This is a genomic window from Nonomuraea sp. NPDC003709 (assembly GCF_040610775.1).
GTDB lineage: Bacteria > Actinomycetota > Actinomycetes > Streptosporangiales > Streptosporangiaceae > Nonomuraea > Nonomuraea angiospora_A.
This window is the reverse complement of the sequence record NZ_JBEXMW010000004.1, coordinates 347,164-574,818: the sequence shown is the minus strand read 5'-3', so window position 1 is coordinate 574,818 and position 227,655 is coordinate 347,164. Positions and strand designations below refer to the sequence as shown.

Genomic DNA, 227,655 nt, shown 5'->3' with positions numbered 1-227,655 from the left:
AGGGCGCCGCTGAACGTGAGCCGGTCACCCTTGTCCACGGGCTCCGGGCGGGCATCGAAGCCGGCGATCCTGCTGCTCAGGACGCCACGCCTGACGTCGACCCGGTCGGTGTCGCTGACCGAGCCCTTGGCCGCGGAGGTGGCCGCGAACTCGGCCCGCCACCAGCCCGTCTCGTCGGCCCGCACGGTGGCGCTGAACCAGCCGTTGCCACCGGTCGTCACCTTGGTGATCTGGCGGTAGGCGTCGGTGCCGCGCTCGCGGAAGGTGATGGCGACGCTCTGGTCGCCGTACCCCTTGCCGTCGGCGACGAGCTGGCCGGAGACCTTGATCAGGTCACCCTTGTCCACGGAGTCGGGGCTGGCGTCGAAGTCGACGATCTTGGTGTCGAGGACCTTCTTGACCGAGACCTCGAACGTGCCGCCGCGGGAGGCGCCGCCGGCGATGGCGAGCCAGCTCCACGTGCCGACGTTCGTGGAGTCGAAGGACCTGGTGCCGGACCACTTCGTCCAGTCGCCGTCCTTGGTGGACGTCAGGTCGACGGGCTTGCCGACGCTGATGTCGCCCGGGGGCTTGAGCTGGAGCTCGGCCTTGTCGGCCCCCTTGGTGGCGAAGCTGAACGTGGCCGTGACCGCGCCATTGGTGACGTCGATCGGAGAATTGGGACTGATCCCGACTCGGGTGATGACGGGATCCGCGGCCGCCGTCGCAGCGGAGGGAGCCATGACCAGGGCTCCGGCTCCGAGCGCTATGGCAAGGGCGGCCACACGAATGCGTTGTAACATGCGGGTTCCTTCCAGAGACCCAACGGTTCAACGCGGCATTGAGGGTGCCACGTGTGTCAATTAAGTAGACGTACGCGCCGACCGGAAGGTTTAGGAATCTGACAAACCGTTATATGCCGGTGTCAAACGGACCGGTACACAACATGTCAGCCACGTCCGGCAGACGTCGGCGCCGATGAAAGACATAATCGAGGTGTGGCGCGCGACACAGTTGAGACTCATTTCACCCAGGCGGTTGCGACGCTGAAGGCGGGCCCCGCGCGAGATCCGGGGCTGCCGGTCCGCGAGGGCAGCTCGCTGACCGGCGAGCAGTGCATGACGCTGTTCCAGCGTCAGCTCGACAGCCGCCTGCTGGACATCGCGGCCCGCTGGCTGCGCGAGCGTGACGAGGGCTACTACACGATCGGCTCCGCCGGCCACGAGGGCAACGCGGCCGTCGCCGCCGCCCTGCGGCCCACCGACCCCGCCCTGCTCCACTACCGCTCCGGCGCGTTCTACCTGACCAGGTCCGAGCAGGCGGGCAGGCTGCCCGAGCAGGGCATCCGCGACGTGCTGATGGGGCTGGCCGCGGCGGCCGACGAGCCGATCGCGGGCGGCCGGCACAAGGTGTTCGGCCATCCCGAGCTGGCCGTCATCCCCCAGACCTCCACGATCGCCAGCCACCTGCCCAGGTCCGTCGGCGTGGCGTTCGCCATCGAGCGGGCCGCGGCGGCGATCGGCGATCAGGCCCGCTGGCCCGCCGACGCGGTCGCGGTGTGCAGCTTCGGCGACGCCTCGATCAACCATGCGAGCGCCCTGAGCGGCTTCAACACCGCCTCCTACGCCACCTACCAGGGCCAGGCGATGCCGCTGCTGCTCGTGTGCGAGGACAACGGCATCGGCATCAGCGTCCGCACGCCCAAGGGCTGGGTGGAGTCGGCCCTGCGCCGGCCCGGGATCGAATACTTCGCCGCCGACGGCTGCGACCTCGCCGCGGCCTACGACGCCGCCGTCCGCGCGGCCCGGCACGTCCGCGAGCGCCGCTCCCCCGCCTTCCTCCACCTGACCACCGTGCGGCTCATGGGGCACGCCGGCTCCGACGTCGAGCAGGCTTACCGCACGCAGCGCGAGATCAGGGCCGACCTGGAGCGCGACCCGCTGGTGCGCACGGCCCAGCTGCTCGTGGAGGCCGGGCAGAGCACGCCGGAAGAGCTGCTCAGGGCGTACGAGTCCCAGCGCGAGCACGTGCTGCGGATCGCGCTGGAGACGACGCGCAGCCCGCGGCTCGGCTCCGCCAAGGAGGTCATGGAGCCGATCGCGCCGCGCAAGCCGGAGCTGATCGCCAAGATCAGCCCGATGGCGGCCCCGGCCCCGGACCGGGAGAAGGCGTTCGCCGGGGCGCTGCCCGAGCACGACAAGCCGATGACGCTCTCGCAGGCCATCAACCGCACGCTCGCCGACACGCTGGCCGTCTACCCCGAGATGACCGTGTTCGGCGAGGACGTCGCCAAGAAGGGCGGCGTCTACGGCGTGACCAGGGGGCTGCAGAAGCGGTTCGGCGCCGCCCGGGTGTTCGACACGTTGCTGGACGAGCAGGCCATCCTGGGGCTGGCGCTCGGCGCCGGCGTGTCGGGGCTGCTGCCTGTGCCGGAGATCCAGTACCTCGCCTACCTGCACAACGCGCTCGACCAGATCCGGGGAGAGGCGGCCACGCTGTCGTTCTTCTCGCGCGGCTCCTACACCAACCCGATGGTGGTCCGGGTGGCCGGGTACGCCTACCAGAAGGGGTTCGGCGGCCACTTCCACAACGACAATGCGGTGGGCGCGCTGCGCGACATCCCCGGCCTGGTCATCGCCTCGCCCGCGCGCCCCGACGACGCGGCCGCCATGCTGCGCACGTGCCTGGCGGCGGCCCGCACGTCCGGGTCGGTGTGCGTGTTCCTGGAGCCGATCGCGCTGTACCACACGCGCGACCTGTTCGAGGAGGGCGACGGGGGCTGGCTGGCGCCGTACGCGGCGCCCGGGCGCTGGCCGGAGACGCACGTGCCGATCGGGCAGGCGCGCTCCTACGGCGACGGGCGCGACCTGACGATCGTGACGTTCGGCAACGGCGTGCGGATGAGCCTGCGGGCCGCGGTGCGGCTGACCCAGGAGGGGTACGGCTGCCGTGTGCTCGACCTGCGCTGGCTGGCGCCGCTCCCGATGGACGACCTGCTGCGGGCGGCCGAGCTGACCGGCAACGTGCTGATCGCCGACGAGACCCGGCACACCGGCGGCGTGTCGGAGGGGATCATTGCGGAGCTGGCCGACGCCGGGTTCACCGGGAAGCTCGCGCGGGTGACCTCGTCCGACAGCTTCATCCCCCTGGGCGGGGCGGCCGAGCACGTGCTGCTGTCGGAGGCGGAGATCGAGCAGGCGGCGCGCAAGCTCCTGGGGTGACCGCCGCGGGCTACGGGTTCGAGCGGGCGACGGCGCCCCTGATGCACGTGGGCTTCGACCAGGCGACCGTCGAGCTCTCCGAGACGCGCAGCAGGACGCCCACCAGGAAGCAGTAGCCGGTGCCCGGGTCCAGTCCCGCGACGCGGGTCGTGGTGGCGCCCTGGCCCAGGGCGGTGACGGCCTGCTCGCCCTTCTTGAGCGGGGAGCGCTGGAGGACCACCGGGTAGCGGCGGGCGGCCGCGGGGAGCGTCCACTTCAGCTCGACGAGGGCGCCCTGGTCGGCGGTCACCTTCAGGCCGCGCGGGGTCAGCGCGGCGACGGACTGCTTGTCGATGGCCTCGGTGTCCCGGGTGCCCGGCTCGGACGCCGAGGGCTGGGTGCTCTGTGATGGCTCGTTCTGCTGGAGCGACAGGTAGACGGCCGCGCTCGTGCCGCCCACGACGACGGCCGCAACGACGGCGCCGATCACGAGGCCCCGTGGCAGGCGCCCTCCTCCGCCCGGCGCGGTCGTCCCGCCCCGCCCCGGCGGAGTGGTGGCCGAGGCGATCGCGGGTGGTGTGGGCGCGCCCGGATGCCCGCCCCCAGGGATGCCGGCGATTCCCGGCCCGTGCCGGCCGGTGGCGTGCATGCCGCCGGTGCCCGCCGCCCGCGCCTCCGGCGCGAACGGTGACGGCTGCGCCTCCGGCGCGAAGGACGACGGCCGCGCCTCGGGGGCGAACGGCGACGGCCGGCCGGGGCCGCCGGGCAGGTGGTTGCCGGTGGTCGGGAGATGGTTGCCCGTGGATGGCAGGTGATTGCCCGTGGTCGGGAGCTGAAGGCTGTGCTGAGGGCTCCCCGTGTGCTGAGGGCTCCCCGGGGGCTGGGGTTCGCCGGTGGGCGGGTCGTCGAGGCGGGGGCGGGGCACCGTGGACATCGCCGGTCCCGGGCCGGGGTCCTGGCCCACCAGGTCGGTCACCGGCAGGCCCAGCTCGGCCTGCACCTCCTGCAGCCGCCGGGCGAGCTCCCGCGCCGATCCGTACCGTACCTCGGGCTGCTTGGACATCGCCCGCATGACCGTCTCGAGGACCGGCGGCGGCACGTCGGAGCGGTTGATCGGGGGCGGCTCGACACTGAGCACCCGGTACATCAGGGGCGCGATCGACGGGTCCGTCGGGTTGTGGAAGGCGGGCTGGCCGGCCAGCAGGTGGTAGAGGGTCGAGCCGAGCGAGTAGATGTCGGTCGAGGCCGAGTGCGGCTGCCCGGTGAGCACCTCGGGGGCGGCGTGCAGCGGGGTGAACGCCTGCGACGTGGCCGAGATCTCCGAGGAGTCCACGACCCGGGCCACGCCGAAGTCGGCGATGGCGGGCTCGCCGTACCGGGAGATGAGGATGTTCTGCGGCTTGATGTCGCCGTGCAGGACCCCGGCCTCGTGTACGGCGGCCAGCGCCCCGGCCAGCTTCACCCCGGCCCGCAGCACGTCGGGCACCGGCAGCGGCCCCTCCTTGCGGACCCTGTCGCGCAGCGAGCCGTTCTCGAAGTAGTCCATCGCGATGTACGGCTTGCCGGAGCGGGTGACGCCGGTGTCGAAGACGGTGACGACGTTGGGGTGGCCGGTCAGGCGGCCGGTGAGCTGCAGCTCGCGCTGGAACCTGCGCATCGTGCGCTGGTCGACCCGGTCGACGGACAGCACCTTGAGCGCCACGACCCGGTCGAGGCGCTCCTGGTAGGCGCGGTACACGACGGCGAAGCCGCCCTGGCCCGCCTGATCGAGTACCCGGTAGCCGGGCGCGTCCTCGACTGGCAGCACGGCACTCCCCCCTGTTGCAGGCGAGTTTAGTGCGAATTTTGGGGGTTAGAGCGGATTCATGAGGTACGCGCCGAAGGCCGCGGACGCGACCGACACCAGCAGGAAGAGGAACACGTAGAACCCGCCGGGCAGGAACGTCAGCCTGGCCAGCTGGTCCGCGTCGGAGTCTCGCGCCTGCCGCCTGCTCCGCTTGCGCTGCAGCTCGATGATCGGCCTGATCCCGCCGAACAGCAGGAACCAGACCGCGACCAGGGCGACGACCTGCTGGACCTCGGCGGGCGCGTACATGATCAGGGCGAACACCGCGCCGCCGGTGGCGAGCAGGATCAGCGCGCCGTACAGGTTGCGGATCAGCAGCAGCATGCAGACCAGGAACAGCAGCACGCTCCAGATCAGCAGCGTGATGTGCCCCATCTCGGTCAGCCAGGCGGCGCCCAGCCCCAGCAGCGGAGGCGCCACATAGCCGGCGAGCGCGGTCAGCACCATGCCGGGCCCGGTGGGCCTGCCCCTGGTCAGCGTCACGCCGGAGGTGTCGGAGTGGAGGCGGATGCCTTCGAGTTTGCGCCGGCTGACCAGCGCCATCAGCGCGTGGCCGCCCTCGTGGGCGATCGTGATCAGGCCTCTGGTCACCTGCCAGGGCATGCGGAAGCCGACGAGCACGAACGCGGCGAGAGCCGAGACCCCCACGACCCAGGGGTCGGGGTCAGGCTGAACCTTGATCAGGTGGGCCCAGAGCTGTTCCATCGAGGAGAAACCCTATCCAGGTAGAGTCTCCTGCGTGGCCACAGAACAAGATTCTGACGCCCGGATTCCGGACTGGTGGCGCGGGCTCGGGCTGCCCGGCCTGATCGACCTGCACGTCCACTTCCTGCCGGAGCGGATGGAACGGCGGGTGTGGCACCACTTCAGGCACGGCGGCCCGCTGATGGGAAACGGCTGGAAGATCGAGTACGAGTGGCCGGCGGAGGAGCGGGTCGCGCTGCTGCGGGCCATGGGCGTGCGCACGTTCCCCGCTCTCGCCTATGCGCACAAGCCGGACATGGCGTGCGATCTCAACGCCTGGACGCTGGATTTCGCCCGCCGTACACCTGGATGCCTCCCTTCGGCGACCTTCTACCCCGAGCCTGGCGTCGTGGAGTACGTGCGCCGCGCTCTGGAGGACGGGGCCAGGATCTTCAAGGTGCACCTGCAGGTCGGCGGGTTCGACCCGCGGGCCGCCGAGCTGGACGAGGTCTGGGGCCTGCTGGCGGAGGCCGGGGTGCCGGTGGTGACGCACGCCAGTTCGGTGCCCGTGCCGGGCGGGCACATCGGCCCCGGGCCGATCGGCGAGGTGCTGCGCAGGCATCCGCGGCTGCGGGTGGTGATCGCGCATCTGGGGATGCCGGAGTACGACCCGTTCTTCGAGCTGGCCGCCCGCTACGAGCGGGTCGCGCTGGACACCACGATGGCGTTCACCGACTTCGCCGAGCTGGGCATGCCGTTCCCCGCGCGGCTGCGGCCGGCATTGCTTGATCTGGGCATTTCAGGCAAGGTGGTGCTCGGTAGTGACTTCCCGACGATTCCATATCCTTACGCCCATCAGCTCGACGCGCTCGCCCGGCTCGACCTGGGCGATGCCTGGTTGCGGGCGGTGTGCTGGGGCAACGCAGCGGCCATGATCTGATAGAGGAGTGAACGATCGGCACGTCGCGCTCATCGGCGCTTTCTACGACGCTCTGGGCCGCGCGGACTTCGCGGCCATGGAGCGCTGCTACCACCCCGAGGTCAGCTTCGGAGATCCGATCTTCCAGGAGGTCGAGGGGCGTGACCGCGTGATGACGATGTGGCGGCTGCAGCTAGGCGTGCGCGACGGCCTCAGATCCACCTACGGCGACGTGACGGCCGACGACTTCACCGGCACCGCGCACTGGACGTCCCGCTACACCTTCTCCAGGACCGGGCGCCAGGTCGTCAACGAGATCGACGCGCTGTTCAGGTTCGAGGGCGACCTGATCGTCCGCCACCACGACGAATTCGACTTCAGGCGCTGGTCGAAGATGGCGCTGGGCAGGCCGCACGGGCTGCTGTTCGGCTGGACGCCGATGTGGCGCAAGACCATCAGAGACCGCGCCACGCAACGGCTCGACGAGCTCTCTTAGGTCCAGGGAGGGCCATGGCCAGGGTGAAGGGGTTCAGGCGCAGCGGCGACGTCCACGAGGAAGCGCCCGAGCACTCGATGGACCCGCGTGCCACGGAGGAGCGGCCCTACCGGCCGACCGTCATCGACAACGCCATCTACCGCGACGGCAGGCGCGTCGACACGCCTGGCTCCCTGGGCGCCGCCTTCGAGTGCCTCAAGGAGATCCCGGGCAGCATGGCCTGGATCGGCCTCTACCGGCCGAAGGAGTGGGAGCTGGTCAAGCTCGGCGAGGAGTTCGAGCTGCACGAGCTGGCGCTGGAGGACGCGATCGTCGGCTCCCAGCGGCCCAAGGCCGACCGCTACGGCGACACGCTGTTCGTGGTGCTGCGGGCCGCGCGCTACCTGGACGACGTGGAGGAGGTCGCGTTCGGGGAGGTGCACGTCTTCATCGGCCCCAACTTCGTGATCACCGTACGCCATGCCGAGGCCCCCGACCTCCAAGCCGTCCGCAAGCGCATGGAGTCCGAGCCCGAGCTGCTGCGCCAGGGCCCGCAGGCCGTCCTGTACGCCATCCTCGACGCCGTGGTCGACGGCTATGCCCCGGTGGTGGCCGGGCTGCAGAAGGACATCGAGGAGATCGAGGTCCAGGTCTTCGGCGGCGACCCGTCGGTGTCGCGGCGGGTCTACGAGCTGTCCGGCGAGGTGATCGAGTTCCAGCGGGCGACGGCGCCGCTGGTGGGCATGCTCCACGCGTTCATCGCTGGGGCCTCCAAGCACGGGATGAACGACGAGCTGCAGAGCTACCTGCGTGACGTGGCCGACCACGCGATCACGGTGTCGGAGCGGATCTCCGCGTTCCGGCAGATGCTGCAGGACATCCTGGTCGTCAACTCGACGCTGGTGACGCAGGCGCAGAACGCGGAGATGGCCCGGATGACGGAGGCGAGCATCCAGCAGGGCGAGGAGGTCAAGAAGATCTCCGCCTGGGCCGCCATCCTGTTCGCTCCGACATTGGTCGGAACCATTTACGGGATGAATTTCGATTTCATGCCGGAAACGCACTGGGCATTCGGGTACCCATTCGCGATCGTGCTGATGGCGGCCGTCTGTCTGACCCTTTATCTCGTCTTCAAACGCCGCGACTGGCTCTGAGCGTCACCACGTGGCCCCGATCACGATCCCGACCACGATCAGGGCCACCAGGGTGACGCGGATGGCGGCGGACACCTCGCGATCCTCAGCCGTCCAGTCCCACATGCGCTTCCAGCCGCTCGAGCCGCTGGACGAGGGGCTGGAGCTCCTGGCGGACGGCGGCGGACAGCATCGCCTGGACGGCGGCGGGCCGGCCCTGCTCTCCCTGGGCCTCGGCGTCCTGCTGCGTCTGCGCCCGCAGGTGGACGTACCCGGCCAGGGCCGCCACCACGGCGCGCCTGGTGAGCCTGGGCTCGGCGCCCAGCCCGCGCAGGACCTGGCCGGCGGTCCCGTCGGGCTCGGCGACGAGGCCGAGCAGGAGGTGCTCGCAGCCCACGTAGTTGTGGCCGAGTGAGGTCGCCTCCGTGACGGCGAACTCCAGCGCGTTGGCCGCCGCCCCGCTGAAGTTGCGCGGCTCCGAACCGCCGGCCGCGCCGGGGGCGGGCTGGTGGCGGGCTAGGTCGCGTCCGACCTGCTCGGGGTCGATCTCCACGGCCCGCAGGACGTGCAGGGCCAGGTTGGTCCCCTCGCTCAGCATGGCGCCCAGCAGGTGCTCGGTGCCGACGGCCGCGGCTCCTTCCGCCCTGGCCTGGTCGGCGGCCAGTTTGAGGACGGTGCGCGTCCTGGGCGTCAGGTGCCTCAGCGCCCCGGTCGGCTCTTCGAGGTCGAGGTCGCTCAGGACGGTCTCCCTGATGGCGGTCACCCGGCGGACCGCCTGCTCCAGCGCGCGCTGGCACACCGCCGACACGGGCACCCCGGCCTGCTTGACCGCTTCCGCGAGTTCGTCCGGCAGGTAGACGTTAATCTTTGGCATACCCCTACGATAACCCCCATGGGGTTACACACGTCAAGCGTCGGGGAAATCGGTCAGCGCCTGTTCGGCTTCCCGCACCGCGGCCTTCAGCTGAGCCGCGAAGAACCCCACCCGGTCCGGGCCGAAGCGGGCCGAGGGGGCCGAGATCGACAGGGCGGCCAGGGCGACGCCGTTCCCGTTGCGGAGGGTCGCGCCGATGGCGGAGACGCCGCGTTCCGTGCCGTCGATGTTGAGCGCGTAGCCGCGGGCCCCGACGTCGTCGAGCTCGCGGGTCAGGGTCGCGCGCTCGTGGTCGGAAAGGTCGGGATAGAGGTCGCGGAGCTGGTCGGGGGGCAGGGTGGCGAGCAGGACCTTGCCGCCGGAGGCCCGGCGGGCGGGCAGGATCGTGCCGCGGCGGTCGCCGACGTGCAGGATCTGCGACGACTCCACGCTGTCCAGGAAGCGCACCTCCGTACCGACCCGGAGCATGAGGTTCACGGTCTCCGCGACCCGCGCGCACAGCGCCTCCATCGCCGGCCTGACCCGGGCGCGCAGCTCGCGCAGGACCGCCCCGCCCGCGCCGGCCTGCGTCGAGGTGAGGAACGGCCCCGGCAGGTACGTGTGCTGCTCGTCCTGCACGGCGAAGTCGCGGTAGACGAGCATGGCCAGCAGGCGGTGGGCGGTCGAGCGGGCGATGCCCAGCTCCCTGGCGACGTCGGCGACCTTGAGGTGGCCCTGGTCGCGCAGCATGTGCAGGAGCAGCAGCACGTTGTCGACGGAGCCCAGAGCGTAGGCGGGCCTGTTCTTCATAGCAGAATGCTAGTGCCGTATGCAGAATCACCTCCTAGCGTGGGCTCCATGAACCCAGAGGAGAGGCTCTACGCCGACTTCGCGGCGGAAGACCTGATCCCGTTGTGGACGCAGGTCGGCGACCTGATGCCGGAGCACCCGAAGCCGAAGGCGCGCCCGCACGTGTGGGAGTGGAAGACGCTCTACCCGCTGGCCGAGCGGGCCGGCGAGCTGGTGCCCGTCGGGCGCGGCGGGGAGCGGCGGGCCATCGCGCTGGCCAACCCCGGCCTGGGCGGGATGCCGTACGCGACGCCGACCCTCTGGGCGGCCATCCAGTACCTCGGGCCGCGCGAAGTCGCCCCCGAGCACCGCCACACCCAGAACGCCTTCCGCTTCGTCGTCGAGGGCGAGGGTGTCTGGACCGTCGTGAACGGCGACCCGGTCGCCATGCGGCGCGGCGACTTCCTGCTGACTCCCGGCTGGCACTTCCACGGGCACCACAACACCACCGACGCGCCCATGGCCTGGATCGACGGGCTGGACATCCCGCTTGTGCACTACACCGACACCTCGTTCTTCGAGTTCGGCCCCGACCAGGTCACCGACGTGACGACGCCGAGCGTGTCGCGTTCGGAACGGCTGTGGGCGCACCCGGGGCTGCGTCCCGTCTCGGCGCTGCAAGCCACGCCCAGCTCGCCGATCGCCGCGTACCGCTGGGAGCACACCGACCGGGCGCTGGACGAGCAGCTGGCGCTGGAGGACGAGGGCCACCCCGGGACCGTCGAGCCCGGCCACGCCGCCGTCCGCTACACCAACCCCACCACCGGCGGCGACGTCATGCCGACGATCAGGGCCGAGTTCCACCGGCTGCGGGCGGGGACCGCGACGGCCGCGCGGAGAGAGGTGGGGTCGTCGGTGTACCAGGTGTTCGACGGCGAGGGGTTCGTGACCCTCGACGGCGCGGAGCGGCGGCTGTCGCGCGGCGACCTCGTCGTGGTGCCGTCGTGGTGCGCGTGGTCGTTCCGCGCCGAGACCCGTTTCGACCTGTTCCGTTTCGCTGACACGCCCGTTTTCGAGGGCCTGCGTCAATATCGAGAGGAGTTCGTGTGAGGCTCGCGACGCTGCGGCTGCCGCACCGTACGACCGCCGCCAGAATCGACGGCGACCTTGCCGTGGAGGTCGGCGCGCCCGATGTCGGGGCGCTGCTGGCCGATCCGCGCTGGCGGGAGGTGGCGGCCGCCGCCGACGGGCCCCGGCATCCCCTGTCCACGGCCGACCTCGCCCCCGTCGTGCCGAGGCCGGGGAAGATCGTCTGCGTGGGGCTCAACTACCGCAACCACATCCTGGAGATGGGGCGGGAGCTGCCGGAGCATCCGACGTTGTTCGCCAAGTTCGCCGAGGCGCTGGTCGGGCCGTACGACGACATCGCGCTGCCCGCCGTCTCCGACGCCGTCGACTGGGAGGCCGAGCTGGCGGTGATCATCGGCACGGCGGCCAGGAACGTGTCGCCCGAGCAGGCGGCGGCCTCCATCGCCGGCTACTCCGTGATCAACGATGTGACCGCCCGCGACTACCAGTACCGCACGCTGCAGTGGCTCCAGGGCAAGACCTTCGAGTCGAGCACGCCGTTCGGCCCGTACCTCGTCACCCCGGACGAGCTGGAGGGCGTGACGATGACCATGCAGTGCGAGGTGGACGGCGAGGTGGTGCAGGAGACGGACACGTCCGACCTGGTGTTCGGCCCGGCCGAGCTGATCTCGTACGTGTCGCGGATCATCACGCTCCAGCCCGGGGACGTCATCGCCACCGGCACGCCCGGAGGCGTCGGCCACGCCCGCAAGCCTCCTCGCTACCTCGCCGACGGGAACAAGGTCGTGACCCGGATCGCGGGCCTCGGCGAGCTGGTCAACGTGGCCCGCCGTGCTGCCTGACCTGGGCTGGATGGACGCCGGCACCGCTTACTTCGAGGCACAGGTACGCGGTGCCGACCTCGGACGGCCGAGCCGGCTGCCCGGATGGTCGGGACGGCACGTGGTGGCGCACGTCGCCGCGAACGCCCGCGCTCTCGGCAGACTGGTGCACTGGGCGCGTACGGGTGAGGAACGCCCGATGTACGCCTCGGCCGAGGCCCGTGACGCCGAGATCGAGGACCTGGCCGCCCGGCTGGACGCCGCCGCGCTGGAGAGCCTGGCCAGGGAGACGTCCGAGGAGCTGCGCGACGCCCTGGGCGAGTTGTCCGGGGACCAGTGGGAGGCCCGGGTGCGGACCGCTCAGGGGCGGCTCGTGCCCGCGTCCGAGGTGGTGTGGCTGCGGACCCGCGAGGTGTGGGTGCACGGCGTGGACCTGGGCGGGCGGTTCGAGGATCTGCCGGGCGAGCTGGTGGACGCGCTGGTCACGGATGTGACGGCGCTGTGGGCACGGCGCGGCGAGGAGCCCGCGATGGTCCTGCGTCCCACCGACCGCCTCACCACCTGGCCATCCGATGGGGACGGCCTGCCGGAGGTGCGGGGGACGGCCGCCGAGCTGGCCGCCTGGGTCACCGGGCGCGGCCCCGCCCCCGACCCCGCCGCCCCCGCCATCGGCCGCTGGCTCTGAAGGCTAGGGCTCTGAAGGCTAGGGCCGGGCGCGGGCGTCGTCGGTGGAGAGGAGTGCTCGTGGTCGAGGTGGTCGTCGTCGGAGGCGGCATCGGCGGGCTGGCGGCCGCCTTCGCGCAGGCGAGAGCCGGGCGGACGGTCCGGGTGCTGGAGCGGTCGGCCGAGTTCGGCGAGGTGGGCGCCGGGTTGCAGCTCGGCCCCAACGCCACCCGCGTGCTCCACCGCTGGGGCCTGCTGGACCAGGTGATCGAGAGGGGCGTGCTCCCCCGGCGGCTGGTCTTCAGGGACGCCCTGACCGGCGAGGAGCTCACCCACCTCGACCTGGGCGAGGGGTTCCGGCACCGCTACGGCGGCCCCTACGTGGTGGCGCACCGCGGCGACCTGCACGCCGTCCTCCTGCGGGCCTGCGCGGCCGCGGGCGTGGAGCTGCTGAACGGCCGGCACGTTGAGCGGGTGGACGCCGGACGCGCCAGGGCCCGCTGCGCGGACGGCGAGGTGCACGAGGGTGACGTGGTGGTCGCGGCGGACGGCCTGCAGTCGGTCCTGCGGGCGCAGCTCGTCGCCGACCAACCCCACGATTCCGGATTTGTCGCTTATAGGGGCACCAGTCCGCTTCCGGAGGACTTCGACGTCTCCGACGTGGTCGCGTACCTGGGCCCCGGCTGCCACTTCGTCCAGTACGCCCTGCGCGGCGGCGAACTGCTCAACCAGGTGGCCGTCTTCCGCGGCCCCGGCGACCTGGAGGCGGCCTTCGACGGCTGCTGCGACGCGATCGGCAAGGGCCTGCCGTACCTGTGGCGAGAGCGCCACTGGCCCATGCTCGACCGCCCGCCCATCGGCACCTGGGTGCGGGGCAGGCTCGCCCTCCTGGGGGACGCCGCCCACCCCATGCTCCAGTACCTGGCCCAGGGCGCCTGCCAGGCCATCGAGGACGCCCACGAGCTGGCCGAGCAGTCGGCCGCCGGCGACTGGGACCGGGCACTGGCCGCGTACCAGGAGATCCGCGTGCCGAGGACGGCGCGCGTGCAGACGACGGCGCGGCTGTGGGGCGACATCTGGCACGTGGACGGCGTGGCCCGGGTGCTGCGCAACGAGCTGTTCCGGACCAGGGACCCGGCCGGCCACGACTACGTCGACTGGCTGTACGGTGGGCCGCGTCCAGCGGTCCGCCACAGATAGCGGGGTCTGCGTCTACGGCAGGTGAAGCGTGACGGGGCCGTCCGGGGTGTGGACGGTCAGCGCGTCGCCGGAGACCGACACGCGCGGATCGGCCGCGCCCGGCACGATCACGGTCAGCACACTCGGGGCGGCGGGGGACACCACGGTCGCCACCTCGGCGGTCCGCAGGTAACCGGTCGAGACCAGCCCGGGCCGCACCCCCTGCTCCTCCCCCGGGAGCTGCAGCAGTGTCACCCGCCAGTCCCCGTCCCCGAGCACCACCCGGCCGTCGCCCCGGGAGACCACCTGCAGCGACGGGTCGAAGTGCCACAGGCTGCGCAGGGTCCCGCCCTCGACGGAGTCGTGCACGGCCATCAGGTCGGGCCCGTGGTTGACGAGGACGCGCCGGGTCCTGGTCACCCCGTAGGCGTCGTCGGCCAGCTCGAAGGACTGGCGCGACGGCTCGACGGACGATCCGACGAGCCGCGTGGCCGTCCCCGGACGGAAGGTCCCGGCCACGACGGGCACGTTGTGCGCCTCCGGCGAGCGCGTCCACTCCACGTACCCGGTGCGCTCGTAGGAGTGGAACCCGGCCTCGACGAGGATCCGGCGGCCCTGGGCGCTGTAGGTGACGCCGAGGTGGTCCTCGTGCCCGTGCAGCCGCCGCCCGGGCCCGAACCTGATCGAGTAGAAGGCGGACCGCGGGTCGTCCCAGGCGGTCCTGCCGAAGACGTACCCGCCGTCGAACACCCGCACCACCGGCCCCTCGTGCGGGAAGCCGTCGGCGCGGGTGTCGGCCGGGCTGTCGCCGATCGGGGCGAGGCGGCCGTCGGGCTGGGTGGCGTGCGCGACGTACGCCTCCAGCGCGGCCCGCCGGGCGATGAGCCGCTGGGGCGGTGCGGCGCCGCTCTCGCCGATCGCCCGCAGCGCCGTGCCGAGCCGCCGGTGCACGTACAGGCCGTAGCGGGGGGCCTGCTCCTGCAGCACCCCCTGAGCGTCGATGGCCAGCTCGGCGGAGGCGGTCATCCTGCGGATGGCCAGATCGCGCCAGCGTGCCCGGCCGAGCCGGCAGCCGACGACGAGCAGCCCGATGTCCTGATCCAGGCCGTGGTTGTGGCCCGCGCGGTAGAGCGACGAGTCGGCCAGGATCTCCCCGTGCTCGGCGAGGCTGTTCCACAGTGCCCGGCTCCGCACGTGCTCGCTGAGACACACGAGCGCGGGGGCGCGTAACGCGACCGCGTGCTCGGCCCACGCCCACGGGCTGACCCCGCGGCCGCCGTGCGGGTTCTCGCGGATCCAGTGCTCGGCCAGGCTGCTCGCGCGGTCGAGGTACGCGGGCTCGCCCGAGCGCTCGTACTCGGCGACCAGCCGGCCCATCCAGCGCAGCGTGTGCAGGTTCAGCGCCCAGGAGCGGTTGCCGTGCGGGTTCGCGGTCCAGTCGACCTCCGTGCCCAGCTCGACCGGCGGCAGGCCGACGAACGTGACCTGCCCGCGCATCACCTCCTCCACCTTGATCAAGGGAAACTGGTCGCTCAGGCAGATGGCTTTGCCCGAGATCGCACGCCAGAACACGTCGGGACTCCTGTTTCAGGGCGCGCGAAACCCACGCGCCGGCGTCGGAATGCTCTAGCGGGGACCCCGGTCGGTCCAGCCCGCCTCGATCACGCGTTCCGTGCCCGGGGACGGCCCGTTGTCGGTGCGGGAGAGCACCTGCGAGGTCGCCGGGTCGATGACGAGCGTCCGCTGGGTGCCGTCGGGCAGCGTGTACGAGAACGCCTCACCGCGGTCGCGTTCGCCCAGGTAACGGACCTCGGGCAGGTCGGCGAGCGCGCGGTAGGCGGCGGCGCGCACGGCGGGCGGGGACGGCTTGGTCCACAGCAGGCCGCTGAGCGCGTCGGCGAGCAGGCCCTTGGACGGCAGCATGCCCGCCACCCGCTCCCTGAGCGCGTCCGGGTCCGTGGGAAGGTTCTCGATCTGCTGGAACGTCAGGTCACGCCCCGCCATGCTGAACGCCGACCGTCCCTTGACCTGCGTGATCCGGCCGTGTTCCAGGGTCCACGCCCGGCCGTCCCTGGCCGCCCAGAGCCCGACCACCTGGGACCCGTCCCGGACCTTCTTGATGTGCCAGTACGTCCCGTCCGGAACGTGACCCGAGGCGGCGGTGCCGGCCGCCGCCAGCAGCACGGATCGTCCGGAGGGTGCCGGTTGAAAGATCACGAACGCCGCCGCCAGGGCCATCGCCACGGCGGGGAGCACCAGCCACGACAGCCGCCTGCGCCTGCGTGCCGCCGTCACCCGCCGCCACACCCTGGCCTGGGCGTCCGGATCGGACTGCGGCCGGCCGTACAGGTCCTTGATGTGCTCCATCTCATCCACGGACGAACACCTCGATCTCGCCGAGCAGGGCGCGCAGCTTCTTCCTGGCCCGGTTCAGGCGGGACCCGACGGTGCCGTACGGGATGCCGAGCGCGGTGGCGATCTCGTCGTGGCTCAGCCCGGCGAGCGCGACGAGCAGCAGGACGTCGCGGTCGCGGCGGTCGAGCTCGGCCAGGGCGGCGGCCAGCTCGGGCCGCAGGCTCTGGGCGCTGACGCGGCGGGCGACCGAGTCCTCGTGCCCGGGGGACTCGGGGTCGGGGGCGCAGCGGCCGAGCGCGCGCAGGGTGCGGGCCTCCAGGCGGCGGTGCTTGCCGATGAGGTTCGTGGCGATGCCGTACAGCCAGGCGCGCACGTTCGCGCGGGCCGGCTCGTACTGCGCCCGCTTGCGGAACGCGGTGAGGAACGTCTCGGCCACGACGTCCTCGGCGTGGTCGGGGCCGAGCCGCTGGGCGACGTAGGTGTGGATCTCGCCGAAGTGGGCGCCGAACACCGCGGCGAAACCGTCGGCGTCGTCGAGAACGTTCGGCGGCGAGCTGCGCGTCCCCCCGTGGACGTGCGCGCGAGCCGTCCATGCCGCCGGCGTCGCGATGGTCTCCCCCGTCATGCGCTGCCTTCCGGTGAATCAGTGGTCATCTCTTATCACCCGATGCACCGGTTTGCTTTCACGCTCTCATTCCAGAAAACGGCGGACGTCCGCGATCTCGGCGTCGAGCAGGCCGTCCGGCAGCTCGTCGAACGGCTCGACGCTCGCCCGCGCGCCCTTGCGCCCCCACACGCCCCTGATCACCCCGCCCACCAGCACGACCGGCCGCAGGATGCCTCCCCCCGGGAACACCTTCCTGGCGTGCTCGGCGGCCAGGATCGGGTCGCGGCTGCGCCAGCCCATCAGGTACTCGTCGAAGGCGGGCGCGAGGCGGGCCACCGGCTCCTCCTCTGTGCCGGCGGGCGGCGGAGGGGCGGCGCTCAGGCGCCAGGCCGTGCGGGCCTCGCCGAGCGGCAGGCCCGACCAGGCGGCCAGGTCCTCGGGCTCGGCGGGCCGGTGGGATCGGCGGTAGCGGGTGCCCAGCTCCTTGAGCGCGCGGTCCCGGTCGGGTTCGGGGGTGATGGGGGCGCCCAGCCAGTCGGCTGCGTGCACGTACGTGGGCTTGCCCGCGCGGAGCGGGCCCAGCACGGCCAGGCCGTGGTGCGCGGCCAGCCCCACCAGGTGCACGACCCCCTGGCCGGTGGCCCGGCCCGCCAGGCGCTCCTCCAGGTCGGCCTTGGTGAGCGGGCCCTGGCCTTCGAGGGCGCCGGCGATGAGCCCGAGCAGGTCGTCGCCGGTGACGCCTTCCTCGTGGAGGCGGCGCAGGGTGTTCGTGGCGCGGGCGGTGAGGGCGTGCAGCCAGGGCAGGTCGTCGGCGTGGGCGAAGTGGAGGGTGCCGCGCGGGCCCCAGGTTCTGACGATCTCGCGGGAGGTCACCGCGGCCTCGACGTCCTGCCTGGTGAGGGTGGCGGAGCGGGCGCGGAAGGCGAGCAGGGCGGAGGGGACGTCCTGGGCCTGCATCGCCGCCAGATGTCTGACGATCTCGCCGGCCGCCAGGCCCGGGGGGCGGTGCAGGAGCTGGGACTCCACGCTTCTCATGTTCACCGTCATCTCAGCAGGAGGCGATTGCGCAGGCGGGTGGTCAGGGGGGTTCTGGCGCGTACGGCTCTGCGGATGGCGTCGCTGCGCTGCCAGGCCGCGGTGGCGGCGTCCTCGGTGACGGCGTCGGGGGCGTACCGGACGAAGTTCGAAATTTCAGCCAACGGCTGGATGTGCGCGGATATATCCCCCGAGCCTGCCTGCCCGGCGACGACGTCCGCCGCCGTCAGAGCGTACCGGCCCCTCAGCCCCAGGTCGTCGCAGGTCTGCCGCCACGCGCCGAGCACCCGCTGCTCGGGCCCCTCGGCCCGGCGGCGCTTGCGCCTGCGCCACCACGGCAGGGCCACCACCATCCCGGCGTACGCCACCAGCAGCGCCCCGCCCGCCACCGACGCGATCAGCCAGACCGCCGGGCCGTTCGACGGCTCCTGGCCGTTCCCCGTGGCCTGCGGCTGGGAGGTCTTCGGCCGGTCGCTCCCGCCCTGGGTGAACTCGCCCTCCAGCTCCTCGCTCTCCTCGATGGCCGAGGACACGACGTCATGGTCGTCCTTGGCGCCGCTGCGGCCCGGCGTGGGGTAGAACGGCCGCCAGCCCAGCCGGTCGAACTTGATCTCCGCCCACACCATCACATGGCCAGATTTAACGTGATAAATCCCGCCGGACGTCTGGCCCGGCCTGAACCCCACCACCACCCGCGACGGCAGCCCGAGCGTCCTGGCCATGAGCGCGAACGTGGTCGCGAACTGCTCCGACGTCCCCCGGTGCGTGGTCTGCAGGAAGAACTCCAGCCCCTTGAGCGAGTGCCCCGGCGGCGCGGTGACGTCGTAACTGGCGTTGGTGCGCAGGTACTTCTGCAGCCGGTACGCCCGCGTGATCGGCGTGGTCGCGCCCTTGGTGGCCTCCTGGGCGAGCTTGCGGAACAGCCGCTGCTGCGGCCCGGCCGGGAACGCGGTCAGCCCCGGGTCGTCGGCGGGCGTGGCGTCGAGCAGCTCCTGTTTGGACGGCCGGGGCACCTTCGAGGTCACCTCGTAGCTGAATCCCTTGGCGGGCTTGGCACCGGCCAGCAGCGCGCCGCTCTCGGGGTCCACCACCAGCCCCCGCACGCCCTCGACCCGCTCCGGCCGTTCGGCCGCGGGCAGCCAGGTGCCCGGGAGCCCGTCGAACGTCACCTTCTGATGGACGACGTCCGCCTTGCCCGTCCAGTCCGCTTCGGGTACCCGGCCGCCGGTGGGCTGGAACCGGGCTCCGGACGTCCATCGGACGCCGTCGTACCGGTCGAGCACGGCCAGCCGCCAGTTGAGCGGTTTGTCGGCCTTGACGGTGAACAGCTCCCTGTCGGGGATCTGCAGCCACGCCGAGACCCGGTCAAGCGGGCTGACGCTGTCGACGCGCCGCGGCGGGGGGAGGTCGGCGTCCTGCCGGGGGTTGTACGGCTGCGCGGCGATGGGCAGCAGCGGGCCCACGACCAGCGCCAGCGCGGCCAGCGCGGCGGCGGCCGGCAACCCGGCCAGGAGCCAGAGCGGGGAACGGTCGTCGCGCAGCAGGGCCAGCGCGGCGATCAGCACGAACAGCGCGCCCGCCACGGGGACGTTCGAGCCCTCGCCGTCCACGCCCAGCACGAGCGCCGTGCCGTAGACGACCAGCGCCGGGACGGCGGCGGCGATCCTGGTGCGGGTGCGGGCCAGCGTCTCGGCGCCGATGACGGCGGCCGCCCAGACGAGGGTGTGGACGAGGACGAGGAGGTGCGGCTCGGGCTGGGCGGGGAGGAGGGTGGTGAGCAGGGCGTGCCAGGAGTTCGCCACGTCGGCGAACACACCTGGGTTGGCGGCCTGGTAGAGGAGGACGGTGCCGGCGAACCAGAGGACGACGTCCAGGAGCAGGGCCAGCCAGAGGGGACGCCGGCCGAGGGTGGCGGAGACGACGGCGGGGGCGATGGCCGCGGGGATCACGGCGGTCAGCAGCTCGGTGCCGGGGAACACCCGATGGAACCCCCACCCGGCCACCCCGGCGACGGCCGCGACCAGCGCCGCCCCCGCCATCCGCCGCCACAACGCCCCACCCGCCACGCCCCCGGACGGCAGGCTGCCCGTCCGACCTCCGGCCGCCTCGCCAGGCGTCGCCGCGTCCGGCGCGCGCCCGTGCCGGCGGCCGCGCCTGGGGGCCTGGGTGGTCATCGGGACCCCCACGCGAGCGGGAGCGCGTCCAGGGAGCCGATCGGCAGGACCGCCACCCCGGGTACCGCGACCGCCCCGGGGCCGACGTAGACGCAGATGACGCGGTCGAAGCGGCGGCGCACTCCCGCGACGCGCCCCGCCTCCGCCGGGTCCGAGGTGACCAGGACCAGGGAGCCGCCGCCCCGGGCCAGGCGCGTCGGCTCCGTGACGCCGCCCGTGCCCGTCGACACCAGGGCCAGGCGGTCCAGCACCGTCTCGGGGTCCTTGGCGTCCGGTACGGGCCCGTCGCCGGTGACGAGGCGTACCGGGAAGCCCGCCGTGGCGGCGGCGAGCGCGACCGAGGCGGCGGCGTCCACGGCCAGCTCCGTGAGGTCGCGGGTGTCCAGGACGACGGTGGTGGTGGGGAGGCTGGCGTCGATGAGCTGGCGGACCATGAGCGTCCCGGTGCGGGCGCTCGACCGCCAGTGGACGTGGCGCAGGTCGTCGCCGACGACGTACTCGCGCAGGGTGTGGAAGGTGACCGTGCCGCTGGGGGCGTTGTCGCTGGTGGGGCCCTCCAGGTGGTGGGCCCGGCCGGACGGGGGGACGGGCAGGGCGACCGTGCGGGGCCGTACCAGGAGGGTGACGGGCGAGCCGTACGCTCTGACGCGGCGCGTGAGCCCGAACGGGTCGGCCCGGACGAGCAGCAGCGGCCCCACCGGGATCTCGCCGCGGGCGTCCGTCGGCAGCGGGTACGACACCGTGCGTACCGCCCCCTTTGGCAGCCTGGGCAGGTCGACGGTGTGCTCCGCCGCGCCGATCCGGTCCTGGGCGCGCAGGCCGGACAGGCCCCGGCGGCCGAGGTTGGTCACGTTCAGGACGGCGACGGCGGCGTCCCCGCGCGGCACCTTCAGGGGCGTGACCTCGCGCCGTACCTCCAGCCTGGGCCTGGGGGCGGTCCACGCGAGCGCGGCGGCCAGCGCGAGCAGGCCGCCGGTGGCGAGCACGACGGGCTCGGGATAACCGAGCGCGAACCCCGCCGCGTACAGCGCGAGGGACCCGGCGAGGGTCCCCCAGCCCAGCGGGGTCAGCACCGCGGTGAGCCGCTGCCAGGGAGCCGGTGGCGGGGTGGGCACCTACGCCGCCTGCGGCACCGGCATCCCGGCGAGGATCTCGCCGAGCGCGGCCGCGGCGGTGACCTCGCGCAGCTCGGCCTCGGGCGTGAGGATCAGCCGGTGCGCCAGCACGGGCGCGGCCAGCGCCTTCACGTCCTCCGGCACGACGTAGTGCCGGCCGGCCGCGGCGGCCTTGACCCGGGACGCGCGCAGCAACGCCAGGCTGCCCCGGGGGCTGGCCCCGAGCCGCAGGTGAGGGCTGGTACGGGTGGCCGAGCACAGCGCGACGATGTAGTCGTACACGGCATCGGCCACGTGGATCCGGGAGGCGAAGTCGATCATCCCGGCCACGTCCGACGACCGCGCCACCACCGGCAGCCGCTCGACCTGCGGCCCCGTCGGCATGCCCTTGAGCACCTCCACCTCGGAGACGTGGTCGGGGTAGCCGACGGAGATCTTCATCAGGAAGCGGTCGAGCTGGGCCTCGGGCAGCGGGTACGTGCCGTCCATGTCGACCGGGTTCTGCGTGGCCACCACCATGAACGGCCTGGGCACCGGATGCGGCTCGGCGTCCACCGTGACCCGGCGCTCCTCCATGACCTCCAGCAGCGCGGCCTGGGTCTTCGGCGAGGCGCGGTTGATCTCGTCGGCGAGCACGATGTTCGCGAAGACGGGCCCGTGGTGGAACTCGAACTTCTGGTGCGCCTGGTTGAAGATCGACACGCCGGTGATGTCGCTGGGCAGCAGGTCAGGCGTGAACTGGATGCGCCGCCACTCGGCGTCCACGCTGGCCGCGAGCGACCTGGCCAGCGTGGTCTTGCCGGTGCCGGGCACGTCCTCGACGAGCAGGTGCCCCTCCGAGAACAGGCTGATCAGCGCCAGCTCGATCGCCTCGTGCTTGCCCCGGATGATGCGCTCGATGTTGCCGGCGAGCAGCTGGAAGCGCTGCGCGAACTGCCCGGCCAGCTGCGCGCTCTGCTGCGGCTGCTGCTGGTAGGACTGCTCCAGCCCCTGCTGCTGGTACGGCTGCACGGTCTGCTCGAACTGGTCCTGATAGTTGTACTGGGTCAACTGAGCCCCCCTCCTCAGTCGGTGCACTCGAAGAGCGGCCCCTCGGGGAAGCCGCCGTCCGGAGTCGCCACCAGAGTGTCGCTGAGCCACCCGTTCCCGTACTGCGTTTCAACTTTGTTCCAAATGTCACTGGTGCTGCCGTCTTGCGACTCGGTGACAGACTGGCCCTTGACCTGGCAGATCACGGTCACCGTGATGTACTGGTCCTTCGGGATCTTTCCGACGTTGTCGTCGCCGTTCTTGGCGGGGGTCGGCCGGATCAGGGTGTTGGTCTGGGCGTTGTTCTTGTTCTTGTACTGCTGCCTCGGGTAGGCCAGGTCCACCTCGGTCGTGGCCACGTCCGGGCTCTCCCCCGCCGCGTTCCTGGCCTTGAGCTTGAACGCGTGCTTCTGGTTGTTCTTCAGCCCGTCCACCGTGAACGACGTGCCCTTGATGCCGTTGTTGGTCGCCGCGCCGGTCAGCTCGTACGTGACGCCGTCGTCGGCGTTCTCGGGGGCGCTCCAGCTCAGCTCGGCGCCCCGGTTCTTGGCCTTGGCGGCGAAGCCGGTCGGCGAGCCGGGCGCCACGCAGGGCTTGGCCCCGGCGCTGGGCTGGGACTCGACCTCGCCGCCCGCCCAGTGCGCGACCACCACGAACGTGTACTCGTTCGCGCAGTCCCCGCCCGTGAACTCGAACTGGAACGGCCCGTTCGCGTCCACCGACTGCGGCACGGACCGGCCGGCGCCGGACGAGGTCTTCAGGGTGTACCGCTCGACCTTGCCGCCGGTGGCCGGGCTGAAGGTCACCGTCACCTTGCCGGGCCCGGACCTGGCGCTGACCGCACCGGGCGCGGACGGCGCGCTGGGCGACGGGGTCGGCGTGGGCGACCTGGTGGGCTCGCGGCTCGGGGTCGGCGTGGGCTCGGCCTCGCGGGTCGGCTCGGCCTCACGGGTCTCCGTGGGGCGCGGCTCCGTCCTCGTGGGTACGGGGTCGGGCCGGGCGTCCGTCTTGGACGGGTCCGGGCGCGGCGTCTGCTTGGGCTTGGGCGTGCTGGTCGGTCCCGGTACGTCGGAGTCGTCCTTGTCGACGTCGTGCTTGCGGCCCTCGGGGTCGATGACGACCGCCTTGTCGCCGTTCTCGTCGTTGGCCCAGAGCAGGCCGTCCTTGACGAACACGTCCACCGGGCCCGGCGCCTGGGTCACCTGGAGCGTGGTGGGCCGGCCGCCGGCCGCGCTGTCCCAGACGATGAGGGAGCCCTTGCCCTGGTCGGGCACGTACACCTTGCTGCCGAGCACCTGCGGCACCCCGAGCTTGGCGGGGTCCTGCGACTCGAACTTGGTGCTCAGCACCGAGTTGGACGAGGTGTCGATCACGACGAGCAGCCCCGAGCCGCCGGGTGTGAGGATCGGGACCAGCGGGCCTTCGGTCGTGGCCGGGGTGAGCGCGCCGCCCTTGGCGGCCTGGGCCACGCCCTTGGGCAGGGTGATCTCGCCGACCCCGCCGTCCGCGCCGATGACCGTGGCGGTGGCGGCCCGGCTGTTGACCACGACGGGCAGGCCGCCGGCGATCGTGATCGCCAGCTCCTCGCCCGGCTCGCCGACCTTGAGCGGGCTCGCCGCGGCGCCGTTCGACACCGGTACGACCTGGCCCTTCGCGGTCACGGGGACCCACAGGCGGCCGCCGCCGTCGATGCGGGCCGCGCCGAGCGGTCCGGGGAGGGTGATCGGGGCGCCGACGGAGTTGAGCGTGGCCGGGTCGATCCGCTGGACCTTGCCGGAGGCCGGATCCACCGCGTACGCGGTGTCGCCGGACACCGCGATCTGCAGGCCGGCCGCGCCGAGGTCGCGGGTCTGGGAGACCGTGAGCTGGCTGGGCTCGACGCGGCTGACGTAGCCGGTGGCGTCGTCGACCAGCAGCACGTTGCCGCCGTCCTGCACGACGCGCAGCTGTCGGCCGGCCTTGTCGCCGAGATAGCCGTCGACCTCGCCGGACAGGCCGTTGACGTGCACGATCTTGCCCTTGGCCCGGGTCCAGAGCCAGGCGCCGACATCGGCCAGCTTCGGGTTGGCGCTGGACACGCCCACGCCGAACCACGCCGCCGCGGCCACCAGGACCACGGCCGCCACCCCGGCGATCACGGCCGTGCTTCGGTCACCTTGGAGCATGCGCAACTGCACGCGTAACTCACCCCGTATGTACGATTACAGAGCGTTTGCCCCCGTATTATCGGGCATCACACTAGCGCTCACCGGTTGCTTGTGCGTATGTACCGGCTGGTAAGGCTCGTGAGGTGGTTGTGGTGTGCCGAGACTGTCGGCGCGAAGCCGTACCTTAGTGCCCGTGTCCGAACAGCCCCTGACCCTCGACGCCGTCCTCACCGACGAGGCGGTTCTGTCGACCTACCGCCGGATGTTCGCCGCGCTGGCCCGCGACAGCGGCGCGGTCGTCGACGACCCTGCCCTGGTCGACATCGCCGAGACGCTGTTCTCGGCGTTCGCGGAGGCGGGCGAGGAGTGGATGACGCACGAGCAGATGCGCTTCGTCTGCCGGGCCTATCCGGGCGACCAGTTCGACAACCGGCTGCGGGTGCTCAAGGGGCTCGGGGCCATCCGCGAGGTGTTCCCCAAGCCCAACCAGCTGCGTTACCGGGCCTCGTTCACGAGCGTGGTCGGGCTGATGTTCATCCGGCGGATGATGTCCGACGGCGGGCAGTCGGAGATGCACCGGCTGCTGGCGCTCGAAGACCTCAATGTCGCCGACCCCCGGACGACGATGGAGGAGGCCAGGCAGAGCGCGGTCAACCTGGCGCGGGCGTTCCGGCTGTGGGCGCTGGAGCTGATCACGCTCACCACGGGCACCATCGAGGAGTTGCGCGAGCAGGCGCCCAAGCTGTGGGGCACCGAGGAGATCGCCCGGCGCGCGCAGGGGCTGCACGGCACCATCCTGACCCGATGGCCGGAGCTCGACCGGGTCTGCACCGACCTGCGGGCGGCCATCTACGCCTACAGCGACGCCTCCCGCCGCGCCGCCGGACGCCTGGCCGACTCGGCGGGCACCACCCGCAACCTGACGTTGCTGCCCACCGAGACGTGGCGCACGTTCTCGCAGACCGCGTCGCGGGAGCAGCTGGCGGCGGTGCTCGACGGGTTCGTGTTCGACGTGCCCGCGCCGTGGCACGATCCGGCCGCCATCGCCCGCGCCGTGGACGAGGCCCCGCGCCCCGCTCCCGCCCAGCCCACTCCCCCGCGCTCCAACCTCCCCGACCCCGGTCCCGGCGACTCGCTCGACACCTCGCTCAGCGCGGCCATGGAGCGGCTGCGGGAGGTGGCGGAGTCGCTGCTGGGCGACGCCCCGCGGGTGGCGCTGGCCGACGTGCTGGGCTCCGACTGGCCCTCGGCGCGACGCGTGCTGGCCGACCTGACGACCGTGGACCTGCGGCCTGAGCTGCCTTACCGGCTGAGGTGGTCCGACGGGATCTCGATCGACCCGGACCGCGAGCCGGCCTGGCTCTCCCAGGGCTACTTGGAGCGCACCTGATGCCCACCCCGAACCACCCTGAAGTCGACCGTCCGGATGCGGCCGCGCCGGACGCTCCTGCGCTCTCAGCGGGCGACGCCCCGGCCGTACGGGACGAGCCCCGGCCCGCCGACCAACCGGCCCCGCATGCTCCGGAGACGCCGCACCCCTCGGAGGCGCCACCCACCACGAAGGCGGGCAGGTCGGCGCGCGGGCGTTCGATGGGCGCTGAGGACGACGGCGCCCGTGCGGGAGCTCGTCCGAAGGGCGTCGCGAGGACGCGGGCTCGGGCGGGTGCCCTTGACGGGCCCACCGCGCATGTGCGGGTGCGCTCGGGTGGGCCGCTGTGGCTGGCGGCCGGGGAGCCCGCGCCGACGGGCATGGCGCGGCTGACGCGGCCCGACTCCACCGGGCAGGCTCTGCCGGTGTGGCCCGACGGGGTGACGCCGTCGCTGCTGGAGGAGTACCAGGTGTCGCCCGTTCCGGTGGAGCGGTCCGGCGAGACCAGGCGGGTGCTGGCGGCGGTGCTCAAGTGCTGCTGGACCGACCTGTCCGTGGACCCGTGGCCGGGCGAGCCCGCGCCCGTGGAGCTGGTGCTCGACACGTACCGGGCGCTGATCGGCCGCACCGACGACCTGATGCGCAACTGGGCGATCGGCGCGATGCGGCGCCTGCACGACTCGGCGTGGGTCGTCGTGGACGACGGCGTGGTCACCCTCGGCCCGCGCTGTGCGCTGTGGCCGGTCGAGTCGCACGCGCAGTTGCAGGAGCTGGTCCGCCGCCTGCCCGAGCCCGAACGCCCCGAGCTCACCGTGGTCGGCGACGCCGACATCGTGGCCGCCGCCCACCCGGCCGAACCCGTCCCCGACCCGGAGGCGGGGCTCGGGGGGCGGGTCGAGGGCGGGTCCGCGGAGTTCGACGACCTGCTGGGGGCTTATGACGAGCGGCGGCGGGCGGAGCTGGTGGCGGCGTTCATGGTGGTGGAGCACGCCGCCGAGCCGGTGCAGGAGGTCCGCTTCGCCGCCCTGCGCGACCCTGCGCTGCGCCATACGGTGAGCGAGATGCTGGCCAGGCGCGGCCGTACGCTGATCCAGCACCGCGACCGCTGGACCTCCGGCTACGACGACACCCGAGCCGCCATCCTCACGACATCCGCAACCGAGGCCCCGCACAAGGACACGCACGAGTCGTCACGCACGACCACGGCCGACGGCGGGCGCGAAGCCACGCAGGAGGTCCCGCCCGAGGCGACGCACGCGACCCCACGCGGGGCCCGGCGCGAGGTCGCGCACGAGGTCCCGGGCGGAGCCGCGCACGGTGCTTCTGCCGGTGTCGGCTCGGCTCCGGTGGAGAGTCCCGCAGGCACGGCCATCCCCGGAGAAGCGGGCGCGGCTGCCGTCGGGGAGGCGGGCGCGGCCATCTCCAGAGAGGCGGGCGTGGCCGTGGCCGGGGAGGCGGGCGCGGGTGGCGTTCGGGCGGGCGGTGGCGATCCGGGGGCCGTGCGGGCGGTGGCTCCCGGCGTTCGATCCGCTGTCCCGGCGGGTCCGCGGCTGGGGGTGAGCGAGCGGGCCGTGCTGACGCTCATCCTGGTGCACTCCGTCGCCATCCCGAGGGCCGAGGGGCTGTTGCCCGAGGACTCGTGGTTGTCGCCGCACCCCACGCCGGTGGACGAGCTGCGCCGCCACACCCAGCTGCCGATCGGCGAGCTGGAGGCGGCGCTGCGGGCGTTGCGGCACGCGGGGCTGATAGGGCAGGTCAAGGCCGGTGAGGAGGTGGGCGGTTACGTGCCGGGGCCGCAGTTCCACCGGCTCACTCCGGCGGCCCGGCGGCGGTTGCAGGAGGAGCTGATCCTGGCGGCCGGGCCCAACACGCCGCTGGCGGCCGCCGTACGAGCCCGAAGATCGGCGAAGTGACCGCGACGGCACACAGATTCAGCGTCATGACTGATGGAAGGACTACGGGGGTAACAGGTGTCGCAGGTGGAGAACGTCGTCGGAGACCGGGTGCTGATCGCTGTGCAGGCGGTCAACATTTCGCGGCTCTCGACCCATCCGGTGCCCACCGTCCCCGGCACGCTCATCGTCGTGGCGGGCGCCGGACCCAAGGACTCCAACGGCGCGGGCAAGTCATCGTTCATCGCCTCGATCACGGCGTTGCTCGGGGACGAGCAGTGGCGCTTCGCCTCGGGCGCCAAGGCGGTGTCGGAGCTGCTCTTCAACGCCGAGCTGGCCAGCGGCGCCGGATCCCGCCAGTGGGCGAGCGCCGACCACGGCTACATCGTGGGCGTCTTCGGCCCGCCCGGCATGGACGGCTTCGCCCCGTACGACGCGGCGGAGGCGGCGGGCGCCGTTCCGGCTGGTGCGGAGGACGGTGACTCGTCGGACCGCGCCCGAGCCGGCACCACGCTTCAGGGTGGCGCGACGCCGGCCGGTGCGGCAGGCGACGGAGCGGCCACGGGTGGCGCAGCCGATTCAGGGGGTGGCGAGTTCGCGCTCGAGAGTCAGGTGGCCGGGGATGAGCTGAGCGGTGAGCTGTTCGAGGTGCCCGACACCTCGGGCGGGGCTCTCACCGTGTGGCTCAAGGTCAACCAGGAGGCGCCGCACCTGGAGATCCGGTGGCGGGAAGGGGTGCACCTGGCGGCTTCCCCGTCCGAGGCCGAGCGGGTGGCACGCGCCGACGAGATCTGGGCGACGCTGCCGAAGTCGGCCGGGCGGCGCGACGTGGTGGCGCGCGACCTCACCAAGGTGCTCTACGGCGACCGGGTCAGGTGTGTGTCGTTCCTGTCCACCTCCGTACGCAGCAAAGTGGCCACGAACCTGCTCTCCCAGCCGCTCAACGAGATCTCGCCCGAACGCGTCTTCGAGGCCATCGCGGCCCTCACCGGCCTCGACGCCGAGTTGGAGCAGGAGCGGGAGGCCCGCCGCGACGAGCACGCCAAGCGGGTGCGCGCCGCGCAGGCGGCCGAACGGCTGGCGGAGTTCGAGACGGAGTCGAAGGCGCTGGTGACCACGTTCGACCGGCGTGATCAGGCGAGGATCCGGCTGGCGGACGCGCTGCGGTGCTGGCGCGGCAGGCAGGCGCGCAAGCTGGCCGATGCGGCGGGCAAGGACGAGGCGCTGGCCGCCGACCTGGAACGGCACCACGCGGCCGGTGAGGCGGCGGCCGAGGCGATCGCCATGGTCAAGGCGGAGATCGGCACGCTACGGGAGGACACCCTCGACAGGCAGGTCTCGCAGGCCCGTAAGGAGCTGGCGGCGCAGCAGGCGCGGGCGGCCAAGCTGGACGCCGACCGCGCGGTGGCCGAGAACTCCGCCGACGAGCTGCGCGGTCTGATCCCGGCGTTGGAGGAGACGCGCAGGTTCGCGGACGGGCGTGACGTGCCCACGGCCGAGCGGGAGCTGCGGGAGGTCCGGCTGCGGCTGAACGAGGCGCTCAAGGCGCTCGGGGTGGCCGACCAGGAGGTGTCCTCGGCGCAGGCGGCGCTGGACGACGCCGAGGGCGGTCCGGCGGCGGCCCAGCTCAACACGCTGGCGGCGGCGGGCATCGGCGCGACCGGCCTGCTGGACGCGCTCGACGTGGCCGAGCAGGCCCGCGACGCCGCCCACACACCCCCGGCACAGTCCGCCGGCGGAGGCCGGGCACTACGCGGGACGACCGGAGCGACCTCGGCCACCCCCGGAACGCCCTCGGCCGCCGCTGGGGCGACCGGGGCTGCTGCTGGGGCCACCGGGGCTGCTGCTGGGTCGGGCGATGCCGACGCGCTCGGCACCGCCCTCAAAGCACGCTACGGGAAGGCGCCCGGCAGCGACGCGGTGAGTGGTACCGGTGGACGGTTGGCCGGGGTCGCGTTGGGGGATTTGCGGGGGTGGCCGAACGAGCATGCGGTGATCGTGGATGCCGCGCAGCTCGACGCCGCCGCTGCCGCCCTGGCCGAGTTGCCCGGTTCTGTGCTGGTCAGCTCGGCCGGGGTGAGCGTCGTGGGGGCGTTCGACGGGGTGGCGACCGGGCGTGAGGCTCGGATCAAAGCCGCCGAGCTGCGGCTCAACCGGGCCAAGGACGTCCAGGAGACGGCGGCGCAGGCCGTACGTGACGGAGAAGAGGACGTCGCGGAGGCGCAGCGTCGGCTGGAAGGGGCCAGGGCCGGGGTTCGCCTGGCCGAGCTGGAGGCGAAGCTGGGCGAGCGGCGGGCCAGGCTGACCGAGCTGAACGCGGCGATCGAGGAGCTGGCGCCGAAGGTGGCCGAGGCCGAGCGGCACGCCGGTGCGCTGGACTTCCGGGCCAGGACCAGGGACATGGAGATCGAACGCCTGGAGGGGCGGCGGCACCGGCACGAGGCCGAGCGAACGCAGGCACGCGACCAGGAGACCAAGGTCGGCGCCGAACGTGAGGCGCTCAAGCTCGACGCGCTGGCCGCCGACTGGGGCGGCACGGTCGAGACGGCCCGCGAATGGCTGAACGCGCTGCCCGAGGAGGAGCGGCCACGTGCGGCCGAGGAGTGGTGGCGGGTCGCCGAACGCCACTTCGACCAGGCATTGCGCGACACGTTCCCGGAGGAGGACGCCGAGATTCCCGAGGAGCTGCGGTTCCTGCTGAGCGAGCGGGGCGGGAGCACGGCGCGGGAGCAGGCGACGTTCGCGGCGGTGTGCGGGGCGCTGGCCTCCTACCTGCGGGGCCAGGAGGAGTACGAACGGCACCAGCGCCGCCAGATCGAGGCGCAGGTCGTCACCCGGCAGCGCGACCTGGCGGCGGCGGCCAGGGGAGCCGAGGAGGCGGCGCAGTCGACGGCCGTGCACCGGGCAGCGCTGACGGCGGCGATCAAGGCGCGGCTCACGCGGGTGGCCGAGGAGTTCGAGAAGCTCGACACGTCGTACGGGGGTTACGGGGCGACGCTGGAGTTCCCGGTGCCGCCCGCGCCGGCCGATCCCGAGCAGCGCTGGCAGTGGCGGGTGACGCCGAAGTGGCGGCGCGGCGAGGGACAGGGGTTCGTGCCGTACAACCGGCGGGCCAACACCGCGCTCATGGACGAGAAGGCCGTCAAGCTGGTGTGCGCGGCGGCCATCGCCTCGTCCGGGGGCGGTCACCTGTGCCTGGTGCTCGACGAACTGGGCCGCAACCTGGGCAAGGAGCACCGCAGGGAGGCGGTCGCGCTCTTCAGGCGGATCGGGGAGACGTACGGGATCACGGTGATCGGGGCGCTGCAGGACGACATGGAGCCGTACGCGATCGACGCCTGCGGACAGTACATCAAGCTGCGGCGGTCGTCGGACGCGATGCCGTACAACGAGCCGCCGGTGATCGTCGGGCACGACCAGCACGCCGACCGGGTGCGCGCCCTGGCCGCCTACGTCGACCGGACGACGGCGGCGCTCACTTGACGGGCCGCCCTGAGGGTGCCCACCTGACGGGCCGCCCTGAGGGTGCCCACCTGACGGGGCGCCCTGTGGGCATTCACCTGACGAGAGGCGTGAGGGCGCCCACCTGACGGGCGGCCCTGTGAGTGCCCACCTGACGGGCGGGCCCGAGGCGGTCATTTGACGGGTGGGCCCGTGTAGGAGGCGCGTAGGCGGAGGAGGGCGCCTCGGTCGTACTCCTCCATCGCGTGCGCCAGCCACCCCGCCGCCCTGGCCACCGCGAAGATGGCCTCGCCCGCGCCGCTCACCATGCCGCTGACGGCGGTGAGGATGGCGAGGGCGAAGTCGACGTTGCGCTCCGGGAGGCGGCGCCTGCGCATCTCCTCCAGGACGGCCGTCCCGGCGGCGATCCGGTCGTGCCCCGGCGCCGCCTCCTTGACCAGGTCGAGCAGGAGGGCGCCGCGCGCGTCGCCGTTCTTGTAGACGCTGTGGCCGAAGCCGGGGATGCGCTCGCCTCGGCGTACCCGCTCGGCGATCGCCCGGGCGGCCTGGTGCGGCTCAGCGACCTCGGCGAGCAGGCGTTCGGCGCCGTACGACGCGCCGCCGTGCAGCGGGCCGCCCAGCACGCCGAGCCCGGTCAGCACGACGGCGTACGGGTCGGCCTTGGCGGAGGCGGCGACCCTGGCGGCCAGGGTGGAGGCGGCGAGCTCGTGGTCGGCGAGCAGGACCAGGGCGGCCTGGACGGCGTTCAGGAGACCGGGGGTGGCGGGGTGGGGGCACAGGCGGGACCAGAGCCGCTCGGCGATCGAGTCGCCTTGGGGCTCGCTGAGCTGCGGGAGCGCGTCGACCAGGCCCGCGATCATGCGGCGGCCGGTCGCGGCTACGGAGGCGGGGTCGAGCTGGTAGCGCAAGGAGTCGGAGGCGCCCAGGACCGTGGTGATCACCTGCAGCCGGTCGAGGGGCAGGAGGTCGTCGGGGAGTCCGCGCTGGGCGGTCACGGCCGCCCGCAGCGCATCGTCCTCGCACCGCCACGGCTCCGGCCATCGGATCCGCACCCCTTGGGCGCTCGGCCCTGTGGTGAGGTGAGGGGCTGCATGCGGGCCGGAGGCGGCAGGTCCCGCCATGCGACGCGGGTCCCCTTGGTGATCGGACGGACGCGGGTCCCCTTGGGCGGCGGAGGGGCGCGGGTGCCCTTGGCGGGCGGGGAGAGCGGGCGGAGGTGCGTCCGCCGACGTGGCGGACGGGTGCGGGTCCCTTTGGTGGGCGGGGGCTGCGGGCGAGCGCGGGTTCCTTTGGCGGGCGGGGGTGGCAGACGGGCGTGGGTCCGCCGGTGTGGTGGGCGTGGTGGGCGAATGTGGGTGCGCTGGTGTGGTGGGCGGGTGCAGGTGTGGCGGGGTGGTGGGCGGGTGTGGGGGTGCTGGGGTGGTGGGGGTGGGAGGGGGTGGGGGAAGCCAGAGGGAGGGGTCGGCGGTCCAGAGCCAGGCGGCGACCGTTTCGAAGTCGCTGGTGAGCGCAAGCCCCAGCGCGTCGAGGCCCCGGTAGTGGGGCCGGTCCACGCCCAGGGCCGTGATGGCCGACTCGATGACGAGCTCCGGCGGCTGGCTCCGGGGACGGCCGCGGCGGGCGAGGCGCTCGATCTCCTCCGCCGAGAAGAGGCTGCGCCGCCCGTCCTCGCTGTGCCGCCGCTGCAGCACCCCCCGGCTCACGTACGCGTACAAAGTGGCCGGTTTGACGCCGAGACGCTCGGACGCCGTGGCCGCGTCGATCCACTCCACGCCGGCGAATCCCTCCGAACCCCAAACAGGATGGTTGATGAAAATCAATATTGATACACGTTGAAAGAGCATGTCAACGTGAAGGCATGCCAAAAGTTCACTTCCTCGATGTGACCAACCGGGACGGCGTGCAGACCGCGCGCACCGGCCTGTCGAAGTTCGGCAAGACCATGGTCAACTTCTATCTGGCCAAGCTCGGCGTTGCGCAGTCCGAGATCGGGTTCCCCTTCCTGTTCCACGAGGTCCCGTACGTCAAGGCGCAGGTGGCGCTGGCCGAGGCGGGGGCGTTCGGCGGGTTGCGGCTGTCGGGCTGGTGCCGGGGTGTGCCGCAGGACGTCGAGAAGGCGGCCCCGCTCGGACTCAGGCACTACAACCTGTCCATCTCGACGTCCGACTACATGATCCAGAACAAGTTCCGGGGACGGCTGGACAGGGGCGCGATCGTCAGGGAGATGACGGCCGCGGTGCGCACGGCCAAGGCCGCGGGCGCCGAGAGCGTGGGGGTCAACGCCGAGGACGGTTCGAGGACGGACGACGGGTTCCTGCTGGAGTTCGCGCTGGCGGCCAAGGAGGCGGGCGCCGACCGGGTGCGTTACTGCGACACGATCGGCGGCGACACGCCCGACAGGATCCGCGAGCGCCTCGCCAAGCTGGCCGCCGCCACCGCGATGCCGGTCGAGACCCACTGCCACAACGACCTGGGCATGGCCGTGGCCAACTCCGTCTCGGGCGCCCTCGGCGACCTCGACGCCGGGCAGGACGCGTGGATCAACACGTGCGTGAACGGCATCGGCGAGCGCTCCGGCAACGCCGACCTGCTCTCGACCGTCCTGGCCTTCCGGCACGGCTTCGGGCTCGACGCGGAGATCGGCGACGCCCTCGACCTGTCATGGGCGCGCAGGTTCGGTCTGTGGGCCGGTTACGCGTTCGGGCAGCCGCTGCCGTACAACCAGGTCGGGGTGGGACGCAACGCGTTCGCGCACGAGAGCGGCATCCACGCCGACGGCGCGCTCAAGGACCACGGCAACTACGAGCTGTACGACGAGGCCACGCTGGGCCCGTTCCCGCAGGACTGGCACGCGCGGGACGGCCGGGTGGTGCTGACCGGCGAGTACGGCGGCAAGGCCGGCTTCCGGCACGTCATGGACGGGCTGGGCGTGGAGGTCCGCGAGGAGGACCTGGCGTTCCGGCTGGTGCAGCTCTGCAACGCCATGACCGGCCGCCCGCTCACGGACGACGAGCTGCGCCTGATCGCCGCGTACCCGCGGGAGCTGTCCCTGCTGTTCCCCGGCTACGACAACCCCTAGCCGGGCGCACGCGCAGGAAGGCGAACGGCGAGCTCCCACCCCGACCCGGCAGTTCGCCGTCTTCCGAGCGTGCGGGAGCACTGCCGCGCCGCACACCTGGTTGCTGGCCTCTTCTGTCCCGGATTTCCCACGGTCAACAGATAGTTGTAATTTTCGCACGGTGAGACCTTTATGTGTCCGATCACTCGCGGCCATCGCGCTGGTCACCGCGAGCCTCCTCGTAGCGACTCCGGCCGATGCGGCGTCCACGCCCTCCGCGGAAGTGCTCTTCGACGGAGGCAACGAGGCCTACGTCAACGGCGCCTACCGGGTCGACTACCACTCCTTCCGCGCGCCGGCCGTGATCCGTACCAAGGGGAACACGGTCATCGCCTTCGCCGAAGGCCGGGTCGGCGACAACGACGACTACGGCAACATCGACCTCATCTACAAGACCTCCAGGGACTCCGGCAAACCCGGCACCTGGTCCGGGATCAAGGCGGTGGCCACCGGGTGGCCGGACGCCGTCGGCAACCCCACCGCGGTCTTCGACGGGCAGACCGTCTACCTGTTCTTCAACCGGATGGCGGCCAGTTGGACGAGCGTCGGCGACTTCGACAGCTGGGACGACCGCGCGGTGTGGGTGGCCTCGTCAGCCACCGACGCCAACGGCCTGCCCACCGGCGGCTGGACCCTCACCGACAAGACCGACACGCTCAAACCGCACAAGGACCCGAGCGATCCGTTGAACAGGAGATGGTTCAACGACTCGATCGGCCCCGGCGCCGGCATCAGGATGACCGACGGAACGCTGGTCATCCCGGCCAAGTGGCGCAACATCTACAAGCGGCCAGGGGACACTGACTGGCACTACCAGGAGTTGACGAACACCGACGTCACCAAGACCGACGAGGCCACGATCCTGCAGCGGTTCAGCGGCGACCTGTATCGCAACGATCGTGCCCGGTTCGCCAACGCCGGCGATCCGCCGCTGCTCAAGCGGTTGGTCGCCACCGGCACCCTCGACGGCGGCTTCTCCGGCTACGCCGATCACCTCGAGCCGGACGGCCGTGTCCTGCCCGATCCCGACTGCCAGGCCTCGACGCTGCGCTTCGCCGGGTCGCCGAACCGGATCCTGTTCCTCGGCCCCCACCCGGGCAGCGGCTCCCGAAGCCGGACCCCCATGCGCGTCTGGATGAGCTACGACGACGGCGTCGGCTGGCCGTACACCCGCCTGCTCGGCGACTTTCCCGCGCCCCAGCCGAAGGGACGGGACGGCAGGCCGAACGTGAACGGGGTCGAAGGGGGTTACTCCAGCATGCTGCAGACCGCCGACAATCAGGTCGGCGCGGCCATCGAGTGGGGCGAGCAGAACAGTTCGGGCAGCGACAAGAACATGAGCATCATCTTCCGCCGCTTCCACCCCACCTGGGTCGCCAACGGCCGCCCGGAACCGCCGCCGGATTAGCCGTCGCCCTGGCTGCCGCAGCGCTCACTGCCCACGACGCGCCGACCTGACAAAGCACTATTGGAGGCTGTCCTCGCCCGTCTCGGGGAGGGCGAGCAGGCAGAGCAGGCTCAGCAGGGCCATCGCCGAGACGTACGCGCCGACGCCCATCACGCCCACCCCGCCGGCCTGCAGGCTCGTGGCGACCAGCGGGGGCACCGCGCCGCCGAGCACGCCGCCCAGGCTGTAGGCGACCGAGGCGCCGCTGTAGCGGTACTGGGTCTTGAAGAGCTCCGGCAGGTACGCGCCCATCGGCCCGAAGACCAGCCCCATCAGGCCGAGCGCCCCCGCCAGCGCCACGCCCACCAGGAACACGGACCTGGTCTCCATCAGCGGGAACATCACCAGCCCCCACACGACGGCCACGCCCGTCCCGGCGAGCAGGGTGCGGCGGCGGCCCAGGCGGTCGGAGACCATCGCGGAGACCACCGTGCCCGCGGCCATGAACACGACCCCGACCATGGTCAGGCCGAGCATGGTGGTCTTCGGGATCTTGAGCGCGGTGGTGCCGTACGCCAGGCAGTAGGTGGTGGCGGTGTAGAAGAGCGTGTAGGCGACGGTCATGGCGCCCGCGCCGAGGAGCACGCGCCGCCACTGCTGCCGCAGGAGGGCCACGATCGGCACCTTGGCGATCCGGCGCTGGTCCATGGCCGCCTGGAAGACCGGCGTCTCGGAGATCTTGAGCCGTACGTACAGGCCGACGATCACCAGCAGCAGGCTCGCCACGAACGGCAGCCGCCACCCCCACGCCCCGAACTGCTCATCGCTGAGCGTCTCCCCCAGCACGAGGAACAGCCCGTTCGCGACGATGAACCCGGCCGACGGGCCGAGCTGCGGGAACATCGCGTACAGCCCGCGCCTGCCGGGCGGCGCGTGCTCGGTGGCCAGCAGCGCCGCGCCGCCCCATTCGCCCCCGAGCCCGATGCCCTGCGTGAACCTCAGCAGCACCAGCAGCACGGGCGCGATCACGCCGATGGCCGCGTAGCCGGGCAGCAGCCCGATGGCGACCGTGGAGAGCCCCATCACGAGCAGCGACACCACGAGCATGGACTTGCGGCCGACGCGGTCGCCCCAGTGCCCGAACAGGGCCGAGCCGAGCGGGCGCGACAGGAACGCCACCGCGAACGTCGAGAACGCCGCCAGGTTGCCCGCCACCGGGTCCATGCCGGGGAAGAACGCGGTGTTGAGCACCAGGGCCGCCGCGGTGCCATAAATGTAGAAATCATAGAATTCGATCGCCGTGCCGATGAGGCTGGCGGCCGCGATCCTTGACCGGCTGGGTGCGGCGACTTGGGGGGACGTTGTCACATTTGTCTCACTATGCGGAATAGCGTCTTGTGAAGCGATACGAAGAAGCTATCACCAGCGGAAAGACACCTCTGAAGGGAACGGGTTTTGGCTGTCGATCTTGTCATCTTCGACTGCGACGGAACGCTCGTGGACAGCGAGCCGATCTCCGTACGCGTGGGCACGGCGGCGCTGCGCCGCCTGGGCTGGTCGATTGACGAGACGGAGTACATCGAGCGGTTCGTGGGCTGCACGAACGACTACTGGGAAGAGCAGGTGGGCGAGACGCCGCCGGGCTGGCGCGATCAGCTCAGAGCCGAGTACACGGCGGCGGTCAAGGCCGAGCTGCGCACGGTCCGAGGCATCGAGGAGGCGCTCGACCGGCTCACCGTGCCGAGCTGCGTGGCCTCGAACGGCCGGCACAGCGTGATCCGCAACAGCCTCGAGCTCGTGGGGCTGGCCGGGCGGTTCGACGGGCGGGTGTTCAGCGCAGAGGACGTCGCCAGGGGCAAGCCGGAGCCGGACCTGTTCCTGCACGCGGCGGCCACGCTGGGGGCCGAGCCGGAGCGGTGCGTGGTGGTGGAGGACAGCCCGTTCGGGGTGACCGCGGCGATGCGCGCGGGCATGCGCTGCCTGGCCTTCGCCGGCGGCCTCATCCCCGGCGACCGCCTCGCCGGTCTGGGCGCCACCCTGTTCCACGACCCGGCCACGCTGCCGGAGCTGATCATCTCCCTCGAACGCTGAGTCGTCACCCCTGGCGGGTACGGCCGTTCTCGTCCAGGTAGTCGCGCCACGACCGCTTCGGGGTCCAGCCCAGCAGACGGTGGGCCTTGTCGCACGAGATGCCCGAGGAGTCCGGGCGGGAGATCGGCCGCAGCTCGATCCGGTCGCCGTAGTGCTCCCGCAGCTTGACGGCGAAGTCGTGCCCGCCCGCGTTGTCGGGTGCGGCGATGTAGAACACCTCGTGCCCGGGCAGGTCGGACTCGGCGGCCAGGACGATCGCGTCCGCGAGGTCGTACACGTCGGTGTAGCTCCACAGCCCCGCGCCGATCAAGGAGGCGTCGCGGACCTGCGGGCCGATGTTGCGCTCGTAGTTGCCCTCGTGCTGCACCCAGCTCGGCCGCAGCGAGATGCACCTGATGTCGGAGCGGCGCACCGCGGCGTCCATGAGCTGCTCGCCGAAGTGCTTGGACAGCGCGTACGGGTCCTGCGGCCGGGCCGGGTGCTCCTCGTCCACCGGCGCGTAGTCGGGCAGGAAGGGCCGGTCGGCGAAGAAGTAGCCGGGGACGGTCTCGCTGGAGATGTTCACGAAGCGGGGGACGCCCAGGCGGATCGCCGCCTCGATCATGTTGAACGTGGCCATCAGGTTGTTCTGGAAGACCACGTGCGGCGCGTTGGCGGTGGGGTCGGGGATGGCGGCGGCGTGCACGACCGCGTCGGCCCCGTGGACCACGGCGTACGCCTGCCCGGCGTCGGTCAGCTCGGCCTGCTTGTAGGCGGGTTCGCCGGGCTCGTGCCGCTCCCAGATCGGGCGCGTGAGATCCACGCCGGTCACCTCGTGACCGGCCTCGGCCAGCGCCTTGACGGCCGCCCGGCCGACCTTGCCATGGGCTCCGGTGACGACGACGCGCATGGGTTCCACTCCTTCACGGGGTTCGTGCGAGCAATCTACGCGAGATCGCTCCGCCGTCGCCGCTCAGCCCACCCCTGTCAGCGACAGGGTGGATCCGGCGCGCGTCTTGGTGACCTTGAGCTGCGCCGTGATCCTCGACCGCAGCTCGGCGACGTGGCTGACGATGCCCACGGCCCGCCCGCCGTCGCGCAGCCCGTCGAGGATGTCCAGCACGCCGTCGAGGGTGTCCTCGTCGAGGGTGCCGAAGCCCTCGTCCACGAAGAGCGTGCCCAGCTCGGTGCCCCCGGCCTCGGCCGTGACGACGTCCGCCAGCCCCAGCGCCAGCGCCAGTGACGTGATGAAGCTTTCACCGCCGGACAGCGTGGCCGGGTCTCGGTCGACGCCGGTCCACCCGTCGGCCACCCGCAGCCCCAGCCCGCCCCCGGAGCGCCCCCGGGACCCGGCCGTCTTGCGCAGGTCGTGGCGCAGCAGGTAGCGGCCTGCCGACATGTGGTCGAGCCGTTCGTTCGCGGCGTCCACCACCTGCCGCAGCCGCTCCCCCAGCACGTACGACGACAGGCTCATGCTCCACTGGTTGTCGCCGGACGTGCCGCTGGCCAGCGCCGCCATGCGCTCGGCCAGCCGGTGCCGCTCGGCCGCCGGGCGCCAGCGCTCGATGCGATCGGACAGCTCGCCGTGCAGCTGGGCCAGCCGCTCCGCCCTGGCCACGGCCCGGTCGCGCGCGCTCGACAGCCTCGTGTGCGCCTCCTCCAGCCGGTCGCGCTCGCTCCCGATCGAGGCCAGGTCGGGCGCGGGCGCGGCGGCTGCCGCGACCAGCTCGGGGTCGGCCAGGACGCTCGTGACGGCGGCGTGCTCGTCGTCCAGCCGCCGCAGCGCCTCCGCCCGCCGCTCCCGCTCCACGGGACTCCGGAACGCCGCCTCCGCCTCCGGCACATCCGCGAACCCGGCCTCGGCCGCCGCCTCCTCCGCGGCCCGCCGGGCCCTGCCCAGCTCGTCGATGGACGCCATCGCCGCCTGCGTGGCCTCCAGGGCCTCCCGCAGCAGCCCGGCCTCGTCGTGCAGCCTCGACAGGCGCGCGGTCAGGGTGGGATCGTCGCCCCGCGCCGCGTCCAGCCGGGCGCCGAGCCGTCCGGCATCGCCGCTCAGCTCCTCATGGCGGGTGCGGTACGAGGCCAGCCGCGCCTCGACCCGGCGCCTCTCCTCCTCCAGCTCCAGGCGCTCCCGGCCGAGCGCCGCCGCCTCTCGCGCCAGCACCGGCTCCCCGTCCGCCGACGCCCGCAGCCTGCGCAACTCCCGCTCGGCCCGCGCCAGCACACCCCGCCCGTCCACCGGGACTGACTCCGGGTCCGGGTCTCCGGTGGGCAGGGTCGTCTGGAGGAGGCGGGTGCGTTCGGACTCCAGGTGGGTGTGGTGGGCGCGGTGGCCGGCGAGGGTCTCGGCGATCTCCCTGGCCTGGTCCCTGACCCGTTCGCGCTCGATCTCGACGCGTTCGAGCGCCGCGGCCAGGGCGGGCTCGCGGTCGGCCACCGCCTCGAGGCGGGCCAGCTCCTGCTCCGCCCCCAGCACCTGCGCCTCGGCCGTATCGACGTCCAGACCCCCGGTGGCCTCGACCGCGTCGGCGTGCCGGGACTCCAGGGAGGCCAGGGCGCGTTCGGCGGCCTCGCGCTGGGCCAGGGCGGCTTCGTGGGCGCTCTCGGCCTCGTGCTCGTCGTCGGCCGACGGCGCGCTGGGGACCGGGGAGGCGGGATCGGGGTGGTGGTCGGAGCCGCAGACCGCGCAGGGCCGGCCGTCGGACAGGTCACGGGCCAGCTCCGCCGCCATGCCGTCGATGCGCGCCTGGCGCAGGTCGAGCCAGCGTTCGCGGAGCGCCTGGGCGTGGTCCACGAGCGCCTGGTGAGCGGCGGCGGCCGCCTCCAGCTCCGCGGCGAGGGCTTCGCGGCGGTGGGTGGCCTCCAGCGCGGCCCTGGCGGCGTCGAGGCCCGCAGCCGCCGCGGGGATGGCCGCCGCCTGCGTCTGCACGTCGGCCAGGGCCGCGGCGGCGTCGGCGATCCGCTCGGGCAGCTCGGCCTCGGCGGCGGACACCTCGGCCTCGCGCTGGGCCAGCGCGTCGAGCTCGGCCGCCAGCCTGGCCAGCTCGTCGTCGATCTCGATCAGGTGGGCGGCGGCGTCGCGTACGGCCTGCGCGGCCGGGATCCTGGCGGCGTCCATGCGCGCCTCGGCCAGCCTGCCCTCGGCCCGCTCGATGAGGGCGGGCAGGGCGGCCAGCCGCGCGCTGACGGCCTCGTCGGCGCCGACCAGCTCGGCCAGCTCCTCCTCCACGCGCAGCAGGTCACGCCGGACCACCGACAGCCGGGCCTCCTCGGTGAGCAGCTCCGACAGCCGCGCGATCTCGGCCTGCCGCTCCCGCTCCAGCGCGGCCAGCTCGGCCGCCGACGGCTCACCCGTCGGCCACCCGCCCGGCACGGGCCCGACGACAGCTGAGCCCTCCGAAGCCGAGCCGCCCGGTGAGTGGCCGGTGGCGTCGGCCGCCTGCCGGGCGAGGAGGGGGCGGGCCCGGGCGAGGGCGTCGGCGGCGAGGGCGCGTGCCTTGGCGGCGGCCTCCGAACGCTGCCTGACCGCCGTGATCAGAGGCAGCACCCGGTCGGCCCTGGCCGCGTCGTCGAGGATGGCCTGCAGGTCGGCCCGTTCGTCCGCCCGCTCGTCAAGGGTGCGGCGCATGGTGAGCGCCTCGGCGTGCCGGCGCTGCCGGTCGGCCAGCGCGGCGGCCTGCTCGAACCGCAGCCGCACCGAACGCGCTGCCTGCCCGGCCGTCTCGTGCTCCTCGCCCGCCCGGCCCACGACGGCCCGCGCGGCGTCGAGCAGCGCCCCCGCCCACCGCAGGGGATCGTCCTCGGGCTCGGAGGCCTCGTCCAGGTCGTCGCCCGCCGCCTCCTCGACCCGCTGGACGGCGAAGTCGACCTCCTGCCGGAGCTCCTGCGCCTCCCGGAAGGCCAGCTTGCGGTGCTCGGCCAGCCACGACTCCGCCTGGGTGAAGACCTTGACCGAGAACAGCCGCTCCAGCAGCCTGCGGCGCTCCTCCCCCTCGGCCCGCAGGAACTTGGCGAAATTGCCCTGAGGCAACATCGCCACCTGGCAGAACTGGGCGGCGTTCATGCCCAGCAGCCCGCCGATCAGGTCGCCCGCCTCGTCCAGCCGGGTGGTCAGGCCCTGCCACTCCGACCCGCGCCGCTCCGAGACGACGACCTTGGGCTTCTCCTCGGTGAACCCCGTCCCGCGCAGCTTGGGCCGCTGCCAGGACGGCGAGCGCTGGATGCGGAGTAACCGCCCGCGGATGGTGACCTCCAGCGTGACCGAGGGCCCGGCCGACGGCGGGGCGTGGTCGCAGCGGAGGCTGCGGGCGTCGTTGCGCTGCGGGTCGGGCACCTGACCGTAGAGGCCGAAGCAGAGCGCGTCGAGGATGGTGGTCTTGCCCGCCCCCGTGGGCCCCTGGATCAGGAACAGGCCAGCCTCGGCCAGCGCGTCGAAGTCGACCGTCTCGGTGCCCGGGAACGACCCGAACGCCGTCAGCGAGAGCCGGTGCGGCCGCATCTACGCCATCGTCTCCTTCACCCTCGACGCCTCGATGGCCTGTCTTAGCAGGTCTTCCTCGTCACGTGCGGCAGGCTCGCCGCGTACTTCCCTGACGAAATCGAGGGCCACCTCCGCCTCCGGCCGCCCGCTCAACCGTACGGGCTGGGCGGCGGGCGCGGCGCCGACCGGGTCGAAGGAGAGGGCGAGGGTGTGGGGGAAGCGGGCGCGGAGCCGGTCCATGGCCGATTTGGGGCGGACGGCGTCGGTGAGGGTGACGTGCAGCCAGTGGTCCTCGTACGGGGTGTGCCGGGCAGAGGTCAGCAGCTCCTCCAGGTCCCCCCGCAGCCGCCCCACGGGCCGCGGCACCGGCGCCGGCACGAAGTCGGCCCCCGAGCCGAGCGTGACCAGCCACGAGCCCTTGACGTGGCCGACCTCCGAGAACGAGTACGCCAGCGGCGACCCCGAGTAACGCACCGTCTCCGACATGCGCTGCCGCCCGTGGAGGTGGCCCAGCGCGACATAGGACACCCCGTCGAAGGCCGACAGCGGGACGTGGGCCACCCCGCCCACGCTGATGTCGCGCTCGCTGTCGCTGGCCTGGCCCCCGACGACGAAGCAGTGCGACAGCACCACCGAGGCGCGATGGCGGGCGGCGTCGGCCCTGACGCGGTCCATCGCGTACGTGAGGGCGGCCGTGTGGCTCCGGTCGGGCAGCTCCCAGGCGTGGCGGACCAGCTCGGGCTCCAGGTAGGGGATGCCGTAGAAGGCCACGTCGTCGATCAGCACCGGCTCCCAGGAAAGGTCGGGCGAGGTGCGTACGTGCACCCCGGCGGCCTCGAAGAGGCCCGAGCCGAAGCGCAGCCGCAGCGCCGAGTCGTGGTTGCCGCTGATCAGCACCACCCGCGCCCCCGCCGCGCGCAGCCGCCCGAGCGCCGAGTCCAGGAGCGCGACCGCGTCGACCGGCGGCAGCGCGCGGTCGTAGACGTCGCCCGCGACCGCCACCACGTCGACCCGCTCCGCCCGGACCGTCTCCACCAGGTGGTCGACGAACGCCTCCTGCGCCGAGAGCAGGCTCTCGCGATGGAACGAGCGCCCCAGATGCCAGTCTGAGGTGTGCAGGATCCGCATGTCGCAGGAAGCTAACAGCTCTCACCGACAAATGCGGCCTCATCTGTCCCGCAGGCCGGGAGTAGGCTAGAAGATCGGCGGGCAAACCAACGCACATGGGGAGGCCGATGCGCACTGGCCGTGGCACCTTGAGCGTCGCCGCCGGTCTGGTGCTGGTGGCTCTCGCGACGGTCGGATACGTGCTGCCGCCCGCGTTCGATCCGCCGCCGCTCAAGGTGGATCCAGCCTTCCAGACGATCCCGGCGCAGCCCACGAGCGAGCTGCGGCCGGTGGTGGCGGTCGATCCCGTCCGCAGGGAGGAGATCTCCGTCTCGGCGGAGGGTCAACGCCTGGACGGAACGCTCCGGTTGCCGGTGACGCCCGGGCGGCATCCGGCGATGGTGTTCGTGTCGGGGTCGGGCAACGGGTCGCGGACGGAGTTCACGCCGCAGGCGGAGTTCCTGGCCAAGGCGGGCGTGGTGACGATCGCGTTCGACAAGCGCACGGTCGGCTACAACTTCCGCCAGCGGGACTTCTCGCTGCTCGCCGACGACGCCCTGCGCATGGTGGAGCTCCTGCGCACGCGTCCCGAGGTCGACCCGGCCCGCATCGGCCTGTGGGGGGTCAGCGAGGGCGGCTGGGTGGTGCCGATCGCCGCGGCGAAGAGCACGGCGGTGGGGTTCGTGATCCTGGTGTCGTCCCCGAACGTCTCCCCGCTGCGCCAGGTCGCCTGGGCGCTGAACGAGCAGCTGCTCCGGCTGCGGGCCCCGATCGGCGCTCGCGACCTGCTGACCAGGGCCATGGGCGGGGTCGGCTTCAACTTCCTCAGATATGACGCGCTGCCGGCATTAAGCGGGATCAAACAGCCGGTCCTGGCCTTCTACGGCACCACCGACCCCTCGATCCCGTTCGTCGAGTCCACCCAGGCGCTCGTCAAGGGCATGAACAGAGCGGGCAACGACGACTACACGATCCGCTTCATGGCCAAGGGCGACCACGCCATGCGAGTGAACGGCGGCCCCTTCACCAAGGGCTACCTGGAAACGTTGGCCAACTGGATCACCGGCCTGCCCGGCACCGCGCGGCCCGCCCTGCACATGGCGGGCGCCACGCCGGTGCAGCGGTTCGAGGCCAGCGACGTGCCGGCCGCCCCCTGGTACGCGGGCGGCACGATGCTCGGGCTGACGATCTGCCTGGCCGCCGTCGGCTACGTGGCGGGCCCCGTCGCGGCCATGGTCGTACGCCTGCGCGGCCGTCCCCAGGTCCCCGCCGAGACGAACGCCAGGCTGTGGCCCCCGATCAGACGCCGGCTCAGCCGGATGGTCTGGACGGGCCTGGGCCTGCTGGCCTCGGTGATCGCGTTCATCACCTTGCTGGTGCTGTTCTCGGTCAACCAGGCGGGCGCCTGGCCGGCCGTGCTGGCCGGCTGGCTCATCGTGCGGCTGCTCGCGGCGCTCATGCTGATCCAGGAGGTGACGGCGGTGGCGGCGTTCGTGTCGGCGCTGCGAGAGGGCATGCGGCCCGGCCGCTGGCAGCACGTGGCGGTCGCCGGCGTGCTGGGCGGCACGGGGCTGCTGCTGGTGGCGGCGGCCTACTACGGGCTGTTCTCCTTCCCCTGGTAGACATAGGCGTCCATCCAGCGGTCCAGCTCGGCGAAGACCTGCTTGCGCGCCGGCTCCGCCGACAGCACCAGGTCGTGCAGGCCGTCCGGGATGCGCACGCACGTGACGTGCGGGCCGAGCGAGGTGGCCCAGCGGGCGATGTGCTGGGGATCGAGCACGATGTCCGCCGAGCGGGCCTCCGGGACGAGGTCGCGTACCCGCAGCCCGTTGGTGGAGGCCAGCACGAGGACCGGCACGTCCACCGCGAGCCCCGCCTGCAGCCGCCGCTGCGCCCGGCGGATGGCGGCCAGCCACATGGCGTGCACGGAGAAGCCACCCAGCGGCTTGAGCTCCAGGTCGTAGTCCCACTCGCCGCCCTCGCTGCGGTGCAGCGTCTGCCCGTAGACGGTGCTGATCCCCAGCGGGAGCGCCCACCGCGTGTACGAGAGGGGCGTCTTGAACAGGTCGGCTGCCAGGCGCAGCGGGGCGGGCACGTTCAGGTCGAAGAACGGGCTGTTGAGCGCCATCCCCTGCACCAGCCCCCGCCCGCGGACCCGGTCGGCCCATAGGGAGGCGACCAGGCCGCCGGTCGAGTGGGCGTTGATCGTCAGCTCGTCGTGGTCCTGCCTGACGATGCGGACGGCCTCGTCGATCTCGGGGAAGTAGTCGGTGACGCTCCTGATCAGGCCCCTGGTCTGGTGCGGCAGCAGCGAACGCCCGTATTTGCGCAGGTCGAGAGCGTAGAAGTCGATGCCGCGCTGGATGTAGTGGTCGGCGAGGTGGTCCTGGAAGAAGTAGTCGGTGAACCCGTGCAGGTAGAGCACCGCCCTGCGGGATCCCGCCTTCCTGGAGACCAGCGTCGCGACGACCTCGCCCTCGAAGTCGTCCGGCAGCTGCAGCACGTTGATCTCGTACATGCTAGACACCATAAGGATTGTCCGGCCATGACGGGACACCGGGCGGCAGATCCTCGCTCACCCGCATCGGGAAGTCCGCCGGGCGCTTCTCCAGGAACGCCGTCACCCCCTCGACCGTGTCGGGCGCGCCGCCCAGCTCGGCCATGACGCGCGAGTCGGCCGCGTGTGCCTCCCACGGCGAGGACGCCGACAGGCCCGACCACATCAGCCTGCGGATGGCGGCCACGGAGACGGCCGAGGTGTTGTCGGCGATCTCGCGGGCCAGCGCGTACGCCGCCGGCAGCAGCTCCTCGGGCGGATACACCCGCGAGACCAGCCGCCCTTCGAGCGCCTCAGAGGCGGGGAAGATCCGGCCGGTCGCGGCCCATTCCATGGCCTGCGCGATGCCGGCGATCCTGGGCAGGAACCAGCTCGACGCGGCCTCGGTGACGATGCCGCGCCGCGCGAACACGAACCCGAACCGGGCCTGCGCCGAGGCCAGCCGGACGTCCATGGGCAGCGTCATCGTCAGCCCGACGCCCACGGCGGGGCCGTTGATCGCGGCGATGACCGGCTTGAGCGAGCGGGCGATCCTGAGCGCGACCGTGCCACCGCCGTCGCGCGGCACCCCGTCCACCAGCTCGCCACGTGCGCCGTCCGCGCCGTGCGCGAAGGTGTCCCCGCCGCCGCTCAGGTCCGCCCCGGCGCAGAAAGCGCGGCCCGCCCCGGTGACCACCACCGCGCGCACCCCGTCGTCGGCGTCCGCGCGGTCGAACGCCTCGATCAACTCTCCGCGCATCGCAAAGGTGAAGGCGTTCAGCCGCTCCGGGCGGTTCAATGTGACGGTGGCGATCTGGTCGGCGACTTCGTACGCGATTTCGGTGAAGTCTGTTCGGCTACTGATGTTCATCCTCCGATAAAGACATATTTCGTATTAGGTGCGTAGGCTGCCGCCTCTGTAAGAGGCCTAGGGTTGTAAATTCGGGGAAACGGGGAAGGCGTGCGGCAGGCAAAGGAACCCTCGAGCGCCGGAGCGGTTCTCGGATGGCTGGCGCTGGCGGCGCTGGCGCCCGGGGCGGCCCATCTGCGCACCGGTTGGCGCAAAACCGGCCTCGCCCTGATCTCCTGCTACGTCATCGGCCTCCTGGCGCTGGTCGCGTTCGCGCTGACGACCGACAACCTGGTGGGCACGCTCATCGAGCGGATGACGACGATCATCGTGAGCGCCGCCGTGCTGGGCGTGACCTGGTTCGCCGTGATCGTGCACTCGTTCATCGTGCTGCGGCCGGGGCGGCTGCCACAAGGCGGGCAGATCGTCACCGGGACGCTGGCGGGGCTCCTCGCCGTCGCCGTGGTGCTCCCGTTCGGCGTGGTCACGCAGTACGTGTGGACCTTGCAGAGCACGGTCAACGACATCTTCCAGGAGACGCCGTCCGACGCCCCGCCGTCCGACGCCGCCGCCGCGGAGCGGCCGGAGGACCCGTGGGCGGGGCGGCAGCGGGTCAACATCCTGCTCCTGGGCGGCGACGCCGACGACAACCGGATCGGCGTCCGCACCGACAGCATGAACCTGGCCAGCGTCGACGTGAAGACCGGCAACACCGTGCTGTTCAGCCTGCCGCGCAACCTGGAGAACGTGCGCTTCCGCCCCGGCACGCCGATGGCCCAGCACTTCCCCAATGGCTTCCGCCTCCCGCCCGACCCCGGCGGCGGGCGCAGCGACCTGCTCAACAGCGTCTGGGAGTACGCCGACGCGCACCCGGAGATCTTCGGCGGCAAGCAGCACCAGGGCCCCAGGGTGCTGATGGACACGATCGGCTACACCCTCGGGGTCAAGGTCGACTGGTACGCCCTGGTCAACATGTGGGGCTTCGCCCGCCTCATCGACGCCATCGGCGGCATCACGATCACCGTCGAGCAGGACGTGGTGTTCGGCAAGTACAACGAGGGCCTGGTCAAGGCCGGCACGCGCAAGCTCAAGGGCGCCGACGCCATGTGGTACGCCCGCTCGCGCACGTTCAGCGACGACTACACCCGCATGCGCCGCCAGCGCTGCGTGCTCGGCGCGCTGCTCACCCAGGCGGACCCGGCGACCGTGCTGGCCCGCTTCAACCGGATCGCGCTGGCCACCAAGGAGCTGATCAGGACCGACATCCCGCGGGGGATGCTCAAGAACCTGGTGCCGCTGGCGCTGAAGGTCAAGAACGCCAAGGTGACGAGCGTGCAGTTCGTGCCGCCGCTGATCAACACCGGCTATCCCGACTGGGAGAGGATCCGCACCATCGCGGCGAAGGCGATGCGGGACTCGGGCGAGACCAAGCCGCCCGTCGCCGCCACCGCCTCCGCCGGCCCTTCTCCCAAGAAGACGGCGGCCGCCAAGAAGGCCGGCCAGAGCCCGGCGAAGGGCATCACGGACGGCTGCGACGGCTCGCTCTGACCTCCCGTGACGCTCCGGCCTCCCGCGGCCTACCCGCGGGCGACGATCCGGCCCACGGGGGCCCCGCCGCCCAGCACGTCCACCTGCTCGAACGCCGCCGCCGTCGAGACGTCGCAGCCCATGCGCCGCAGGACCGCCAGGGCGACGGCCGTGGTGGCGCGCGGGCTGCCGTCGATGACCTTGACCGCCACCGAGTGACCCGACTCCAGGGCCACCACCAGCACGCCCTCCGCGCCGCCCTTGGCCACGGCGCCGGGCAGCGCCCGCATCAGCTCGGTGTTCTGGTGCCCGGTCCCGCCCACGTACTCGGGGTGCGCGCGCATGGCGTCGGCGACCTGGTGGGGCGCGCTGCCCGGCGCGGCCAGCACCAGGCCCTGCACGGCCCGCGCCAGCCCGGTCAGCGACAGGCCGAACAGCGGCGCGCCGCAGCCGTCCACCGCCACGTGCGCGGTCTTCTCCCCCGCCAGCTCCTCGGTGACCGAACGGACCTGGAGCTGCAGGGGATGGCCGGCCGACAGGTAGCCGGGCACGTCCCAGTCGTTGGCCACGGCGGCGGCGAGCATGGCGGCGTGCTTGCCGGAGCAGTTCATGCGCTCGCGGGACTGGTCGGCGCCCTGCCTGATGAGCCCGTACATGGTGGGGGCGTCCTCCGGCCACGACGGCGGGCACGCCAGCGCGCCGAAGTCCAGGCCGTAGTCGTCGAGGATCTCGCGGACCAGCTCCACGTGGAAGTCCTCGCCCGTGTGGCTGCCCGCCGCGATGGCCAACCGCGGCCCCGCCAGCGCCGCGCCGGCGGTGAGGCAGGCCAGCGCCTGGAACGGCTTGGCGGACGAGCGCGGCAGCACCGGCGCGTCCACCTTCCCGAGGACCACCTCGGCACGCCCGGACGGATCCAGGCCGACGGCGCTGCCGTAATGGACGCTCTCCACGAATCCGGAACGGATCACCTCGGCGAGCACGGCGTAGTCAGGCACGAGCGGCTCTCCTCCTGAAAGTGACGGGCTGGCGCGCTTCCAGCGTGCGGGCCAGCTTGGACAGGGACACGTTGACCGCAAGATAGACCAATGCGACGACCAGATACGTCTGGATGAGCAGGCCGTTATAGGCCGCCAGCACCTTGCCGCTGTAGAGCAGCTCGCCGTAGCTGACGACGAAGCCCAGCGAGGTGTCCTTGAGCAGGCCGACGGACTGGCTGACGATCGACGGCAGCACGCGGCGGGCCGCCTGGGGCAGCACGACGAGGCGCATGGTCTGGAGCGGCGTGAGGCCGACGGCCAGGCCCGCCTCGGTCTGGCCGCGTTCGACGGAGTTGATGCCGGCGCGGAAGATCTCGGCGAAGGCGGCCGCGTTCGAGGCCGTCAGGGGCACGACCAGCTTCCAGAACAGCGGCAGGTCCAGGCCGTAGCGTGGCAGCGCGAACAGCACCACGTACACCAGCAGCAGCGCCGGCACGACCCTGACGACCTCGACGTAGGCGGCGGCCGGGACTCGGATCCACCGGCGGTGGGAGAGCCGCCCGAGGGCCAGGACCAGGCCGAACGCCATGGACAGCGCCGCCGACACGATCGCCGCCAGGAACGTGGACCACAGTCCCGTCAGGAGGTAGCGCCACATCGGCCAGGTCGCGTACGGCTGCCAGCGGGCGGCGTCGAGCTGCCCGTTCGCCGCGAACTGCCGCACGGCCAGGACGGCGAGCGCGACGGCGGCCAGGACGCCGAGCACGGTCGCGACGCGGATGCGCCCGCGCGCCTTGGGTCCGGGCTCGTCGAAGAGGACGCTCACCGCAGGATCACCAGCTTGCGTTCGAGCCGGCCGGTGGCGAATCCCACCGCCGCGGCGATCAGCGCGTACGCCAGGCCCGCGCCGACGAAGATCGGGATGGGCTGCGCCTCGACGAGGTTCACCCGGTTGGCGGCGGCCGTCAGGTCCACGACGCCGACGGCTGCGGCCAGGGCGGTGTTCATCGTGGTGGCGATGAAGATGTTGCCGAGCGGCTGGACGACCGTGCGCAGCGCCTGCGGCAGGACCACGTGCCTGAGCGACTGGCCGAACGTCAGTCCGATCGCCCGCGCCGCCTCGCCCTGCCCCCTGCCCACCGAGTTCACGCCGGAGCGCAGGGCCTCGCCGACGTACGCGGCCTCGTACACGGCGATGACCACGATGGCGGTGACCAGCGGCTCGGCCTTGACGCCGATCTCCGGCAGGCCGAAGAAGGCCAGGACGAGCAGGACGAGGAGCGGCAGGTTCTGGAAGGACTCCACGTACGCGGTGCCGATGGCGCGCAGCACCCGCACCGGGCTGACGCGCAGCGCGCACACCAGTGCCCCCAGCACCGCCGCGCCCGCGAAGGACGCGGCGGTGAGCTGGAACGTCACGATCAGCCCCTGCCACAGCTCGGGCAGGTGATCGAGGAGAACGGACATCAGGACCCCGGCACGGAGCCGATCTGCGGCGGCTGGGGAGCGTCGCCGGTCACCACAGTGCCGATGGACTTCTTCCAGATGTCCTGCCAGACCCCGGTGTCCTGGGTCTTCTTCAACCAGTCGTTGACGAACTTCTTGAACTGGTCGTCACCGTGCTTGAGCCCGATCCCGTACGGGTCCACGGTGAACGGCTTCGTCACGATCTCGATCGACGGGTCCTTCTTGGCGTCCGCGATGAGGATCGTCTCATCCTGCACGTAGGCCACGCCCCGGTCCTGCTTGAGCGCCTGGACGCACTCCGGGTCGCTGCCGAAGGTGATGATCTCCGCCTGCGGCGCCAGCTTCTTGATCGCGGGGATGGCCGGGGTGTTCGCGCCCGCCAGGACCTTCTTGCCGTTCAGGTCCTCCGGCTTGGCGATGCCCGTCGCGCCCTTCTTCACCGCGATCGTCAGCCCCGAGGTGTAGTACGGGCCCGCGAACGCCACCTGCTTCGCCCGCTCCTCGGTGATCGTGTACGTCTGGAAGACGACGTCCACGGTCCCGTTGGCCAGCAGCGCCTCCCGGGTCTCCGACGCCGAGTTGACGATCTTCACCTTGGGCTCGCCCAGGATGTACTTGGCCAGCGCCTTGCCCATGTCCGCGTCGAACCCCTCGACCTCGCCGGTGGCGGGGTTCTGCTGGGAGAGCAGGGGCGCGTCCAGCGAGCCGCCCACGAGGAGCTCGCCGCGCTGTTTGATCTTCTCCATGGTGGAGCCGGGCAGGATGTCGGCCGCCGCCGCGACGGGCGCCTTGGCCAGGACGTCGCTGCCCTTCTCGGACGGCGCTCCGGGCACGGCGGGACTACTCGACTCACCACAGGCCGCCAGCCCTAACAGCGAGACGGCGACGAGGGCGACAAACCTCTTCATGAACGGTCACTTCCTTCGATTTCGAAGATAGGCCGGACCGTAGTGGGAGATTTCGTAGCAAGTCAATACGTTGTCGGCCTAAGTCTGAACATGGTAGGTATCTCACATGAAGCAGCGGCTGCCCGTGCAGGGGGCACAGGGCGACCTGCTGAGACTCGTCGCCACCGGCAAGGCCGAGTCACGCGCCGACCTCGCGCGCTTATCGGGCCTGGCGGCGTCCAGCGTGTCGCTGCGCGTGGAGGAGCTCATCGACGCGGGCCTGCTGGCCGAGGAGGGCTCGGGCACCTCGCGCGGCGGCCGCCGTCCGCGCCGGCTGCGGCTCTCCCCCGGCGCCGGCGTGCTGGCCGTCGCCGACCTGGGCGCCCACCACGTACGCCTCGGCCTGCTGGACCTCAGCGGCACGCCGCTCGTGATCGAGGAACGCGGCTGCGAGATCGCCGACGGCCCGCAGGTCACCCTGGACCACATCGCGGACGCGTTCGACGAGTTGCTGGCCGCCCACGTGCCCCCGTCGGTCCCCCTGCGGGGGGTGGGCACCGGCATCCCGGGCCCGGTGGACCCGTCGAGCCTGCGCGTGGTGACGCCCTCGCGCATGCCCGGCTGGAACGAGTTCCCGGTGGCCGACCACCTGGCCGCCCGCTACGACCTGCCGATCCTCGTCGAGAACGACGCCAACCTGATGGCCGCGGGCGAGGCGCGCTGGTGGCCCGGCAGCCAGAACCTCATGATCGTCAAGGCCGGCACCGGCATCGGCTGCGGCGTCATCGTCAACGGCCACCTGCACCGGGGCAGGGGCGCGGCCGGCGACATCAGCCACGTGCGGGTGCGCTCGGACTCCTCCGTCGTGTGCGCCTGCGGGCATCCGGACTGCCTGGAGGCGTACGCGAGCGGCGCCGCCCTCATGGCGGCCCTGCGCGAGTCCGGCATCGAGGTGACCCGCACGGCGGACATCGTCACCCTGGTCAACGACGCCATCCCGGAGGCCACGAGCCTGGCCCGAACCGCGGGCCGCCGCATCGGCGAGGTCCTGACGGTGCTGGTGAACTTCTTCAACCCGGACGTGGTGGCGGTGGGCGGCAGCCTGTCGGCGGCGGAGCCGCTGATCACCTCGATCAGGGCGGCGGTGTGGGAACGCTGCCTGCCGCTGGCGACGCGCGACCTGGAGATAGCCCCGGCCCGGGGCGGCCGGGACGCGGCCCTGCTGGGCGCCGGCACCCTCCTGCTGGAGGCCGCCCTGGCCTGAAGGAGAACCCTCCCCCGTCCGCGGTGGCCAACCTCCGAACGTGCGGATCGATCAGCCCGGCAGCTTGTACGGCTCACTGCAGAAGTAGCGGTTGAGCGCGTCCACGGCGGCCAGCAGCATCCGCGCGACCGCCCGGTCGTTGCGCCGGACAACACCGGCCCGAACTTCCCTGCCGAGGCCCCCACCTTCACCGCGGTGGACGCGGCCCCTCTTCACGTGCCCGGCCTGGTCGTCTCCAGTGACGACGACCCCTACTGCTCCCCAGAGGTCGCCTCGCGGCTGGCCGCCGGCTGGCGGCTCCACCATGTCAGCGTCGGCTCGGCGGGCCACATCAACTCCGCGAGCGGGCTGGGCCGATGGGATTCCGGGCGCGAGCTGCTCGCTCGCCTTCCCTGACCTTCGACGGTGCAGGGCCAGGCGCTCGTCAGGCCGGTATCCGGAGGTCGGGGAAGGCCTGTCCGGCTGACAGCCGTTCGACGAGAGTTCGTACGGCCTCCTTCCCGCCGTTCGTTCCCGCCCAGCGACTCACCTGGCAGGCGGCCTTGGCGTACATCTGGGGATCCGCCGATGCCGCCCGCAGCCACTCGTCCAGCGTGACCGGGAGGGGCTGACGGGAGTCGGCCAGGCACCGGTCGCCGGTCGGCGCGAGGTAGCGGGGGTCGTCGCTGACCAGGACGGCGAGCCCCTCGTCGAACCACTGAGGGACGTCGGCGCCGTTGAGACGGGCGTGCAGCTCCACGTGGGTCATCTCGTGCGAGGCGATCACGGGATCGACGCCGCGCGGGGACAGCATCACCGACCGGTTGAGCACGGCGATGCCGCGTTCGCGGCCGCCGCCGATCCTGCGGTAGCAGTCGTCGGACAGGCACACGAGGAGGTCCGGAGCGCTCTTCCGTCCGCCGAAGTAGTCACGCACCCGCTGGTTCGCCTGCTCGACGACCTCGCTCACGTGCCGGCGCCGGTCCGGCGGCAGGCCGGGTTCGGCGTACACGCCGGGCTGGAGCCGTTCCAGGCCGTAACAGCCGGGGCAGGTGGTGGCCGCGACGGACGGGAAGGCGATCGCCGTCACCACCACGGCGGCGGTGAGGAGGACCGCGACGGCGGCGCCCGCGATCCACCAGCGTCTCCCTTTGCGTCGCTTCACGGGCACGTGGTCCCCCGGGACGGCAGCCGGCGTTCGGTGACGTACTTGCTGACGAGGTCGATGACGCAGGGGTTGGCCATCGCGCCGAAGAGGTTGTGGCCGGGGCCGTCGTGTTCGATGGTGCGGCTGCCGGGGACCTGCTCGACCACTCGGCGGGTGGACCCGTAGTCCTGCCAGGTGCCCGCGCCCAGGAGCGGCGGCAGCGTACGGGGCATCGGCGTGGGCGGGTTGGTCACCCGGGTCGGCCAGCCGGCGCAGGTGAGCGGCAGGTGCCAGGCCAAGGGGAAAGCGGCGCCGGTATGGGGCGCGATGGCGCGCAGCCGCTTGACCGTGCGCGCGACGTCCCGCTGGCCGGCCGGGCGCGGGAAGTCCAGGCACTCCTTGACCCCGCCGCCGGGCAGGCCCGGATACGGCTGGCGGCTCGACAGCGCGAAGCCTGACGCGTCGCCGGCTTCGGCCGCCGTGATGGCCGCCACGACGTCACCCCATCGCGTGGGGCCGGGCCGCAGCTTGAGGAACGCGAGCGAGCGCAACTGCGTGCCGTCGTAGCGGGCGTCGGCTTTCGGGGCGGGGATCGGCTCGCGGTCCGCCTTGGCGATCAGCGCCCGCCAGCGCTTCTCCGTCCCGGCGGGCGCCCAGGCGAAGAACCGGTCCATGAAGCGCTCGTTGTCGCGGGCGATGGAGTCGAGTTCGCGGTCCCAGTCGCGCGGGCTGTGGTTGCCGGCGCCGTCGAGGTACATCGTGCGTACGCGCTGCGGGAACAGCCGGGCGTAGGACTGCGCGATCGTGCTGCCGTACGACAGCCCGAGGAAGTTCATCTTGTCCTCGCCGAGCGCCTTACGGATGGCGTCGGCGTCGCGGGCGTCGGAGGCCGCGTCCATGTGGTCGAAGAGCTCGGGGTCGGTGGTACGGCACTTGTCGCCCCTGGCCTTGTTCGCCGCGACGAGCTGGTCGAACCCGGCCTGGTCGGCGGGGAACGCCGGGGTGCGCACGAAGCCCCAGTCGCACTGGAGCACCGCGCCGCTGAGCCCGGGATAGCCGCGCGGGTCCCAGGTCACGACGTCCATCGACGTACGGATCTTGTCGAAGATCTGCGTACGCGAGCCCAGCGAGGCGATCTGGTACCCCTGGGGGCCGCCGAAGTTGACCAGCACGGACCCCTTCTTCGCGCCGGTGGCGGGCAGGCGGGCCACCTTCAGGGTGATCGTGCGGTCGCTCTTGGGCGACAGGGCGACGGACAGGTCCGCGCACTGGAGCTCGGGCGCGTTCGCGACCGGGCAGGAGCTCCACGGCAGGGACGGCTGCGGCGTCGCGACGCTGACCGGCGTCGTGAGGACGGCAAGCGCCATGAGTGTGTTGAGCATGGGCAGAACGTTAGGAGTCGCCGGTGGCCGGGGTCTGCCCGCGAAAGTCATCGATGGCTGTTCACCAAAGTTGACTATGAGCGCTGCGGCTCAACGGAGGTCGGCGTGGCGCATCCCGAAAATCGACGTGCATCGGTAGAAGTTCGGATGCGATCCTCCGAACATGGATGAGCCCGCGGCATTCCAGATATCTCGCATCACCGGCTCCGCCGAGCTGGGGGAGGTCACCGCAAGGCTCCTTGACCGGTTGCCGACGTGGTTCGGGATCCCGGAAGCCAACGCGGAATACGTGGAGTCGGCGACCTGCCTTCCCGGCCTCCTGGCTCACGCCGGCGCAGAGGCCATCGGCGTCCTGCTGTACCGGCGGCATTTCGCGGAGGCGGCCGAAATCCACTTGATGGCGGTCTCCCCGGGCTGGCATCGGCGAGGTGTGGCCGGGCAACCCTTGCCTCATCATGGTGAAGTGGTGTCGCTGACTGTCGACATGGGCTCGATCACTGTGATCGGCAGCGCGATCACGGTCTGGGTGAACCGGCGTCCAGGCCACTTGCCCGTCAGCGCCACAAGCAGCGCGGGAAATGCGAATACCATCAGCGTGGACTCGATAACCGTCAGCCAGACCAGCGCATTCCCACTGAACGCCACCGAGGCGAGAGTGGCGAACCCTAAACCGGAGCGGGCGAGGACATCCGAATATGCTGCATTGATATGGCAACCGTTGTTCTGTTCCATCACATTTTGGGGCTCACTCCGGGCACCACCGCGTTCGCCGATGAACTCCGCCAGGCCGGGCACATCGTCCACACGCCCGACCTCTTCGAGGGCCACACGTTCGGCAGCATCGAGGAGGGGATGGGTTACGTCCAGCAGTTCGGCTTCGGTGCGGTGATCGAGCGTGGTACCCAAGCGGTCGAGAACCTGCCCTCCGACCTGGTCTATGCCGGCTTCTCGGTCGGTGTGCTCTGTGCGCAGAAGCTGGCGCAGACACGATCGGGCGCGCGGGGCGCGCTGCTGTACTACGCCTGTGCACCGCTCTCGGAGTTCGGCGACGCCTGGCCGGACGGCGTGCCGGTCCAGGTGCATGGCATGGATGCCGATCCCGTCTTCGTCGGCGAGGGCGACATCGGTTTCGCTCGGGAGGTGGTCGAGTCGGCCGGGCAGGGTCGGCTGTTCCTCTATCCCGGCGACCAGCACTACTTCGCCGACCGCACGCTGACCTCCTACGACCCGGACGCCGCCGCGCTGCTGCTTTCCCGCACGCTGGCCTTCTTGCGGTCCGTCGCGTGACGAGCCTGCGATGAGAGGAGGCCGGCAGCGGTGAGCGATGCCGGGCGCATCGACGCAGAGGTGATCGAGTGCCTGCTGTCCCAACACGTGACGGGGTATGAGCCGCTGTCCGGGTTCGCGGCCAACACGGTCGCCGCGGTGACGCTGGGGTCCGGTGCACGCGCCGTCTTCAAGGCCGCCGCCGCGCGCGAGGTCGAAGTGGAGCTATGGGCTCTGCGGTCCATGTCGGAGAGGGGCGTTCCGGTCCCCGAGGTCATCGCCGGGGCGCCGGACGCGGAGATCCCGTACCTGGTGACGCGGCTCGTCTCCGGTGAGCCGGGGGTCGCGACGCGCGAGGCGGCGTCCGAGGTGGGACGGCTGCTGCGGGCCGTGCACTCACTTCCTGTGCAGGGTGCGGGCTTTTTCAAGGAGGCGTCCGGCTCGCCACCATGCGCCGGTGCGGCACCATGGGCTGATCAGGTCGCGGGGCTGGCGGATCGGCTCGGCCCTGTCGCCGATGCCGGAATCCTGACCCCGACGCTCCATGCTCGATGCCGGGATCTCCTCCTGGACGAACGTCGGTGGGATCAGCCCTGCGTGTACGTGCACGGTGATTTCCACCCGCGGCATGTCCTGTCGGCCGGGTCCCGGGTCGAGGGGATCATCGACTGGGCGGACTGCGGTGCGGCCGGCCCATGGCTGGACCTGGCCAGGATGGACTTCCGCGAGCCCGGCTTGCAGCGCGCGATGCTCGACGCGTACTTCCCGGCGGGCATTCCGGACGACGCGCCGTCGCACCTGGCGAACCACCGGCTGCTCTACATGCTGCTGGCTCTCATGTGGGAGTACGAGTGCGGCGGGGACTGGCTGCACGAGCGCGTCCCCGGTATCGAAGCGGCACTCGCCACGACCTAGACGCGTCGGCGAACCACGCGGGTGGTTCCGGCTCGCCTACCGGGTTTCGGTGGTGACCGCCCATACCGCGGCGGGGGTCAGGGGCATGTCGACGTGGTCGATGTCGAGGGCGTCGCAGACGGCGTTGACGATGGCCGGGGGGATGCCGATGCAGCCGGCCTCCCCCGCGCCCTTGGCGCCCAAGGGGGTGTTGGGGTTGGGGGTGACGGTCTCCAGGAGGGTGACCGGGGGCATGTCGGCAGCGGTGGGCAGGAGGTAGTCCAGGAGGGTCGAGGCGTAGGGCAGGCCGTCCTCACCGATGACCGCCTGCTCGTAGAGAGCCTGGCCGAGGCCCTGGGCGATGGAGCCGTGGCCCTGGCCGGTGACGATCATGGGGTTGACGACCACCCCGTAGTCGTCCACGGCCACCAACTGGCGTACGTGGACGGTGCCCAGGTCAGGGTCCACCTCGACCACGGCGACGTGGGCGCCGTACGGGAAGGCCTGGGGTGGGGCGACGATCTCGTCGGCGCGCAGGGGGCCGGTGCGGGCGACCAGTTCGCCGATGGGCAGCCCGGGGAGGGGGCCGACCTCGACGTTGGGCGGCCCCGCCGTCTCGCCGGTGGGTAGGCGCGGGAGAGGGCCGGTCTCGGCGAAGGGCCGCCCCGGGAGAGGCCTGGGCTCGGCGACGGGCGGGCCCGGGAGGGGGCCGGTCTCGGCGAGGGGCGCTGGGCCCTCCTCGGTGTCGCTCTGGAGGCCGGTGTGGGGGTCGCCGCCCACCATCAGGCGGCCCGCGTTGTACGAGACGTCCTCCTCCCCCACCCCCAGGAGTTCCGCGCAGCGGCGGCGGGCGGCGGCCACGAGGGCTTCGGCGGCGCGCCACAGGGCCGCGCCGCCCACCTGCATGGACCGGCTGCCGAAGGTGGCGAAGCCGTAGGGGACCTCGCCGGTGTCGCCCTCGACGACGCGGACCCGGCCCACCTCCACGTCCAGGACCGAGGCCACCACCTGCGCGAACGCGGTGAAATGGCCCTGACCGGTGGACGTCGATCCGACGCGGGCGATGAACGTCCCGTCCGGGCACGCCTCCACGCTCCCGAACTCGTCGCTGTCCGGCGGTCCTCCCGAGCGTTCGACGTACGTGGCGATCCCCACCCCGAGCGGCCGTCCGCCGTCCTCGCGGCGGCGGGCCTGCTCGGCGCGGACCTCGTCGTAGCCGACGGCGGCCAGGGCCCGGTCGAGAGCGGCGGTGTAGTCGCCCGAGTCGTAGGTGCGGCCGGTCGGCGTCAGGTAGGGGAACTGGTCGGGGCGGATGAAGTTGCGGCGGCGCAGCTCGGCAGGGTCCAGGCCGAGCCGGCGGGCGAGCCGGTCCACGGTGCGTTCGAGGGCGTAGGCGGCCTCGGGGCGGCCGGCGCCGCGGTAGGAGGTCGTCGGGGCGGTGTTGGTGAGCACGCACCTGACGCGCGTGTGCACCCGGGGTGTGCGATAGGCGCCGGTGCTCATCGCTCCGGTCATCATGGGGACGAAGGCGCCGATGTGCGGGTACGCGCCGATGTCGGCGTCGACGAGCAGTTCGTACGCGAGGAAGGTGCCGTCCTCGTCGGCCGCCAGCCGTACCCGCTGATGCTGGCCACGGCCGCGCGGGCCCGCCAGCATGGCCTCGGCGCGGTCCTCGCACCAGCGGACCGGGCGGCCGAGGTGGACGGCGAGCAGGGCGGCGACCAGATACTCCGGGTAAGTCTGGCTCTTGGCGCCGAACGCCCCGCCGGTGGCCGGGACGATCACCCGGATCCGCTCCCGGTCGTACCCGAGCGCCGCGGCGAGCGCGTCGCGCAGCCGGTGCTGGGCCTGGTGGGAGACCCACACGGTGAGGCGGTGCGCGTGTCCCGGGTCCACCAGGATCGCCCGTGGCTCCAGGGACGTGGGGAGGATGAGCTGCTCGCGGTAGGCGGCCTCGACGACGACCGGGGCGGTGGCGAACACGTCGTCGGCCGGGCGGCCGAAGGTGCGTTCGGCGGCCAGGTTGTCGCGGTCGTCGAACAGCCGGGGCGCCTCCGCCGCCAAAGGATCGCCGAACAGCCGGGGCGTCCCCGCCGCCAAGGAGCCGCCGGACGTGCCAGGGGCGCCGGACGCGCGAGGGGTGTCGGTGCGGGTGAAGGGCAGCAGCTCGAGGTTCAGCCGGACGGCTTCGGCACCGTCCTCAGCCTGGGCGCGCGTACCGGCCGCGACCACCGCGAGCGCCTCCCCCGGATAGCGGACGCGACCCGTGGCGAGCAGCGGCCACGGCGGCATGCCCTCCTCGCCGGGCACCGACCGGGCGGCGAGGTACGGCAGGTCGGCGGCCGACCACGCGCCCGCCACCCCCTCCTCCTTGAGCGCGGCGGCGACGTCGATCCCGCGGATCACCGCGTGCGGCACCGGGCTGCGGGCGAACGCGAGCTCCAGCGTGCCCGGGATCTCCAGATCGGCGACCCGGCGCGCCCGTCCGGTGACCAGGTCGCGATCCTCCCGCCGCGCGAGCGGCATCCCGATGTACCGCAATGTTTGGACACCCCCGCTTTCGGTACCAACGTCGATATCGGATGCCCGGGATGGGGGACATGAAACCGGCACAATTCGACTACGTCGCGCCTGCCTCCGTACCGGAGGCGGTGGCCGTGCTGGCCGAGCACGGGCCGGAGAGCCGAGTGCTGGCCGGCGGCCAGAGCCTGCTCATCGAGCTGCGCTACCGGACCACGCGCCCGGCCCTGGTGGTGGACGTCAACCGCATCCCCGGGCTCTCGCAGGTCACGGTCGAGAACGGCTCCGTGCACGTCGGCGCGCTGGTCCGGCACGCCCAGCTGGAGCGCGCCCGGTTCGACGACCCGCTGGCCGAGCTGTTCCGCCAGGTGGCGCCGTACGTCGGCCACCCGCCCATCCGCGCCCGCGGCACCTTCGCGGGCAGCCTGGCCTGGGCGCATCCGGCGTCGGAGTGGTGCGCGCTGGCCATGGCCCTGGACGCCGGGATCGAGGTGAACGGCCCCGCGGGACCGCGTACGGTGCCCGCCGGCTCATGGTTCCGCGGCGCGTTCGTGACCGCCTGCCTGCCGGAGGAGCTGGTCACCGGCGTCCTGCTGCCGCGCCCGCCGGCCGGGGCCGTCGCGGCCTTCGCCGAGCACCGCCGCACCCACAGCGGCTTCGCGCTGGCCGCCGCCCTGGTGATGCTGCGGCTGGCCGAGGGCCGCGTCGCGTGGGTCCGCATCGGGCTCGCGAACGCGGCGGACGTCCCCCTCCGCGCCGTCGGGGCCGAGCGGCTGATGACGGGCGAGCGGCCGGAGCAGGCGCTGTTCGCGGAGGCCGGAGCGCTGGCCGCCGCCGAGGCGGACCCGCCCGGAGCGCCGCACGCGCCGGCCGCCTACCTCAGGCACGCGCTGTCCACGCTCGTACGGCGCTGCCTCGCCCGAGCCGTCCACCACGCGGGGACCCCATGAACGTCCGCCTCACGGTCAACGGCCGGGCCCACCAGATCGACGTGGAGCCGCGGACCAGCCTGGCCGACGCGCTGCGCGACCGGCTGGGCCTCACCGGGACCACGCTGGGGTGCGAGCACGGGGTGTGCGGCTCGTGCACCGTGCTGGTGGATGGCACGGCCATCCGCTCCTGCCTGGCCCTGGCCGTACAGGTGGAGGGCGCCGACATCCGCACCGTCGAGGGGCTGGCCGACGGCGACGAGCTGCACCCGCTGCAGGAGGCGTTCGCGGCCGAGCACGCGCTGCAGTGCGGCTTCTGCACCCCCGGCTTCCTCATGCTGCTCGCGGGCGCACTGGCCGAGGAGCCGGAGCTGGACCGGGACGAGCGGCGGCTCGACGCGGTGCTGGCCTCCAACCTGTGCCGCTGCACGGGGTACGCGGGCATCCGCCGCGCCGCCGCCCGCGCGGCGAAGAGCATGCGCGCGAACGGCGGCTGAAGGCACCACGGAGGCCGCCACGCGCACCAGGTCAGGTCAGGGTCCCAGCTGGAGGAAACGGTCGCGGGCGGCGGCGAGGTGGGCCCGCATGGCCTCGGAGGCGGCCTCCGCCCTGCCCGCCACGACGGCCTCGGCGATGCGGGCGTGCTCGGCCAGCGTGGGGTCGCCGTCGCGCCGGCCCGCGTACTCGATGCGGAACAGGTGCAGGTGGCCGTGGGTACGCCGGAGGGACTCCCGCAACGCGCCGCTGCCCGAGAGCTCGGCGATCAGGTCGTGGAAGCGGGCGTCGTGGTCGGCCAGGCCGTGGTAGTCCTCGTACCTGGTGCCCTGGGGCGCCTTCGGGACGCTGGCCAGCTCGGCCCGCACGCGCTCCCCCGCCTCGGCCGTCACCAGCTCGGCCGCGCGCCCGGCCGCCCACGGCTCCAGGAGCAGCCTGAGCTGGTAGAGGTCGGCGATCTGGCCGGGCGTGAGCAGAGGCGCTACGGAGTAGCCGCGCAGCGCCTCCTTGGTCAGCAGGCCCTCGGACTCCAGCGCGGACAGCACCTCGCGCACCGGCGTCTGGGAGACCTCGAGCAGCCTGGCGAGAGCGTAGATGTTGACGCGGACGCCGGGCTCCAGGTCGCCGTTCATGATCAGGCCCTTGACGCGCTCGTGGACGTCCTCGGTGAGAACGCTCCGCCGGGCCGCCGGCACGCGGCCCATCAGGCGCTTCTCGAGTTCACTGGCCAACCTTCACGCTCCGGTCCGAGTTCTTGACGGGACTTGACGGGCATCGTGCGATGTATGCAACATAGCGGAAATATCCAATAGGAAATATTACTGAGGATCGCGATGGCCACAACCCTCCGAACCACTGTCCACGGCCGGTTGCGCTGGTACATGATCAGCTACGTCTTCGCCGGGCTCGTCATCAACTACCTGGACCGCGCGAGCCTGGGTGTTGCCCTGCCGTTCATGGGCGAGACGTTCAAGCTCTCCAAGACCGAGGAGGGCATGATCCTGGCGGCCTTCTTCTGGTCGTACGACTTCTTCCAGCTCGCCGCCGGCTGGTTCGTGGACCGGTACGGGCCGCGCAGGACGTTCACGTTCGCCTCCGTGTGGTGGTCGCTGTTCACCTCGCTGACCGCGCTGGCCAGTAGCTTCGCGGCGCTGTTCGGCGTACGGCTGCTGCTCGGCATCGGCGAGAGCCCGGCCGCCACGACCAGCGCCAAGGTCGTGGCCCGGTGGTTCCCCCGGCACGAGCGGGCGCTGGCCACGGGGATCTGGGACTCCGGCTCGCGCGTCGGAGGCGTCATCGCGCTGCCGGTGGTCACGGGGCTGATCGCGTGGCTGGGGTGGCGGTGGACGTTCGCGATCATCGGGGTGATCGGGCTGGCGTGGGCCGTCGGATGGTGGCGGACGTACCGGGATCCGCAGGACCACCCGAAGATCACGGAGGAGGAGCTGGCGTACCTGCGCGAGGGCGGGGCCCGCTTCGAGGGCGACGACGACGGGGACGCGGCCAGGATGCGCTGGCGCGACCTGTTCCGCTACCGCACGATCTGGGCGATGATGCTGGGCTTCTTCTGCCTCAACATGGTCGTCTACTTCTTCCTCACGTTCTTCCCGACCTATCTGGTGGAGGAGCGCGACTTCAGCCTGCTGAAGCTCGGCCTGTTCGGCGCGCTGCCCGGCCTGGTGGCGATCGGCGCCGAGTGGCTGGGCGGCTGGCTGTCCGACCGCCGCATCGCCAGGGGCGACTCGGTCACGCGGGTCAGGAAGACGTTCATCGCGGGCGGGTTCCTGGTCTCGACGGTGATCGGCGTCGCGGTCTGGGTGCCGGAGGCGTGGATGGCGCTGGCCCTGCTCTCGGTCGCCTACGCCGGCTCGACGTTCGCCGCCTCCAACATCTGGGCGCTGCCCGCCGACGTCGCCCCGGCCGACCGGTACGTGGCCTCGATCGGCGGCATCCAGAACTTCGCCTCGAACTTCGCCGGCATCATCAGCCCCATCATGATCGGCTTCCTGGCGGACAGGACGTCGTCCTTCGCCGTCCCCCTGACGGTGATCTCGTGCGTGGCCCTGCTGGGCGCCTTCACGTACGCGGTGATCCTGAAGCGGGTCGAGCCCATCGGTCTTCCGCCGCGGCCCGAACCGTAAAGATCCGCTCTTGCCCCTGTGGCGGCGCGGCCCTCCCCTGACCTGCCGTGATCTCCTGAGCGGTGTTCGAACCATCACTCAGGAGGTCCGCATGCGCCGACGCGCTCACCTGCTCGCCACCGCCGCCCTATTCACCGCTCTCGGCTCGGCCGTCACCCTAGGCTCGGCCAGCCTCATCCCGAGCGGCGGGTACCCCACCGTCAGCCAGCGCATCGTCAACTCCCTCGCCCTGGCGAACGGCTACGTCTCGACGCTGAACGCCATCCTGAGCGACCCCCTGGGCAACCTCGTCTGATCACGCGGGCCGGTGGAAGGCCGCCCGCCGGCGGTGACGCTCGCCGTCACGCAGGTCCTCGACCTTCCCGCTCTCCAGCCCGCCGGTCGCGAAGGCCCCGATCTCGGACGGGGTCAGCGGCCACGGCGGCGCGAACACCGGCCCGCCCTCCTCCCGGCCCGACGCGATCACCAGCAGCGTGCCGCCGGGCCGGACGAACTCCGCGATCGCGGCGATGGCCCTGCCGTGCAGAGGCTCCGGCAGGGCCTGCACGGTCATGATCTCGACCACGAGGTCGAACGCGTGCCGCCACTCCGGGGGCGGCGCCAGCAGGTCGGCGACCTGGTAACGCACCTCGCTCCCGGGGAAGCGCTCCTGGGCGAGCCGGACGGCCGACTCGCTCACGTCGAACGCCACCGTCTCGTAGCCGAGGCCCGCCAGATGCTCGGCGTCGTCACCCAGCCCCGCGCCCACGACCAGCGCCCGCCCGTGGCCGGGCTGGGCCCACTCCGTCAGCAGGAAGTGCGGGGACCGCGAGTCCCACGGCACGATCGCGTCGCCACTGGCCGACTCGGCGTAGAGCCGCTCGAACCAGCCGGTCGGGTCGCCGTGCGCGAGCGACTCGGCGGCCAGCCTGCTGGCGTCGGCGTCCGCGTCCCGTCCCGTCATCAGTCCTCCCAGCAAGATCCCGTACGGCTCGCCACGCTCCGCCTTGGCGGCCAGCTCCACCAGGCCGACCCGGTCCCCGAGGGGGCCGACCAGCTCGCGCTGGGCGAAGGTGTGCTCGTGCACATATCCCTTGCGCCGCAGCGCCACGTCGAACAGCGGGAGCAGCACGCAGACGCCCGGTGTGGGATGCGGGCAGGGCTGCTCCTTATGCCACCATTCAAGCTCATTTGCGCGCCCGGCGACCACGAGCTCGACGACGTCCAGGTTGGTGGCCTGACGGCCGAGCAGCTCGGCCGCCGCCTCCAGCACGACCTCACGCTGGTACTCGCCGACCCGCGCCCAGGCCTCCACGGGGAGGTCCGCCATGCGGAACGGCCTCATGCCCAGCCCGAACCCGCCCCGGCCGATCAGCTTGTGCGAGACGACCTTCCCGAGCCTGGTGGCCAGCTTGGGGGGCACCGTCGACATCACGCCTGAAGGCACCGGCATGAGCGCCACCCCGTCGCCGATCGGCTGAGCGGTGTCCCAGTCGGTCACCTCGGCCATGCCGGGAAGAGCGGGCGCGGGCCGGACGCGGGTCAGCAGCCCGTCCCTCTGGATCTTCCACAGGAAGCTCTCGTAGACGTCCGCGGCGCCGCCGCGGCCCGAGAACGGCGCGACGTAACGGGTCGTGTGCCAGCCGAAGGCGCCTGACAGCAGCCGCTCGGCCCGCATACCGGCGGCGAAGCGCTCGCTCCCGACGATGGAGCGCGTCTCGGCCCAGTGCGTCTCTCGCAGCGACGCGGTCTCCTCACCCAGCCAGGACCAGTCCGGTTGGTGTGCCACGAACAGGTGGACGGCCCAGCGCTCGTGCCAGCTCCACCGCCTGGCGGCGAGCAGCTCCCCGACCATGAGCGTGTGCAGCTCCGCCTCATCCGCCGCCAGCAGCAACGGCAGCCCCACCAGCAGGATCGGCTTGCCCCGCCTGGTCCGACTCGCCCGTACCTCGGCCCAGGCGGACACGTGCACCTCGGGCACGGCGTCGAAGCCCGCGAGCCGCGCCGCGTCCGCGACCAGCTCGCGCAGCCGCGGCTGGTCGTCCAGCGGCAGCGCGGGACAGCGCCACCGGAACCGGCGCCGCCATCGGTCCGTGGCGAAGGCGACCGCGCAGGCCCCGAGACCGAGGCTCACGAGGAGCACTCCCACGATGCTTCCGTCCTCCAGGCTGAGGAGCGTGCCCGCGACGCCGGCGCCGAGGATCGCCGCCAGGCCGATGAGGAGCTTCGCCCCTTCAGGAAGGAAGCACGACAGGAAATTCTTTGTCAGCAGGATCCATAACATCCGCCACCGCGTCAGTCGCACGGCCTAATGATCGGGTAGGACCCTTACGCGTGGAAAGTGTCCTTCGCCAGCCTTCGCACCCGCGCCTCGTCGATGTCATGCCCCAGCCCCGACTGGGTGAGCGGGACCGCGATGACGCCGGCGTTGGCGCCCACGATCGGCGTGACGATCTGGTTCTGGCGCGGCGGCTGCGTCACGTCGCACGGCAGCGTGCAGCCCGGCAGGCTCGCGACCGCCACCGTCGCCGCCCTGGCCAGCCCCGCGCCCTGGCCGCCCGCGCACTGGATGTCCAGGCCCGCCGCCGCGGCCCGGTCGTGCGCCCGGCGCGCCTCCGTCAGCGAGGGGAACGCGTTCGGCCGCAGCAGCAGCACCCTGGCGGCCCGCACGGTCAGGTAGTCGTCCAGCTGGGCGGTGGAGGCGACCTCGACCGCGACCGAGGCGGAGATCTGGTCCTGGAGCGAGGCGTGCGCGTAGACGTCGCCGACGGCGAAGGGCCGCTCGATGACCTCCAGCCCGTAGGAGTCGAGGGCGACGAGCTGGCCGAGGTCGGTGTAGGCGTTGCCGCAGTCGACGGCCAGGGTCAGCGCGGGGTACGTCTGGCGCACCGCCCGTACGGGCTCGACGTCCCAGCCGGGCCTGATGTCCAGCGTGACGTGGCCGTACCCGGCGCAGATCTGCTGGTTGACCCGGGCCACGAGGCTCTCCACGGACGGGTCGGGGGCCAGCCGGACGGTGGCCATGAGCGAGGTGCGGGTGCCGCCGATCGCCTCGGCGAGCGGCACCCCGCGCATCCTGGTCCACAGGTCCCAGCAGGCCATGTCGACCGCCGGGTCGCCGCTCGGCACCGTGTCGGGGTGCTCCCAGTCGACGCCGATCAGCAGGGCGGCCAGCGTCTCCTCCAGCCTGGACCACGTCTTCGGCTGGGGGCCGATCGACTCGCCCCAGCCGGTCATGCCGCCGTGGTCGGTGAGTTTCACGAGCAGAGTCTCCGACTTCCTGCCGAACGGCAGGACAAGCCGGAAGACCTCAAGCTCCCGCACTCGCGGCATGTATCCCCCTTTTATGACGCGGCTCCCTCCATAGTGCCTGCTGTACGGGACTGGGCAAAACGGGGAGCCACCAGAAAGGCCACGGCCGCGAGCACCGCGGTGAAGGACAGGCCGATCGCGTAGTTCTCGGCGGTGGCGGTGAACAGGGCGCCGCTGATCGCGACGGCCACCACGGTGAAGACCGACTCGCCCACGCCGACGGCCGCGGTGTTCTGGCCCTCCTCGCCCTCCTTGGACATCTCCAGCACCAGTACGGACACCGTCGGGTGCAGCGCGCCGATGCCGAGCCCGGCGATCGCCATGGCCACGAACGCGAGCGCGAGCGGCAGGGAGTCGATGAGCACGAGCGTCACCAGCGCGATGCCGACGGTGATCATGGCGGCGCCGCCGCGGATGGCGGTCAGGTGGCTGATCGTGCCGCGGCCCTTGATCCAGGAGCCGGTGGACCAGCCCAGGGCTCCGACGGTGAGCACGAGGCCCGCGCCGGTGGCGGTCAGGCCGCGCTCGTTGATCAGCATGAGCGGGATCAGCACCTGGGCGGCCGTCAGCGAGCCGAAGGCCAGGCCACGCAGCACGGGCGCGGTCGGCAGGCCGGGGGCGGCCCTGAGCGAGCCGGGCAGCAGCAGCCTGGGCAGGGCCACGGCCAGCAGGACGATCCCGGCGAGGAGCAGGGGCAGGCCGGCGAGCCCGAGCGCGCTGCCGTACTGGATCAGGGCGGCGGCCACGGCGGTCAGCGTGGCCCAGACGAGCTTGCGGCCGAGGCCGGGGGCGGGCGCGGCGATGCCGTCGCTCACCTCACGCCCCGCGGTGCCGCGCCAGAGCAGCAGCGCCGACGGGATGACGATCAAGGAGACGCCGATGAAGATCCACCGCCAGTCGATGTTCTGGGCCACGAACCCGGCGATGGCCGGGCCGACCATGGACGGCACCACCCAGGCCGCCGAGAACAGGGCGAACACCTTGGGATGCATGCTTCCCGGATAGACCCGGGCGACCAGCACGTACAGCGATACCTGGATCAATCCCGCCCCGAGGCCCTGCACGAACCGGCCCGCGACGAACACCTCCATGTTCGGCGCGAACCCGGCCAGCAGCAGCCCGGCCACGAAGCCCGCCACGCCGGCCGCGATCGGCTGCAGCGGCCCGCGCACGTCGCTCCACCGCCCGCCCAGGACCGTCGCGATCACGCTGGCCGCCAGGGTGGCGCTGAAGGCCAGGTTGTACAGGTGCATCCCGCCCAGCTCGCGGGCCACCACGGGCATCGCCGTGGCCACCGCCATCGCCTCGAAGGCCACCAGCATGACCAGCGCGACCAGCCCGATGCTGATCGCCCGGTACTGCGGCGACACCACGCCCGCCGCGGATCTCTCAACCGTCATCGTCATACCGGGCAAGGTAGGGCTAACCCCCACGTCAGCACCTCCGGCGGGGGTCCTAGGCCGCCCTCGGCAATTGGGCCTAGGGCGTGCGGGGCATGCGGGCCTCGATGCCGTCGAGGAGCAGCTCGAGACCGTACCGGAAGCGCTGCTCGCCGTCGTCGGCGACCAGGTCGTCCACGAACTTGGTCATGTGCGGGAACCGCGCCGCCGGCAGCGCCCGGTAGTAGCCGGCGATCTGCCCGATGAAGGACTCGAAGTACTCCTGCGGGTCGGTCATACCGGCCGCGCGCATCCTGGCGAAGTGGACGGAGCCCTCGTACGCGTCGCCGACGATGTACAGGGAGATACGGTCCATCGACAGGGACGCCTCCCTCGGCGACATGCCGGCCTCGATCAGCAGCCCGAAGACGAACTCGCCCATGCGGATCGAGTTCTCCCCCGTGGGGATGTTGGCCAGCGCCACCCGGGCCAGGTCGCTGTGCTTCGACAGCACCCGGTGCACCTCCAGCATGTACTCCCGCAGCTGCTCCTTCCAGCGGCCCGGATCGCGCTCGGGCAGCCGGATCTCGCCGAGCACCCGGTTGTAGATCAGCTCCAGCAGCTCGTCCTTGTTCGCCACGTGCGCGTAGAGGGAGGCGGGGCCCGTGTCGAACTCCTGGGCCACACGTCTCATGCTCAGCGCGTCGAACCCTTCGGCGTCGACGATCCGCAGCCCGGCCTCGACGATCAGGTCCTGGCTGAGCTGCCGCCTCAGCTGGGCAGGCTTGCGCGACTTACGCCACGGGGGGAGCGGGACGTCCTCGGTTGCCATACGAACACTGTACTTGACACGAACGCTGTTCGCTACTAAAACGGTGTTCGAAGCGAACAGCGTTCGTTAATAGAACACCGTTTTTAAGGAGCCCCCCATGACAGTCACCGCCTCAGCGGCGACGACCGAGACCCAGCCCTACCGCTGGCGCTGGGTCGCACTGTTCGTGATCCTGGCCGCCGAGGTCATGGATCTGCTCGACGCGCTCGTCACCACGATCGCCGCCCCCACGATCCAGAAGGAGCTGGGCGGCAGCGACAGCATCGTGCAGTGGCTCGGCGCCGGATACACCCTGGCCATGGCCGTCGGCCTGATCACCGGCGGGCGCCTCGGCGACCTGTTCGGCAGGAAGCGCATGTTCGTGATCGGCGCGCTGGGCTTCACCGCCGCCTCGCTGCTGTGCGGGGTCGCGATGAGCCCGGAGATGCTGATCGGGAGCCGGGTGCTGCAGGGCCTGTTCGGGGCCGTCATGCTCCCGCAGGGCCTGGGGCTGATCAAGGAGATGTTCCCGCCGCAGGACCTGGGCAAGGCTTTCGGCATGTTCGGCCCGGTCATGACGATCTCGTCCGTGGGCGGTCCCGTGCTGGCCGGCTGGCTGGTCGACGCCGACTTCTTCGGCACGGGCTGGCGCATGATCTTCCTGATCAACCTGCCGCTCGGCCTGGCCGCCGCGCTGGCCGGCATGCGTTTCCTGCCCGAGTACCGTCTCTCGAACGCCACCAGGCTCGACCTCGTCGGCGTCTTCCTCGTCTCCCTGGCCTCGTTCCTGCTGATCTACCCGCTCATCCAGGGCCGCGAGCTGGGCTGGCCCGTGTGGACGTTCGTGTCCATGGCGGCCTCGATCGTGATGTTCGCGATCTTCGCCCGGTACGAGTCCCGCCGCGCCAGGTCCGGCAAGGACCCGCTGGTCACGCCCGGGCTCTTCCGCAAGCGCGCCTTCACCGGCGGTCTGGTCGCCGGCCTGGCCTTCTTCTCCGGCATGATGGGCCTCGGCCTCGTCTTCAACCTCTACACCCAGCTCGGCCTCGGCTTCACGCCGCTCGAGGCCGGTCTCACCGGGTTGCCGCAGGCGCTCGGCGGTGTCGTCGGCTTCGGGCTGGCGATGTCCGGCCTGCAGGAGAAGCTGGGCCGCGGCCTGCTGCAGATCGGCACCGTCGTCATGGCCGCGGGCGCGGCCGCGCTCGCTCTGACCATCCATCTGGCCGGGGTCGACGTCAGCGGCTGGCAGCTCGCTCCCAGCCTCGCCTTCGTCGGCATCGGGATGGGCCTGACCATGGCGCCGTTCTTCGACATCGTGCTGGCCGGCGTCGAGCCGCACGAGTCGGGGTCGGCCTCCGGCACCCTGACCGCGATCCAGCAGCTCGGCGGCGCGCTCGGCACCGCCGTGCTGGGGACGCTCTTCTTCAACCTGCTGGCGCGCCAGTGGAGCTTCGGCTCGTCGATGCAGGTCACCGTGTGGGTCGAGGTCGGGCTGCTGGTCCTGACGTTCGCCCTGGCCTACCTACTGCCGCGCAAGGCCAGGCCGGGCGAGTCCGGCCACTGACGCCCCGTGGCGGGGCGCACGGTGAACCGGCCGCCTGACGGCTCACACCGCGAGGTGACGCTCGGCCCACTGCGCGATGTCGCGCCGCTCGATCGCGGCGGCCATCAGGTCGGGGAAGGCGTCGGGCGTGCACGCGAAGGCGGGCACGCCCATCGCGGCCAGCGCGGCGGCGTTCTCGTGGTCGTAGAACGGCGCGCCCTCGTCGGAGAGCGCCAGCAGCACGATCACCTGGACGCCGGCCTGCGTCATCGCGGCCACCCGGCGCAGCATCTCCTCCCTGACGCCGCCCTCGTAGAGATCGCTGATCAGGATGAAGATCGAATCGGTGGGGCGCGTGATGAGGCCCTGGCAGTAGGCGATGGCCCGGTTGATGTCGGTGCCGCCCCCGAGCTGGGTGCCGAACAGCAGCTCCACCGGGTCGTGCAGCTGGTCGGTGAGGTCCACCACCGCCGTGTCGAACACCACCAGGGACGTCTTGAGCGACCGCGTCGAGGCCAGCACCGCCCCGAACACGCTCGAATAGACCACCGAGGCCGCCATCGACCCGCTCTGGTCGATGCAGAGCACCACCTCGCGCTGCACCGACCGCTGCCTGCGGGCGTAGCCGACGAGCCGCGAGGGGACGACGGTGTTCTTCTCCGGCAGGTAGTTCTTGAGATTGGCCCTGATCGTCCGGTCCCAGTCGATGTCGGCCACCCGCTTGGGGCGATGCGTCCTGGCCGAACGGTCGAGCGCGCCGGTCACGGCGGCCCTGGTCTTCTGGGCCAGCCTGCGTTCGAGCTCGTCCACCACCTTGCGCACCACGGCCCTGGCCGACTCGCGGGCCTGGTCGGGCATGACGCGGTTGAGCGCGAGCAGCGTGCCGACGAGGTGCACGTCCGGCTCGACCGCCTCCAGCATCTCGGGCTCCAGGAGGAGCCTGGTGAGGTTGAGCTTCTCGATGGCGTCCTTCTGCATGACCTGGACGACCGTGGAGGGGAAGTACGAGCGGATGTCGCCGAGCCAGCGGGCCACCCGGGGCGCGGACGCGCCGAGCCCGCCTTCCCTGCCGCCCTGGTCGTAGACGGCCGACAGCGCGGCGTCCATCCGCGCGTCCAGGCCCTCCAGCCCGAGCCCGGTGCCGTCGGCGTCGCCGCCGCCCAGCACCAGCCGCCACCTGCGCAGGCGCTCGTCGTCGGTCATCCGTCGTCCTTTCCGAGGATCGCGAGCACGGTCGCCACGGCCGCCGCCGCGCGCCGCTCGTCCACGTCCTGCCGCTGCCCTTCCCGCGCGCCGCTCCCGGCCGAGCGGACGCGCTCCCCGATCGCCCTGCGCTCGGGGACGGCGAACCCGCCGAACGTACGGCGCAGCAGCGGCAGCACGTCGGTGAACTGATCGCCGGACAGCCCCGTGAGCCACCCGTCCACCAGGCTCAGCAGCCGCGGATCGTGCACCAGCAGCAGCCCGCCGCCCGCCAGGAACCCCTCGACCCACGCCGCCGCCCTGACCGGGACCTGCCCCCTGGACATCGCCCTGGCCATGCGGTCGCCCGCGTCGTCGAGCTCCCCCGCGTCCAGCAGGATCCTGGTGAGCCGCCCCTCGATGAGCCCGTGCAGGTCCTGCCGGTCGCTGACGCCCCGCAGGGTGACCAGCCACCGGCTCCGCGGCGACACCTCATCCCCGGTGCCCTCCGTCTCGAGGAGCGCGACGGCCGCGTGTACGGCGTCCACGTGTTTGAGCAGGCCGGCCGCCGCGTCCTCGTCCAGCCCCGTCACCGCGACCGGCAGCCCGACGCAGATCCGCTCCAGCATCGAACGGACGATCACCGCCAGCCCCTCGGCCGAGGTGCCGCGCACGTCGCCGTAGCGGCGGGCGCGCACCATCGCGGGCAGCGCCGCCATCAGGTGCGTCACGTCGGTGTCCAGCGCCGCCCTGGCCGACAGCGCCGCCAGCACCTCGGGCAGCGCCTGCGGCAGGTCGGCCAGCAGGCACTGCTCGACCAGCGAGGTCAGGTCCGCCAGGGCCGTCCGGTCCGTCGCGGCCAGGTCTCTGGCCCGCTGCGCCGCCGCCCCGGCCACGGTGGTGCCCAGCGCGGCCTGCTCGATGAGCGCCAGGTCGTGCTCGGGCCGCCACCGCAGCGTCCACGTCTCCCTGAACGTGCCCTTCCCGCGCGACTCGCCCAGCACGCCCCAGCCGACGCCGAGCAGCCCGAGCCGGTGGAGCAGGTGGCTGCGGTCGAGGTCGAGCGGCTTGCGCAGGTCGAGGTCGATCTCTCGGTCGAGCGCCTCCGGCCTGAGCCGCAGCCGCCGCTGCTGATCGCGCAGGTCCCGCTGGAGCGGCACCATCGGGGTGCCGTCGGTGACCTGGCCGAGCCGGTCGCCGACGACCATGCGCCGCTGGATCAGCTCGACGGCCAGGTCGTCGCCCTCGCACAGCACGGCCCTGGCCGCCTCGGTGACCTCGCCGAGCCCGGCCAGGGGCCTGCCGCGCAGCGTGGCCAGGGTGTGCGCGAGGCGTACGGACTCGATGACGTGCGCGGACGACACGGCCAGCCCCTCGTCGCGCAGCACCGCGGCGGCCTCGGCCAGCCACCGCTCCACGGGCCGGTCGGGCGCGCCGAACAGGTGGTGGTACCAGCCGGGCGAGGTGATCCCCGCGCCGTAGCCGCTCCACGAGGCCAGCCGCCCGTACGTCCACGGCACCCACGTCAGCTCGGCCTTCACCTTGGGCAGCCCGCGCAGGACGGCGTTGTCCCTGGCGGCGGGCGGGAGCGGGCCGGTCAGCGCCGGGACGTGCCAGGCCCCGCAGATCACCGCGATCCGCCCGTAGCCCTCCTTGAGGGCCGCGCGGAGGGTCTTGCGCATGTACGCCTCGCGCCTGGCCTCCCGCTCGTCCGGCTCGTAGCCCTCGCGTACGGCGGCCATGGCCTCGGCGATCACCTCGAAGGGCGTGTCGCCGCGGTGCTCGACGACGTCCTCCCACCAGCGTTCGGGGTCGTCGTATCCGGCGGCCGCGGCGAGCGAGCCGATGGGATCGGCCCGCAGACCGGACGTTTCGCCCCGGTCTTCGTCCCCGGTCTCGCCCCGGTCCTCATCCTCGGCCAGCGAATGGGCCGCCGGGAGGTCGCAGAAGCGCACCGGGACGCCGGCCGCGGCGCCGTACAGGATGGCCTGCCATTCGGGCGAGAACGCGGCGAACGGCCAGAACGCGGCCCGCGCCGGCGCCCCCGGCACGTGGGCCAGCAGCGCGACGGGCGGCTCCAGCTCGGGCGCGAGCGTGACGAGCGGGTCGGCCTCGGGCGGGCCCTCGATGAGGATGGTGTCGGGGCGCAGGCGTTCGAGCTCCTGCCGCACGGCCCGCGCGGAGCCCGGCCCGTGGTGCCGCACGCCGAGCACCGAGACGATCGGCCCGCCCGCGCCGCCGGGAACCGGGAGGGCGCTCATGCGTCCTCCTTCGTCGGCCGCATGCGCACTTCGCGACTGTGTCCAATGGGTCGCTCGCTGCGCTCGCTCATGACACCTCGCGGCAGGCGCGGTAGAAGTCGCGCCAGTCGGAACGCTCGCGCACCACCGTCTCGAGGTATTCGCGCCACACCACCCGGTCGGAGACCGGCTCCTGGACCACGGCTCCCACGATCCCGGCCGCCACGTCGGAGGGCCGCAGCACGCCGTCGCCGAAGTGGGCCGCCAGGGCGATGCCGCTGGTGAGCACCGAGATGGCCTCGGCCGTGGACAGGGTGCCGCTGGGCGACTTGACCTTGGTGCGCCCGTCCTCGGTGACGCCCGTGCGCAGCTCGCGGAACACCGTCACCACCCGCCGGATCTCGGCCAGCCCGGTCGTCGTCTCCGGCAGCTCCAGGGCGCGGCCGAGCTGGGTGACGCGGCGCGCGACGATGTCGACCTCCTCCTCGGCGGTGGCCGGGACCGGCAGCACGACCGTGTTGAACCGGCGGCGCAGGGCGCTGGACAGCTCGTTGACGCCCCGGTCGCGGTCGTTGGCCGTGGCGATCACGTTGAAGCCGCGCTCGGCCTGGACCTCGCGGTTGAGCTCGGGGATCGGCAGCGTCTTCTCCGACAGCACGGTGATCAGGGCGTCCTGCACGTCGGACGGCATGCGGGTGAGCTCCTCGACGCGGGCGACCCGGCCCTCGGCCATCGCGCGCATCACGGGCGACGGGGTCAGCGCCTCGATCGAGGGGCCCTCGGCCAGCAGCCTGGCGTAGTTCCAGCCGTAGCGGATGGCCTCCTCGGCGGTGCCCGCGGTGCCCTGCACGAGCAGCGTGGAGTCGCCGCTGACGGCGGCGGCCAGGTGTTCGGACAGCCAGGTCTTCGCGGTGCCGGGCACGCCGAGCAGCAGCAGCGCGCGGTCGGTGGCCAGCGTGGCGACGGCCACCTCGACGATGCGGCGCGCGCCCACGTATTTGGGGGTGATGCGGTCTCCGTCGCCCAGGATGTACGTGGTCACGGCCCACGGGGAGAGCTTCCAGCCCGGCGGCCTGGGCCGGTCGTCGTCCTTGGCCAGGAAGGCCAGCTCCTCGGCGTACTGGTCTTCCGCGTGCGGACGCAGAACAGTCATGGGTGAAGCTCCTTGTACATGTCGGCACGGAAACGCAGCAGGGCGGCCACCTGCTGGACGGACTCCACGGGCGAGTAGCTCAGCGCCAGCGGGAACAGGGCCGGGTCGATGCGCTCGCCGGCCAGCTTGACCAGCTCGCCGAGGTTCCACGGCTGGGTGGTGGCCACCTTCACGATCTTGCGGAGGACGGCCGTGGCCAGGCCCTCGCGCCAGTGGGACGACACTCCGCCCAACACCATGATCAACTGACTGTCCAGATCATGCTTTTTCACGAAATCGGCGGCAAGTTCCTGCTGCTCGTCGGGCGGCAGGGACTCCAGGAGGTCGGCGATCGGGTCCCAGCCGAACATCGCCCGCGCCCACTCCGGGTCCTTCTGCAGCACGGCGGCGCGCACCCAGGCGGCCTTCACCTCGGCGTCCCAGTCGGGGATCTTCATCGTGAGCAGCGCCGCGGGCGGGTGACCCCAGATCGACAGCGGGGCTCGGGCGAGGATCTGCTGCAGCCACCAGGCCCGCTCGCCGATGCCCCTGGGCGGTTTGGGACGGATGCCGTCGCGTTCCATGGCCTTGTCGCAGTCGTGGGGGGCGTCGACGGCGATGACCTTCCGGGAGATGGTCACGCAGGCCCGCGCCCTTCCGGCCATGCGCTGGGACATGCGCGAGCCGGGCAGGCGGGTGAGGAGGTTGGCGGCGGCCTGACGCACCTCCCGGCGGCGGTCGTCGAGCGCGCTCTCCAGGAACGGCTCGTCCTCCATGCTGAGCCCGTCGGCCAGCACCTCCACGAACTCGGCCCGGTCGTCGGGCGTCTCGCGCTCCCACGTGCTCTCCAGCAGCCGCCTGGCCTGCTCGGGATCGGCCGTCCTGAGCGTACGCAGGTGCGCCCGCCGGTCCGCGGCGCCGCCCAGCTCCCACGTCTCCCCGGTCGGCTCCTCGAGGAGGTAGTCCCAGGCGGGATTGAGCCCGGCCAGCCACCGGCCCCGCTGCCCGGCCAGGACCCCCAGATGCACCCGGATCGAGCGATCCCGCCGTCCTTTCTCCAGGAGCTCGGGCAGCACGTACGGCGGCACCCTCCGGCCGGTGGCGGCGGCCGCGGCCAGCCATTCGGGCAGCAGCCGCTCGTGCTCGCCGCCCATGATCCGCACCAGCCGCTCCGCCGCCCGCCTCCCCACAGCCACCCGCTCCTCGGCAGGGGCGGCCTGGGCTTCGAGGGACGCTGCGGAAGACCCGTCCTGCGGCCCGGCCACACCGGGCGCCTGCTGCCGCTGCTCGGCCGCACCAGGCGCCTGCTGCCGCTGCTCGGCCGCGCCGGGCGCCTGCTCCTGCGACCCGGCCGCGCCGGTCTTGCGTCCGGCCCTTCGCCGCGCCACTTCCACTGCGGCGGCATCGAGCAGATCACCCTGGTACGGCCTGCGATCGGTCCCCACGAGCGCCGTCGAGGCCAGCTCCTCCCAGCTGGTCAAAGGATCACCGCCGTTCCTTCGTCGTCCCAGGTGGTCAGGGGCCGCAGCCCGCGCGGCGTCCATTCGACGGCCACGGTGACCGGACGCCCTCCGGAGACGGCGATCAGCCGCCACGGGTCGCGGGCCGCGCGATGCAGCGGCAGGCCGCCGATCGAGTCGCGCCCCGGGACCACCCCGGCCAGCACGAGCGGCCACGACTCGGTCCAGGGATCCTCGCCCAGCGCCCCGGCCACCTCGTCGAGCGCCTGCTCCGGCGACACCCCAGGCGGCGTCCCCGCGACCGCGCCCCCCGCACCGGAGCCGTATCGGGCGCCATCGTCCGCGTGAGAGCCGTACCGTGCCGCGTCGTCCACGCCGGAGCCGCACCGCGCGGTGTCGTCCGCGCCGGAGCCGTATCGGGCTTCGTCGCCCGCACCGGGGCCGTACCGCATGGCGTCGTTCGCGCCGGGATCGTGCCGGGTGGCGACCAGCGCGCGCAAGGGGGCGGCGCCCGGGTAGTACGTGAGATCGGCCTCGATCGTCGTACCCGTGACCAGGGAGGCGTCCAGCGGCTGCCCCTGCGGCGCGAACGAGAGCACCAGAGCCGCCCGCCCGCTGCGCCGCCCCCGCAGCCAGACGCGCCGGGCGGTCAGCCGGTCCTGCTCCTCGTCCCGCCGGCCCAGCACGTCCCACTGGTCGCGCACCGCGGCCCCGGCCAGCACCTCCTCCTTGGGGACCGGAAAACCGACCCGGCTCAGCACGGTCTCGGCCAGCGCCCCGGGCAGCTCCGCCCGCCGGCGATAGGCGACGGCGAGCAGGTGGATCAGCGCGTATTCCTCCAGCAGCCGCCCCGGCCAGTCGTCGTCGGCCCGGACCCGGACCAGCCTGGAGACGACCCCGGCCACGCCGGGCGCCTGGGCGTCGATGAGCCGCTTGGCCAGCCCCTCCCATTCGTGCTCGGCGGCCCCCGCCAGCCCCTGCCGCACCTGGTCGTCGAGCCACCGCTCCAGCTCGCTCAGCCCGGCGGCGACGCGCCCGTGGCGGACGGACTCCGCGCCCGACCGCGACGATCCACCGGACCGCCCGGCGCCGTGCGCCCCACCGCCGTGCGCCCCACCGTCGGGAGCCCCACCGTCGGCCTCCCCCGAGGACACCTCGGCGGCCTTCTTCGCCCGCGCCTCTTCGATCTTGGCCGCTTCCTTGGCGGCGCGCTCGGCCCGCGCCTCCACCCACTCGGTCACCCACTGCGGCGCGCCCTGCTCGACGGGCACCCCGTCGGCCGCCCACATGAGCAGCAGCCCGAGCGCGTGCTTGCACGGGAACTTCCGGCTCGGGCAACTGCACCGGTAGGCGGGCTCGGTCAGATCGACGCAGGCGAGGTAGGGCCTGGCGCCGCTGCCCTCGCACTCGCCGTACACGACCATGCCCGTCGTGCCGCACGCCGACCATTTCCCGGGCGCCGCCACCTTCTGCGCGGCCGACCGCGACGCCGCGTCCGGGGCCAGGGCGAGCACCTGATCACGGCTCCACCGTTCGATCACCTGCCGCAGACTAGCCACCTCCACCGACATTTCGCGCCCCGTCCGCCAGATGCCCATCGACCGGAAACGAACCACCCATCTTGTCCCGATTTATCGGCATAAACTCTCCTAGGTGGAGCTGCGAACCTACCCTGACGGCCCGTCCATCCAGGTGCCCGACGAGGCGGCGGCCCTGGCCAGCCCGCTCGACGGGCAGCTCGTCCTTGACGGGAACCTCTTCCTGCGCAGGGACGTGACGGGCGCCCCCGTGGCGTTCGTCGAGCGCCCGCCTGTCGCCGCGGCCCTCGACCTGCTCCCCCACCCCGAAGGCGGCTGGTTCAGGGAGACGTGGAGATCGTCCGTGACCTTCCACCCGGACGGCTACCCCGGGCCACGGGCCAGCGCCACGGGCATCTACTTCCTGCTGCAGCCGGGCGAGGAGTCGGTGCCGCACGTGGTCAGGTCGGACGAGGTCTGGCTGTGGCACCGCGGCGGCCCGCTGAGCCTGACGATCGGCGACTCCGTGGTCACGCTGGGGGCCGACGTGGAGAAGGGTCAGGTGCCCCAGGCGATCGTGCCCGGCGGCGTGTGGCAGTCGGCCCGCCCGGCCTCCGACGAGGCGGTACTGGTGAGCTGCGTCGTGTCCCCAGGCTTCGATTTCGCCGACTTCACCGCTTAGCAAAGCCGGTATATAGGAGGCATGCCAGGCATTGAGGCGGCGCTGACGGCCGCGGGCAAGTCGATCGCCGAACGTGCCATGCGGGAGTGGCTCGCCACCCGGGCCGCGCGCAAGGAGCAGGGGTCGGAGCTGAAGGACCTCATCCAGGGCGGCTTCCGCGACCGGCTGGCGCCCAGGAAGTTCGACAACCAGCTCCAGGGCATCGCGCTGGCCGTGGAGGGGCGGCTGTCCCGGCTGCTGGAACAGGAGTTCCGCGGGCTGGACGAGCAGGCGCGGGCCGCCGTGCTGCTGGAGGTGGTCCACGCCCTGCGGCAGGCGGACCTGTCCGACGCCGCCCTCTTCGAGGCCGACGCCGACGCGGCCAAGCTCGCCGGGCGCGTCATCTCGCGGCTGCCGGAGCCTCGGCTCGGGGAGGCGGAGGACCAGCTGTACGGGGTGCTGCTCGCCGAGTGCGTCGAGTGCCTGACGGGCATGATGCGCCAGCTCCCCCAGTACGTGCCGCGGGCGGCCACGGAGAGCCTGGCCCGGCTGAGCGGCCTGGCCGAGGGCATGGAACGCCTGCTCGCCCGCATGCCCCTGCGAACGCTGGAGGCGCCCGAGGGCCGCCAGGACGACGACGCGTTCCAGCGCCACTACCTCGGCTTCGTCAGCCGGACCCTGGACGAGGTGGAGCTGTTCGGGGTGCGGGTGGAGAACTACCGGCCCCGTACGTCGCTGAGCGTCGCCTACATCAGCCTCAACGTCGCGGCGGGCGAGCGCGGGCGCCGCGCCCCCGAACGCCTCTCGGTCGCCTCGCTCACCGGCCGCCCCGCAGGGGAGCTCGGCACCGAGCGCATCGAGTCGGCGCTGGGTCGCGAACGCCTCATGCTGCTGCGCGGCGACGCGGGCTCGGGGAAGAGCACGCTGCTGCGCTGGCTGGCCGTCACCGCGGCCCGCGGCGACTTCTCCGGCGCCCTGTCCGGCTGGAACGGCTGCGTCCCCCTGATGATCAAGCTCCGCAGCCACGCCGGAGGCAGGTTCCCCGCGCCGTCCGCGTTCCTGGACGACGTCGCCCAGGAGGTCTCCGGGCGCATGCCGCGCGGGTGGGTGGAGCGGGTGCTGGAGTCCGGCCGCGGGCTGCTGCTGGTGGACGGCGTGGACGAGCTGCTGGTACGGCACCGCCCGGCCGTCCGGGAGTGGCTGTCGCGGCTGCTGGCCGCGTACCCGGGGATGCGCGTGGTGGTGACCTCGCGGCCGACCGCGGCGGACGCGCGGTGGCTGGCTGACGAGGGGTTCGCGGCGGCAACGCTGGAGCCGATGACGCCCGGCGACCTGCGGGAGCTCATCCGGCAGTGGCACGTGGCGATGCGCGACTGCCCCAGCCTGCCGTGCGCGCCCGAGGAGCTGGAGGGCTACGAGGTCGCGCTGCTGGCCCGCATGGAGTCCAACCCGCACCTGGGGGTCGTGGCGTCGACGCCGCTGCTGGCCGCGATGTTGTGCGCGCTCAACCTCGACCGCCGCACCCAGCTGCCGCGCAACCGGATGGGCTTCTACGACGCGGTGCTCAGCCTGCTGCTGGAACGGCGGGACGCCGAACGCCGGATCACCGACGAGGTCTCCCTGGACCCCGACCAGAAGGTCTGGATCCTGCGTGACCTCGCCTGGCGGCTGGTGTCCATGGGCCGGTCGGAGCTGTCGAAGGCCACGGCGCTGAAGAGCGTCGAACGCAAGCTGGCCCTGATGACCCGCATGCCGTATCCGGCCGCCGACGTGCTCGAACACCTGCTCCGCCGGTCCGGCGTGCTGCGCGAACCGGTGCCGGGCCGCATCGACTTCGCGCACCGTACGGTGCAGGAGTACCTCGCGGCGGGCCAGCTCGTGGAGGACGAGGACGTGGAGGCGGCGGTCGAACGCGCGCATCTGGACCAGTGGCGCGAGGTCGTGGTGATGGCCGCCGGGCACGCGACCGGCCGCGTGCGCAGGGAACTGCTGGCGGGCCTGCTGGACCGCGCCGACCAGGGCGGGCCGCACGCGCGGCGGCTGCGGCTGCTGGTGGCGGGGTGCCTGGAGACGATCCAGGAGCTCCCGGTGGAGCTGCGCGACCGCATCGAGGCGTGCCTGGCCGAGGTGATCCCGCCGCGCTCGGAGGTGGAGGCGGGCGTGCTGGCGGCGGTGGGCGAGGAGATCCTGCGGCGCCTGCCCGGCGATCTGTCCGGCCTGACCGACCGGCGAGCGGCCATGACGGTACGGACCGCCTGGTTGATCAACGGCCCGGAGGCGCTGGACAAGCTGGCGGGGTACGCGGCCGATCCACGCTGGGAAGTCCGCAGGCAGCTCAACGAGGGCTGGAATTACTACGACGCCGAGGTCTACGCACGACGTGTGCTCGCTGAATCGGACCGCGTCACGGTCACGTGCAGCCGTCTTCTTCGCGGTGTGGCGCACCTGCGGACGGCCGAGACCTTGATCGTCGACCTGGACGAACGGCTCACCGATCTCGGCTTCTTGCGAGAGGTGCCGCAGTTGAAGGCTCTGGAACTGAGCGACGTCGCCATGGACTCCCTGAAGGACGTGGAGGCGTTGCCTGCGCTGAAACGCCTCTTTATCTCACTTGACACGTCACGCCCCATGGGCTTGGAGGCTCTCGGCGAACTTCCGCAACTGAGCGATCTCACGCTCTGGAACGTCGAGTTCGACGATCCGACCTTCCTCGACCGGATCCCGCGCCTGAAGTCGCTCGGACTGGAACTTCCGGCGCACGACCAATCCGACTGGGCGGGCCCGCTGTCCCGGCAAACCGAGCTGCGTGAGCTGGTTCTCCATCGCGAACGCCTGCCCATCCCGCCGGCGGCGTTCGCCGAAATGCGGGACCTGGATTGGGTGTCGTTGGCCTCCGTCACAGGGGTCAGCGATTGCCTGGACGCTCTGGCGCAGTCCTCCCCTGCTCTGACGAGGCTCCAGCTCACCGGCCCCACCCGCTTGGACCTGGCGGAGCTCGACCGCTTCCGCCTGCACAGCCTCTGGCTGAGGAACATCGACATCGGGGATCTCACTCCGCTCCGCGGCCATGAGCACCTTGTCACGTTGGGCGTGGATCATTGCGACCGGCTGCCCGACCTCGCACCGCTCGCGAGCCTTCCCCGGCTCCGGACGTTGCGTCTCCTGGACGCGGCAGAGGAGATCGACCTCAGCCCTCTTGCCGGTAACCCCGATCTCAACGTGATCCTCAGGACGGGTCAGCGGGTCGCGAACGAGCAGCTGCTGCCCGGCACGATCAAGATCCGGCGCCTTTGACGGGCCCCTCGCCGCCCACTAAAACGGCTGAGGTAACGTCGGCTCTCTCCCCGCACGATCAAGCCGCTCGATCAAGGAGAGACGCATGGTCCACAAAGCCGTCATCCCCGTGGCCGGCCTCGGCTCGCGGCTGCTGCCGCTGACCAGGGCGCTGCCCAAGGAGATGCTGCCGATCGGCGACAAGCCCGTCATCGAGCACACCATCCGGGAGCTCGTGGACTCCGGCATCGACGAGATCACCATCGTCACCTCGTCCCGCAAGGACCTCATCCAGCGGCACTTCGCCCCCGACGCCGACCTCGAGCTCCAGCTCCGCGCCGCGGGCAAGGACGACCTGGCCGACGCGGTGGCGGAGCTGTCGTCGCTGGCCCACATCACGTACCTGTACCAGAACGGCCCCTACGGCAACGGCACGCCCGTGCTCAACGCCGCCCGCGTCATCGGCGACGAGCCGTTCATGGTGCTGTGGGCCGACGACGTGTTCGTGGCCGAGGTGCCCAGGGCCAAGCAGCTCAAGGCCGCGTACGACGCCACCCACGCCCCCGTGCTGGCCCTGATGCCGATGGCCGTCGAGGACGCCTCGCGGTACGGCGTGCCGATCGTCAAGGAGGACCTCGGCGGCGGCCGCCTGCTGATCTCCGGGCTGGTGGAGAAGCCGTCCCCCGAGCAGGCCCCCTCCCGGTACGCCGCCATCGGCGGATATGTCGTCACCCCGGGCGTCATCGAGGAGCTCCACGAGCAGACGCGCAGGTGGCAGGAGAACCCGCAGGGCGAGATCTACCTCACCGACGCCCTGCACCGGCACGCCGCGGACCACCCGGTGTACGGGCAGGTGATCGACGGCACCTGGTGGGACACGGGCTCGCCGCTCAACTACCTCAAGGCCCAGTTCGCCGCCGCGCTCGCGCACCCGAGGTTCGGGCCGGAGCTGCGCAAGCTCGCCCAGGAGAGCGGCTGACATCCGGTTGGGTTTTTTCCGGCGAGATGATTGTCTGACCGAAGGAACTACGAGGAGGACACCGGTGAGCCGTCAGATCGTTTCCATCGTGGGTGGCAAGGAGACGGGAAGCGCCACCACGTACCCGTCGACCAACCCGGCGCGCCCCGGCGAGGTCGTGGCCCATGTCGGGCTGGCCGACGCCGGCACGTTCGCGGCCGCCTGCCGCACCGCCAAGGAGGCCCAGCGCGAGTGGGCCAAGGTGCCGGCGCCGGTGCGCGGCCGGGTGATCGCCTCCATCGGCCGGCTGGTCGAGGCCAACGCCGAGCGGCTGGCCCATCTGGTGACGGAGGAGATCGGCAAGCCGTACGCCGAGGCCCTCGGCGAGGTGCGGGAGATCGTCGACACGTGCGACTTCTTCCTGGGCGAGGGCCGCAGGCTGTACGGGCAGACGGTCCCGTCGGAGATGCCGGCCAAGAACCTGTTCACGTTCCGCAACCCGATCGGCGTGGCGGCGGTCGTCACCGCGGGCAACTTCCCGGTCGCCGTCCCCTCGTGGTACCTGGTCCCGGCGCTGCTCTGCGGCAACGCCGTCGTCTGGAAGCCCGCCGAGTACGCCGCCGCCTCCGCGCACGCCATGTACCAGCTCTTCGTGGCCGCCGGGCTGCCCGACGGCGTGCTGAACATCGTGTTCGCCGACGGCGCCGCGACGTACGAGGGCCTGGAGCAGGCGCTCGGCGAAGGGAGCGTGCAGAAGGTCGGGTTCACCGGCTCCAGCGAGGTGGGCCGGAAGATCGGCGAGCTGACCGGGCGGCACCTGCAGTCGGCCTGCCTGGAGCTGGGCGGCAAGAACCCGATGGTGATCATGCCGGACGCCGACCTCGACCTGGCCGTGGAGGGCGCGCTGTTCTCCGGTTTCGGTACGGCCGGTCAGCGCTGCACCAGCCTGGGCACGGTGATCGTGCACGAGAGCGTGCACGACGAGTTCGTGGAGCGGTTCGCGCGGGCCGTGGGCGAGGCCAGGATCGGCGACCCCGAGGAGGACGTGCTGGCGGGCCCGCTGCTCGACCAGAAGTTCGCAGATCGGTACGAGGAGTACCTGACCTGGATCCAGCCCCACCACCAGGTCGTGTCCGGAAATATCGGGAAAATTACGGGGGACAACCCGCGCCGCGACTTCGACGGCGGTGGGGGCCTCTACTATCACCCGGTGGTCGTCGACGGCGTCCGGCCCACCGACCACCTGTTCCTGGAGGAGACGTTCGGCCCGATCGTCGGCGTCACCACCTTCAGCACCCTCGACGAGGCCATCGAGCTGGCCAACCTGCCCGGCTACGGCCTGTCGAGCTCCATCTACACCACCGACCCGCAGCACGCCTTCCGCTTCCGCGAGGGCATCTCGGCCGGCATGGTCAGCGTCAACAACTCGACCTCGGGCGCCGAGGCCCACCTCCCGTTCGGCGGCAACGGCAAGTCCGGCAACGGCAGCCGCCAGTCCGGCATGTGGGTGCTCGACCAGTTCACCCGCTGGCAGGCAATGAACTGGGACCATTCGGGCCGCCTGCAGAAGGCCCAGATGGACGTCGCCGAGATCGAGCCCGACCTGGCCTTCCGCCTGCCCTGATCAAACGCGAGAACGGGCCCCTCGGAGGCGAGGGGCCCGTTCTTCGTCGCTTGCGGGCGGGTCAGACCTGGCCGGCCTTCGCCAGGGCCGAGCAGCAGGTGTTCACCAGCAGGCGGGTGACCACGTACGGGTCGACGTTGGCGTTCGGGCGACGGTCCTCGATGTAGCCCTTCTTCTCCACCTCGACCTGCCACGGGATGCGCACGGACGCGCCGCGGTTGGACACGCCGTAGCTGTACTTGTTCCACGGGGCGGTCTCGTGGGCGCCGGTCAGGCGGCTCTCGACGCCCGCGCCGTACTGCGTGATGTGCTCCATCGGCTTGTCGCCCTCACCGAGCGCCTCGCAGGCGGTGATGATGGCGTCGTAGCCCTCGCGCATGGCCTTGGTCGAGAAGTTGGTGTGCGCGCCGGCGCCGTTCCAGTCGCCGCGGGCGGGCTTGGCGTCGAGGGTGGCCTCGACGCCGAACTCCTCGGCGGTCCGGTAGAGCAGCCAGCGGGCCACCCACAGGTGGTCGGCGACCTCGAGCGGGCCCGCCGGGCCCACCTGGAACTCCCACTGGCCGGGCATGACCTCGGCGTTGATGCCGGAGATCGCCAGACCGGCGGCGAGGCAGCGGTCGAGGTGGAGCTCGACGATCTCGCGGCCGAAGATGGCGTCGGCGCCGACACCGCAGTAGTACGGGCCCTGCGGGGCGGGGAAGCCGCCCTCGGGGAAGCCGAGCGGGCGGCTGCCCTTGAAGAAGGTGTACTCCTGCTCGATGCCGAACCAGGACTCCTGAGCGGCGTACTTCTCGGCGATCGGGCGGAGCAGAGCGCGGCTGTTGCTGACGTGCGCGTCGCCGTTGATCTCCTCGACCTCGGAGAGGACCAGGACGTTGTCACCGCCGCGAATCGGGTCGGGGCAGACGAACACCGGGCGGAGCACGCGGTCCGACGAGTGGCCCTCGGCCTGGTTGGTGCTGGAGCCGTCGAAGCCCCAGACCGGCGGCTCGGCCCCGTCGGCGAGGATCCTCGTCTTCGAGCGCAGCAGAGCCGTGGGCTCGGTGCCGTCGATCCAGATGTACTCAGCCTTGTAGCTCACGGCGGTCCTTTTCTTCACGGTGTTCACAGCCACGCCGAGTCTTACGGACGGCCGTTTCCCGGTTTTTGCCCGAATGTGAACGCCGTGTTAATCAGGCACTCCAAAGGTAAAAAGATGGCGTGGCGCCGGGGGCGCCACGCCATGCGATCAGAGCCGTCGTGTCAGGTGCGGCCCTCCGTCCCGTTCCCGTCGTAGCCGAGCAGCCGCATCGCCGTGTCGGGATCCATCGCCGCCGCCAGGAGCTGGGCGCGGGCGTGGGCCTGGTCGCGTTCGCGTTCGGCCTTGGCCTGCGCGGCGCGTACCCCCTTGATCGCGACGAGCGCGAGCCCGGCGCCCACGATCACCGCGACCACCACGACGAACAGCAGGAGCAGCAACCCCGGCGAGGCCACGGTCGAGGTGGCCGCGTTCGTGCCGACGCCCGCCACCGTGCCCGTCACCGCGAGCGCCGCGATGATGGACAGCGCCACGAGCCCGAGCAGGCTGGCGACGACCAGCCAGACCCGGCCCGCGCGCCGCGGCGCCGGAGGCGGGACCGCGGCGGCGGTCGGTGTCCCCACCACGACGGGCACCGGCGTGGGAGACGGCGAGGCCGCCGCCCACGGCACGAACTCGGGGCGCTCGGCCACCTCTCCGTTCACCTCGTGCGTGATGAGGGGCGGAGCCTGGATCACCGAGGGCTGCGCTGCCGGGGACGCCGGCTGGACGGCCGACACGCCGGGACCGCCGTAGGCGATCGGCTGCAGCTCGACCGGCTCCTCCACGGGCCCGGGAAGGTCCCGCTCGATGTGGCTGTGCTCCTTGTGGGCCCTGGCCGCGTCGCGGTGGTAGTCCTCCAGCTCCTGGCAGAGCTCGTCGGAGGCGTAGATCGTGCCGTCGATGAGCGGCCCGGGCTCCCGGCGGATGATGGCCACCACGTCGTCGCCGTTGAGCGTCTTGTGCGTCTCCAGCGCGTGCGCCACGCAGAGGACCTCCCTGCGGTGCTCCTGCAGCAGCTCCTCGGTCTTCTCCAGCATCCGCACCAGGTTGAACTCGATCCGCTCCCCCAGCACGTCGGGAGTCAGGTCGGGCTGGTTCCTGGCGGGCTCCCGCTCGGTGATGCCGATCGCGCCGCCGGCGCCGGGGCGGGCCTTGCGCATGGCCTTGCCGCCCATGATCTCCAGCTCCTGGAGGGCCGGCAGCGAGGTGACGCCGGAGCCCATCCCCCAGTACGACTCCATCATGGCGGTCAGGTACGTGGCCGAGTACAAGTCGCCGGAGACGCCGGAGGAGTTGTCCTCGCCGAAGAACATCCGCTCGCCGGCCAGCGAGGCCAGGGAGACCATGATGTCGGCCTCGTGCTCGGACTTCCACCGGGTGAACTGGTCCTCGGGCTTGATCGAGGCGACCATGCCCAGGTAGTCGGCGCCCTTCTCGATGGTGGCGATGTCGATCTCGAGGTGGAAGCGGGTCACGTACGCCACGACGGCGTGGCAGGCCTCGTGCACGGCCACGGCGTGCCGCTCGCGCTCGATGTACTCGACGTCCTCGGGCGGGCCGAGCTGCTTGAGCCGCTTGGCCCGCAGCACGTCCGACCAGGTGATGACCTCGCGGCTGTCCCTGATGGCGGTGATCAGCGACTCGTTGACCAGGTCCTTGATCGTGGCGCCGGTGGCGTACGGGGTGATCGTGGCCAGCTTGTCGATCTGCTCCGGGGTGAGCTCGTGCCACACCTTGTCGAAATAGCCCTGGTACGTGCGGACCCGCCCGGCCTTGGACGGGTAGCCGACCTTGTAGATGCGGTCGATGCGGCCCGGCCGCAGCAGCGCCTCGTCGAGCGCGTCGGGCCGGTTCGTGGCCATCATGACGAGGATGCGGTACTTGGGCGGCGGCTTGGGCCGCATGCCGAGCAGCCGGCGGACGAGCCGGTTGAAGAACCCGCGCGGCTTCTTGAGCCCGGACAGCTCGGTGAGCAGCGCCTGCAGCGTGCCCGGGTCGCCCGAGCCGTTCATGCCGCCGCCCATGAAGAAGCGGTTGCGCCGCCCCGGCTCGTCGGGCGACTCGCGCCCGGCCCGGAAGGCCAGCACCTGGCGGGTCTCCTCGGACAGGTAGTTGAGCCCGTGGCAGCCGTTGACGCCGGACAGGCCGGAGAAGCCGCCCTGCCCGGGCGGGCCCTGCTGGGCGAGGCGGCCGCGCTTGCCGAGCGAGTCGGCCTCGTCGAAGAAGACGATCACGCCGCCGTACCGGAGCGCCAGCTTGCGCAGCTTCCTGAACAGCCCCTTGACCTTGAGGATGCCGACACCCATGAACATGTTCGTGAACGCGCCCGGATCCACGAACACGTACGGCTTGCCGGTCTCACCCGCGACGGCCTCGGCCATGAGGGTCTTGCCGGTGCCCGGCGGCCCCCACAGCAGCAGGCCGCTGGGGACGTACCCGCCGCGCCGCTCGATCTCGTCGGGGCGCTCGAGGAAGACGATGTTCTCCCGGACGCGCTCGACCACGTGGTCCTGCCCCCACACGTCGTGGAAGCGGGTCTTGATGTCGTCGGGGAAGTACGTCTCCACGCCGCCCCTGGACAGGAACCAGAACAGGCCCACGAACTGGATGATGACCACGAAGAACAGGAAGACGATCTGGATCAGGAACGGCATCGCGTTCCAGAGCAGCGCCGGCGCCTGCATCACCGCCACGAACGGGCTGACGTCCAGCACCGCCCCCAGCACCAGGGCCGTCAGCACCACGAAGAAGGTGACCTTGAGCGCCCGGGAGAGCCGGTACCTCGTCCAGTCGTCGAACCGCCGGTGCGTCCAGCGCTCGAAGCCGCCGAACACCCGGTGGCTCCAGAAGCGGTGGTAGGCCGACCAGTGCTCGCTGACCAGGAAGTGGAGTTGCCGCACGACCTCCACGCCGAGCAGCCAGAAGATCCATGGGTATTCGTACGCGATCTTCTGGGCCGCCTCGGGGAACGCGACGACGCCCTGCCAGTCGGCCATCACCTTCCACGTGAGGATGAGGAAGGCCACCACCAGGGCGATGAGGAATTTGCTCCGGTCCCAGAACTGCATCTTCTTTCTGGTCACGGATTCGGGGTCGGAGGGCCCGCTGCCGGGGGCACGCAGCCCTTCATGGTGATTGGTCGTGGTCAATGGTGCTCCCTCATCCAGGCAGCCGGAGCAGCTTGAACGTACTCTCGATCTTGTCGAACTCGGCGGCGCGCTTCCGGAAACAGACGGATTGGCAGCCGATGAGCATGACGGAGACCGTGGCGCCCTTCTCGTCGAGGATGGCGGTCTGGTCGAACGTCTGGACGTCCTCGCCGATCTGGTATTCGAAGCGGACCCGGACTCCCCTCGCGCCGTTGTCCATCGTCATGACCTCGTCGTTGAGGAGCGCGAAGTTCTTGAACATCGACGGCTGGCCTGTCGCCATGGCCTGCTGCGCGTAGAGCTCGCGCATCTGCGAGGTCACCGGCAGCACGAAGTCGCGCAGCCGGTTCAGTGAGATGGCGTCCCGCTGCTCCTCCGTGAGCTGGTGCACGGTGGCGTAGACGAACGGCTCCGTCGAGCCCAGCAGGTGGTTGACGGACGGCTCCGCGGACTGGTCGAAGGCGGTGGACCACACCCGCTGGGCCCGGAGGAGGGCCGCCACCGAGTTCGGCTGGTCTCCGGACAGGTACAGCTCAATGGGGTCGGCGTTGAGCTGCGTGAACGAGGACGGCACCTTGAAGTAGGTCGTGCCCGCCGAGTCGCGTACGTAATGGAATTCGGGCTGTCCGGCGCACGCGGACAGCATCAGGATCGCGACCGTGACCGCGATCAAACCCCGTGCCTTTTTCACCAGGGCTTACCTCCGCTTTACGGACCAACGGAGTTGTTGTGCCCGCTTTCCGACACAATGAGCGCGAAGCGGAGGGAAAAATCTTGACCAAATCTTGGCCGTGCCTTGGCTTTACTTGTTACAGATCAATTAAGGCTTTGTGCACGGTCCGTAGCGCTCCGTGGCGGGTCACCCTGGGGGCGGTTCAGGTGGCTACAACGTTCATGCAACCCCCATTGGTTCATCTGGGGAAGTAGCGAAAGATATGAGGATCCCTTCCGACCGGCCCGGGAGCGCACAATGTCAGAACCCGCAATGGAGACCGTCGACTCCTTCGGCATGACGGCGGAACGACAGTTCGCCGAGGTCTGGTCGAGGACGGTCCTGTCGGTGCGGGAGCGCCGCCTGCTCCTTCTCGGGCTGCTCGTCGGCCAGGGGCTCCACGAGCAGACGGACATCCATCTCGACACCGCGCTGCGCTCGTGCGAGCTCACCGAGACCGAGTTGCGCGAGGTGGTCGTCTTCCTCACCCTCTACGCGGGCTGGGCCCGGGGCAGCAAGCTGAACGACCAGGTCGAGGGGCTGATCGAGCGGGTCAGGCAGGCTCGATCCGGTAGATCGGACCACGCAGGCTGAGCGCGTACAGCTCGCCGTCATGCCCCTCGCCGAACGACGAGAGCTGCTCGACCTTCCCGACCTCGGCCCCATCGGTCGGCCCATCGGCCGGTGCGGCCTTGATCCAGCCGGCGCAGAAGTCGCCGTACAGGAACCGGCCCCGCAGCCAGGGGATCTTCTCGCCGCGGTAGACGTATCCGGCGATGACGGAGCAGTTTCCGCCCTCCTCCAGGGGATACGTGATCACCGGGTCGACCATGTCGCGGCCCTTCGCGCCCCGGAAGCGGCTCTTGCCCTCGCGGGCGTTCCAACCGTAGTTCTCGCCGCCCCGTGACCCGGCCGGCTGGTGGTCGACCTCCTCCCAGGCGTTCTGCCCGACGTCGCCGATCCACAGGTCTCCCGTGCCGCGGTCGAAGCCGAACCGCCAGGGGTTACGAAGCCCGTAAGCCCATATTTCGGGCTTTGCGCCTTTCTTGTCGGCGAACGGGTTGTCCGCCGGGATCTTGTACGGCCGGCCGCCGCGCGGGTCGATGCGCAGGATCTTGCCGAGCAGGGTCGTCAGGTCCTGGCCGTTGCCCTGGGGGTCGCCGGCGCTGCCACCGTCGCCGAGCGCGATGTAAAGGTGGCCGTCGGGGCCGAAGGCGAGCTGGCCGCCGTTGTGGTTGGGGTAGGGCTGATCCTGGGTGAGCACGTCGCGCCTGGCCGTGGCCCTGGAGCCGTCGAAGGCCCATTCGGTGACGTGGGTGTCGCCCCGCGCGTCGGTCCAGTCGAGGTAGACCCAGCGGCCGGAGGGATGGAACGCGACGCCGAGCAGGCCCTGCTCGTTGCCGCCGCTCACCTCGCGGGACAGGTCGATCACGACGTCCCCGTCGGAGGTGCGCAGCCTGCCGGTCTGCTCGGCGACGTAGAGGCGGTCGTCGCCCTTGCGCACGGCGAACGCCACCGGCTGCTCCAGCTTGGCGATCTGCTTGAAGCGTAACTCTCCGTGCTCCAGGGGCTCCGTAACGGTGGGCTCCGGCGTCGGGGCGGCGCTCTCCACGGGGTCGAGCGGGGCCGGCGCGGGCTCCTGCGCGCACGCGGTGAGGGTCACGAGGACGAGGGCCGTCGAGGCCGCCACGAGTCGCACGAGGCCCATCCTCGCACGGCATTAGGGTTCAGGTATGCCTACCGCATTGATCACCGGCGCGACCTCCGGCCTCGGCGCCGCCTTCGCCCGGCGCCTGGCCGCCGACGGCTTCTCGCTCGTCCTGGTGTCCCGCGACGAGCGACGGCTCTCCGAGAGCGCCGACCAGCTCAAGCTCAGGTACGGCGTCGGCGTCGAGGTGCTGTCCGCCGACCTCGCCACCGAGGAAGGGCTGGCCAGGGTGGAGTCCAGGGTCGCCGGCGGCGTCGACCTGCTGGTCAACAACGCCGGGTTCGGCCACCCGGGCCGGTTCCTGGAGGTGCCGGTCGAGGACGAGGTGCGCATGCTCAAGGTGCACTGCGAGGCCGTGCTGAGGCTGACGCTGGCCGCGCTGCCCGGCATGCGGGAGCGCGACCGGGGCGCGATCGTCAACGTGGCCTCGGTGGCGGCGTTCTTCCCGCGGGGCACGTACAGCGCGTCCAAGGCGTGGGTGGTGAACTTCAGCGAGTCGGCCGCGAGCGACGTGGGCAACCCGCGCATCAAGATCATGGCGCTCTGCCCCGGTTTCGTGCGGACCGAGTTCCACCAGCGGGCCTCGATGGACACCTCGGGGATCCCCGGGTTCCTGTGGCTGAAGGCCGACGACGTGGTGCGGGAGACCATGCGCGACCTGGCGCTGGGCAAGCGGGTGAGCGTGCCGGACCTGCGTTACAAGGCCATCGTCGCGATCGGCAGACTCGTGCCGCGCGGCCTGCAGGCCCGCGTCTCGTCGAGCATCGGCCGCTGACCCCGTACCGGTGCCCGGGGCCGATACCGGATCCAATGGAACGGGCCCCCGCCGCGGGAGGGGGTCGCGGTGGGGGCCCGAGCGGTCGTGAGCGAGGCTCACGGCCGGGAATGCAGGAGTCGGCTAGCGGTTGGCCTCGTGGCCGATCGACAGGCCGCTCTCGGGGTCGAAGAAGTGCAGGTTGTGCGTGTCGAGGACCAGGTCGATGTTCTGGCCGGGACGGGCGTGGCTGCGGGCGTTGACGCGGGCGGTCCACAGGGACTTGTCGCCCGACAGCGGCAGCGCGGCCTCTTCGTCGTCACCCGCGTCGGCGGCGGCGACGGTGTCCTTGTGCTCGACCGGCGGGGCGTCGATCAGGAACAGCACGTTGATCTCGGAGCCCAGCTCCTCGGTGACCTCCGCCTTGACCGGCAGGGTGGCCCAGCCGTTGGCGTGGTTGCCGGCCGAGGCCGCGTCCTCGAAGTCGGAGGGGCGGATGCCGAGGATGATCTTCTTGCCGATGTACTGGTCGAGGCCCGGCTTGTCGGTGAAGGTCGAGTCGGGGATCGACAGCTTGATGTCGGCGAAGGTGACGGCCGCGTCGCCGCCGTCGCGGACGAGCTCGGCGGTGGCGAAGTTCATCGAGGGCGAGCCCATGAAGCCGGCGACGAACAGGTTGACCGGCTTGTCGAACAGGTTCTGCGGGGTGTCGACCTGCTGGAGCAGGCCGTCGCGCAGGACGCAGACGCGGTCGCCGAGGGTCATGGCCTCGACCTGGTCGTGGGTGACGTACACGGTGGTGACGCCGAGGCGCTCGTGCATCTGGTTGAGCGAGGCGCGCATGGAGACGCGGAGCTTGGCGTCCAGGTTGGACAGCGGCTCGTCCATGAGGAAGGCCTGCGGCTCACGCACGATGGCGCGGCCCATGGCGACACGCTGGCGCTGACCACCGGAGAGGGCGGCCGGCTTGCGCTTGAGGTACGTCTCGAGGCCGAGCATCTTGGCGGCCTCGTTGACCCGCTTCTGGATCTCCGCCTTGGGCATCTTGCGGAGCTTGAGGCCGAAGGCGAGGTTCTCCTCGACCGTCATGTGGGGGTAGAGCGCGTAGTTCTGGAAGACCATCGCGATGTCGCGGTCCTTGGGCGGGAGGTGGTTGACCACCTTCTCGCCGATGGCGATCTCGCCGCCGCTGATGTCCTCGAGGCCCGCGATCATCCGGAGCGCGGTCGACTTACCGCAACCGGATGGGCCCACGAGCACCATGAACTCGCCGTCCTTGATCTCAAGGTTGAGCCCGTTCACGGCCTTCACGCCACCGGCGTAGACCTTGTCGACGTTCGTCAGAACGATGGATGCCATGACATTCCTTCGCGCTCCAGGGCGGTGGCCCGGACGTTGTTACCGTGACCCACTCACGTGGATACGTTTTCAAGCATCTCACCCGAAACGGACATCGGTGTCAAGGGTTACCGCGTGACCAGCCCTTGTGGGAACGCATGTCTTCCCGTTTTCCGGAAACCATGATGGAATCGTTTCCATGGAGAGGCGGGCGACGATCAAGGATGTGGCCGAGGCGGCCGGTGTGGGCGTCGCCACCGTGTCCAGAGTACTGTCGGGCGGCTCGGCCAGTGCGGCGACCAGGGAGCGCGTCCTGGCCGTCGCCGCCCAGCTCGACTACCGCCCGAGCGCCCTGGGCCGCAACCTACGCCAACGCCGCACGGGCGGGATCGGCCTGCTCGTCCCCGACCTGACCGACACCTTCTACGGCCAGCTTTCCGAGGGTGTGCTCGCCTGCGCCCGCTCGGCCGGCGAGCCCGTCGTGATCGGCTCCACGGGCGGCGACCCCGAGCAGGAGGCCGACCTGGTCGGCATGCTCCTGGAGCAGAGCGTGGACCGCCTGATCGCCGTTCCGTCGGGCGACGCGGACACCTGGTCCCCGGCGCTCCGCGCGGGCATGACGGTGGTCTTCGCCGACCGCCTCCCGCTCCAGTCGTCCCCGGAGGACGTGCGGGCGGCGGCCGTGGCCGACCTCATGGCCCTGGACGGCCTCTCCGCCGCCGCCCCGGCCCGCCCGCTGGACATCCCCGCCGTGGTGGCCGACGACCGGGCCGGCATCCGCACGGCCGTGCGCTACCTGCGCGGCCTGGGCCACAAGCGCATCGCCTTCCTCGGCGGCCCCGGCCAGGAGAGCCGGGTGAACGCCTTCAGGGAGGCCGTGGGGGCGCCGGTGGACGAGGAGCTCGTCGTGTTCGGCACCGGCAGCCGCGACTCCGCCTACGCCGCCGCCTCTGGCCTCTTCCAGAGCCGCCCCGACCTGTCGGCCGTGGTCGCCGGGGGCAACGTGCTGGGTGAGGCGGCGGTGCTCGCGGCCAGGGAGCTGGACCTGCGGGTGCCCAGGGACGTGTCGCTGGTGATGTACGACGACGTGCCCTGGGCCGAGCTGTGCTCCCCGCCCCTGACGGTGATCGCCCAGCCGGGCCGCGACATGGGCTACCGGGCGGCGGAGCTGGTGCTCCGGGCCGGCACCAGGAAGCCGCGCAGCGTGGTCCTGCCGACGGAGCTCATCATCCGGGGCAGCTGCGGCCCCCACCGCTAGCGGGCTCCACCACCCGTGTAGCGGCGGGGCAGGATCATGATCGGGTTGTCGTCGAGGATCACGTCCGGCGGGCCGAACCGCGCCGCGACCTCCCTGATCTCCGGCTCGTCCAGCATCAGCAGGCGCCCGTTCTCGATGAAGAGCTCCCCGTCCACCAGCACGGTGGGCCGGTCGACCTGGCAGTCGCAGTGCGCGAAACCCGGGCCCGTCGTGACCGGCTCCCCGTCGGTCAGTCCGTCGATGCCGCAGTAGAAGGCCCCGGCGTGCTTCTCCCGCTCGAACTGGTTCCCCCCGGCGACCCGCACCTTCGGGTTGAGCCCGATCAGGCCGTGGCGCATGTAGAAGCCGCCGGGCGCGTAACGCCGCAGCTGCTCGGCCGCGACCCCGCCCTCGATCTTGCGTACGAGGTTGCCTTCCAGGGTGATGCGCAGGGGCTCCTCCGGCACGCCGGTGACCGTGCTGTCCTCGATCATGAGGACGCCCTCGGTGTCCGTCGGCCAGAAGTTGGCGCCCCCGTACGGGAAGGGCCGCCAGTCCCCGGGCCGCATCGCGCCGGGGTCCGGGTCGAACGCCGGCCCCGAGAACGTCACGTCCGTCCCCCGCGCGGACGTCACCCGGATCGAGCGGGCGCCCGACATCTGCCCCAGCGTCCGGCGCAGGAGCGCGTAGAAGACCTCGGCGGGCAGCCGCCCTCCGGTGAGCAACGCCCCCGCGGTGGCCGTCATGTGCAGGGACAGGAAGCGGGAGGAGCGTGACTTGATCTGGTCGAAGAAGAGCGGCGCCGTGTGCACCTCGCCCCACCAGGTGCCGCTGATCACCAGGTCGGCCTCGCGGAAGGCGGCCGTCTCGATGTGCAGCGACGCCTCTCTGTCCCACCCGCCGGGGCTGAACGGCGGCACGGACAGGATGCGCACGTCGGCGTCCCGGTAGGCCGCGGCCGCCGCAATGGCCTGGACGACGACGGGGTCGACGGTGTGCTCCATGAGCAGCAGCACGCGCTCGCCCGGCTGGAGCCCGGTGTAGTCCAGCAGGTTCCGGACGCCGGGCATCAGCTCCACGATCGAGTACGGCCCCACGGCCGGCTCGGTGGCATAGCTGAAGGGCGAGCCGGCGTACGGATTGATCGTCATCGCGTGCTCCCTGCGGGACGTCAGGCCAATGCCTGGACCCCTACCCGTCACGGAGTGAAATCACACGATTACGGAACCCAGCGGCGGAATCCTCCCTCGGAGTTGATCACCTGCCCGGTGATCCAGGCGGCCTCGTCCGAGGCGAGCCAGCGCACCACCCGGGCCACCTCCTCCGGCCGCCCCCAGCGCCCGGCCGGAAGCGAGCGGCCGACGTGCCGGGCGAGCTCGGGGTCGGCCCACCCCGTGTCGACCGGCCCCGGATTTACGGTGTTGACGGTGATGCCCCGGTCCGCGAGCGCGTCGGCCAGGCTGGCCGTCATCTGGTGGATCGCGCCCTTGCTGATCGCGTACGGCAGCTCGTCCGGCATCGGCGCCAGATGCTGGCCCGAGGTGAACAGGATCACCCTGCCGCCGGACCGCCGGTCGTCGTGCTGGGCCGCGAACGCCTGCGTCAGCAGCGCGCTGGCCCGGGCGTTCACCGCCCACGACAGGTCCAGCTCGGCGGCCGTCAGCTCCGCCAGCGACTGCCGGTTGCTGCGGGCGTGGTTGGCCACGAGCACGTCCACGTGCCCGAACCTGCCGACCGCCTGCTCCATCACCCACGCCGGCGCCGCCGGGTCCGCGAAATCGGCCTCCACGTGGTGCAGCCGGTCGCCGACGCCGCCCAGCGACTCCAGCACGCCGTCCATGCCCGCGGGATCGCTGCCCCACGGCTGCTCGGCGTCGTGCGGGGTCCACGACTGCACCAGCACCTTCGCGCCCGTCGCCAGCAGCTCGCGCGCGATGGCGTAGCCGATCCCGATCCGCCTGCTCACGCCGGTCACCACGGCGACCCTCGTCTCGGACATCATCCGATCATCCTCGCCGACCACTCGCGAGGCGTCGAAGGATTTTCCGCTCAGAGGAGCTTCTCGATGGCGGACGTGACCGCGGGGTCGTCCGGGGTGGTGCGGGGGCGGAAGCGGGCCACGACGGCGCCCTCCCGGTCCACCAGGAACTTCTCGAAGTTCCACTGCACGTCGCCCGCCTCGCCCTGCTCGTCGGCGGTCCGCGTCAGCTCCTCGTAGAGCGGGTGGCGGTCGGGGCCGTTGACGTCGGCCTTCTCCAGGAGCGGGAAGTCCACGCCGTACGTCGTCGAGCAGAACGCCTGGATCTCCTCGGCCGAGCCCGGCTCCTGACCGGCGAACTGGTTGCAGGGCATGCCGACCACCGTGAAGCCGCGCGGGCCGTACTGCTCCTGAAGCTTGACCAGGGCGCCGTACTGCGGGGTGAGGCCGCATCGCGAGGCCACGTTGACGACGAGGACGGCCTTGCCGGCCGCCAGCTCTCCGAAGGTGGTGGGGGCGTCGTCGAGGGTGTGGAGCTGGATGTCAGTGAGGCTCATGAACCGCACCCTACGCCTCCGGAACGTGATTCGGTCTCGCGCCCTGCCCCATCGCGGGGCTGCTAAGCTCGCGGCGGCGCGAGAGGCGCCTGATCGCTCCGGAGCGAAGGAGGTTGATGAATATGGCTGCCGGCAGTCGTCATCAGCGTGCCCTTCTCCGGCCCGCGCGAGCCTAGAGCGCGGTCCGGTCGTATCAACGACCTGGAGTCACAAGTGTCTTCTTTCTTCTCGGTGGCCGGCACCGACCTGACCACCGACCGCCTCGTGCTGCGTTCCTGGACCTCCGGCGAAGCCGACGCCGTCCTGCACGGCACCCGGTCCGCGCACTGGGCCGACGACTTCCCCGCCGAGGGTGACCACGTCATCGCCGGCCTGTTCGCCGAGCACCCCGCGTGGCTGGACGAGTACGGCCACCGCCAGATCATCGAGCGCGACGGCGGTCTCGTGGTCGGCTCCATCGGCCTGTTCTGGCCGCCCGCCGACGGCACCCTGGAGATCGGGTACGGCATCGTGGCCTCCCGCCGGGGCCGCGGCTACGCTCCCGAGGCGGCGCGCGCGCTGACGGAGTTCGCCCTCACGGCGCCGGGCGTGCACACGGTGTGCGCCGGCGTCGAACTGTCGAACCCGGCCTCGATCAGGGTCCTGGAGAAGGCGGGCTTCCAGCGGTCACACACGGACGCCGAGGCGAACACGGCCCGGTACGTGACCACGTCACCGGCCCAGCGGTAACGGCCCGACGGGGGATCGGCGGCACCCCACCGCCGATCCCCCGTCGTGGGAGGCCGTGCTTACCCGCGGCTCCCGCCCGGTCAAACCCCATAGTTGGTCGCGGTTTGCGGCAAGGCCGGTTCAGCCGGACGGCGGGGCGGGCAAGGCCGGGCCTGCGAGAGGGACTTTTATCCGCCACGCTCGCGCAAACACCTCTCCACCGCGTGTCGAGATGGACGACCCGCGGTGACCGAACGTAATAGGAATCGTGCTAGAGGACACGTCGCGGCGCCTTTCGGGCCACCCAGCGGGATCGGGCGGTGCCAGATTCCCGGAGGGCCGCGCGGACCCTCCGCGTCCGAGCCACGGACGCGGATCGGCAGGGGCGCCCGATGCAAGTGCGCCTGTCCGCACGCGACCCGACAGCAAGGATCGATTTGGACAGCAAACGCGCGCTCGTCAGTGTCACCGCGCTCACCGCGTTCACCGCGATCGGGGCACCCGCGGCCTGGGCCGACCGCCCGCCCGTGGTGCGGATCGGGACCTGGACGACGAAGGCGCAGCCCAAGGTGGCGGTGGCGACGCCCAACAAGAACAAGAGGATCGCACTGGGCCAGGTGGTCCAGCGGTCGTGGAACCTGCAGGAGTTCCGCTGCCTGGACAGTCTCTGGACCAGGGAGAGCAACTGGAACCATCACGCACTCAACCGCTCGTCCGGCGCGTACGGCATCCCGCAGGCACTGCCCGCGGGCAAGATGCGCGGCGCCGGCCGCGACTGGAAGTCCAACCCGGAGACGCAGATCCGGTGGGGGCTGTCCTACATCAAGGGGAGGTACGGCAGGCCGTGCGGCGCCTGGGGACATTGGAGATCGCACAACTGGTACTAGCCGAAGGCGGGAGAGGGCACCCGGGGCTCACCGGGTGCCCTCCCTGCGCGCCACGTGCACCTCGATCGCCTGGATGAGCAGCTCCAGCCCGAACTCGAACTCCGCCTCGTGATCGCACTGATCCAGCAGCGGCGCCAGTGAGTGGACCTCGGGGAACAGCGCGGGATCGACTCCCTCGGCCTTGACGAGCCGGTTGTGGACGGGCGCGAACGTGGGCGTCACCCCCACCTCCCGCAGCAGCGAGCCCACGATGTACGCGATGAACATCCGCAGCATCCTGACCGCGTCCGCCCCGTCGAACCCGGCGCCACGCAGCGTGGCCAGCGCCCGCTCGACCGGAAGCAGCCCGGCCGTGGAGTGGAGCTGGCGGCTGACGACCACCATGGTCGAGCGCGGATGGTCATGGGCGATCTGGCGGAACGCCCGAGCCTGCATGCGCACCCGCTCGGTCCAGTGCGCGCCGGGGTCGTCGGTGAACTCGATCTCGCTCAGCACCGCCTCGGCCACCCCGTTGAGCAGGGCGTCCTTGTTGGGCACGTGGTTGTAGAGGGACATCACACCGACGCCGAGCTCGGCCGCGATGCGCCGCATGGAGACCGCGTCGGCGCCCTCGCGCTCGATGAGGTCGATGGCCGTGGCGACGATGCGGCCTCGCGAGAGGGGCTCCGTAGGCATACCTCATTCTATTGACGTACGTACGGTGTACGTGGAACTCTCGGAAGGCGGACATACGTACGGTGTACGTAACCCCCTTGGGAGGTTCCATGTCGACCCACGACCTCTACACCATCCCCGCCGAGCTCTCCACGTGGAACGTCGAGATGGCCGGGGCGAGCCGATTCACCTGGGAGTACGACGACGGCCGGGACCGCATGCTGGCCCTGTACCAGAAGGGCAAGGACAAGCAGTGGGACTCGACCAAGCGCATCGACTGGGACCTCGAGGTCGATCCGTACGACGTCCTGGGCGTCCCCGACCAGACCATCGCGATCCACGGCACCCCGCTCTGGGAGCGGATGAGCGAGCAGACCCGTAACGAGGTGCGGCGGCACGGCGCGGCGTGGCAGTTCTCCCAGTTCCTGCACGGCGAGCAGGGCGCGATGATCTGCTCGGCCAAGATCGTGGAGTCGGTCCCCGACCTCGACTCGAAGTTCTACGCCGCCACCCAGACGATGGACGAGGCGCGCCACGCCGAGACGTACGCGCGCTTCCTCCAGGAGAAGGTGGGCCTGGCGTACCCGATCAACGAGCACCTCAAGGCCCTGCTCGACAGCACGCTGAGCGACTCCCGCTGGGACATGCCCTACCTCGGCATGCAGGTGCTCATCGAGGGATTGGCGCTGGCGGCGTTCGGGGTGATGCGCGACATCACGACCAAGCCGCTGCCCAAGCAGATCCTCGCGTACGTGATGCAGGACGAGGCCAGGCACGTGGCCTTCGGCCGGATGGCGCTGCGCGACCACTACCGGAACCTGTCGGAGACCGAGCTGCGCGAGCGCGAGGACTTCGTCATCGAGGGCTGCTACCTCATGCGCGACCGGCTGCGCGGCCGGGAGACCTGGGAGAACCTGGGCCTGTCGAAAGCCGAGGTCGACGAGGCCATGGAGGCCACCGACCACTCCGAATACCTGCGGCTGTTCAGGTCGCTGCTGTTCAGCCGGATCGTGCCGTGCGTCAAGGACATCGGGCTGTGGAGCCCGCGGCTGCGGCAGGCGTACGCGGAGATGGGCGTGCTGGAGATGGCGGGCCAGTCCCTGGACTCCCTGATGCGCCAGGACGAGGACATCGCCGACAGGCTCGACGCGGAGCGGTTCACCCAGGAGGAGGCCGAGCGGCACGCCGAGGTGGCCGAGACCGTCGAGCTCGGCAGGTCCTAGAGTCGCGTCGCGTCGGGGGCGGGCAGGCTCTGCGGCAGGCGCAGGATCATCCGGGCCCCGGGGCCGTCCCCGATCTCCAGCGTCCCGCCGTGGGCCCTGGCGATGTCGCGGGCGATCGGCAGCCCCAGCCCGGTGCCCCCGGTGTCCCGCGACCGGGTGTGATCGAGGCGGGTGAACCGCTCGAACACCTGGTCGCGCAGCTCCGCCGGGATCCCCGGCCCGTCGTCCAGCACCTCCACCACGGCCTGGTCCGCCCACCCCCGCACGGAGATCCACACCCGGGATTCCCCGTAGCGGTCGGCGTTGGACAGCAGGTTCGTCAGCAGCCGGGCGAGCCGGAGCCGGTTGCCGCGGACGAAGAGCCCGGGCTCCACGTCCATGGTCAGCGGCAGCCGGCAGGGGTGTCGCGTGACCTCCTCCTCGACCAGCTTCCCCAGCTCGATCCGCTCCTGCTCGGGCTGCACCCCCGCGTCCAGCCGGGCCATCAGGAGCAGGTCGTGGACGATGTCCGACAGCCGCTCGGCGTCCTTGATCGCCGCCCGCCAATCGCCTTCGTGCGGGTCCGCGAGCCCCGCCTCCAGGCGCACCAGGAGCCCGGTGATCGGCGTCCGCAGCTCGTGGGAGGCATCGGAGACGAAGCGCCGGTGCCGCGCCACGGCGTCCTCCAGCCGCTCCAGGGTCTCGTTGACCGTGGCGGCCAGTTCGGCGACCTCGTCCTGCGTGTCGGGAACGTCGATGCGCCGACTCAGGTCCTGGGCGCTGATGCGTTCCAGCCCCGCCCTGATCCGCTCCACGGGGGCCAGCACCCGGCCGACCCCGTACCAGGCGCCCCATCCCGTCAGCGCCACCAGCGCCGCACCGAAGGCGGCCAGCACCAGGGGCAGGAACGGCGAGCTCAGCAGGAACGGCTCCCGCAGGGCCGCGTAGGCGATGACGGACCCGTACGCGCTGGCGGAGTTGCTCGTCCCCACGACGACCATGCACCTGCCGGAACACACCCGGGTCTGAACCCGCAGGTCGCCCGGCTCGGGCCAGGCCCGGGTGATCGCCGGCCGGCCGGCGAGCCCGGTGCTGGCGGCCAGCACGTGGCCGTCGGAGTTCACGACCTGGAGGAGGTAGACGCCCTTCAGCGGCGGGATGGGGCCGCTGAACCGGTGCTCGGTGATGCTCGTGGACAGGTGCCGGCTGGCGTCGTCAGCCTGCTGGACGAGGTCCGACCGCGCCCGCACGGGGTAGGTCAGCAAAATCGCCAGGACTCCCAGAAGAACGACGGCCCCGAAGACCACCACCGTCGCGATGGTCATCCGGGCCCTGATCGAGCGGCCGAACACCATGGTCGTACTCTGTCACGGAGAGTACAAATCCCAGGTAAAACGGCATATTTGCTCAGCCGTGGAAACGGCGATGCAGCTCGTGGACCTCCTCGGCCAGCTCCGGCACCGGACCCTCGACCACCACCCCGGGCGCGACCTCGTTGACCGGGAGCGTGCGTACGGGCGGCTGCGGGACGCCGAGCTCCGACAGCCACGCGGCGAGCTGCTCCGACGAGGCCACGTACACGATGCGGCCCAGCCCGACCCACGCGTGGGCGGCGGCGCACATCGGGCAGTGCTCGCCGGAGGTGTAGACGGTGGCGGCCGCCCGCTCCTCTGGTGTCAGGTGCGCCGCCGACCAGCGGGCCAGCGCGAACTCCGGATGCTGCGTGTTGTCGCCGGCGGCCACCCGGTTGTGGTCCTCGGCCAGCACGGCCCCGTCGCCGGAGACCAGCACCGACCCGAACGGCTCGTCGCCCACCTCCAGCGCCCGCGCGGCCAGCTCGACACAGCGGCGCAGGTGCGGCATCTCCGATTCAGCGATCATGAGTCCCCCATCCTAGACGGCCGCCGAGCAGGGCCAAGAACATACCCCAACAGATCACAACAAAAGTAACGGTCAGCCGAATGTGCAAGATCTTTCACTGTTTCCGCACGTCACGTACAAGAACCGCACTCTTCGGGCTACTGAAAATCGGTTGAACCCTCGTATTAGCCTAGAAAGGATGCCTCCCGATACGCACATACCTCAACGTCCCCTGCTCTCCTCCAACTCCCTGTGGCGGATGAAGTCCTACCTCCGCCCCTACGTCGTCAGATTGGTGTTCATCTGGCTGGCGGCGATCGTCGGCATCGCGGCCGGCATCGCGCTCCCGCTCATCAGCGAGAAGGTCATCGACGGTCCCGTGGCCCACGGGGACTCCGGCGCGCTGCTCCCCCTCGGGCTGCTCGCGATCGGCGTCGGCGTCGTCGAGGCCCTGCTGATCCTGCTGCGGCGGTGGGCCCAGGTGAAGCCGGTGCTCGGCCTGGAGACCGCGATCCGCGACGACCTCTACGAGCACCTGCAGCGGCTGCCCATGGGCTTCCACGGCGACTGGCAGTCCGGCCAGCTGTTATCCCGGGCCACGACCGACCTGTCGACCATCCGGCGCTTCCTCGGCTTCGGCATGCTCTTCCTGGTCATGAACATCCTGCAGCTGATCACGGTGACCGTGCTGCTGCTGAACAAGTACTGGCCGCTCGGGCTGCTGGTGCTGGCCTCGGCCGTGCCGATCGTGTGGCTGTCGCTGCGGTTCGAGAAGCGCTACATCAAGACCTCCCGCCAGGTGCAGGACGAGCAGGGCGACCTCGCCACGCTCGTCGAGGAGTCCGCCCTCGGCATCCGCACGATCAAGGCCTTCGGCCGCCGCCACTACGTCTTCGACCGCTACGACGAGGGCGCGCTCAAGGTCTACGGCACCTCCATGGACAAGGCCCGGCTGCTGGCCAAGTTCTTCGCCTTCCTCGAGATCATCCCCAACATCACGCTGGCCCTGGTGCTGCTGCTGGGCGCGCTGGCCGTCGGCACGGGCTCGCTGACGCTGGGCGCGCTGGTCGCGTTCACCACGCTGATGCTCCAGCTCGTCTGGCCGATCGCGAGCCTGGGCTACATCCTCGCCATGGCCCAGGAGGCCATGACCTCCGCCGACCGCCTCATGGAGGTCATGGACACGGTGCCCGCCATCGAGGGCGGCACGCGGACCATCGACGGGCCCCGCGGCCACCTGCGCTTCGAGGGCGTCGGGTTCCGCTTCCACGACTCCGAGGAGCCGGTGCTGCGCGACGTCTGGCTGGACGTGCGCCCCGGTGAGACGGTGGCCGTCGTGGGCGCGACCGGCTCCGGCAAGACCACGCTGACCGCCCTGGTGCCGCGGCTGATCGACCCCACCGAGGGCCGCGTCACGATCGACGGGTACGACGTGCGCGACCTGGAGCTGACCAGCCTCCGCTCGGTGGTGGCCACGGCGTTCGAGGAGCCGACACTGTTCTCGATGAGCGTGCGGGAGAACCTCACGCTCGGCCGGCTCGACGCCACCGACGAGGAGCTGGCCGAGGCCATCCAGACCGCGCAGGCCATGTTCGTGTACGACCTGCCGTGGGGCCTCGACACCCGCATCGGCGAGCAGGGCCTGTCCCTGTCCGGCGGCCAGCGGCAGCGCCTGGCCCTGGCGCGGGCCGTGCTGAGCCATCCGCGGATCCTCGTGCTCGACGACACCCTCTCCGCGCTCGACGTGGAGACCGAGGCGCTCGTGGAGGAGGCGCTGCGGCACGTGCTGCGTGACGCGACCGGCATCGTGGTCGCCCACCGCGCCTCGACCGTGCTGCTGGCCGACAAGGTGGCGCTGCTGCGGGGCGGCACGATCACGCACGTCGGGCTGCACCACGAGCTGCTGGCCCAGGTGCCCGAATACCGCGAGCTGCTGGCCCAGGACGCCGACTTCGACGACGCCGCGGAAGGAGCGCTGCGATGACCACGACCACCACGGCGTCCTGGCGGGGCGTGTCCTCCGAGGACCAGGACGAGCTGCCGGAGAAGGTGTCCGTCCTGCTCCGGGAGCGCTCCCGGCGGCTGCTCGGCGCGCTGCTCAGGCCGTACCGGAAGAAGATCGGGCTGCTCGTCGCGATCGTCGTCGTCTCCAACGCGGCCGGGCTCTCGATCCCCTTCCTGGTCTCCATCGGGATCGACGAGGGCATCCCGCCGATCACGAGCGGGGCCGGCCCCGCGGTCCTGCTGACCGTGGTCGGGGTGATCCTGGCCGCGGCGATCACGCAGGCGCTCACGCGCCGGGCGTTCCTGACGCTGTCCGGCCAGATCGGCCAGGGCACCCTGCTCGAACTGCGCAGAAGGGTGTTCGACCACTTCCAGCGCCTGTCGCTGAGCTTCCACGAGCAGTACACCTCCGGGCGGGTCATCTCGCGGCTGACCTCGGACGTCGAGGCCATCGCGGAGCTGCTCCAGTCGGGGTTCGACGCGCTGGTCAAGGCCGTGCTGACCATGGCGGGCACGGCCGTGCTGCTGCTGGTGCTGGATTTGCACCTGGGCCTGCTGGCGCTCGTCCCGCTGCCGTTCCTGCTGCTGTTCACCCGGTGGTTCCGGCGGCAGTCGGCGATCGTCTACCGCCGTACGCGGGAGACGGTGGCGCTGGTGATCGTGCACTTCGTGGAGTCGATGACCGGCATCCGCGCGGTGCAGGCCTTCCGCAGGGAGCCGCGCAACCAGGAGATCTTCGAGCAGCTCAACGACGACTACCGGGGCGCGAACGCGCGCAGCATGCAGCTCGGCGCGACGTTCATGACCGGGATCAAGCTGATCGGCAACCTGACGATCGGCGGGGTGCTGCTGTACGGCGGCTGGCTGGCGGTGCAGGGCGAGGTCAAGGTCGGCGTGCTGGCCGCCTTCCTGCTCTACCTGCGCCAGTTCTACGAGCCGATGCAGGAGGTCAGCCAGTTCTACAACACCCTGCAGTCGGCCGGGGCGGCGCTGGAGAAGCTGTCGGGCGTGCTGGAGGAGGAGCCCTCCGTGCCCGAGCCGCGCGAGCCGGCCAGGCTGCCGGACGGCAGGGCGCGCGGCAAGGTGCGCTTCGAGGGCGTCAGGTTCGCCTACGTCGAGGAGATGCCGATCCTGCCCCGGCTCGACCTGACGGTCCCGGCCGGGCAGACGGTGGCGCTGGTCGGGGCGACGGGCGCGGGGAAGACGACGCTGGCCAAGCTGATCTCCCGCTTCTACGACCCCACCGACGGCCGCGTGCTGCTCGACGGCGTCGATCTGCGCACACTGGACGAGCCGGCGCTGCGCGCGGCCGTGGTCATGGTGACGCAGGAGAACTTCCTGTTCAGCGGTACGGTCGCCGACAACATCAGGTTCGGCCGGCCCGACGCCACCGACCGGGAGGTGCGCGAGGCGGCCAAGGCCATCGGGGCGCACGAGTTCGTCTCGAGCCTGCCCGACGGCTACGACACCGAGGTGGGCAAGCGCGGCGGCCGGATGTCCGCCGGGCAGCGCCAGCTCGTCGCGTTCGCCAGGGCGTTCCTCGCCGATCCCGCCGTGCTGATCCTCGACGAGGCCACCTCCAGCCTCGACGTGCCGAGCGAGCGGCTGGTGCAGCGCGCGCTGCGCACGATCCTGGCCGACCGGACGGCACTGATCATCGCGCACCGGCTCTCGACGGTGGAGATCGCCGATCGGGTGCTGGTGATGGACCGGGGCGAGATCGTCGAGGACGGTCCGCCGGACCGGCTCATCGCGGCCTCGGGCCGGTATGCCGGGCTGCACCAGGCGTGGCTGGAGAGCCTCAGCTAGCTCCCTAGTGGTGCGCCATGGCCACGGCGTTCGCGTACAGCTCGTACCCGACGAACAGCGCCAGGGGCACCCCGAGAGCGATCAGCAGCCTGCCGGGCAGGTGGGTCCGCGGCGCGGACACCCTGCCCGGCTCCGGCGTCGCCGCGGCGAACACCGGCTCGGGCTCCGGATCGGGGGCGGGCACGAGTTCGGGATGCCGCGCCAGATACCCCCTGGGGAACGAGGTCACGTGGTACGCGCCGCAGAGCGGGCAGCAGGTGCCCGACCAGGGCGGCGGCACGGTCACTCCCGCGCTGAGCCAGAGGTCCACCTCGTTGCCGTGCACGTCTGTGAGATGTCTGACGACGAAGTTCTCTTCCCAGACATGTAAGCAACGAAGGCATTCGAAAGGCCACGTCTCGCGGGTGTCGAATCCTTCGGTCACTGGGACCACCCCCCGGCTTCTGATCGCCGTCGATCCCGAGTGTCCGCTTGACTTCGCGCGCCCGCAAGACGGGCTTTATGACACTTTCCGCTATGGAATGCTCACCAAGTGTCAGGTTAGTCGTTCGTAGATGGACTTCCGAACCGGGCTGAGCAGCGGAGTCGCGTCCGGCGCGGGGGGTTCCGCGGGCGGGATCAGCTCCGGATGTCGGGACAGGTAACCGTCCGGGAAGGTCGTGGCCTGCTGACAGCCGCACCTCGGGCACATGACGCCCCCCGGTGACGGCGGCAGCACGGGGAGCCCGCCGTGCAACCAGATCTCCCGCTCGTTTCCGTGACGGTCGTCGATGTGCCTGACGAGGTACTCCTCTTCCCATACGTGCCAGCAACCGCGGCACTCGAAAGGCACGATCCTGTGTTCTTCTTCCAACGAGGTCACCCCCTCACCTCCGAGTGTGTGCCTCCTTCTCCGGATCTGGCAACCGCGCTTACCGAATCGCCAGAACGAAGACGATGGCGCCGGCCACCACGCACATGGTGCCGAGCCAGGCGAACAGCACGTCGAGCCCCGGGTTCAGCGGCTTGCCGCCGTGCAGCGCCTCCTGCACGCGGCGGAACCGCGCCCCGGTCCTGATCAGCAGCACGGCGCCGCAGAGCGCGGCCAGCGCGAACACCACCATGGAGGCCACGGGCAGGCCGTGCCTGAGGGACAGCCCGGCCGCGCCGAGCCCGCCGGTGGCCAGCGCCACGGCCGTGCGCACCCAGGCCAGCCGGGTGCGCTCGCTCTGCAGCCCCTCGTCCCAGATCTCCTTCTCCGGGGTCATTTGATCCGGCCTCGGACTCAGGCGGCCAGGATGATCAGCACGAGGGCGATCACGGCCACGGCCGCCACGCCGTACCCGAAGACCGCCGCGAGCGCGGGGGGCGGCAGCGGTGCCTGCTGCCGCAGGGCGCGCTGGATGTTGCGCCAGCGCGGATACGCCATGCCCGCCGCGAGCGCGGAGAGCGTCACCAGCACCACGGCCAGCGCGGTACGGATCCACGGCACGAACACGTGCTCGGGCACCGCCGCCATCGCCACCCCACCCGCACTGAGCGCCAGCGCCGTGCTCAGCCAGGTGAGGAAGGTTCGTTCATTGGCCAAGGTGAAACGCGGGTCGGGTTCCATGGGAAAAACGGTAATTCGTCCCCATTTCCCCTAGAGAAGTTGGGATTCAGCCAGTACAGGCCTTGGCCACCTTCTCGGCATAGGCCGCGCTCTCGGTGAGGACCTTCTGGGTGGCGTCCACGGCGTCGTTGACGTTGGTGACGTTGATGCCGCTCAGCGTCTTGGCCAGGTCGTCGGAGGCTTCCTTGATCGTGGTGTTGGCGGCCTTGTCGGCCACGTCGTTGAGCTTGGTGGCGGCGTCGTCGAGGGCCTTGTCCATGGCCTTGGGATCGTCGGCGAGCGTCTTGAGCTGGGCACCCAGGTCGGCGACGATCTTCGGGGCTTCGAGGCACGCTTGGGCCTTGTCGATGGTGCTGTTGACCTCACCGCATCCGGCGGCGAAGACACAGACGGCGAAGGCGGCCAGGGGCACGAATCGGCTCTTGAGGAGTCGCATACCTCGACCCTACCCAACGCATTCCAAAGGTTCCCTTGACATCTCGGCGCTGGGCGGCATGGGGCTGGCGGGGGTGCTCGGTGGGGTGGCCGGGGTCGTGCCCGCGTTGTGCGTGCACGCGGCCGGGCTGATCGTCGCCGGAATCATGGTTCTGACCAGTGCTCATGCGTGAACCGATATCGACTTCTTCGCGATATCGCTATTAGACACGTGGTGATCGCATCTGCTTTGCTCCTTGCCCATTGACGGACGACCGTAAGGATCAAGCATGCGAAACCGCCGCTTCACGGCAGCAGCCACGTTGACCATTTCCTTCCTGACGGGCGGGGCCCTCCCGGCGGGCGCGGCCTCGGCCACGAGCTCCGTGCAGTCGCTCTCGGGCGAGGCCCAGGCCCGCAAGGAGCTGCGCGCGCTGGAGGCGTCGTTCAAGGGGCGCATCGGCGCGTACGCCATCGACACCGCCACCGGCAGGACGATCGGCTACCGGTCGAACGAGCGGTTCCCGCTGCTGTCCACGTTCAAGGCGATGGCCTGCGCGGCCGTGCTGCACAAGGCGCGCACCTCCGACCCCGGGCTGATGGAGAAGGTCGTGCGCTGGACGGCCGACGACCTCAAGCCGAACTCCCCCACCACCGAGAAGCACGTGGAGGACGGCCTGACCGTCAACCAGCTGTGCGAGGCGACCATCACCCTGAGCGACAACACCGCGGGCAACATGGTGCTCAAGCAGATCGGCGGGCCGGCCGGCCTGACGCAGTACTTCCGCACGCTGAAGGACCCGATCTCCCGCCTGGACCGCTGGGAGACCGAGCTGAACGACTGGATGCCCAAGGAGAAGCGCGACACCACGACCCCCGCGTCCATCGCCCGCGACCTGCGCGCGGTCACGGCCGGGAACGCGCTCACCGCCAAGGACCGGGAGCAGCTCAACGCCTGGATGATCGCGACTAAGACCGGTGACGCCCGCATCCGCGCCGGCCTGCCGAAGACCTGGACGATCGGCGACAAGACCGGCACCAACTCGGCTTTCGGCGGAGGGAACGACATCGCGGTCATCTGGCCCAAGAAGGGCGCGTCTCCCATCATCATGGCCATTTACACGAACCGCGCGGCGGGCGAGACCGGCGATGACACGGCGATCGCCCGCACGGCCACCATCCTGGCCCGCGCTCTCGGCAAGCTCTGATGCCCGGGGGGGCGGCGATTTCGATACCCCATTCGCACCCGCGCTTAACCTGAAAATAATTCTTTCCAATTCGGGGGGATAATTCCGGACTTAAGGTGCCAGTTGCCCTCTGACCAGGGGAATCTTCATTCGATTCCGCTTGTGATCGCCAATTGAGGGGGTATCCTCTTGGCAAAGAAAGCGGGACCGGAGATCCCTACAATCCCCGGTCCCTTACCTCCAAGGTAAGGGAGATCAACATGAGCTTCAAGGAACTCTGCTGCAACCTCGGCACCGAGTTGGACAACGAGTTCATCCGGCTCCGGGCGGACCAGGCGGAGCTCGGGCAGCAGCTCACCGAGCGGATCAACGGCGTGGCCAACCACGTCAAGATCCTCGACGCGAAGGTGACCGGGCTGGACGCCAAGGTCACCGTCCTCGACGAGCGGGTCACCGCACTCGACACCAAGGTCACCGTCCTCGACGAGCGGGTCACCGCACTCGACGCCAAGATGGACACGAAGTTCGAGGAGATCGACGCCAGGTTCGACTCCGTGGACGGCAAGATCAACAATCTGCAGGGCAACCAGAACGAGATGATGAACATCCTCATCGACATCCAGCGAAAAGTCAGCGCCAACTAGCGCCTGCCCCGCCGTGAAAGGGCGGACTCGTGAAACACACGAGTCCGCCCTTCGCGTTCGCTAGAGCTTGCTGTAGCAAGGACCGTCGAAGGTGTACCCCTGCGCCGTCGGCCCCGTGAAGAAGTCCTTGACGATCGTCACGCCCGTCGGCGCCTGCTCGTCGACCTTGTTGATCAGCGTCTGCCTGAACACCGCGGCGCTCGACGCGTCCGCGTAGTTGCCCGCCTCTGGCGGGAGCATGCCCTCGTAGTCCACCGTCCTCAGCGTCTTGACGGCCGCCAGCAGCCCCTTGCGGCTCACGTCCCCGCCGGCCACCATCGCGTCCAGGGCCGCCTTCATCGGGTACGCCCAGGCCCATCCCGAGGTGTATCCGTCGTTGGGCGTCACGCCGGGCAGGGCGTCGCGCATCGCCTTGTGCCCCGGGGTGTCGGCGCCCCATGGCTTGCCCGGGGCCGACTGCTCGTACAGGGCCTTGAGGGCGGGGGCGGCGGGGGACTTCAGCAGGGCCGGGTTCCAGGTGGGGCCGGTGCCGATGAAGCGGCCCTTGTAGCCGGCCGCGGCCGCCTGGCCGATGATCGTGGCAGCGTCGGCCGGGCCGGTGGTGAGGATGACCAGGTCGGGCTTGTTCTTGGTGATCTCGGTGATGGCCCGGCCCTGCTCGGTGGCGCCCGAGGGGGTCTCGACGTTGGTGAACTTCAGGCCGTTGCGCTCGGCGGCGATCTTGGCGCCGGCGGCGGCGTCCGCGCCGTAGTCGCCGGCCAGGTGGACGGCCATGACCGACTTCGGCTTGTACGTGTCCATCGCGTAGTCCACGGAGTTCATGGCCTCGACGCAGTAGTTGGAGCCGCTCTCGATCATGACGTCCTCGAACTCCCAGGCCGAGGTCCATGAGGCGGGGGCGGCGACGACGCTGTTGGCCTTGAGGTCGCCGAGGATGGCCGCGGTCGTGGGCGAGCCGAGCGTCTGGGCCAGCGCGAGCACGTGGTCCTTGATCTCGTTGTAGACCTGGCGGTGCACCTCCGGGTTGTACTTGTTGTCCCGTACGTACTTGGTGACGTCGACCTCGTACTTGCCGCCGATGCCGCCGGCCTTGTTGACGCGGGCCCAGAACGCCTTCTGGGCGTCGGTGATCGGCACGGCCAGCGCGGCGAAGGGGCCGGAGGTCAGGTCGGAGATCGTACCGAGGTAGATGCAGCCCTTCTTGGCGTCCACCGCGGTGGGACAGGGTGCGGTGGTGACACCTGGAGCCTGGGCGCCGCCCTTGCTGCCCTCGTCGTCCCCCCGGAAGACGCCGCACGCGGACAGAAGGGCCACTATCGCGATAAATCCCGCTGCATAGCGACTCTTCATGAAAAATCACCTTCTAGTAGGAGAAAGGCCATGACTTCCAGTAGTTGCGGACCCGGATCCACAGGCCGAACAGGCCCCGTGGCTCGAAGATCAGGAACACCACGATGAGCAGCCCGTACAGCACGGTCTCGACCTGGAACACGTTCGGCGTCAGCGTGGTGTCCGCGCTCACGAACGGCACCAGCGCCGGCAGCGCCCTGGTCAGCGGCTGCAGCAGCGAGATGAACAGCGCCCCCGCGATCGACCCCGACACGGTGGCCACGCCGCCGATCAGCACCATCGCGATGAACTGCACCGACAGCAGCAGGCTGAACGACCCGGGCTCGACGTAGCCGGAGATCGTGTAGAGCAGGCCCCCGGCGCAGCCCGCGTAGAACGACGAGATGCCGAAGGCCAGGACCTTGTAGCGGGTGAGCGGCACCCCGATGACCTCGGCCGCGATGTCCCGGTCGCGGATGGCGGCGAAGGCGCGGCCGACGCGCGAGCGGGCCAGGTTTCGGGCCGCCAGGGCGAAGACGACGAGCAGCGCCAGCATGAGCACGTACAGCGACTGCTCCCTGGTGCCGAGCGGCCCGTCCTGGTCGAGGCGCACGCCGAAGAGCTGCGGGACCGCCGCCTCGCGCCCGACCCCCGGCCCGCCGGTGAGGTCCTGCCACTCCTTGAAGACGTGCTCGCCGAGGAACACCAGCCCGAGCGTGACGACGGCCAGGTAGAGGCCGCGCAGGCGGGTGGCCAGGGGCGCGACCAGCACCCCGGCCACGGCGGCGACGAGTCCGGCCGCGGGCAGCCAGATCCAGATCTCCGCGAGGCCGAAGCCGATGCGCTCGCCGTCCACGGGGCCGGACACGGCGGCGGCGGTGTAGGCGCCGATGGCGACGAAGAACGCGTGGCCGAGCGAGACCTGCCCCGCGTAGCCGGTGACGATGTTGAGACCGATGGCGCCGATGGCCAGCGCGTACGCGCCCGCCAGCACCTCCAGCGACCGGTCCTGCAGCAGCACCGCCAGCCCGAACGCCAGCAGCACCAGCAGCCCCGTCCACACCCGCTTCGCCGGGGTGTCGAGCAGCGCCATGTCCTGGGCGTAGGAGGTGTAGAGCAGCGGCCGCCCGCGCACCCGGCGAGACCGTCCGGTCGGTATGTCAGGAACGGCGGAGCGCGCCGCGGATCGCGTGCCGGTCATACCCGCTCGACCTCCCGGGTCCCGAACAGGCCATAGGGCCTGACCAGCAGGACGATCAACATCACCACGTACGGCGACACGACCGCGAAGTTCTGCCCCAGCCAGGGCGCGAACTCCCCCTGGTACGACTGGAACAGCGACTCCACGACCCCGACCACCAGCCCGCCCACGACCGCGCCGCCGAGCGAGTCGAGCCCGCCCACGATGATCGCCGGCAGCGCCTTCAACGCGACCACCCAGGTGAGCTGCTCGATCCCCTGCCCGGTCCCGACGAACATGCCGGCCACGGCCGCCAGGAACCCGGCCAGCGCCCACGACAGCGCGAACACGGCCCCCACCGAGACCCCCTGCGCCAGGGCGGTCTCCTGGTCGAACGCCGCCGCCCGCATCGCCAGCCCGTACCTCGTGTAACGGAAGAACGCGAACAGCAGCGCCACCAGCACCGCCGTGACCAGCAGCATGGCCAGCCAGCGCCGCTGCACGACCAGCGACCCGAGCGACACCTGCGTGAACCCCCACGGGTCCCCGACCTGCCGCACGTCCCGGCCGATGAAGCCGTTCACCACCACCCGCACCACCACGTCGATGCCCAGCGTGATGATCGCCACGACGAACACCGGCCGCCCCACCATGGGCCTGATCGCGACCCGCTCGATCCCGAGCGCCACCAGGGCGATGAGCAGCGCCGACAGCAGGACGGCGGCGTAGAAGCCGGTCACCTCGGCCAGGTAGCTCACCGCGACGGCCCCGGCCAGCATCAGCGCGGGCTGCGCGAAGCTGATCACCCGCGTGGCCTTGTAGATGATCACGAACCCGAGCGCGAGCAGCGCGTACACCGAGCCGTTCCCCAGGCCCCTGATCACGGTCTCGAGCAGCCCCTTCACCGGGCGTACATCCCTTCCACCAGGTCCTCGAAGAGCTTGGCGACGGCGGCGCGCTTGACCTTCTGGGTGGCGGTCAGCTCCCCGTCCTCGTGGTCGAGCTCCTTGGGCAGGAACATGAACCGCCGCACCTGCTCGACCCGGGCGAAGCGGGTGTTCACCTCGTCCACGATCCCCCGGACCAGCTCCCGCGTCTCCGGCTTCTCCGACAGATCCCGATAGGTCGTGTACGGCAGCCCGCGCCGCCGCGCCCACTCCCCCACCGTGTCCGGCTCGATCCCGATGAGCGCCACCAGGTACGGCCGCCGGTCCCCGATCACGATGGCTTCCTTCAGGTACGGCGACGCCTTCAGCGCGTTCTCGATCTCGCTGGGCGCGACGTTCTTGCCGCCGGCCGTGATGATGATGTCCTTCATCCTGTCGGTGATCCGCACGTGCGTGCCCTCGACGAACTCGCCCACGTCCCCGGTGTGCAGCCACCCGTCCTCGTCCAGCACGTCGGCCGTGGCCCGCGGGTTGCGCCAGTAGCCGGCGAAGTTCCCCGGATGCCGGGTCATGATCTCGCCGGTGGCCTCGTCGATCCTCAGCTCGACGCCGGGGTGCGGCTCGCCGACCGTGCCCAGGCGCACCCTGCCGGGCCGGTTGGCGGTGGCGATGGCGGTGTTCTCGCTCATCCCGTACACCTCGTGCATCGGGATGCCGATCCCCATGTAGAACTTGAGCACGCCGGGCGCGATCGGCGCGGCCCCCGAAGCCGCGTACCTGACCCGCCGCATCCCGAGCCGCTCGCGCAGCGAGCGGTAGCAGAACACCCAGCCCACCCCGTACGCCAGCCGCGTCCCGAACGTGTGCCGGCCGCCCGTGCGCACCAGCGCGTCGCCGATCCGGTCGGCCACCCGCAGCCAGAACCGGGTCACCGCCCGCTTGACCGGCGAGGCCGACTCCAGCCGGATGTCGACCTGGGCCAGGACCTTCTCCCAGATCCGCGGCACCCCGAACAGGATCGTCGGCTGCACCTCCCGCAGGTTGGCCTGCACGGTGTCGATGGACTCGGCGAAGTTCACCTGCACGCCGGCGGCCGAGTTGAACCACACGGTGAACGTCCGCTCGGCCACGTGGCACAGCGGCAGGTGGGACAGCGCCAGGTCGCGCTCGGAGGGCGGCGGGGAGGTGAAGCCGCCGCCCAGGACGAGCGTGCTGACGGCGAACTCCACGTTCCCGATCGTGAGCATGACGCCCTTGGGCGGGCCCGTGGTGCCCGAGGTGTAGATGAGCGTCATCACGTCGCCGGGCTCGGCCTCGGCCATGCGGCGCTCCACGGCCTCAGGGTGCCCGGCGCGGTGCTCGGCCCCGAGGGCGAGCAGTTCGGGCCAGGACATCAGGACGTCGTCGTCGTAGCGGCCGCGGATGCCGCGCGGCTCCAGGTAGACGATGCGCCGCAGCTCGGGGCACTCGCCGAGGACCTTGAGCGCCTTGTCCACCTGCTCCTGGTCCTCGGCGATGAGGATCTTCGCGCCGGAGTCCGCGAGGAGGTAGGCGACCTCGGCGGGCGGGTTCGTGGGGTAGAGACCGACGGTGACGCCCCGGACGGCGACCGTGCCGAGATCGCCGTAGAGCCATTCGGGGCGGTTCTCGGAGTGGACGGCGACGCGGTCCCCGGGCTCGACGCCGAGGGCGAGCAGGGCGTGGGCGACGAGCTCCACCTGGGTCCAGTACGCGGCCCAGGTGACCTCCCGCCAGATGCCCAGGTCCTTGTGCCGCATGGCGACCGCGCCGGGGGTGCTGCGGGCACGGTCCCGCACCCTGGTGACGATGCTCATGCGGCTCCTCCCAGGTACGCCTCGATGACCTTGGGGTCCTGCTGGACCTCGGCCGGGGTGCCGAGCGCGACCGGGCGGCCGAAGTCGAGCACGAGCACCCGGTCGGCCAGGTCCATCACCAGCGCCATGTCGTGGTCCACGAGGACGACCGGGATTCCCAGCTCGTCCCGGATGTCCAGCACGAACCTGGCCATGTCCTCGGTCTCCTCCAGGTTCATGCCGGCCACCGGCTCGTCCAGCAGGAGCAGCCGGGGCTCCATGGCCAGCGCTCGGCCCAGCTCGACCCGCTTCTGGATCCCGTACGGCAGCAGCCGCACGGGGTGGCGCCGCCAGGCCTCGAGTTCGAGGAAGTCGATGATGTCCTCGACCTGGGCGCGGGCGGCCAGCTCCGCGCGCCTGGCCCGCCCGTACCAGAACAGCGCGGCCAGGGCGCCATAGCGGAAGTGGTGGTGGCGGCCGAGCATGAGGTTGTCCAGGACGGTCAGGTTGTGGAACAGCTCGACGTTCTGGAACGTCCTGGCCAGGCCCATGGCGGCGATCTCGTGCGGCCGTTTCGGCAGCAGGTCCTCGCCCAGGAACGTGACCCGGCCGCGCTGGGGCCGGTAGACCCCCGAGAGCACGTTGAAGATCGAGGTCTTGCCCGCGCCGTTCGGCCCGATGATCGCCAGCAGCTCGGCCTGCCGGACCTCGAACGAGACGCCGTCGACGGCCTTGACGCCGGCGAAGCTCAGGTGCACGTCCTCGAACGTCAGGAGAGCCATCGTTTCCTCCGCTTGTAGTGCTTGACCTCGCGGAAGGACCTGACGGCCCCCAGGTAGAACTCCTTGATGTCCTCGTCGGCGAGCAGTTCGCCGGACGGCTTGTCCATCACGACCTTGCCGGTCTCCATGACGTAGCCGTGGGAGGCGATGGACAGGGCCATCGTGGCGTTCTGCTCGACCAGCAGGACCGTGGTGCCCTGGCGGTTGATCTCGACGATGAGGTCGCGCACCTGGGCGACCAGCGACGGCGCCAGGCCCAGGCTGGGCTCGTCCAGCAGCAGGTACTTCGGCCCGGCCATGAGGGCGCGGCCGACGGCCAGCATCTGCTGCTCGCCGCCCGACAGGTAGCCGGACACGCTCCTGCGCCGCTCCCGCAGCAGCGGGAACAGGCCGTAGACGCGGTCCAGGTGGGACTCGGCCGCCGTGTGGCCGCCGACCTTGAGGTTCTCCTCGACGGTCAGCTCGGCGAGGATGCGGCGGCCCTCCATCACCTGGCTCACCCCGCGCCGCACGATCTGGGCGGGTCTGAGGTGGTGGATGGGCTCGCCCTCCAGCGTCACGCTGCCCTTGGTGATCTCGCCGTCGTGCACGTCGAGCAGCCCGGACACGGCACGGAGCAAGGTCGTCTTGCCCGCGCCGTTCGCGCCGAGCAGCGCCACGATCGCCCCAGGCGGCACGCTGAGGCTCACGCCGCGCAGCACGAGCATCACGTCGTCGTAGACGACTTCGAGGTTGCGGACCTCCAGCACACCCGACTCCTCGGGATGGTGTGGCGTATGTCACTCCCTGATGAGCACAATGTCCACGCTTGCCCGGCGGCCGACAAGAGGGGTGGGCGAAATTTGATCGTGCTGCTGGTCCTAGGATTTCTCCTATGGCAATTTGCGAGCATCTTTCCCAGGCGGACGATCCGGCGGCGAAGACGCCGGAGGGCTGCGAGGAGTGCCTCGCCGTCGGGGGCCGCTGGGTGCACCTGCGGCGCTGTCTGGAGTGCGGTCACATCGGGTGCTGCGACTCCTCGCCGGCCAAGCACGCCACCCAGCACTACCACGAGACGGCCCACCCGGTGATCCAGTCCTACGAACGCGGCGAGGACTGGCGCTGGTGCTTCGTCGACAGCGCGATGGGCTGAGCGGCGCGGCTCTTCCCGGCTAGCGCTCCAGGATCGCCTCCTCGAAGTCGAGCTGCGCCATCACGTCGCGCATCACCTCGTCGTCGAGGCGGCGTTCGTCGCGCAGCCGGACGAAGACCTGCCGCTCTGCCTGGAGCATGTCACGGCGCAGGCGGCGGTAGAGGGCGCTGGGGGTCTCAGCGCCACCCTGCCCCGTGCCGCCGCCCAGTCGCTCCCAGGCGCTCAGCGAGCGGCGCCAGGACTTCTCCCTGAGCTGGTCGATGACCTGCTTCTGGATCTCGTCGGGCTCGCCCTGCTCGGCGATGAGCCGCGTGAGCTCCTCCAGGCCGGCCTCCAGCGCGGCCTGCTGGGCCGCCGCCTCGGCCAGGCGGTCTTCGTACTGCTCCTGCTCGCTCGACACGCGCAGCCGCCTGATCAGCGCGGGGAACGTGGTGCCCTGGATGAGCAGCGTGCCGATCACGGTCGTGAACGTCAGGAACAGCAGCATCGCGCGGTCCCGCGCGGGGATGTCCGGCGGGAGGGCGAAGGCCGCCGCCAGCGACACCACGCCGCGCATGCCGGCCCAGCCGAGGATCACCGTCTGCGGGCCGGTCGGCACGTTGCTCCTGCGCAGGAGCTTCATCAGGCGCGTCACCACGAACAGCCACACGAACCTGCTGACGATCGTCACCGCCAGCACGGCGGCGGCGTAGCCCGCGACCGCCCACGGGTCGTAGCCGGAGATGCCCTGGATGACGGTCGTGAGCTGGAGCCCGATCAGGGCGAACACGACCGCTTCCAGGAAGAAGTCGGTGACCTTCCACACGGCGTCGGACACCAGCCGGGTGCCGAACCCCTGCAGGTGCATGCGGTTGCCCAGATAGAGGCCGACGATCACGACCGCGATCACGCCCGAGGCATGCACGCTCTCCGCCGCGAGGTAGGTGGCGAACGGGATCAGCAGCATCAGCGTGTTCTCGACCAGGGAGTCGCGCGTGTGCCTGAACAACCAGGCCATCGCGAACGCCACCACCAGCCCGATCGCCACGCCGCCCGCCGCGGCGAGCGCGAAGTCGCCGAGGCCGTGCCACATGTCGAAGGTGCCGCCCAGCGCGGCCCCGACGGCGACCCGGTAGAGCGTGAGCGCCGTGGCGTCGTTGAACAGGCTCTCGCCGACCAGGATCGTCAGCGCCCTGCGCGGCAGACCCAGCCGGCGGCCGACCGCGACGGCGGCCACGGCGTCGGGCGGCGCGATGATCGCGCCCAGCGCGAACGCCAGCGCGAGCGGGAGCTGCGGCAGCAGCAGGTGGACGACCAGCCCGACGGCGGCGGTGGTGAACAGCACGAGCCCGATCGACAGCAGGGCCACGGCCCGCTTGACGTCACGCAGGCGCAGGTAGGAGCTGTCGAACGCGGCGGAGTAGAGGAGCGGCGGCAGGAACACGTACAGCACGAGCTCGGGCTGCAGCGGCACCGCCGGCACCAGCGGCGACACCAGCAGGCCGGCGGCCACCAGCAGGAGGGGGGCGGGCCAGCCCCTGCGCCGGGCGACGGCCGCGACGCCGATGGCGCCGCCCGCCACCAGCAGCAGTTGCAGGCCCATGGTCGGGTTCACGGGAGGAGCGTACCTGGCCCCCGGACCCGGCGTGTCACCACTCCCGGCGGTCGCTCCGCTCGTGGTAGTCCGGCTGCTCGCCGGGCCGCAGGCGTTCGCCGGTGGAGAACATGGGGTCCACGACGTACGGGCGGGACAGCGCGTCGGGCTGCTGGTGCTCCTGGCGGCCCATGGACATCAGCGGGTCCACCGGGTTCGGCGCGGGACTCTGCTGGTAGGCGGCGTAGTCGTCGCGGACGGGCTGCGGGGCGGGACGGCGCCGGCCCGCGCCCGGGATGCCGTGCATGGGGGTCCCCAGGCCCGCGGCGGCCGGGGCCTGCGGCGGTGGCGGCGGTTGCTGCTGCTGGTAGGCGTAGGGATCGGCCGGGTAGGGGTCGTTCTGGTACGGGTCGTTCTGATAAAGGTCGGGCCGGTGCTGGGGCTGCTGAGGAGGGGCCGGCTGGTGCTGGGGCGGCTGGTGGGGCGCGGCCGCCTGGGAGGGGAAGCCGAGCGGGTCGGTGCTCAGCGGCGCCGGGCGGCGCTGGTCGCCGGGCATCTGGTAGACGGGCTCGTTGTCGATGTACTGGGGACCCATGAAGGGGTCGGCCTGGGCGGCGGGGCCGCCGTACGGCTGCGGCTCGGCGGCGTACTGCGGGCCGCTGTAGGCGTCACCGGCGTACTGCGGACCGCTGAGCGGGTCGCCGCCGTACTGCGGGCCGCTGAGGGGATCGCCGGTGTACTGGGGCCCGCTGAAGGGGTCGCCGGTGTACTGCGGGCCGCTGAGCGGGTCGCCGGTGTAGCGCTGCTGCGGGGCCGTCGTCTCCACGTACTGGGGGCCGGTGAAGGGGGCCCGCTCGCCGTAGGCGTCCCTCGGAGCCTCGCCGTAGGCGTCCCTGGGCGCCTCCCCGTACGCGGGGGGCATGGTGTCCCTGGGGGCCGTGGTCTCGCCGTAGGAGGCGACCAGCTTGTCCTGGCGGGCCGGAGGGGCGCCCCTGGCCACGAGGACGTCGTTGGGCGACAGGGCGGCCGTGGGCCGTTCCTCGGGCTGGTGCTGCGCCTGCGGTGGCTGCTGGACGGGTGGGGTCGGCCGCTGGTACTGCCCGGTGCCGGGCATGACCTCCGTGCCCGGGTCGTGCGCGGGCACGGCGGGCTGCTCGCCCGTGGCCTCGGCGAAACCCTCGTCGAGAGTGTCGAGCAGGCGCCCGACGTCCTCCATCGGCATGCGGAAGCTCGCGGTGCACATCTCGCCGCGCCAGAGGCTCAGGACCAGCGTGCCCTCATGCCACGTGACGCGAAGACACCGCTCCTGACCTCGCGCATCGAAGAACACTTCGCCGAACGACGGCAACGGGACAACTTCCGACATGGCAGACATACTGCTTTAACCAGCCTTTTCCCGTCCACTCAACCCCGGAAAACCCTCTTGAACCGGCCTTCCCATCTACACCGGGAACCCCTTTGATCACTCTGTGTGAAGGCCTTCTCTGACCCGTCGGAGTCCCGACCGCCCAGTGTGCCACGGGTGCCGACGCGAGGGTCCGGGAACGCCGGGATGCATCTGGCCGATCACACCGCGTTCGGCACGGCGACCCCGGAATGCGGGTAGCGTTTACTGCCGTGCCGGACTCCCATCTCCCGTCTGCGGACGAACTACTCATGGTTGCGGTAAACGCTCTCGGAGGGAGCGAACGGCAGGGCCAGTTGACCATGGTCCAGGCCGTGCAACAGGCCATCGACGGTGAGGAACACCTGGCGGTCCAGGCCGGCACGGGCACCGGGAAGTCGCTGGCGTACCTGGTGCCGTCGATCCGCCACGCGATGGACAGCGACTCGCCCGTCGTGGTCTCCACGGCCACGATCGCGCTGCAGCGCCAGCTCGTCGACCGCGACCTGCCCCGGCTGGCCGAGACGCTGGGCAAGGAGCTGCCGCACGAGCCGACGTTCGCGATCCTGAAGGGCCGCCGCAACTACCTGTGCCGCTACAAGGCGACGGCGGGCTGGCCCGAGGAGGACGAGCAGGACCAGCTCTTCGACCCCCGCGAGGTGAGCGCGACCGGCCGCATGGTGCAGCGCATCCAGGAGTGGGCCGACGAGACCGAGACCGGCGACCGCGACGAGCTCGTGCCCGGGGTGAGCGAGCAGGCGTGGCGGCAGTTCTCCGTGAGCGCGCAGGAGTGCCTCGGGGCCAGCCGTTGCCCGAGCGGGGCCGAGTGCTTCGCCGAGATGGCCAGGGCGCGGGCGGGCGAGGTGGACGTCGTGGTGACCAACCACGCGCTGCTGGCCATCGACGCCATGGGCGACCTGCCGCTGCTGCCCGAGCACGAGGTCGTGGTCGTGGACGAGGCCCACGAGCTGGTCGACCGGGTGACCTCGGTGGTGACCGGCGAGCTGTCGGAGCTGACCGTGGCGCTGGCGGTGCGCCGGGTGGGCAGGCTGATCGAGCAGGCGATCGCCGACCAGCTCATGGAGGCGGGCGAGGACCTCAAGGCGCTGCTGGCCGCCGCGCCGCCCGGGCGCATCGACGAGCTGCCGCAGGTACTCGGCCTGACGCTGGCGCTGGTGCGCGACTCGGCCGCGCGATGCGTCACGGCCCTGGGGCCGCGCGGCGCCGACAAGGACGACCCCGACAAGGCGGGGCAGCGCAAGGCCGCGTTCTCGGTGCTGGACGAGGTGCACGACACGGCGGTGCGCATGCTGGAGGCGTACGGTCACGCCTCGGAGTCCGACCGCGCCGAGGTGGTCTGGCTCGACGGAAGCACCGACCGGCGCCCGCCCACGCTGCGGGTCGCGCCACTGACGGTGAGCGGCATGCTGCGCGACAAGCTGTTCGGCGAGCGCACGGTGATCCTCACCTCCGCCACCCTGGCCCTGGGCGGCACCTTCGACGCGCTGGCCGCGCAGTGGGGGCTCGGCGACAGCAAGGGCTGGCAGGGCATCGACGTCGGCTCGCCGTTCGACCACCCCCGCGCGGGCATCCTGTACGTCGCCAAGCACCTCCCCCAGCCCGGCCGCGACGGGCTGCCGCAGCAGTACCTGGACGAGATCGTCGAGCTGATCGAGGCGGCCGGGGGGCGCACGCTGGGCCTGTTCTCCTCGATGCGCGCCGCCAAGGCCGCCACGGAGGCGCTGCGCGAGCGGCTGGACGTACCGCTGCTGTGCCAGGGGGACGACTCGACGATGCTGCTGGTCAAGCAGTTCGCCGAGGACGAGCCCACCTGCCTGTTCGGCACGCTGTCGCTGTGGCAGGGCGTGGACGTGCCGGGGCCCTCGCTGCGGCTGGTCATCATCGACCGGGTGCCGTTCCCGCGCCCGGACGACCCGCTGACGTCGGCCCGGCAGCGCCACGTGGCGGCCAGGGGCGGCAACGGCTTCATGGCGGTCGCGGCCAACCACGCCGCCCTCCTCCTCGCCCAGGGCGCCGGCCGTCTCCTGCGCGCCCAGGACGACAAGGGCGTCATCGCCGTCCTGGACCCCCGGCTCGCCACGGCCCGCTACAGCGGCTTCCTCCTGGGCTCCCTCCCCCCGTTCTGGCGCACCACCGACCCGGCCATCCCCCGCGCGGCCCTGAAGCGCCTGGCCACCGAATCCCCCACCTGACCCACCCGGCGCTCCTGAACGGGGGCGCCGGCGGCAAGCGGGACGTGCGCCCGCCATCCCGCCGAACGCGAGCCCGATCCACCCGGCGCCGGTGCGGCGAGCAGCCGTGCGGTGGGAATCGGCGCAACGCGGGCGGCGGGAAGGGGGGAAGCACGGAGCCGGTCCGGCTTTTCACCACCCAGCCGGTCAAGCGTGCGCACCGTAACGGCGCTCAGCCGGTGAAGGGTCAGCGGCCGTTTCCTGGAGGGCCCTGCTCATGGTCGCGCTCGCACGGGGCTCCGCTGGTCACGCAAGCTGCCGCTCTCCGCCCCAGGCTCGCCGCTCCGTCAGCCGAAGTGCGGCGGGTGGCCTGCCCGTGCGCAGCCGTAAAAGAACTAAAAAGCAGTAAGGTCAGGACGCTTGGGAGAAACCCCGTCGCCGGAGGAGACGCCGCGCAGGCGGCGGGACATCCAGGGGACGAGGTGCTCGCGGATCCATTGGGCGTCCTCGCGCCGCCGCGCCCGGGGGTCGACCGTGCGGGACGGCCAGTCCTTGCGCCAGTCCTCGAACGGCACCCCCAGCACGTCCAGCACCCGCGCCGCCACCAGCCGGTGACCGTCCTCGTTCATGTGCAGCCGGTCCGCGCTCCACGCCCGCCAGTCGCGCAGCCCCTGCATCGACCACTGATCCACCAGCCGGCACCCGTAGAGGTCGGCGATGGAGCGCACGTGCAGGTAGAAGACCGCGAAGCGACCGCGCAGCCGCCGCATCAGCGGCGTGTCGCGCGGGTCCACCCCCGTGAACAGCAGCACGTCCGAGCCTCCGGCCCGCAGGTCGCGCACGGCGCGGGCGAGCTTCTTGGCCATCACGTCGGGGTCGGTGCCCGGTCTGAGCAGGTCGTTGCCCCCGGCGCAGAGGCTGACCAGGTCGGGGGCCATCTCGACGGCCACCGGCACCTGCTCGGCGACGATCTGGTCGAGCAGCTTCCCGCGCACGGCCAGGTTGGCGTAGCGGAAGCCGGGTTCGTCGGCGGCGAGCCGTTCGGCCACCCGGTCGGCCCAGCCACGGTAGTGACCGTTATGACCGGGGTCGTTCAGTCCTTCTGTGAAGCTGTCGCCGAGGGCGACGAAGGACTTGTAGTGCCTCATGAGGTGGTGTTCATCTCCGCGATAGCGTGCAGCGCAAGGACGTATGACTGTAGTCCGAAGCCCGCGATGGTGCCCGTCGCCACCCCGGCCACGACGGAGTTGTGGCGAAACTCTTCCCTGGCGGCCGGGTTGGAGATGTGAACCTCGACAAGCGGTGCCGTGCGCATGGCGATCGCATCGCGCAGGGCGTAGGAGTAGTGGGTGAAGGCGGCCGGGTTGAGCACGACCGGGATGCGGCCGTCGGCGGCCTCGTGGATCCAGCCGATCAGCTCGGCCTCGTCGTTGGTCTGGCGCACCTCGACGTGCTCGCCGAGCTTCCTGCCGGTGTCGCGGCAGAGCGTGGCGAGGTCCTCGAACGTCTCGGCCCCGTAGATGTCGGGCTCGCGGGTGCCGAGCCTGCCCAGGTTGGGCCCGTTGAGCACGAGGATCATGCGGAGATCTCCTTGTAGGCGGCTTCGAGCAGCTCTTCCGAGGGGCCTTCGAGCCGGCCCGGCTCGGCCAGGCCGTCGAGCACGACGAACCGCTGCTTGGCGCCGCGGTTCTTCTTGTCCAGCCGCATGTGGTCGCGCAGGGATTTCCAGGCGTCGGCGCGGTAGGCGGTGGGCAGGCCGACGCTCGTGAGGATGGATCTGGTGCGTTCGACCAGGTCGGCGCGGCCGGCGAGCTTCGACAGCTCGGCGGCGTAGACCATGCCGATGGCGACGGCCTCGCCGTGGCGGATGGCGTAGTGCTCCTCGCGTTCGATGGCGTGGGCGAGGGTGTGGCCGTAGTTGAGGATCTCGCGCAGGCCCGCCTCGCGCAGATCGGCGCCCACGACGTCGGCCTTGACCTGGATCTTGCGCTCGATCAGCTCGCGGGTGTGGGGGCCGTCGGGCCGCGTGGCGGCCTCCGGGTCGGCCTCGACCAGCCTGAGGATCTCCGGGTCGGCGATGAACCCGCCCTTGATGATCTCGGCCAGGCCGGCCACGTAGTCGCGCCTCGGCATGCTCGCCAGCGTGGACAGCTCGCACAGCACCCCGGCGGGCGGCAGGAACGTGCCCACGAGGTTCTTGCCCTCGGGCGTGTCGATGCCGTTCTTGCCGCCGACGGCCGCGTCGACCATGGCGAGCAGCGTCGTGGGCACGAGCACGACCTGTACGCCGCGCAGCCACGTGCCCGCCACGAACCCCGCCAGGTCGGTCGTCGCACCCCCGCCCACGCCCACCACGGCGTCGGAGCGGGTCACGCCGCTGCGGCCGAGCGCCGACCAGAGCCCGGCGGCCACCTCGACGGTCTTGGCCGCCTCGCCGTCGGGCACGGGCAGCTCGACGACCTCGTAGCCGGCCTCGCGCAGCACCTCGCCGACCGGGCCGGAGATCTCCGGCAGGGTCTCCGGGTGGATGACGGCGACCGTGCGCACGCCGGGCTTGAGCAGCGTGGTCACCTCGGCCAGCACCCCGGTGCCGACCACCACGTCGTACGGGCTGTCACCGCGTACGTGGATCCTCGTGGCACTCATGCGGGCAGCCCCTTGATGATCTCGTCGGCGAGCTCCTCCGGCTCCCGCTTGTCCGTGACCACGGTCGCCACCGCCAGCCGCTCGTAGACCGGCCGCCGCTCCTCCATCAGCTTCTTCAGCTGGCTGCGCGGGTTGAGCACGAGCAACGGCCGGGCGGAAGCGAGCCCCACCCGCTGGACCGCGTCCGCCAGCCCCACCTGCAGGTAGACGACGTGGTGGCTCGCCAGCAGCGCCTGCGTCTCCTCGTTGAGCACGGCGCCGCCGCCGAGCGACAGGATCCCGTCGTGCTCGGTCAGGGCGCGGCGCACGGCCTCGTGCTCCAGCTCGCGGAAGCGGGCCTCGCCGTCCTCGACGAAGATGTCGGAGACGGGCTTGCCGGCGACGGCCTCCACGTCGGCGTCGGTGTCGCGGAACCCGACGCCGAGCCGCTCGGCGAGCAACTGCCCGAGCGTCGTCTTACCGGACCCGGGGGGACCGATCAATACAACCCTGCTCATTTGATCACCATTGACGACAGGTAGCCGGACAGGTTGCGGGCGACCTCCTCGACGGAGTCGCCACCGAACTTCTCGAGGGCCGCGTCGGCCAGCACCAGCGCGACCATGGCCTCGGCCACGATGCCGGCGGCCGGCACGGCGCACACGTCGGAGCGCTCGTGGTGGGCCTTGGCCGCCTCGCCGGTCTTGACGTCGATCGTGGCCAGCGCCCTGGGGACGGTGGAGATCGGCTTCATGGCGGCGCTGACGCGCAGGATCTCGCCGTTCGTCATGCCGCCCTCGACGCCGCCCGCGCGGTTGGTGATGCGGCGCACGCCGTCTTCGGCGGTGTATTCGATCTCGTCGTGGGCCTGGGAGCCGGGCCTGCGCGCGGTCTCGAAGCCGTCGCCGACCGCCACGCCCTTGATCGCCTGGATGCCCATGAGCGCGCCGGCGAGCCTGGAGTCGAGCCTGCGGTCCCAGTGGGTGTAGCTGCCCAGGCCGGGCGGCAGGCCGTACGCGAGGACCTCGACGACGCCGCCGAGCGTGTCGCCGTCCTTGTGGGCCTTGTCGATCACGGCGATCATGGCCGCGCTGCCCTCGGCGTCGGAGCAGCGCACCGGGTCCTCGTCGATCCTGGCCAGCTCGCCGGGGCCGGGCAGGGTTTCCGCCGGGCTCTTCGCGCCGCCGATCTCGGTGACGTGGCTGACGATGTCGACGCCCAGCGCCTGCTTGAGGAAGCGCCTGGCGACCTCGCCGAGCGCGACGCGGGCGGCCGTCTCGCGGGCGCTGGCCCGGTCGAGCACCTGCCTGGCGTCGTCGAACCCGTACTTCTGCATGCCCGCCAGGTCGGCGTGGCCGGGACGCGGCCGGGACCGGGGCGCGTTGCGCGCGAGGCCCTCCAGCTCGGCCGGGTCGACCGGGTCGGCCGCCATGACCTTCTCCCACTTGGGCCACTCGGTGTTTCCGATCCGGATCGCGACCGGGCTGCCCATCGTGCGGCCGTGGCGGACGCCGCCCACGATCGTCACCTGGTCCTGCTCGAACTTCATCCGGGCACCCCGGCCATAACCGAGCCTGCGGCGGCGCAGGGCCTCGTCGATGGCGGCCGTGGTCACCTCCACCCCGGCCGGCAGGCCTTCGAGGATGGCGACGAGTTCGGGGCCGTGGGACTCTCCGGCGGTCAACCAGCGCAACATGCGTACAAGTCTTCCATGTGCTGCCTAGTGAGATGTCCCGCGTTCACCAGCCGAGACAGAGTGTCGTGAACGCGCCCAGCAGCATGAACGGCCCGAACGGGAACTGGGTGTGCCGCGTCCCGCGCCTGGACAGCAGGAGCGCCAGGCCGTAGAGGGCGCCGAGCAGCTGGCCGCCGAAGGCCGCGACGATCCACGCCTGCCAGCTCAGCGCGGCGGCGGCCATCCCGATGAGCCCGGCCAGCTTGACGTCCCCAAGCCCCATCGCCTCCGGCCTGATGAACCAGAGCAGCCCGTACACGGCCGTCAGCGCCACCCCGCCGGCCAGCGCCCTGGGCAGCTCTCCCGTCGGCGCCAGGGCCAGGGCCATGATCGGGTACGCCGGGAGCGTGATCGCGTCGGGCAGCAGGCTGGTACGCCAGTCGACGACCGCCAGCGCGGTGCCGATGAGGGCGAAAGGTACGTACGGCAGCCCGAACCGCCAGGCGACCAGCGCGGCCACGGCGGCGGTCACCAGCTCGACGCCCGGGCCGGGTCGCTGGATCACCGCGCCCAGGTCGTAGTGGACCGGGCCCTCGTCGTAGGAGTCGGCCAGCCCGCGGATGTGGCGTCCGCAGATCAGCCCGGCGAGCGCCATGAGTGCGACCACGAGCCGACCTTAATGCGCCACCCCGTCCACGCGGGGCCCTATCAATCCACCTGCTACGGCTTTGCCGCGCGCCCATCAACCCTCCGCAGGCGGCATGCGCCCGGCCATCGGCCCCCCTAAGGCGGACGACACGCGCCCGCCTCGGCCGGACCGACCCACGCCCGGCACAGCTCCGCCGATCGGCACCCGGCCCCGCGGGGCGTACGTCATCAGCCCTTTCTGGAGAACCACCGCCGGCGCCGGACGGGCTCCACCTTGGCGACGGTCACACCGTCGAGCCGATCGACGGTCCCCGACTCGACGGCCGCCAGCGCCTCCAGCACCGCTCCCTCGATCACGAACTGCACCGGCCCCGCCACGTCCACCACGACCGCCGCCGCCTTCTCCTGCACCGCCGCCCGGCACACCTGCAACGCCGTGGCCTGGATGGGCCGGGCGTCGGGCCGCCATCGGGCCAGCGCCTGGCTGCCGGTGAACGCGAGCACCGCCTCCCTGCCGTCCGCCCCGACGAGCTTGGGCAGCGCCATCTCGCTCTCCTTCTCCTGCCGCAGCCCGTGCGCGCCGACCTCGCTCTCGGTCAGCAACGCCACGACGGGCACCAGCAGCCTGGCCCCGCTGAGGGCGTTCAGCACGTCGGCGGCGTCGGCGGTGCCGGCCTGATAGGAGGCCAGGGCGGCGGCCACGGCGGGCGCGGCGCCACCGTCGTCGTCGGGATCGAGAGGTCGCGGGATGCTCGGCACAACCCCCGAGATTACCCGCGCCCGCCCCTGCCCCCGAGCCTGGCCCACAGCGCCCGTACGCCGGTTCCCCGCACGGCGCCCACTCCCGGCCGGTGGCGGCCGCCCCGGCTGTCCCACCGCCGCAGGGTCATCGCCAGCCACGGCATCTCGCTGAGCAGCTGTACGGCGAACCGTATCCTCGGCCACCTGCCCGGGAGTGCCTGCAGTTCACCCAGCCACTCCTCCAACCAGCGGGCCCGCCATTCGCGTGGAAGCAGGATCGCGCCCGCGGCGATGACGCCGAAGGATGCCCGAATGCCTTCCCGGCCGGGGAGGTTGGCGATGGCGAGCCGTTCGAGCCGGCGCCTCGCCTCGGGCAGCCAGCGCAGCGTCCGCAGGTTGTGCAGCCGATCTGCCAGCTTGAGCATCAGCACGCGCTCGCCCGTCTCACTCGCCCAGATCACGGGCACTTGCCGGGGATCCCGCAACGCGGCCATGTCGCGTACCAAGCGCACGATCGGCCCGCCGAATTCGCGCACCAGTTCCCGCTCCGGGCAGTCGGTGTCCTCCGGCACGTCGTGCAGGAGGGCCGCGCACAGCACCTCGTGGTCCATGCCCAGCTCGGCCAGTATCGTGGCGACGGCGACCGGATGGCTGATGTAGGGCTCGCCACTGCGCCGGCGCTGACCGCGATGCCAGTGGGCGGCCGTCAGGTGGGCCTGTTCGACCATCCGCAGCCGCTCGCCGTTCAGCGTGTCACCGACGGCCTCCAGCAGTGGCCGAAGCGAGCCGTTCATCACCCGCCCCCGGCCGGGCCCGGGCGGTTCAGCCAGCCGGGCACCTGCTGCCTGCGCGACCGGTACGCCCGCGCGACGGCGTCACGCGCCTGTTCCGCGCCGTCCGCGGTGATCCGGTAGTAGCGGCGGCGCGGACGTCCCTCCGCGACGTGCGTCTCCGGGTCCTCCCACCGGCTCTCCACCCAGCCGATCTGCTCCAGTCTGGCCAGGATCGGGTAGACCGTGCCGCTCGGCAGCTCCGCCAGCTCGCACACCTCGAGCCCGTAGCGATCGTGCCCGGGATCACGGAGCAGGGCTCGGAGGACAGCCTGGGTCGGCATGGTCATCCGCAGGCTTCTCTTCATATCTCGTACTCTACATAGCTAGAAGAAGGCCCACCCTGACCACCGTGCTCGACCTGCCCGGGTGGTGGGTGGCGGCGGGCGCGGTCGTCCAGACGATCTGGAACCACGTCACCGGCCGTGACCCCGAGCACGTGGCCGACGCGTTCGGCCTGGTGCTGCGGCCCAATCCCAGGCAAGCGCCCAGGCACGTGTACGAGGCCAAGGTGGCCCGGTGGACCGAGGAATGGCCCGGGCTCACCGCCCTCCCCTGGCCCTGAGCCCGGGTTCCCCGGCCCTGCCCCGATCCCCAGGGCCTCGATCCCCAGGGCCCTATGGCCGTCTATCCCAGGTCGGAGATGGCCGCGACCGGGCCGCCGCCCGAGGGACCCTGGTGGACGGCCGCCACCGAGACGAACACCGCCGGGTCGCCCGTGACCGAGGCCGCCACCCCGCCCACCGTCGCCTTGATCTGCCGGTGCCAGTGCACGTCCGAGTCGTCCAGCATGATGTTGCGCCGTCCGCGAACCCGTCCCGACGGGTCGGCCTCGCACTTCATGAACACGTTCACCAGCCGCCCCCCGAGGTCCGACGGGTGCGGGCGCTCCGGCAGCGGCAGCCCCGAGTCCCTGATGGCCTCCCAGATGCCGTCGGCGTCCAGGGCGTCCTTCATGACGCTGTGGCCGACGCGGTAGCGGCCGCCGATCCCGCGTACGTTCCCCACCAGCACGATCTGCGCCCGGTCCAGCTCCACCCCGGATGAGCACGAGGCCACGGACGAGTACAGCGACAGGTCCTTGTGGATCTGGTCGGCGCTCGGCATGTCGATCTCGCCGAGGGCGACGGCGATGCCGAGGGCGGTGGTCGAGTTGGACAGGTCCATGGAGGGGCCGGTCTCCTCGATGGCGGTGTCCTGGCCGCGGCTCTTGGCCTCGGTGATGGTGGCCAGGGTGAGCAGTGGCGTCTTGGTCTGTACGTAGTGGACGTCGCGCGGGTCGTCGATCCCGGCGATCTTCATGGCCTCGCGTACGCCCGCCGCGACCTTCTCCACCATGGCGGGCCTGCCGATGTCCTCGGGCAGGATCACCTCGCTCATCGCCACGCCCACCGACAGCCGCGGCTCGTCGGACGGGAGCGCGTCGGCCGTGGTGGCGAAGATGGTGGCGTGCGGGCTGAGCACGCCGTCCGTGCCGCCCGACCACACCAGCGGCACGCTCTCCGGCGCCGGATGCCCGTGCTCCGCCAGCACCTCGCGGAAGGCCCGGTCGGCGAGGATGCGCGTGTAGTCGTTCACGCCGCCGTTGCCCTCGGTCTTGCCGACGACGGCGAGCACCCGGCGCGCCTCGATCACCCCGTCGGCGATGAGCCGGGCGAGACCGGAGGCGTCGGTGACGCTCTCGATCGGCACCTTGCGTACTTCAATCGGGTCCGGCATATGACGCCCCTTCTCCGTTACCGGTCCTCCCCGCCCTCGCGACGCTATCCGAGCCGGTCAGCGGGGTTCATGGTCAATGTCTGCCCATGAAGCCCGCCGACGATGTCAAGGTGCGCTCAGCGCCACGGGCCGGGGAGCACGCCGGACGCCGGGCGATATGGTCGCCGGTGTGATTCGCGAAGCACACGTCAACGGGATCAAGCTCGTGTACCGGGAGGAAGGCGACCCCACCGCTCCCCCGCTCCTGCTCATCCACGGCCGGACCGCCAACCACAACGACTGGAACGGCATCACCCAGCACTTCGCGGCGCGCTACCACGTCATCGCCCCCGACCTGCGCGGGCACGGGGTCAGCGACTACCAGGGCCCGTACGAGGTGCCGGAGATGGCCGAGGACGTCGTCGCGCTGCTCGACCACCTGGGCATCGGGCGCGCCACGCTGGTCGGGCACTCGCTCGGAGGCGTGGTGGCCTACCACGCGGCCATGAACCACCCGGACCGGGTCGAGCGGCTCGTGCTCGAGGACGCGCCGCCGCCGCTCCCCTTCAAGAACCGCCCGCCGGTCGTCGAGGACGATTCGACCGGATTCGACTGGCGCATGATGCACGACACGGAACGGCAGCTGGCCGGCCCCGATCCCGCCTGGCTGGACGGGCTCGGCAAGATCACGGCGCCGACGCTGGTGTTGAGCGGCGGGGACCAGAGCCCCGCCAACACCGGGGAGGTGGCGGCGCGGATCCCGGGGGCGCGGCTGGTCACGATCGACGTCGGGCATCTGATCCACACCACGGCCCGCAGCCGGTTCCTGCAGGCGGTGGACACCTTTCTGGACGGCTGACGGGCCGCATCTCATCACGCCGTAACCCCGGTGTCACGTATGCACGGCAGGGTAGGGGCGTGGTTGACATGCACGTACATCAGCGTCTGGGCAGACTGAGGCTGATGGCCCCCACGATCGGCCAGTGCGCGATCGGAGCCGCGATCGCCTGGCTCGTGGCCAAGAACCTGCTGGGCCACAGCCGCCCGTTCTTCGCGCCCATCGCCGTCGTGGTCTGCATCGGCGTGGCGCTGGGCCAGCGGCTGCGGCGGGTGGTGGAACTGGTCGTCGGGGTCACCCTCGGCGTCGGCGTCGGCGACCTGCTGGTGTCGCGGATCGGCTCGGGCGCCTGGCAGATCGCGCTGGTGGTGGCGCTGGCCATGGCCGTGGCGGTGCTGCTCGACAGCGGTTCGCTGATCGTCCTCCAGGCGGGCTCGTCGGCCGTGCTCGTCGCCACGCTCCTGCCGCCGAGCGGCAGCGGCGGGTTCGACAGGATGGTCGACGCCCTGGTCGGCGGGCTCATGGGGCTCGCGGCCGTCGCCCTGCTGCCCACCAGCCCGGCGGCGCTGGCGAGGAGGCACGCGAAGGGGACGTTCGGCGCGCTGGCCGACGCGTTGCGGCAGATCGCCGAGGCCATCGAGAACCGCGACGCGCGCGTGGCCTCCGACGCGCTGGAGGAGGCGCGCGGCAGCCACAAGAACGTGGAGGAGTTCAGGCAGGCGCTGGAGACGAGCAAGGAGATCGCCACCATCTCGCCGCTCCACCGCCACCGCCGCCCCTTCCTGGACGGGTACGAGCAGGCGGCCGTGCCACTCGATCACGCGCTCAGAAACGCCAGAGTGCTGGCCAGGCGGGCCATCGTGGCACTCGACGGCCCCGGCGCCCTCCCACCCCGGCTGCCGGGCGAGCTGCGCGAACTGGCCGACGCGACACTCATGCTGCGGGACGACCTCGCCGCCGGACGCTCGCCGGAAAGGGCGCGCCGGGCGATCCTGTCGGTGGCCTCGCGGCAGCGCGCGGAGCGGTGGGGCTTCTCGGCGGACGTGATGACCGCCCAGCTCAGGTCCATCATCGTGGACCTCCTCCAGGCGACCGGCATCGATCGGGACGAGGCGGTCGCGACCCTGCCGCCGCTGGACGTCCACCCCGACGACCCATCAACCGACTCGCCCGACCCCGGCGCGGAGAGCGATCCCCCAAGCTCTGAAAAATCCCCACAACACCCGACGAAAAGGACGTAGCTGGGGCAAACGTGACCTCAATGTCATATAGATCCGCCTTAAGGTAGAGGGGTGCGAACCAGGCTCAGCGATCATGTGAAGGAACGACTGGGCACGTTCGGCCTCATGGCCCCCTCCATCGCGCAGTGCGCGGTGGGCGCCGCACTGGCCTGGATCATCGCCATGGAGCTGCTCGGCCACCCCCGCCCGTTCTTCGCGCCGATCTCGGTGCTGATCTGCGTGGGCGTCGGGCTGGGGCAGCGGCTGCGCAGGGTGGCCGAGCTGGTGATCGGCGTCAGCCTCGGGGTGGGCATCGGCGACCTGCTGGTGTCCTGGATCGGTTCGGGCGCCTGGCAGCTCGCGCTCGTGGTGGCGCTGGCGATGGCCGTCGCGGTGCTGCTGAACAGCGGGGCGCTGTTCGTCGCGCAGGCCGGGTCGTCGGCCGTGCTGGTGGCCACCCTGGTGCCCGGCGACGGGGCCGGCGGGCTGGACCGGATGGCCGACGCGCTCACCGGGGGCATCGTCGGGGTCATGGCGGTCGCGCTGTTGCCCGCCAGCCCGTTCACGATCGCGGCCAAGCACCTGTCCGGGGTGCTCGACGCGCTGTCCACGGTGCTGGAACGAGCGGCGGAGGCGATCGAGAAGCGGGACGTGGAGCTGGCGGCGGAGGCGCTGGAGGAGGCGCGGAACACGCAGGAGGCGGTGGAGGAGTTCGAGCACGCGCTGGAGACCGCCAAGGAGATCACGATGCTCTCGCCGCTGCACTGGCACCGGAAGGCCAGGCTGGCGCGCTACGAGACCGCCGCCGTGCCGGTGGATCTGGCGCTGCGGAACGCCCGGGTGCTGAGCAGGCGTACCCTCGCCTCGCTCGGGGAGGCCAGCCCGCCGCCCACCGCCCTGGCGGAGGCCCTGCGCGAGGTCTCGGAGGCGGCGCTGCTGCTGCAGCTGGAGCTCGGCGCCGGCCGCGAGCCGACGCTGGCGCGCCAGGCGCTGCTGGCGGTGGCGGCGCGGGAGCGGCCCGACGGGCTCGGCTTCTCGGCGCACGTGATCATCGCGCAGCTGCGTTCGGTGGTCGTGGACCTGCTGCAGGCGACCGGGATGGAGCACGAGGCGGCCACGGACACGCTCACCCCGCTGGACGAGCCCCGCGACGAGACCAGCCGCCGCTGACGGTCGTACCCGAGCAGGAACGGCTCGCCGTCCCGCGTCCCGGCCGCCCACGCGCTGGTGGGGCCGCTGGCGATGACGTCCCACAGCCGGCTGCCGGGGTCCTCACCGACGTAGGTGTAGCGCCAGCCGCCGGGGTCGGCGTCGCCGAGGGGGTGACGCGATCGGTCGCCGGCGGCTGGATCAGCGGGGGACGAGGTGGAAGAACGAGCCGTCCATGGGGCCGAGGTCGTGGTGGGAGATCTCGTCCAGCCGGGCCGCCGCCTCGTCCGGGAGGTCGAGGTCGAACGCCGCCAGGTTCTCCCGCAGCTGCTCCACCGATCGCGGGCCGATCAGCACCGAGGTCACCCCGGGCCGCCGCGCCACCCAGGCCAGGGCCACCGCTGCCGGTGCGGCGCCGAGTTCGGCCGCGACCTTGACGAGTTCGTCGGCGATGTCCAGATTGCGGTCGTTGAGCAGCGATCGGGCCCAACGGTTCGCGCCGGGGAGGGAGTGGCCGAGCAGCCTGCCCATGCGGCTGTCGGGGTCGGGGGTCTCGACGTGCCGGTAGCGGCCGGTCAGCACGCCGCCGCCGAGTGTCCCGTACACGACGGCGCCGATCCCGTGCCGCTCGCACGCCGGCAGGATCTCCGCCTCGATCACCCGCTGGATGAGCGAGTACTGCGGCTGCAGGCTCACGAACGGCGTGCCGCCCACGCGGGCGGCGGCCCACTGCGACTCGACGAGCTGGGTCGCGGTGAAGTTGGAGCAGCCGAGGTAGCGGACCTTGCCCGCCCTGACGAACCCGTCCAGCGTGGCCATCGTCTCCTCGATCGGCGTCGCCGGGTCCCACTGGTGGCACTGGTAGAGGTCCACATAGTCGGTGCCGAGCCGGCGCAGGCTGGCGTCGAGGGCTCTGGTGAGGTGGCGGCGCGACAGGCCGCGCCCTTCCGTACCCACCGGCATGGCGCCCTTGGTGGCCAGCACGACCCACTCGCGCCTGCCCTTCAGCGCACGGCCGACGATCTCCTCGGTCTCGCCCCGGTGGTACAGGTCGGCGGTGTCGATGAAGTTGCCGCCCGCGTCGAGGAACGCGTCGATGATCCGGCCCGCCTCGGCCTCGTCACTGGCGGCCAGGCCGTACTCGGTGCCGAAGTTCATGGTGCCCAGGCAGGCCCTGGAGACGCGCAGGCCGGAACGGCCGAGATTCAGGTAGTCCAAGGGATTCCCCCTAGAATCGGAATGGTTGTTCCGGATGTTGACCATACGGAACAACGGTTCCGGTTGTCAACGAGGAAGGGGCTCTCCGTGATGCGTGCGGACGCGCGACGCAATCGCGCCCGGGTGCTGGAGGCCGCCGAAGTGGTTTTGGCCAGGGACGGGCTGTCCGCGTCGATGCGCGAGATCGCCTCGCTGGCCGGGGTGGGGGTGGGGACGATCTACCGCCAGTTCCCCACCAAGGAGGACCTCTACCAGGCGATCGTCGTCGACCGGATGGCGCGGCTGGCCGCGCTGGCCGACGAGCTGGCCACGGCCCCGGACGCCGGGGAGGCGTTCTTCGAGTACTTCACGATGATCGTGGAGGATTCGACCGTCAAGAAGGTACTCGTGGACGCCCTGGCGGCGGCGGGGATCGACGCCAAGGCGGGGATGCCGGACATCCGGGGGGCCATCGAGACGCTGCTGGTGCGGGCGCAGGGCGCCGGGGCGGTTCGGGGGGATGTGGGGATGGCCGAGTTGCTGGCGCTGTTGAGCGCCACGTGTCTGGCGGCGCAGCACAACGGGTGGGACGAGGGCCTGCGGACGAGGACCCTCGCCATCGTCTTCGACGGCCTCCGACCCTCGCCACCGACCCGATGACGCCCGTTAGGTGGAGAGGCGTTTGAGGCGGGTCACGGCCTCGTCGATGACCTCGTCCTTCTTGCAGAACGCGAACCGGACGAAGTGCCGCCCCCGGTCGGCGTGGTCGTAGAAGACCTGGGTCGGGATGGCCACCACGCCGGCCAGGTCCGGGAGGCGGCGGGTGAGTTCGAGGCCGTCGGTGAAGCCCAGGGGGCGGATGTCGGTCTGGACGAAGTACGTGCCGGAGGGCCGCAGGACGGAGAACCCGGCGGCCGCGAGGCCCTCCATGAGGCGGTCGCGCTTGTCCTGGAGGCCGGCGCGCAGCGCGGACACCCACTCGAGCTCGTGCCGCAGCCCGTACGCCACCGCCATCTGCCACGGCGCGCTCGACGTGAACGTGAGGAACTGCTTGACCGTCTGCAGCGCCGTGACCAGGGCGGGAGGGGCGCAGATCCAGCCGGTCTTCCAGCCGGTGACCGAGAACGTCTTGCCCGCGGACGAGATCATCACCGTGCGCTCGCGCATGCCGGGCAGCGTGGCCAGCGGGATGTGCTCGACCCCGTCGAACGTCAGGTGCTCGTACACCTCGTCGGTCACCGCGATCAGCCCGCGCTCCTGGCAGAGCTCGGCGATGACCTCGAGCTCGGCGCGGGTGAAGACGGTGCCGGTGGGGTTGTGCGGGGAGTTGACGAGGATGACGCGGGTGCGCGGGGTGACGGCGGCGCGCAGCTCGTCGGGGTCGAACGTGAAGCGCCCGTCCACCGGGCGCATCGTGACGGCGACCAGGCGAGCCTGGGCGAGCGCGATCGAGGCCGCGTACGAGTCGTAGTACGGCTCGAAGGCGATCACCTCGTCCCCCGGCTCGCAGAGGGCGAGCACGGCCGACGCGATGGCCTCGGTGGCCCCCACCGTGACCAGGATCTCGCCCGCCGGATCGTAGGAGAGGTCGTAGTGGGCGGAGCGGTGTTCCGAGATCGCCCGGCGCAGCTCCAGGACCCCCGGACCCGGCGGGTACTGGTTGGCGCCCGAGGTGATCGCCTGGACCGCGCGGTCGAGCATGGCCGCGGGCCCGTCGGTGTCGGGGAAGCCCTGGCCGAGGTTGATGGATCCGGTCTCGGCGGCGAGCGCGCTCATCTCCGCGAAAATCGTCGTGCCGAAGGCGCGCATCCTGGCAACAAGTGGTTCGGTCACGGCACTTAGGCTATGCCCGGCGGGAAAGCCGCTCATCATTCCGCCCCCTGATGTCGCGAAGGGCATGGGCGGTTCGCCGCGCCTTGTCGGTAGTCTCGACCCGTGATCATTCGGGTCGTGCTAGCCCTCGCTTTAATGACGCCCCCTGTCATGACCCCGTCGGACGCCGGCCCGAGCGCCTGCCCGGTCGTCATGCCACCCCGTACGACGTGCGGTTTTCTCGAGGTCCCCGAGCGCAGGGACGCGCCGGAGCGGAAGATCAAGGTGGGGTACGCGGTCCACGCCTCCACCGCCAAGGACCGCAGGCCCGACCCCGTGGTGTACATGAGCGGGGGCCCGGGGTCGGCGTCCATGCAGCTGACCGGGTTCCTGAGCCAGATGTTCCCCGATCGCGACGTGGTGACGATCGAGCAGCGCGGCAGCAAGTACTCCGAGCCGGTCCTGGGGTGCCCCGAGACGGCCGAGGCGCTGCTCGGACAGCTCAGGCGGCCCCCCGCCGACGTCGGCGCGGCGGCCGTCCGCTGCCGCAAGAGGCTCCAGGAGCAGGGCGTCGACCTGCGCGGATACAACACGAAGGAGATCGCGGCCGACGTGGTCGCGTTACGGGAGAAGCTCGGGTACGACTCCTGGAACCTGTTCGGCGTCAGCTACTCCACCAGGGTCATGATGGACGTGGCCGCCGCGGACCCCAAGGGCGTGCGGTCGGTGGTGCTGGACTCGTACCTGCCGGAGAGCGTCAACTGGTACGACGACGCCGACCGCAACCTGACCGACACGGCGGCGCGGCTGAACATGAAGGACGCGTTCGAGGCCATGACGACCCGGCTGAACGCCACCCCCGCGCAGGTGACGACGACCGACCCGCTGCTCGGCAAGGCGTTCGAGGCGCGGATCAGCGGTGACGACGTGGCCACGATCATGGCGGAGGCGCTGCACGAGGCGGACTTCGCGGCGGTCGCGCCCGCCATGGTCGGCGCGCTCGCGAAGGGCCACGACGAGCTGCTGCGGGCGCTGGCCGACGCGGTGGGCGAAGGGCTGGTGTCGCACGAGTTCGGGCTGTACCACGCGGTGCAGTGCCAGGACGAGGTCCCGTTCAACACATACACCACCAAATCCCGACTTTTCACCGTAAATGGGGACAAGGCGGTGTGTGATGCGTGGCAGCTCCCCAAGTCCAAGCCCGTCAACGCCACCACCAAGGCCCCCGTGTACGTGGTGGGCGGCCAGTACGACCCCACCACCCCCACCAGGACCACCAGGCCCGCGGCCGAGGCCCTCCCCGGCGCCCGCTTCGAGGAGTTCCCCCGCGCCTCCCACGCCGTCTTCCTGACCAGCCCCTGCGCCCGCCGCAAGATCGTGGAGTTCCTCGACGCACCGGCCGGCGGCGCGGCCTCGCCGTGCGTCGACGACGCCGCCGGGCAGCCGGGCGACCTGCACGTGACCGCCACCCCGTACCAGATCTCGAAGTCGCCCTGGCTGGCCGCGCCCTTCGCGCTGTTCGCCCTCGTCTGCCTGATCCAGCTGGTCGCGGGCGCGCTGCGGGGCCGGGCGCTGGCGGCGTTCGGCGGGCTGGCCGGCGTGGCCTTCGCCGGGCTGGTCGGACAGTCCGTGTACGCCCTGGTCACCCGGAACGAGACCGCGCTCGCCGTCGGCGTGCCCGGCACGGCCGTCCTCTACACCTGGATCGCCGCCGCCTCGGCCGCGCTGACCGCCGCCGCGCTGCTGCGCGACCGGCGCTGGCCGCAGATCGCGGCGACCGCCGTCGGCGCCGGATTCCTCATATGGTGGTTGGCCTGGTTCCTGTGACGCGCATCCGTGAGCTCGACGCCCTCCGCGGTTTCGCGGTGGGCGGGATCATGCTGGTCAACACCTGGCAGCACACCGCCAAGGACCCGCGCAACGGCGTCGACTGGGTCATCGAGGCGCTGTTCCAGAGCCGGTTCTACCCGATCTTCTCGCTGCTGTTCGGCATCAGCTTCATGCTGTTCCTGCGCGGCAACAGCCGCTGGGCGCTGCTGAGCCGGCTGTTCTGGCTGTTCTGCCTCGGGCTGGTCCAGCACACGTTCTACGAGGGCGAGGTGCTGACCTACTACGCCGTCTACGGCGCGGCGGTGCTGCTGCCTGCCTCGTTCCTGACCGGCGGCCTGCCGGTGCTGCTGCTCGGGGTGGGGGTGCTGGCGTGGGGGCTCCAGGTGGACGGCGGGGTGTTGCTGATCCCCGGCCTGTTCCTGATCGGCATGGGGCTGTGGCGGCTGAGCCCGTCCAGGTCGCTGCTGCTGCCCTCGTTCGCGGTCACCGCGCTGGCCGGCGCGCTGCTGACGGCCGCCTGGGCGAGCCAGGGCGGGTGGATCCTCTACAGCACGGCCGCGCTGGCGGGCGCGGCGGCGTACTCGCTGGGACTGCTGCTGGCGCTGCGGCCGTGGTTGTCGGCGGTGCTGGAGCCGCTGGGCAGGATGGCGCTGACCAACTACGTCACGGGCACCGTCGTGATCGTCCTGGCCACCCCGCTGCTGAACACCGACCCGACGCGCTGGTCGGTGGTGGCGCTGGCGGCGGTGACCGTGGCGGTGCAGGTGCTGTTCAGCAGGTGGTGGCAGGCCAGGTTCAGGTACGGGCCGCTTGAGTGGATCTGGCGGTGCCTGACCTGGTTTCGAGTGGTACCCAACCGGTTAGAGTCGGGCCGTGACCGAAATCGCCCTCTGCCAGATCCCGGTGTCTCCTGACCCGGCCACGAACCTGAAACGTGCCCGGGAGGCGCTCGCCAGGGCCGAGGGGGCCGACTTGGCGATCTTCCCCGAGGCCACGCTCACCCGCTACGGGCGGCGCATCACGGACCTGGCCGAGCCGCTGGACGGGCCGTTCGTGTCGGGCCTGGCGGAGGCGGCCAGGAAGCACGGGCTGGCGGTGATCGCCGGAGTCTTCGAGCCGGGCGACGACCGCGTGCACAACACGGCCGTGGCCATCGACGCGCAGGGCGCGGTGCGGGCGGCGTACCGGAAGATCCACCTGTTCGACTCGTTCGGCGCGAAGGAGTCCGACCTGGTCGCGCCCGGCGCGGAGCCGACCGTGGTGGAGCTCGCGGGGCTCAAGGTCGGCCTCGTCACCTGCTACGACGTGCGTTTCCCCGAACTGGCCAGGGCGCTCGTGGACAAGGGCGCCGAGCTGTTCGCGGTGATCGCCGCATGGGGCTCCGGGCCGCTCAAGGAGGACCACTGGGTCACCCTGGTCAGGGCCCGGGCGCTGGAGAACACGATGTGGACGGCCGCCGTCGGCCAGGCGCCCAACCCGGCCGAGTCGTCCGACGGCTACGGGGTGGGCCGCAGCATGCTGGTCGATCCCCTGGGCGTGATCCGCGCCGATCTGGGCACGGCGCCCGGCGTGCAGACCGTGCGGGTGGATCACGAATGGACAACAGCCGCCAGGGCGACCCTGCCGTGCCTCCAACACCGGGTTCTCTGAGGTTCAACCGATCGTAAAGTAGTACCGTGAGCGGAACGCAGATGCAGAAGGTTGTCCCGCCGCGTCTGCTCGTGCCATACCTGTCGGGCAAACGCACGGTGATCTCGGGTTACGTCTACCGCGTGCAGGACTGCGTCAGGCTGACCACGCCTGAGTCGCTCTATCACGGGCTCGACCTGTCCTTCGACGGGTCGGAGCTGTTCGGCGAGGTGCCCGAGCTCTACGTGATGCGCTGGTACGCGCGCGACGTCGACACGTACGCGGTGCCGTACGGGCCCCACATGGGTGGCGACTGGAGCGACGCGCCGCCGTTCGCCGGCAACGGTTTCACAACATCGTCGGATCACGTGGTGCCGCAGTTCCACACCGTTCCGATGCCGATCCCGGCCGGGACGGAGATCGTCCACGTCACCGCCGACGGCGAGCGGCCCTTCGCCGAGTACGACGGCCTGACTTGGCGGCCCGCCGCATGAGTGACGACGAGATCATGCCGGTCGCGTCCGGCTTCGTGGCGCGCTTCGACGGCCGCACGCTGCCCGCCGCCCTGGGCCCCGACAACGACCAGGTGGTGCTGTTCAGCGAGGTCGAGCTGGACGGGTTCGATCCCGCGTCGGGCTACTGGCGCAGGGTGGTGGCCAGGTCGCAGGTGGAGTGGCTCGTGCTGATCCGCACGGTGGGGGCGTTCGGCGGCGAGCCGTGCATCGTGATCGACGAGGACGACGACGGGCTGCACATCGCCTACACGGGGCACAGCGGGATGAAGGCGGAGGCGCTGGGCTACTGGCTGGTCGACCACGGCGCCTACGAGGTCGTGGTGCCCCGCGAGGAGGTCTTCTCGATCCGCGTCGAACGGATTCCGGTCCCCTAGTCAACCTGCCGCCGTTCCGGGTGTCTCTATGACGTGACCGAAACAGCGACCATGGCGCAGCCGTCGTTCGCCGACCTGTTCGCGGCCCAGTACCACTCCCTGGTACGCCTGGCCGGGCTGCTCGGCGCGGACGACCCTGAGGACATCGCCCAGGAGGCGTTCGCCCGGCTGCACACAAGGCGGTTGCGCGACGACGGGGCCGCCCTGGCCTACCTGCGCTCCATCGTCTGCAACCTGACGCGCAACCGCCTGCGCCACCTCAGCCTCGTACGACTGCGCCGCCCCGACCCTCCCGAACCGGCGCGCAGCAGCGAGCACGCCGTGCTCGTCTCCGAGGAGCACCGCGAACTGCTGGCCGCCGTGGACCGGCTGCCGCGCCGCCAGCGCGAGGCGCTCGTCCTGCGCTACTGGCTGGACCTGTCGGAACGCGAGATCGCCGACGCCATGGGCGTCTCGCCCGGATCGGTGAAGACGCACGCGAGCCGGGGCCTGGCGGCCCTGGGCAAGGCGCTGAAGGAGGAGGACGCGTGAACGACCTGGAAGAGCGCCTTCGAGCCGCGTTCGACGCCCGCGCCCGGAGCTACGAGCCCGACCCGAACGCCTGGGCGCGCATCATGGAGCGCCGGCCGCACCGCCGGCCGGCCCGGTGGCTGCTGGCCGCGCTGCCGGTGGCGCTGCTGGCCGTGTTCGTTCCTGCGCTGCTCAACGGGGGCCTGGGCAGGAACACCGCGATCGACCCGACCGGGATCTACCAGCAGCTCATGAAGGAGCGCACGCCCCTCGGCAAGGAGGCGTCCATCGACAACCCCTCCGAGGGCAAGCCGCTGCGGATCTGGTTCGCCAGAGGGAAGCTGGGCTATCCCGAGGTCTGCTACATCGTCGAGCGGGCCGCCGGCGAGCCGTACGGGGCCTGCGCCGACGCCGTCGAGTGGGAGGACGTGGACGCCTGGTTTGTGGGCAGCACGCTGCAGGACGGCGCCGGGACCGCAATGGACTGGGGGCTGGCGCTCCAGGACGTGGGCGCGGTGACCGGGGTCACGAAGGGCGGGCAGGAGTTCCAGGGCACGGTGCGGAGCCTGGACGGCGCGCCGTACCGGCTGTGGACGGTGACCTATCCGTCCCAGGATCCCATGTCCAAGATCCGGATCTCCAACGTCGACGGCAAGAACCTCGGGTGGTGGTCCCGCGACGGCCTGTTCCTGCCGGAGGGGCAGCCCATGAGCGCGCCCATGGAGCTGTCCCAGGGCATCTCCGTCCAGCCGTACCGGACGAAGGAGGGGACGCGGCTGACCTGGTCGCGACACGGCGCCGAACTCGGCTCTCAGCTGCCCTCCGCGACGGACCCGGTGGTGACCGTCAGCCCACGGCGAAACATGATCATCGGGTTCGCCCGCAAGGACGTCGCCAGAATCGAGGTCTCGTTCGGCGGCGGGAGCACGGCGAGCGTCGTGACCAGGCCCGATCCCTGGAACCTGGGCGTCACGCTGTTCGCCGCCATGAGCCCGTCCGACGACCGGGCCGAAAGTCGCCGCGTCACCGCCTACGACGCGTCGGGTAAGCAGGTCTGGAGCCAGGACGAGCCGGGCGAGGCAGCGCCGTTCGAGGACGACAAGGTCGCAGGCGAGGTGATGACCCTCCCGGGCACCGAAAGCTCCGGCCGCCCGGTACGCGTCTGGTTCACCCAGAGGACCGACGACGGGGACAGGTTCTGCTTCACCGGCGGGCCCGGGCCGAGCGACCGGGGCATGAGCGGCTGCTTCATCAGCTTCTCGCCGGACTCCTACTCCTTCCAGCAGGCGACCACCTACCTGCCGGACCCGGGCGCCGACATCTACTTCGGCCCGGCCCTCGCGGGCTGGGAGTCGGTCGAAGCGGTGCTCCACGACGGGCAGCGGGTCCGCGCCTCGTTCCTGCGCGGCGCGGGCGCCCCATACCCGGTCTGGCACGTCAGCGTCCCGCGCGGCACCGAGGTCGGGGGCTTCATCGTCAAGGCGAAGGGCAAGCCGGACAAGCAGGTGCCGAATTCCAACAAGGCTTGCACGAGGCAGGCCGCGAGGTCCGAGGCCACCCCTCAGCCCCTGCCGGCGGGCATCACGGCTCTCCTCGTGCCGGGCTGCGCGGCCTTCTGGGAGAACGGCGAGATGGTGCCGGCGCTGCCCGGGCCGCTACCCGGCGCGCGGCTGAGCGATCTGCTCGACGCCGAGCGGCCGGTCCAATGGGCCAGCCACAAAACGGCCTGGTACGGCTACGCACCCGCGGGCACGGCCAAGGTGGAGTTCCGCATGAAGGGCGGCGCCACCGCGACGGCCGAGGCCGTACCGGATTCGTGGGGGCAGAACGTGGCGCTGTTCGCGGCCCCGGCCCCCAAGGGAGGCGCCGAAGAAACCGTCGCCCTCACGGGCTATGACGCCGGCGGCAAGGAGTTGTGGCGATACGAGCTGCCCAATCGGCGCGCCCCGAAGTTCTAGCCGAGGTTGCGGAAGCGGGCCCGGCGGGCCGCGAAACGGTCCGCCGGGCTCAGCTCCAGCAGGTTCGCGATCTCGTACTCCAGCGCCCGCCCCACCCGCTCGCAGAACTGCCGCGGCTCGTACGCGGCGTCCGGCACCTCCGGGACGACCCGGTCCACGATGCCGTCGCGGCGCAGGTCGGTGGCGCGGATGTGCTGGGCCTGGGCGATCTCGGGCGCGAAGTCCACCGAGCGGTAGAGGATCGCCGAGGCGCCCTCCGGCGGCAGCGGCGACAGCCAGGCGTGCTGGGCGCAGAGCACCCGGTCGGCGGGCAGCAGCGCCAGCGCCGCCCCGCCCGCCCCCTCGCCGAGCAGCAGGCACACGGTCGGCGCGTCGAGCATGACCAGCTCGGCCAGGCAGCGGGCGATCTCGGCGGCCAGCCCGCCCTCCTCGGCCGCCTTCGACAGGTCGGCGCCCGCCGTGTCGACGACGGTGATCAGGGGCAGGCCCAGCTCGGCCGCCAGCCGCATGCCCCGCCGGGCCACCCTGAGCCCGGCCGGGCCGAGGGGCGAGTTGGTCCGCTGGACCCGCCGGTCCTGGCCGAGCACCACCGCCGGCGCCGTGCCGAACCTGGCCAGCGCGAGCAGCAGCCCCGGCTCGTTCTCACCCTCCCCGCTGCCGCTGAGCGGGGTCACGTCGGTGGCGGCGAGCTTGAGCAGCGTACGTACGCCGGGCCGGTCGTCGCGGCGCGAGCGGGTGATCGCCTCCCACGCCTCCACGGGCCGCAGGTCCTCCTCCGGAGGAGTGCCCGCCTCCACCCGCGACCTGTCGTCGGCGAGCACGCTGAGCGCCCTGATCGCGATCTCCCGCGCCTCCTCGGCCGGGACCACCGCGTCGATCAGGCCCTTGCGGTGGAGGTTCTCCGAGACCTGCACGCCTTCGGGGAACGGGTAGCCGTGCAGCGACTCGAACACCCGCGGCCCCATGAACCCGATCAGCGCACCCGGCTCGGCCGCCGTGACGTGCCCGAGCGACCCCCACGACGCGAACACCCCACCCGTCGTCGGGTGCCGCAGGTAGACCAGGTAGGGCAGGCCCTCGCTCCGGTGCAGCTGGATCGCGGTGGTGATCTTCACCATCTGGACGAACGCGAGCGCGCCCTCCTGCATCCGCGTGCCGCCCGACGCGGGCGCGGCCAGCACCGGCAGCCGCTCGCGGGTGGCCCGCTCGACGGCGGCCGTGAACCGCTCGGCCGCCGCCACCCCGATCGAGCCCGCCATGAACGAGAACTCGCACGCCACCACGGCCACCCTGCGGCCGCCGAGCAGCCCTTCGCCGGTGATGACGGACTCGTCGTAGCCGGACTTGGCGCGGGCCGCGGCCAGCTCGTCGGCGTAGGGGGAGCCGGGCGGCGCGGGGTCCGCGGGCGGCGCGTCCCACGACTTCCACGACCCCCGGTCGAGGATCGTTTCGATCAGTGTGCGCGCGTCCGGACGGCTCACTATCGCTCCCTAAATGTCGGCCAGCCTTGCAATGTTGACGCACGAAGAGATCGTCCGGTGCCGCGAAATGCGGATCATCGTTCGCGCTCTTCGAGCCAGGCGAGTACGGCGTCGCCGTCCTGACCGAGGGCGGGTGGCGCGGTGTGCTCGAACCCCTCGAGACCGTCGAAGCGCAGCGGCGGCCCGGGCAGCTCGATCGTGCCCAGCACCGGGTGCTCCACCTCGACGACCAGCCCCTGCGAGCGGGTCTGGTCCCAGGCGTAGACCTCGTCGAGCGTCCTGATCGCGCCCGCGGGCACGCCCTCCTCGCCCAGCCTGGCCAGCCAGTGGGCACGGTCGTGGGCCGCCAGGGCCTTCTCCATGTCCGCGATCAGCTCGTCCCGGTGCGCGAACCTGTCCCGGTTGGTCGCGTACTTCGCGGCGTCGGGGTCGATGCCGAGGAGCGTGGCGACCTTCTTCCACTGGCCGTCGTTGGCCGCGGCGATCTGCAGCATGCCGTCGGCGCAGCGGAAGGCGCCGTAGGGGGCGATGGAGGCGTGGTGGTTGCCGCCGGCCGCCGGCACCTTGCCGCCGACCGTCCAGGCGGTGCCGTGGTAGGCGTGGACGCCGGTGATGGCGGCCAGCAGCGAGGTGCGTACGACACGGCCCTTGCCGGTGCGCTCGCGCTCGTAGAGGGCGCCGGTGACGCCGTACGCGCCGTGGATGCCGGCGAGCAGGTCGGCGATGGAGGCGCCGACGCGGTAGGGCTCGTCGGGCGACGGCCCGGTCAGCGACATCAGGCCGGCCTCACCCTGGGCGATCTGGTCGTAGCCGGGCCGCCCGCCCTCCGGGCCGTCGTGGCCGAAGCCGGTGATCGACAGGATGACCAGGCGTGGGTTGAGCTCGTGGAGGCGCTCGACGGAGAAGCCCAGGCGGTCGAGCACGCCGGTGCGGAAGTTCTCGATCAGTACGTCGCTCTGGCGGACGAGGCGCTCGATGAGCCGCTTGCCGTCGGCGGACTTGAGGTCGACGGCGATGGACTGCTTGTTGCGGTTGGCTGCCAGGAAATAAGTCGAAATTTCGTGATCCGGTCCGACGAACGGCGGCCCCCACCCGCGCGACTCGTCACCCCCGTCCGGATGCTCCACCTTGATCACCCGAGCGCCCAGGTCACCCAGCATCTGCGCCGCGTGCGGCCCGGCCAGGGCCCTTGACAGATCGAGCACGACGATGTCACCGAGGGGTCCGAGCAAGATCAACCTCCTGCTTGCATTCGGGGCGAAAGAACATTCTCTCAGTAGCCCACACCACGTCTTCTACCCTGGGTCCGGTGAACCACCTGGCCGATCGCATCATGACCCTGCGCCCCTCGTGCGGCCCCGTCCGGCTGGTGGCCGTGGACGGGCCGGCGGGGGCGGGCAAGACGACGTTCGCGGGGCGGCTGGGGGCGGCGCTCGGCTGCCAGGTGATCCACAGCGACGACTTCCCCGTGCCGTGGGAGGAGGGGCCCGGCGGCTGGTTCCACGCGCTGGAGTCGCAGGTGCTGGTCCGGCTCCGGGACGGCGAGCCCGGGGGTTTCCGCAGGTACGACTGGGTGCGCGGCGAGTACGCCGAGCACGTGGCGGTCCCGGTCGCGCCGGTCCTGGTCATCGAGGGCGTCGGCACGGCCCGCGCCTCGATCGCCCGCCTGCTGGCCTTCACCGTCTGGATGGACGCGCCGCGGGCGCTGCGCTTCGCGCGGGTCATGGAGCGGGACGGGGCCGAGCTGGAGCCGCGGTGGCTGGAGTGGTTCGCGGCCGAGGAGAAGTGGTTCGCCGAGGACCGGACGCGCGACCGGGCCGACCTGATCGTCGAGACCGGGCCGGACCGGCCAGGGACGGGCGACGCCGCCGCGACCGGCTGATCGGAGACCGGCCAGAGGTGGCGGGAGCCGTCGAGACCGACCAGAGACGGGCGACGCCGTCGAGACCGGCTAGAGGTGGCCGACGTCGTTGAACCGGACGAGCCCGGAGCCGTCCCACACGGAGACGGAGGCGTTCAGCACCGGCGCGAACTCCAGGACGGCGGCCAGATCCGCGTCCGGGCCGCCCGCCAGGACGTGGCGCAGGCCCAGCACCACCGAGTCGTGGGCGACGATCAGCACCCGCCGCCCGGCCGCGTGCTCGCGCAGGTCGGCGAGGAGATCACGGAGCCGCGCCACGACGTCGGCCAGCGACTCGCCGCCGGGCGGCCGGAAGGCGTAGGCGCCCTCGGCCTCCCGCCGCGCCATCTCCTCGGGGAAGCGCTCTTTGATCGCGGCCAGGTTGTAGCGCGCGAACGCGCCCGCCTCCTGGTCCCTGAGCCGCCCGTCCACGGTGAGCGGGAGCGGGCCGGCGCCCCACGCCCGCAGGGCCACCCGCCACGTGTCGAGCGCCCGCAGGTAGGGCGAGCACCACACCACCTCGGGGGCCTCGGCGGCGGGCAGGCCCGCCAGCGACCGCCCGAACGCGGCGGCCTGGGCCCGGCCCAGGTCCGTCAGCGTGACCTCGTCGTCCCCGCGCTCGTAGACCAGGGGCGCCGACCCGGCCTCCCGGTGCGCGAGGTTGGCCTCGCTCTCCCCGTGCCGCACCGCCATGATCCGCGTCGGTCCCATCCCGACATCTTGTCACGGCACCCTCCGGCCAATTACGGTCAAGCCCGTTATATCGCTCTGGGAGGTCGTACGTGCGCACCATCCTCGCAACGCTCCTCGTTGCCTTATCCCTCTCGACTCCGGCCCGGGCCGAACCCGGCACGCCGCCCACTGACCGGCGCGACGCAGACGAAGACCACGGATGCATGGAGGTGGGTGAATGACGCATGTCCGGCAGCTACCGGCTCCAGAGGGACGCCGAGATCCTCCACACGGGGCGCCGCCGCGACCGCGGGGGCGGCGGCGCCGAGCACGGCGAGGGTGGCCGCCATGCCGCATGCCAGCATGCGCTTAATTAAGGTCATGGCCGAAACCAAAAAAATGGAGCTGGTTTCGCCCTCAACGACGAATTACGGCCAAGGATCTAATTGGCGAGCACCTTCGCGAGGGCCTCGGCGACGTCGCCGGCCGCCTCGGGGGCGTCCATGAGCATGGCCTGGCGTACCCACACCACGGTCCTGGCGGCCTCCTCGGCGCCCGGGCACGGCTCGACGCGGGTGCCCTCGGCGGTGAGGGCCTCCATCGTGCCGAGCGACGGGTAGCCGGCGTCGAGCGGCACCCCCTCCGCGGCCATGGCGGCCAGCACGAACTCCCGGTCCACCCCGGCGTCGAGGCGCAGCATGAGCAGGTGGCGCGAGTCGCGGGTCGTGCCCTCCGGCGGCGGCACCACGGTCACCTCGGGGACGTGGGCCAGCTCGCGCTCCAGGGCGGCGCAGAAGGCGTTCCTGCGGTCGATCTCCTCGTCGAGGCGGTCCAGCCAGGGCAGCAGGAGCGCCGCCTGGATCTCGGTGAGGCGCAGGTTCCAGCCGACGGACGGGTGGCCGTACCAGCGGCCGCCGGGCGCGCGGCCGACGTTGCAGGCCGACCAGACGCGGTCGTGCACGGCCTGGTCGCGGCAGACGATCAGGCCGCCCTCGCCGGCGGTCATCGCCTTGCTCGCCTGGAAGCTGTAGACCCCCGCGTCGCCCAGACCGCCCACGGGACGGTCCCGGTACGTGGCGCCGTGCGCCTGGGCGGCGTCCTCGACGACCGCGAGGCCGTGCCGGGCGGCCAGGTCGTTGAGCGGGTCCATGTCGGCGGGGCTGCCCGCCAGGTGCACGGGCATGATCGCCGCGGTCCTGCCGGTCACGGCGTCCTGCACGGCTCGCGGGGACAGGTGCAGGTCCACCGGGTCCACGTCCGCGACGACGGGGACGGCGCCGGCCAGCAGCACGGCGGTGGCCGAGGCCACGAACGTGTACGCCGGGACGATCACCTCGTCCCCCCTGCCCACGCCGAGGCCGCGCAGCGCGGCGAACAGGCCCAGCGTGGCGTTGCCCACGGCGACGCCGTACGGGACGCCGGAGCGGCGGGCGAACGCGCCGGCCAGGTCCGCCACCACGGAACCGCCCTGCGTGGCTCCCCACAGGCCGCTCTCGAGCACCTTGGTGACGAGCTCGCGCTGCGCGGGGTCGAGGGGCGGCGGCCAGGCGGGCCAGGGGGCCGAGCGGACAGGAGTGCCGCCGTGGATGGCGAGCGTCACGGGGAGACGTCCCTTCACGAGTGGACCTTCACGAGTGGACCTCACAAGGCGAGCCCCTTACGGGCGGGCCTTCACGAGTGGCCGAGCAGGCGGGCCAGGTTGGCGCCCTGGATGAGGGCGCGGTCGGTGTCGGTGAGCGGGGCCAGGGCGACGCGGCCGTAGCCGGTGCGCAGGTCGAGGAAGCAGGCGTCCGAGCCGAACAGCACCCGCTCGGCCCCCGCCAGGGCGGCCAGCCGGGCGATCCACCGGCCGGTCATCTTCGATCCGCACGTCTCCAGGTAGACGTTCGGCAGGTCGGCCACGAGACGGGCCGCGCGGCCGAACCCGTACGCCCAGAGCCCGGTGTGCCCCATGATCAGCGGCACGTGCGGTTGCCGGGCCGCGACGGCGGCGAACTGGGCGGGGTCGCTCCAGGGCGAGTCCGTCTGGCCGTGCGCCAGGACCGGCAGGCCGAGCCGCCAGACCGGCTCGTACAGGGGGTCGTCCAGGCGGCACTGGTGCACGTCGGGGTGGAGCTTGACCCCCCACACGCCGTCGCGGGCGAGCGGGGTGCGGTGGTGCGGGTTGTAGACCTGCCACACCCCGAACCGGCCGGGGAAACGCCCGGCGATCTCCATGGCCAGCTCGTTGCCGCGCACGGCGTCGGGACCGACCGCGAGCAGGTGGCTGATGCCCATCGCGGTGACGCCGATCCGGTCCATCGCGGCCACGAGGTGTTCGGCGGTGGGATGGGGGATGAGGAAGTCGGGCCAGGTGCCGACGTGGCCGTGGGCGTCGAGGATCACAGCAGCTCCTCCAGCGTCCCGGCGGCGATCCGCTCGATGTCCTTCTGGGGCAGGTCGAGGTGGTCGAGCAGGAAGCGGGGACCGCAGTCGTCGGACACCGGCGCGCCCGTGCCGAACACCAGCCGCCCCGCCCCGAACAGCGCCGCCAGCCACTCGACGCCGCCCTGGGTGTTGACGGTGCCGATCTCGGCCCGCACGTTCGGCGCCTCGGCCATCAGCTCCGCCAGCGCGCGCAACCGGCGGTAGCCGGGATTGAGGACGAGCACGGGCAGCTTGGGCAGGCGCTCGGTGAGGTGGCGGACCTGGGCGGGCGAGGTCTCGTCGAGGTCGATCGCGACGGGCAGGCCGATCTCGGCCAGCCACCGCAGGGCCCACGGTCCCGTGAGGTCGAAGCGGTGGCGTTCGGGGCAGAGCCTGATCATCCGTACGCCCCATGCCGCCACCTCGTCCGGCCCGTCCGGCTCCCCGGCCCCCGGCACCACGACGGGGACGGGGATGAGCCGGGGGTCGTCGAGCGCGAGCAGCGCCTCGTTGCCCGCCTTCGGGTCGGAGTAGAGGCTGAGCGTGTGGGTGACGCAGGCCAGGCCGATGCCCAGCCGGTCCATCTCGTCCCGAGGGTCCGTCGGCAGGTCGTCGAACGGCACGGGACCGATGAGCCGGTGGGCATCGATCACATATTTCGGCACAGACCGAAACTAGCAGAGATTACGGAGTGACGGTCAAGGACGGGCAGCGCGGATCGAGCCGGATCCTGGCCAGGTCGCGGCCCACGAGCCCCCAGGCCCGCCAGGAGCCGGGCTCGAAGTGCAGCTGCGGGTTGGTGTACCACTCGTCGCCGAGCCCGGTGGCCAGCAGCTTGGCCTCGGTGCCCAGCTCGTACGCGTTCCCGCCGCCGAAGAACGTGGACGCGAACACCCTGCCCCGGTGCACGGTCAGCTCGCCGTACCCGGAGAGCTTGCCCTGCCGCACCACTGCCTTGGTCGCCAGATCCATGGCGATCCAGGTGCCCGAGTCGCGCTTGTAGACGCCGTACAGCAGCCCGTCGTGCACCTTGATGTCCTGGAACGTGCGGTGTCCCGGGATCGGGTCCACCTGCCAGAGCACCTTGCGGGCGCGCAGGTCGAAGGCGGCCACGGACGCGGACGTCTTCACCGGCGGGGTGCCGCCCCCGCCGAGCACGTCGCCGCCCAGGTAGACGACGCCGCCCCGGGGATCGACCGACAGGCTCATGAGGCTCTGGTCGGGGATGACGCCCTCGTAGACGTCGATGCGGCCGGTGCGGGGGTCGATCACGGACAGGGCGCCGTTCAGCTTGGCGCCGAGCGGGGCGCTGGCGACCACGAGCTTGTCGGTGGCGGGGTCGTACTCGATGTCCCAGGGGCGCTGCTGGCCGTGGCCCAGGTAGCCGACGCTGCGCACGCGGTCCGTACGCAGGTCGACGGAGACGATCTGCCCGCTCGGGTAGATGGCGGCGTAGATCTTGTTGCCCTTCCGCACAAGGTCCTTCGGCTCGCCGGGCATCCGGAACCTGCGCTTCTCGCCGGTGCGCAGGTCGCGTACCTCCATGGAGAAGTGGCCGCCGACGTAGACGGCGCGGTTGGGCACGACGAGCATGCTCTGCGGCCGCTCCGGGCCGCTGGGCAGGCCGGCGTCGATGAGGTCGACGAACTCCGACTTGCCCGTGCGCAGGTCGAGCCACCACATGCCGCCGCTGCCCGAGAAGCCGAGCATCGTGTTGTCGTCGAGCTGCTGCAGCCGTCTGGTCTCGTCGCCAGGGGACGGCGGTTCGGCGACCTTGGTGAACGCGGTCTCGCCCACGCGGTAACGGTGGACGGCGCCGTCGGGCCGGGAAGTGGCGTAAACGGTGTCATCTGCGGCCACGGTCAGCATGTCGATCGTGCCGCCGGTCAGGGTCACCCGGCGCTCGTCCGTGCCGTCCGAGCGGATGTCGATCAGCGTATCTCCGGCGGCGGCCAGCACCCGGTCGCCGTGCACGGCGACGGCGCCGATGCCGGTCGGGGCGGCGGCCAGCTCCTTCACCGTGCCGTCCGCCCGGGTGATCCGGACGAGCCGGCCCTTGTCGAGCAGCCCCGCGTACACGTAGGTGGCGTCGGCGGCGACCGCGCGCACGTACCGCTCTCCCTGGACCAGCACGCCGAAGTCGCGCACCGCGCCCGTGCCCGGCACGTACTCGCGGACCCGGCCGTCCGGGTAGGTGCCCACGTAGAGGGTGCCGTCGGGCGCGGCGGCGAGGCTCCAGACGAAGCCGCCGTTCTTCCCGAACGACGCCAGCCGCTCCACGGCGCCCGTGGCCGGGTCGAAGCTGTAGAGGTCGGGCACCGGGTAGGTGCCGACGTAGATCTTGCCACCGGACACGGCCGTGGCCCAGGCGCCCTCGGGCTCACCGGCGGCCGGGCCGTCGGGCAGGGTGACGCTCCTGACGACCTTGCGGGTGGCGAGGTCGATGTCGGCCAGCACGGGGGGCTTCAGGCCGCGGGTCACCACGTAGGCGTGCCCGTCGAGCACGGAGGCGCCCACGATGGCGCCGGTGACCGACGCCGGGCCGAATCGCTCCACGGCCGGGGTGTCACAGGCCGTCGCCGCCCGCGCGACCGGGCCGGTGAGGAGCGCGGGTAAGAGCGCCGACAGAATTACCAGGAGGGATCGGAGCATGGGCGCACCTCGCGTTCATTGCTGAGCAATTATGGGCCAGACCGTAACTTTATAAGCACAGTTCGTCAATGGCATGATGTGCGGCATGGCGATTGAGGATGGGTCCGGTATTCCGTTCGACGCGTGGCGCCTGGTCGGCGGGCTGGAGGTGGCGCTGGACGTGGACGTGCTGTTCGGGGCCTACCCCGACCGCGACGGCCCGCCCGGCGCCCCGGACCAGGTGCTGCGGCTGCTGGGCGAGCACCGGATCAGGGCCGCGGCGGTGGCGAGCCTGCGGGCCGCGCTGTTCGACGTGCGCTCGGGCAACGACGAGCTGATCGGCGTGCGGTCTGGCAAGGACGAGCTGATCGCGCGGGCGGCCCCGGAGGTCGTCCCCGTCGGAGCCGTGGACCTGCGCGACCCGATCGGCGCCGCGCGCGAGCTGGAGCGGCTGGCCGCCGGAGGCGTCCGGGCCGTCCGGCTGTTCCCCGACGAGCAGGGCGTCGAGGCGGGCTTCCCGTCCGTCAGGCACGTCGCGCGCCGGGCTGCGCGGCTCGGCCTGGTGGTGCTCACCGGCGGCGACGTGCGCAGGTTCTGGCAGCCCTTCGCGGGGCTCGGGGCCGACGTGGTCTTCCTCGACACGCACTTCTACCACCTGGGCGACTTCCTGGTGGCCGCCGCGGACGAGCCCGGCTTCCACACCTCCACCCGCCTGCTCAACTCCCCCGACGCGCTGGAGCTCGCCGCCGCCGAGCTCGGCGGCGACCGGCTCCTGTACGGCTCGCGCGCCCCTCACTACGAGCCGCTCGTGCCCCTCCTGCGCCTGGCCACCAGCGGGCTGAAGCCGGAGGAGATCGCCGCCGTGGCGGGCGGCAACGCGGAACGGCTCCTGAGGAGGCCACAGTCATGATCATCGACGTGCACGCCCACTGGGGCCCGTGGTTCTTCACCATGGACGTGGCCGAGGCCAACCTCGCCACCATGGACCGCTACGGCATCGACCGCGCGATCGTCTCCGCCACCGAGGCCGTCATCTACGACGCCGCCGCCGGCAACCGAGCCCTCGCCTCCTACCTGGAGACGCAGGACCGCCTGCTCGGCTACGTCACGGCCAACCCGCGCCGGCTGCGCGAGGCGGAGGCGGACCTGGCGGCGTACCTGCCGGGCGGCCGGTTCGTCGGCGTCAAGATCCACACCGACTACACGGGCTCCCCGGTCGGCTCCGCCCAGCTCCGCGACGCGCTCACGCTGGTGGCCGCGACCGGGCGGCCCGCGCTCGTGCACACCTGGGGCACGTCCGTGCTCGCCCTGGCGGAGGTCTGCGCGGACATCCCGGACCTGCGGGTGATCGCCGGGCACATGGGAGCCGACGGGTTCCGGTACGCCGTCGAGGCCGCGAACGCCTGCGACCGCCTCTACCTGGAGCCCTGCTGGTCGCACTTCCCCGCCGGCCGCATCGCGGAGGTGGTGGCGGCCGTGGACCCGGCGCAGCTGCTGTTCGGCACCGACGCGACGCTGATCGACCCCTCGTCGGCGTTCGGGGCGGTCGCGGCGGCGGGGCTCACGGGTGAGACCGCCGAGCGGATCGCCTGGCGCAACGCCGCGGAGCTCTTCGCTCTGGACATTACGGCCTAGCCCGTTATAGCGTGCGGCCCAAACTTCACCAAGGGAGCCCGCGCATGATCCCCCGCCGTCGTTTCCTCCAGGCGGCCGCCGCGACCACGGCGGCCGCCACGTTCACGACCACGCCGGCCCGCGCCGCGACCCACCAAAAAGCCCAGCCCGAAGGCACCCTCACCGACCTGGGGCCGGCGAGCGTCGCCAGCCCGCTGGGCAACGGCGAGTTCGTCGGCGGCGTGCTCTACGCCGGCTCGCGCGGCCTGTCGCCCAACGTGGTCGGCGCGTTCGACCTCGGCCAGGATTCGGTCACGACCCATTTCGACATCCCGACTGGCGTGGGCATCTGGGCGATGTGCAAGGTCGGCACCGACGTCTACGTCGGCACCCACGCGAGATCCGACCTGTACAAGATCGACACGATCGCCGGCCAGGTCACCAAGGTCGCCGAATACCCCGACCACTACATCTGGACCATGGCCTCCTCCCCCGACGGCAAGGTCTACCTGGGCACGTCGGAGCCCGGCCGCGTCTGGGAGTACGACCCGGCCACCGGCACCAGCCGCGACCTGGGCCAGCCCGCCCCCGGCGAGGCGTACGTCCGCAGCATCCAGGCCGACGACACGTACGTGTACGCCGGGATCGGCGCCAACGCCCACCTGATCGCGATCGACCGCAGGACCGGCGAGAAGCGCGAGCTCCTGCCGTCCGCCGTGGCCGACCGCGACTGGGTCTCCAGCATGGGCATGTCGGAGACCCACCTGGCCGGCGGCATGAACTCGCTGGGCGAGCTGCTCGTCCTGGAGAAGGCCGCGCCGCAGAACTACAAGGTCGTCAAGGCCACCGCGGCCGGCGAGAAGTACATCGTCGCGGTCCTGATCCACGACGGGTACGTCTACTTCGCCGGCCGCCCCTCCGGCACGTTCTACCGCTACCACCTGGCCACGGAGAAGCTGGAGGTGCTCGGCGTCCCCTACTTCGAGGCCCTGACCCACCGCATCCTGGCCCACGAGGGCCGGATCTACGGCATCCAGGACAGCGCGGTCTTCGTCTACGACCCGGCGACCGGCTCGCTCGACTACGTCAACCTCGTCCAGCGCGGCTTCAAGGCGGCACCCGAGGAGCCGATGTCCGTGCACTCCGACGGCCGGCGCGTCTACGTCGGCGGCAAGGGCGGCGCCGACGTCCACGACCTGGCGACCGGCAAGGTGACCCGGCTGGGCATCTCGGGCGAGCCGAAGACGCTGCTCACCGTCGGCGACACCACGTACCTGGGCATCTACACCCAGGCGGCCCTGTACGCGCACCACCGCGGCAAGACCGAGGCCGACCTGATCGCCCGCACCGGCAACCAGCAGGACCGCCCGCGCGACCTCGCCTACGACGCCACGACGGGCCTGATCGTGATGCCCACCCAGCCGGAGCCCGGCCACATGAACGGCGCGCTCTCCCTGTACTCGCCCCGGAAGGGCACGTACGAGACCTACCGGCCGGTGGTCGAGCGCCAGACCGTCTACTCGGTCGTCGCCCGGCACGGCGTCGCCTACCTGGGCACCCTCATCCAGGAGGGCCTCGGCCTGCCGCCGGTCACGACGACCGCCCGCCTGGCCGCCTTCGACCTGCGCACGCGCAAGCTGCTCTGGCAGCTGGAGCCGATCCCCGGCGCCCGCATGATCTCCTCGCTCGCCCTCGGCCGGAACGGCACCCTGTACGGGATGGCGAGCACGGGCGAGGTGTTCGAGTTCGACCTGCGGAGCAGGAAGGTCACCAGGACGATCAAGGTCGGGACGAAGGGCGGCGAGCTGTTCGTCACCGGCCGGGTGGCGTACTGCACGGACGGCGGCTCGATCTACAAGATCGACCTGGTCGCGTTCACGTCGAAGGCCATCGTGGACGGGCTGGCCGGGCAGTGGTTCGGCGGCGAGCCCAAGCTGGCGCTCGACCCCTCCCGCCGGGCCCTGTACGCGGTGCGCGCCCGCAACCTCGTCCGGGTGGCCATCGCCGGCCGCTAATGAGCCGCCTGGCTCATCGCCACGATCACGGCCCGCTCCTCCGCCGGGAGGGGCGGGCCGTACGGGTCATGGGAATGCGTCTCGGGCACGCGCCCCTCGGCGGCGGCCAGCCAGAGCATGCGCTGCACGTAGCCCTCCATGGGCTCGGTGAACGTGACCTGCGCCAGCCGGTCCAGCCGCCCGGACGCCTCCTCGAACGCGCGCAGATCCTTGCCCGCGAACGCCTCCAGGACCGCGGCGGTCACCCCGACGCTCGCCGCGGCGATGCCGACCAGGGCCGCCTCGGCCCCCCACAGCAGAGACGGGCCGAACATGCGGTCCTCCCCCGTGATCGCCAGCCGGTCCGCCTCCCTGGCCAGCGCGATGGCGCGCTGGCAGCCCATCGCGTCCGACAGCAGCGCCGTCTTCAGCCCCGCCACGCCGGGATGCGCCAGCAGCTCACGCAGCGTTCCGGCCGGGCACGGGCGCGTGTAGAGGTCGAACGCGATCATCGGCAGCCGGGCCGCCCGCCACACCTCCTCGTGCAGCGCCACCCGGTCACCGTCCGACGGGAAGACGAGCACGCCGTCCGCCCCCAGCTCGGCCGCCACCCGCGCCTGCGCCGCCGGGTCCTCCGCCCCGCCGCCCACGCCGGCCAGCACCGGGACGCCCGCTTTACCGGCGCAGGCGACCGCGCGCTCGATCACGGCGGCGCGGACGTCAGGGGCGAGGTACGGGCCGCGGCCCGTGTGGGCGAGCACGGCCAGACCGGTGGCGCCGTCGGCCACCAGGCCGGCGAGGTAGCGGGAGACCAGGTCGAGGTCCACCTCGCCGGACGCGGTCATGGGGGTGGCCGCGGCGGGGATCAGCGCGCCGCGGAGCCGGTCACGAAGGTTTCGTACAGCGATGTCCACCCGCACGACCCTATTTCAGGCCGGTCATCGCGATGCTGTTGACCAGGTACCTCTGCAGCAGGAAGAACACCAGCAGGCACGGCACCACCGACACGGCCGCCGAGGACATGAGCACCGACAACTGCAGCTCCTCGGTCCGCAGCGTGGTCAGCCCGACGGTCAGCGTACGGGTGGCGTCGCTCTGGCCGACGACCAGCGGCCACAGGAAGTCGTTCCAGTGCCACAGGAACACGAACACGCCGAGCGTCGCCAGGATCGGCCTGGTCAGCGGCACCACGATCGTCCAGTAGACCCGCCACTCGGAGGCCCCGTCGACCTTGGCCGCGTCGAACAGCTCGTCCGGCAGCCCCAGGATGAACTGCCGCATCAGGAAGACGGCCTGCGAGTTCGCCAGCGTCGGCACGATCAGGCCCCAGAACGTGTCCACCCCGTCCAGGCTGTTGACCAGCACGAACGTCGGGATGAGCGTGGCCTGGAACGGCACCATCATGGTGGCGAGGAACGTCCAGAACATGGCCTCGCGGCCGGGGAAGCGCTTCTTGGCGAACGCGTACCCGGCCATGGACGAGGTGAGCAGGATGATCACCACGGAGACCACGGCGTAGATCAGCGAGTTGATCGTCCACGTGACGAACCCCGACGACTCCAGCACCCGCGCGATGTTGTCGAGCGTGAGCGAGTCCGGCCACCGGGCCGGCACGGTCGGCCGGCCCGCCGGCGAGAGCGCCACGATGAACATCGCCACGAACGGGCTCACGGTCAGCACGGACAGCACCGCGAGCAGGGCGGCCAGCGGCCACTTGCCCCGCCACCACCGGCGGCGGGCCGCGCGGGCCGTCCGCACCTCGGTGACGGGCCGGGACGCGGTGATCGTCATGTGTTTCCCCGATCCAGGAAGCGGCGCTGGACCAGCGACACGATCAGCACGATCGCGAACAGCACCATGCCCCACGTGGCGGCGTAGCCGAAGTCGAACGATCGGAAGCCGTGGTCGTAGATGCCGAAGATGAGCGTGTAGGTGGCCCGGGCCGGGCCGCCGCCCGTCATCACGTACACGGTGTCGAAGGTCTGGAAGGCGCTGATCGTCTCGATCACCACGACGAAGAAGATCGTGGGCTTGAGCAGCGGCAGCGTGATCCTGCGGAACCGCTGCCACGCGCTCGCCCCGTCCACCGTGGCCGCCTCCAGGTAGGAGGACGGGATCGACTTCAGCCCGGCGAGCAGGATCAGCATCGAGTAGCCGAACCCCTTCCACACCGACACGACGGCCAGCGCGGGCAGGATCACGGCCGACTGCTCCAGAAACGCCACCGGGCCGAGGTCCGCCTTGGCCAGCAGGCCGTTGATCAGCCCGTCGAACTCGTAGATCCAGCGCCAGATGATGCCCGCCAGTACGAAGCTGGTCACGTACGGCAGGAACAGCATGCCGCGGAACAGCCCGCGCATGAAGACCACCTGGTTGAGCAGCAGCGCCGTGCCGAGCGCCACGAGCAGCGTGAGCGGCACGTAGATCGCCACGTACACGAGCGTGACCCGCAGGCTCAACCAGAAGTTCACGTCGTCGAGCAGCCGGGCGTAGTTGTCCGTGCCGATGAATTCCCAGTCGCCGCCGATGTTCCAGTTCGTCAGGCTCATCCCCGCCGCGCCGAGCGACGGGAAGATCCGGAAGATCAGGAACAGCACGAGCACGGGCAGCACGAACAGCAGGCCGGTGACCGGGTCACGCAGGCGTTGGCGCACCAGGTGTTTCCTTTCTGGCGGGGTGCGGGGCTCAGCCGGTGCCAAGCAGCTGGTTGGCCTCCTTGGCGGCCGCGTCGAGCGCGGTCTTGGCGTCCTCCTTGCCGAGCAGCGCCGCCTGGATGTGCGGCGCGAGCACGCCCATGACCTGGCGGGCCTTGGGGTGGGTGTCGCCGGGGAAGGCGTACTGCAGGGACTTGGCGAACTCCTTGGAGGCCGCCGACTGGTCGGGCACGGTCACGTCCGTGCGGGCGGGGAAGAAGCCCGACTCCTTGGCCAGCCCGCCGGACACCTCGGGCGAGGCCAGGTAGGTGGCGAACTTCTTGGCGGCGTCCTTGTTCTCGGTGTGTTTGGCCAGCACCAGGGCGCCGGGGATGCCGAACGCGACGCGCTTGGTCCCTTCGAGCGGCAGGCCGATGCCGACGTTCTCGACGCCGATGGCCGCGCCGAGCTGGTCGGCCATGCCGGCGGTGGCCGCGTGGTACATGGCGGTCTTGCCGGCTGCCAGCGGGCCGCCCTCGATGTCGTTGGCCTTGCTCGCGGTGTTCTCCGGCAGCCCGCCCACGGCCTTCAGGTCGAGCAGGAACTGCAGGCTGGCCACGCCCTCCTGGCCGTTGAAGGCGACGCTCTTGCCGTCGGCGGAGAAGACCGTGCCGCCGTTGGCCCACAGGATCGGGTAGAAGCTCTGGTTGAGGCTGACATCGGGCTTGCCCGGGTAGTCCAGTACGGCGACCTTCTTGGCGGCCAGCTTGGGCGCGGCCTCCTTCAGCTCCGCCAGCGTCTCCGGCACCTTCTCGACGCCCGCGTCGGCGAACAGCTTCTTGTTGTAGATGGGCGCGGTGATCGTCTGGTAGATCGGCACGCCGTACAGCTTGCCGTTGACGGTGAGGGCGGCCAGGGAGTTGGGCAGGTAGGAGGACTTGGCCGGGGCGACGATGTCGTCCACCGCCTCGACCGTGCCCTGCTGGGCGTACTGGGGGATCTGGTCGGGACCGAGCACCACCAGGTCGAAGCCCTTCTTCGAGACCAGTGCGGTGGTGACCTTCTCCTGGCGGCCCTCCCAGGGCTGCTGGTCGATCTTGACGTCGATCGTGGGGTTGGCGGTCTCGAAGTCCTTCTCCACCTTGCCCCAGAACGCCTGGGCCTTGGCCTGGTCTCCGATGACGGGATACATCCACAGGGTCACGGTGCTCTTGTCCGAGCCGCTGCTGGATCCGCACCCGGCGGCCGCGAGGCTCAGGGCGGCCGCGAGGCCGACTGCCGCTGCCTTCTTCATCGGCGGCTTCCTTTCAACTAATACCGGTCCTGACCGAAACCTAATGAGCGCGTCTTGACCGGGTCAATCCCTGATACATGAACGTAACTACGGTCGAGCCCGAAATTTCGTGATTTCCTGGGCGATCAGCTCGACGTGGCCGGGGGTGTAGGCCTCGTTCCAGTCGATGACCAGCAGCGTACGGTCCACCATGAGCTCCGCCTGCGGGCAGGGGTTGGGCCGGTAGTCCTCGAGCGGATAGCGGGAGGAGCCGTAGATGGCAGCGTCCCACACGGGCGCCCTGTTCAGCGGCTCGGCGAGGTAGCCGGCCCGCGCGGGGATCCCGGTGGCGGCCAGGTGGGCGGCCAGCTCGGGCGCGTCGCCGTCCGGGCACACGATCGGGAACAACCACCAGGCGTGGCCGTCCGGGCGCGGCAGGCGTACCCCTGGGAGGCCCTTCAGCGCGTCCAGGAGCTGTCCGGCCGTGCTGCGGCGGGCCGCGACAACGCCGGGGAGTTTCGCGAGCTGAGCGCGCGCCACGGCGGCCTGGAGCTCGGTCATGCGGTAGTTGATCCCGAACGCGGCGTGCGACCGGCCGGCCGCGCGGTCCCAGCCCTTGTCCGAGAACAGCCGCATCCGCCTGGCCAGCTCGTCGTCGTCGGTGATCGCCACCCCGCCGTCGCCGCAGGTGATGTGCTTCCACTGCTGCAGGCTGAGGCAGCCGACCTGGCCCGCCGTGCCCGCGAGCCCGCCGCCGGGCAGCTCGGTCAGCCAGGCCTGCGCGCAGTCCTCGATCAGCGTCAGGCCGTGCTCGTCGGCGAGCGCGCGCAGCTCGCCGACCCTGGCCGGCGCGCCGAACAGGTGGACCGCCATGATCGCCTTCGTACGGGGGCCGATGAGCGCGGCCACCGCGTCCGGATCGAGATTGCCGTCGGAGGGATCCACATCGGCGAAGACAGGGACGGCGTTCTGCGCCAAGATGGGGGCCACGGTCCCGAAATCCGTGATCGGGGTCGTGATGATCTCGTCTCCGGGGTCCGGCGCGGCCGCGACGACCGACAGGTGGAGGGCCGCGGTGCCGGAGCTGCAGGTGATCGCGTGACGGGAGCCGTAGACTCGGGCGATCTCACGCTCCAGCGCCCGCGCCTCGGTCCCCCAGACGGAGTTGAGCATGCCCGAGCGGATCACCCGCTCGGCGGCGGCCACCTCCTCGTCGCCGAGCGTACGGCCGTCCGCTTCTGCCATGGACGGGAACTTCACCGGGCACCTCACAAGATATGATTGCGGTCTTGACCGAAAATAGCGAGAGGGAGGCGTGGGTGGGAATCGTCATCGGGGTCGTCGGCCCGCACGACCTGGTCGACGACGTCGCGGCCGTCTGCGAGGAGCAGCCGGGCGTCAGCACGCTGCGCCTCGACTACGACCACGAGTCTCAGGCGCCCGCGATCGTCGAGGCGCACGCCTCCTCCGTGGAGGGGTGGCTGTTCACCGGCATAGTGCCCTACATGCTCTCGCGTGACGCCGACGCGCTCACCCGCCCGGCGGCGTTCGTCGACTACTCGGGCGCGACGCTGCTCAGCGCCCTCGTACGCCTCCAGCACGAGGGCCAGGACATCACCCGGCTGTCGATCGACACGCTGTCGGCCGCCGACGTCCAGACCACGTTCGCCGAGGCCGGGCTGCCCACCGGCGATCTGCGCACGCTGCCGTACCGGCCGGAGATGACCTCCAAGAAGGCCGTCACCTTCCACCGGAAGGGGCCCGCGCACGCGGTGATCACCTGCCTGAGCTCCGTGCACGAGGCCCTGCGCGACGAGCGCCACGTGCTGCGCCTGGTGCCCTCCGTCCATTCGGTACGGGTGGCGCTGCGCCAGCTCATGCTGACCGCCGAGGGCCAGGCCCAGGAGGACGCCCAGATCGCGATCGGGCTCGTCGAGGTGGCCAACGAGGAGGGCCTGCTGCGCGAGGCCACGGCGCTCGGCGGCACCCTGGCGGCCTTCCGCGGCGGCACGCACCTGCTGGTGACGACCCGCGGCCCGCTCCACGACGCCACGGGCGGCTTCACCGGGCTGCCCATGCTGGCGCGGCTGGCCGGCCAGAACGACGTCGTACGCGTCGGCTTCGGCCTGGGCCGCAGCGCGGCGGAGGCCGAGAGCCTGGCCCGCCGTGCCCTGGCCAGGGCCCGCCGGATCGGCGAGGTGGCCGCGGTCCTGTCGCTGCGGGCGGACACGGACATCGTCCTGGAGTCGGTCACCCCGGCGCCCACGGGAGCGCAGAACCTCTCGGTCATCGCCCGCCGCGTCGGCCTGTCGGTGCCCACGCTGGAGAAGCTCCTGGAGGCGCGGGCGGCGGCGGGGGACGAGCCGCTGACGACCCGGGAGATCGCCGAACGGCTGGCCGTCCAGCAGCGCACGGCCCGGCGCATGCTTCATCGGCTGGAGCTCGCGGGCCTGGCGGAGCGCACCGGCAACCTCACCAGCGGCACCAGCGGCCGCCCCCTGACCCTCTACCGCCTGACCCTCTGACCCCCGCACCCCGGGCGCAGGGGTGGTGGGTGTGGGGGTGGCGGGGAGAAGGGGCATGGGGTCAGGAGAGCCAGCGGTCGAGCCCGGCCGAGACGAAGTCGTCGTCCCGGAGCCACGGGTACGCGCCCCAGATCCGGTCGATCTCCGCGAGCTGCCCCGGCGAAAGCTCCTCCGCCGGGTCCAGGCACCACCGCCCCGCCAAGAGCCCCTGCCGCCGCAGCACCTCGTGGATGCCCGGAATGCACCCATGGAACCCGTTGGCCGAGTCGAAGATGGCCGCGTTGGCATCCGTCAGGTGCCCGTCCAGCGTGAGCAGCCGCCGTACCGCCGCGTCGTCACCGCCCCGGGCGAGCTTGGCCTCCTCCAGCAGTTCCACGGCCCGCCGCACCCACACGGCCCACTGCCCGAGCAGCCCGCCGACGAATTCGACCTCCACCTCGCGCCCGTCCACGACCACCCGGTGCGAGGTGATGAGGTCGGCCAGGATGTGGTCGTCGTTGCCCGTGTAGAGCGCCACCTCCCCGGCCCGCCCCGCCCGTACGACGCCGTGCAGCACGTCCAGCGTGCGATAGCGGTCGAAGGGCGCGACCTTGATGCCGACGACGGACTCCACGGCGGCCAGCCGCGTCCAGAAGTCACGGGACAGGGTGCGCCCGCCCACCGCGGGCTGCAGGTAGAAGCCGATCACCGGCAGCACCTCGCCCACGGCCCTGGCCCGCTCGATGAGCGCGTTCTCGTCGAGCTCCCGGTAGGGGCTCAGCAGCACCATGTGGTAGCCGAGCGACCTGGCCAGCTCCGCCTCGGCCACCGCCTGGGCGGTGGGCCCGGTCGCCCCGGCCACCAGCACCACCTCGCGCTCGACCTCCTTGGCGGTGCGGGCCGCCAGTTCGAGCACGGGCGGCAGCAGGCCGGTGCCGTGGATGGCGAACTGCGTCGTGTGCACGCCCACCGCCAGCCCGCCCGCGCCCGCCTCGACGTAGTAGCGGGTCAGCGCCCGCTGGCGGCGCTCGTCCAGCTTCCTGTCCTCGGTGAGCGCGAGCGGGTGCGCCGGGATCACCAGGCCGCGCCTGAACAGGTCACGAACGGACGTCTGCGCCTGTGGAGCCGTGCTGAGCACGTGAGGTCCCCCTTGGTGTTTGTCGGTGTGGGCGAGCAGAGTGGCGGGTAGGGTGCCGGAGCCGGTCAGAAACGGCCGTCACGGCGTTCGAACTTGGTGGGTTTGCCGAGCAGCGGCCCGCCGTCGGCCACCCATCGCGCCGTGTGCTCGATGAGCTCGGCGGGCGTGAGCTCCGGGTAGCCGAACAGGCGGTGGCAGCGCCCCGCGTTCGACAGCAGCGCGGTCGGCGCCTCCTCCCCGGTGAACACGGGCTCCTTGCCCAGCGCCGCGCCAAGGTCCAGGGCGATCCGCCGCACGGAGAGCAGCTCGGGCCCGGTCACGTTGAGGAGGTACGGCGGCGCGGAGGCCAGGGCCAGCGACCGGAGCGTGACCTCGTTCGCGTAGCCCTGCCAGACCACGTTCACCTGGCCCGTCGACAGGTCGACGGGCTCCCCGGCGAGGATCTTCTGCGCCAGGTCGATGAGCACGCCGTAGCGCAGCTCGACCGCGTAGTTGAGGCGGACGAGCGACAGCGGCGTGCCGTACGTCTCGGAGAAGTGCGTCAGCACCCGCTCGCGCCCCAGGCAGCTCATGGCGTAGTCGCCCACGGGCCCCGTCGGGGAGTCCTCCGTGCTGCCGCCGCCGGTGACGGGGACGAGCGGGTAGACGTTCCCGGTGGACAGGGCGGCGATCCGGCTGTGCCGGAAGCGGTCGGCGACCCTCCCGGGCAGGTACGCGTTGGTGAACCAGGTGGCGTGCTCACGCCCCTGCGTGCCGAACTTGGCGCCGACCAGGAAGACCACGTTCGGCGCGTCGGGCAGGTCGCGCAGCGCCTGCTCGTCGGCCACGTCGGCGGACACCACCGTCGCGCCGTCCTCGGCCAGCGACTCGGCGAGCCCCGGCTCGGAGAAGCGCGAGACCGCGATGATCCGCCGGTCCCCGTTCGTGGCGTTGAGGGCCAGCCGTACCAGGCTCGGCCCCAGCTTGCCGCCGGCGCCGAGGATCAGGATGTCGCCGTCGAGCCCGCTGAGATCGTCCACCAGCCCGGCGCTGGGCCGGGCCAGTCGCTCCTCGAGTTCCGCTGTCGTGCGCACGCGGGTATCTCCTCCGTCTGTTATTTACGGTCCAGACCGTAACTGTCGCAGACTTCGGCTGTCAACGGGTACGCACAACTGGGTCAGGCGACCTCACGGGCTGTGACCAGCACATCGAGGATCGCCCTGGTCTGCTCCCACGGCACCGGGCTGGGCGCGCCGCGCACCATGGAGAGGAACGCGTCGATCGTCCCCTCGTACCCGAGCCCCTTGACCGGGTCGTCGCCGCTCTCGATCACGATCGACTCGGAGCCGTCGCGCCTGTGCACGGTGACGGTGTAGGCCTCACCCTCGGAGACGCCGAGGATCTCCACCGTCCCCGTGACGCCGCTCCCCCACCGCAGCGCCATCACGCCGGTGTCCTCGGAACGCAGGCCCTGGTAGTGCCGCTTGGCCCCGGCGGCGCCCACCAGCCGCACGTCCGGCCCCAGCAGGGCGACCAGCAGCTCGACGCCGTGGATGCCCATGGTCACCATGGTCCCCCCGCCCTCGCCGGGCGTGTCCTGCCAGGCGTTGTAGCCGTCGGCCCACAACCCCACGTCGTGCCGTACGGTGGCCCGCACGGCCAGCACCTCGCCGGGATCGACCCGGACCCCGGCGAACGCGGGGGCGAACCTCAGCACCGAGCTCGACAGCACCCGGTCGCCGATCGCCAGCCGGTCGAGCGCGTCGAGCTGGACCCTGCTGGCGGCGGCCGGCTTGTTCACGAAACAGGGGGCGCCGGTCCCCAGGACCCGGGCCAGCGCCTCGGGCACCTGCGGGTTGGGGACGGTCAGCACCACGCCGTCGGGCCCGGTGGCCAGCGCCTCGCCGAGGCTGCCGGCCACCTTCGCCGTCGGGTGCTGGTCGGTGAAGCGCCGCAGCCGCTCGGGGTCCTGCTCCCACACCACCAGCTCCGCGTGGCGGGCCAGGGTGTGGGCGTCGGTGTACGGATGGCTGGTGGCCAGCCCGGCCAGGACAATGCGCACGACGGTATCTCCCTAAAGCTCGTCCACCTCGGCGTACGCGCGTCCGCCCGAGAGCTTCGCGTACCCGGGCCCACGGTCGAAGAAGCGGTCGCCCGGAGGGCGCAGGCGGGCGCGCAGCTCGGCGGTGCCCTGCTCGTCGATGCGGTCGCCGTCGAGCACCACGCCGTAGTCGCCCAGCGCGCCCGCGATCGACACCTTCCCGTCCCGCACGTCGGCGGCCACCGCCCGGGGGTCGCGGTCGTACGGGGAGCCCCAGCCGCCGCCCCCGGTCGTGCGGATGCGGATCAGCTCACCGGCCTGCACCGGATGGTCGTCGACCAGGCCCTCCATCTCCTTGCCCGCGATCTCCACCCGGAACGGCCGCCCCGCGAGGCCGCCGTTGACGCCCCAGCAGGACAGGATCGAGCGGTCGGCGATCGACATGTAGGAGGCGTCCCTGAGCATCCTGATGTGCTTGTCGTAGCCCAGCCCGCCCCTGAACATGCCGGGCCCGCCGGAGTCGCAGGCCAGCGCCAGCCGCTCCACCCGGAACGGCCAGCGCGCCTCGGCGAACTCCACCGGGATGTTGCGCGAGTCGGGCACCACGTGGATGGTGTCCTCGCCGTCGGCGTACCAGCGGCCGCCCGAGCCGCCGCCCAGGACCTCGCGCATCAGGTACGGCTGGTCGTCGGCGTCCGTGCCGTACACGCCGGTGTAGCGGATGGTCTCCTGGTCGGCGGGCATGCGGCCGTTCGTGGCCTTGGCCAGCACGCCGGCGAGCACGCCGAGCAGGCGCAGGATGACGAACGTGCGGGCGTTCGTGGGGGCCGGGAAGACCGGGGTGAGCAGGGTGCCCTTCTCCGGGAAGATCATCTTGATGAGGGGCACGACGCCCTCGTTGACGTCCAGCTCGGCCATCCGCTCGGGCGTGTCGGCCAGGTTGCGCAGCACCGGGGCCAGCCACTTCTTCAGGAACACGCCGTCGGCGTAGTCGCCCGCGTGGTTGATCGGGCCCTTGGCCTGCGGCGACGTGCCGGTGAAGTCGATCGTGAGCGGGGAGTCGGCGGCGTGGTCGACCGTGAGCGTGATCCGCTGGGCGTGCAGGCGGGGCTCGTCCACGCCGTCGTGCTCGGCGTAGTCCTCCCACACGTACGTCCCCTCGGGGATCTTGGCCAGCAGCTCCCTGCGGAACGTCTCGGTGGTCTTGGAGATGATCGCGTCGAAGCACTCCTCGACGGCCTGCCTGCCGTACCGGTCGAACAGCTCGCCCAGCCGCCGCGCCCCCATCAGGCAGGCCGAGCACTCGGCGTCGAGGTCGCCGGCCAGCGAGTCGGGCATGCGGGAGTTGCGGGTCATGATGCGCAGCGCGGCCTCGTTCGGCACGCCCTGGTCCCACAACTTGATCGGCGGCACCATCAGGCCCTCTTCGAACACCGACCGGGCGTGCGAGGGCATGGAGCCGGGCACGGACCCGCCGATGTCGTCGTGGTGGCCGAACGCCTGCACGAACGCCACGACGGCGCCCTCGTGGAAGACGGGCACGGTCACGCACAGGTCCGGCAGGTGGCCGATGCCGCCCTCGGAGAGGTAGACGTCGTTGTGGAAGTACACGTCGCCGGGCTTCATCGTCTCGACCGGGAAGTCGCGCACCACCGGCTGGACGAGCGCGCTGTAGGAGCGGCCGGTGAGCTTGCGCAGCCGTACGTCGTGGATGCCCGCGCGGAAGTCGTGCGCGTCGCGGATCATCGGCGAGCGGGCCGTACGGGCGATGGCCGTCTCGACCTCCTTCTCGACGGACGCCAGCGTGCCCTCGACGATCTCCACCAAGATCGGATCAGTCACGGCGGACCTCCACATTTCCGTACTCGTCCACCTTCGCGGTGAAGCCTGGGTGGATCGGGATCGTCGAGCCGTACTCCTCGATCACGGCCGGCCCGATGACCGTGGCGCCGGGGCCGAGGGCGGAGCGCTGGTGGATCGCGGTGTCGCGGGTCTCGTCGAAATGCACGGGACGTACCGAGGTGGCGCCCTCGCCGGCCTTGTCCAGGCGGCGGATGGCCGGGCGGGTGATGGGGCCGATGCCGGAGACGCGCAGGTTCACCCATTCGACGCCGTGGCGGGGGTCGTCGCGGTACGCGTACCCGTACAGCTTCTCGTGGGCCGCGTGGAAGCGCTCGACCACCTCGGCCTGCCAGTCCTCGTCGATCTCGCCCGCCGGGGCCGGCACCCGCACCTCGTACGCCTGGCCGTAGTAGCGCAGGTCGGCGCTGCGCAGGTAGACCGGGTCGTCGAAGCCCTCCCGGTCGAGCGCCTCGCCCGCCTGATGCTCCAGGTCGTGGAAGATCTCGACGGCCTTGCCGAGCGAGAGGTCGCGGGTGACGTACGTACGGACGTAGTCGTTCTTGACGTCCACCGTCAGCAACCCGAACGCTGAAACGTTCCCGGGATCGCGCGGGACGATCACGGCCGGCAGGCCGAGGATGTCGATCAGCCGGCACGCCAGCAGCGGCCCGGACCCGCCGAACGTCACCAGCGGGAAGTCCCGCACGTCCAGCCCGCGCTTGACGGTGAGCTGCCTGATCGCGTTGCTCTGGTTGAACGCGCTGATCTCCAGGATGCCCGTCGCCGTCCGCTCGGGAGTGAGCCCGAGCTTGTCGGCCAGCGCCTCGATGCCGCCGCGCGCGGCGTCGGCGTCCAGCGGGATCTCGCCGCCGAGCAGGTGGGGCGGGATCCGGCCGAGGAACACGTGCGCGTCGGTGACCGTCACCTCCGTCCCGCCCCTGCCGTAGCAGATGGGGCCGGGGTCGGCGCCCGCGGACCTGGGGCCGACCTTGAGCGTGCCCTCGGGCGAGATCCACGCGATCGAGCCGCCGCCCGCGCCGACGGTGATGATGTCGATCATCGGGATCTTGCACGGGTAGCGGCCCACGGAGCCCTCGGTGGTGATCGAGGGCTCGCCGTCGATCACGACGGCCACGTCGGTCGAGGTGCCGCCGCCGTCCAGCGTGATCACCGACGGGTGCCCCGCCGTGGAGGCGATGAGCGCCGCGCCGAGCGCGCCCGCCGCCGGGCCCGACAGGACGGTGGTGATCGGCTGGTTGACGACCTCGCGGGCCGACAGGATGCCGCCGTTGGACTTCATGACGGAGAACGGCTTGCCGAGCCGGTTGGACAGGCTCGCGATGTAGCCGCGCATGGCGGGCTTGACGGCGGCGTCCACCAGCGTGGTGACCGAGCGCTCGTACTCGCGGTACTCGCGCAGCACGTCGCTCGACAGCGAGATCACCGCCTCCGGGTGCTCGCGCCAGAGCACCTCGCGCATGCGGCGCTCGTGCTCGGGGTTGGCGTAGGAGTGCAGGAAGCAGACGCCGATCGCGTTGATCCCCTTGGCCCGGAACCAGCGGGCCACCTCCACGGCCTGCTCCTCCGAGAACGGCCACACCTCCTGCCCCAGGTGGTCGAGCCGCCCCCCGACGGTCTTCACCAGGTGCACGGGAACGATCCTGGGCGGTTTGACCCAGAAGTAGGAGTTGCCGTAGCCGTCGGGCACGCTCTGCCTGGCGATCTCCAGGACGTACTCGAAGCCCTCGGTCGTGATGAACCCGAGGTCGGAGATCCGGTCCTCGAGCAGTTGGTTCGTGGCCACCGTGGTGCCGTGGACGATCGAGCCGATGTCGAGCTCACCGAGCTTCTCGATGCCCGCGACGAACCCGTCCGCCGGGTTGGCGGGCGTCGAGGGGGTCTTGGTCGTGAGGATCTCACCGGTCGCCTCGTCCACCGCGACCACGTCGGTGAACGTTCCTCCGGTGTCCACTCCGATACGCACGCTACGCATGGCTCCTCAGCTCGGTGACCACTGTTCCTCCTGCGAACTCCAGAGGAGAAATGTCCCACGAGGTCATGGAACAAGCCAAGCCACTAAGCTGGCCCCCCGTGACTGAACTGTCTGCCTTGTCTGCCGTGCCGTCTGGCGCCCGGGATGCCGTGCTCAAGTTTTACTTCGGCCCCATGGACTGCGGGAAGTCCACCTTGGCACTCCAGATGAATTACAACCACGGACGCCAGGGTAGGCGTGGTCTGGTGCTGACCAAGCACGACCGCTCCGGCGGCCCCAAGATCACCAGCCGGATCGGCCTCGGCCTGGAGGCCATCGAGGTGGAGGACTCCCTCGACATCGTGGAACTGGTCACCTCCCACGACCGCATCGACTTCCTCATCTGCGACGAGGCCTGCTTCTACACCGTCCCGCAGATCGAGCAGCTCGCGGACCTGGTGGACGAGCACTGCGTGGACGTCTACGCGTTCGGGCTGGCCTCGGACTTCCGCTCGGTGATGTTCCCGGCGGCGCAGCGGCTGTTCGAGCTGGCGGACGAGGTGTGCCGGCTGCAGGTCGAGGTGCTGTGCTGGTGCGGCCGTCCCGGGCAGCTCAACGCCAGGGTGGTGGGCGGGGTCATGGCGCGTACGGGCGAGCAGGTCGTGATCGGCGACACCGACGCCTCGCCGGTGCGCTACCAGGTGCTCTGCCGCCGCCACCACCGCTCCGGCCGGCTCGGCGAGGGCGAGGGCCAGGGCCGGAGCGTCCTCACACCAGGCGGTCCAGCAGGTCTCTGAACAGCCGCCGATCCTCCTCCGGCAGGTCTGCCAGGAACTCCTCCTCCGCCACGCCCACGGCGCGGGTGGCCGCCTCCAGGACCTCGCGCCCGTGGCCGGTCAGCTCCACCATGTTCTTGCGCCGGTCGGCGGGATGCGGCCGGCGCCCGACGAGCTTCTTGCGCTCCAGGCCGTCCAGCAGCGCGACCATCGTCGTCCGGTCGATGCCCAGCCGCTGGGCGGCCTCCAGCTGGGAGAGCGGCTCCGGCGTGCGGAGCACCGACATGACCCCGAACTCCCGCCCGTCGATCTCGTACGGCTCCAGCGCCGGCCCCGTCAGCTCCCCCAGGCGCAGGTTGGCGTGCTTGAGCAGGTAACCGAGGCGACGTCGCGACACGCCTCGATTGTCACACAACCCTTTCGCCGGACGGCTATCCGGCGGCCAGCTCCTCCAGGCGGTAGGGAAGGTACGCCGAGTCGTCCACGAGCGCCGAGGCGCCCCGCCACCACCCGAACCACTCCCCGCTCCGCCACATCCAGTCCACGCGTTCGATGGCGGCCACCACGTCGCCGACCGTCTCCCAGCGCTCGCCGAGCTGCTCCCGGGTGGCGCCGTGCCGCACCGCCCAGGCCCGCAGGACTCCCCCGGCGGCGGCCGGGACCTCGCGGGCGTACGGGTCGGGGTCCTCGCCGGGCAACCGGTGCGGCCCCAGCCCGGCCGCCACCCCCCAGCTCCACTGCGCCTCGGCGGGCCGGGAGTAACGCAGGGAGTGGAAGTCGAGGTTGGACCCGAGATCCTCGTCGGGCCTGCGGGTGACGACCGCGTCGAGCCGCCCGCCGGCGTCGAAGTGAACGACCAGCCGCTGCCCCGGCTTCACCCCGGGCGGCAGCCGGAAGCGGTCCTCGGCATGCCACGAGTTGAGGTCGACCTCGGCGACGGGCCGGCCCCACAGCTGGTCGGCGGCGTCGTCGGAGATCCAGGCGGCCAGCATCTCCAGCGCGGTCAGATCGGTCCAGGGCTCGATCGCGACCGCCGTGCGCACCACCTCGTCGGGCGCCGGCAGCTTGCCGCCCCTGGGCCGGATCCACCACTCCTCGCCCAGCTCGCGGGTGCCCACGAGCAGCGCGGCGATGGCGGCCAGCTCGGCCGAGCGCCGGGTGAGCGAGGCTCCGAGCGCGAGCTCCAGCGTCCGCCCGGTCCGCTCGTCCCCGAGCACCGGGCGCACGTCGACGATCAAGGTCTCGGCTGTGGGGCGCTCGTCGCCCAGCAGGTTGCGAACGACTCTCCTGGCTTCGGTTCGTGCGTCTTCCGCGTGTGCCTGCCGCATACCAGCCACGCTACGCCTGGAGATCCTTTTCCGCGAGAGCCCTCATGGGCGCCGGGAGGCTCGTCCGATGAGCCAGCCCACCGCGACGCCCGTGAGCGCGATGCCCGCCCCCATCCCGAACGACGCCAGCATCACCCACGGCCGCGTCTGCGTGTGCGGTCTGGGGACCCGCCCGTACACGGCGCCGCCCGCCGGGCTCACCGCTTCCGCCTCGGCGGGCGCCTGCACCCCGGCGGGGACGGCCGCCGCACACAGGTGATCCTCGACGGCCGCGAAGAACTCCCCCGCCGTCCGCTTGGCCACCGACCCCAGCATGCGCTGCCCGACCCCGCCGATCATCCCGCCGATCACCGCGTCGGCGTCGTAGTCGACCCGGGTCCCGTCGTCGACCTCGCTCAGCCGCACCACGACGGTGGCGTCCACCGTTCCGGGCGCCCCCTGCCCGCGCGCCTTGAGCGTGAAGCTCTCGGGCGCGAGCGGGTCGGTGAGCGACACCTCCCCCTGGTAGACGCCCTTGATGGACGCGACGCCCGCGTTCACGGTCATCCGGTACGTGTCCGGCCCGGTCTCCTCAAGGCACTCGCATCCCGGAATGGTGCTCGCCAGCACCGCCGGATCCTGGAGCGCAGCCCACACCCGATCCCTCTGAACGCCGATCACGGCAGTACCCGCCACCTTCATGTCGCCACTCTAAGCAGCCGGGACCAGGTGGATAAGGGCAACACCTGACAGAGGAAGACAAGACTTGAGGATCATGCCTGGCAAGATGGGGCCCCATGCGCGCGTTGAAGATCATGCCCCGTCCGGCCGCCGTCGCCTGCGTGCTGGCCCTCCTCGCCGCGTGCACCCCCGCCGAGACCGCGAGCGTCCACCGGCCCGGCACCACCTCCGCCCCGAGTTCCCCGTCCGCACGGCCCGAGGCCACCCGGCACGGCCCGCCGGGCGAGCAGCCGCGCACGGGCGAGGTGCGCCCGGTCGAACACGCCGGCGACCTGCCGCCCGTGATCAGCTCGATCCCCACCAGGCGCAAGGTCGTCTTCCTGACCATCGACGACGGCTGGGAGCAGGATCCGGGCTTCGTCAAGCAGGTACGCGACCAGCGCATCTCCATCACCGCCTTCGCCATGCGCGACGCCGTGGAGGCCAAGGGCACCCCGGACCCGGCCGGCGGCCCAGGGAAATACGTAGGTGCCGGTAAATGGGGATATTTCCGGCAGCTCCGCAACGCCGACGTCGCCATCGAGAACCACACCCTCACCCACCCCAACCTCCGCCTGCTCTCCCAGGACGCCCAGCGCCGCGAGATCTGCGGCTCCTCCCAGGTCATCAGGAAGGAGCTGGGCGCCAGGCCCACGCTGTTCAGGCCCCCGTTCGGCAACTACAACACCGACACGCTCAGGGCCGCCAAGAGCTGCGGCATCGAGGCGGTCCTCCTCTGGACGGCCACCGTCCAGCCGGGCGGCAAGATCGCCTACCAGGTGCCCGACAAGCGCCTGCGCCCGGGCGACATCCTGCTCCTCCACTTCCGTCCCAATCTGGCCGGGGACTTCCGCATCCTGGTCAACAAGATCAAGCGCCGCGGATTCGAGCTGGGCAACCTCCAGGCGTACCTGGCCGCCATGGCTGTCGACCGGTAGGCGTACCCCTGAATCACCCCGGCGGCGGACGCGCCGGGGCCCGTCCGCACGGGATCCTCGATGCGGCAACAACCAACGGGGAGCGATGTGACCAAGCTCGCATCGCGTTGCTCTACGAGCTGTAGTACTACTTCAAGTAGATAAACTACACGCTGTAGAGCTCAGGGAGTCGGCGGGGAGATGGACGCACTTGACCTGGCACGGTGGCAGTTCGGGGTGACCACCGTGTACCACTTTCTGTTCGTCCCCTTGACCATCGGTCTGGGGATCTTCGTGGCGGGCCTGCAGACGGCCTGGCACCGGACAGGGAAAGAGCACTACCTGAAGCTCACGAAGTTCTTCGGGAAGCTGTTCCTGATCAACTTCGCCATGGGCGTGGTCACCGGCATCGTGCAGGAGTTCCAGTTCGGGATGAACTGGAGTGAATACTCCACGTTCGTCGGCGACGTCTTCGGGGCGCCGCTGGCCATGGAGGCGCTGCTGGCCTTCTTCATGGAGTCCACGTTCCTGGGGCTGTGGATCTTCGGATGGGACCGGCTGCCGAAGAAGGCGCACCTGGCGTGCATCTGGGCGGCCGCCATCGGGTCCAACTTGTCGGCGTATTTCATCCTCGCGGCCAACGCCTGGATGAAGCACCCCGTCGGCTACGAGGTCGTGGACGGCAGGGCCAGGATGACCGACCTGTGGGCCGTGCTGACCAACTCCACGGCGGTGGCGCAGGTGCCCCACGTGATCGGGGCGGCGTTCATCGTGGCGGGCGGATTCGTGCTGGCCGTGAGCGGCTACTGGCTGCTCAGGACGCGCGCCCCGATGTGGCGCGGCGCGGCCCGCGCCGCCCTCGTCATGACGGCCCTCGCGGGCGCCGTCGTCGCGGGCACCGGCGACATGTCGGCCAGGCTGATGTACGAGCAGCAGCCCATGAAGCTGGCCTCCGCCGAGGGCCTGGAGCGCGACACGGCCGGCGCGGCGTTCTCCCTCGTCCCGGGCATCGAGATCCCCAAGGTCCTCAGCTTCCTGTCCGCCCACGACCCGAACGCCACCGTCCAGGGCACCGAGGACCTGCAGCGCCGCTTCGAGCAGCAGTTCGGCCCGGGCGACTACCGGCCTGACCAGCCGGTCGTGTTCTGGTCGTTCCGGGTGATGATGGGGTTCGGGATGGCCACGGTGGGCCTGTCGGTGCTGGGCCTCTGGCTGACCCGGCGCAGGCGTGAGTTCCCGAGGTGGCTGTCGCGGGCGATGCTCCTGGCGGTGCCGCTGCCGCTGGTCTCGGTGATCGCCGGGTGGCTGCTGAGCGAGATCGGCCGCCAGCCGTGGACGGTCGCGGGCGAGCTGCTCACCGCCTCCAGCGTGTCGCCAGGGGTGAGCCTGGCCGAGGTGGCCACGTCCCTGACGATCTTCACGCTCCTGTACGGCGCGCTCGCCGTGGCCGAGGTCGTCCTGCTGACCAGGCATGTCCGCAAGGGCGTCGAGGAACAGGCGCCCACCCCCGCCGCCGCCGAGCGGCGCGAGCCGTCGCTGATGTACTGAGGGAGCAGACAATGATCGAGTTGTGGTTCGTCATCATCGCCTTCCTCTGGACGGGCTACTTCGTGCTGGAAGGCTTCGACTTCGGCGTCGGCATGCTGGCCCCGCTGGTCAGCCGCAACCCCGGCGAGCAGCGGCAGAGCCTGCAGACCATCGGCCCGGTGTGGGACGGCAACGAGGTGTGGCTGATCACCGCCGTCGGCGCCATGTTCGCCGCGTTCCCCGCCTGGTACGCGGGGGTGTTCAGCTCGTTCTACCTGCCGGTGACCCTCGTGCTGGTCGGCCTGATCGTGCGCGGCGTCGGCCTGGAGTGGCGCGGCAAGGTGAACGACCCGCGCTGGTGCGACCTGGGCATCGTGGTGGGCAGCGCGCTCCCGGCGTTCCTGTGGGGGGCGGTCTTCGCCGACCTGGTGTTCGACAGCGTGCCGGCCGCCCTGCTGGGAGGCGCGTTCTCGCTGGCGGTGTGCGCCCTGCACGGCGCCGTTTTCCTGGCGCTCAAGACCACCGGCCCGGTACGCCGTCGCGCCCGCGTCGTGGCGATGGCCGCCAGCGGCGTGGCCGTTCCGGTGGCCGTGGCCGCCCTGTCGAGCCTGGGCACGTTCCCCGCGCTGGCCGCCATGGCGGCGCTGGCAGCGGCCACGGCGCTGATCTGGCGCCGCCGCGAGGGCTGGGCCTTCGCGGCCACGGCGGGGGCGATCGTGCTGTCGACCCTGGCGGTCTTCATGGAGCTGCGCCTGCGCCCGTTCCCCGGCCTGACGCTGGCGGAGGCGGCCTCCGGGCCGTACACGCTGACGATGCTGAGCTGGATCGGCCTGATCACGCTCCCGTTCGTGCTGGTCTACCAGGGGTGGACGTACTGGGTGTTCAGGAAGCGCGTCCGGGTGGAGGGCACCCTCCTCACGCACGGCTAGGTGACAGGGGCGCCACCGAGGTAGAGGCGGCCGAGCCGGGGGTCGGCGGCCAGCTCGCGGGCGGGGCCGGAGATGTGGACGCGGCCGAGGTCGAGCACGCACCCGACGTCGGCCATCTCCAGCGCCCGGCGCGCGTTCTGCTCCACCAGCAGCACGGCGACGCCCGTGCGGCGCATCAGGTCGATCTGGTCGAAGACCACCTGCGTGTTACGCGGGTCGAGCCCCATCGACGGCTCGTCCAGCAGCACCACGGAGGGCTCCAGCATGAGCGCCCGCGCGAACTCCACCTGCTTCTGCTGCCCGCCCGACAGCAGCCCGGCCATGCTCCCCCACCGCTCGCCCACCACGGGGAACAGCTCCTTGACCGCCTCCATCCGGGCCTGGAGCTTCGCGGAGTCGCGCACGGTGAAGCCGCCGAGCCGCACGTTCTCGGCCACGGTCATCTCGCGGAACACGCTGTGCCCCTGCAGCACGTGGGCGAGCCCGCGCCCGAGCAGGCGCTGCGGCGACAGGCCCGTCACGTCCTGGCCGGCCAGCAGGACCCGCCCCGACCGGGGCGCGAGCAGCCCGCTGGCGACCTTGAGCGCGGTGGACTTGCCCGCGCCGTTCGGCCCCACCAGGCAGACGACCTCGCCGGCGCGCACGGTGACGGTCAGGCCGCGCAGCACCGGCGCGGCCCTGCCGTAGCCTGCCTCGACGTCTTCCAGTGCCAGGAGGGTCTCAGACACCGAGGTACGCCTCCAGCACGCGCGGGTCGTCCCGCACCTCGGCGGGCGGGCCCGCCGCGATCGGCGCTCCCCGGTCGAAGACGATCACGTGGTCGCACATGCCCATCACCATGTCCATGTTGTGCTCGACGACGAGGAACGTACGGCCCTCCGCGTTGAGGTCGCGTACGAGCGAGACGATCCGGTCGATCAGCGCCGGGTTGACCCCGCCCGCCGGCTCGTCCAGCAGCACCAGCTCGGGCTCGGCCATGAGGACGGCGGCCAGCTCCAGCAGCTTCTGCTGGCCGTAGGACAGGTCGCGGGCCTCGGCGTCCTCCAGGTGGTCGATGCCCATGCGCCGCAGCCAGTGCCGGGCCCGCTCGACCTCGCCCTGGTCCCGCAGCCCGGCCAGCAGCTCGCGCAGGCGGGTGCGGCGGACGGCGACCAGCATGTTCTCCAGCACGGTCAGGCGCGGGAAGACGCGGCAGAGCTGGAAGGTGCGGCCGATGCCGGCGTGCGCTATGCGGTGCGGCGAGTGGCGGGTGATGTCGCGGTCGCGGTAGAGCACCCGGCCGGAGTCCGGCTTGATCATGCCGGTGACGATGTTGAAGAACGTGGTCTTGCCGGAGCCGTTGGGGCCGATCAGGCCGTTGATCCTGCCCTCCTGGAGCTCGACGCTCGCGCCGTCCACGGCGAGCACCCCGCCGAACGACTTGGTCAGTCCCTCGGTGCGCAACGAAGTCACTGTGTCACTCATCGGGCCACCCCCTGGAGCCGCTGTTCGGCCGTCTCGTCCGGGATGGAGGGCCCGGCGCGCCTCCTGGTGAGCCGGGCGAGGATGCCGTCCGGCATGAACAGCACGACCAGCACGAGCAGCAGGCCCGTCGCGGTCAGGTGGATCTGCGTCTCGCCCAGCGCGATCAGAAAGTACTCGCCGGCCGGGGCCACGATGAGCGCCCCGAGCAGCGGCCCGAACAGGTGCCTGACCCCGCCGAGCAGGCTCATCAGCACCATGTACGACCCGATGAGGATGGAGAAGACGAAGATCGGGTCGAGGCTGCCGAACCAGACCGCGTAGAGCCCTCCGGCGAGCGACACGAACAGGGCCGACAGGGCGAAGGCCGTCACCTTGTACGCCCCCGTCGGCACCCCCAGGGACTCGGCCTTGTCCTCGTCCTCCCTGATCGCCCGCAGGCCGGCGCCGAACCGGGAGCGCGAGACGTACCACCAGGACAGCAGCGCGAGCCCGAGCAGCGCCAGGAACAGGTAGAAGAACACGATGTGCGTCTGCCCCCGGTGCAGGTCGGGGAAGGGCGAGGGGACCTGCAGCCCGGTGGAGCCGCCGGTGAGCGAGCGCCAGCCCTGCACGACGAGGTTCATCATCGACACGAGCGCGATCGACACGATCACGAACGACGCGCCGCGCACCCGCACGGCCGCGACGCCGACGAACACGGCGAACGCCGTCACGGCGACGGCCGACACCAGCAGGGCCGCGACCCACGGCACGCCCAGCCGCACGATCAGCAGGCCGGTCCCGTACGCGCCGAGGCCGAAGAACGCCGAGTGGCCGAGGGAGACGTATCCGGTGAAACCGCCCAGCAGGTTCCAGGACGTGGACATGGCCGCGTACATGACGGTCAGCGCGCCCGCGTACACGAGGTAGTAGTTGGGGACCAGCCACGGATAGGCCAGCGCCAGGCAGGCGACCAGCAGCGGGATCCCTCTAGAAGCGATGCGCAAGCCGGCCTCCGAAGAACCCCTGGGGGCGCGCGAGCAGCGTCAGGAAGAGGAAGACGTAGAACATCATCGTGGCCCAGGTGGCGTCCACGGTCACCAGCACGAGGCCCTCGACCACGCCGAGCAGGACGGCCGCCAGCGCCGCGCCGATCACGCTCCCCAGCCCTCCGACCACGATGATGGCCATGAGCTTGCCGATCCACACCCAGTGCGAGGCGGGGAAGAACGGCGTGATGAGCGCGAGCACGGTGCCGCCGACGGCCGCGGTGGCGAGGCCGACGCCGAAGCCGTACCCGGCGACCCGCTCGGTCTGGACGCCGACCAGCCGGGCCGCCTCCCGATGCTGGATGGTGGCCCGCAGCGCCTGCCCGAACCGGCTCTTCACCAGCACCGCGAACAGCACCGCGAGGGTGAGCGCCGCGACGAAGAAGGCGATGATCTTGTCGTACGGGAGGTGCACGCCGCCGATCGTCAGCGACTTGGTCGCGTACTCCATGCTGACCGACTTGTAGGACCCGGTGTAGATCGTCCCGAGCAGCCCCTCGATCGCCAGCGCGATCCCGAACGTCAGCAGCACCGACATCATCGCCAGGTTGTCCGGCGCCAGCCGCGCGACGAGCAGCCGCTGCACCGCCACGCCCAGCACGAAGAAGAGCGGCACGGTGACGGGCAGCGCCAGGAACGGGTCCACGCCGAACGTCGTGTGCACGGTGTAGGTCAGATAGGCGGCCAGGAACAGGAACGCCGGGTGGGCCACCATGACCACCCGCATCACCCCGAAGTACAGCGACAGGCCGGAGGCCAGCAGCGCGTAGAGGCCTCCGGTCAGCACGCCCAGGGCCAGCCCCTGCAGGAGCAGGCTCACCATGGCTTCTTCGGGTAGACGAGGTCGGCCGTCTTGGCCTGCTCGGGGAGCACGATCTCGACCTTTCCGCCGACGTACTGCTGGATCATGTGCGCCTGCTCGGGCCTGCCCTGGTCGTCGAAGGAGAGCTTGCCCACGACCGTGTCGAACGTGCCCTGCCTGATGTGGTCGGCCAGCTTGTCCTGGCACTCCTTGGTGGCGTCGACGCACTTGGCGGCGTTCACGGCGGCCTCGACGACCTGGCCGACGGTGAAGCCGTTGGCGGTGTCCTCGTTCGCCTCGCCGTTGAACATCTCCTTGTGGCGTTTGATCATCTCCTGGTTGCCGGTGAAGGTGGCCGTGGCCGACCAGCCGACGGGCGAGATGATGCTCTCGGCCGCCCCCTTCACCGCGGCGGGGAACTCCGGCTCCGTCGGCCCCGTCGAGAACGCCGCCAGCTTGGGCTGCACCTTCAGCTCCTGCAGCGCGCGCACCAGGCCCACGGAGTCCTCGAACTGCGTGCCGCCCACCACGATGTCCGGCTTGGCCGCGGCGATCTTGGCGGCGATGGGCGAGAAATCGGTGGTCTCGGGCGGGTAGACCTCGTCCACGACCGTCTTGATCCCGGCCGCGGCCAGCTTGTCCCGCAGCCCGTACGCGGTGCCCTGCGCGAACGGGTCGTCCAGGCTCGCGTACGCCGCCGTCTTCGGCCGCTTGTCGGCCGGCAGCTTGATGATGTAGTCGGCCAGGTAGTTGTAGTGGTCGCTGGCGATCGCCGGCGCCGCGTAGAACAGCCGCTTGAAGCCCTGCTCGAAAACCTCCTTGGCGGCCCCGGCCGGCTCCACGAACAGCATGTTGTACGACTCCGCGACCTTCGCCGCGGGGATCACCAGCCGCGACGAGAACGGTCCGAAGACCAGGTTGACCTTGTCCTGGGTGATGAGCGACTCGTAGTCGGAGCTGACCCGGTTGGGGTCGGAGGCGTCGTCGCGGAAGATCAGCTCGACCTTCCTGCCCAGCAGGCCGCCCTTGGCGTTCACCCGGTCGGCCCAGACCTGGTAGCCGTCCTTGATGCCGTTGCCGGGCTCGGCGAAGTCGCCCGTGAGCGGAAGGGAGATGCCGATCTTGACCGGACCCTGCTGCTGCCCCGCCGGCTGAGCCGTCCCCGGCTCGTCGGTCTTGGCGCAGGCAGTCAGGGCCAAAGCGCACATCGAAGTGATCGTCAGGCTCTTGAGTACTCTTGCCATCGAGGAAATCCCCCGTCAGAAGAGGCGCCACGAAAGCGCTTACGTAAGCGCTTTCGGTTACGATTACACGAGATCCGGCCCCGGACAAGGGGGGTTCTCAGCGCATGACCGAGCGATCTCATCCACCCCGCCTCGTCGACGTGGCCAAGGCCGCGGGGGTCTCGCTGGCCACGGCCTCCCGGGCCCTGACGGGCAGCAGCGGCGTCAGCGCCGAGGTCGCCGCCCACGTCCAGGCGGTCGCGTCCCAGGTCGGCTACGTGCCCAACAGCCACGCGCGGGCCCTGGCCGGCGGGCAGGCGTCCATGGTCGGGCTGATCGTGCACGACGTCGGCGACCCCTACTTCGGCGAGATCGCCAGGGGCGTGCTGCGCGAGACCGAGAGCCGCGGCTACATGGCGCTCATCAGCCAGACCGAGCGCGACCCGCGTGCCGAGCTGTCCCGGGTCCGGGCGTTGCGCGCGCACCGCGTGACCTCGATCGTGCTGGCCGGGTCCGGCTACGTCGATGCGGCGACCGAGGCCGACATCGCCACCGAGGTGCGCTCGTTCACGGCGGCGGGCGGCCGGGTGGCCGTCATCGGCCGCCACCACCTGCCGGTGGACGCCGTGCTGCCCGACAACGCGGCCGGCGGCTCCACGCTCATGCACCACCTGCTCGACCTGGGCCACCGCCGCCTCGGCGTGCTCGGCGGCCCGGCCAACCTGACCACGGTGGAAGACCGGCTGGCCGGGCTGCGGGCGGCGCTCGCCGCGGCCGGGCTCGACTGGCGCTCGTTCCCCGTCGTGCACGGCGACTTCACCAGGGAGGGCGGCGCGGCCGCCACGGCCCGGCTGATGCGGGCGCACCCCGACCTGACGGCCGTGGTCGCGCTCAACGACCCGATGGCGGTGGGCGCGCTGTCGTGGCTGCTCAACAACGGGCGCAGGGTGCCCGGGGAGATCTCGGTGGCCGGGTTCGACGACGTGCCGGTGGCGCGCGACGTGTATCCGGCGCTCACCACGATCAGGCTGCCCATGGTCGAGATGGGCAAGCAAGCGCTTGAGCTAGTTCTCAAGCCGCCCGCCTCGCGCCCGCGCCGCCGCCGCACCGCGCACGAGCTGGTCGTACGCGCCTCCACGGCCCCACCGCCGCCTTGACACCGGTCCACCGACCCTCTTGACAGCCGGATCTTCCGGGTTAGTTTCTTTACGGAAGCGCTTTCGGAAGCGCTTACGTTGAGCCATTCGGCGAGAGGATCCTGGATGTCAGCCTTTCGCACCCTCCTCCTGACGGCCATGCTCGCGCTGGCCGTACCGATCCCCGCGCAGGCCGCCACCGCCACGGTGGCACCGGACTGCGGCCCCGGCCAGGCCAAGGTGAAGCACGTCGACGACGGGCGCAACTGGGCGCCGGTGACGCCCGCCAAGTGGCAGTTCCCCGGCGACCAGGTGATCCTCGCCGAGGCCGGCGTCGCCCGCCCGGGCCCGCGGCGGCCCTTCGAGTACGCGGTGCTGAAGACGGGCCCCGAGTTCGGCTCGGTGCGGATCGACGCGCAGGTCCGCCTGGACACCCCGACCAGCGTCAGCAACCGCGACGTGATCATCGTGTTCGGCTACCGGTCGGACACGGAGTTCTACTACGTCCATCTCTCGCAGGACAACACCATCTACCCGCATAACGGGATCTTCGTCGTCAACAACGCGGACCGCCTGCGCATCGACGACCAGTGGAACGGCCAGGTGGGCGCGCCGCCCGCGGTCACCGACACGGCGTGGCACCGCGTCCGCGTCACCCACTGTGTCGAGACCGGCCGCATCGCGGTCTACATGGACGGCGCCACGACGCCGCTGATCACGGCCACCGACCGCACGTTCGCGTCGGGCCGGGTCGGCTTCGGCTCTTTCGACAACATCGGCAGGATGCGCGACATGGCCGTCAAGGGCACCCCCGCCTGCGACAGCGCCGATCAATAGCCCCCGACTCCCCTGGTGGTGAACAGGTATGCCGAAAACCCTCCGGTGCCTGATCGCCGCGGTGCTGGTGACCGCGTTATGCGCGCCGCCGGCAGCCGCGCAGGCCGACCCGACCCCCGTCGACGACCCCATCCCCGAGAAGCCCACCGCCTCGGGGCTGACGCTGACGCTGGAGGAGTTCGCCTCGTTCCCCAAGACGGAGACGACTCCCGAGCCGACCGACCCGCGCCTGGTCCGCACGGCCAGGATCAACTACCTGGGCGAGCTCCCCGACGGCTCGCGCCGCCTGTTCGTCAACGACCTCAACGGCAAGCTCTACTTCCTCGACAAGGGCCAGCCGCGCGAATACCTGGACGTCGGCGCCACTTTCGCGCCCGACTTCGTCTCCGGGCGCGGCCTGGGCAGCGGGTTCGGCTTCGCCGCCTTCCACCCCGAATTCGGCAGGAACGGCAAGTTCTACACCGTGCACACCGAGTGGGGCAACGCGCTGACCACGAAGACCCCCGACCTGACGCCGCAGCCCAGCACCAAGTTCCACGGCGTCATCACCGAGTGGACGGCCACCGACCCGAAGGCGAACGTCTTCTCCGGCACCCGCAGGGAGGTGCTGCGGCTCGGCTTCAGCGGCCAGATCCACGGCATCCAGCAGATCGACTTCAACCCGACGGCCCGCAGGGGCGACAAGGACTACGGCCTGCTGTACGTCGCCGCCGGTGACGGCGCCCGCGGCGTGTCCAGCGACGACCCGCAGAACCTGGCCATCCCGCAGGGCAAGATCCTCAGGATCGACCCGGCCGGCACGAACGGCGCCAACGGCAGGTACGGCATCCCCGCCGCCAACCCGTTCGCCGGGCAGGCCGGCAAGCTCGGCGAGATCTACGCGTACGGCATGCGCGACCCGCACCGCTTCAGCTGGGACCCGCAGGCCGGCAACCGGCTGTTCCTCGGCCACATCGGCGAGCACGCCATCGAGGCCATCTACGACGTCGGCGCCGGCGACAACCTGGGCTGGAGCGAGCGCGAGGGCTCGTTCGTGTTCAGCAAGTCCGACCGCTGCCACCTCTACACGCTGCCGGACGACGACGCGCAGTACGGCTACACCTACCCGGTGGCCGCCTACGACCACGACCCGCCGCCCGGACACTCCTGCACCTCCGACAGCGGCCACGCCGTCACCGGCGGGTTCGTCTACCGCGGGCAGAAGCTGCCGCAGCTGTACGGCAAGTACCTGTTCGGCGACATCGTGGACGGCCAGGTCTTCTTCACCGTCGCCTCCGAGATGGACGAGCGCACCGGCCGCCGGGCCACGATCCACAAGCCGCGGCTGGTGGACGCGTCCGGCAGGCAGCTGACCATGCAGGACCTGGCCGGGAGCACCCGCGTGGACCTGCGCTTCGGCCGGGACGGCGCGGGCGAGCTCTACGTGCTGTCCAAGGCGAACGGGAAGATCTGGAAGATCACCAAGGCCGGCTGGACCCCGCCGAACGTGCTGCCGACCCTGCGCGACCACGTGGTGGCCGCGTACGACTTCGAGCACCCGCTGCCCGCCGACCCGGCCCAGGAGCAGGACCAGGGCCTGTCCGGCACGAACATCACGCTGGTCAACGGCGGCGCCGCCATGCGCGTGGCCGACCAGGCCTACCGGGGCAGCACGTACGCGCTGCAGACCCGCCAGGTCGATCCGGCCACGACCGGCAACGACGACTGGAAGGCCGGCGTCTACGGCGTGGACGGCGTGCCGACGCTGCGCGCGTTCAACGGCGTCAAGGGCGCGACCGTCATGGGCTGGTTCAAGATGCTGGGCGACGGCCCGGCGCCCAACTCCAACACCGAGGACCCGGCCGACTTCTTCAACGCGATCGGCCTGGCCGGGGTGCTCAGCGGCAACTCCCAGGGGCACGACGTCCGGGCCCTGCTCGAGCTCATCACGGTGAACGGCGAGATGAGGGTCGTGGCACTCGCCCGGCGCGTGGACGGCAGCGCCTCCCAGACGTTCGCCGCGAACAAGCCCTGGCGGGAGGTGCTGCCTCGGGACCAGTGGGTGTTCCTGGCCGCGACGTTCGACTTCGACAAGGGGACGATGAAGCTCTACAGGAACGGCCGCCCGCTCGACGGGTTCTACTCGGTCACCGGCGACCCATGGGGTATCGAAGGGGACCCCGAGCCGGACGTCACCTCGGCGACGGACCCGAGAGGCATCAAGATCGGCGGTAGCTATCCGCAGAACACCAGGGAGCAGAACCCCTGCGACTGCCGGATGGACGGCCTGACGTTCCTGGACCGTGTCGCGGCCCCGGCCGAGGTCTGGGCCCAGTACGAGTTGCTGAAGCTCCGCTAGCCGATGGTCTTCATCTGCTTCGTACGGTGATCAGTGAGGTGGAGGTCGCCGCCGAGCCGCTCCTTCAGCAGGTCGAGCACCTTGCGACTGGACAGCACGGTCCAGAGGTTGCCGACCAGGTGGGGGTTGTACTCGGGGGCGGCGTCCATCCAGGCGTCCTTGCCCGCCTGCGTCTTGAACGTCGTGACGAAGAACTCGCCATCGGGGGTCTTGCAGTAGCCGGTGCGGATCTCGGCGGCGTTGACCTGCATCTTCGGCTTGCAGCCGACCTTGGCCGAGAGCTGCTCGACGGTGAGGGGGGCGGCGTGGCCCTGCTTTCCGGCTGCTGCGACATAGCCGCCTCCGCTCCCTGAGGAGCATCCGGCGACCAGTCCGGCCAGCAGCGCGAAAGCGGCCAGACGTGGAAGTGTCGTCATGTGCGAAGGTACGCGGGCCCACCAGCCCCGGTTCACCTCATACCGATTGGTTACTTCGGTGGCGCCGGCGTCTGGGAGACCCTGTGGTCCATCAGATGCAGATCGCCGCTGAGCGGCTCCTTCAGCTGCTCCAGCACCGGGAGCGGGCCCAGGACGGTCCACTGCGGGCCGACCAGGTGCGGGTTGTACTCCGGCGCCCGGTCCATCCACTCGTCCTTGAGCTTCTCGCTGGCGAACGTGTTGACGAAGAACTGACCCGCCTTGGTCTTGCAGTAGCCGGTGCGGAGGTCGGAGGCCTCGACCTGCATCTTCGGCTTGCAGCCGACCTTGGCGGAGAGTTGCTCGACGGTGAGAATTGCGGCTGGTTTCTGCGTTTCGCCCGCTGCGACGTAGTCGCCCCAGCCCCCTGAGGAGCATCCGGCGACCAGTCCGGCCAGCAGCGCGAAAGCGGCCAGACGTGGAAATGTCGTCATGTGCGGAGGTACGCACCCTCGATCACCCCGGTTCACCCCGAATCAGCCCAAACCTGAGCGATTCCATCAGCGCAGGATGACGCAGCCCTGATCGCGGAGCCGTCGGAGCACCTCAGGCTCGCCGTCGAGCTTGTTCCACCGCAGGTCGAGCTTCTCCAGCGGGGGCAGGCTCGCGGGCAGCTCACGCAGCCGGTTGTTGCGCAGGTCGAGGTGCCTGAGCCCGGGCGGCAGGCGGTCCGGCAGCTCGCGGAGGTGGTTGTTGCGCAGGTCGAGCACGCGCAGCTCGCCCAGCTCGGCGATGGAGGCGGGCAGCCGGGTCAGCCGGTTGCCCTGCGCGTGCAGCTCCCGTAGCCCGGCCAGGCCGCCGATGGCCTCGGGCAGGGACTCCAGCCGGTTGTTGTAGAGGCGCAGCTCCACCAGCGCGGCCATCCGCCCCAGCGACTCGGGCAGCCGGGTGAGCCGGTTGTCGGTGAGGTTGAGGTAGGCGAGCCGGTCCAGCCGCCCGATCGCCTCCGGCACCTCGGTGAACCGGTTGTCGCTCAGGTAGAGGTAGTCGGTCAGGTCCAGGTCGCCCAGCTCGGGCGGAACGGAGTCGAGCCGGTTGTGCCCGAGGTCCAGCATGCGCAGCCGGGTCAGCCCGCCGATCGCGGCCGGGACCTCGGTGAGCGCGCTCTCGGCGAGGTTGAGGGATTCGAGGGCGGTCAGCTTCCAGAGCGAGCCGGGCACGTCGGTCAGCCCGTTGCCGCCCGCCGCGAGGTGCCGCAGGGCGGGGCTCAGCCGGTCGGGGATCGCGCCGACGCGATTGCCGTACAGGAAGAGCACCTCCAGGCGCGGCGGGCAGCCGGGGAAGGACGTCAGCTCGTTGCCGTCCAGGTGCAGCGCGCGCAGCGCGGTGAGCCCCGACAGGTCGGGCAGCGAGCGCAGCCGGTTGCCGTCGAGCCGGAGCTCCTCCAGCTCGGTGAGCCCGGCCACCCAGGCGGGCACCTCGGCGATGTCGTTCCAGGCCAGGTCGATCAGGCGGACGTCGGCGGGAACGGCGGGGAATTCGGTCAGACCGGAAGCGGGCGCACGCATGGCGCCGATCATCCCACGGCGCGGGTCATCGGTCGGCGCGGGTCATCGGGCAGCGGGTCATCGGTCGGCGGGTCATCGGTCGGCGGCGCGCAGGTCGAAGAGCTCGGACGGGGAGATCGGCATACGGTCGATCTCGATGCCCTCGGCGTCCTCGATGGCCGAGGCGATCACCGCGGAGACGGGGATCACGCCCGCCTCGCCCGCGCCCTTGACGCCGAGCGGGTTGAGCGGCGACGGCGTCTCCAGGTGGGCGGTCTCGACGCGGGGGATCTCGGTGGCGTACGGCATGAGGAAGTCCATGAAGGAGGCGTTGACGAGCTGGCCGTGCGAGTCGTACACCATGCGCTCGTAGAGCGCCCCGCCGATGCCCTGCGCCACTCCCCCGTGGATCTGGCCCTCCACGATCATCGGGTTGATCAGCCGGCCGCAGTCGTGCACGACCGCGTAGCGCACCACCTTGATCTCGGCCGTGTCCGGGTCGGTCTCGACGATCGCCGCGTGCATGCCCGACGCGAACGTGGACCTGATCGGCGAGTAGTAGTCGCGCCCCTCCAGCCCCGGCTCGTCGCCCTCGGCGACCGGCGGCCGGTCGGGCGACGCGGTGCCGGAGAACTGGGTGGCCTTGGCCGTCTCGTCGTCGAAGGCGTAGCGCAGCGGGTTGGCCAGCACCGCCACCGTGGACAGCGGGATGGACGCGCTCGGCGTGCCGGCCACGTGCACCATCCCGTCGGTGATCTCCAGGTCGGCCGGGTCCGCCTCCAGCGCGTCGGCGGCGATCCGCAGCGCCTTGTCGCGTACTTTCCGGCAGGCCAGCGCGATGGCGTTGCCGCTGACGACGGCCGCCCGCGAGGCGAACGTGCCCACGGCGTAGCCGAACCTGCGGGTGTCGCCGGTGACCACGCTCACCCGCTCGATGGGCACGCCCAGCTCGGTGGCGACGATCTGCGCGAAGGCCGTCTCGTGCCCCTGCCCCTGCGAGGTGAGCCCGGTGGACACGTGCACCCGCCCGTCGGAGGTCACCTGCACGTGCCCGCCCTCGTACGGCCCCACGCCGGTACCTTCGACGTAGCACCCGACGCCGATGCCCCTGCCGGGCCGCGCCTCGAAGGAGTCCCAGCCGATCAGCTCCTTGATCATGCGGAGCATCTCGGGATAGTCGCCGCTGTCGTAGATCAGCGGCCGGCCGTCCTGGAACGTCATCCCCTGGTCGTACGGGAACTCGTCGGGCCCGATGAAGTTGACCTCGCGTACCTCGGTGCGGTCCTTCCCCAGGTAGCGGGCGATCTTGTCCATCGTCCGCTCCATGCAGAACACGCCCTGCGGCCTGCCGGCCCCCCGGTAGGGCGTGACCTGCACGGTGTTGGTGTAGACGGCGGTGAACTCGACCCGGTACGCCCCGATCTTGTACGGCCCCAGGAGCTGCGTGGAGGTGACGATCGGCACGATGATCCCGTAAGGCGTGTAGGCGCCGTGGTCGTGCAGGATCGTCACGTCCAGGCCGAGCACGCGGCCGTCGTCGTCGAAGCCGACCCGTACGTACTGGACCTGGCCGCGCTCGTGGGCCGAGGAGATGAAGTGCTCCCTGCGGTCCTCCGTCCACTTGATCTCGCGCCCGAGCGTCATGGCGGCCCACGGCACCAGCACCTCCTCGGGCCACGGGTGCACGATCTTCACCCCGAAGCCGCCGCCCACGTCGGGCGCGATCACCTCGACCTGCGGCAGCGGCAGCTCCAGCGCGGCGGCGACGGCCATGCGGACGCTGGTGGAGGTCTGGGTGCTGGAGTAGACGCGCAGGTCCCGGCCGTCCCACCGGGCGTACACGCCGCGCCCCTCCAGCGGCATGCTGGCGCTGCGCTCGATGTCGAGCCGGAAGGCCAGCGTGTGCGGCGCGGTCTCGATCGCCTCGCGCGCGCCGCGCCCGTCCGTCCCCGCGACCTCCTGGACGAGGTGCGCGCCGACGTTGCCCGGCACGTCCTCGTGCACGAGCTGGGCGCCCTGCACGGCCTCCTCCAGGCCGACGACCGGCTTCAGGAGCTCGTAGTCGACCTCGATGAGCGCGCAGGCGTCCTCGGCGGCGTACCTGTCCGCCGCCACGACCATGACCACCGGCTCGCCGACGTGCCTGACGATGTCCCTGGCCAGCGGGTACGCGGTGCGCCCGTGCGTGAGCGCCGGGTGCGGGATCAGCAGCGGCAGCGGCCGGCCGACCCGTCCGGGCAGGTCCTCCCAGGTGTAGATGGCGACGAGCCCTTCGACGTCGAGCGCGGGGCCCACGTCGATGTCGCGGATGCGGGCGTGCGCGTGCGGCGAGCGCACGAACGCGGCGGCCAGCGCGTCGGGGCCGAGGTCGTCGAGATAGCGGCCCCTGCCGGTGAGCAGCCTGGGGTCCTCCCGCCGCTGCACGGGCTCCCCGAACAGCCTCGTCGTCATGCTTCCTCCGCCAGCAGCTCGGCGGCCCGGTGGACGGCCTTGACGATGTTCTGGTAGCCGGTGCACCGGCACAGGTTGCCCGAGATGCCTTCCAGCACCTCGTCGTCCGTGGGGGTGGGGTTGTCCCGCAGCAGGGCGGTCACCGTACACAGGAACCCCGGCGTGCAGAACCCGCACTGCAACCCGTGACACTCGGCAAAAGCCCGCTGGACTGCGCTCATGGCCTCACTCCGTGAGGCGGGCTCGGTCGCCCTGGTGCCGTCGCCGGCCAGCCCTTCGACCGTGGTGATCTCGGACCCGTCCACGCTGACCGCGAACGTCAGGCACGACCGGATCGGCTCCCCGTCGAGCAGCACGGTGCAACAGCCGCAGACGCCGTGCTCGCAGCCGACGTGGGTGCCGGTCAGGCCGAGGTCGTGGCGCAGGCAGTCGGACAGCAGGCGTCTGGCGGGCACGCCGACCCGCCTGGCCGTGCCGTTCACGACGAGCGTGATCTCATGCTCCACGATCCCCTGCCTCCCTGGTCGCGTTCCGTACGGCCCGCTCGGCCAGCACGCCCACGAGGTGGCGGCGGTAGGCGGCCGAGGCGTGGATGTCGCCCTCGGGTTCGACCCGGTCCCGTACGATCCGCGCCGCGTCCGCGGGGCTCTCCGTCACGTCCACGACCATCGGCACGGGGCCGACGCCGATGCAGGCGAGCCTGGCGGCCTCGACCCGGCCGTCCTCGTCGAGCGTGACGACGGCGCAGACGCCGGCCAGGGCGTAGTCGCCGTGCCGCCGGGCCACCTCCTCGAAGGCTGCCCCGGTACGCGGACCCAATGCCGGGAAATATGCCGACACGGCCAGCTCGCCCGGCTGGACCGCCGACTCCATGGGCCCGACGAAGAACTCCTCGGCGCCCACGTCCCGTACCTGCCCCTGCCGGGCCACCCGTACGGAGCCGCCCAGGACGGCCAGCACGGCCGGCAGCTCGGCGGCCGGGTCGGCGTGCACGAGGCTGCCCACCACGGTCCCCCGGTTCCGGATCACCGGATGGGCGACCAGCCGCAGCGCCCGGCTCAGCAGCGGATGCGCCCCGGCCCGCTCCGCCTGCGAGTGCCGGACCGTAGCCCCCACCCGGACACCGTCCCGCTCCGTCTCCATGGCCGACAGCCCCTGGACGCGGTTGATGTCGACGAGATGCTCGGGAGCGGCCAGCCGCATGTTGAGCATGGGGATCAGGCTCTGCCCTCCGGCCAGCACCTTCCCGCCCACCTCCGCGAGGGTCCGGAGCGCCTCGTCGAGGTCGCGGGGGGCGTGGTACTCGAACGGGGGCGGTTTCACCCGGCCTCGCTCCCGGCCGGCCGGGCGGGCCGTCCGGCGATGGCCCGCAGCAGGTGGTATCCGCCCAGCACCACGATGGTGCCGAGCGCGATCCCCTCAAGGGTGAAGTCGCCGCCGATGAAGTGGCTCACAGGTCCGATGGCCAGGATGATGCCCGCGCCGATCGGAACCATGTTGACGGGGTCGGAGAAGTCGACGCGGTTCTCGATCCAGATCCTGGCGCCGAGGAGGCCGATCATCCCGTACAGGATGACGGTGACCCCGCCCAGCACGCCGCCCGGGGTCGCGGCGACCAGCGCGCCGAACTTGGGGCAGAGCCCGAACAGGATGGCGATGATCGCGGCGATGTAGTAGGCGGCGGTCGAGTAGACCTTGGTGGCCGCCATGACGCCGATGTTCTCGGCGTACGTGGTGGTGGGCGAGCCGCCGACCGCGCTGGCGACCATGGTGCCCACCCCGTCGGCCATCACCGCCCGGCCCACGTACGGGTCGACGTCCGCCCCGGTCATCTCGCCGACGGCCTTGACGTGCCCGATGTTCTCGGCGATGAGCGCGATGACGGCGGGCAGCACCAGCAGCACGGCGGAGGTCTTGAAGTCGGGGGCGTGGAAGTTCGGCACCCCGAACCAGGGCGCCGACGCCACGGAGTCGAAGTTCACCCGGTCGTGCGGGAAGGCCGTGGCCACGCAGTACGTCCCCTCGACCGGGCAGCTCGCGCCCGCCGCGTCCCGCAGGTTGGCGCCGGGCAGCACGGACGTGACGGCCCCCGCGGTCTTGTCCAGCACCCACGACAGCACGAACCCCGCGATCAGCCCGACCAGCACCCCGATCCGGCCGACGAACCCCTTGAAGAACACGATCACCAGGAAGGTGACCAGCATGGTGATGAGCGCGACCCAGTGGTCCTGCGGCCAGTAGACGTCCGCCACCACGTACGCCAGCCCGAACCCGATCAGCATGACGACCGCCCCCGTGACCACGGGCGGGAACACGCGATGGATGATCTGCACCCCGAGGAAGTGGACGGCCAGCCCCGCCAGCGCCAGCACGAACCCGGCGACCAGGATCGCACCTGTCACGATCGCGTCCGCGCCGGCCGTGTCACCGCCATAGGCGGCCCTGATCGCCAGCACCCCGCCGACGAAGGACGCGCTGGTGCCGAGATAGCTGGGCACCTTCCCCTTCACGATCAGCAGGAACAGGATCGTCGCGACGCCTGACATCATCACGGCGACGTTCGGGTCCAGCCCCATCACCAGGGGGAAGACGAACGTCGCGCCGAACATCGCGATCACGTGCTGCGCCCCGAAGCCCACCATCCTGGGCCAGCTCAGCCGCTCGTCGGGTCTGACCACCTCTCCGGGCGCCAGGTGCTTGCCGTCACCGTGTTTGGTCCATCCCAAAACCATGAGAGCCCCTCTTGTCCTGGGCCGGCGACACGTTCCGTTGCGGGCACATTAGGCCCGCCGCAACGCTCCTACACGGGCATGATCTGCCAAATCTACGCGCAGGGCCAGTGAAAACCTCGCGCACACGCGATCCGAATTCACTGTGAGGTCAGTTCCAGTGCTGCGGGCGGTGGTAGACGCACCCGTCGGATGCCTGGACGACGTTGGGAAGCTGAGACCGGCGGATCACGGCATGACCCAGCGGGAACCACGCGTCGCTGACGCGCTGCAGAACTTCGGAGCGCCTTCGGGGCGGAAGCACGGTGACCACCCGTGTCTTGGTCCCAAGCTCGTCATTCAGCCGCCTGATGGCATGAACCGCCGCGCATAGGTCAGAGTCGGCCGACACGAGCATGACCGCGTCCACCTGGCGTGTCGCGACATCCGCCACCATGGCCGCGCCGAGCGCCACATCGGACTGCTTTTCGGCGTAGGTCCGGCGCGTCGCTCCACAAGAGTGGCACTGCACCGACTGCTGCTGGTATCTCCCCATGACGACCTGCACGCCGAGGCTTGCCGTCGCGGCCAGATACGTCTCCTGCCGTGCCACGGCCGGGGGATCGTTGCGGATCGCCGCGGTGAAGTAGCTGACACCCACAAGGCGCTGATGCGGCCGCAGCAGGTGCGTCGCCATGGCGCGCAGATCGAGCCAGAGATGCCGCCGTCTCCCGAGCTCCCTCAGGCCGTAGTACAGGTTGAACCCGTCGACATAGACGCCGACGCGCTCGATTCCGGGATTCGACTTGTCGCTCACCGCTATCACGCCCTAACATGGAGTCACCCGCCCGGGGGTACGTTCCCGGGTATGACGGCCCCCGACAGGGGGCCGTTTCTTTTTGCCAGTGCGCCCGATGTTAGTAAACAGTGAGTAATTGTGCGGTGACTTTTCGTCAACAGGTTCCACTACTCCACGTGGATGGAGAACCCCTCCCCGCTGACCACCTGCCCCGAGCGGATCTTGGCGCGCTTGCGCAGCTCCACCTCGCCGTCCACCAGCACCAGACCCTCGGCGATCAGCAGCTTGGCCATGCCGCCCGTCTCCGTGATCCCGCAGTACTTCAGCAGGTCACACAGCGGGATGTACTCGGAGCGCAGTTCGAAATCCACAAGCCCCAACCCTAGATGCCGCGCATCCGCAGCACGTGCAGGGCCAGGGTCAGGTTGAGGCGCAGGTGCGGGTCGTCGGTGAAGTTGCCGAGCAGGCGCTCCAGCTTCCCGATCCGGTAGCGGAGGGTGTTGTAGTGGAAGTGGAGGCGCCGCGCCGTCTCGGCCACGTTCATGTTGGTCTCCAGGAGCACCTGCAGGGTGCGGCGGAGGTCGGCGTTCTCGGCGTCGGCGTCGGCCGCCAGCGGGCCGAGCGTCTCGCGTACGAAGGCGTGCAGCTCCTCCGTGTCGTTGACCAGGGACAGCAGCCGATAGACGCCGAGCTGGTCGAAGTGGGCGACGGCGCCGGGCCCGTGCAGCTGGCGGCCCACCCGGGCCGCCTTCAGCGCCTGCGAGTACGCCTCCGGCAGCGTCTCCGCCCCCGGGCTGGGCCGGGAGGTGCCGGTCGAGAACGTCGCGGGCGGCACGTCGGCGAAGCCCGAGGCCGCGTCCTTGGCGACCCGGGTCGCGTCGATCGAGGCGTCCACCACGGCCACCACCTCGTGCGAGAACCCCGCCACCGCCCCGCGCGGGTCGTGCCGGCGCATCGCCGCCGTCCAGCACGCCACCAGCCGGTCCTGCGCGCTGCGCTCGTCCCCGTCCGGGTCCAGCTCGGCCACCAGTACGGTCACCGGCCGCGCCAGGTCCCACCCGAACGCCCGCGCCCGGGCCGTGACCCGCTCCGCCGTGCCCGCCCGGCCGGTGAGCACGTCGCGCAGGAAGTCGGCGCGGTACTTGCTCTCGACGGCGTTGACCGCCTCCTGCCGGGTGACGACCAGTGCGGCCACGGTCGCGGCGCGTTCGAGGATGCCGACGTCGCTGTCGCGGATCGCCCCGGACGGGCTGTAGGCGACGATCCGCCCGTGGTGGTGGCCCCCGGCCAGCACGGGCACCGAGGCGAACGACCGTACCCGTCCCGAGGTGGACGTACGGGGCGGGCCCTCCAGGGAGATCGACTCGCGCAGGACGGCCACCTGTTCGGCCGGACCCGCGGTGGCCAGCACCCGGCCCGAGCCGTCCACCGCCGCCACCGACACGTCGAGCAGCTGGGCCACCTCGGCGGCCACCTCGTTGAGCCCGCCGCCGGCCAGCACCACCTGCACCAGCGCCCGGTGCGCCTCCTCGGCGCGGGCGAGCACGGCGGCCTGGCGGTTGAGGATGTCGGTCAGCACCTGGTTGAGGATGTCGTCGAACCCGACGTCGTTCGGCAGCAGGATGAGCGGGAAGCCGAGCCGGTCGGCCTGCTCGACCATCTCGTCGGGCAGCTCGTCCACATACCGGCCGAGCTTGATCGCCAACGCCGACAGCCCGCGCTCGTCCAGGTCGGCGACCAGCCGGCCGAGCGACTGCGGCGTGTTGCGCAGCGGGTAGCCGGTGGTCAGCAGCAGCTCGTGCGGCTTGACCCAGGCCAGGATGTCGGGGACCTCCATGACGTTCAGCCGTTGCACGATGCGGCCCAGCCCGCTCTCCCCCGCGATCAGCCTGGCCTCGGCGAGGGTGGAGACGCCGAGCACCTCTCCGACGGAAACGCCGTGAATGATCGTCCCGGTGCTGGCGAGACGGACGGGGGGCTCCATGTGGAGATTGTGACCCCAGAAACCGTCTGTCAGGAAGAGCCAACCTTCCCGCTGACTGTTGGCAAATTTACCCGTACGGAGGGTTCCCCGGCCGTTTTACGGTCAGGTCCAAGGTCGGATGGGAGGTTCGGTGACCGTAAGTACTCATGCGAGGCGTACCCGCATCCACGTCACGGGCGCGGCCAGCACGGCGGTACGCCCCGTCCTGGAGTCGCCGCGCCGCCCCGCGCGGGTGCTCGCCGCGTTCCCGGCAGGGGTCTATCTCGAGGTCAGGACCGACCTGGAGCCTTCGGTGATCGCCGTCATCACGGGGGCGGCCACCCGGTTGCCCAACTCCGTGCTGCTGGCCGGCCCGCTGCCGAGCGTCACGGTGGGTGACGAAGCCTCGGTGGGCGACCGCAACATCGAGCTGGGCCCGCTGAGCCTGGGCGTGCGCCGCTGGTGGGACCCCGCCCCGCCGCTGGGCCGGATCGATCGGGCCCGGCTCGAACAGGCCGCCGCCCGCTTCGGCGACCCGCCACAACCCGGGCTGGCCGGGAACGGCGCCGTCGAGCTGCTGGCCGACAGCTGCGCGAGGGGCTGGCTGCTGGGGGCCGTTACGGCGGCCGAGCGGCTCATGGGCCTGGGGCCCGGCCTGACGCCGAGCGGCGACGACGTCCTGGCGGGCCTGCTGGTGACGCTGCGGCACCTGGGCGCGGCGGCCGGGGCGGAGCGGGCGGTCTGGCTGGCCGACTGGCTGGCGGCGACCGTGACGTTCGACGCGAGGACGCGTACGACGCCCATTTCGGCCACGCTCCTGCACTGCGCGGCCAGGGGCGAGAGCAGCCCCGAGGTGACCGCGGTGCTGCGCGGCATCACGGGCGGGCAGGCCCTCGAACCGGCCCTGCGCCGCCTCCACGGCCTCGGCCACACCTCGGGCTCCGACCTGGCCCAGGGCGTCGCCATCGGCGTGACCGCCGTCCTCGCGCTGAGCGGGCCCCGATGAGCGCCGACACGGTGCTGGTACGGAAGGGCGCGTACGTCGACTCCATCTCCCTGATGCGCATAAGCCGGGCGCTGACCGAGATGTCGGGCGTGGAGGCCGCCATGGTCGCCATGGCCACCGACCTGAACCTCGCCGTCCTCCGCGACCTGGGCTTCACCGTCCCGCAGGCCGGCCCCGGCGACCTCCTGATAGCCGTACGCGCCCGCGACGCCGGCGCGGCCGTCGAGGAGGCCGACCGGCAGCTCGCGAACTTCGACCGCCCGCAGGCGACCACGGCCGACCAGCCCCCGCTCACCACCCGCTCGGCCACCGGCATCCCGGCCGACCTGGTGCTGGTCTCCACCCCGGGCGAGCACGCCTTCGCCGAGGCGCTGGACGCCGTCCAGGCCGGGCTCCCCGTCATGATCTTCAGCGACGGCGTCCCCGTGGCCCAGGAACGGCGGCTCAAGGAGCTCGCGGAGGCCGCGGACGTCCTCGTGATGGGCCCCGACTGCGGCACCGCCGTGATCGGCGGCGTCGGCCTGGGCTTCGCGAACGTCCTCACCCCCGGCCCCGTCGGCGTGGTGGCCGCGTCCGGCACCGGGGCCCAGCAGGTGACGTCCCTGCTCGACTGGGCCGGCACCGGCGTCAGCCACGTGCTCGGCGTGGGCGGCAGGGACCTGTCGGCGGAGGTAGGAGGCCTGTCCACCTTGCGGGCCCTGCGCATGCTGGACGAGGACCCGGCCACCGAGCTGATCGTGCTGATCTCCAAGCCGCCGTCCCCCGAGGTGGCGGCGACCGTACGGGAGGCCGTGGGACGCCTGCGCACGCCGGTGGTGCCCGCGCTGCTCCCCGAGTCCGACCTGACAGAGGCGACCGAGCGGGTCCTGCGCGCGCTCGGCCGGCCGGTGCCCGAGTGGCCCTCCTGGCCCGCGTGGTCGGGCAAGCAGAGCCGGACCAAGGCCATCAAGGGCGTCTATTCCGGCGGGACGCTCAGCACCGAGGCCGCGCTGGTGGCCGGTAAGGGTGAGTTCGTCGACTACGGGGACGACGCCTACACCAGGGGCCGGGCGCATCCCATGATCGACCCGACCCTGCGCGTCGAGGCCTTGGCCCGCGCCCAGGAGACGGACCTGGTGCTCATGGACGTCGTGCTCGGCCACGGCGCCGACCCCGACCCGGCCGCCTCGCTCGCGCACGCCGTCGCCCGCACCCCCGCCACCGTCGTGATCGCACTCATCGGCACCGAAGGCGACCCCCAGGACCTGCACCGCCAGGCCGCCGCCTTCCGGGAGGCGGGCGCGGCCGTCTTCACCTCCAACGCCCAGGCCGCCCGGCACGCCAGGAGCCTCATATGAGCCCGCTGTCCGTCCCGTCCCGCGTCATCACGGTGGGCGCGGGCCTGCTCGACGAGGCGCTCAGGGCGCAGGCCGTCGAGACGACGCCGGTGTCCTGGCGCCCGCCGCTGCCCGGCACCGCCGAGGCCCTGGCCGCGGTGCTCGCCGACCCGCGCAGGCAGGCCGCGAACGAGCTGGCCGTGAGCAGGCTGACCTCCGCCCGCCCGCACCTGGTGGGGGTGCGCCGGGCCTCGGAGGTGCTGGCGGCGGGCACGTTCCTGCACGCGGGCCCGCCCATCACGTGGGAGCGCGCGTCGGGCCCGATGCGCGGCGCGCTGATCGGCGCGATGCTGCTGGAGGGCCTGGCGGGCGACGAGCACGAGGCCGGGCGCAGGCTGGCGGCGGGCGAGATCGCGCTGCGACCGTGCCACGAGCACGCCACCGTGGGCCCGATGGCGGGCGTGGTCAGCCCGTCCATGTGGCTGTTCGAGGTACGCGACGACGAGCACGGCGGCACCGCGTACTGCTCGCTGAACGAGGGCCTGGGCAAGGTGCTCCGGTACGGCGCCTACGGGCCCGAGGTGCTGGAGCGGCTGCGCTGGATGGACGCGGTGCTCGGCCCGGCCCTCGCGGCGACGCTGGAGCGCACGGGGCCGATCGACCTGCGCTCGCTGATGGCGCAGGCCCTGCAGATGGGCGACGAGCTGCACAACCGCAACCGCGCCGCCACCTCGCTCCTGCTGCGCGAGCTGGCCCCGGCCGTGGTCGAGGCCGCCCCGGGCGCGGCCGCGGAGGTGCTGCGCTTCATCAACGGCAACGACCACTTCTTCCTGAACGCCGGCATGGCCGCCGCCAAGGTCAGCACGGACGCGGCCCGCGACGTGCCCGGCTCGTCCATGGTCGTCGCCATGGCCAGGAACGGCACCGACTTCGGCGTCCAGGTCTCGGGGCTGGGCGGGCGGTGGTTCACGGGACCGGCCGGCGTGCCCGACGGGCTCTATCTCGGCTCGTACGGGCCGGACGACGCGAACCCCGACATCGGCGACTCCACGATCACGGAGACCTCGGGGCTGGGCGGGTTCGCGATGGCGGCGGCGCCGGCCATCGTGCGTTTCGTGGGCGGCGAGGTGTCCGACGCGGTGCGGGCCACCCGTTCCATGTACGAGATCACGCTCGCCGAGCACCCGGGGTACCAGATTCCGGGCCTCGGCTTCCGCGGCACGCCGGTCGGCATCGATGTAGCTCTCGTCGCGAGAACGGGCCTGCTGCCCGTGGTCAACACCGGCATCGCGGGCCGCGTCGCGGGAACCGGTCAAGTAGGAGCAGGCCTGGTCAAACCCCCTGTAGAGGCATTCACTACTGCATTGATCGCATTGGCGGAACAAGCCATCTGAATGGCGATATTTCCCCAGGTCAAAGCTTTTGTAAGGATGCTCCAGCTTCCCTTGCGCATGCCCCGCCGATATTGTAACGAACCACTTTAAATTGCTCGTAGCGCGGGATGGGGGCGGGATCATGGCAGCCGACCGCTTGCTCAGCGGCCCCGGCGCGGAAGGGGGCGCCCCGAGCGGCGCCCCCCAGAGCCAGGGCCGTCTGATCGGCCGGCGTTACCGGCTCATGTCACCTGTCGGCAGGGGCGGCATGGGCATGGTGTGGCACGCCCACGACGTCCTGCTCGACCGGGACGTGGCGGTCAAGGAGCTGATCCTCCCGTACGGGCTCGACCACTCGGGCATGCAGGGAGCCCACCGGCGCGTGCTGCGCGAGGCCAGGTCGGCCGCGCGGCTGACGCATCCCGGCATCGTCACCGTCCACGACGTGGTCGAGGAGGACGGCCGCCCGTGGATCGTGATGGAGCTGGTCCGCGCGTGGTCCCTGGAGCAGGCCGTACGCCAGAGCGGGCCGCTGCCGGTGCTGCAGGCGGCCGAGATCGGCATCCGGGTGCTCGACGCGCTCAGGCACGCGCACTCCGCGGGGATCCTGCACCGTGACATCAAGCCCGGCAACGTGCTGCTGACCCAGGACCGGGTGGTGCTGACCGACTTCGGCATCGCGGCCATCGAGGGCGACGTGGCGATCACGCAGACCGGGCTGCTCATGGGGTCGCCCGCGTACATCCCGCCGGAGCGCCTGTCCGGGCAGCCGATCACGCAGGCGGCCGACCTGTGGTCGTTCGGCGCGACGCTGTACGCCGCCCTCGAGGGGCGGCCGCCGTACGAGGGGCCCGACCCGGTGGCGGTGCTCGGCGCGGTGCTCACGCAGGAGCCGATCGCGCCCCAGCGGGCCGGCTCGCTGATGCCGGTGGTCGAGGGCCTGCTGCGCAAGGACCCAGCCCAGCGGCTGACCTCCGACCAGGTCATCGAGATGCTGGAGGCGGTGCTGCGCGCGCACGGCTCCGTCCGCCCGCGCCCGGCCGAGTCGCTGCCCACCGCCGGGCCCGCCCCGGGGGACATGCCGGCCTCCGGGCTGCTGGACTCCCCGTCGGGGCCGATGCCGTCGCGGATCGTGGAGACGCCCTCGGGTCCGATACGCGTGCCGTACGACCCGATGAGCAGCCCGTCCGGCGGTCACTCGATGCCGTTCGACGGCCTGACGAGCCCCTCCGGCAGCCACCGGACCGACCAGCTGGTGCCGCCGCCGCCCGAGTTCGGCGGTCCCTCGGGGGCGCAGCCCGCTTTCGGCATGCCCTCGGGTCCGCACCGGGCTCCCAGGGGCCGCGGCGACGAGTCCGGCCCGCAGCCGGCGCCGATCCTGCCGCTGACCACGGACAGCCGTACGTCGTCCGCCGCCACGCCGTGGCCGCTGGCCTCCGCCGAGGACCTGCGCGAGCAGTCGCGCGACCTGTCCCGCGACCTCGGCCACAACCGCCTGGCCACGCTGCCCAGCACGGCGCCGCGCACCGGCAAGAGCCGGCGCAGGCCCGACGAGGACGACGGGATATGGGTGCGCCGCGGGCGGCCGACGCCGCTCACGATCATCAGCACGATCGTGGCGGTGGCCGCCGTCGTGGGCGCCGTCATGCTCCTCATGCCGGGCGGGTCGCCGTCCCCGCAGACGGCCACGTCACAGGCCGCGACGTCCTCACCCGCCAAACCCGGGAACGCCGAGCCCTCGGCGATACCGTCGGGCTACACCGAGCACGGCACGGCCGGGTTCGCCGCCGCCGTGCCCGCGAGCTGGAAGCCTTCGACGTCGGGCGGGGTGACCACGTTCAGCGGGCCGAAGGACTCCGGCATGCGGATCATGGTGCAGAAGGTGAGCCCGCAGACCGACGGAGGGCTGTCCGAGCTGGGCCGCCAGGAGGCCAAGGGCGGCGTGGAGGGCTACATCCAGGTGCAGCTCCAGGCCGCCGACTACCGCGGCTGGCAGGCCGCCGACTGGGAGTACACCTACACCACGGCCAGCGGCGTGCCCATGCACGCGCTCACCCGGTACGTCACGATCGACGACATCACCGCGTACAAGATCACCTTCGACCTGCCCGAGCTCAAGTGGGACGACCAGGCGGAGACCCGCAAGGTATTCCTGGACACGTTCCGGCGGGATGGCTGACGTATTGCACCATTCAGTCCAAAACGGGTAATGTTCGAGATGTGGGGCGACCGAGGAAGTTCGAGGAGGAACGCGCCGTCGAGGCCGCGATGCGCGCGTTCTGGTCCGCGGGCTTCGAGGCCACCTCGACGGCGGACCTGTGCGCGGCCACCGGACTCGGGCGCAGCAGCATCTACAACACCTTCGCCAGCAAGCACGACCTGTTCGTGAAGGCCCTGACCCGCTACATGGACCAGCGCAACGCCACGCTCGCCGAGACGCTGGACGCCGACCTGCCGCTCAAGGAGAAGATCAGGACCGTCCTGTGGTGGGCCGTCGACCCCGAGCCCGGCGAGCCGCCCGGCTGCCTGGTGGTCAACTCGATGACCGAGCTGGCCCCGCACGACCCGGAGATCGCCGAGCTGCTGCGGCGCGACAACGACCGGCGCCGGCAGATGGTCCGGGCCGCCATCGAGACCGGCCGCTCGCGGGGCGAGCTCGACCCGGACAGGGACCCGCTCGCGCTGGCGCACTTCGTCTTCGCCACCGTCAGCGGCCTGCGCGTGGCCGCGCGGGGCGGGACGGACCGGGACGGGCTCGAGTCGATCGCGAAAACCGCCCTGGGCGTTTTCTGATCTTTTTTTACGCCCTCATTTTGAACTGACCAATCCAAAAAGGAGAAACACCATGCCCTTGGCCATCTACATATTGGGGCTTTCGATCTTCGCTCAAGGCACTTCGGAGCTCATGCTGGCCGGGCTGATCCCGGAGATGGCCGCCGACCTGCGGGTGTCCGTGCCAGAGGCGGGGCTGCTGATCTCGGCGTTCGCCATGGGAATGCTGGTGGGGGCGCCGGTGCTGGCCGTCCTCACGATGCGCTGGCCACGGCGTACGGCGCTGCTGACGTTCATGGCGGTCTTCGTCCTGTCGCACGTCGCGGGCGCGCTGACGTCGAGCTACACCGTGGTGTTCGCCACCCGCGTCGTGGGCGCGTTCGTGTACGCGGGCTTCTGGGCCGTGGCGGCGAGCACGGCGGTCGGCCTGGTGCCCGCCAACGCCCGCGGAAAGGCGATGAGCGTGCTCGCCGGCGGCCTGACGGTCGCCACCATCGTCGGGCTGTCGCTGGGCACGGTCATCGGCCAGCACCTCGGCTGGCGGGCCGCGTTCTGGGCGGTCGCGGCGCTGTCGGCGCTGGCCGGAGCGGGCGTGCTCAGCACCATCCCGGGCGGCCGCCCGGAGGCCGGCGCGACCCCGCGCGTCTCCGACGAGCTGCGCTCCATGATCAACCCCAGGCTCTGGCTCGCGTACGGCACGACCGCGCTGACCACGGGAGCCCTGCTGGCCTCCTTCAGCTACCTGAGCGTGCTGCTGGTCGGCACCACGGGCCTGGATCCCGCCTGGGTGCCCGCGGTCCTGGCGCTCTACGGCGTCGGCTCGCTGATCGGAATCACCATCGGCGGCCGGACCGCCGACGCGCGGCCGTTCCCGTCCCTCTACCTCGGCGTCGCCGGCCTGATCGTCTGCTCGGTGGCGCTGGCCCTGACCGCGTCCGTCCCCGTGACGGCCATCGCGCTGATCTTCCTGCTCGGCGCGTTCGGCTTCGGCATGAACCCCGCCCTGAACACCCGCGTCTTCTCCCTGGCCAAGGACGCCCCCACCCTGGCCGCCGCGGTGAACGTCTCCTCCTTCAACGTCGGCATCACCGTCGGCCCCTGGCTCGGCGGGCTGGCCATCGGCGCGGGCCTCGGCTACCCGTCCGTCGCCTGGATCGGGGCCGCGATCGGCGTGCTCGCCCTGGCCACCGTGGCCGTGGCGGGCGTTCTGCACCGCTCGCCGGCGCCGGAGCGCGGTGGGGTACCTTCGGCCGTGTCAACGACCACCGGTTGAGGCCGGTGGCTTGCTCTCACGGCCCCGTCTGGCTGAAGGGAGGCCGGTAGCGTGTGGCTGGTTGACAGCAGCCCAGCCCGCAGCGCCGCGTGCGGCGATGTTGCGGGCCGCGATGTGATCGGCGTGCCCAGCGAGGCCACACCCAGTGCAGACGAACCGACCCCGCGTCGGCCTATTCGCCTTACTCATACACCCGCACTCTGGACAGCGCTGAGAGGTGTGTGCGGGGTCGACCAGTACGAAAGCGACCCCGGCCCGCGCGGCTTTGTAACGGGTGAATGCCATCTGCTGAGCAAACGCCCAGCTGTGCAGGGTGCGCCGCTGGAACCGATGAGCCCTTACCCGCCCGCGGATGCCCTGCAGATCCTCCAAGGCGATCCCGCGGCCGGTGCGTTCGGCTTCGCGCACCACGTGTTTCGAAAGCTGATGGTTGAGGTCGGTCATCATCCGATGCTCACGCCCGGCCAAGCGACGCAGGACCCGCCGCGCCGCACTCGTGCCCTTCCTCTGCAACCGTTGGCGTTGCCGATGCCGCCGCTCCCGCAGCGTACGGACGTGGCCGTTGCCGGTGATCGGCCCGGCCAGGGCGGAGCCGGGGAGCACGGCCCCGTCTGACGTGACCGCCAGGTTCGCCACCCCTTGATCCACCCCTAGAAAGCCGTGAACCGGCTCACGCGTCCGGGGCTTGGGCAAGGTGATGGCAACTTGCAGCAGCCATACGCCGCGCCGACAGATCAGGTCGGCCTCCCCGAGAGGCAGCGCGTTGACAGCCTGGAGGTCCTCTGGCCGACCTGTGTATGGCACGGCCACACGTCCCGTGGAGGTCCACAGCGACACGGTCCGGGCTTCACGGGACCAGCTCATCAGGCGCGCGTCGTACGGGATGGCGCCGTGCCGGCGGAAGGTGTGGGCCCGTTTCTTGGTGGCTCGCCGGTTGCCGTAGGCACCGGCCACCCGGGCTATCGCCCGCACCGCCGCCTGCGCGCCCAGCCCGGCGAACTGCGCACGCGCGGAATGGTAGGCCAGCCGATGCAACTGGAGGACGGTGAAGGTACGGTGCTGCCAAGCCAGACGGGAAACAAAGGTGGCCGCCTGATTACAGACCAGCACCGTCGCAGTCAGGGCGTCAGCCTGAGCAGGTGTAGGCATGAGCCGCAACTGCACCACCGACGGCAGGCCTGCCAGCTTGGCCGTGGAGCGGCGGACCGCCATTACACACTCCCTGTCGTGGAAGAGTCACTCACCGCGAACACTATCGAGCGTTACTAAGGCTTTCCATACTGTTTTCGAAAGGAGGAGTGGCGCTCCCTCCCCATCCTGAAAGACCAGGGTGTCCGCGCCACAGCTCAGATGAATTTGGCGAGCATCCACTTTTACCCCGTCAAGTCCACCGCGGGGCACCAGGTCCACGAGGCCGAGGTGCAGCCGTGGGGGCTCGCCGACGACCGCCGCTACCTGATCACCGACGAGCACGGCGAGCTCCTGACCGCCCGTCAGGAGCCCCGCCTGCTGGCCTGCGTGGCCCGGGTCGACGGCGGTTCGCTCACGCTGACCGGCCCGCACGCCGCCCCGCTGCGGGTCACGGCGACCGCCGTCATGTCCACGGTCAGCGTGGGCCGCACCCCCGTGGAGCTCACCGACTGCGGCGACGACGCGGCGGGCTGGCTGTCCGGGCTGGTGGGCCGGCCCGTCCGGCTCAGGTGGCTCGACGACCCGACCCGCCGGCCGGTCAATCCGGAGTACGGGCGGCCGGACGACCGGGTGAGCCTGGCCGACGGCTATCCGCTGCTGCTCACGTCCAGCGCCTCGCTCGCCCTGCTCAACGACTGGATCGTGGAGACCGCGCTGGAGCGCGGCGAGGAGGCGCCGGAGCCGCTGCCCATGCACCGGTTCCGGCCGAACGTGGTGATCGACGGCGTCGGCACGCCGTTCGCGGAGGACGAGTGGAAGCGGGTACGCATCGGCGCGGTCGACTTCCGGGTGAGCAAGCGGTGCGACCGGTGCGTGCTGACCACGATCGACACGTCCACGTACACGAAGGGCAAGGAGCCCATCAGGACGCTTTCGCGGCACCGCAGGTGGGACGGCAAGGTGTGGTTCGGCATCAACCTGATCCCGGACATGCCCGGACGCATCGCCCAGGGAGATTCAGTCACCATTCACTGAAATATCGCCCTTTGGGGTGATGTCAGGGGCTATGCGAGACTTCACGAGTGACCAGTGCCCCCACAACGCCCACTGTCTCGTCCTCTGACCGAATTCGCGGCGTCCAGCGCCGCACCTTGACCGTCCTGTCCGCGACGCAGATCGTGAGCGGGGTGGGGGTCGCCGTCGGGCTCGCGCTGAGCTCGGTGGTCGTGGACGAGCTCTCGGGCTCCACGGTGATCAGCGGCTTCGCGGGCACCGCGACCGTGCTCGGCGCGGCGCTGCTGGCCCTGCCCACGGCCAAGGCGTCGGGCAGCGGCGGCCGCCGGGCGGGCCTGTCGCTGGCGTACGCGGCGGCGCTGGCGGGCTGCCTGATCTCGGCGCTCGCGATCAGCCTGCGTACATGGCCGCTGCTGCTGGCGGGCCTGGTGCTGGTGGGCGGCGGGAGCGCGGGCAGCCTGGCCGCGCGTTACTCGGCCACGGACCTGGCGCCCAAGGGCCGCTCGGCCAGGCACCTGTCACTGGTCGTCTGGGCCGCCACGATCGGCTCCGTGGCCGGCCCGAACCTGGCCAAGCCCACCGACCAGATCGGCATGCGGCTGGGGCTGGTGGAGAAGGCGGGGCCGTTCGTGTTCGCGGCGCTGGCGTTCGCGGTGGCGCTGGCCCTGATCTTCTGCCTGCTGCGCCCCGACCCGCTCACGCTGGCCCGCTCCCTGAGCGAGGGCACGGACACCGGCCGCGGCCCCAAGGGGACGATCCGCACCGCCTGGCAGACCCTCCGCACCACCCCGACGGCCCGCCGCGCCCTCGTCATGATCGCGGTGAGCCACACGGCGATGGTGTCCGTCATGTCCATGACCCCGGTCAAACTCCACCATGACGGTTCGAACCTGGACGTCATCGGCCTCGTGATCAGCCTGCACATCGCGGGCATGTACGTGCTGTCGCCGGTGGTGGGCTGGCTGGCCGACAAGGCGGGCAAGGTGCCGGTGCTCGTGCTCGGCATGGCCCTGCTGCTGAGCGCCGCCACGCTCGCCGGCACGGCCGGGCATGCGATCTGGCAGGTGACGGCCGCGCTGGTGCTGCTCGGCCTCGGCTGGTCGTGCGGGCTGGTGGCGGGCTCCGCCCTGGTCACGGAGTCCGTCCCGCTCGAACGCCGTCCCGCCGTCCAGGGGCTCTCGGACCTGCTGATGAACGTCTGCGGCGCCACGGGCACGATCGTCGCGGGCGCCATCGTGGGGATGCTCGGCTACGGCGTGCTCGGCCTGGTCGTGGGCATCATGGTGGCGCTCGCGGGCATCTGGCTGACCATCACCTGGCGCGCCGACCGCTCTTAGGCACTCGACGCGGCCGTCACTTCGCGTCGGCGTAGGACGAGACCGCCACCGCCTCCATGGGAAAGCGCACCGGCGTCGCCCCGAACAGCAGCCGGGTGGCCTCGACCGCGGCCGACGACACCGCGGCGATCACCTCCTCCGCCTGCTCCGCCGGGCAGTGCACCATCACCTCGTCGTGCTGGAAGAACACCAGCCGCGCCGGCTCCGGCAGCAGCCCGCGCAGCACCGCCATCAGCGCCAGCGCCCACTCGGCCGCCGTGGCCTGCACCACGAAGTTGCGCGTGAACCGCCCCCGGTCCCGGGCCGCCCGCGTGCCCTCCGGCCCCGACACCAGCTCCTTCCACCTCGGCGAGGGCGGCGGGCTGGTGCGCCCGAGCCAGGAGCGCACGAGCCGCCCCTCCTCCCCGTCCTTGGCCGCGTCCTCCACGAACTGGTAAGCCCTGGGGAAGCGCTGCCGCATCACCGCCAGCAGCTTGGGCGCGTCACCGCTGGTGCCGCCGTACATGGCGGACAGCATCGCGATCTTGGCCTTGTCACGCTCGCCGCCGAACGACTGCGCCAGCGCCGAGTACAGGTCGATCTCCCCGGCGGCCCTGGCCAGCCCCACGTCGCCGGCCATCGCGGCCAGCACCCGCGGCTCCAGCTGGGCGGCGTCGGCGACGACCAGCACCCACCCCTCGTCGGCCACCACCACCCGGCGCATCACCTTGGGGATCTGCAGCGCCCCGCCGCCGCTGGTGGCCCAGCGCCCGGACACCACGCCGCCCACCACGTACTCGGGCCGGAAACGCCCGCCCCGCACCCACTGGTCGGCCCACACCCACCCGTGGAAGCTGTACAGCCGGGCCAGCTCCTTGTAGGCCAGCAACGGCTTCACGGCGGGGTGGTCGATCTGCTTGAGCTCCCACGACCGGGTGGTCTTCAACGCCACCCCCGCCCCCTTGAACGCCTTGACGAGCTGCTGCACCGAGTCGGGATTGACCGGCTGGCCGAGGGCCGCGGTCACCTCGTCGGCCAGCGCCTGCAGCTTGGCCGGGCGCATGCCGTGGACGGGCCGCGGCCCGAGCAGCTCGGTCAGCAGCTCGTCGTGCACGTCGCGCCGCCAGGGCATGCCGTCGTACGACATCTCGGCCGCGATGAGCGCCCCCGCCGACTCGGCCGCCACCAGCAGCCGGAACCTGCCCGGCTCGGGCAGCGCCTCGATCCGGCGCAGCTGGTCGGCCAGCACCTCCGCCACGGCCTCGGCCGCGAGCGGCTCGGGCGCGAACAGCGTGCCGGGCGCGCTCGGCTGCTCCTCCGGCACCGGCAGCCCGTGCAGCCGGGCGTGGGCGGCCCGGGCCGAGCGGCTCTCGCCGTAGCGGCCCTCGTACGCCAGCAGCAGCCCCTCGGTGAGCGCGACGTCGTGGCAGCGCGAGACCCGCGCGCCCGCGCTCAGCAGGTCGGGATAGACCTCCCGCGCGTCGGCCCACACCCACCGCGGGCGCTCGGCCTCCTCCAGCTCGCGTACGGCCCCCGCCAGATCGGCGGGACGCCGAGCCGAGCCGCCCACGGGCAGCAGCGTCTCTCCTGCGACCACGACATGCACGTGGTCAAGAGTGCCAAACGGCTACGACAAAGCGATGCGCACCTCGTCCTCCACCGGCGGATCGGCCTCCTGGGCCCGGCAACCCGTGGCGGCGAAGCACCGCACGGTCAGCGCCTCGGGCGTGACCGACAGGTGCAGGAACTGCTTGAAGAACGGCGGTGTGTCCCAGTCGGACAGCTCCGACAGGTAGCGGTGGAACACCTTGTCGACCGGCAGCCTGAGCGGCCACGGCCACGCCCCGAGCAGCCGCGCCGCCCACCGCATCCTGCGGGTGATCGTGACCGGGCCCTGGGGGGTTCGGACCGGCTCGTTCTTGATCTGGTCCGACATGACGCACAAGGCCTCGGAGGGCGTCAGGTAGATCCACTTCATCCGCAGGCGGTGCGCGTACAGCTGGCTGTAGAAGGACAGGGAGTCGCCGCGCAGCGGGTAGCACCTGAAGTCGTCCTCGTGCACGCCCTTGACGTCGACCCTCTGGATCGTGTGCGTGGCGTGCATGAAGGCGCCGCCGCCGCCGGACACGATGTACTGGATCACCCGGTCGCCCACTTTGATCGGGTAGCGCTGGTAGTTGTGCACGTCTCCGCCGATGGCCGCGACGTACCGGTTCGCCGGATCGCGCACGATGTCGTCGATCGTGCCGCCTTCCTCCAGTGGTGAGGGCTTGTAGACGTTCCCGGTGTAGATGGGCTTGCCCGTGACGAGGATCTTCGGCCGCGGATCGCGCGAGACGCGCCGCAGCCACGCGGTCTGCCCCTTGTCGATGATGTTCTTGATGCCGGTGTCCACGCCGACGATCAGCAGGCTGTCGCTCTCGATCACCCAGTACGGCCCCGGCTGCGTGACCTGCTGGGACGGCTTGCCCCTGAGCTCCCGCGCCCGGGCCAGCGCCTCTTCGTCGATGGCCTCCGGCTTGCGCCACAGCAGGCCGCGCAGCCACCGGTCCGGCTTCGGCTTGAGCGCCGGCGCGTCGCAGAAGACCCGCATGAAACCGCCGAGCCCGTCGTACCAGTCGTGGTTGCCGGGGACGGCGTAGATCGGGGCGTCATAGTCCTTGTACGGACGGAAGAACTTGTCCCCGTACTCGTTTCCCGATCCCGTCGGATAGATCACATCACTCGCAATGACGGCGAACGACGTGTCTTCCCCCACTTTCAACATCCCCGGAACAACGGCGTACTGGGACGCGTCTCCCTCGCCGGTATCACCGAGCAGGAGGAAACTGAAATTTCCCCCGACCGGCGGTTTGATGCGAAATTCCGGATCAATCCCCCGCGCTTCCTGAGCCTCCACCCATCGCGCCCGAACCTCTCCCGACGGATCCCCGAACAACCCCGCGAGGATGTCGTTACGCGATCTCCACAGCGTCACCAAATTCAGCCAGGTAAACCCGTGATCGTTAGGTCTGAGCTGCGCGAACGTCCCCGTCTGTGTGCAGGCCCATCCTGCTCCCTCCTCTGACACCCTTGAGGAAAGTTGCTTTCCTCGCTCGGCCGCGACTTCCACCATGACCACATACTTACCGCGATCACCCATTCGTGCACCCGGAACGCTCCGTACCGTAAGGAACACAGAAGGTTCGCAATGGTGTACCCTCAACCCCCCAAGCAAGCGGTAGGGACGTCGAGGGGAGTGCTCCATGAGCCGTAACGGCCCTGATGACACGACCCGGAGCGGCACTTCCGACGTTGAGGCCATCGAGGGTCTGCTGGCATACGCGCAAACCCGGTCATCCCGCTGGAGCGGGGCGGCCCTCAAACGGGTCAGCGAAGCGGTCGCGCGCAGCCGTGCCCTCGACGCACGTGCTCCCGGCGCGCACACGACCCTGCTGGCCCGCAGCCTGCTCGCCAAGGCGAAACTCCTGCTCAAGCGGGACCGGGCAGCGGAGGCGCTCCCCCTGGCGCAGGAGGCGGTGGCGCTCGCCCGGCTGACGGGCGGCGCCCCGCTGGTGGTGGCCCTGTACTGCCTGGCCACCACCCTCGAGTCCCTCCACCGCTACAGCGAGGCCGCCGCCGCGATCGCGGAAGCCGACCGAATCCTCCCCCCGGACGAACCCTGACCCATCCGAGCCAACGGGGGCGAGTGGGCGGGAGTGGGCCGGGCTACGCGGCCGGGGGTGGGACGAGGGCGCCGGGGTTGAGGATTCCGGCGGGGTCGAGCCGGTCCTTGACCGCCCGCAGGATGCCCATCCCCACCGGCCCCACCTCGGCCGCATAAGCGTCCCGGTGGTCACGTCCGACCCCGTGATGGTGGGTGATCGTGCCGCCGGCCGCCACGATGGCCGCGTTCACCGCCTCCTTGGCGTGCTCCCACTGCGCCACCGGGTCCCCCTCCTGCGCGACGACGACCGTGAAGTACAGCGAGGCGCCGGTCTCGTACACGTGGGAGACGTGGCACATGACGAGCGGCGAGCCGAACGCGCCCGCCAGGGCAAGCCGCACCGCGTCGTAGAGCCGTGGCAGGTTCGCCCAGAAGCCGGCCGTCTCCAGCGTCTCGACGGTGGCCCCGGCCCCGAGCAGCGAGTCGCGGAGGTACGGCGCGGAGAAGCGCCCGTGCTCCCACGCCTGCCCCGGCTCGGCGCCCAGCGGCTCGCCTCCCATCCGGGTCAGCACGGCGGCGGCCCCGGCCTGCCGGGCGGCCGCCGAGCCCCATCCGGAGACCGAGGCGGGGGTGCTCTCGTAGCCGGCGATCAGGAGGCAGCCCGAGCCGCCCGCCCCGATGGCGTCCGGCTTGGCGAGGCCGATCATGGTCTCGGTCTCGTCCGAGAGCCGGAGCACCGTCGGGAGCGGCCCCTCCTGGGCGAGTGCGCGCACCGCCGCCGTCCCCTCCGCGAACGTCCCGAACCGCCACCCCTCGTACCGCCGCTCGTCAGGAGCCCGCCGCACCCTCAGCCGCAGGGACGTGATGACCCCGAAGGCGCCCTCGGAGCCCAGCACGAGCTGGCGCAGATCGGGCCCGGCCGCCGACTTGGGGGCGCGCCCGAGGTCCAGGGTGCCGGTGGGCGTGGCCACCGTGAGGCCCACGACCATGTCGTCGAAGCGCCCGTACCCGGCGGAGGCCTGGCCGCTGGAGCGGGCCGCCGCGAAGCCGCCGAGGGTGGCGTACTCGAAGGACTGGGGGAAGTGGCCCAGCGTGAGGCCGTGCGCGGCGAGCAGCCGCTCGGCCTCGGGGGCGCGTACGCCGGGCTCGAAGGAGGCCACGAGGGACTCCGGGTCCACGGAGAGCAGGCGGTCGAGCCGGCCCAGGTCGAGGGCGATCAGCCCCGTGAAGCCCGAGCCGGAGCCGGTGAGTCCGCCCACCACGGAGGTGCCGCCGCCGAAGGGGATCACGGCGACGCGTTCGGCGGAGCACAACCGCAGCAGCTCGGCCACCTCCTCGTGCGAGCCGGGCAGCACCACCGCGTCGGGCGCGGCCGAGCCGTCCCCCGCGCGCATCCGCAGCAGGTCGGGGGTGGACTTGCCGCGCGTGTGGCGGACGCGGGCCTCGTGCGAGGTCAGCACGTACGCGGAGCCGACCACCCCGGCCAGCGCGCCGAGCAGCGACTCGGGCAGGGCGACCGGCGGCAGGCGCACCGATTCGAGGCCGACGGCGGGGACGTCCGGGGCGCGGACGCCGAGGAAGTCGCGCAGGAGCGCGCGGACCTGCTCGGGCAGTTCGCGGGCGAGAGCCGGGTCGCCCCAGCCGGACCACAGCATCGGTTCTCCAGTCACGCCTACACTGTGACACATGACGTCGATTCGTCACAATGATGGGGTGCTGGACGCGGCCCGCGACTGCGTGCTGGCCTATGGCGTGCGCAGGACGACGCTCACCGACGTGGCGCGCCGGGCGGGGGTGTCGCGGATGACGATCTACCGCCGCTGGCCCGACGTGCGCACGCTGGTCGCGGACCTGATGACCAGGGAATGGGTGCGGGTGGTCGAGGAGCTCGACCTGGCGGACCCCGTGCGCGCGGTCGTCGAGGGGGTCAGGGGGCTGCGCGCCCACCCGCTGTGGCGGAAGATCGTGGAAGCGGATCCGGAGCTGCTGCTGCCCTACCTGCTCGACCGGCGCGGCGCCAGCCACGAGGCGATACTCGAGGTCCTGGAGCGCGCCGTCGGGGATCCGGGCAGGGCGCGGGCGGTGCTGCTGGTGGCGCAGTCGTTCCTGCTGTCGGCGCCCACGATGCTCGGCCCGGTGACCATGGACGAGCTCGACGGCGAGCTCACCGCCCTGCTGGAGGCCTATCTTGGATAGCTCGCATGGAGGCACCTTGGACAACAGCTCGCTGAACGCCCGCAGAAGATCCCGTGAGCTGCGCCGCGTCGCGGAGGAACGGCTCGACGTGCTGGTGGTCGGGCTCGGCGCGACCGGCGCCGGCGCCGCGCTGGACGCCGCGTCCCGGGGGCTCAGCGTAGCGGCGATCGACGCGCACGACCTGGCTTTCGGGACCTCCAGGTGGAGTTCCAAGATGATCCACGGCGGCCTGCGCTATCTGGCCAAGGGGCAGGTGGACGTCGCCTACGAGAGCGCGGTCGAGCGCGGCATCCTGCTCCGCACGACGGCTCCGCACCTGGTCGCGGCCCACCCGTACCTGCTGCCGCTGACGAAGGCGGTCTCGCGGCGGCAGGCGGCGCTCGTGATGAGCGGCTACCGGCTCGGCGACGGCCTGCGGGCCGCCGCGCGCACGCCGCGCCGGCTGCTGCCCGGCCCGACGCGGCTGAGCGCGGCCCGCACGCGCACGCTGGCGCCCGTGCTCGACGGCGACGGCCTGCGCGGCGCGCTCCTGTCGTGGGACGGCCGGCTGCTGGACGACGCCCGCCTGGTCGTGGCGATCGCCAGGACCGCCGCCGCGCACGGCGCCCGCGTGCTGACCCGCTGCCGCGCGCTGCGGCTCACGGACGGGCCCACGGACCGGGGCGCGCTGGTACGCGACGAGCTGACGGGCGAGGAGTTCGACGTCCGCGCCAGAGTGGTGATCAACGCGGCCGGGGTGTGGGCGGGCGGGCTGGATCCCGAGGTGAAGCTGCGTCCCTCGCGCGGCACCCACCTCGTGCTGACCCAGGGGACGCTGCCCGGGCTGATCGCCGGCATGCATGTGCCCATTCCCGGAGAGACCAACCGATTCGCGCTCGTACTCCCCCAGCGCGACGGCCGCGTGTACGTCGGCCTCACCGACGAACCGGTGGACGGGCCCGTCCCCGATGTTCCGGAAGTGCCCGAGGAAGACGTCAGAACGCTCCTGGAGGTGCTGAACGGGGTTCTTGAGACTCAGGTGACCCGGGAGGCGGTCGCGGGCGCGTACGCGGGCCTCAGGCCCCTTCTGGCGGCCGACGGCCACACGGCCGACATCTCCCGTAGACACGCCGTTCTCGCGCATGACGGGATCGTCACGGTCGTCGGCGGCAAGCTCACGACATATCGGCGGATGGCCGAGGACGCGGTGGATGAAGCGGTCTCGTCCGGGAAACTCCGGGCGCGCCGGAGTCGTACCAGAAAGATCCCGCTCGCCGGGGCGGGCCCGCGGCCGTCCGGGGTGCCGCACCGGCTGGCCGAGCGGTACGGCAGCGAGGCGGAGGCCGTGCACGAGCTCGTCAAGGCGCACCCGGAGGAGGTCGGGCTCGGCATCACCGAGGGCGAGCTGGTCTGGTCGGTCCGGCACGAGGGCGCGCTCGACGAGGGCGACCTGCTGGACAGGAGGACCAGGATCGGCCTGGTCAAGCAGGACAGGGACCGCGCGCTGCCCGCGACACGGGACGTGTTGGACCGAACCGCCCGCGACTGACCCCACCAATCCGTTAGGTTAGTCTTACCTAATTCGGGTTGGAGAGGGAGAACAGGCGTTGGCAAGGGGCTGCGAGCATCCGAACGGGTGCCACACCGGAGGGGTTCCGACGTTGGCCAGCGCCACCGTGGGAGCCCGGCTGTGGCTGCTCGTCGAATACACCGGCGCCTGGCCGTCGCACCTGGAAAACTTCGAACTTCCTGAAAAAATCTCCGAACTGGTCCGCCGGGCGCTCGAGCGCGGTATCAGGCCCCAGTTGATCCGCCGGCCGGGAAAGCGAACCCGCCCACAGGAGCAGGGGATCCGTGTGCTACTCGCGTACGCGGTAGGAGACCGGCCCTGGTTGGCGAGCGGTGTCGTCGCAGGTCCCGACGATCTTGACCTCGACGCGCTCGTGGCGGGAGTGGTCCCGGAGTCCTGCATACTTGAAGACGAGCCGGTATTTCTGGTCTGCACGCACGCCAAGCGCAATGCGTGCTGCGCCCGCATTGGACTACCCCTCGCTCGCACGCTGGCCGATTCTTTGCCGGACAGAGTGTGGGAAACGTCACACGTTGGCGGCGATCGCTACGCCGCCAACCTGGTGTGCTTGCCACACGGAATTTTCTACGGCAGCATGTCTCAGGCTGCTGCACTGGCAGCGGCCAACGCGTACCGGTCGGGCGAGGTCATTCTCGACCGCTACCGGGGACGCGCAGGCATCCCTGAGCCATTGCAAGCCGTGGAGCACTTCGCCCGAGCCCATACGGGAGAGTGTTCTGTCGGCGCGGTGGCCGTGGAATCCTCCAGGTCGGACGGTGACGTCACCGAAGCGCTCGTACGCTGCGGGGACGTCCGGTTCCAGGTTGTGGTTGAGCCATCGGCGTTCACAGCGCCGTGTGGTACGGCTTGCGCCGAGACGATCACCACCTACCGGCTGGTTTCGCTGGACAGGCTCACGCCTGTGCGGTACGCCACGCCCGCTCTCGCCTGAACAGGGAACATCGCGGCCCAACGTTGCGTTGGAACAGTGACGCCATAAGCGTCCAATGCGGCCCAATTACCGAAATACCTCTCACGAAGGTGGTTTTCTCATGTCTCAGGTACGTCGGCAGCTCGCCCGCCCGCGCCCCAGCTGGGGTTGGCAGGATGATGCCGCGTGCCGGGGTGAGGACCTCGTGCTCTTCTTCGGCCCCGACGGGGAGCGGCAGCCCGAGCGTGACGTACGTGAGCGGAAGGCCAAGGCGATCTGCGCCCAGTGCCCCGTCCGCAACGAGTGCCTTGACTACGCGCTGTCCCGTCCGGAGAAGTACGGCACGTGGGGCGGTCTCAACGAAGACGAGCGCGCCTCCGAGCGTCGTCGTCGCATGCGCCGCGCGGCCAGCGCCGGCATCTCCGCCGCCTGACATACCCGGCAGCGTCACCATCATCGCGTGATCAAGCAGTTGTCCCGATGAACCGGAGCCTGGCCCTCCATGCACAGGCTCCGGCGAACCCGGTCGGGACAACTGCCTGATCAGGCAGCACCTCCGAGAACACCGGCCCGCACGAGCAGCGGCACCACCTGGTCGCGCACGGCAGGCGCGAGACGCGGCACGTAAGCGTCACGCCCGTCCGTCCACCCCAGCGCCGCCAGCTCAGCGGCCGGCCTCGGATCCCCCGAAACCCTGGCGGTGAAGACCGTCATGCGCATGGGCACGCCCTCCAGCGCCGCCACGTCCTCCACGTGGTCGAGCAGGGCCAGGTCGTGCGGGGTCACCCCGAGCTCCTCGGCCAGCTCGCGCGCGAGCGTCTCCTCCGGCTCCTCCCCCGCCTCGGGCTTGCCCCCCGGCAGGTAGAAGACGTCCGGAGCGGCCTGCTTGCTCACGACGAGCAGCCGCCCCCGGTCCACGACCGCCGCGGCGACCACACGCAACACATCCATGCCCGACAGCATCCCACGCGCCACCGACAAACCGGGCTCTCCGGAGATTGTCGCACCCGGCCGGTAGGGTGCCCGGCATGACAGAATCCGAGCTCTCCCCCGTGACGGCCGACGACCTCGACGAGGCCGTCCGGCTGGCCGTCGCCGCCCTCCGCGAGGCGCCCGAGACCGCGTGGGACCGCAAGGCCGGCACGCTGGAGTGGACGTGCTGGGAGACGGTCGAGCACCTGGCCGACGACCTGTTCGCCTATGCCGCCCAGCTCGGGCTCAGAATGCCACCGCTGGACACGTACGTCCCGTTCATCCTGGAAAGTCGCAGGCCGGAAGGCCCCGCCAACACCATCCACGCCGACCCCAAGGCCGGTCCCGTCGGGCTGCTGCAGGTGCTGGAGTCGTGCGGCGCGATGCTGTCCGCCATGGTGCGGACCACGCCGCCGGAGGTCCGCGCCCACCACGGCTTCGGCGCGGCCGACCCCGAGGGCTCGGCGGCGATGGGCATCGTGGAGACGCTCGTCCACACCCACGACCTGGCCGACGGGCTCGGGCTCGGGTGGGCGCCGCCGGCCGGGATGTGCACCCGAGTGCTGGGGCGGCTGTTCCCCGACGCCCCGCGCGACACGGATCCGTGGACGACCCTGCTGTGGGTCACCGGGCGCGCCGACCTCCCCGGCCGTGAGCGCCCGGTGAAATGGCGCTGGTACAGCGCGCCGCGGTCCTGAGCGGCGCGCGCTCCCCTAAACGTCAGACCTCAGACGATCAGATCGTCGAATTCGCCGTCCTTGGCCCCCAGGACGAACGCGGTGATCTCCGCCTGGGTGTAGACCAGCGCGGGACCTTCGGGAAAACGTGAGTTACGCATGGCTATCTCCCCCGTGGGCAGGTTCGCGACTTCGACGCAGTTGCCGTTGGGGTTGCTCCGCTTGCTCTTGCGCCAGACGACAGGAAGGCGGCCGGCGGACGTTCCGTTCCGGAACTCATGCATGGGGGCAGCTCCTCGCGATCTTACGGATGCACGTGCATCCGCGTTTGCGAGGAGACAATACGGTAACGCGTCGGTCTCCATATAGCGGACGACCAAAAAGCCAGATATGGGGTGGGTCACAGGGATATCAGCAGCTCATCGGGAAAGCAGGCGTTCCAGGAAGCGCCTGGTCTCCTTGGGCTCCTCGGCCTGGATGCTGAGCCGGTCCATGACTTCCATGTAGTTGTCGGAGTCGGCGGGTTTGTCCAGGTAGAGGGCGCTGGTGAGCTGCTCCATGTAGACGACGTCGGGCAGCTCGGGCTCGGGGAAGCGCAGGATGCTGAACGGGCCCCCGGCCGCCGCGTGGCCGCCGCGGTCGAACGGCATGATCTGCACGGTGACGTTGCGCTCGGCGGTGAGGTCGAGGAGATGGGCGAGCTGCGCGCGCATGATCTCGGAGCCGCCGATCGTACGGCGCACGACGGCCTCGTCGATCACCGCCCAGACCGTCAGCCCGCTCTCCAGCCGCCCCTGCCGGGTGGTGCGCACCGCCACGCGGCGGTCGAGCTCCACCCTCGGGGCCTTCTCGTGGGCCAGTTCGATCACGGCCCTGGCGTAGTCGGGGGTCTGGAGGAGGCCGGGCACGAACTGGTTCTCGTACGTACGGATGCTGGAGGCCGCGCCTTCGAGGCCGATGTAGACCTCGAACCAGGGCGGCAGCACGTCGCCGTACTTGTGCCACCAGCCGGGGGCGTTGGCCTGCTTGGCCAGGGCGAGCAGCGGCTCGCGATCGGCGGGGTCGGTGACGCCGTACAGGGTCAGCAGGTCGGCCACGTCGCGCTGCTTGAAGCTGACCTGGCCGAGCTCCAGCCGGCTGATCTTGGCGTGAGATGCGCGAATCGAGTACCCGGCGTCCTCGCGCGAGATACCCTTCTCCGTGCGGAGCCTGCGCAGCTGAGTGCCCAGCAGGATCCGCAGCACCGTCGGGCTTCCCGGCGAATGGTTGAGAAGCTTCCCTTCCGCGCTCTCTGCGCTCACCCTGCCGCTCCTAGGTCATCTGCACGTGCAGATGCGATTCGCATCCGTAAACGACGAAAAGTCTTGCATCGGTTAGCACTCCCCGTAAAGATGGGCATTGGATCACCAGACCGCGCTTCGGGGGCCAGAATGACGACTTTCGACGCTCGGCCGCAAGCCGCCATCGGTTCCCGGCCACCAGGATGGCTTTTTTCCATTCTGGTCGAGGGGCATGCCTGGGAGTGCGACGCGGTGTTCCCCTTCCATCAGCGGGTCGCGCTCGAGCCCGCCTGCGTGGCGACGGCGCGGCGGTTCGTCGATCAGACGCTGACCACGTGGGGGGTTTCGGAGCCGGCCTTCGACGCTCAGCTGGTGGTGTCGGAGCTGGTGACCAACGCGATGCGGCACGGCGGCGGGGCCGCGCAGCTCCGGCTGCTGTCGCACGGGGCGGAGCTGGCGTGCGTGGTGACCGACCACAGCCGGACCGTGCCGGTGGCGGCGGCTCCCGACGTGTTCTCCGAGTTCGGGCGGGGGCTGCGGCTGATCGACGCCCTCTGCACCGCCTGGGGCTGGTTGTCCCCCGGCGGCCCCCGCAAGCTCGTCTGGGCCGTGCTCGCCGCCTGACCCCCCGTACGTCCTCATCGCCGCGCCCGGTCGAGCAGTTCGAGCACGTCGGCGTCGGTGAGCTGGTCGAAGTGCTCGTACCACTGGCCGACCGCCCTGAAGTCGATCGGCGTCAGCAGGACCACCACCTCGTCGGCCTCCCGCCGCAGCGAGCCGACGGTCTCGCGGGCCCCGACCGGCACGGCCAGCGTCACCCTGGCGGGCTTGGCCGTGCGGACCGCCCTGAGCGCGGCCCGCGCGGTGCCACCGGTGGCCAGGCCGTCGTCCACCACGATGACCTCGCGCCCTTCCAGTGAGGGCAGCGGGCGGTCGCCGCGGTAGGCGAGCACCCTGCGGGCCAGCTCGCGCCGCTCCTTCTCCACCACGTCCGCCACTGACTCGGGCGTCATGCCGAGGCGGCGCAGCAGCGTGTGGTCGAACACGGGTTCGCCGCCCTCGGCTATCGCGCCCACGCCCAGCTCCGGGGTGGGCGGATAGCCGATCTTCCTCGTCACGAGGACGTCGAGGGGGGCGCCGAGCCTGCGCGCGATCGGCAGGGCCACCGCCACGCCGCCGCGGGGCAGGGCGAGCACGACGGGGTCGCGCACGTCCTCCAGGCGCTCGGCCAGCAGCTCCCCGGCCTGGGCACGGTCTGCGAAGAGCTCCATGACCAGTGCCCTACCCGCTCAGACGCGCTCCTCGCCTCACCCGCGGCGGCCGGGCCGCTAGGGCCGGCCGCGGCCTGAGCGGCGCATCTCCTTGGTGATGAGCTTCCACTTGTTCAGCTGCTCCTTGCGCAGGCGGGCATCGGTCCTGGAGGCCATCCAGGCCGCCTCCCGCTGCAGCTTGCGCCAGCTGTCCAGCCGCCGCTCCGGCAGCTCACCGGTCTCCAGGGCGGCCAGCACCGCGCAGCCCGGCTCGCCGGAGTGCCCGCAGTCGCCGAAGCGGCAGAGTCCGGCCAGCGCCTCGATGTCGGAGAAGACCAGGTCGACGCCGTCGGCGATGTCGTACAGGCCGATCCGCCGGATCCCGGGCGTGTCGATGACCAGCCCGCCGCCGGACAGCGGGATGAGCTCCCGGTGCACGGTGGTGTGCCGGCCCCGCCCGTCGGCGGCGCGCACCTGCTGGGTCTCCATGACGACCTCCCCGGCCAGCGCGTTGACCAGGGTGGACTTGCCGGCTCCCGACGGGCCGAGGATCACGGCCGTACGGGAGCCCTCCAGGTAGCCGGCGACCAGCGGGACCCCGTCGCCGTGCAGGGACGAGACCGCGTGCACGTCCACGCCGGGCGCGGCCACCCGGACGTCGTCGAGCAACTGGTCGAGACCGTCCTCGAACAGGTCGGACTTGGTGATGAGCACCACGGGCGTGCCGCCGGACTCCCAGGCCAGCGCGACGAGGCGCTCGATGCGGCCGAGGTCGGCGAAGTCCGTGGAGTGCATGGACGGCTCGGCCACGAAGACGACGTCGACGTTCGCGGCGAGCACCTGGCCCTGGCCGTCGCCGGACAGGCCGCCCACCGAGTCGCGGCTCACGCCGCCCCTGATGAACGCGGTCGTCCGCGGCAGGACCTCGTCGAGCTCGTAGCGGCCCTCAGGGAGCAGCCTGAGCGCGACCCAGTCGCCCACGCACGGCAGCGCGACCGGGTCGGCGGCCGCCGCCCTGCGGACGCGGGCGCCGTACTTGACGTGAAGCTGACCCTCGGCCGCGATCACCTCGGCGGCGCCGCGGTCGACGCGGGCCACGCGGGCGGGGACGGTGTCAGCGGGCAGCTCGGCGGCGCGGTGAGCGGTCCAGCCGAGCAGGGAAAGATCGTGATTCAACGCAGTGAAACCTTTGATCGAGAAGGGAAACCCGGCAGCTCAGTGGAGCCCGGGGAGGTGGACGAAGGGCACACGGAACGCGATGACCCGCATAGTCCTCACCTCCTCGATCAGTTGCCGCAGACTCTACGCACCTCTCCCGCAGGGACGCAATCGGATTAAGTATGGCGATCTGTTGAACCCTGCCTGGGCGGCTGGCCGTACCACCTGCCGACGGACCCGAGAAAGGGGAATGATGCACACCAGCACTTATCCCCCGCCCTCGGCCGAGGGAGCCGCCCCCATGGGGAAGCCGCGTTTTCGACACTGGATCCGCCGCGTACGGCCGGATGACGGGGTGCCAAATGACGGGGTGTCAAATGACGAGGCGGCAGTGTCCGCGCTCTACCGGGAGTATCACAGGCCGCTGCTGGCCTTCGTGATCAGGTTGACGGCGGGCGATCGGCAGTGGGCGGAAGACGTGGTGCAGGAGACCATGATCCGGGCTTGGCGCAGTGCGGAGCAGCTCGATCCCGAGTCGGTCTCGCTGATGCCCTGGCTGGCGACGGTCGCCAGACGTATCGTGATCGATGACCGGCGGCGCCGGGACGCCCGCCCTCGGGAGTCGGGTGACGGGCCGCTGGAGACGATGCCCGTGCCTGACGAGATGGAGGGCCTGCTGCACCAGGTGGTCGTGTCAGAGGCACTGAAGACGTTGTCGCCGGCACACCGCGAGATCCTCAACGAGACGATCTTGCGAGACCGGTCGGTCAACGACGCCGCCGAGGCGCTTGGCATCCCGGTCGGCACTGTGAAGTCCCGGGTCTACTACGCCGTTCGCGCGCTGCGGATCGCACTTGAGGAGAGGGGGGTGACGGCGTGACTTCGAGAGTCGAGCACACAGACGTGGGCGCGTACGCGCTCGGTCTGCTGGAGGAGGACGACAGGCACGCCTTCGAGGCCCATCTCCTCGGCTGCGCCCCCTGTCGCGCCGAGCTGTCCGATCTGTCCGGCATGGCCAGCATGCTGAGCGGGATCGGCCCGGTGGAGGACTACGGGGCGCCGTCCCCCGAACCGGTGATCGACCTGCTCCAGCGCAAGAAGCGGACGGACAGGAAGACCCGCAGGGGGACGTTCGTGATCGGGATGGCGGCGGCGGTCACGCTGGTGGCCGGCGGCCTGACGGTCGGCACGCAGCTCTCCGTCGGCGACGTCCCTCCGATGGCCGCCCAGGGGCACGGCAGCCACATGGGCCCCGCCGAGCAGTTCTTCGCCGACGGCACGCCCATCGAGGGGAAGGGCGTCGACGGGGTCACCGGCGGGCTGGTGGTCGAGTCGAAGGCCTGGGGCACGCACGCCGCGCTCAAGCTGGCCGGGGTGAAGGGGCCGCTCGAGTGCGAGCTGGTCTCGGTCGGCAAGTCGGGTGAGCGCCGGGTGATGACCGGGTGGTCCGTACCTCCAGCCGGGTACGGAGTGCCGGGTTCGCCCGATCCGCTCTACATGCACGGCGGCAGCGCGACGCCGCTGAAGGACATCGATCATTTCGAGGTGGTCACTTCGGCAGGCAAGAAGCTGCTCACCATCACCGCCTGACCCGACAGGCGCTCCAAGCCCTCCCGCCGCTGGTGGGAGGGCTTTTTCATGCCTTCGGGCCTGTGTGCAAAATTACGGATTCGCGGGTTGAACCTCCCCCGATACCCGGCGCGTACTGCCTGCCGTACCAACCGGAATATCAAACCGTTTAAGAGGTTTAGCCATGTTCATCCGAAAGTTCGCGATTCCTGGCACGCTGCTCGCCGCCGCCCTGCTCGCCTCCCCCGCTTCGCCGGCGAACGCCTCCGGTGACGACGTCTATCTCGCCGCCGGCCTGCGCGGCGACAACGAGGTGGGCGTCAAGGGCGACGCCGACGGGCGTTCGACGGTCGTGATCAGGATCAGCGGGAACGAGGTCACGTTCGCGGCCCGCTGGAACAAGATCGGCACGCCCACCGCCGGCCACGTCCACCTGGGCGCGAAGGGCGCCAACGGGGACGTCAGACTCGAGTTCTTCACCAAGCCGCTGCCCGCCGGCGTGCTCGGCGTCACCGGCACCGTCAGGGCCGACAACGAGCTGGTCAAGGCGCTCATCGACAACCCCGGCGGCTTCTACGCCAACCTGCACGACGCCAACCACCCCAAGGGCGCGGTCCGCGGCCAGTTCCACCGGCTGAACAAGCCGATCGACCTCAACGGCGTGCTGCAGGGCAGCAACCAGGCCACGCTCTCCACGCGCGCCGACGGGGCGCAGGAGGTGCCGGAGAACGACGGCAAGAAGCGCGGCGACCAGGACGGCCAGGCCGGCTGGTGGCTGCGTCCCGGCGGCTCGTCCATCGCGTACACGGCCTTCTGGTCGGGCCTCGGCGCGGTCACCAACGGCCACCTGCACAAGGGTTCCGCAGGCGGGAACGGTCCAGTGGTCGCCGACCTGTTCGCGGGCGCCCTGCCGGAGAACCTCACCGGCGTCGCGGGTGAGGCCCCGGTCGCCGCCGGCGTCGTCAAGCGCATCGCCGCCCACCCCGACCGCTACTACGCGAACCTGCACACCTCCGACTTCGACGGCGGCGCCGTGCGCGGCCAGCTGTCCGACCGGCCGTTCACCCACCCGCGCGCGCTCACCGCCGACGTGCTGCGCGGCGCGCAGATCTACTCCTGCACGGCGCAGCCGGGCGGCGGGTACGCCTTCACCCAGCTCGGCGTCTCGGCCAAGCTGCGGCGCGGGATCGACCACTCGTTCGTGACGCCCGCCGCCGGACCGCCGCAGTGGATAGCTCCGGACGGGAGCGCGGTGCGCGGTGCGGTCGTCACCAAGACGCCCAACGGCGACGGCAACATCCCCGAGCTCGTGCTGGACGCCACCCAGGCGGGCAAGGACAGCGGGCTCCTCGCGCACGCCACCCAGATCTTGCGCCTGAACACCACCGGCGGCGTCGCGCCGTCCGGCGCCTGCACGCCGGGCTCCGAGGCCCGGATCCCGTACGGGGCCGACTACCTGTTCCTGGGCTGAGGCTTCCGGGGGACGATTCGGTCCCGTCCCCTGGAACGCCTTCCCCGGTCGATCCGGCCCACGTCCCCCGGGCCGCCGGTCGGCCGACCGCGAGCGGGGCACTCCGGCCCGCCCCGCTCGCACCGAACGCCCCGCCGCACTCCGGGAGCCCGTGCGGCGGGGCGTTCGCGTCTGCCCGCAGTCGTCCCCGGCACCGCCGTCCGCACATGGTCGCCCCGCAGCGCCGTCCGCGGATAGCGGCGGGCGGGTCGGCGGCGACTCGGAGGCGGTGCACCGAGTCGCCGGCGACCTCCGGAAGCCGTGCGCCGGGCCGGTGGTGTCGCCCCGGAGGAGACGCCGGCCCGGAGCGGCCGGGTGGGCCCGGCGTGAGGTGGATCGGTTACAGGCCCGGGGCCGGGAACTGGGCGGTGAGCTCGCTGACCTCGTGGTGCACGCGCGTGATGACGTCCTCCGCGTCCCCCTTGGCCAGGGCCGTGACGACCTCGTCCATCCAGGCGCCGATCTGGCGCATCTCGGCCTCGCCCATGCCCCGGGAGGTGACGGACGGGGTGCCGATGCGGATGCCCGACGGGTCGAACGGCTTGCGGGGGTCGAAGGGGACCGTGTTGTAGTTGGTCTCCAGCCCCGCCCGGTCGAGCGCCTGGGCGGCGGGCTTGCCGCCGATGCCCTTGGGCGTGAGGTCGAGCAGGATCAGGTGGTTGTCGGTGCCGCCGGAGACCAGGTCGAACCCGCGGGAGGCGAGCTCGTCGGCCAGGGTCCTGGCGTTGGCGACGACCTGGTGGGCGTAGTCGCGGAACGACGGCTGGGCGGCCTCGTGGAGCGCGACGGCGATGGCGGCGGTGGTGTGGTTGTGGGGGCCGCCCTGCAGGCCGGGGAAGACGGCCTTGTTGAGCGCCGTGGCGTGCTCGTCGGCCGTGGCCATGAGCATGGCGCCGCGCGGCCCGCGCAGCGTCTTGTGCGTGGTCGTGGAGATCACGTCGGCGTGGCCCACCGGGGACGGGTGCGCGCCGCCCGCCACCAGGCCGGCGATGTGGGCGATGTCGGCGGCCAGCACGGCCCCGACCTCGCGGGCGATCGAGGCGAAGCCCTCGAAGTCGATGGTGCGCGGGATCGCGGTGCCGCCGCAGAAGATCAGCTTCGGCCGGTGCTCGAGGGCGAGCCGGCGCACCTCGTCGAGGTCGATGCGGCCGGTGTCCTTGCGCACGCCGTAGCGGACCGGGTTGAACCACTTGCCGGTCGCGGAGACGGACCAGCCGTGGGTGAGGTGGCCGCCGAACGGCAGGCCCATGCCCATGACGGTGTCGCCCGGCTGCAGGAACGCCATGTAGATGGCGAGGTTGGCGGGCGAGCCGGAGTAGGGCTGGACGTTGGCGTGGTTGACGCCGAACAGCGACTTGGCCCGCTCGATGGCCACGGTCTCGATCTGGTCGATGACCTGCTGGCCCTCGTAGTAGCGCTTGCCCGCGTAGCCCTCGGAGTATTTGTTGGTGAGGACGGTGCCGGTGGCCTCGAGCACGGCCTTGGACACGTAGTTTTCGGACGCGATGAGCTTGACGGTGTCGGCCTGGCGGCGCTCTTCCGCCTTGATGAGCTCGGCGATCTGCGGGTCGACGCTCGCGAGAGAACTCATGATTCTCCTGTCATCGTTGACAATTGCGAAGACCCAGGCGCACGGCCTCCGCTCCTTTCGCTCCCCGGTGGTCGATCCCACCAAAATGCGCCAGTCGCGTCTCCTCGTAGACGATAGCGGATGTCACGGGGCCCATCCGTCGTGTCACGATGAGCTGACCGCCACGTTCCTGATGACCCCGAGCAGCACCAGATCGACGTCGACCCGGTCGGCGTCCTGCGGCACGCCCTCGAAGATCGCGTACATCCGGAGCTGCGCTCCCGCGGGGAACGGCGCCATCGGCAGGTCCGTGCACGCGCAGGTCTTGTCCTTCCAGGCGGGGTAGATCGGCCGGCCGACGCCGGGCGGGATGAGGTTCACCCGCGAGACGGTGGAGTCGAGGGCGCCGCCGCCGAGTTTGCCGGCCAGGGGCGCGTTCTCGGTGCCGACGTTCTTGACCGTCCACTGCAGGCGCACCGTGCCGCCCTGGCGGGCCAGGGAGTCGATCTGGACGCTCAGCGTGCTGCCCGCGGCCTGGAGGGTGCTGCGCGCGGCCGGGGTCCCGGCGTCGTTGCCCGGCGGCTCCCAGGGGCGCACCACGGCGAGCGTGACGGCCGCGCCGAGCGCGGCGGCGAGCAGGCCCACGGCGATCGGCATCCACGGCCGCTTCCTCGGGGCCGCCGGAGGGCCGGTGAGCCCCGGAGACGGAGACGTCCCGGGCGAGGCCCATGCCGCCCTCGCCCAGCTTGCGCACCAGGGTGTACGGCCCGACTCTCCGCTGCGCCTCCATATCGGGGGGACTCTATTTGGTACGGCTGACGCCCGGCCAGAGCCGGTCCACCTCGGCGTTCAGGATGGCCCCGATGAGCACGGCCAGGGCGGTGATGTAGAGCCAGAGGAGCACGGCGATGGGCGCGGCCAGGGACCCGTAGACGGAGACGGGCGAGAACCAGGCGGCCAGCACGGCCCGCAGCACCGCCGCGCACACGATCCACAGGAACAGCGCCAGGATCGCGCCGGGCAGCTCCCGGTACCACTTGGTCCGCACCGGCACGCTGACGTGGTAGAGCACGGTCAGGAACAGGACCGAGCCGATGATCACGACCGGCCAGTAGAGGATGTCGATGAGGACGCCGTACTGGGCGGGCAGGGCGTCCCTGAGCAGGGTCGGCCCGATGACCAGGATCGGCATGACGATGATGCCGATGATCAGGCCGACGACGTAGAGGCCGAACGACATCAGCCTGGTGCGGATGATGCCGCGCTCCTCGCCGAGCCCGTAGGCCACGGAGATGAGGTCGACGTACACGTAAAGAGCTCGGGAGCCGGACCAGAGCGACAGCAGGAAGCCGACCGAGATGATCGACACCTTGCTGGCGTCGTCGCTGAGGACGTCGGTGAGGAGCGGGTTGATCACCTTGTTCACGGCCTCTTCCGTGAACAGCACCCCCGCCTGCGCGATCACCCACGCCTTGACCTGAGCGACCACGCTGGAGCCCAGCCAGGTGCCGAGCTTGGCCAGCACGCCGATGAGGCCCAGCACGAACGGCGGCAGCGACAGCAGCGCGAAGAACGCCGCCTCACCTGCCAGGCCGGTGACCCGGTAGGTGACGCCGGCGTTGGTGGCCGCGCGGACGATCGCCCACGACTTCGTGTCGAGCACCCAGCTCAGCCTGGCCCTGGCGTTGGAGACGAGCCCTCTCTTCGGCCGGGGAGGCGCATCGGTGGACGTCATGGCACCCAACGGTATTCGCAGTGACTCTTCGGGACAGCTTACGTCCCGGAGTCTGCCTGCCCTAGTCGTTGTCAACGATGCGTGCGCCCAGCGGAAGCAGGGAAACGGGGACGAGCTTGAGGTTCGCGATGCCCATCGGGATGCCGATGATCGACAGGAACAGCGGGATCGACGTCACGACGTGCCCGATGGCCAGCCAGACGCCGGCGACCACGCACCAGATGACGTTGCCGATCAGGGAGAACGCGCCCGCGTCGGGGTCGCGCACCACGGTCCTGCCGAACGGCCACAGCGCGTACGCCGCGATCCGGAACGACGCGACGCCGAACGGGATCGTGACGATCAGGATGCAGCAGATGATCCCGGCCAGCGCGTAGCCGGCGGCCAGCCAGAGTCCCGCGAAGATCAGCCAGATGACGTTCAGAATCGTGCGCATACCTGAAGGATCTCACCGGCCGGTCCGCCCGCGTCATCCGGCAAGACCCTGACTTCACCCTGACCTGGGCGCCCGCCCCTTGCCGGGCGGCCCGGCGAATGCCTGCGCGATCTCCATCCAGGCCCGCGCGGGCTCGCCGGTCAGCTCCAGCGCGGTGTCGGACAGGTGGACGCGCTGGGTGACGGCCAGGCAGAAGTCGAGGACGGTGCCGCGGACGAGGCCGTCGGCTCCCTCGGGCCCCGCCGACCACGTGGTCCCGTCCGGCATGGCCAGCTCCGCGCGTACGGTCTCCTCGGGCACCGGCAGGCCGCGCGCGATGAAGCTGAAGGGCCGGGCGCGGAAGCCCATCATGGCCACGTGGCGCAGCCGGGCCGTCGGCTCCCGGGTGACGCCGAGCGCGTCGGCCACGTCCTGGCCGTGCGCCCACGTCTCCATCAGCCGCGCGGTCACGAAGGAGGCGGCCGACATGGCGGGGCCGAACCACGGCACCCGTTCGCGCGCGTCCAGCGTCGCGAAGACCTCCAGGCTGCGGGAGCGGGCCGCGCGGAACCACGCGCGCAGCTCCGCCGGCGGCATCCCGCGCGACTCAAGGGTGAGGTCGTCCACGGACGTGAAGCCCGCCGGCGAGGCCTGGAAGCCGCCGGGGTCGGTGGCCGCGCGCACGGCGGCCTCGTCGAACCAGGCCAGATGGCTCACCTGGTCACGGATCGCCCAGCCCTCGGCGGGTGTGGGCCGCTCCCAGTCCTCGTCCCTCAGCGGATCGAGCAGAGCTTCGAGGGACGCGGTCTCGGCACGCAGGTCGTCGAGCAGCTCGGCCATGAGATCCACGCCCGCCAGCCTAACCCGAACAACGTTCTAGGAGAATAATCGTCTTGTGATCTGTGAGAGCTGCAAGGACAAACGCCACGAGGACTGCCGCGGCGGCTCCTGGTGCGACTGCCAGCACCAGGTCCAGGAGAAGCCCCACGAGCCCGACCTCAGCTGGAAGAGCCAGGGCTGAGCGAGCTGGACAGTCCCACACTCTGGACCCTGTCTTGGACAAACGGGACGGCCAGAGTATCTTCTAGGTATGCCAGCGGACCCCATGCTCGTCGGTCGACGCCACGTCGACCTTCAGCGTGTCCGCAGTGCCATCTGTTGCGACGCCCGCCTGTAACCCCATCCTTTTCACCGCTGAGCGCGTCGCACACCTCCTCTCCACCCCTGCCCTCGATGACGAGGCAGGAGGAACCCTGCGCGCGCCCATGAACCGAAGGACGCGCAATGAGCACCCCTGCCAGCCGCACTCCTGCCAGCCGGCACCACAAACGCCCGCGCGGCGAAGGCCAGTGGGCTCTCGGTTACCGTGAGCCGCTCAACAAGAACGAAGAGAACAAGAAGAACGACGACGGCCTCAACGTCCGCCAGCGCATCATCGACATCTACTCCAAGCGGGGCTTCGACTCGATCGACCCGGCCGACCTGCGCGGCCGCATGCGCTGGTACGGCCTCTACACCCAGCGCAAGCCCGGCATCGACGGCGGCAAGACCGCCATCCTGGAGCCGGAGGAGCTCGACGACCGCTACTTCATGCTGCGGGTGCGCATCGACGGCGGCCAGCTCGACCTCGCCCAGCTGCGCACGATCGCCGACATCTCCAACGAGTACGGCCGCGGCACCGCCGACCTGACCGACCGCCAGAACATCCAGCTCCACTGGATCGAGATCGAGTCGGTGCCGGACATCTGGGAGCGCCTGGAGGCCG

At 71.5% G+C, this 227,655-nt stretch carries 208 protein-coding genes, 1 pseudogene and 1 riboswitch (2 of these 210 cut by a window edge); of the genes and pseudogenes, 86 read left to right on the top strand and 123 right to left on the bottom strand.

Annotation, left to right across the window (positions count from 1 at the left end; all coding sequences use genetic code 11):
* On the bottom strand, positions 1–782 hold the 5' portion of the coding sequence (locus ABZX61_RS15415) for a hypothetical protein (protein ID WP_355194866.1). Its footprint begins 568 nt before the window's first position; only the first 782 of its 1,350 coding nucleotides appear in the window; its start codon is at positions 780–782; its stop codon lies beyond the left edge, outside the window.
* 195 nt (positions 783–977) lie between these two features.
* Between ABZX61_RS15415 and ABZX61_RS15410 the strand changes: the two genes are divergently transcribed.
* Positions 978–3,200: a thiamine pyrophosphate-dependent enzyme gene (locus ABZX61_RS15410; RefSeq protein ID WP_355194864.1), complete on the top strand. Its 2,223-nt coding sequence runs from the start codon at positions 978–980 to the stop codon at positions 3,198–3,200.
* Between the two features lie 10 nt (positions 3,201–3,210).
* On the opposite strand, the gene ABZX61_RS15405 is transcribed toward ABZX61_RS15410, so the two are convergent.
* Both ABZX61_RS15405 and ABZX61_RS15400 read right to left on the bottom strand, forming a co-directional pair.
* Entirely contained in the window at positions 3,211–4,986 is a 1,776-nt protein-coding gene (locus tag ABZX61_RS15405) for a protein kinase (protein ID WP_355194862.1), read from the bottom strand.
* Between the two features lie 45 nt (positions 4,987–5,031).
* On the bottom strand, positions 5,032–5,730 hold the full coding sequence (locus ABZX61_RS15400) for a M50 family metallopeptidase (protein ID WP_350722303.1): 699 nt from the start codon (positions 5,728–5,730) through the stop codon (positions 5,032–5,034).
* Between the two features lie 34 nt (positions 5,731–5,764).
* On the opposite strand from ABZX61_RS15400, the gene ABZX61_RS15395 reads away from it, so the two are divergent.
* From ABZX61_RS15395 to corA, 3 genes are read left to right on the top strand one after another with little or no spacing between them, the layout of a single operon-like run.
* Positions 5,765–6,649, top strand: a complete 885-nt coding sequence (locus ABZX61_RS15395) for an amidohydrolase family protein (protein WP_355194860.1) — start codon at positions 5,765–5,767, stop codon at positions 6,647–6,649.
* A 7-nt stretch (positions 6,650–6,656) separates the two neighbouring features.
* Positions 6,657–7,124 (top strand): nuclear transport factor 2 family protein, encoded by a 468-nt coding sequence (locus ABZX61_RS15390; protein ID WP_350722306.1) that lies wholly within the window; start codon positions 6,657–6,659, stop codon positions 7,122–7,124.
* A gap of 14 nt (positions 7,125–7,138) precedes the next feature.
* Positions 7,139–8,257 (top strand): magnesium/cobalt transporter CorA, encoded by a 1,119-nt coding sequence (corA, locus tag ABZX61_RS15385; RefSeq protein ID WP_350722308.1) that lies wholly within the window; start codon positions 7,139–7,141, stop codon positions 8,255–8,257.
* An 85-nt stretch (positions 8,258–8,342) separates the two neighbouring features.
* Here corA and ABZX61_RS15380 read toward each other — a convergent pair whose 3' ends face one another.
* Together ABZX61_RS15380 and ABZX61_RS15375 are read right to left on the bottom strand one after the other, a co-directional pair.
* Entirely contained in the window at positions 8,343–9,110 is a 768-nt protein-coding gene (locus ABZX61_RS15380) for a Clp protease N-terminal domain-containing protein (RefSeq protein ID WP_355194857.1), read from the bottom strand.
* A 33-nt stretch (positions 9,111–9,143) separates the two neighbouring features.
* Positions 9,144–9,899 (bottom strand): IclR family transcriptional regulator, encoded by a 756-nt coding sequence (locus ABZX61_RS15375; protein WP_355194855.1) that lies wholly within the window; start codon positions 9,897–9,899, stop codon positions 9,144–9,146.
* Between the two features lie 87 nt (positions 9,900–9,986).
* On the opposite strand from ABZX61_RS15375, the pseudogene ABZX61_RS15370 reads away from it, so the two are divergent.
* From ABZX61_RS15370 to ABZX61_RS15355, 4 genes and pseudogenes are all read left to right on the top strand, one after another.
* Positions 9,987–10,988, top strand: a pseudogene (locus ABZX61_RS15370) (cupin domain-containing protein); the annotation flags it as partial.
* The gene (locus tag ABZX61_RS15365; protein WP_355194853.1) at positions 10,985–11,809 is read left to right on the top strand and encodes a fumarylacetoacetate hydrolase family protein; all 825 of its coding nucleotides are present in this window, start codon (positions 10,985–10,987) and stop codon (positions 11,807–11,809) included. The pseudogene ABZX61_RS15370 and the gene ABZX61_RS15365, both read left to right, overlap by 4 nt.
* Positions 11,799–12,473, top strand: coding sequence for a maleylpyruvate isomerase family mycothiol-dependent enzyme (locus ABZX61_RS15360; RefSeq protein ID WP_355194851.1), 675 nt, complete (start codon positions 11,799–11,801; stop codon positions 12,471–12,473). The genes ABZX61_RS15365 and ABZX61_RS15360 overlap by 11 nt, the downstream gene beginning before the upstream one ends.
* Positions 12,474–12,532: 59 nt before the next feature.
* On the top strand, positions 12,533–13,651 hold the full coding sequence (locus ABZX61_RS15355; protein WP_355194849.1) for an FAD-dependent monooxygenase: 1,119 nt from the start codon (positions 12,533–12,535) through the stop codon (positions 13,649–13,651).
* A gap of 12 nt (positions 13,652–13,663) precedes the next feature.
* On the opposite strand, the gene ABZX61_RS15350 is transcribed toward ABZX61_RS15355, so the two are convergent.
* From ABZX61_RS15350 to ABZX61_RS15315, 8 genes are all read right to left on the bottom strand, one after another.
* Entirely contained in the window at positions 13,664–15,202 is a 1,539-nt protein-coding gene (locus ABZX61_RS15350) for a heparinase II/III family protein (RefSeq protein ID WP_355194847.1), read from the bottom strand.
* A 54-nt stretch (positions 15,203–15,256) separates the two neighbouring features.
* Positions 15,257–16,006, bottom strand: coding sequence for a hypothetical protein (locus ABZX61_RS15345; protein ID WP_355194845.1), 750 nt, complete (start codon positions 16,004–16,006; stop codon positions 15,257–15,259).
* A complete protein-coding gene (locus ABZX61_RS15340; RefSeq protein WP_355194843.1) occupies positions 15,999–16,610 on the bottom strand; it encodes an RNA polymerase sigma factor in 612 nt (203 codons plus the stop codon). The genes ABZX61_RS15345 and ABZX61_RS15340 overlap by 8 nt, the downstream gene beginning before the upstream one ends.
* Positions 16,611–16,676: 66 nt before the next feature.
* Entirely contained in the window at positions 16,677–17,618 is a 942-nt protein-coding gene (locus ABZX61_RS15335; protein WP_355194841.1) for a winged helix DNA-binding domain-containing protein, read from the bottom strand.
* A gap of 17 nt (positions 17,619–17,635) precedes the next feature.
* A complete protein-coding gene (locus ABZX61_RS15330; RefSeq protein WP_355194839.1) occupies positions 17,636–19,801 on the bottom strand; it encodes a DUF3488 and transglutaminase-like domain-containing protein in 2,166 nt (721 codons plus the stop codon).
* Positions 19,798–20,916 (bottom strand): DUF58 domain-containing protein, encoded by a 1,119-nt coding sequence (locus ABZX61_RS15325; RefSeq protein WP_350722328.1) that lies wholly within the window; start codon positions 20,914–20,916, stop codon positions 19,798–19,800. The genes ABZX61_RS15330 and ABZX61_RS15325 overlap by 4 nt, the downstream gene beginning before the upstream one ends.
* Positions 20,917–21,966: a MoxR family ATPase gene (locus tag ABZX61_RS15320; protein WP_350722330.1), complete on the bottom strand. Its 1,050-nt coding sequence runs from the start codon at positions 21,964–21,966 to the stop codon at positions 20,917–20,919.
* Between the two features lie 14 nt (positions 21,967–21,980).
* Complete coding sequence (locus tag ABZX61_RS15315) at positions 21,981–24,122, bottom strand: hypothetical protein (RefSeq protein ID WP_355194836.1); 2,142 nt, start codon at positions 24,120–24,122, stop codon at positions 21,981–21,983.
* A gap of 163 nt (positions 24,123–24,285) precedes the next feature.
* On the opposite strand from ABZX61_RS15315, the gene ABZX61_RS15310 reads away from it, so the two are divergent.
* From ABZX61_RS15310 to ABZX61_RS15300, 3 genes are all read left to right on the top strand, one after another.
* A complete protein-coding gene (locus ABZX61_RS15310; protein ID WP_350722332.1) occupies positions 24,286–25,482 on the top strand; it encodes a hypothetical protein in 1,197 nt (398 codons plus the stop codon).
* On the top strand, positions 25,482–27,374 hold the full coding sequence (locus tag ABZX61_RS15305; protein ID WP_355194834.1) for a hypothetical protein: 1,893 nt from the start codon (positions 25,482–25,484) through the stop codon (positions 27,372–27,374). The genes ABZX61_RS15310 and ABZX61_RS15305 overlap by 1 nt, the downstream gene beginning before the upstream one ends.
* Positions 27,375–27,440: 66 nt before the next feature.
* Complete coding sequence (locus ABZX61_RS15300) at positions 27,441–30,836, top strand: chromosome partitioning protein ParA (protein WP_355194832.1); 3,396 nt, start codon at positions 27,441–27,443, stop codon at positions 30,834–30,836.
* 152 nt (positions 30,837–30,988) lie between these two features.
* Here ABZX61_RS15300 and ABZX61_RS15295 read toward each other — a convergent pair whose 3' ends face one another.
* Positions 30,989–32,587, bottom strand: a complete 1,599-nt coding sequence (locus ABZX61_RS15295) for a citrate synthase (RefSeq protein WP_355194830.1) — start codon at positions 32,585–32,587, stop codon at positions 30,989–30,991.
* Between the two features lie 86 nt (positions 32,588–32,673).
* On the opposite strand from ABZX61_RS15295, the gene ABZX61_RS15290 reads away from it, so the two are divergent.
* Positions 32,674–33,894, top strand: a complete 1,221-nt coding sequence (locus ABZX61_RS15290; protein ID WP_355194828.1) for a hypothetical protein — start codon at positions 32,674–32,676, stop codon at positions 33,892–33,894.
* Between the two features lie 160 nt (positions 33,895–34,054).
* Positions 34,055–35,341, top strand: coding sequence for a sialidase family protein (locus ABZX61_RS15285; protein ID WP_355194826.1), 1,287 nt, complete (start codon positions 34,055–34,057; stop codon positions 35,339–35,341).
* 57 nt (positions 35,342–35,398) lie between these two features.
* Here the strand turns inward: ABZX61_RS15285 and ABZX61_RS15280 are convergent, their stop codons facing one another.
* The gene (locus tag ABZX61_RS15280) at positions 35,399–36,688 is read right to left on the bottom strand and encodes an MFS transporter (protein WP_355194824.1); all 1,290 of its coding nucleotides are present in this window, start codon (positions 36,686–36,688) and stop codon (positions 35,399–35,401) included.
* Positions 36,689–36,775: 87 nt separating this feature from the next.
* Here ABZX61_RS15280 and ABZX61_RS15275 point away from each other — a divergent pair, with 87 nt between their 5' ends.
* Positions 36,776–37,411: an HAD family hydrolase gene (locus ABZX61_RS15275; protein ID WP_355194822.1), complete on the top strand. Its 636-nt coding sequence runs from the start codon at positions 36,776–36,778 to the stop codon at positions 37,409–37,411.
* 4 nt (positions 37,412–37,415) lie between these two features.
* Here ABZX61_RS15275 and ABZX61_RS15270 read toward each other — a convergent pair whose 3' ends face one another.
* The 3 genes from ABZX61_RS15270 to ABZX61_RS15260 all read right to left on the bottom strand — a co-directional run bounded on the left by ABZX61_RS15270 (position 37,416) and on the right by ABZX61_RS15260 (position 42,998).
* Complete coding sequence (locus ABZX61_RS15270) at positions 37,416–38,300, bottom strand: NAD(P)-dependent oxidoreductase (protein ID WP_355194820.1); 885 nt, start codon at positions 38,298–38,300, stop codon at positions 37,416–37,418.
* A 63-nt stretch (positions 38,301–38,363) separates the two neighbouring features.
* Complete coding sequence (locus tag ABZX61_RS15265; RefSeq protein ID WP_355194818.1) at positions 38,364–41,888, bottom strand: AAA family ATPase; 3,525 nt, start codon at positions 41,886–41,888, stop codon at positions 38,364–38,366.
* Positions 41,889–42,998 (bottom strand): exonuclease SbcCD subunit D, encoded by a 1,110-nt coding sequence (locus tag ABZX61_RS15260; protein ID WP_355194816.1) that lies wholly within the window; start codon positions 42,996–42,998, stop codon positions 41,889–41,891.
* 107 nt (positions 42,999–43,105) lie between these two features.
* On the opposite strand from ABZX61_RS15260, the gene ABZX61_RS15255 reads away from it, so the two are divergent.
* Positions 43,106–44,599 (top strand): prolyl oligopeptidase family serine peptidase, encoded by a 1,494-nt coding sequence (locus ABZX61_RS15255; protein WP_350722352.1) that lies wholly within the window; start codon positions 43,106–43,108, stop codon positions 44,597–44,599.
* Here the strand turns inward: ABZX61_RS15255 and ABZX61_RS15250 are convergent.
* Both ABZX61_RS15250 and ABZX61_RS15245 read right to left on the bottom strand, forming a co-directional pair.
* Positions 44,572–45,495, bottom strand: coding sequence for an alpha/beta hydrolase (locus ABZX61_RS15250; RefSeq protein ID WP_355194814.1), 924 nt, complete (start codon positions 45,493–45,495; stop codon positions 44,572–44,574). The genes ABZX61_RS15255 and ABZX61_RS15250 overlap by 28 nt on opposite strands.
* A gap of 1 nt (position 45,496) precedes the next feature.
* Complete coding sequence (locus ABZX61_RS15245) at positions 45,497–46,384, bottom strand: crotonase/enoyl-CoA hydratase family protein (RefSeq protein WP_350722355.1); 888 nt, start codon at positions 46,382–46,384, stop codon at positions 45,497–45,499.
* A 90-nt stretch (positions 46,385–46,474) separates the two neighbouring features.
* Between ABZX61_RS15245 and ABZX61_RS15240 the strand changes: the two genes are divergently transcribed.
* Positions 46,475–47,911 (top strand): LCP family protein, encoded by a 1,437-nt coding sequence (locus tag ABZX61_RS15240; RefSeq protein WP_355194812.1) that lies wholly within the window; start codon positions 46,475–46,477, stop codon positions 47,909–47,911.
* Positions 47,912–47,940: 29 nt separating this feature from the next.
* Here the strand turns inward: ABZX61_RS15240 and ABZX61_RS15235 are convergent, their stop codons facing one another.
* From ABZX61_RS15235 to ABZX61_RS15220, 4 genes are read right to left on the bottom strand one after another with little or no spacing between them, the layout of a single operon-like run.
* Positions 47,941–48,885, bottom strand: a complete 945-nt coding sequence (locus ABZX61_RS15235; protein ID WP_355194810.1) for an asparaginase — start codon at positions 48,883–48,885, stop codon at positions 47,941–47,943.
* On the bottom strand, positions 48,878–49,693 hold the full coding sequence (locus ABZX61_RS15230; RefSeq protein ID WP_355194808.1) for an amino acid ABC transporter permease: 816 nt from the start codon (positions 49,691–49,693) through the stop codon (positions 48,878–48,880). The genes ABZX61_RS15235 and ABZX61_RS15230 overlap by 8 nt, the downstream gene beginning before the upstream one ends.
* Entirely contained in the window at positions 49,690–50,334 is a 645-nt protein-coding gene (locus ABZX61_RS15225; RefSeq protein WP_355194806.1) for an amino acid ABC transporter permease, read from the bottom strand. Before ABZX61_RS15225 ends, ABZX61_RS15230 begins: the two co-directional genes overlap by 4 nt.
* The gene (locus ABZX61_RS15220; protein WP_350722363.1) at positions 50,334–51,242 is read right to left on the bottom strand and encodes a glutamate ABC transporter substrate-binding protein; all 909 of its coding nucleotides are present in this window, start codon (positions 51,240–51,242) and stop codon (positions 50,334–50,336) included. The genes ABZX61_RS15225 and ABZX61_RS15220 overlap by 1 nt, the downstream gene beginning before the upstream one ends.
* A gap of 106 nt (positions 51,243–51,348) precedes the next feature.
* Here ABZX61_RS15220 and ABZX61_RS15215 point away from each other — a divergent pair, with 106 nt between their 5' ends.
* Positions 51,349–52,485, top strand: a complete 1,137-nt coding sequence (locus ABZX61_RS15215) for an ROK family transcriptional regulator (RefSeq protein WP_350722365.1) — start codon at positions 51,349–51,351, stop codon at positions 52,483–52,485.
* A 51-nt stretch (positions 52,486–52,536) separates the two neighbouring features.
* Here the strand turns inward: ABZX61_RS15215 and ABZX61_RS15210 are convergent, their stop codons facing one another.
* Entirely contained in the window at positions 52,537–52,701 is a 165-nt protein-coding gene (locus ABZX61_RS15210; protein WP_355195196.1) for a hypothetical protein, read from the bottom strand.
* Here ABZX61_RS15210 and ABZX61_RS15205 point away from each other — a divergent pair.
* Positions 52,681–52,881: an alpha/beta hydrolase gene (locus tag ABZX61_RS15205; RefSeq protein WP_355194804.1), complete on the top strand. Its 201-nt coding sequence runs from the start codon at positions 52,681–52,683 to the stop codon at positions 52,879–52,881. The two genes, ABZX61_RS15210 and ABZX61_RS15205, sit on opposite strands and share 21 nt — an antisense overlap.
* 28 nt (positions 52,882–52,909) lie before the next feature.
* Here ABZX61_RS15205 and ABZX61_RS15200 read toward each other — a convergent pair whose 3' ends face one another.
* The 3 genes from ABZX61_RS15200 to ABZX61_RS15190 all read right to left on the bottom strand — a co-directional run bounded on the left by ABZX61_RS15200 (position 52,910) and on the right by ABZX61_RS15190 (position 55,725).
* Entirely contained in the window at positions 52,910–53,629 is a 720-nt protein-coding gene (locus ABZX61_RS15200) for a hypothetical protein (RefSeq protein WP_355194802.1), read from the bottom strand.
* Positions 53,626–54,993 (bottom strand): alpha/beta fold hydrolase, encoded by a 1,368-nt coding sequence (locus tag ABZX61_RS15195; protein ID WP_355194800.1) that lies wholly within the window; start codon positions 54,991–54,993, stop codon positions 53,626–53,628. The genes ABZX61_RS15200 and ABZX61_RS15195 overlap by 4 nt, the downstream gene beginning before the upstream one ends.
* A 453-nt stretch (positions 54,994–55,446) precedes the next feature.
* Positions 55,447–55,725, bottom strand: coding sequence for a hypothetical protein (locus ABZX61_RS15190; RefSeq protein WP_355194798.1), 279 nt, complete (start codon positions 55,723–55,725; stop codon positions 55,447–55,449).
* Between ABZX61_RS15190 and ABZX61_RS15185 the strand changes: the two genes are divergently transcribed.
* A complete protein-coding gene (locus tag ABZX61_RS15185; protein WP_355194796.1) occupies positions 55,702–56,280 on the top strand; it encodes a dienelactone hydrolase family protein in 579 nt (192 codons plus the stop codon). The two genes, ABZX61_RS15190 and ABZX61_RS15185, sit on opposite strands and share 24 nt — an antisense overlap.
* 30 nt (positions 56,281–56,310) lie before the next feature.
* Positions 56,311–57,174, top strand: a complete 864-nt coding sequence (locus ABZX61_RS15180) for a phosphotransferase (protein ID WP_355194794.1) — start codon at positions 56,311–56,313, stop codon at positions 57,172–57,174.
* A 36-nt stretch (positions 57,175–57,210) separates the two neighbouring features.
* On the opposite strand, the gene ABZX61_RS15175 is transcribed toward ABZX61_RS15180, so the two are convergent.
* Positions 57,211–59,694 carry a xanthine dehydrogenase family protein molybdopterin-binding subunit gene (locus ABZX61_RS15175; RefSeq protein WP_355194792.1) on the bottom strand — a complete coding sequence of 828 codons (2,484 nt, stop codon included), beginning with the start codon at positions 59,692–59,694 and terminating at the stop codon, positions 57,211–57,213.
* Between the two features lie 59 nt (positions 59,695–59,753).
* Between ABZX61_RS15175 and ABZX61_RS15170 the strand changes: the two genes are divergently transcribed.
* On the top strand, positions 59,754–60,623 hold the full coding sequence (locus ABZX61_RS15170) for an FAD binding domain-containing protein (RefSeq protein ID WP_355194790.1): 870 nt from the start codon (positions 59,754–59,756) through the stop codon (positions 60,621–60,623).
* Positions 60,620–61,099 carry a (2Fe-2S)-binding protein gene (locus tag ABZX61_RS15165; RefSeq protein WP_355194788.1) on the top strand — a complete coding sequence of 160 codons (480 nt, stop codon included), beginning with the start codon at positions 60,620–60,622 and terminating at the stop codon, positions 61,097–61,099. The genes ABZX61_RS15170 and ABZX61_RS15165 overlap by 4 nt, the downstream gene beginning before the upstream one ends.
* 36 nt (positions 61,100–61,135) lie before the next feature.
* Here ABZX61_RS15165 and ABZX61_RS15160 read toward each other — a convergent pair whose 3' ends face one another.
* Complete coding sequence (locus tag ABZX61_RS15160) at positions 61,136–61,801, bottom strand: GntR family transcriptional regulator (RefSeq protein ID WP_355194786.1); 666 nt, start codon at positions 61,799–61,801, stop codon at positions 61,136–61,138.
* Positions 61,802–61,930: 129 nt separating this feature from the next.
* Between ABZX61_RS15160 and ABZX61_RS15155 the strand changes: the two genes are divergently transcribed.
* Together ABZX61_RS15155 and ABZX61_RS15150 are read left to right on the top strand one after the other, a co-directional pair.
* On the top strand, positions 61,931–63,238 hold the full coding sequence (locus tag ABZX61_RS15155) for an MFS transporter (RefSeq protein WP_355194784.1): 1,308 nt from the start codon (positions 61,931–61,933) through the stop codon (positions 63,236–63,238).
* A 91-nt stretch (positions 63,239–63,329) separates the two neighbouring features.
* The gene (locus ABZX61_RS15150; protein ID WP_355194782.1) at positions 63,330–63,533 is read left to right on the top strand and encodes a hypothetical protein; all 204 of its coding nucleotides are present in this window, start codon (positions 63,330–63,332) and stop codon (positions 63,531–63,533) included.
* Here ABZX61_RS15150 and ABZX61_RS15145 read toward each other — a convergent pair whose 3' ends face one another.
* The 4 genes from ABZX61_RS15145 to ABZX61_RS15130 form a co-directional block, all read right to left on the bottom strand.
* The gene (locus ABZX61_RS15145; RefSeq protein WP_355194780.1) at positions 63,534–65,522 is read right to left on the bottom strand and encodes a class I SAM-dependent methyltransferase; all 1,989 of its coding nucleotides are present in this window, start codon (positions 65,520–65,522) and stop codon (positions 63,534–63,536) included. It lies immediately after the preceding gene.
* 23 nt (positions 65,523–65,545) lie between these two features.
* Positions 65,546–66,550, bottom strand: a complete 1,005-nt coding sequence (locus ABZX61_RS15140; protein ID WP_355194778.1) for an enolase C-terminal domain-like protein — start codon at positions 66,548–66,550, stop codon at positions 65,546–65,548.
* An 11-nt stretch (positions 66,551–66,561) separates the two neighbouring features.
* Positions 66,562–67,935 (bottom strand): MFS transporter, encoded by a 1,374-nt coding sequence (locus tag ABZX61_RS15135; protein ID WP_355194776.1) that lies wholly within the window; start codon positions 67,933–67,935, stop codon positions 66,562–66,564.
* 73 nt (positions 67,936–68,008) lie between these two features.
* Entirely contained in the window at positions 68,009–68,740 is a 732-nt protein-coding gene (locus tag ABZX61_RS15130; RefSeq protein ID WP_355194774.1) for a TetR/AcrR family transcriptional regulator, read from the bottom strand.
* A gap of 97 nt (positions 68,741–68,837) precedes the next feature.
* Between ABZX61_RS15130 and ABZX61_RS15125 the strand changes: the two genes are divergently transcribed.
* The gene (locus ABZX61_RS15125) at positions 68,838–70,283 is read left to right on the top strand and encodes an MFS transporter (RefSeq protein ID WP_355194772.1); all 1,446 of its coding nucleotides are present in this window, start codon (positions 68,838–68,840) and stop codon (positions 70,281–70,283) included.
* Between the two features lie 42 nt (positions 70,284–70,325).
* Here ABZX61_RS15125 and ABZX61_RS15120 read toward each other — a convergent pair whose 3' ends face one another.
* From ABZX61_RS15120 to ABZX61_RS15100, 5 genes are all read right to left on the bottom strand, one after another.
* A complete protein-coding gene (locus tag ABZX61_RS15120) occupies positions 70,326–71,465 on the bottom strand; it encodes a VWA domain-containing protein (protein ID WP_355194770.1) in 1,140 nt (379 codons plus the stop codon).
* Positions 71,462–73,705: a DUF5682 family protein gene (locus ABZX61_RS15115; RefSeq protein ID WP_355194768.1), complete on the bottom strand. Its 2,244-nt coding sequence runs from the start codon at positions 73,703–73,705 to the stop codon at positions 71,462–71,464. The genes ABZX61_RS15120 and ABZX61_RS15115 overlap by 4 nt, the downstream gene beginning before the upstream one ends.
* A 67-nt stretch (positions 73,706–73,772) precedes the next feature.
* A complete protein-coding gene (locus ABZX61_RS15110; protein WP_355194766.1) occupies positions 73,773–74,837 on the bottom strand; it encodes an AAA family ATPase in 1,065 nt (354 codons plus the stop codon).
* On the bottom strand, positions 74,834–76,297 hold the full coding sequence (locus ABZX61_RS15105; protein WP_355194764.1) for a DUF5691 domain-containing protein: 1,464 nt from the start codon (positions 76,295–76,297) through the stop codon (positions 74,834–74,836). The genes ABZX61_RS15110 and ABZX61_RS15105 overlap by 4 nt, the downstream gene beginning before the upstream one ends.
* Entirely contained in the window at positions 76,294–77,817 is a 1,524-nt protein-coding gene (locus ABZX61_RS15100; RefSeq protein WP_355194762.1) for an SWIM zinc finger family protein, read from the bottom strand. The genes ABZX61_RS15105 and ABZX61_RS15100 overlap by 4 nt, the downstream gene beginning before the upstream one ends.
* A gap of 112 nt (positions 77,818–77,929) precedes the next feature.
* Between ABZX61_RS15100 and ABZX61_RS15095 the strand changes: the two genes are divergently transcribed.
* The 4 genes from ABZX61_RS15095 (at position 77,930) to ABZX61_RS15080 (ending at position 84,309) form a co-directional block, all read left to right on the top strand.
* Positions 77,930–78,475: a cupin domain-containing protein gene (locus ABZX61_RS15095; protein WP_355194760.1), complete on the top strand. Its 546-nt coding sequence runs from the start codon at positions 77,930–77,932 to the stop codon at positions 78,473–78,475.
* 21 nt (positions 78,476–78,496) lie between these two features.
* Entirely contained in the window at positions 78,497–81,748 is a 3,252-nt protein-coding gene (locus tag ABZX61_RS15090; protein WP_355194758.1) for an NACHT domain-containing protein, read from the top strand.
* An 85-nt stretch (positions 81,749–81,833) separates the two neighbouring features.
* Positions 81,834–82,706 carry a UTP--glucose-1-phosphate uridylyltransferase gene (locus ABZX61_RS15085; RefSeq protein ID WP_350722412.1) on the top strand — a complete coding sequence of 291 codons (873 nt, stop codon included), beginning with the start codon at positions 81,834–81,836 and terminating at the stop codon, positions 82,704–82,706.
* Positions 82,707–82,770: 64 nt separating this feature from the next.
* On the top strand, positions 82,771–84,309 hold the full coding sequence (locus tag ABZX61_RS15080) for an aldehyde dehydrogenase family protein (protein ID WP_350722414.1): 1,539 nt from the start codon (positions 82,771–82,773) through the stop codon (positions 84,307–84,309).
* A gap of 61 nt (positions 84,310–84,370) precedes the next feature.
* Here ABZX61_RS15080 and glnII read toward each other — a convergent pair whose 3' ends face one another.
* The 3 genes from glnII to ABZX61_RS15065 form a co-directional block, all read right to left on the bottom strand.
* Positions 84,371–85,390: a glutamine synthetase gene (gene glnII / locus ABZX61_RS15075; RefSeq protein ID WP_355194755.1), complete on the bottom strand. Its 1,020-nt coding sequence runs from the start codon at positions 85,388–85,390 to the stop codon at positions 84,371–84,373.
* 161 nt (positions 85,391–85,551) lie between these two features.
* Positions 85,552–88,518: an AAA family ATPase gene (locus ABZX61_RS15070; protein WP_355194753.1), complete on the bottom strand. Its 2,967-nt coding sequence runs from the start codon at positions 88,516–88,518 to the stop codon at positions 85,552–85,554.
* A 10-nt stretch (positions 88,519–88,528) separates the two neighbouring features.
* On the bottom strand, positions 88,529–89,209 hold the full coding sequence (locus ABZX61_RS15065) for a hypothetical protein (RefSeq protein ID WP_355194751.1): 681 nt from the start codon (positions 89,207–89,209) through the stop codon (positions 88,529–88,531).
* Between the two features lie 279 nt (positions 89,210–89,488).
* On the opposite strand from ABZX61_RS15065, the gene ABZX61_RS15060 reads away from it, so the two are divergent.
* Positions 89,489–89,824 (top strand): carboxymuconolactone decarboxylase family protein, encoded by a 336-nt coding sequence (locus tag ABZX61_RS15060; RefSeq protein WP_355194749.1) that lies wholly within the window; start codon positions 89,489–89,491, stop codon positions 89,822–89,824.
* On the opposite strand, the gene ABZX61_RS15055 is transcribed toward ABZX61_RS15060, so the two are convergent.
* On the bottom strand, positions 89,784–90,929 hold the full coding sequence (locus tag ABZX61_RS15055) for a PQQ-dependent sugar dehydrogenase (protein ID WP_355194747.1): 1,146 nt from the start codon (positions 90,927–90,929) through the stop codon (positions 89,784–89,786). The genes ABZX61_RS15060 and ABZX61_RS15055 overlap by 41 nt on opposite strands.
* A gap of 34 nt (positions 90,930–90,963) precedes the next feature.
* Here ABZX61_RS15055 and ABZX61_RS15050 point away from each other — a divergent pair, with 34 nt between their 5' ends.
* The gene (locus ABZX61_RS15050) at positions 90,964–91,713 is read left to right on the top strand and encodes an SDR family oxidoreductase (RefSeq protein WP_355194745.1); all 750 of its coding nucleotides are present in this window, start codon (positions 90,964–90,966) and stop codon (positions 91,711–91,713) included.
* Between the two features lie 123 nt (positions 91,714–91,836).
* On the opposite strand, the gene ugpC is transcribed toward ABZX61_RS15050, so the two are convergent.
* Positions 91,837–93,051, bottom strand: a complete 1,215-nt coding sequence (gene ugpC / locus ABZX61_RS15045; protein ID WP_355194744.1) for a sn-glycerol-3-phosphate ABC transporter ATP-binding protein UgpC — start codon at positions 93,049–93,051, stop codon at positions 91,837–91,839.
* 178 nt (positions 93,052–93,229) lie between these two features.
* On the opposite strand from ugpC, the gene ABZX61_RS15040 reads away from it, so the two are divergent.
* Complete coding sequence (locus tag ABZX61_RS15040; RefSeq protein WP_355194742.1) at positions 93,230–94,288, top strand: LacI family DNA-binding transcriptional regulator; 1,059 nt, start codon at positions 93,230–93,232, stop codon at positions 94,286–94,288.
* Here ABZX61_RS15040 and ABZX61_RS15035 read toward each other — a convergent pair.
* The 3 genes from ABZX61_RS15035 to ABZX61_RS15025 all read right to left on the bottom strand — a co-directional run bounded on the left by ABZX61_RS15035 (position 94,285) and on the right by ABZX61_RS15025 (position 96,802).
* Positions 94,285–95,418: a hypothetical protein gene (locus ABZX61_RS15035; protein WP_355194740.1), complete on the bottom strand. Its 1,134-nt coding sequence runs from the start codon at positions 95,416–95,418 to the stop codon at positions 94,285–94,287. The genes ABZX61_RS15040 and ABZX61_RS15035 overlap by 4 nt on opposite strands.
* Before the next feature lie 68 nt (positions 95,419–95,486).
* On the bottom strand, positions 95,487–96,269 hold the full coding sequence (locus tag ABZX61_RS15030) for an SDR family oxidoreductase (RefSeq protein WP_355194738.1): 783 nt from the start codon (positions 96,267–96,269) through the stop codon (positions 95,487–95,489).
* A 47-nt stretch (positions 96,270–96,316) separates the two neighbouring features.
* Entirely contained in the window at positions 96,317–96,802 is a 486-nt protein-coding gene (locus tag ABZX61_RS15025; protein ID WP_355194736.1) for a glutathione peroxidase, read from the bottom strand.
* Positions 96,803–97,015: 213 nt separating this feature from the next.
* Between ABZX61_RS15025 and ABZX61_RS15020 the strand changes: the two genes are divergently transcribed.
* Together ABZX61_RS15020 and ABZX61_RS15015 are read left to right on the top strand one after the other, a co-directional pair.
* Positions 97,016–97,531, top strand: coding sequence for a GNAT family N-acetyltransferase (locus ABZX61_RS15020; RefSeq protein ID WP_350722436.1), 516 nt, complete (start codon positions 97,016–97,018; stop codon positions 97,529–97,531).
* A gap of 416 nt (positions 97,532–97,947) precedes the next feature.
* Entirely contained in the window at positions 97,948–98,397 is a 450-nt protein-coding gene (locus tag ABZX61_RS15015; RefSeq protein ID WP_350722438.1) for a lytic transglycosylase domain-containing protein, read from the top strand.
* 27 nt (positions 98,398–98,424) lie between these two features.
* Here ABZX61_RS15015 and ABZX61_RS15010 read toward each other — a convergent pair whose 3' ends face one another.
* Positions 98,425–99,072: a TetR/AcrR family transcriptional regulator C-terminal domain-containing protein gene (locus tag ABZX61_RS15010; protein ID WP_350722440.1), complete on the bottom strand. Its 648-nt coding sequence runs from the start codon at positions 99,070–99,072 to the stop codon at positions 98,425–98,427.
* Between the two features lie 89 nt (positions 99,073–99,161).
* Between ABZX61_RS15010 and ABZX61_RS15005 the strand changes: the two genes are divergently transcribed.
* Positions 99,162–100,274, top strand: coding sequence for a ferritin-like domain-containing protein (locus ABZX61_RS15005; RefSeq protein WP_355194733.1), 1,113 nt, complete (start codon positions 99,162–99,164; stop codon positions 100,272–100,274).
* Here ABZX61_RS15005 and ABZX61_RS15000 read toward each other — a convergent pair.
* Positions 100,271–101,608, bottom strand: a complete 1,338-nt coding sequence (locus ABZX61_RS15000) for a HAMP domain-containing sensor histidine kinase (protein ID WP_355194731.1) — start codon at positions 101,606–101,608, stop codon at positions 100,271–100,273. The two genes, ABZX61_RS15005 and ABZX61_RS15000, sit on opposite strands and share 4 nt — an antisense overlap.
* 52 nt (positions 101,609–101,660) lie before the next feature.
* Complete coding sequence (locus tag ABZX61_RS14995) at positions 101,661–102,134, bottom strand: nucleoside deaminase (RefSeq protein ID WP_355194729.1); 474 nt, start codon at positions 102,132–102,134, stop codon at positions 101,661–101,663.
* A 178-nt stretch (positions 102,135–102,312) separates the two neighbouring features.
* Between ABZX61_RS14995 and ABZX61_RS14990 the strand changes: the two genes are divergently transcribed.
* Both ABZX61_RS14990 and ABZX61_RS14985 read left to right on the top strand, forming a co-directional pair.
* Entirely contained in the window at positions 102,313–104,097 is a 1,785-nt protein-coding gene (locus tag ABZX61_RS14990) for an ABC transporter ATP-binding protein (RefSeq protein ID WP_355194727.1), read from the top strand.
* Positions 104,094–105,926: an ABC transporter ATP-binding protein gene (locus ABZX61_RS14985; protein ID WP_350722450.1), complete on the top strand. Its 1,833-nt coding sequence runs from the start codon at positions 104,094–104,096 to the stop codon at positions 105,924–105,926. The genes ABZX61_RS14990 and ABZX61_RS14985 overlap by 4 nt, the downstream gene beginning before the upstream one ends.
* Positions 105,927–105,930: 4 nt before the next feature.
* Here the strand turns inward: ABZX61_RS14985 and ABZX61_RS14980 are convergent, their stop codons facing one another.
* From ABZX61_RS14980 to ABZX61_RS14965, 4 genes are all read right to left on the bottom strand, one after another.
* A complete protein-coding gene (locus ABZX61_RS14980; RefSeq protein ID WP_355194725.1) occupies positions 105,931–106,251 on the bottom strand; it encodes a hypothetical protein in 321 nt (106 codons plus the stop codon).
* 586 nt (positions 106,252–106,837) lie between these two features.
* Positions 106,838–107,173: a DUF202 domain-containing protein gene (locus ABZX61_RS14975; RefSeq protein WP_350722453.1), complete on the bottom strand. Its 336-nt coding sequence runs from the start codon at positions 107,171–107,173 to the stop codon at positions 106,838–106,840.
* A gap of 17 nt (positions 107,174–107,190) precedes the next feature.
* Positions 107,191–107,517 (bottom strand): DUF202 domain-containing protein, encoded by a 327-nt coding sequence (locus ABZX61_RS14970; RefSeq protein WP_185077672.1) that lies wholly within the window; start codon positions 107,515–107,517, stop codon positions 107,191–107,193.
* A 46-nt stretch (positions 107,518–107,563) separates the two neighbouring features.
* Entirely contained in the window at positions 107,564–107,953 is a 390-nt protein-coding gene (locus ABZX61_RS14965; RefSeq protein ID WP_350722455.1) for a hypothetical protein, read from the bottom strand.
* A 268-nt stretch (positions 107,954–108,221) separates the two neighbouring features.
* On the opposite strand from ABZX61_RS14965, the gene bla reads away from it, so the two are divergent.
* Positions 108,222–109,139, top strand: coding sequence for a class A beta-lactamase (bla, locus tag ABZX61_RS14960; protein WP_355194722.1), 918 nt, complete (start codon positions 108,222–108,224; stop codon positions 109,137–109,139).
* A gap of 239 nt (positions 109,140–109,378) precedes the next feature.
* On the top strand, positions 109,379–109,762 hold the full coding sequence (locus ABZX61_RS14955; protein ID WP_355194720.1) for a hypothetical protein: 384 nt from the start codon (positions 109,379–109,381) through the stop codon (positions 109,760–109,762).
* A 60-nt stretch (positions 109,763–109,822) separates the two neighbouring features.
* Here the strand turns inward: ABZX61_RS14955 and ABZX61_RS14950 are convergent, their stop codons facing one another.
* From ABZX61_RS14950 to ABZX61_RS14925, 6 genes are read right to left on the bottom strand one after another with little or no spacing between them, the layout of a single operon-like run.
* Positions 109,823–111,112, bottom strand: a complete 1,290-nt coding sequence (locus ABZX61_RS14950; RefSeq protein ID WP_355194718.1) for an ABC transporter substrate-binding protein — start codon at positions 111,110–111,112, stop codon at positions 109,823–109,825.
* A gap of 13 nt (positions 111,113–111,125) precedes the next feature.
* On the bottom strand, positions 111,126–112,292 hold the full coding sequence (locus tag ABZX61_RS14945) for a branched-chain amino acid ABC transporter permease (RefSeq protein ID WP_355194716.1): 1,167 nt from the start codon (positions 112,290–112,292) through the stop codon (positions 111,126–111,128).
* On the bottom strand, positions 112,289–113,176 hold the full coding sequence (locus ABZX61_RS14940; RefSeq protein WP_350722469.1) for a branched-chain amino acid ABC transporter permease: 888 nt from the start codon (positions 113,174–113,176) through the stop codon (positions 112,289–112,291). The genes ABZX61_RS14945 and ABZX61_RS14940 overlap by 4 nt, the downstream gene beginning before the upstream one ends.
* Positions 113,173–114,993 (bottom strand): AMP-binding protein, encoded by a 1,821-nt coding sequence (locus ABZX61_RS14935; RefSeq protein ID WP_355194714.1) that lies wholly within the window; start codon positions 114,991–114,993, stop codon positions 113,173–113,175. The genes ABZX61_RS14940 and ABZX61_RS14935 overlap by 4 nt, the downstream gene beginning before the upstream one ends.
* Positions 114,990–115,754: an ABC transporter ATP-binding protein gene (locus ABZX61_RS14930; RefSeq protein WP_355194712.1), complete on the bottom strand. Its 765-nt coding sequence runs from the start codon at positions 115,752–115,754 to the stop codon at positions 114,990–114,992. Before ABZX61_RS14930 ends, ABZX61_RS14935 begins: the two co-directional genes overlap by 4 nt.
* On the bottom strand, positions 115,742–116,503 hold the full coding sequence (locus ABZX61_RS14925) for an ABC transporter ATP-binding protein (protein WP_355194710.1): 762 nt from the start codon (positions 116,501–116,503) through the stop codon (positions 115,742–115,744). The genes ABZX61_RS14930 and ABZX61_RS14925 overlap by 13 nt, the downstream gene beginning before the upstream one ends.
* 125 nt (positions 116,504–116,628) lie before the next feature.
* Here ABZX61_RS14925 and ABZX61_RS14920 point away from each other — a divergent pair, with 125 nt between their 5' ends.
* Entirely contained in the window at positions 116,629–116,886 is a 258-nt protein-coding gene (locus tag ABZX61_RS14920; protein WP_350722476.1) for a UBP-type zinc finger domain-containing protein, read from the top strand.
* Positions 116,887–116,905: 19 nt separating this feature from the next.
* Here the strand turns inward: ABZX61_RS14920 and ABZX61_RS14915 are convergent, their stop codons facing one another.
* Both ABZX61_RS14915 and ABZX61_RS14910 read right to left on the bottom strand, forming a co-directional pair.
* Positions 116,906–118,480: a Na+/H+ antiporter gene (locus ABZX61_RS14915; RefSeq protein WP_350722478.1), complete on the bottom strand. Its 1,575-nt coding sequence runs from the start codon at positions 118,478–118,480 to the stop codon at positions 116,906–116,908.
* A gap of 34 nt (positions 118,481–118,514) precedes the next feature.
* Positions 118,515–119,825: a hypothetical protein gene (locus tag ABZX61_RS14910; protein WP_355194708.1), complete on the bottom strand. Its 1,311-nt coding sequence runs from the start codon at positions 119,823–119,825 to the stop codon at positions 118,515–118,517.
* A 230-nt stretch (positions 119,826–120,055) separates the two neighbouring features.
* Here ABZX61_RS14910 and ABZX61_RS14905 point away from each other — a divergent pair, with 230 nt between their 5' ends.
* Entirely contained in the window at positions 120,056–122,056 is a 2,001-nt protein-coding gene (locus tag ABZX61_RS14905; RefSeq protein ID WP_355194706.1) for an ATP-dependent DNA helicase, read from the top strand.
* Positions 122,057–122,430: 374 nt separating this feature from the next.
* Here the strand turns inward: ABZX61_RS14905 and ABZX61_RS14900 are convergent, their stop codons facing one another.
* The 9 genes from ABZX61_RS14900 to ABZX61_RS14860 form a co-directional block, all read right to left on the bottom strand.
* Entirely contained in the window at positions 122,431–123,183 is a 753-nt protein-coding gene (locus tag ABZX61_RS14900; RefSeq protein ID WP_355194704.1) for an SGNH/GDSL hydrolase family protein, read from the bottom strand.
* Positions 123,180–123,614, bottom strand: a complete 435-nt coding sequence (aroQ, locus tag ABZX61_RS14895) for a type II 3-dehydroquinate dehydratase (protein WP_185077687.1) — start codon at positions 123,612–123,614, stop codon at positions 123,180–123,182. The genes ABZX61_RS14900 and aroQ overlap by 4 nt, the downstream gene beginning before the upstream one ends.
* Positions 123,611–124,681, bottom strand: coding sequence for a 3-dehydroquinate synthase (gene aroB, locus ABZX61_RS14890; RefSeq protein WP_355194702.1), 1,071 nt, complete (start codon positions 124,679–124,681; stop codon positions 123,611–123,613). The genes aroQ and aroB overlap by 4 nt, the downstream gene beginning before the upstream one ends.
* On the bottom strand, positions 124,678–125,178 hold the full coding sequence (locus ABZX61_RS14885; protein ID WP_355194700.1) for a shikimate kinase: 501 nt from the start codon (positions 125,176–125,178) through the stop codon (positions 124,678–124,680). The genes aroB and ABZX61_RS14885 overlap by 4 nt, the downstream gene beginning before the upstream one ends.
* Positions 125,175–126,356 (bottom strand): chorismate synthase, encoded by a 1,182-nt coding sequence (aroC, locus tag ABZX61_RS14880; RefSeq protein WP_350722492.1) that lies wholly within the window; start codon positions 126,354–126,356, stop codon positions 125,175–125,177. The genes ABZX61_RS14885 and aroC overlap by 4 nt, the downstream gene beginning before the upstream one ends.
* 43 nt (positions 126,357–126,399) lie before the next feature.
* On the bottom strand, positions 126,400–127,002 hold the full coding sequence (locus ABZX61_RS14875; protein WP_355194698.1) for an A24 family peptidase: 603 nt from the start codon (positions 127,000–127,002) through the stop codon (positions 126,400–126,402).
* 209 nt (positions 127,003–127,211) lie between these two features.
* Complete coding sequence (locus ABZX61_RS14870; RefSeq protein WP_350722496.1) at positions 127,212–127,742, bottom strand: SseB family protein; 531 nt, start codon at positions 127,740–127,742, stop codon at positions 127,212–127,214.
* Positions 127,743–127,753: 11 nt separating this feature from the next.
* Positions 127,754–128,518 carry an HD domain-containing protein gene (locus tag ABZX61_RS14865; RefSeq protein WP_355194696.1) on the bottom strand — a complete coding sequence of 255 codons (765 nt, stop codon included), beginning with the start codon at positions 128,516–128,518 and terminating at the stop codon, positions 127,754–127,756.
* Positions 128,518–128,862, bottom strand: coding sequence for a helix-turn-helix transcriptional regulator (locus tag ABZX61_RS14860; RefSeq protein ID WP_355194695.1), 345 nt, complete (start codon positions 128,860–128,862; stop codon positions 128,518–128,520). Before ABZX61_RS14860 ends, ABZX61_RS14865 begins: the two co-directional genes overlap by 1 nt.
* A gap of 44 nt (positions 128,863–128,906) precedes the next feature.
* Here ABZX61_RS14860 and ABZX61_RS14855 point away from each other — a divergent pair, with 44 nt between their 5' ends.
* Complete coding sequence (locus ABZX61_RS14855; RefSeq protein ID WP_355194694.1) at positions 128,907–129,119, top strand: nucleotidyltransferase family protein; 213 nt, start codon at positions 128,907–128,909, stop codon at positions 129,117–129,119.
* A gap of 62 nt (positions 129,120–129,181) precedes the next feature.
* On the opposite strand, the gene ABZX61_RS14850 is transcribed toward ABZX61_RS14855, so the two are convergent.
* Positions 129,182–130,273 carry a ring-opening amidohydrolase gene (locus ABZX61_RS14850; RefSeq protein ID WP_355194692.1) on the bottom strand — a complete coding sequence of 364 codons (1,092 nt, stop codon included), beginning with the start codon at positions 130,271–130,273 and terminating at the stop codon, positions 129,182–129,184.
* Between the two features lie 169 nt (positions 130,274–130,442).
* Here ABZX61_RS14850 and ABZX61_RS14845 point away from each other — a divergent pair, with 169 nt between their 5' ends.
* The 3 genes from ABZX61_RS14845 to ABZX61_RS14835 all read left to right on the top strand — a co-directional run bounded on the left by ABZX61_RS14845 (position 130,443) and on the right by ABZX61_RS14835 (position 133,480).
* Positions 130,443–131,111: an alpha/beta hydrolase gene (locus ABZX61_RS14845; protein ID WP_355194690.1), complete on the top strand. Its 669-nt coding sequence runs from the start codon at positions 130,443–130,445 to the stop codon at positions 131,109–131,111.
* A 104-nt stretch (positions 131,112–131,215) separates the two neighbouring features.
* Positions 131,216–132,331: an FUSC family protein gene (locus ABZX61_RS14840; protein WP_355194688.1), complete on the top strand. Its 1,116-nt coding sequence runs from the start codon at positions 131,216–131,218 to the stop codon at positions 132,329–132,331.
* 51 nt (positions 132,332–132,382) lie between these two features.
* Positions 132,383–133,480 (top strand): FUSC family protein, encoded by a 1,098-nt coding sequence (locus ABZX61_RS14835; RefSeq protein ID WP_350722511.1) that lies wholly within the window; start codon positions 132,383–132,385, stop codon positions 133,478–133,480.
* 180 nt (positions 133,481–133,660) lie between these two features.
* On the opposite strand, the gene ABZX61_RS14830 is transcribed toward ABZX61_RS14835, so the two are convergent.
* On the bottom strand, positions 133,661–134,677 hold the full coding sequence (locus tag ABZX61_RS14830) for an aldo/keto reductase (protein WP_355194685.1): 1,017 nt from the start codon (positions 134,675–134,677) through the stop codon (positions 133,661–133,663).
* A gap of 90 nt (positions 134,678–134,767) precedes the next feature.
* Here ABZX61_RS14830 and ABZX61_RS14825 point away from each other — a divergent pair, with 90 nt between their 5' ends.
* Positions 134,768–135,316, top strand: a complete 549-nt coding sequence (locus ABZX61_RS14825) for a helix-turn-helix domain-containing protein (protein ID WP_355195186.1) — start codon at positions 134,768–134,770, stop codon at positions 135,314–135,316.
* Between the two features lie 6 nt (positions 135,317–135,322).
* Here ABZX61_RS14825 and ABZX61_RS14820 read toward each other — a convergent pair whose 3' ends face one another.
* Positions 135,323–136,489 (bottom strand): pyridoxal phosphate-dependent aminotransferase, encoded by a 1,167-nt coding sequence (locus ABZX61_RS14820; protein WP_355194683.1) that lies wholly within the window; start codon positions 136,487–136,489, stop codon positions 135,323–135,325.
* Positions 136,490–136,639: 150 nt separating this feature from the next.
* Between ABZX61_RS14820 and ABZX61_RS14815 the strand changes: the two genes are divergently transcribed.
* Genes ABZX61_RS14815 through ABZX61_RS14785 form a run of 7 tightly spaced genes read left to right on the top strand, consistent with a single transcriptional unit; the run spans position 136,640 to position 143,284 of the window.
* Positions 136,640–138,295, top strand: coding sequence for an alpha/beta hydrolase (locus tag ABZX61_RS14815; RefSeq protein WP_355194681.1), 1,656 nt, complete (start codon positions 136,640–136,642; stop codon positions 138,293–138,295).
* Positions 138,292–139,212 (top strand): DUF418 domain-containing protein, encoded by a 921-nt coding sequence (locus tag ABZX61_RS14810; RefSeq protein ID WP_355194679.1) that lies wholly within the window; start codon positions 138,292–138,294, stop codon positions 139,210–139,212. Before ABZX61_RS14815 ends, ABZX61_RS14810 begins: the two co-directional genes overlap by 4 nt.
* Positions 139,172–139,948 carry a carbon-nitrogen hydrolase family protein gene (locus ABZX61_RS14805; protein ID WP_355194677.1) on the top strand — a complete coding sequence of 259 codons (777 nt, stop codon included), beginning with the start codon at positions 139,172–139,174 and terminating at the stop codon, positions 139,946–139,948. The genes ABZX61_RS14810 and ABZX61_RS14805 overlap by 41 nt, the downstream gene beginning before the upstream one ends.
* A 26-nt stretch (positions 139,949–139,974) precedes the next feature.
* Entirely contained in the window at positions 139,975–140,421 is a 447-nt protein-coding gene (locus ABZX61_RS14800) for a hypothetical protein (RefSeq protein WP_355194675.1), read from the top strand.
* On the top strand, positions 140,418–140,816 hold the full coding sequence (locus ABZX61_RS14795) for a hypothetical protein (RefSeq protein ID WP_350722531.1): 399 nt from the start codon (positions 140,418–140,420) through the stop codon (positions 140,814–140,816). Before ABZX61_RS14800 ends, ABZX61_RS14795 begins: the two co-directional genes overlap by 4 nt.
* A gap of 33 nt (positions 140,817–140,849) precedes the next feature.
* Positions 140,850–141,347, top strand: a complete 498-nt coding sequence (locus tag ABZX61_RS14790; RefSeq protein WP_350722533.1) for a SigE family RNA polymerase sigma factor — start codon at positions 140,850–140,852, stop codon at positions 141,345–141,347.
* Positions 141,344–143,284, top strand: coding sequence for a hypothetical protein (locus tag ABZX61_RS14785; protein WP_355194673.1), 1,941 nt, complete (start codon positions 141,344–141,346; stop codon positions 143,282–143,284). Before ABZX61_RS14790 ends, ABZX61_RS14785 begins: the two co-directional genes overlap by 4 nt.
* Here ABZX61_RS14785 and ABZX61_RS14780 read toward each other — a convergent pair.
* Both ABZX61_RS14780 and ABZX61_RS14775 read right to left on the bottom strand, forming a co-directional pair.
* Positions 143,281–144,765 (bottom strand): carboxyl transferase domain-containing protein, encoded by a 1,485-nt coding sequence (locus ABZX61_RS14780; protein WP_355194671.1) that lies wholly within the window; start codon positions 144,763–144,765, stop codon positions 143,281–143,283. The two genes, ABZX61_RS14785 and ABZX61_RS14780, sit on opposite strands and share 4 nt — an antisense overlap.
* Before the next feature lie 74 nt (positions 144,766–144,839).
* Positions 144,840–145,997, bottom strand: a complete 1,158-nt coding sequence (locus ABZX61_RS14775; protein ID WP_355194669.1) for a CoA transferase — start codon at positions 145,995–145,997, stop codon at positions 144,840–144,842.
* A 77-nt stretch (positions 145,998–146,074) separates the two neighbouring features.
* On the opposite strand from ABZX61_RS14775, the gene ABZX61_RS14770 reads away from it, so the two are divergent.
* Entirely contained in the window at positions 146,075–146,647 is a 573-nt protein-coding gene (locus ABZX61_RS14770; protein WP_355194667.1) for a hypothetical protein, read from the top strand.
* A gap of 69 nt (positions 146,648–146,716) precedes the next feature.
* On the opposite strand, the gene ABZX61_RS14765 is transcribed toward ABZX61_RS14770, so the two are convergent.
* From ABZX61_RS14765 to ABZX61_RS14745, 5 genes are all read right to left on the bottom strand, one after another.
* Positions 146,717–147,376 carry a histidine phosphatase family protein gene (locus ABZX61_RS14765; protein WP_355194665.1) on the bottom strand — a complete coding sequence of 220 codons (660 nt, stop codon included), beginning with the start codon at positions 147,374–147,376 and terminating at the stop codon, positions 146,717–146,719.
* 403 nt (positions 147,377–147,779) lie between these two features.
* Positions 147,780–148,955, bottom strand: coding sequence for a DegT/DnrJ/EryC1/StrS family aminotransferase (locus ABZX61_RS14760; protein ID WP_355194663.1), 1,176 nt, complete (start codon positions 148,953–148,955; stop codon positions 147,780–147,782).
* Positions 148,956–149,008: 53 nt separating this feature from the next.
* Complete coding sequence (locus tag ABZX61_RS14755) at positions 149,009–149,722, bottom strand: amidohydrolase family protein (RefSeq protein WP_355194661.1); 714 nt, start codon at positions 149,720–149,722, stop codon at positions 149,009–149,011.
* Positions 149,719–150,408 (bottom strand): amidohydrolase family protein, encoded by a 690-nt coding sequence (locus tag ABZX61_RS14750; RefSeq protein WP_355194659.1) that lies wholly within the window; start codon positions 150,406–150,408, stop codon positions 149,719–149,721. The genes ABZX61_RS14755 and ABZX61_RS14750 overlap by 4 nt, the downstream gene beginning before the upstream one ends.
* Positions 150,409–150,427: 19 nt before the next feature.
* Complete coding sequence (locus tag ABZX61_RS14745; RefSeq protein ID WP_355194657.1) at positions 150,428–152,395, bottom strand: hypothetical protein; 1,968 nt, start codon at positions 152,393–152,395, stop codon at positions 150,428–150,430.
* An 85-nt stretch (positions 152,396–152,480) separates the two neighbouring features.
* On the opposite strand from ABZX61_RS14745, the gene ABZX61_RS14740 reads away from it, so the two are divergent.
* The 3 genes from ABZX61_RS14740 to ABZX61_RS14730 are packed head-to-tail and all read left to right on the top strand — an operon-like array spanning position 152,481 to position 156,003.
* On the top strand, positions 152,481–153,284 hold the full coding sequence (locus ABZX61_RS14740) for an amidohydrolase family protein (RefSeq protein WP_355194655.1): 804 nt from the start codon (positions 152,481–152,483) through the stop codon (positions 153,282–153,284).
* Positions 153,281–154,009: an amidohydrolase family protein gene (locus ABZX61_RS14735; RefSeq protein ID WP_355194653.1), complete on the top strand. Its 729-nt coding sequence runs from the start codon at positions 153,281–153,283 to the stop codon at positions 154,007–154,009. Before ABZX61_RS14740 ends, ABZX61_RS14735 begins: the two co-directional genes overlap by 4 nt.
* Before the next feature lie 44 nt (positions 154,010–154,053).
* The gene (locus ABZX61_RS14730) at positions 154,054–156,003 is read left to right on the top strand and encodes a hypothetical protein (RefSeq protein ID WP_355194651.1); all 1,950 of its coding nucleotides are present in this window, start codon (positions 154,054–154,056) and stop codon (positions 156,001–156,003) included.
* Here ABZX61_RS14730 and ABZX61_RS14725 read toward each other — a convergent pair.
* The 5 genes from ABZX61_RS14725 to ABZX61_RS14705 all read right to left on the bottom strand — a co-directional run bounded on the left by ABZX61_RS14725 (position 156,000) and on the right by ABZX61_RS14705 (position 161,133).
* On the bottom strand, positions 156,000–156,896 hold the full coding sequence (locus ABZX61_RS14725; RefSeq protein ID WP_350722557.1) for a dihydrodipicolinate synthase family protein: 897 nt from the start codon (positions 156,894–156,896) through the stop codon (positions 156,000–156,002). The genes ABZX61_RS14730 and ABZX61_RS14725 overlap by 4 nt on opposite strands.
* A gap of 10 nt (positions 156,897–156,906) precedes the next feature.
* Positions 156,907–157,773, bottom strand: coding sequence for a carbohydrate ABC transporter permease (locus ABZX61_RS14720; RefSeq protein WP_350722559.1), 867 nt, complete (start codon positions 157,771–157,773; stop codon positions 156,907–156,909).
* On the bottom strand, positions 157,770–158,636 hold the full coding sequence (locus ABZX61_RS14715; protein WP_350722561.1) for a sugar ABC transporter permease: 867 nt from the start codon (positions 158,634–158,636) through the stop codon (positions 157,770–157,772). Before ABZX61_RS14715 ends, ABZX61_RS14720 begins: the two co-directional genes overlap by 4 nt.
* A 31-nt stretch (positions 158,637–158,667) precedes the next feature.
* Positions 158,668–159,909: an extracellular solute-binding protein gene (locus ABZX61_RS14710; protein WP_355194648.1), complete on the bottom strand. Its 1,242-nt coding sequence runs from the start codon at positions 159,907–159,909 to the stop codon at positions 158,668–158,670.
* Positions 159,910–159,996: 87 nt separating this feature from the next.
* Positions 159,997–161,133, bottom strand: coding sequence for a DegT/DnrJ/EryC1/StrS family aminotransferase (locus tag ABZX61_RS14705; RefSeq protein ID WP_355194646.1), 1,137 nt, complete (start codon positions 161,131–161,133; stop codon positions 159,997–159,999).
* 74 nt (positions 161,134–161,207) lie between these two features.
* On the opposite strand from ABZX61_RS14705, the gene ABZX61_RS14700 reads away from it, so the two are divergent.
* The gene (locus ABZX61_RS14700) at positions 161,208–162,413 is read left to right on the top strand and encodes a hypothetical protein (protein WP_350722567.1); all 1,206 of its coding nucleotides are present in this window, start codon (positions 161,208–161,210) and stop codon (positions 162,411–162,413) included.
* 61 nt (positions 162,414–162,474) lie between these two features.
* On the opposite strand, the gene ABZX61_RS14695 is transcribed toward ABZX61_RS14700, so the two are convergent.
* From ABZX61_RS14695 to ABZX61_RS14675, 5 genes are all read right to left on the bottom strand, one after another.
* A complete protein-coding gene (locus ABZX61_RS14695) occupies positions 162,475–163,530 on the bottom strand; it encodes a dihydrodipicolinate synthase family protein (RefSeq protein ID WP_355194644.1) in 1,056 nt (351 codons plus the stop codon).
* Positions 163,531–163,595: 65 nt separating this feature from the next.
* A complete protein-coding gene (locus ABZX61_RS14690) occupies positions 163,596–164,603 on the bottom strand; it encodes an NAD-dependent epimerase/dehydratase family protein (RefSeq protein WP_350722571.1) in 1,008 nt (335 codons plus the stop codon).
* Positions 164,604–164,686: 83 nt separating this feature from the next.
* A complete protein-coding gene (locus ABZX61_RS14685) occupies positions 164,687–165,571 on the bottom strand; it encodes a Gfo/Idh/MocA family oxidoreductase (protein WP_355194642.1) in 885 nt (294 codons plus the stop codon).
* Positions 165,572–165,583: 12 nt separating this feature from the next.
* Entirely contained in the window at positions 165,584–167,392 is a 1,809-nt protein-coding gene (locus tag ABZX61_RS14680; RefSeq protein ID WP_355194640.1) for a hydantoinase B/oxoprolinase family protein, read from the bottom strand.
* A complete protein-coding gene (locus tag ABZX61_RS14675) occupies positions 167,385–169,385 on the bottom strand; it encodes a hydantoinase/oxoprolinase family protein (protein ID WP_355194638.1) in 2,001 nt (666 codons plus the stop codon). The genes ABZX61_RS14680 and ABZX61_RS14675 overlap by 8 nt, the downstream gene beginning before the upstream one ends.
* A gap of 50 nt (positions 169,386–169,435) precedes the next feature.
* On the opposite strand from ABZX61_RS14675, the gene ABZX61_RS14670 reads away from it, so the two are divergent.
* Positions 169,436–170,161 (top strand): thymidine kinase, encoded by a 726-nt coding sequence (locus tag ABZX61_RS14670; RefSeq protein WP_355194636.1) that lies wholly within the window; start codon positions 169,436–169,438, stop codon positions 170,159–170,161.
* On the opposite strand, the gene ABZX61_RS14665 is transcribed toward ABZX61_RS14670, so the two are convergent.
* Genes ABZX61_RS14665 through ABZX61_RS14655 form a run of 3 tightly spaced genes read right to left on the bottom strand, consistent with a single transcriptional unit; the run spans position 170,133 to position 172,128 of the window.
* Complete coding sequence (locus tag ABZX61_RS14665; protein ID WP_350722579.1) at positions 170,133–170,537, bottom strand: MarR family transcriptional regulator; 405 nt, start codon at positions 170,535–170,537, stop codon at positions 170,133–170,135. The two genes, ABZX61_RS14670 and ABZX61_RS14665, sit on opposite strands and share 29 nt — an antisense overlap.
* 34 nt (positions 170,538–170,571) lie before the next feature.
* Positions 170,572–171,468, bottom strand: coding sequence for a hypothetical protein (locus tag ABZX61_RS14660; protein ID WP_355194634.1), 897 nt, complete (start codon positions 171,466–171,468; stop codon positions 170,572–170,574).
* A gap of 42 nt (positions 171,469–171,510) precedes the next feature.
* Positions 171,511–172,128, bottom strand: coding sequence for a carbon monoxide dehydrogenase subunit G (locus ABZX61_RS14655; RefSeq protein ID WP_355194632.1), 618 nt, complete (start codon positions 172,126–172,128; stop codon positions 171,511–171,513).
* Between the two features lie 116 nt (positions 172,129–172,244).
* Here ABZX61_RS14655 and ABZX61_RS14650 point away from each other — a divergent pair, with 116 nt between their 5' ends.
* The 3 genes from ABZX61_RS14650 to cydB all read left to right on the top strand — a co-directional run bounded on the left by ABZX61_RS14650 (position 172,245) and on the right by cydB (position 175,540).
* Entirely contained in the window at positions 172,245–173,105 is an 861-nt protein-coding gene (locus ABZX61_RS14650) for a polysaccharide deacetylase family protein (protein ID WP_355194630.1), read from the top strand.
* A 180-nt stretch (positions 173,106–173,285) separates the two neighbouring features.
* Positions 173,286–174,632, top strand: a complete 1,347-nt coding sequence (locus ABZX61_RS14645) for a cytochrome ubiquinol oxidase subunit I (protein WP_350722587.1) — start codon at positions 173,286–173,288, stop codon at positions 174,630–174,632.
* Between the two features lie 11 nt (positions 174,633–174,643).
* Positions 174,644–175,540 (top strand): cytochrome d ubiquinol oxidase subunit II, encoded by an 897-nt coding sequence (cydB, locus tag ABZX61_RS14640; protein WP_350722589.1) that lies wholly within the window; start codon positions 174,644–174,646, stop codon positions 175,538–175,540.
* Here cydB and ABZX61_RS14635 read toward each other — a convergent pair.
* The 5 genes from ABZX61_RS14635 to ABZX61_RS14615 are packed head-to-tail and all read right to left on the bottom strand — an operon-like array spanning position 175,537 to position 180,078.
* The gene (locus tag ABZX61_RS14635; protein ID WP_350722590.1) at positions 175,537–176,268 is read right to left on the bottom strand and encodes an ABC transporter ATP-binding protein; all 732 of its coding nucleotides are present in this window, start codon (positions 176,266–176,268) and stop codon (positions 175,537–175,539) included. The two genes, cydB and ABZX61_RS14635, sit on opposite strands and share 4 nt — an antisense overlap.
* A complete protein-coding gene (locus ABZX61_RS14630; protein ID WP_355194627.1) occupies positions 176,261–177,004 on the bottom strand; it encodes an ABC transporter ATP-binding protein in 744 nt (247 codons plus the stop codon). The genes ABZX61_RS14635 and ABZX61_RS14630 overlap by 8 nt, the downstream gene beginning before the upstream one ends.
* The gene (locus ABZX61_RS14625; protein WP_355194625.1) at positions 177,001–177,990 is read right to left on the bottom strand and encodes a branched-chain amino acid ABC transporter permease; all 990 of its coding nucleotides are present in this window, start codon (positions 177,988–177,990) and stop codon (positions 177,001–177,003) included. Before ABZX61_RS14625 ends, ABZX61_RS14630 begins: the two co-directional genes overlap by 4 nt.
* On the bottom strand, positions 177,974–178,855 hold the full coding sequence (locus ABZX61_RS14620; RefSeq protein ID WP_355194623.1) for a branched-chain amino acid ABC transporter permease: 882 nt from the start codon (positions 178,853–178,855) through the stop codon (positions 177,974–177,976). Before ABZX61_RS14620 ends, ABZX61_RS14625 begins: the two co-directional genes overlap by 17 nt.
* On the bottom strand, positions 178,849–180,078 hold the full coding sequence (locus tag ABZX61_RS14615; protein WP_350722598.1) for an amino acid ABC transporter substrate-binding protein: 1,230 nt from the start codon (positions 180,076–180,078) through the stop codon (positions 178,849–178,851). The genes ABZX61_RS14620 and ABZX61_RS14615 overlap by 7 nt, the downstream gene beginning before the upstream one ends.
* 104 nt (positions 180,079–180,182) lie before the next feature.
* Here ABZX61_RS14615 and ABZX61_RS14610 point away from each other — a divergent pair, with 104 nt between their 5' ends.
* The 3 genes from ABZX61_RS14610 (at position 180,183) to ABZX61_RS14600 (ending at position 184,368) form a co-directional block, all read left to right on the top strand.
* Positions 180,183–181,214 carry a LacI family DNA-binding transcriptional regulator gene (locus tag ABZX61_RS14610; RefSeq protein ID WP_350722600.1) on the top strand — a complete coding sequence of 344 codons (1,032 nt, stop codon included), beginning with the start codon at positions 180,183–180,185 and terminating at the stop codon, positions 181,212–181,214.
* 105 nt (positions 181,215–181,319) lie between these two features.
* Positions 181,320–182,030: a hypothetical protein gene (locus tag ABZX61_RS14605; RefSeq protein WP_355194621.1), complete on the top strand. Its 711-nt coding sequence runs from the start codon at positions 181,320–181,322 to the stop codon at positions 182,028–182,030.
* A 28-nt stretch (positions 182,031–182,058) separates the two neighbouring features.
* Positions 182,059–184,368, top strand: a complete 2,310-nt coding sequence (locus ABZX61_RS14600; protein WP_355194619.1) for a PQQ-dependent sugar dehydrogenase — start codon at positions 182,059–182,061, stop codon at positions 184,366–184,368.
* Here ABZX61_RS14600 and ABZX61_RS14595 read toward each other — a convergent pair.
* The 10 genes from ABZX61_RS14595 to ABZX61_RS14550 form a co-directional block, all read right to left on the bottom strand.
* Positions 184,365–184,784, bottom strand: coding sequence for a hypothetical protein (locus ABZX61_RS14595; RefSeq protein WP_350722604.1), 420 nt, complete (start codon positions 184,782–184,784; stop codon positions 184,365–184,367). The two genes, ABZX61_RS14600 and ABZX61_RS14595, sit on opposite strands and share 4 nt — an antisense overlap.
* Positions 184,785–184,834: 50 nt before the next feature.
* Positions 184,835–185,257 carry a hypothetical protein gene (locus ABZX61_RS14590; protein WP_350722606.1) on the bottom strand — a complete coding sequence of 141 codons (423 nt, stop codon included), beginning with the start codon at positions 185,255–185,257 and terminating at the stop codon, positions 184,835–184,837.
* A gap of 66 nt (positions 185,258–185,323) precedes the next feature.
* Positions 185,324–186,331, bottom strand: a complete 1,008-nt coding sequence (locus ABZX61_RS14585; RefSeq protein ID WP_355194616.1) for a hypothetical protein — start codon at positions 186,329–186,331, stop codon at positions 185,324–185,326.
* A gap of 72 nt (positions 186,332–186,403) precedes the next feature.
* Positions 186,404–188,761 carry an aerobic carbon-monoxide dehydrogenase large subunit gene (gene cutA / locus ABZX61_RS14580; RefSeq protein ID WP_355194614.1) on the bottom strand — a complete coding sequence of 786 codons (2,358 nt, stop codon included), beginning with the start codon at positions 188,759–188,761 and terminating at the stop codon, positions 186,404–186,406.
* Entirely contained in the window at positions 188,758–189,267 is a 510-nt protein-coding gene (locus ABZX61_RS14575) for a (2Fe-2S)-binding protein (RefSeq protein WP_350722612.1), read from the bottom strand. The genes cutA and ABZX61_RS14575 overlap by 4 nt, the downstream gene beginning before the upstream one ends.
* Positions 189,257–190,084: an FAD binding domain-containing protein gene (locus ABZX61_RS14570; RefSeq protein WP_355194612.1), complete on the bottom strand. Its 828-nt coding sequence runs from the start codon at positions 190,082–190,084 to the stop codon at positions 189,257–189,259. Before ABZX61_RS14570 ends, ABZX61_RS14575 begins: the two co-directional genes overlap by 11 nt.
* Positions 190,081–191,493: a solute carrier family 23 protein gene (locus ABZX61_RS14565; protein WP_355194610.1), complete on the bottom strand. Its 1,413-nt coding sequence runs from the start codon at positions 191,491–191,493 to the stop codon at positions 190,081–190,083. The genes ABZX61_RS14570 and ABZX61_RS14565 overlap by 4 nt, the downstream gene beginning before the upstream one ends.
* 148 nt (positions 191,494–191,641) lie before the next feature.
* A complete protein-coding gene (locus ABZX61_RS14560) occupies positions 191,642–192,286 on the bottom strand; it encodes an NYN domain-containing protein (RefSeq protein ID WP_355194608.1) in 645 nt (214 codons plus the stop codon).
* Positions 192,287–192,435: 149 nt separating this feature from the next.
* Positions 192,436–192,639, bottom strand: a complete 204-nt coding sequence (locus tag ABZX61_RS14555; protein WP_350722619.1) for an RNA-binding S4 domain-containing protein — start codon at positions 192,637–192,639, stop codon at positions 192,436–192,438.
* Positions 192,640–192,650: 11 nt separating this feature from the next.
* The gene (locus tag ABZX61_RS14550) at positions 192,651–194,252 is read right to left on the bottom strand and encodes a PucR family transcriptional regulator ligand-binding domain-containing protein (RefSeq protein ID WP_355194606.1); all 1,602 of its coding nucleotides are present in this window, start codon (positions 194,250–194,252) and stop codon (positions 192,651–192,653) included.
* 130 nt (positions 194,253–194,382) lie between these two features.
* Here ABZX61_RS14550 and ABZX61_RS14545 point away from each other — a divergent pair, with 130 nt between their 5' ends.
* The 6 genes from ABZX61_RS14545 to ABZX61_RS14520 all read left to right on the top strand — a co-directional run bounded on the left by ABZX61_RS14545 (position 194,383) and on the right by ABZX61_RS14520 (position 201,971).
* Entirely contained in the window at positions 194,383–195,237 is an 855-nt protein-coding gene (locus ABZX61_RS14545; protein ID WP_355194604.1) for a DUF2877 domain-containing protein, read from the top strand.
* Entirely contained in the window at positions 195,234–196,574 is a 1,341-nt protein-coding gene (locus tag ABZX61_RS14540) for an FdrA family protein (protein WP_355194602.1), read from the top strand. The genes ABZX61_RS14545 and ABZX61_RS14540 overlap by 4 nt, the downstream gene beginning before the upstream one ends.
* On the top strand, positions 196,571–197,947 hold the full coding sequence (locus tag ABZX61_RS14535; protein ID WP_355194600.1) for a DUF1116 domain-containing protein: 1,377 nt from the start codon (positions 196,571–196,573) through the stop codon (positions 197,945–197,947). The genes ABZX61_RS14540 and ABZX61_RS14535 overlap by 4 nt, the downstream gene beginning before the upstream one ends.
* Positions 197,948–198,068: 121 nt before the next feature.
* Positions 198,069–200,105 (top strand): protein kinase, encoded by a 2,037-nt coding sequence (locus ABZX61_RS14530; protein WP_355194598.1) that lies wholly within the window; start codon positions 198,069–198,071, stop codon positions 200,103–200,105.
* A gap of 41 nt (positions 200,106–200,146) precedes the next feature.
* Positions 200,147–200,719, top strand: coding sequence for a TetR/AcrR family transcriptional regulator (locus tag ABZX61_RS14525; RefSeq protein WP_350722631.1), 573 nt, complete (start codon positions 200,147–200,149; stop codon positions 200,717–200,719).
* A gap of 52 nt (positions 200,720–200,771) precedes the next feature.
* Positions 200,772–201,971, top strand: a complete 1,200-nt coding sequence (locus ABZX61_RS14520; protein WP_355194596.1) for a Cmx/CmrA family chloramphenicol efflux MFS transporter — start codon at positions 200,772–200,774, stop codon at positions 201,969–201,971.
* On the opposite strand, the gene ABZX61_RS14515 is transcribed toward ABZX61_RS14520, so the two are convergent.
* The gene (locus tag ABZX61_RS14515; protein WP_355194594.1) at positions 201,954–203,183 is read right to left on the bottom strand and encodes a transposase; all 1,230 of its coding nucleotides are present in this window, start codon (positions 203,181–203,183) and stop codon (positions 201,954–201,956) included. The genes ABZX61_RS14520 and ABZX61_RS14515 overlap by 18 nt on opposite strands.
* A gap of 138 nt (positions 203,184–203,321) precedes the next feature.
* Here ABZX61_RS14515 and ABZX61_RS14510 point away from each other — a divergent pair, with 138 nt between their 5' ends.
* Both ABZX61_RS14510 and ABZX61_RS14505 read left to right on the top strand, forming a co-directional pair.
* On the top strand, positions 203,322–204,137 hold the full coding sequence (locus tag ABZX61_RS14510; protein ID WP_355194592.1) for an MOSC N-terminal beta barrel domain-containing protein: 816 nt from the start codon (positions 203,322–203,324) through the stop codon (positions 204,135–204,137).
* Between the two features lie 116 nt (positions 204,138–204,253).
* Positions 204,254–205,453, top strand: coding sequence for an MFS transporter (locus ABZX61_RS14505; protein WP_355194590.1), 1,200 nt, complete (start codon positions 204,254–204,256; stop codon positions 205,451–205,453).
* 16 nt (positions 205,454–205,469) lie between these two features.
* Here ABZX61_RS14505 and ABZX61_RS14500 read toward each other — a convergent pair whose 3' ends face one another.
* Both ABZX61_RS14500 and ABZX61_RS14495 read right to left on the bottom strand, forming a co-directional pair.
* On the bottom strand, positions 205,470–207,038 hold the full coding sequence (locus ABZX61_RS14500; protein ID WP_355194588.1) for a bifunctional 3'-5' exonuclease/DNA polymerase: 1,569 nt from the start codon (positions 207,036–207,038) through the stop codon (positions 205,470–205,472).
* A gap of 21 nt (positions 207,039–207,059) precedes the next feature.
* A complete protein-coding gene (locus ABZX61_RS14495) occupies positions 207,060–208,253 on the bottom strand; it encodes a metallophosphoesterase (protein WP_355195184.1) in 1,194 nt (397 codons plus the stop codon).
* A gap of 424 nt (positions 208,254–208,677) precedes the next feature.
* Here ABZX61_RS14495 and ABZX61_RS14490 point away from each other — a divergent pair, with 424 nt between their 5' ends.
* Positions 208,678–209,097 (top strand): hypothetical protein, encoded by a 420-nt coding sequence (locus tag ABZX61_RS14490; protein WP_355194586.1) that lies wholly within the window; start codon positions 208,678–208,680, stop codon positions 209,095–209,097.
* A gap of 43 nt (positions 209,098–209,140) precedes the next feature.
* Here ABZX61_RS14490 and ABZX61_RS14485 read toward each other — a convergent pair whose 3' ends face one another.
* The gene (locus ABZX61_RS14485; RefSeq protein WP_355195182.1) at positions 209,141–210,733 is read right to left on the bottom strand and encodes an FAD-binding oxidoreductase; all 1,593 of its coding nucleotides are present in this window, start codon (positions 210,731–210,733) and stop codon (positions 209,141–209,143) included.
* A gap of 31 nt (positions 210,734–210,764) precedes the next feature.
* Between ABZX61_RS14485 and ABZX61_RS14480 the strand changes: the two genes are divergently transcribed.
* The 4 genes from ABZX61_RS14480 to ABZX61_RS14465 all read left to right on the top strand — a co-directional run bounded on the left by ABZX61_RS14480 (position 210,765) and on the right by ABZX61_RS14465 (position 214,187).
* Complete coding sequence (locus ABZX61_RS14480) at positions 210,765–211,274, top strand: TetR/AcrR family transcriptional regulator (protein ID WP_192786458.1); 510 nt, start codon at positions 210,765–210,767, stop codon at positions 211,272–211,274.
* Between the two features lie 16 nt (positions 211,275–211,290).
* A complete protein-coding gene (locus ABZX61_RS14475; RefSeq protein WP_350722643.1) occupies positions 211,291–212,802 on the top strand; it encodes a glycerol-3-phosphate dehydrogenase/oxidase in 1,512 nt (503 codons plus the stop codon).
* A 112-nt stretch (positions 212,803–212,914) separates the two neighbouring features.
* Positions 212,915–213,775, top strand: coding sequence for a sucrase ferredoxin (locus ABZX61_RS14470; RefSeq protein WP_355194584.1), 861 nt, complete (start codon positions 212,915–212,917; stop codon positions 213,773–213,775).
* 100 nt (positions 213,776–213,875) lie between these two features.
* Positions 213,876–214,187, top strand: a complete 312-nt coding sequence (locus ABZX61_RS14465; RefSeq protein WP_080036407.1) for a WhiB family transcriptional regulator — start codon at positions 213,876–213,878, stop codon at positions 214,185–214,187.
* Between the two features lie 110 nt (positions 214,188–214,297).
* Here ABZX61_RS14465 and ABZX61_RS14460 read toward each other — a convergent pair whose 3' ends face one another.
* A complete protein-coding gene (locus ABZX61_RS14460) occupies positions 214,298–214,705 on the bottom strand; it encodes an NUDIX domain-containing protein (RefSeq protein ID WP_350722646.1) in 408 nt (135 codons plus the stop codon).
* A gap of 77 nt (positions 214,706–214,782) precedes the next feature.
* On the opposite strand from ABZX61_RS14460, the gene ABZX61_RS14455 reads away from it, so the two are divergent.
* Positions 214,783–215,424, top strand: coding sequence for a DinB family protein (locus ABZX61_RS14455; RefSeq protein WP_355194581.1), 642 nt, complete (start codon positions 214,783–214,785; stop codon positions 215,422–215,424).
* A gap of 29 nt (positions 215,425–215,453) precedes the next feature.
* Here the strand turns inward: ABZX61_RS14455 and ABZX61_RS14450 are convergent, their stop codons facing one another.
* Both ABZX61_RS14450 and ABZX61_RS14445 read right to left on the bottom strand, forming a co-directional pair.
* On the bottom strand, positions 215,454–215,687 hold the full coding sequence (locus tag ABZX61_RS14450) for a DUF397 domain-containing protein (RefSeq protein ID WP_138698722.1): 234 nt from the start codon (positions 215,685–215,687) through the stop codon (positions 215,454–215,456).
* A 135-nt stretch (positions 215,688–215,822) separates the two neighbouring features.
* Positions 215,823–216,704, bottom strand: a complete 882-nt coding sequence (locus ABZX61_RS14445; RefSeq protein ID WP_350722650.1) for a helix-turn-helix transcriptional regulator — start codon at positions 216,702–216,704, stop codon at positions 215,823–215,825.
* A gap of 231 nt (positions 216,705–216,935) precedes the next feature.
* Between ABZX61_RS14445 and ABZX61_RS14440 the strand changes: the two genes are divergently transcribed.
* Entirely contained in the window at positions 216,936–217,307 is a 372-nt protein-coding gene (locus ABZX61_RS14440) for an ATP-binding protein (RefSeq protein WP_355194578.1), read from the top strand.
* 14 nt (positions 217,308–217,321) lie between these two features.
* Here the strand turns inward: ABZX61_RS14440 and ABZX61_RS14435 are convergent, their stop codons facing one another.
* Together ABZX61_RS14435 and rsgA are read right to left on the bottom strand one after the other, a co-directional pair.
* Complete coding sequence (locus ABZX61_RS14435; RefSeq protein ID WP_355194576.1) at positions 217,322–217,954, bottom strand: phosphoribosyltransferase; 633 nt, start codon at positions 217,952–217,954, stop codon at positions 217,322–217,324.
* Positions 217,955–218,011: 57 nt separating this feature from the next.
* Complete coding sequence (gene rsgA, locus ABZX61_RS14430) at positions 218,012–219,109, bottom strand: ribosome small subunit-dependent GTPase A (RefSeq protein WP_355194574.1); 1,098 nt, start codon at positions 219,107–219,109, stop codon at positions 218,012–218,014.
* A gap of 283 nt (positions 219,110–219,392) precedes the next feature.
* On the opposite strand from rsgA, the gene ABZX61_RS14425 reads away from it, so the two are divergent.
* From ABZX61_RS14425 to ABZX61_RS14415, 3 genes are all read left to right on the top strand, one after another.
* Positions 219,393–219,971 (top strand): sigma-70 family RNA polymerase sigma factor, encoded by a 579-nt coding sequence (locus ABZX61_RS14425; RefSeq protein WP_350722658.1) that lies wholly within the window; start codon positions 219,393–219,395, stop codon positions 219,969–219,971.
* Complete coding sequence (locus tag ABZX61_RS14420) at positions 219,968–220,681, top strand: zf-HC2 domain-containing protein (protein WP_350722660.1); 714 nt, start codon at positions 219,968–219,970, stop codon at positions 220,679–220,681. Before ABZX61_RS14425 ends, ABZX61_RS14420 begins: the two co-directional genes overlap by 4 nt.
* Before the next feature lie 163 nt (positions 220,682–220,844).
* Complete coding sequence (locus tag ABZX61_RS14415) at positions 220,845–222,131, top strand: CHRD domain-containing protein (RefSeq protein ID WP_355194572.1); 1,287 nt, start codon at positions 220,845–220,847, stop codon at positions 222,129–222,131.
* A gap of 379 nt (positions 222,132–222,510) precedes the next feature.
* On the opposite strand, the gene glyA is transcribed toward ABZX61_RS14415, so the two are convergent.
* From glyA to ABZX61_RS14390, 5 genes are all read right to left on the bottom strand, one after another.
* Positions 222,511–223,761 (bottom strand): serine hydroxymethyltransferase, encoded by a 1,251-nt coding sequence (glyA, locus tag ABZX61_RS14410; RefSeq protein ID WP_350722663.1) that lies wholly within the window; start codon positions 223,759–223,761, stop codon positions 222,511–222,513.
* A gap of 24 nt (positions 223,762–223,785) precedes the next feature.
* A riboswitch (ZMP/ZTP riboswitch) is annotated at positions 223,786–223,862 on the bottom strand.
* Between the two features lie 43 nt (positions 223,863–223,905).
* Positions 223,906–224,397, bottom strand: a complete 492-nt coding sequence (locus ABZX61_RS14405) for a hypothetical protein (protein ID WP_355194570.1) — start codon at positions 224,395–224,397, stop codon at positions 223,906–223,908.
* A gap of 145 nt (positions 224,398–224,542) precedes the next feature.
* On the bottom strand, positions 224,543–225,475 hold the full coding sequence (locus tag ABZX61_RS14400; RefSeq protein ID WP_350722668.1) for a YihY/virulence factor BrkB family protein: 933 nt from the start codon (positions 225,473–225,475) through the stop codon (positions 224,543–224,545).
* 61 nt (positions 225,476–225,536) lie between these two features.
* The gene (locus ABZX61_RS14395; RefSeq protein WP_350722670.1) at positions 225,537–225,911 is read right to left on the bottom strand and encodes a YccF domain-containing protein; all 375 of its coding nucleotides are present in this window, start codon (positions 225,909–225,911) and stop codon (positions 225,537–225,539) included.
* A gap of 54 nt (positions 225,912–225,965) precedes the next feature.
* Positions 225,966–226,730: a TIGR03084 family metal-binding protein gene (locus ABZX61_RS14390; RefSeq protein ID WP_355195180.1), complete on the bottom strand. Its 765-nt coding sequence runs from the start codon at positions 226,728–226,730 to the stop codon at positions 225,966–225,968.
* 55 nt (positions 226,731–226,785) lie between these two features.
* On the opposite strand from ABZX61_RS14390, the gene ABZX61_RS14385 reads away from it, so the two are divergent.
* The 3 genes from ABZX61_RS14385 to ABZX61_RS14375 form a co-directional block, all read left to right on the top strand.
* Entirely contained in the window at positions 226,786–226,911 is a 126-nt protein-coding gene (locus ABZX61_RS14385; protein ID WP_264085992.1) for a hypothetical protein, read from the top strand.
* A gap of 69 nt (positions 226,912–226,980) precedes the next feature.
* On the top strand, positions 226,981–227,067 hold the full coding sequence (locus tag ABZX61_RS14380; RefSeq protein ID WP_350723228.1) for a putative leader peptide: 87 nt from the start codon (positions 226,981–226,983) through the stop codon (positions 227,065–227,067).
* Positions 227,068–227,174: 107 nt separating this feature from the next.
* A protein-coding gene (locus ABZX61_RS14375; RefSeq protein ID WP_355194567.1) for a nitrite/sulfite reductase crosses the window boundary here: on the top strand, positions 227,175–227,655 show its beginning. It continues 1,208 nt past the right edge of the window; 481 of the gene's 1,689 nt are visible here — the first part of the coding sequence; it begins with the start codon at positions 227,175–227,177; its stop codon lies beyond the right edge, outside the window.

What these genes read in the sequence shown, in the direction of transcription:
- ABZX61_RS15270 (WP_355194820.1), bottom strand. Translation starts at nt 38,300, where the DNA reads ATGCGCGTCGTCGTCACCGGAGCCCATGGCAAGGTCGGCCGGGCGGCC.
- ugpC (WP_355194744.1), bottom strand. Translation starts at nt 93,051, where the DNA reads ATGGCATCCATCGTTCTGACGAACGTCGACAAGGTCTACGCCGGTGGC.
- ABZX61_RS15000 (WP_355194731.1), bottom strand. Translation starts at nt 101,608, where the DNA reads ATGGTGTTCGGCCGCTCGATCAGGGCCCGGATGACCATCGCGACGGTG.
- ABZX61_RS14455 (WP_355194581.1), top strand. Translation starts at nt 214,783, where the DNA reads ATGACAGAATCCGAGCTCTCCCCCGTGACGGCCGACGACCTCGACGAG.
- ABZX61_RS15120 (WP_355194770.1), bottom strand. Translation starts at nt 71,465, where the DNA reads ATGACCGACGACGAGCGCCTGCGCAGGTGGCGGCTGGTGCTGGGCGGC.
- ABZX61_RS15400 (WP_350722303.1), bottom strand. Translation starts at nt 5,730, where the DNA reads ATGGAACAGCTCTGGGCCCACCTGATCAAGGTTCAGCCTGACCCCGAC.
- ABZX61_RS14745 (WP_355194657.1), bottom strand. Translation starts at nt 152,395, where the DNA reads ATGCTCCGATCCCTCCTGGTAATTCTGTCGGCGCTCTTACCCGCGCTC.
- ABZX61_RS14795 (WP_350722531.1), top strand. Translation starts at nt 140,418, where the DNA reads ATGAGTGACGACGAGATCATGCCGGTCGCGTCCGGCTTCGTGGCGCGC.
- aroC (WP_350722492.1), bottom strand. Translation starts at nt 126,356, where the DNA reads ATGTTGCGCTGGTTGACCGCCGGAGAGTCCCACGGCCCCGAACTCGTC.
- ABZX61_RS14765 (WP_355194665.1), bottom strand. Translation starts at nt 147,376, where the DNA reads ATGGGACCGACGCGGATCATGGCGGTGCGGCACGGGGAGAGCGAGGCC.
- ABZX61_RS15150 (WP_355194782.1), top strand. Translation starts at nt 63,330, where the DNA reads ATGCGCCGACGCGCTCACCTGCTCGCCACCGCCGCCCTATTCACCGCT.
- ABZX61_RS15195 (WP_355194800.1), bottom strand. Translation starts at nt 54,993, where the DNA reads ATGCTCAACACACTCATGGCGCTTGCCGTCCTCACGACGCCGGTCAGC.
- ABZX61_RS14425 (WP_350722658.1), top strand. Translation starts at nt 219,393, where the DNA reads ATGGGGAAGCCGCGTTTTCGACACTGGATCCGCCGCGTACGGCCGGAT.
- ABZX61_RS14605 (WP_355194621.1), top strand. Translation starts at nt 181,320, where the DNA reads ATGTCAGCCTTTCGCACCCTCCTCCTGACGGCCATGCTCGCGCTGGCC.
- ABZX61_RS14490 (WP_355194586.1), top strand. Translation starts at nt 208,678, where the DNA reads ATGAGCCGTAACGGCCCTGATGACACGACCCGGAGCGGCACTTCCGAC.
- ABZX61_RS14740 (WP_355194655.1), top strand. Translation starts at nt 152,481, where the DNA reads ATGGCGATTGAGGATGGGTCCGGTATTCCGTTCGACGCGTGGCGCCTG.
- ABZX61_RS15085 (WP_350722412.1), top strand. Translation starts at nt 81,834, where the DNA reads ATGGTCCACAAAGCCGTCATCCCCGTGGCCGGCCTCGGCTCGCGGCTG.
- ABZX61_RS14900 (WP_355194704.1), bottom strand. Translation starts at nt 123,183, where the DNA reads ATGAGGCACTACAAGTCCTTCGTCGCCCTCGGCGACAGCTTCACAGAA.
- ABZX61_RS15155 (WP_355194784.1), top strand. Translation starts at nt 61,931, where the DNA reads ATGGCCACAACCCTCCGAACCACTGTCCACGGCCGGTTGCGCTGGTAC.
- ABZX61_RS15135 (WP_355194776.1), bottom strand. Translation starts at nt 67,935, where the DNA reads ATGACGATGACGGTTGAGAGATCCGCGGCGGGCGTGGTGTCGCCGCAG.
- ABZX61_RS14955 (WP_355194720.1), top strand. Translation starts at nt 109,379, where the DNA reads ATGAGCTTCAAGGAACTCTGCTGCAACCTCGGCACCGAGTTGGACAAC.
- ABZX61_RS14840 (WP_355194688.1), top strand. Translation starts at nt 131,216, where the DNA reads ATGGCCCCCACGATCGGCCAGTGCGCGATCGGAGCCGCGATCGCCTGG.
- ABZX61_RS14995 (WP_355194729.1), bottom strand. Translation starts at nt 102,134, where the DNA reads ATGATCGCTGAATCGGAGATGCCGCACCTGCGCCGCTGTGTCGAGCTG.
- ABZX61_RS15190 (WP_355194798.1), bottom strand. Translation starts at nt 55,725, where the DNA reads ATGGAACAGAACAACGGTTGCCATATCAATGCAGCATATTCGGATGTC.
- ABZX61_RS15265 (WP_355194818.1), bottom strand. Translation starts at nt 41,888, where the DNA reads ATGCGGCCGCACCGGCTCTCGCTGACGGCGTTCGGGTCGTTCCCGGGC.
- ABZX61_RS14905 (WP_355194706.1), top strand. Translation starts at nt 120,056, where the DNA reads ATGCGGGTAGCGTTTACTGCCGTGCCGGACTCCCATCTCCCGTCTGCG.
- glyA (WP_350722663.1), bottom strand. Translation starts at nt 223,761, where the DNA reads ATGAGTTCTCTCGCGAGCGTCGACCCGCAGATCGCCGAGCTCATCAAG.
- ABZX61_RS14565 (WP_355194610.1), bottom strand. Translation starts at nt 191,493, where the DNA reads ATGGTTTTGGGATGGACCAAACACGGTGACGGCAAGCACCTGGCGCCC.
- ABZX61_RS14615 (WP_350722598.1), bottom strand. Translation starts at nt 180,078, where the DNA reads ATGGCAAGAGTACTCAAGAGCCTGACGATCACTTCGATGTGCGCTTTG.
- ABZX61_RS14815 (WP_355194681.1), top strand. Translation starts at nt 136,640, where the DNA reads ATGACCCCGTCGGACGCCGGCCCGAGCGCCTGCCCGGTCGTCATGCCA.
- ABZX61_RS14515 (WP_355194594.1), bottom strand. Translation starts at nt 203,183, where the DNA reads ATGGCGGTCCGCCGCTCCACGGCCAAGCTGGCAGGCCTGCCGTCGGTG.
- ABZX61_RS15110 (WP_355194766.1), bottom strand. Translation starts at nt 74,837, where the DNA reads ATGACTGTTCTGCGTCCGCACGCGGAAGACCAGTACGCCGAGGAGCTG.
- ABZX61_RS14645 (WP_350722587.1), top strand. Translation starts at nt 173,286, where the DNA reads ATGGACGCACTTGACCTGGCACGGTGGCAGTTCGGGGTGACCACCGTG.
- ABZX61_RS14735 (WP_355194653.1), top strand. Translation starts at nt 153,281, where the DNA reads ATGATCATCGACGTGCACGCCCACTGGGGCCCGTGGTTCTTCACCATG.
- ABZX61_RS14465 (WP_080036407.1), top strand. Translation starts at nt 213,876, where the DNA reads ATGTCTCAGGTACGTCGGCAGCTCGCCCGCCCGCGCCCCAGCTGGGGT.
- ABZX61_RS14585 (WP_355194616.1), bottom strand. Translation starts at nt 186,331, where the DNA reads ATGCGTGCGCCCGCTTCCGGTCTGACCGAATTCCCCGCCGTTCCCGCC.
- ABZX61_RS14630 (WP_355194627.1), bottom strand. Translation starts at nt 177,004, where the DNA reads ATGAGTGACACAGTGACTTCGTTGCGCACCGAGGGACTGACCAAGTCG.
- ABZX61_RS15245 (WP_350722355.1), bottom strand. Translation starts at nt 46,384, where the DNA reads ATGAACATCAGTAGCCGAACAGACTTCACCGAAATCGCGTACGAAGTC.
- ABZX61_RS15030 (WP_355194738.1), bottom strand. Translation starts at nt 96,269, where the DNA reads ATGATGTCCGAGACGAGGGTCGCCGTGGTGACCGGCGTGAGCAGGCGG.
- ABZX61_RS15115 (WP_355194768.1), bottom strand. Translation starts at nt 73,705, where the DNA reads ATGAGCGCCCTCCCGGTTCCCGGCGGCGCGGGCGGGCCGATCGTCTCG.
- ABZX61_RS14730 (WP_355194651.1), top strand. Translation starts at nt 154,054, where the DNA reads ATGATCCCCCGCCGTCGTTTCCTCCAGGCGGCCGCCGCGACCACGGCG.
- ABZX61_RS14910 (WP_355194708.1), bottom strand. Translation starts at nt 119,825, where the DNA reads ATGTCGGAAGTTGTCCCGTTGCCGTCGTTCGGCGAAGTGTTCTTCGAT.
- ABZX61_RS14600 (WP_355194619.1), top strand. Translation starts at nt 182,059, where the DNA reads ATGCCGAAAACCCTCCGGTGCCTGATCGCCGCGGTGCTGGTGACCGCG.
- ABZX61_RS14520 (WP_355194596.1), top strand. Translation starts at nt 200,772, where the DNA reads ATGCCCTTGGCCATCTACATATTGGGGCTTTCGATCTTCGCTCAAGGC.
- ABZX61_RS14480 (WP_192786458.1), top strand. Translation starts at nt 210,765, where the DNA reads ATGACGTCGATTCGTCACAATGATGGGGTGCTGGACGCGGCCCGCGAC.
- ABZX61_RS14975 (WP_350722453.1), bottom strand. Translation starts at nt 107,173, where the DNA reads ATGACCCCGGAGAAGGAGATCTGGGACGAGGGGCTGCAGAGCGAGCGC.
- ABZX61_RS14390 (WP_355195180.1), bottom strand. Translation starts at nt 226,730, where the DNA reads ATGGCCGAGCTGCTCGACGACCTGCGTGCCGAGACCGCGTCCCTCGAA.
- ABZX61_RS14705 (WP_355194646.1), bottom strand. Translation starts at nt 161,133, where the DNA reads ATGGCAGAAGCGGACGGCCGTACGCTCGGCGACGAGGAGGTGGCCGCC.
- ABZX61_RS14860 (WP_355194695.1), bottom strand. Translation starts at nt 128,862, where the DNA reads ATGAAGAGAAGCCTGCGGATGACCATGCCGACCCAGGCTGTCCTCCGA.
- ABZX61_RS15130 (WP_355194774.1), bottom strand. Translation starts at nt 68,740, where the DNA reads ATGGCAACCGAGGACGTCCCGCTCCCCCCGTGGCGTAAGTCGCGCAAG.
- ABZX61_RS14865 (WP_355194696.1), bottom strand. Translation starts at nt 128,518, where the DNA reads ATGAACGGCTCGCTTCGGCCACTGCTGGAGGCCGTCGGTGACACGCTG.
- ABZX61_RS14675 (WP_355194638.1), bottom strand. Translation starts at nt 169,385, where the DNA reads ATGCGTAGCGTGCGTATCGGAGTGGACACCGGAGGAACGTTCACCGAC.
- ABZX61_RS15255 (WP_350722352.1), top strand. Translation starts at nt 43,106, where the DNA reads ATGCGCACTGGCCGTGGCACCTTGAGCGTCGCCGCCGGTCTGGTGCTG.
- ABZX61_RS14485 (WP_355195182.1), bottom strand. Translation starts at nt 210,733, where the DNA reads ATGCTGTGGTCCGGCTGGGGCGACCCGGCTCTCGCCCGCGAACTGCCC.
- ABZX61_RS14985 (WP_350722450.1), top strand. Translation starts at nt 104,094, where the DNA reads ATGACCACGACCACCACGGCGTCCTGGCGGGGCGTGTCCTCCGAGGAC.
- ABZX61_RS14610 (WP_350722600.1), top strand. Translation starts at nt 180,183, where the DNA reads ATGACCGAGCGATCTCATCCACCCCGCCTCGTCGACGTGGCCAAGGCC.
- ABZX61_RS14720 (WP_350722559.1), bottom strand. Translation starts at nt 157,773, where the DNA reads ATGACGATCACCGCGTCCCGGCCCGTCACCGAGGTGCGGACGGCCCGC.
- ABZX61_RS15125 (WP_355194772.1), top strand. Translation starts at nt 68,838, where the DNA reads ATGACAGTCACCGCCTCAGCGGCGACGACCGAGACCCAGCCCTACCGC.
- ABZX61_RS14945 (WP_355194716.1), bottom strand. Translation starts at nt 112,292, where the DNA reads ATGACCGGCACGCGATCCGCGGCGCGCTCCGCCGTTCCTGACATACCG.
- cutA (WP_355194614.1), bottom strand. Translation starts at nt 188,761, where the DNA reads ATGACGACGAGGCTGTTCGGGGAGCCCGTGCAGCGGCGGGAGGACCCC.
- ABZX61_RS15035 (WP_355194740.1), bottom strand. Translation starts at nt 95,418, where the DNA reads ATGACGATCAATCCGTACGCCGGCTCGCCCTTCAGCTATGCCACCGAG.
- ABZX61_RS14710 (WP_355194648.1), bottom strand. Translation starts at nt 159,909, where the DNA reads ATGAAGAAGGCAGCGGCAGTCGGCCTCGCGGCCGCCCTGAGCCTCGCG.
- ABZX61_RS15010 (WP_350722440.1), bottom strand. Translation starts at nt 99,072, where the DNA reads ATGCCTACGGAGCCCCTCTCGCGAGGCCGCATCGTCGCCACGGCCATC.
- ABZX61_RS15290 (WP_355194828.1), top strand. Translation starts at nt 32,674, where the DNA reads ATGCCAAAAGTTCACTTCCTCGATGTGACCAACCGGGACGGCGTGCAG.
- ABZX61_RS14530 (WP_355194598.1), top strand. Translation starts at nt 198,069, where the DNA reads ATGGCAGCCGACCGCTTGCTCAGCGGCCCCGGCGCGGAAGGGGGCGCC.
- ABZX61_RS15140 (WP_355194778.1), bottom strand. Translation starts at nt 66,550, where the DNA reads ATGCCGCGAGTGCGGGAGCTTGAGGTCTTCCGGCTTGTCCTGCCGTTC.
- ABZX61_RS15340 (WP_355194843.1), bottom strand. Translation starts at nt 16,610, where the DNA reads ATGACGGGGGAGACCATCGCGACGCCGGCGGCATGGACGGCTCGCGCG.
- ABZX61_RS14660 (WP_355194634.1), bottom strand. Translation starts at nt 171,468, where the DNA reads ATGCGGCAGGCACACGCGGAAGACGCACGAACCGAAGCCAGGAGAGTC.
- corA (WP_350722308.1), top strand. Translation starts at nt 7,139, where the DNA reads ATGGCCAGGGTGAAGGGGTTCAGGCGCAGCGGCGACGTCCACGAGGAA.
- ABZX61_RS14435 (WP_355194576.1), bottom strand. Translation starts at nt 217,954, where the DNA reads ATGGAGCTCTTCGCAGACCGTGCCCAGGCCGGGGAGCTGCTGGCCGAG.
- ABZX61_RS14850 (WP_355194692.1), bottom strand. Translation starts at nt 130,273, where the DNA reads ATGCCGGACCCGATTGAAGTACGCAAGGTGCCGATCGAGAGCGTCACC.
- ABZX61_RS15090 (WP_355194758.1), top strand. Translation starts at nt 78,497, where the DNA reads ATGCCAGGCATTGAGGCGGCGCTGACGGCCGCGGGCAAGTCGATCGCC.
- ABZX61_RS14460 (WP_350722646.1), bottom strand. Translation starts at nt 214,705, where the DNA reads ATGGATGTGTTGCGTGTGGTCGCCGCGGCGGTCGTGGACCGGGGGCGG.
- ABZX61_RS14405 (WP_355194570.1), bottom strand. Translation starts at nt 224,397, where the DNA reads ATGCCGATCGCCGTGGGCCTGCTCGCCGCCGCGCTCGGCGCGGCCGTC.
- ABZX61_RS14620 (WP_355194623.1), bottom strand. Translation starts at nt 178,855, where the DNA reads ATGGTGAGCCTGCTCCTGCAGGGGCTGGCCCTGGGCGTGCTGACCGGA.
- ABZX61_RS15260 (WP_355194816.1), bottom strand. Translation starts at nt 42,998, where the DNA reads ATGCGGATCCTGCACACCTCAGACTGGCATCTGGGGCGCTCGTTCCAT.
- ABZX61_RS14825 (WP_355195186.1), top strand. Translation starts at nt 134,768, where the DNA reads ATGCGTGCGGACGCGCGACGCAATCGCGCCCGGGTGCTGGAGGCCGCC.
- ABZX61_RS15170 (WP_355194790.1), top strand. Translation starts at nt 59,754, where the DNA reads ATGAAACCGGCACAATTCGACTACGTCGCGCCTGCCTCCGTACCGGAG.
- ABZX61_RS15040 (WP_355194742.1), top strand. Translation starts at nt 93,230, where the DNA reads ATGGAGAGGCGGGCGACGATCAAGGATGTGGCCGAGGCGGCCGGTGTG.
- ABZX61_RS14970 (WP_185077672.1), bottom strand. Translation starts at nt 107,517, where the DNA reads ATGGAACCCGACCCGCGTTTCACCTTGGCCAATGAACGAACCTTCCTC.
- ABZX61_RS15160 (WP_355194786.1), bottom strand. Translation starts at nt 61,801, where the DNA reads ATGGGCCGCGTGCCGGCGGCCCGGCGGAGCGTTCTCACCGAGGACGTC.
- ABZX61_RS15165 (WP_355194788.1), top strand. Translation starts at nt 60,620, where the DNA reads ATGAACGTCCGCCTCACGGTCAACGGCCGGGCCCACCAGATCGACGTG.
- ABZX61_RS14415 (WP_355194572.1), top strand. Translation starts at nt 220,845, where the DNA reads ATGTTCATCCGAAAGTTCGCGATTCCTGGCACGCTGCTCGCCGCCGCC.
- ABZX61_RS15380 (WP_355194857.1), bottom strand. Translation starts at nt 9,110, where the DNA reads ATGCCAAAGATTAACGTCTACCTGCCGGACGAACTCGCGGAAGCGGTC.
- ABZX61_RS14935 (WP_355194714.1), bottom strand. Translation starts at nt 114,993, where the DNA reads ATGAGCATCGTCACCAGGGTGCGGGACCGTGCCCGCAGCACCCCCGGC.
- ABZX61_RS15215 (WP_350722365.1), top strand. Translation starts at nt 51,349, where the DNA reads ATGAAGCAGCGGCTGCCCGTGCAGGGGGCACAGGGCGACCTGCTGAGA.
- ABZX61_RS14590 (WP_350722606.1), bottom strand. Translation starts at nt 185,257, where the DNA reads ATGACGACATTTCCACGTCTGGCCGCTTTCGCGCTGCTGGCCGGACTG.
- ABZX61_RS15005 (WP_355194733.1), top strand. Translation starts at nt 99,162, where the DNA reads ATGTCGACCCACGACCTCTACACCATCCCCGCCGAGCTCTCCACGTGG.
- ABZX61_RS14380 (WP_350723228.1), top strand. Translation starts at nt 226,981, where the DNA reads ATGCCAGCGGACCCCATGCTCGTCGGTCGACGCCACGTCGACCTTCAG.
- ABZX61_RS15050 (WP_355194745.1), top strand. Translation starts at nt 90,964, where the DNA reads ATGCCTACCGCATTGATCACCGGCGCGACCTCCGGCCTCGGCGCCGCC.
- ABZX61_RS15250 (WP_355194814.1), bottom strand. Translation starts at nt 45,495, where the DNA reads ATGTACGAGATCAACGTGCTGCAGCTGCCGGACGACTTCGAGGGCGAG.
- ABZX61_RS15375 (WP_355194855.1), bottom strand. Translation starts at nt 9,899, where the DNA reads ATGAAGAACAGGCCCGCCTACGCTCTGGGCTCCGTCGACAACGTGCTG.
- ABZX61_RS14540 (WP_355194602.1), top strand. Translation starts at nt 195,234, where the DNA reads ATGAGCGCCGACACGGTGCTGGTACGGAAGGGCGCGTACGTCGACTCC.
- bla (WP_355194722.1), top strand. Translation starts at nt 108,222, where the DNA reads ATGCGAAACCGCCGCTTCACGGCAGCAGCCACGTTGACCATTTCCTTC.
- ABZX61_RS14930 (WP_355194712.1), bottom strand. Translation starts at nt 115,754, where the DNA reads ATGGCTCTCCTGACGTTCGAGGACGTGCACCTGAGCTTCGCCGGCGTC.
- ABZX61_RS14510 (WP_355194592.1), top strand. Translation starts at nt 203,322, where the DNA reads ATGAATTTGGCGAGCATCCACTTTTACCCCGTCAAGTCCACCGCGGGG.
- ABZX61_RS15060 (WP_355194749.1), top strand. Translation starts at nt 89,489, where the DNA reads ATGTCAGAACCCGCAATGGAGACCGTCGACTCCTTCGGCATGACGGCG.
- ABZX61_RS14885 (WP_355194700.1), bottom strand. Translation starts at nt 125,178, where the DNA reads ATGAGCAGGGTTGTATTGATCGGTCCCCCCGGGTCCGGTAAGACGACG.
- ABZX61_RS14950 (WP_355194718.1), bottom strand. Translation starts at nt 111,112, where the DNA reads ATGAAGAGTCGCTATGCAGCGGGATTTATCGCGATAGTGGCCCTTCTG.
- ABZX61_RS14990 (WP_355194727.1), top strand. Translation starts at nt 102,313, where the DNA reads ATGCCTCCCGATACGCACATACCTCAACGTCCCCTGCTCTCCTCCAAC.
- cydB (WP_350722589.1), top strand. Translation starts at nt 174,644, where the DNA reads ATGATCGAGTTGTGGTTCGTCATCATCGCCTTCCTCTGGACGGGCTAC.
- ABZX61_RS14395 (WP_350722670.1), bottom strand. Translation starts at nt 225,911, where the DNA reads ATGCGCACGATTCTGAACGTCATCTGGCTGATCTTCGCGGGACTCTGG.
- ABZX61_RS14400 (WP_350722668.1), bottom strand. Translation starts at nt 225,475, where the DNA reads ATGACGTCCACCGATGCGCCTCCCCGGCCGAAGAGAGGGCTCGTCTCC.
- aroQ (WP_185077687.1), bottom strand. Translation starts at nt 123,614, where the DNA reads ATGATCCTCGTGCTCAACGGGCCCAACCTGGGCAGGCTCGGCACCCGC.
- ABZX61_RS15025 (WP_355194736.1), bottom strand. Translation starts at nt 96,802, where the DNA reads ATGAGCCTCACTGACATCCAGCTCCACACCCTCGACGACGCCCCCACC.
- ABZX61_RS15220 (WP_350722363.1), bottom strand. Translation starts at nt 51,242, where the DNA reads ATGAAGAGGTTTGTCGCCCTCGTCGCCGTCTCGCTGTTAGGGCTGGCG.
- ABZX61_RS15305 (WP_355194834.1), top strand. Translation starts at nt 25,482, where the DNA reads ATGCCCACCCCGAACCACCCTGAAGTCGACCGTCCGGATGCGGCCGCG.
- ABZX61_RS15185 (WP_355194796.1), top strand. Translation starts at nt 55,702, where the DNA reads ATGGCAACCGTTGTTCTGTTCCATCACATTTTGGGGCTCACTCCGGGC.
- ABZX61_RS15225 (WP_355194806.1), bottom strand. Translation starts at nt 50,334, where the DNA reads ATGTCCGTTCTCCTCGATCACCTGCCCGAGCTGTGGCAGGGGCTGATC.
- ABZX61_RS14920 (WP_350722476.1), top strand. Translation starts at nt 116,629, where the DNA reads ATGGCAATTTGCGAGCATCTTTCCCAGGCGGACGATCCGGCGGCGAAG.
- ABZX61_RS14450 (WP_138698722.1), bottom strand. Translation starts at nt 215,687, where the DNA reads ATGCATGAGTTCCGGAACGGAACGTCCGCCGGCCGCCTTCCTGTCGTC.
- ABZX61_RS14535 (WP_355194600.1), top strand. Translation starts at nt 196,571, where the DNA reads ATGAGCCCGCTGTCCGTCCCGTCCCGCGTCATCACGGTGGGCGCGGGC.
- ABZX61_RS14670 (WP_355194636.1), top strand. Translation starts at nt 169,436, where the DNA reads ATGTCCCACGAGGTCATGGAACAAGCCAAGCCACTAAGCTGGCCCCCC.
- ABZX61_RS14650 (WP_355194630.1), top strand. Translation starts at nt 172,245, where the DNA reads ATGCGCGCGTTGAAGATCATGCCCCGTCCGGCCGCCGTCGCCTGCGTG.
- aroB (WP_355194702.1), bottom strand. Translation starts at nt 124,681, where the DNA reads ATGAGTGCCACGAGGATCCACGTACGCGGTGACAGCCCGTACGACGTG.
- ABZX61_RS14965 (WP_350722455.1), bottom strand. Translation starts at nt 107,953, where the DNA reads ATGCGACTCCTCAAGAGCCGATTCGTGCCCCTGGCCGCCTTCGCCGTC.
- ABZX61_RS14550 (WP_355194606.1), bottom strand. Translation starts at nt 194,252, where the DNA reads ATGGAGCCCCCCGTCCGTCTCGCCAGCACCGGGACGATCATTCACGGC.
- ABZX61_RS15330 (WP_355194839.1), bottom strand. Translation starts at nt 19,801, where the DNA reads ATGACCACCCAGGCCCCCAGGCGCGGCCGCCGGCACGGGCGCGCGCCG.
- ABZX61_RS14595 (WP_350722604.1), bottom strand. Translation starts at nt 184,784, where the DNA reads ATGACGACACTTCCACGTCTGGCCGCTTTCGCGCTGCTGGCCGGACTG.